This window comes from Arthrobacter pityocampae (assembly GCF_002927275.1).
Lineage (GTDB): Bacteria > Actinomycetota > Actinomycetes > Actinomycetales > Micrococcaceae > Arthrobacter_D > Arthrobacter_D pityocampae.
Genome location: NZ_PRKW01000005.1, coordinates 57054 through 283229, shown reverse-complemented (window position 1 = coordinate 283229; position 226176 = coordinate 57054). Strand labels below are relative to the sequence as shown.

General features: G+C 69.8%; 212 protein-coding genes, 5 tRNA genes and 1 riboswitch (2 of these 218 running past the window's edge). Of the genes, 123 read left to right on the top strand and 94 right to left on the bottom strand.

Annotated elements, in window-relative coordinates; genetic code table 11:
• On the top strand, positions 1 to 1097 hold the 3' portion of the coding sequence (locus C4K88_RS12765) for an ABC transporter permease (protein ID WP_104122005.1). Its footprint begins 232 nt before the window's first position; 1097 of the gene's 1329 nt are visible here — the last part of the coding sequence; its start codon lies beyond the left edge, outside the window; the stop codon is at positions 1095 to 1097.
• A 77-nt stretch (positions 1098 to 1174) separates the two neighbouring features.
• Here C4K88_RS12765 and C4K88_RS12760 read toward each other — a convergent pair whose 3' ends face one another.
• On the bottom strand, positions 1175 to 1903 hold the full coding sequence (locus C4K88_RS12760; protein WP_104122004.1) for a response regulator: 729 nt from the start codon (positions 1901 to 1903) through the stop codon (positions 1175 to 1177).
• 100 nt (positions 1904 to 2003) lie between these two features.
• On the opposite strand from C4K88_RS12760, the gene C4K88_RS12755 reads away from it, so the two are divergent.
• The 3 genes from C4K88_RS12755 (at position 2004) to C4K88_RS12745 (ending at position 4433) form a co-directional block, all read left to right on the top strand.
• The gene (locus C4K88_RS12755; RefSeq protein WP_104122003.1) at positions 2004 to 2837 is read left to right on the top strand and encodes an alpha/beta fold hydrolase; all 834 of its coding nucleotides are present in this window, start codon (positions 2004 to 2006) and stop codon (positions 2835 to 2837) included.
• A gap of 112 nt (positions 2838 to 2949) precedes the next feature.
• Positions 2950 to 3393: a MarR family winged helix-turn-helix transcriptional regulator gene (locus C4K88_RS12750; protein WP_104122002.1), complete on the top strand. Its 444-nt coding sequence runs from the start codon at positions 2950 to 2952 to the stop codon at positions 3391 to 3393.
• Positions 3394 to 3563: 170 nt separating this feature from the next.
• Entirely contained in the window at positions 3564 to 4433 is an 870-nt protein-coding gene (locus C4K88_RS12745; RefSeq protein WP_104122001.1) for an alpha/beta fold hydrolase, read from the top strand.
• A 3-nt stretch (positions 4434 to 4436) separates the two neighbouring features.
• On the opposite strand, the gene C4K88_RS12740 is transcribed toward C4K88_RS12745, so the two are convergent.
• From C4K88_RS12740 to gcvP, 4 genes are read right to left on the bottom strand one after another with little or no spacing between them, the layout of a single operon-like run.
• Positions 4437 to 5246 carry a methylenetetrahydrofolate reductase gene (locus C4K88_RS12740; RefSeq protein ID WP_104122000.1) on the bottom strand — a complete coding sequence of 270 codons (810 nt, stop codon included), beginning with the start codon at positions 5244 to 5246 and terminating at the stop codon, positions 4437 to 4439.
• A 6-nt stretch (positions 5247 to 5252) separates the two neighbouring features.
• Positions 5253 to 6626: an L-serine ammonia-lyase gene (locus C4K88_RS12735; protein WP_104121999.1), complete on the bottom strand. Its 1374-nt coding sequence runs from the start codon at positions 6624 to 6626 to the stop codon at positions 5253 to 5255.
• Positions 6623 to 7756, bottom strand: a complete 1134-nt coding sequence (gene gcvT / locus C4K88_RS12730) for a glycine cleavage system aminomethyltransferase GcvT (RefSeq protein ID WP_104121998.1) — start codon at positions 7754 to 7756, stop codon at positions 6623 to 6625. The genes C4K88_RS12735 and gcvT overlap by 4 nt, the downstream gene beginning before the upstream one ends.
• Positions 7757 to 7763: 7 nt before the next feature.
• Complete coding sequence (gcvP, locus tag C4K88_RS12725) at positions 7764 to 10616, bottom strand: aminomethyl-transferring glycine dehydrogenase (protein WP_104121997.1); 2853 nt, start codon at positions 10614 to 10616, stop codon at positions 7764 to 7766.
• A gap of 157 nt (positions 10617 to 10773) precedes the next feature.
• Positions 10774 to 10877, bottom strand: a riboswitch (glycine riboswitch).
• 215 nt (positions 10878 to 11092) lie between these two features.
• On the opposite strand from gcvP, the gene C4K88_RS12720 reads away from it, so the two are divergent.
• The 3 genes from C4K88_RS12720 (at position 11093) to C4K88_RS12710 (ending at position 13820) form a co-directional block, all read left to right on the top strand.
• Complete coding sequence (locus C4K88_RS12720) at positions 11093 to 12136, top strand: SGNH/GDSL hydrolase family protein (protein ID WP_104121996.1); 1044 nt, start codon at positions 11093 to 11095, stop codon at positions 12134 to 12136.
• A gap of 105 nt (positions 12137 to 12241) precedes the next feature.
• Complete coding sequence (locus C4K88_RS12715; protein WP_104121995.1) at positions 12242 to 13273, top strand: LLM class flavin-dependent oxidoreductase; 1032 nt, start codon at positions 12242 to 12244, stop codon at positions 13271 to 13273.
• 202 nt (positions 13274 to 13475) lie between these two features.
• Positions 13476 to 13820, top strand: a complete 345-nt coding sequence (locus tag C4K88_RS12710) for a hypothetical protein (RefSeq protein ID WP_104121994.1) — start codon at positions 13476 to 13478, stop codon at positions 13818 to 13820.
• Here the strand turns inward: C4K88_RS12710 and C4K88_RS12705 are convergent.
• Positions 13790 to 14575 (bottom strand): response regulator transcription factor, encoded by a 786-nt coding sequence (locus C4K88_RS12705; RefSeq protein WP_104121993.1) that lies wholly within the window; start codon positions 14573 to 14575, stop codon positions 13790 to 13792. The two genes, C4K88_RS12710 and C4K88_RS12705, sit on opposite strands and share 31 nt — an antisense overlap.
• Positions 14576 to 14676: 101 nt before the next feature.
• Entirely contained in the window at positions 14677 to 16923 is a 2247-nt protein-coding gene (locus C4K88_RS12700) for a putative bifunctional diguanylate cyclase/phosphodiesterase (RefSeq protein ID WP_167399045.1), read from the bottom strand.
• A 145-nt stretch (positions 16924 to 17068) separates the two neighbouring features.
• On the opposite strand from C4K88_RS12700, the gene C4K88_RS12695 reads away from it, so the two are divergent.
• A complete protein-coding gene (locus C4K88_RS12695; RefSeq protein WP_104121991.1) occupies positions 17069 to 17854 on the top strand; it encodes a class I SAM-dependent methyltransferase in 786 nt (261 codons plus the stop codon).
• Between the two features lie 70 nt (positions 17855 to 17924).
• On the top strand, positions 17925 to 18326 hold the full coding sequence (locus C4K88_RS12690; RefSeq protein WP_104121990.1) for a DUF7793 family protein: 402 nt from the start codon (positions 17925 to 17927) through the stop codon (positions 18324 to 18326).
• Between the two features lie 2 nt (positions 18327 to 18328).
• Here C4K88_RS12690 and C4K88_RS12685 read toward each other — a convergent pair whose 3' ends face one another.
• The 3 genes from C4K88_RS12685 to C4K88_RS12675 all read right to left on the bottom strand — a co-directional run bounded on the left by C4K88_RS12685 (position 18329) and on the right by C4K88_RS12675 (position 22525).
• A complete protein-coding gene (locus C4K88_RS12685) occupies positions 18329 to 19768 on the bottom strand; it encodes a phytoene desaturase family protein (RefSeq protein ID WP_104121989.1) in 1440 nt (479 codons plus the stop codon).
• Positions 19769 to 19805: 37 nt separating this feature from the next.
• On the bottom strand, positions 19806 to 20903 hold the full coding sequence (locus C4K88_RS12680; RefSeq protein ID WP_167399044.1) for a lipid II:glycine glycyltransferase FemX: 1098 nt from the start codon (positions 20901 to 20903) through the stop codon (positions 19806 to 19808).
• Positions 20904 to 20983: 80 nt separating this feature from the next.
• Positions 20984 to 22525: a glycosyltransferase family 87 protein gene (locus C4K88_RS12675; RefSeq protein ID WP_104121987.1), complete on the bottom strand. Its 1542-nt coding sequence runs from the start codon at positions 22523 to 22525 to the stop codon at positions 20984 to 20986.
• Positions 22526 to 22715: 190 nt separating this feature from the next.
• On the opposite strand from C4K88_RS12675, the gene C4K88_RS12670 reads away from it, so the two are divergent.
• Entirely contained in the window at positions 22716 to 23801 is a 1086-nt protein-coding gene (locus C4K88_RS12670) for an inositol-3-phosphate synthase (RefSeq protein WP_104121986.1), read from the top strand.
• A gap of 117 nt (positions 23802 to 23918) precedes the next feature.
• Here C4K88_RS12670 and C4K88_RS12665 read toward each other — a convergent pair whose 3' ends face one another.
• The 4 genes from C4K88_RS12665 to C4K88_RS12650 all read right to left on the bottom strand — a co-directional run bounded on the left by C4K88_RS12665 (position 23919) and on the right by C4K88_RS12650 (position 28073).
• On the bottom strand, positions 23919 to 25586 hold the full coding sequence (locus C4K88_RS12665; RefSeq protein ID WP_104121985.1) for a formate--tetrahydrofolate ligase: 1668 nt from the start codon (positions 25584 to 25586) through the stop codon (positions 23919 to 23921).
• A gap of 25 nt (positions 25587 to 25611) precedes the next feature.
• Positions 25612 to 26382, bottom strand: a complete 771-nt coding sequence (locus C4K88_RS12660) for a phosphatase (protein WP_104121984.1) — start codon at positions 26380 to 26382, stop codon at positions 25612 to 25614.
• Positions 26383 to 26413: 31 nt separating this feature from the next.
• Positions 26414 to 27661 (bottom strand): D-inositol-3-phosphate glycosyltransferase, encoded by a 1248-nt coding sequence (gene mshA, locus C4K88_RS12655; RefSeq protein ID WP_104121983.1) that lies wholly within the window; start codon positions 27659 to 27661, stop codon positions 26414 to 26416.
• A 181-nt stretch (positions 27662 to 27842) separates the two neighbouring features.
• Positions 27843 to 28073: a hypothetical protein gene (locus tag C4K88_RS12650; RefSeq protein ID WP_104121982.1), complete on the bottom strand. Its 231-nt coding sequence runs from the start codon at positions 28071 to 28073 to the stop codon at positions 27843 to 27845.
• Positions 28074 to 28539: 466 nt separating this feature from the next.
• Between C4K88_RS12650 and C4K88_RS12645 the strand changes: the two genes are divergently transcribed.
• Entirely contained in the window at positions 28540 to 29709 is a 1170-nt protein-coding gene (locus C4K88_RS12645; RefSeq protein WP_104121981.1) for a DUF418 domain-containing protein, read from the top strand.
• On the opposite strand, the gene C4K88_RS12640 is transcribed toward C4K88_RS12645, so the two are convergent.
• Positions 29706 to 30356 (bottom strand): histidine phosphatase family protein, encoded by a 651-nt coding sequence (locus C4K88_RS12640; protein ID WP_241521911.1) that lies wholly within the window; start codon positions 30354 to 30356, stop codon positions 29706 to 29708. The two genes, C4K88_RS12645 and C4K88_RS12640, sit on opposite strands and share 4 nt — an antisense overlap.
• Positions 30353 to 31795 carry a CCA tRNA nucleotidyltransferase gene (locus C4K88_RS12635; protein ID WP_104121980.1) on the bottom strand — a complete coding sequence of 481 codons (1443 nt, stop codon included), beginning with the start codon at positions 31793 to 31795 and terminating at the stop codon, positions 30353 to 30355. The genes C4K88_RS12640 and C4K88_RS12635 overlap by 4 nt, the downstream gene beginning before the upstream one ends.
• Before the next feature lie 204 nt (positions 31796 to 31999).
• Between C4K88_RS12635 and C4K88_RS12630 the strand changes: the two genes are divergently transcribed.
• The 5 genes from C4K88_RS12630 to trxA all read left to right on the top strand — a co-directional run bounded on the left by C4K88_RS12630 (position 32000) and on the right by trxA (position 37493).
• Entirely contained in the window at positions 32000 to 32479 is a 480-nt protein-coding gene (locus tag C4K88_RS12630; protein ID WP_241521909.1) for an NUDIX hydrolase, read from the top strand.
• 71 nt (positions 32480 to 32550) lie between these two features.
• Positions 32551 to 34278, top strand: a complete 1728-nt coding sequence (gene murJ, locus C4K88_RS12625) for a murein biosynthesis integral membrane protein MurJ (RefSeq protein WP_104121979.1) — start codon at positions 32551 to 32553, stop codon at positions 34276 to 34278.
• Positions 34279 to 34352: 74 nt separating this feature from the next.
• The gene (locus C4K88_RS12620) at positions 34353 to 35915 is read left to right on the top strand and encodes a discoidin domain-containing protein (protein WP_104121978.1); all 1563 of its coding nucleotides are present in this window, start codon (positions 34353 to 34355) and stop codon (positions 35913 to 35915) included.
• A gap of 190 nt (positions 35916 to 36105) precedes the next feature.
• A complete protein-coding gene (gene trxB, locus C4K88_RS12615; RefSeq protein WP_104122236.1) occupies positions 36106 to 37140 on the top strand; it encodes a thioredoxin-disulfide reductase in 1035 nt (344 codons plus the stop codon).
• Positions 37141 to 37166: 26 nt separating this feature from the next.
• On the top strand, positions 37167 to 37493 hold the full coding sequence (gene trxA, locus C4K88_RS12610) for a thioredoxin (RefSeq protein WP_104121977.1): 327 nt from the start codon (positions 37167 to 37169) through the stop codon (positions 37491 to 37493).
• Between the two features lie 1866 nt (positions 37494 to 39359).
• On the opposite strand, the gene C4K88_RS12605 is transcribed toward trxA, so the two are convergent.
• From C4K88_RS12605 to rpmH, 8 genes are all read right to left on the bottom strand, one after another.
• Positions 39360 to 40523: a ParB/RepB/Spo0J family partition protein gene (locus C4K88_RS12605; protein WP_438502354.1), complete on the bottom strand. Its 1164-nt coding sequence runs from the start codon at positions 40521 to 40523 to the stop codon at positions 39360 to 39362.
• Between the two features lie 439 nt (positions 40524 to 40962).
• Positions 40963 to 41850 (bottom strand): ParA family protein, encoded by an 888-nt coding sequence (locus C4K88_RS12600; protein ID WP_104121975.1) that lies wholly within the window; start codon positions 41848 to 41850, stop codon positions 40963 to 40965.
• Positions 41851 to 42157: 307 nt separating this feature from the next.
• Positions 42158 to 42826 carry a 16S rRNA (guanine(527)-N(7))-methyltransferase RsmG gene (gene rsmG / locus C4K88_RS12595; protein ID WP_104121974.1) on the bottom strand — a complete coding sequence of 223 codons (669 nt, stop codon included), beginning with the start codon at positions 42824 to 42826 and terminating at the stop codon, positions 42158 to 42160.
• Complete coding sequence (locus C4K88_RS12590) at positions 42819 to 43376, bottom strand: Jag family protein (protein WP_104121973.1); 558 nt, start codon at positions 43374 to 43376, stop codon at positions 42819 to 42821. Before C4K88_RS12590 ends, rsmG begins: the two co-directional genes overlap by 8 nt.
• Positions 43373 to 44332: a membrane protein insertase YidC gene (gene yidC, locus C4K88_RS12585; protein WP_104121972.1), complete on the bottom strand. Its 960-nt coding sequence runs from the start codon at positions 44330 to 44332 to the stop codon at positions 43373 to 43375. The genes C4K88_RS12590 and yidC overlap by 4 nt, the downstream gene beginning before the upstream one ends.
• A gap of 2 nt (positions 44333 to 44334) precedes the next feature.
• Positions 44335 to 44643, bottom strand: coding sequence for a membrane protein insertion efficiency factor YidD (yidD, locus tag C4K88_RS12580; protein WP_104122235.1), 309 nt, complete (start codon positions 44641 to 44643; stop codon positions 44335 to 44337).
• 50 nt (positions 44644 to 44693) lie between these two features.
• On the bottom strand, positions 44694 to 45065 hold the full coding sequence (rnpA, locus tag C4K88_RS12575; protein ID WP_241521955.1) for a ribonuclease P protein component: 372 nt from the start codon (positions 45063 to 45065) through the stop codon (positions 44694 to 44696).
• Positions 45066 to 45156: 91 nt separating this feature from the next.
• The gene (gene rpmH, locus C4K88_RS12570; RefSeq protein WP_022892375.1) at positions 45157 to 45294 is read right to left on the bottom strand and encodes a 50S ribosomal protein L34; all 138 of its coding nucleotides are present in this window, start codon (positions 45292 to 45294) and stop codon (positions 45157 to 45159) included.
• A 481-nt stretch (positions 45295 to 45775) separates the two neighbouring features.
• Here rpmH and dnaA point away from each other — a divergent pair, with 481 nt between their 5' ends.
• The 12 genes from dnaA to C4K88_RS12515 all read left to right on the top strand — a co-directional run bounded on the left by dnaA (position 45776) and on the right by C4K88_RS12515 (position 58757).
• Positions 45776 to 47191 carry a chromosomal replication initiator protein DnaA gene (gene dnaA / locus C4K88_RS12565; RefSeq protein WP_174705236.1) on the top strand — a complete coding sequence of 472 codons (1416 nt, stop codon included), beginning with the start codon at positions 45776 to 45778 and terminating at the stop codon, positions 47189 to 47191.
• 485 nt (positions 47192 to 47676) lie between these two features.
• On the top strand, positions 47677 to 48801 hold the full coding sequence (gene dnaN / locus C4K88_RS12560) for a DNA polymerase III subunit beta (RefSeq protein WP_104121969.1): 1125 nt from the start codon (positions 47677 to 47679) through the stop codon (positions 48799 to 48801).
• A gap of 63 nt (positions 48802 to 48864) precedes the next feature.
• Complete coding sequence (gene gnd, locus C4K88_RS12555) at positions 48865 to 49761, top strand: phosphogluconate dehydrogenase (NAD(+)-dependent, decarboxylating) (RefSeq protein ID WP_104121968.1); 897 nt, start codon at positions 48865 to 48867, stop codon at positions 49759 to 49761.
• Between the two features lie 10 nt (positions 49762 to 49771).
• Positions 49772 to 51070, top strand: a complete 1299-nt coding sequence (gene recF / locus C4K88_RS12550) for a DNA replication/repair protein RecF (protein ID WP_104121967.1) — start codon at positions 49772 to 49774, stop codon at positions 51068 to 51070.
• A complete protein-coding gene (locus tag C4K88_RS12545; RefSeq protein ID WP_146065685.1) occupies positions 51063 to 51698 on the top strand; it encodes a DciA family protein in 636 nt (211 codons plus the stop codon). Before recF ends, C4K88_RS12545 begins: the two co-directional genes overlap by 8 nt.
• A gap of 246 nt (positions 51699 to 51944) precedes the next feature.
• Positions 51945 to 53984 (top strand): DNA topoisomerase (ATP-hydrolyzing) subunit B, encoded by a 2040-nt coding sequence (gyrB, locus tag C4K88_RS12540; RefSeq protein WP_277621653.1) that lies wholly within the window; start codon positions 51945 to 51947, stop codon positions 53982 to 53984.
• 141 nt (positions 53985 to 54125) lie between these two features.
• Complete coding sequence (gene gyrA, locus C4K88_RS12535; RefSeq protein WP_104121965.1) at positions 54126 to 56795, top strand: DNA gyrase subunit A; 2670 nt, start codon at positions 54126 to 54128, stop codon at positions 56793 to 56795.
• The gene (locus tag C4K88_RS12530; RefSeq protein ID WP_104121964.1) at positions 56792 to 57322 is read left to right on the top strand and encodes a DUF3566 domain-containing protein; all 531 of its coding nucleotides are present in this window, start codon (positions 56792 to 56794) and stop codon (positions 57320 to 57322) included. Before gyrA ends, C4K88_RS12530 begins: the two co-directional genes overlap by 4 nt.
• Before the next feature lie 87 nt (positions 57323 to 57409).
• Positions 57410 to 57483, top strand: a tRNA-Ile gene (locus C4K88_RS12525).
• Positions 57484 to 57521: 38 nt separating this feature from the next.
• Positions 57522 to 57638 (top strand): DLW-39 family protein, encoded by a 117-nt coding sequence (locus C4K88_RS17800; protein ID WP_241521905.1) that lies wholly within the window; start codon positions 57522 to 57524, stop codon positions 57636 to 57638.
• A 37-nt stretch (positions 57639 to 57675) separates the two neighbouring features.
• Positions 57676 to 57748: transfer RNA gene (locus tag C4K88_RS12520), tRNA-Ala, on the top strand.
• 88 nt (positions 57749 to 57836) lie between these two features.
• A complete protein-coding gene (locus C4K88_RS12515; RefSeq protein WP_104121963.1) occupies positions 57837 to 58757 on the top strand; it encodes a DMT family transporter in 921 nt (306 codons plus the stop codon).
• A gap of 99 nt (positions 58758 to 58856) precedes the next feature.
• Here the strand turns inward: C4K88_RS12515 and C4K88_RS12510 are convergent, their stop codons facing one another.
• The gene (locus C4K88_RS12510; protein ID WP_104121962.1) at positions 58857 to 59822 is read right to left on the bottom strand and encodes a hypothetical protein; all 966 of its coding nucleotides are present in this window, start codon (positions 59820 to 59822) and stop codon (positions 58857 to 58859) included.
• Between the two features lie 165 nt (positions 59823 to 59987).
• On the opposite strand from C4K88_RS12510, the gene C4K88_RS12505 reads away from it, so the two are divergent.
• Positions 59988 to 60530, top strand: a complete 543-nt coding sequence (locus C4K88_RS12505; RefSeq protein ID WP_104121961.1) for a peptidylprolyl isomerase — start codon at positions 59988 to 59990, stop codon at positions 60528 to 60530.
• A 5-nt stretch (positions 60531 to 60535) separates the two neighbouring features.
• Complete coding sequence (locus C4K88_RS12500) at positions 60536 to 61411, top strand: rhomboid family intramembrane serine protease (RefSeq protein ID WP_104121960.1); 876 nt, start codon at positions 60536 to 60538, stop codon at positions 61409 to 61411.
• A 264-nt stretch (positions 61412 to 61675) separates the two neighbouring features.
• On the opposite strand, the gene C4K88_RS12495 is transcribed toward C4K88_RS12500, so the two are convergent.
• Positions 61676 to 61924, bottom strand: coding sequence for a cell division protein CrgA (locus tag C4K88_RS12495; protein ID WP_104121959.1), 249 nt, complete (start codon positions 61922 to 61924; stop codon positions 61676 to 61678).
• 178 nt (positions 61925 to 62102) lie between these two features.
• On the opposite strand from C4K88_RS12495, the gene C4K88_RS12490 reads away from it, so the two are divergent.
• Genes C4K88_RS12490 through C4K88_RS12485 form a run of 3 tightly spaced genes read left to right on the top strand, consistent with a single transcriptional unit; the run spans position 62103 to position 63733 of the window.
• Entirely contained in the window at positions 62103 to 62918 is an 816-nt protein-coding gene (locus C4K88_RS12490) for a class E sortase (RefSeq protein WP_104121958.1), read from the top strand.
• 5 nt (positions 62919 to 62923) lie between these two features.
• Positions 62924 to 63085 carry a hypothetical protein gene (locus tag C4K88_RS17420; RefSeq protein ID WP_167399043.1) on the top strand — a complete coding sequence of 54 codons (162 nt, stop codon included), beginning with the start codon at positions 62924 to 62926 and terminating at the stop codon, positions 63083 to 63085.
• A gap of 3 nt (positions 63086 to 63088) precedes the next feature.
• Positions 63089 to 63733: an aminodeoxychorismate/anthranilate synthase component II gene (locus C4K88_RS12485; RefSeq protein WP_104121957.1), complete on the top strand. Its 645-nt coding sequence runs from the start codon at positions 63089 to 63091 to the stop codon at positions 63731 to 63733.
• 8 nt (positions 63734 to 63741) lie between these two features.
• On the opposite strand, the gene pknB is transcribed toward C4K88_RS12485, so the two are convergent.
• The 7 genes from pknB to C4K88_RS12450 all read right to left on the bottom strand — a co-directional run bounded on the left by pknB (position 63742) and on the right by C4K88_RS12450 (position 73375).
• Entirely contained in the window at positions 63742 to 65724 is a 1983-nt protein-coding gene (gene pknB / locus C4K88_RS12480; RefSeq protein WP_438502353.1) for a Stk1 family PASTA domain-containing Ser/Thr kinase, read from the bottom strand.
• A gap of 100 nt (positions 65725 to 65824) precedes the next feature.
• Positions 65825 to 67690, bottom strand: coding sequence for a protein kinase domain-containing protein (locus tag C4K88_RS12475; RefSeq protein WP_104121955.1), 1866 nt, complete (start codon positions 67688 to 67690; stop codon positions 65825 to 65827).
• Positions 67687 to 69129 (bottom strand): peptidoglycan D,D-transpeptidase FtsI family protein, encoded by a 1443-nt coding sequence (locus C4K88_RS12470; protein ID WP_104121954.1) that lies wholly within the window; start codon positions 69127 to 69129, stop codon positions 67687 to 67689. The genes C4K88_RS12475 and C4K88_RS12470 overlap by 4 nt, the downstream gene beginning before the upstream one ends.
• Positions 69126 to 70556 (bottom strand): FtsW/RodA/SpoVE family cell cycle protein, encoded by a 1431-nt coding sequence (locus C4K88_RS12465; protein WP_104122233.1) that lies wholly within the window; start codon positions 70554 to 70556, stop codon positions 69126 to 69128. The genes C4K88_RS12470 and C4K88_RS12465 overlap by 4 nt, the downstream gene beginning before the upstream one ends.
• The gene (locus tag C4K88_RS12460; RefSeq protein WP_104122232.1) at positions 70549 to 72105 is read right to left on the bottom strand and encodes a PP2C family protein-serine/threonine phosphatase; all 1557 of its coding nucleotides are present in this window, start codon (positions 72103 to 72105) and stop codon (positions 70549 to 70551) included. The genes C4K88_RS12465 and C4K88_RS12460 overlap by 8 nt, the downstream gene beginning before the upstream one ends.
• A gap of 44 nt (positions 72106 to 72149) precedes the next feature.
• The gene (locus tag C4K88_RS12455; RefSeq protein WP_104121953.1) at positions 72150 to 72638 is read right to left on the bottom strand and encodes an FHA domain-containing protein FhaB/FipA; all 489 of its coding nucleotides are present in this window, start codon (positions 72636 to 72638) and stop codon (positions 72150 to 72152) included.
• A complete protein-coding gene (locus C4K88_RS12450; protein WP_104121952.1) occupies positions 72635 to 73375 on the bottom strand; it encodes an FHA domain-containing protein in 741 nt (246 codons plus the stop codon). The genes C4K88_RS12455 and C4K88_RS12450 overlap by 4 nt, the downstream gene beginning before the upstream one ends.
• Positions 73376 to 73692: 317 nt before the next feature.
• On the opposite strand from C4K88_RS12450, the gene C4K88_RS12445 reads away from it, so the two are divergent.
• Positions 73693 to 73775, top strand: a tRNA-Leu gene (locus C4K88_RS12445).
• 95 nt (positions 73776 to 73870) lie between these two features.
• On the opposite strand, the gene C4K88_RS12440 is transcribed toward C4K88_RS12445, so the two are convergent.
• The 4 genes from C4K88_RS12440 to C4K88_RS12425 form a co-directional block, all read right to left on the bottom strand.
• Positions 73871 to 77290: an error-prone DNA polymerase gene (locus C4K88_RS12440; RefSeq protein ID WP_104121951.1), complete on the bottom strand. Its 3420-nt coding sequence runs from the start codon at positions 77288 to 77290 to the stop codon at positions 73871 to 73873.
• Positions 77290 to 78894, bottom strand: a complete 1605-nt coding sequence (locus C4K88_RS12435; protein WP_104121950.1) for a DNA polymerase Y family protein — start codon at positions 78892 to 78894, stop codon at positions 77290 to 77292. Before C4K88_RS12435 ends, C4K88_RS12440 begins: the two co-directional genes overlap by 1 nt.
• Positions 78891 to 79676, bottom strand: coding sequence for a DnaE2-dependent mutagenesis accessory factor ImuA' (gene imuA', locus C4K88_RS12430; RefSeq protein ID WP_104121949.1), 786 nt, complete (start codon positions 79674 to 79676; stop codon positions 78891 to 78893). The genes C4K88_RS12435 and imuA' overlap by 4 nt, the downstream gene beginning before the upstream one ends.
• A gap of 101 nt (positions 79677 to 79777) precedes the next feature.
• On the bottom strand, positions 79778 to 80170 hold the full coding sequence (locus tag C4K88_RS12425) for a DUF5997 family protein (RefSeq protein WP_104121948.1): 393 nt from the start codon (positions 80168 to 80170) through the stop codon (positions 79778 to 79780).
• Positions 80171 to 80225: 55 nt separating this feature from the next.
• Between C4K88_RS12425 and C4K88_RS12420 the strand changes: the two genes are divergently transcribed.
• Positions 80226 to 80927, top strand: coding sequence for a LysR family substrate-binding domain-containing protein (locus C4K88_RS12420; RefSeq protein WP_104121947.1), 702 nt, complete (start codon positions 80226 to 80228; stop codon positions 80925 to 80927).
• Positions 80928 to 81075: 148 nt separating this feature from the next.
• On the opposite strand, the gene C4K88_RS12415 is transcribed toward C4K88_RS12420, so the two are convergent.
• Together C4K88_RS12415 and C4K88_RS12410 are read right to left on the bottom strand one after the other, a co-directional pair.
• Positions 81076 to 82476, bottom strand: coding sequence for a GntP family permease (locus C4K88_RS12415; protein WP_104121946.1), 1401 nt, complete (start codon positions 82474 to 82476; stop codon positions 81076 to 81078).
• A gap of 41 nt (positions 82477 to 82517) precedes the next feature.
• Positions 82518 to 83036, bottom strand: a complete 519-nt coding sequence (locus tag C4K88_RS12410) for a gluconokinase (RefSeq protein ID WP_104121945.1) — start codon at positions 83034 to 83036, stop codon at positions 82518 to 82520.
• 147 nt (positions 83037 to 83183) lie between these two features.
• Here C4K88_RS12410 and C4K88_RS12405 point away from each other — a divergent pair, with 147 nt between their 5' ends.
• Positions 83184 to 83891, top strand: coding sequence for a FadR/GntR family transcriptional regulator (locus C4K88_RS12405; protein WP_104121944.1), 708 nt, complete (start codon positions 83184 to 83186; stop codon positions 83889 to 83891).
• A 106-nt stretch (positions 83892 to 83997) separates the two neighbouring features.
• Here the strand turns inward: C4K88_RS12405 and C4K88_RS12400 are convergent, their stop codons facing one another.
• The gene (locus C4K88_RS12400; RefSeq protein WP_241521903.1) at positions 83998 to 85020 is read right to left on the bottom strand and encodes an NAD-dependent epimerase/dehydratase family protein; all 1023 of its coding nucleotides are present in this window, start codon (positions 85018 to 85020) and stop codon (positions 83998 to 84000) included.
• 303 nt (positions 85021 to 85323) lie between these two features.
• Here C4K88_RS12400 and C4K88_RS12390 point away from each other — a divergent pair, with 303 nt between their 5' ends.
• Genes C4K88_RS12390 through arfA form a run of 6 tightly spaced genes read left to right on the top strand, consistent with a single transcriptional unit; the run spans position 85324 to position 93714 of the window.
• The gene (locus tag C4K88_RS12390) at positions 85324 to 86622 is read left to right on the top strand and encodes an ABC transporter substrate-binding protein (protein WP_104121942.1); all 1299 of its coding nucleotides are present in this window, start codon (positions 85324 to 85326) and stop codon (positions 86620 to 86622) included.
• Between the two features lie 9 nt (positions 86623 to 86631).
• Positions 86632 to 87657, top strand: coding sequence for a carbohydrate ABC transporter permease (locus tag C4K88_RS12385; protein WP_104121941.1), 1026 nt, complete (start codon positions 86632 to 86634; stop codon positions 87655 to 87657).
• Positions 87657 to 88529 (top strand): carbohydrate ABC transporter permease, encoded by an 873-nt coding sequence (locus tag C4K88_RS12380; RefSeq protein ID WP_174705235.1) that lies wholly within the window; start codon positions 87657 to 87659, stop codon positions 88527 to 88529. The genes C4K88_RS12385 and C4K88_RS12380 overlap by 1 nt, the downstream gene beginning before the upstream one ends.
• Before the next feature lie 8 nt (positions 88530 to 88537).
• Positions 88538 to 90910 (top strand): beta-xylosidase/alpha-l-arabinosidase, encoded by a 2373-nt coding sequence (locus tag C4K88_RS12375; protein WP_104121940.1) that lies wholly within the window; start codon positions 88538 to 88540, stop codon positions 90908 to 90910.
• 17 nt (positions 90911 to 90927) lie between these two features.
• Positions 90928 to 92163, top strand: coding sequence for an endo-1,4-beta-xylanase (locus C4K88_RS12370; protein WP_241521902.1), 1236 nt, complete (start codon positions 90928 to 90930; stop codon positions 92161 to 92163).
• 45 nt (positions 92164 to 92208) lie between these two features.
• A complete protein-coding gene (arfA, locus tag C4K88_RS12365; RefSeq protein ID WP_104121938.1) occupies positions 92209 to 93714 on the top strand; it encodes an arabinosylfuranosidase ArfA in 1506 nt (501 codons plus the stop codon).
• Between the two features lie 100 nt (positions 93715 to 93814).
• Here the strand turns inward: arfA and C4K88_RS12360 are convergent, their stop codons facing one another.
• From C4K88_RS12360 to C4K88_RS12340, 5 genes are all read right to left on the bottom strand, one after another.
• The gene (locus C4K88_RS12360; protein ID WP_104121937.1) at positions 93815 to 94477 is read right to left on the bottom strand and encodes a GAF domain-containing protein; all 663 of its coding nucleotides are present in this window, start codon (positions 94475 to 94477) and stop codon (positions 93815 to 93817) included.
• A 515-nt stretch (positions 94478 to 94992) separates the two neighbouring features.
• On the bottom strand, positions 94993 to 95406 hold the full coding sequence (locus tag C4K88_RS12355) for a hypothetical protein (protein WP_104121936.1): 414 nt from the start codon (positions 95404 to 95406) through the stop codon (positions 94993 to 94995).
• On the bottom strand, positions 95403 to 96119 hold the full coding sequence (locus C4K88_RS12350) for a GAF and ANTAR domain-containing protein (protein ID WP_146065684.1): 717 nt from the start codon (positions 96117 to 96119) through the stop codon (positions 95403 to 95405). Before C4K88_RS12350 ends, C4K88_RS12355 begins: the two co-directional genes overlap by 4 nt.
• A gap of 244 nt (positions 96120 to 96363) precedes the next feature.
• The gene (locus tag C4K88_RS12345; RefSeq protein ID WP_104121934.1) at positions 96364 to 97194 is read right to left on the bottom strand and encodes a GAF and ANTAR domain-containing protein; all 831 of its coding nucleotides are present in this window, start codon (positions 97192 to 97194) and stop codon (positions 96364 to 96366) included.
• 70 nt (positions 97195 to 97264) lie between these two features.
• Positions 97265 to 97543 (bottom strand): hypothetical protein, encoded by a 279-nt coding sequence (locus C4K88_RS12340; protein ID WP_104121933.1) that lies wholly within the window; start codon positions 97541 to 97543, stop codon positions 97265 to 97267.
• Between the two features lie 479 nt (positions 97544 to 98022).
• On the opposite strand from C4K88_RS12340, the gene C4K88_RS12335 reads away from it, so the two are divergent.
• Entirely contained in the window at positions 98023 to 98331 is a 309-nt protein-coding gene (locus C4K88_RS12335) for a hypothetical protein (RefSeq protein WP_146065683.1), read from the top strand.
• A gap of 523 nt (positions 98332 to 98854) precedes the next feature.
• Here C4K88_RS12335 and C4K88_RS12330 read toward each other — a convergent pair.
• Positions 98855 to 99349 carry a Dps family protein gene (locus C4K88_RS12330; RefSeq protein ID WP_104121931.1) on the bottom strand — a complete coding sequence of 165 codons (495 nt, stop codon included), beginning with the start codon at positions 99347 to 99349 and terminating at the stop codon, positions 98855 to 98857.
• Positions 99350 to 99565: 216 nt separating this feature from the next.
• Between C4K88_RS12330 and C4K88_RS12325 the strand changes: the two genes are divergently transcribed.
• Positions 99566 to 100105: an SRPBCC family protein gene (locus tag C4K88_RS12325; RefSeq protein ID WP_306418622.1), complete on the top strand. Its 540-nt coding sequence runs from the start codon at positions 99566 to 99568 to the stop codon at positions 100103 to 100105.
• 76 nt (positions 100106 to 100181) lie between these two features.
• Here C4K88_RS12325 and pstS (C4K88_RS12320) read toward each other — a convergent pair whose 3' ends face one another.
• From pstS (C4K88_RS12320) to C4K88_RS12300, 5 genes are all read right to left on the bottom strand, one after another.
• Entirely contained in the window at positions 100182 to 101291 is a 1110-nt protein-coding gene (gene pstS / locus C4K88_RS12320) for a phosphate ABC transporter substrate-binding protein PstS (RefSeq protein WP_306418617.1), read from the bottom strand.
• Positions 101292 to 101363: 72 nt separating this feature from the next.
• Complete coding sequence (locus C4K88_RS12315; protein WP_104121928.1) at positions 101364 to 101573, bottom strand: hypothetical protein; 210 nt, start codon at positions 101571 to 101573, stop codon at positions 101364 to 101366.
• A 97-nt stretch (positions 101574 to 101670) separates the two neighbouring features.
• Positions 101671 to 102468: an SDR family oxidoreductase gene (locus tag C4K88_RS12310; protein ID WP_104121927.1), complete on the bottom strand. Its 798-nt coding sequence runs from the start codon at positions 102466 to 102468 to the stop codon at positions 101671 to 101673.
• A gap of 102 nt (positions 102469 to 102570) precedes the next feature.
• Positions 102571 to 103026, bottom strand: a complete 456-nt coding sequence (locus C4K88_RS12305) for an Hsp20/alpha crystallin family protein (RefSeq protein ID WP_104122230.1) — start codon at positions 103024 to 103026, stop codon at positions 102571 to 102573.
• 217 nt (positions 103027 to 103243) lie between these two features.
• Positions 103244 to 103317 (bottom strand) — tRNA-Val (locus C4K88_RS12300).
• Positions 103318 to 103513: 196 nt separating this feature from the next.
• Here C4K88_RS12300 and C4K88_RS12295 point away from each other — a divergent pair.
• The 5 genes from C4K88_RS12295 to nhaA all read left to right on the top strand — a co-directional run bounded on the left by C4K88_RS12295 (position 103514) and on the right by nhaA (position 108266).
• Complete coding sequence (locus tag C4K88_RS12295; protein WP_104121926.1) at positions 103514 to 103759, top strand: DUF2630 family protein; 246 nt, start codon at positions 103514 to 103516, stop codon at positions 103757 to 103759.
• The gene (locus C4K88_RS12290) at positions 103759 to 104427 is read left to right on the top strand and encodes a haloacid dehalogenase type II (RefSeq protein ID WP_241521898.1); all 669 of its coding nucleotides are present in this window, start codon (positions 103759 to 103761) and stop codon (positions 104425 to 104427) included. The genes C4K88_RS12295 and C4K88_RS12290 overlap by 1 nt, the downstream gene beginning before the upstream one ends.
• Before the next feature lie 223 nt (positions 104428 to 104650).
• Entirely contained in the window at positions 104651 to 106018 is a 1368-nt protein-coding gene (locus C4K88_RS12285) for a TrkH family potassium uptake protein (protein WP_438502352.1), read from the top strand.
• Positions 106019 to 106025: 7 nt separating this feature from the next.
• On the top strand, positions 106026 to 106715 hold the full coding sequence (locus C4K88_RS12280; RefSeq protein WP_104121925.1) for a potassium channel family protein: 690 nt from the start codon (positions 106026 to 106028) through the stop codon (positions 106713 to 106715).
• Positions 106716 to 106847: 132 nt separating this feature from the next.
• Positions 106848 to 108266, top strand: coding sequence for a Na+/H+ antiporter NhaA (nhaA, locus tag C4K88_RS12275; RefSeq protein WP_104121924.1), 1419 nt, complete (start codon positions 106848 to 106850; stop codon positions 108264 to 108266).
• A gap of 1 nt (position 108267) precedes the next feature.
• On the opposite strand, the gene C4K88_RS12270 is transcribed toward nhaA, so the two are convergent.
• Positions 108268 to 108522, bottom strand: coding sequence for a hypothetical protein (locus C4K88_RS12270; RefSeq protein ID WP_104121923.1), 255 nt, complete (start codon positions 108520 to 108522; stop codon positions 108268 to 108270).
• A complete protein-coding gene (ku, locus tag C4K88_RS12265) occupies positions 108522 to 109361 on the bottom strand; it encodes a non-homologous end joining protein Ku (protein WP_104121922.1) in 840 nt (279 codons plus the stop codon). Before ku ends, C4K88_RS12270 begins: the two co-directional genes overlap by 1 nt.
• A gap of 69 nt (positions 109362 to 109430) precedes the next feature.
• Between ku and C4K88_RS12260 the strand changes: the two genes are divergently transcribed.
• From C4K88_RS12260 to C4K88_RS12245, 4 genes are all read left to right on the top strand, one after another.
• Positions 109431 to 109925 carry an SRPBCC domain-containing protein gene (locus tag C4K88_RS12260; RefSeq protein ID WP_104121921.1) on the top strand — a complete coding sequence of 165 codons (495 nt, stop codon included), beginning with the start codon at positions 109431 to 109433 and terminating at the stop codon, positions 109923 to 109925.
• A gap of 76 nt (positions 109926 to 110001) precedes the next feature.
• The gene (locus C4K88_RS12255; protein ID WP_104121920.1) at positions 110002 to 112509 is read left to right on the top strand and encodes an ATP-dependent DNA ligase; all 2508 of its coding nucleotides are present in this window, start codon (positions 110002 to 110004) and stop codon (positions 112507 to 112509) included.
• Between the two features lie 36 nt (positions 112510 to 112545).
• On the top strand, positions 112546 to 114930 hold the full coding sequence (locus C4K88_RS12250; RefSeq protein WP_104121919.1) for a phosphoketolase family protein: 2385 nt from the start codon (positions 112546 to 112548) through the stop codon (positions 114928 to 114930).
• 34 nt (positions 114931 to 114964) lie between these two features.
• A complete protein-coding gene (locus tag C4K88_RS12245) occupies positions 114965 to 115429 on the top strand; it encodes an SRPBCC family protein (protein WP_104121918.1) in 465 nt (154 codons plus the stop codon).
• Positions 115430 to 115509: 80 nt separating this feature from the next.
• Here C4K88_RS12245 and C4K88_RS12240 read toward each other — a convergent pair whose 3' ends face one another.
• Positions 115510 to 116211: a FadR/GntR family transcriptional regulator gene (locus C4K88_RS12240; protein WP_104121917.1), complete on the bottom strand. Its 702-nt coding sequence runs from the start codon at positions 116209 to 116211 to the stop codon at positions 115510 to 115512.
• Between the two features lie 142 nt (positions 116212 to 116353).
• On the opposite strand from C4K88_RS12240, the gene C4K88_RS12235 reads away from it, so the two are divergent.
• From C4K88_RS12235 to C4K88_RS12225, 3 genes are read left to right on the top strand one after another with little or no spacing between them, the layout of a single operon-like run.
• On the top strand, positions 116354 to 117718 hold the full coding sequence (locus tag C4K88_RS12235) for an SLC13 family permease (RefSeq protein WP_104121916.1): 1365 nt from the start codon (positions 116354 to 116356) through the stop codon (positions 117716 to 117718).
• A 58-nt stretch (positions 117719 to 117776) separates the two neighbouring features.
• Positions 117777 to 118997 (top strand): CaiB/BaiF CoA transferase family protein, encoded by a 1221-nt coding sequence (locus C4K88_RS12230; RefSeq protein WP_104121915.1) that lies wholly within the window; start codon positions 117777 to 117779, stop codon positions 118995 to 118997.
• Entirely contained in the window at positions 118994 to 120505 is a 1512-nt protein-coding gene (locus C4K88_RS12225; RefSeq protein ID WP_104122227.1) for a carboxyl transferase domain-containing protein, read from the top strand. The genes C4K88_RS12230 and C4K88_RS12225 overlap by 4 nt, the downstream gene beginning before the upstream one ends.
• A 44-nt stretch (positions 120506 to 120549) precedes the next feature.
• Here the strand turns inward: C4K88_RS12225 and C4K88_RS12220 are convergent, their stop codons facing one another.
• Positions 120550 to 121659: a GTP pyrophosphokinase gene (locus tag C4K88_RS12220; RefSeq protein ID WP_104121914.1), complete on the bottom strand. Its 1110-nt coding sequence runs from the start codon at positions 121657 to 121659 to the stop codon at positions 120550 to 120552.
• Between the two features lie 64 nt (positions 121660 to 121723).
• On the opposite strand from C4K88_RS12220, the gene C4K88_RS12215 reads away from it, so the two are divergent.
• Positions 121724 to 122629: a prolyl oligopeptidase family serine peptidase gene (locus tag C4K88_RS12215; RefSeq protein ID WP_438502351.1), complete on the top strand. Its 906-nt coding sequence runs from the start codon at positions 121724 to 121726 to the stop codon at positions 122627 to 122629.
• Positions 122630 to 122659: 30 nt separating this feature from the next.
• On the opposite strand, the gene C4K88_RS12210 is transcribed toward C4K88_RS12215, so the two are convergent.
• Genes C4K88_RS12210 through C4K88_RS12200 form a run of 3 tightly spaced genes read right to left on the bottom strand, consistent with a single transcriptional unit; the run spans position 122660 to position 125077 of the window.
• Positions 122660 to 123457 carry an isocitrate lyase/PEP mutase family protein gene (locus C4K88_RS12210; RefSeq protein ID WP_104121912.1) on the bottom strand — a complete coding sequence of 266 codons (798 nt, stop codon included), beginning with the start codon at positions 123455 to 123457 and terminating at the stop codon, positions 122660 to 122662.
• The gene (locus tag C4K88_RS12205) at positions 123450 to 124091 is read right to left on the bottom strand and encodes an alpha/beta hydrolase (protein ID WP_104121911.1); all 642 of its coding nucleotides are present in this window, start codon (positions 124089 to 124091) and stop codon (positions 123450 to 123452) included. The genes C4K88_RS12210 and C4K88_RS12205 overlap by 8 nt, the downstream gene beginning before the upstream one ends.
• Complete coding sequence (locus C4K88_RS12200; RefSeq protein ID WP_104121910.1) at positions 124088 to 125077, bottom strand: ring-cleaving dioxygenase; 990 nt, start codon at positions 125075 to 125077, stop codon at positions 124088 to 124090. Before C4K88_RS12200 ends, C4K88_RS12205 begins: the two co-directional genes overlap by 4 nt.
• 139 nt (positions 125078 to 125216) lie before the next feature.
• Here C4K88_RS12200 and C4K88_RS12195 point away from each other — a divergent pair, with 139 nt between their 5' ends.
• From C4K88_RS12195 to C4K88_RS12175, 5 genes are all read left to right on the top strand, one after another.
• Positions 125217 to 125699, top strand: coding sequence for a PGPGW domain-containing protein (locus C4K88_RS12195; protein ID WP_104122226.1), 483 nt, complete (start codon positions 125217 to 125219; stop codon positions 125697 to 125699).
• A gap of 66 nt (positions 125700 to 125765) precedes the next feature.
• Complete coding sequence (locus tag C4K88_RS12190; RefSeq protein WP_104121909.1) at positions 125766 to 126689, top strand: carbohydrate kinase family protein; 924 nt, start codon at positions 125766 to 125768, stop codon at positions 126687 to 126689.
• Positions 126690 to 126723: 34 nt separating this feature from the next.
• Positions 126724 to 127251 carry a YbhB/YbcL family Raf kinase inhibitor-like protein gene (locus tag C4K88_RS12185; protein WP_104121908.1) on the top strand — a complete coding sequence of 176 codons (528 nt, stop codon included), beginning with the start codon at positions 126724 to 126726 and terminating at the stop codon, positions 127249 to 127251.
• 112 nt (positions 127252 to 127363) lie between these two features.
• Positions 127364 to 128173 (top strand): HAD family hydrolase, encoded by an 810-nt coding sequence (locus tag C4K88_RS12180; RefSeq protein WP_104121907.1) that lies wholly within the window; start codon positions 127364 to 127366, stop codon positions 128171 to 128173.
• Entirely contained in the window at positions 128151 to 128981 is an 831-nt protein-coding gene (locus C4K88_RS12175) for a glycerophosphodiester phosphodiesterase family protein (protein WP_241521896.1), read from the top strand. The genes C4K88_RS12180 and C4K88_RS12175 overlap by 23 nt, the downstream gene beginning before the upstream one ends.
• A gap of 57 nt (positions 128982 to 129038) precedes the next feature.
• Here C4K88_RS12175 and C4K88_RS12170 read toward each other — a convergent pair whose 3' ends face one another.
• Entirely contained in the window at positions 129039 to 130040 is a 1002-nt protein-coding gene (locus tag C4K88_RS12170; protein WP_104121905.1) for a phosphotransferase family protein, read from the bottom strand.
• 59 nt (positions 130041 to 130099) lie between these two features.
• Positions 130100 to 131428 carry a uracil-xanthine permease family protein gene (locus tag C4K88_RS12165; RefSeq protein ID WP_104121904.1) on the bottom strand — a complete coding sequence of 443 codons (1329 nt, stop codon included), beginning with the start codon at positions 131426 to 131428 and terminating at the stop codon, positions 130100 to 130102.
• A gap of 98 nt (positions 131429 to 131526) precedes the next feature.
• On the opposite strand from C4K88_RS12165, the gene C4K88_RS12160 reads away from it, so the two are divergent.
• Positions 131527 to 132378 (top strand): SDR family NAD(P)-dependent oxidoreductase, encoded by an 852-nt coding sequence (locus tag C4K88_RS12160; protein WP_104121903.1) that lies wholly within the window; start codon positions 131527 to 131529, stop codon positions 132376 to 132378.
• Complete coding sequence (locus tag C4K88_RS12155; protein WP_104121902.1) at positions 132375 to 133763, top strand: aldehyde dehydrogenase family protein; 1389 nt, start codon at positions 132375 to 132377, stop codon at positions 133761 to 133763. The genes C4K88_RS12160 and C4K88_RS12155 overlap by 4 nt, the downstream gene beginning before the upstream one ends.
• 28 nt (positions 133764 to 133791) lie before the next feature.
• Here C4K88_RS12155 and pgm read toward each other — a convergent pair whose 3' ends face one another.
• The gene (pgm, locus tag C4K88_RS12150) at positions 133792 to 135423 is read right to left on the bottom strand and encodes a phosphoglucomutase (alpha-D-glucose-1,6-bisphosphate-dependent) (RefSeq protein WP_104121901.1); all 1632 of its coding nucleotides are present in this window, start codon (positions 135421 to 135423) and stop codon (positions 133792 to 133794) included.
• 158 nt (positions 135424 to 135581) lie between these two features.
• On the opposite strand from pgm, the gene C4K88_RS12145 reads away from it, so the two are divergent.
• On the top strand, positions 135582 to 135773 hold the full coding sequence (locus C4K88_RS12145; RefSeq protein ID WP_104121900.1) for a hypothetical protein: 192 nt from the start codon (positions 135582 to 135584) through the stop codon (positions 135771 to 135773).
• 43 nt (positions 135774 to 135816) lie between these two features.
• Entirely contained in the window at positions 135817 to 137022 is a 1206-nt protein-coding gene (locus tag C4K88_RS12140; RefSeq protein ID WP_104121899.1) for a glycerate kinase, read from the top strand.
• On the opposite strand, the gene C4K88_RS12135 is transcribed toward C4K88_RS12140, so the two are convergent.
• From C4K88_RS12135 to C4K88_RS12125, 3 genes are all read right to left on the bottom strand, one after another.
• The gene (locus tag C4K88_RS12135) at positions 137019 to 138542 is read right to left on the bottom strand and encodes a long-chain-fatty-acid--CoA ligase (RefSeq protein ID WP_104121898.1); all 1524 of its coding nucleotides are present in this window, start codon (positions 138540 to 138542) and stop codon (positions 137019 to 137021) included. The two genes, C4K88_RS12140 and C4K88_RS12135, sit on opposite strands and share 4 nt — an antisense overlap.
• Positions 138543 to 138708: 166 nt before the next feature.
• On the bottom strand, positions 138709 to 140172 hold the full coding sequence (locus C4K88_RS12130; protein ID WP_104121897.1) for a peptide MFS transporter: 1464 nt from the start codon (positions 140170 to 140172) through the stop codon (positions 138709 to 138711).
• Between the two features lie 45 nt (positions 140173 to 140217).
• Positions 140218 to 141612: an amidase gene (locus C4K88_RS12125; protein ID WP_104121896.1), complete on the bottom strand. Its 1395-nt coding sequence runs from the start codon at positions 141610 to 141612 to the stop codon at positions 140218 to 140220.
• A gap of 77 nt (positions 141613 to 141689) precedes the next feature.
• Here C4K88_RS12125 and C4K88_RS12120 point away from each other — a divergent pair, with 77 nt between their 5' ends.
• The 4 genes from C4K88_RS12120 to C4K88_RS12105 all read left to right on the top strand — a co-directional run bounded on the left by C4K88_RS12120 (position 141690) and on the right by C4K88_RS12105 (position 144456).
• Positions 141690 to 142016: a rhodanese-like domain-containing protein gene (locus C4K88_RS12120; RefSeq protein ID WP_104121895.1), complete on the top strand. Its 327-nt coding sequence runs from the start codon at positions 141690 to 141692 to the stop codon at positions 142014 to 142016.
• The gene (gene pheA, locus C4K88_RS12115; protein WP_104121894.1) at positions 142013 to 142984 is read left to right on the top strand and encodes a prephenate dehydratase; all 972 of its coding nucleotides are present in this window, start codon (positions 142013 to 142015) and stop codon (positions 142982 to 142984) included. The genes C4K88_RS12120 and pheA overlap by 4 nt, the downstream gene beginning before the upstream one ends.
• A gap of 55 nt (positions 142985 to 143039) precedes the next feature.
• Positions 143040 to 144014: a DNA topoisomerase IB gene (locus C4K88_RS12110; RefSeq protein WP_104121893.1), complete on the top strand. Its 975-nt coding sequence runs from the start codon at positions 143040 to 143042 to the stop codon at positions 144012 to 144014.
• Between the two features lie 88 nt (positions 144015 to 144102).
• The gene (locus C4K88_RS12105; RefSeq protein ID WP_146065682.1) at positions 144103 to 144456 is read left to right on the top strand and encodes a hypothetical protein; all 354 of its coding nucleotides are present in this window, start codon (positions 144103 to 144105) and stop codon (positions 144454 to 144456) included.
• A 30-nt stretch (positions 144457 to 144486) separates the two neighbouring features.
• Here C4K88_RS12105 and C4K88_RS12100 read toward each other — a convergent pair whose 3' ends face one another.
• Positions 144487 to 145629 (bottom strand): diacylglycerol/lipid kinase family protein, encoded by a 1143-nt coding sequence (locus C4K88_RS12100; protein ID WP_104121891.1) that lies wholly within the window; start codon positions 145627 to 145629, stop codon positions 144487 to 144489.
• 68 nt (positions 145630 to 145697) lie between these two features.
• Here C4K88_RS12100 and serS point away from each other — a divergent pair, with 68 nt between their 5' ends.
• Both serS and C4K88_RS12090 read left to right on the top strand, forming a co-directional pair.
• The gene (gene serS, locus C4K88_RS12095) at positions 145698 to 146978 is read left to right on the top strand and encodes a serine--tRNA ligase (protein WP_104121890.1); all 1281 of its coding nucleotides are present in this window, start codon (positions 145698 to 145700) and stop codon (positions 146976 to 146978) included.
• Positions 146979 to 147024: 46 nt separating this feature from the next.
• On the top strand, positions 147025 to 147861 hold the full coding sequence (locus tag C4K88_RS12090; RefSeq protein WP_104121889.1) for an HAD family hydrolase: 837 nt from the start codon (positions 147025 to 147027) through the stop codon (positions 147859 to 147861).
• A 61-nt stretch (positions 147862 to 147922) separates the two neighbouring features.
• Here the strand turns inward: C4K88_RS12090 and C4K88_RS12085 are convergent, their stop codons facing one another.
• Both C4K88_RS12085 and C4K88_RS12080 read right to left on the bottom strand, forming a co-directional pair.
• On the bottom strand, positions 147923 to 148552 hold the full coding sequence (locus C4K88_RS12085) for a hypothetical protein (protein WP_104121888.1): 630 nt from the start codon (positions 148550 to 148552) through the stop codon (positions 147923 to 147925).
• A gap of 135 nt (positions 148553 to 148687) precedes the next feature.
• Complete coding sequence (locus C4K88_RS12080) at positions 148688 to 149254, bottom strand: inorganic diphosphatase (protein ID WP_104121887.1); 567 nt, start codon at positions 149252 to 149254, stop codon at positions 148688 to 148690.
• Positions 149255 to 149425: 171 nt separating this feature from the next.
• On the opposite strand from C4K88_RS12080, the gene dacB reads away from it, so the two are divergent.
• The 25 genes from dacB to dhaM all read left to right on the top strand — a co-directional run bounded on the left by dacB (position 149426) and on the right by dhaM (position 175093).
• Entirely contained in the window at positions 149426 to 150856 is a 1431-nt protein-coding gene (dacB, locus tag C4K88_RS12075; RefSeq protein WP_104121886.1) for a D-alanyl-D-alanine carboxypeptidase/D-alanyl-D-alanine endopeptidase, read from the top strand.
• Between the two features lie 72 nt (positions 150857 to 150928).
• On the top strand, positions 150929 to 152083 hold the full coding sequence (locus C4K88_RS12070) for a zinc-dependent metalloprotease (RefSeq protein ID WP_104121885.1): 1155 nt from the start codon (positions 150929 to 150931) through the stop codon (positions 152081 to 152083).
• Positions 152076 to 153203: a tRNA lysidine(34) synthetase TilS gene (tilS, locus tag C4K88_RS12065; RefSeq protein ID WP_104121884.1), complete on the top strand. Its 1128-nt coding sequence runs from the start codon at positions 152076 to 152078 to the stop codon at positions 153201 to 153203. The genes C4K88_RS12070 and tilS overlap by 8 nt, the downstream gene beginning before the upstream one ends.
• 3 nt (positions 153204 to 153206) lie before the next feature.
• Positions 153207 to 153758 carry a hypoxanthine phosphoribosyltransferase gene (hpt, locus tag C4K88_RS12060; RefSeq protein ID WP_043442830.1) on the top strand — a complete coding sequence of 184 codons (552 nt, stop codon included), beginning with the start codon at positions 153207 to 153209 and terminating at the stop codon, positions 153756 to 153758.
• Positions 153759 to 153928: 170 nt separating this feature from the next.
• On the top strand, positions 153929 to 156016 hold the full coding sequence (gene ftsH, locus C4K88_RS12055) for an ATP-dependent zinc metalloprotease FtsH (protein WP_104121883.1): 2088 nt from the start codon (positions 153929 to 153931) through the stop codon (positions 156014 to 156016).
• A gap of 75 nt (positions 156017 to 156091) precedes the next feature.
• Positions 156092 to 156709: a GTP cyclohydrolase I FolE gene (gene folE / locus C4K88_RS12050; RefSeq protein WP_104121882.1), complete on the top strand. Its 618-nt coding sequence runs from the start codon at positions 156092 to 156094 to the stop codon at positions 156707 to 156709.
• An 11-nt stretch (positions 156710 to 156720) separates the two neighbouring features.
• A complete protein-coding gene (folP, locus tag C4K88_RS12045; RefSeq protein ID WP_104121881.1) occupies positions 156721 to 157632 on the top strand; it encodes a dihydropteroate synthase in 912 nt (303 codons plus the stop codon).
• Entirely contained in the window at positions 157629 to 158042 is a 414-nt protein-coding gene (folB, locus tag C4K88_RS12040) for a dihydroneopterin aldolase (protein WP_104121880.1), read from the top strand. The genes folP and folB overlap by 4 nt, the downstream gene beginning before the upstream one ends.
• The gene (gene folK / locus C4K88_RS12035) at positions 158039 to 158533 is read left to right on the top strand and encodes a 2-amino-4-hydroxy-6-hydroxymethyldihydropteridine diphosphokinase (protein WP_104121879.1); all 495 of its coding nucleotides are present in this window, start codon (positions 158039 to 158041) and stop codon (positions 158531 to 158533) included. Before folB ends, folK begins: the two co-directional genes overlap by 4 nt.
• A gap of 6 nt (positions 158534 to 158539) precedes the next feature.
• Entirely contained in the window at positions 158540 to 159031 is a 492-nt protein-coding gene (locus C4K88_RS12030) for a DUF3180 domain-containing protein (protein WP_104121878.1), read from the top strand.
• Entirely contained in the window at positions 159024 to 159539 is a 516-nt protein-coding gene (locus C4K88_RS12025; protein WP_104121877.1) for a PH domain-containing protein, read from the top strand. Before C4K88_RS12030 ends, C4K88_RS12025 begins: the two co-directional genes overlap by 8 nt.
• Positions 159536 to 161491 (top strand): PH domain-containing protein, encoded by a 1956-nt coding sequence (locus C4K88_RS12020; protein WP_206604369.1) that lies wholly within the window; start codon positions 159536 to 159538, stop codon positions 161489 to 161491. The genes C4K88_RS12025 and C4K88_RS12020 overlap by 4 nt, the downstream gene beginning before the upstream one ends.
• On the top strand, positions 161478 to 162512 hold the full coding sequence (locus tag C4K88_RS12015) for a Rossmann-like and DUF2520 domain-containing protein (RefSeq protein ID WP_104121876.1): 1035 nt from the start codon (positions 161478 to 161480) through the stop codon (positions 162510 to 162512). Before C4K88_RS12020 ends, C4K88_RS12015 begins: the two co-directional genes overlap by 14 nt.
• Positions 162513 to 162593: 81 nt before the next feature.
• Entirely contained in the window at positions 162594 to 163541 is a 948-nt protein-coding gene (gene panC / locus C4K88_RS12010) for a pantoate--beta-alanine ligase (protein WP_104121875.1), read from the top strand.
• Positions 163542 to 163583: 42 nt separating this feature from the next.
• Positions 163584 to 165086, top strand: coding sequence for a lysine--tRNA ligase (gene lysS / locus C4K88_RS12005; protein ID WP_277621648.1), 1503 nt, complete (start codon positions 163584 to 163586; stop codon positions 165084 to 165086).
• Between the two features lie 38 nt (positions 165087 to 165124).
• Entirely contained in the window at positions 165125 to 165277 is a 153-nt protein-coding gene (locus tag C4K88_RS12000; protein WP_306418615.1) for a hypothetical protein, read from the top strand.
• A gap of 92 nt (positions 165278 to 165369) precedes the next feature.
• The gene (locus tag C4K88_RS11995; protein ID WP_104121873.1) at positions 165370 to 165708 is read left to right on the top strand and encodes a histone-like nucleoid-structuring protein Lsr2; all 339 of its coding nucleotides are present in this window, start codon (positions 165370 to 165372) and stop codon (positions 165706 to 165708) included.
• 123 nt (positions 165709 to 165831) lie between these two features.
• Positions 165832 to 168339 carry an ATP-dependent Clp protease ATP-binding subunit gene (locus C4K88_RS11990; protein ID WP_104121872.1) on the top strand — a complete coding sequence of 836 codons (2508 nt, stop codon included), beginning with the start codon at positions 165832 to 165834 and terminating at the stop codon, positions 168337 to 168339.
• Between the two features lie 155 nt (positions 168340 to 168494).
• A complete protein-coding gene (locus tag C4K88_RS11985; protein WP_104121871.1) occupies positions 168495 to 170513 on the top strand; it encodes a S9 family peptidase in 2019 nt (672 codons plus the stop codon).
• A gap of 181 nt (positions 170514 to 170694) precedes the next feature.
• On the top strand, positions 170695 to 171576 hold the full coding sequence (locus C4K88_RS11980) for a bacteriorhodopsin-like (protein WP_104121870.1): 882 nt from the start codon (positions 170695 to 170697) through the stop codon (positions 171574 to 171576).
• Between the two features lie 81 nt (positions 171577 to 171657).
• The gene (locus C4K88_RS11975) at positions 171658 to 172167 is read left to right on the top strand and encodes an amino-acid N-acetyltransferase (protein ID WP_104121869.1); all 510 of its coding nucleotides are present in this window, start codon (positions 171658 to 171660) and stop codon (positions 172165 to 172167) included.
• Positions 172168 to 172296: 129 nt separating this feature from the next.
• Positions 172297 to 172473: a CsbD family protein gene (locus C4K88_RS11970; RefSeq protein ID WP_104121868.1), complete on the top strand. Its 177-nt coding sequence runs from the start codon at positions 172297 to 172299 to the stop codon at positions 172471 to 172473.
• Positions 172474 to 172683: 210 nt separating this feature from the next.
• Entirely contained in the window at positions 172684 to 173685 is a 1002-nt protein-coding gene (gene dhaK, locus C4K88_RS11965; RefSeq protein ID WP_104121867.1) for a dihydroxyacetone kinase subunit DhaK, read from the top strand.
• Positions 173686 to 173687: 2 nt separating this feature from the next.
• Entirely contained in the window at positions 173688 to 174338 is a 651-nt protein-coding gene (gene dhaL, locus C4K88_RS11960; protein WP_104121866.1) for a dihydroxyacetone kinase subunit DhaL, read from the top strand.
• Positions 174335 to 175093 (top strand): dihydroxyacetone kinase phosphoryl donor subunit DhaM, encoded by a 759-nt coding sequence (dhaM, locus tag C4K88_RS11955; protein ID WP_104121865.1) that lies wholly within the window; start codon positions 174335 to 174337, stop codon positions 175091 to 175093. Before dhaL ends, dhaM begins: the two co-directional genes overlap by 4 nt.
• A gap of 35 nt (positions 175094 to 175128) precedes the next feature.
• On the opposite strand, the gene C4K88_RS11950 is transcribed toward dhaM, so the two are convergent.
• The gene (locus C4K88_RS11950) at positions 175129 to 176145 is read right to left on the bottom strand and encodes an HhH-GPD family protein (protein ID WP_104121864.1); all 1017 of its coding nucleotides are present in this window, start codon (positions 176143 to 176145) and stop codon (positions 175129 to 175131) included.
• Between the two features lie 83 nt (positions 176146 to 176228).
• On the opposite strand from C4K88_RS11950, the gene C4K88_RS11945 reads away from it, so the two are divergent.
• Entirely contained in the window at positions 176229 to 176936 is a 708-nt protein-coding gene (locus C4K88_RS11945; protein ID WP_104121863.1) for a hypothetical protein, read from the top strand.
• A gap of 21 nt (positions 176937 to 176957) precedes the next feature.
• Here the strand turns inward: C4K88_RS11945 and disA are convergent, their stop codons facing one another.
• The 3 genes from disA to C4K88_RS11930 all read right to left on the bottom strand — a co-directional run bounded on the left by disA (position 176958) and on the right by C4K88_RS11930 (position 180818).
• Positions 176958 to 178034, bottom strand: coding sequence for a DNA integrity scanning diadenylate cyclase DisA (disA, locus tag C4K88_RS11940; RefSeq protein WP_104121862.1), 1077 nt, complete (start codon positions 178032 to 178034; stop codon positions 176958 to 176960).
• Between the two features lie 210 nt (positions 178035 to 178244).
• Positions 178245 to 179630, bottom strand: coding sequence for a DNA repair protein RadA (gene radA, locus C4K88_RS11935; RefSeq protein WP_104121861.1), 1386 nt, complete (start codon positions 179628 to 179630; stop codon positions 178245 to 178247).
• A 60-nt stretch (positions 179631 to 179690) separates the two neighbouring features.
• Positions 179691 to 180818: an FUSC family protein gene (locus tag C4K88_RS11930; RefSeq protein WP_241521894.1), complete on the bottom strand. Its 1128-nt coding sequence runs from the start codon at positions 180816 to 180818 to the stop codon at positions 179691 to 179693.
• Positions 180819 to 181049: 231 nt separating this feature from the next.
• Between C4K88_RS11930 and pstS (C4K88_RS11925) the strand changes: the two genes are divergently transcribed.
• From pstS (C4K88_RS11925) to pstB, 4 genes are all read left to right on the top strand, one after another.
• Positions 181050 to 182168: a phosphate ABC transporter substrate-binding protein PstS gene (pstS, locus tag C4K88_RS11925; protein WP_104121860.1), complete on the top strand. Its 1119-nt coding sequence runs from the start codon at positions 181050 to 181052 to the stop codon at positions 182166 to 182168.
• Between the two features lie 144 nt (positions 182169 to 182312).
• Positions 182313 to 183245, top strand: a complete 933-nt coding sequence (pstC, locus tag C4K88_RS11920) for a phosphate ABC transporter permease subunit PstC (RefSeq protein ID WP_241521893.1) — start codon at positions 182313 to 182315, stop codon at positions 183243 to 183245.
• Positions 183245 to 184351 carry a phosphate ABC transporter permease PstA gene (pstA, locus tag C4K88_RS11915; protein ID WP_104121858.1) on the top strand — a complete coding sequence of 369 codons (1107 nt, stop codon included), beginning with the start codon at positions 183245 to 183247 and terminating at the stop codon, positions 184349 to 184351. Before pstC ends, pstA begins: the two co-directional genes overlap by 1 nt.
• Before the next feature lie 30 nt (positions 184352 to 184381).
• Complete coding sequence (pstB, locus tag C4K88_RS11910; protein ID WP_104121857.1) at positions 184382 to 185161, top strand: phosphate ABC transporter ATP-binding protein PstB; 780 nt, start codon at positions 184382 to 184384, stop codon at positions 185159 to 185161.
• 184 nt (positions 185162 to 185345) lie between these two features.
• Here the strand turns inward: pstB and C4K88_RS11905 are convergent, their stop codons facing one another.
• The 3 genes from C4K88_RS11905 to C4K88_RS11895 all read right to left on the bottom strand — a co-directional run bounded on the left by C4K88_RS11905 (position 185346) and on the right by C4K88_RS11895 (position 187838).
• On the bottom strand, positions 185346 to 186356 hold the full coding sequence (locus tag C4K88_RS11905; protein WP_104121856.1) for an inorganic phosphate transporter: 1011 nt from the start codon (positions 186354 to 186356) through the stop codon (positions 185346 to 185348).
• Positions 186357 to 186974, bottom strand: coding sequence for a DUF47 domain-containing protein (locus C4K88_RS11900; RefSeq protein ID WP_104121855.1), 618 nt, complete (start codon positions 186972 to 186974; stop codon positions 186357 to 186359). It abuts the gene before it with no gap.
• Positions 186975 to 187190: 216 nt separating this feature from the next.
• Positions 187191 to 187838, bottom strand: coding sequence for a hypothetical protein (locus C4K88_RS11895; protein WP_104121854.1), 648 nt, complete (start codon positions 187836 to 187838; stop codon positions 187191 to 187193).
• Positions 187839 to 187980: 142 nt separating this feature from the next.
• On the opposite strand from C4K88_RS11895, the gene C4K88_RS11890 reads away from it, so the two are divergent.
• Positions 187981 to 188057: transfer RNA gene (locus tag C4K88_RS11890), tRNA-Lys, on the top strand.
• Between the two features lie 62 nt (positions 188058 to 188119).
• On the opposite strand, the gene C4K88_RS11885 is transcribed toward C4K88_RS11890, so the two are convergent.
• Positions 188120 to 188875 (bottom strand): ZIP family metal transporter, encoded by a 756-nt coding sequence (locus C4K88_RS11885; protein WP_104121853.1) that lies wholly within the window; start codon positions 188873 to 188875, stop codon positions 188120 to 188122.
• Between the two features lie 224 nt (positions 188876 to 189099).
• Between C4K88_RS11885 and C4K88_RS11880 the strand changes: the two genes are divergently transcribed.
• The 5 genes from C4K88_RS11880 to C4K88_RS11860 all read left to right on the top strand — a co-directional run bounded on the left by C4K88_RS11880 (position 189100) and on the right by C4K88_RS11860 (position 193203).
• Positions 189100 to 189720 (top strand): hypothetical protein, encoded by a 621-nt coding sequence (locus C4K88_RS11880; RefSeq protein WP_104121852.1) that lies wholly within the window; start codon positions 189100 to 189102, stop codon positions 189718 to 189720.
• 121 nt (positions 189721 to 189841) lie between these two features.
• A complete protein-coding gene (locus tag C4K88_RS11875; RefSeq protein WP_104121851.1) occupies positions 189842 to 191110 on the top strand; it encodes an endonuclease/exonuclease/phosphatase family protein in 1269 nt (422 codons plus the stop codon).
• A gap of 250 nt (positions 191111 to 191360) precedes the next feature.
• Positions 191361 to 191582, top strand: a complete 222-nt coding sequence (locus tag C4K88_RS11870) for a hypothetical protein (protein ID WP_104121850.1) — start codon at positions 191361 to 191363, stop codon at positions 191580 to 191582.
• A gap of 167 nt (positions 191583 to 191749) precedes the next feature.
• Positions 191750 to 192487 carry a helix-turn-helix domain-containing protein gene (locus C4K88_RS11865; RefSeq protein WP_306418614.1) on the top strand — a complete coding sequence of 246 codons (738 nt, stop codon included), beginning with the start codon at positions 191750 to 191752 and terminating at the stop codon, positions 192485 to 192487.
• Positions 192484 to 193203 (top strand): hypothetical protein, encoded by a 720-nt coding sequence (locus tag C4K88_RS11860; RefSeq protein ID WP_104121849.1) that lies wholly within the window; start codon positions 192484 to 192486, stop codon positions 193201 to 193203. The genes C4K88_RS11865 and C4K88_RS11860 overlap by 4 nt, the downstream gene beginning before the upstream one ends.
• 255 nt (positions 193204 to 193458) lie before the next feature.
• On the opposite strand, the gene C4K88_RS11855 is transcribed toward C4K88_RS11860, so the two are convergent.
• From C4K88_RS11855 to C4K88_RS11835, 5 genes are all read right to left on the bottom strand, one after another.
• Complete coding sequence (locus C4K88_RS11855) at positions 193459 to 193737, bottom strand: HPr family phosphocarrier protein (protein WP_104121848.1); 279 nt, start codon at positions 193735 to 193737, stop codon at positions 193459 to 193461.
• 53 nt (positions 193738 to 193790) lie between these two features.
• Entirely contained in the window at positions 193791 to 195893 is a 2103-nt protein-coding gene (locus C4K88_RS11850) for a PTS fructose transporter subunit IIABC (RefSeq protein ID WP_104121847.1), read from the bottom strand.
• Positions 195893 to 196912: a 1-phosphofructokinase family hexose kinase gene (locus C4K88_RS11845; RefSeq protein WP_104121846.1), complete on the bottom strand. Its 1020-nt coding sequence runs from the start codon at positions 196910 to 196912 to the stop codon at positions 195893 to 195895. Before C4K88_RS11845 ends, C4K88_RS11850 begins: the two co-directional genes overlap by 1 nt.
• Positions 196909 to 197676 carry a DeoR/GlpR family DNA-binding transcription regulator gene (locus C4K88_RS11840; RefSeq protein ID WP_104121845.1) on the bottom strand — a complete coding sequence of 256 codons (768 nt, stop codon included), beginning with the start codon at positions 197674 to 197676 and terminating at the stop codon, positions 196909 to 196911. The genes C4K88_RS11845 and C4K88_RS11840 overlap by 4 nt, the downstream gene beginning before the upstream one ends.
• Before the next feature lie 195 nt (positions 197677 to 197871).
• Positions 197872 to 198126: a DUF6458 family protein gene (locus C4K88_RS11835; RefSeq protein ID WP_104121844.1), complete on the bottom strand. Its 255-nt coding sequence runs from the start codon at positions 198124 to 198126 to the stop codon at positions 197872 to 197874.
• Between the two features lie 359 nt (positions 198127 to 198485).
• Between C4K88_RS11835 and C4K88_RS11830 the strand changes: the two genes are divergently transcribed.
• Positions 198486 to 198755 (top strand): GlsB/YeaQ/YmgE family stress response membrane protein, encoded by a 270-nt coding sequence (locus C4K88_RS11830; protein WP_104121843.1) that lies wholly within the window; start codon positions 198486 to 198488, stop codon positions 198753 to 198755.
• Positions 198756 to 198971: 216 nt separating this feature from the next.
• Positions 198972 to 199721 carry a hypothetical protein gene (locus tag C4K88_RS11825; protein ID WP_241521891.1) on the top strand — a complete coding sequence of 250 codons (750 nt, stop codon included), beginning with the start codon at positions 198972 to 198974 and terminating at the stop codon, positions 199719 to 199721.
• Here the strand turns inward: C4K88_RS11825 and C4K88_RS11820 are convergent.
• A complete protein-coding gene (locus C4K88_RS11820) occupies positions 199718 to 200965 on the bottom strand; it encodes a DUF445 domain-containing protein (protein WP_104121841.1) in 1248 nt (415 codons plus the stop codon). The two genes, C4K88_RS11825 and C4K88_RS11820, sit on opposite strands and share 4 nt — an antisense overlap.
• A gap of 119 nt (positions 200966 to 201084) precedes the next feature.
• Here C4K88_RS11820 and C4K88_RS11815 point away from each other — a divergent pair, with 119 nt between their 5' ends.
• Both C4K88_RS11815 and C4K88_RS11810 read left to right on the top strand, forming a co-directional pair.
• On the top strand, positions 201085 to 201957 hold the full coding sequence (locus tag C4K88_RS11815) for a glycerophosphodiester phosphodiesterase (protein ID WP_104121840.1): 873 nt from the start codon (positions 201085 to 201087) through the stop codon (positions 201955 to 201957).
• A 37-nt stretch (positions 201958 to 201994) separates the two neighbouring features.
• The gene (locus C4K88_RS11810; RefSeq protein WP_104121839.1) at positions 201995 to 203812 is read left to right on the top strand and encodes a glycoside hydrolase family 15 protein; all 1818 of its coding nucleotides are present in this window, start codon (positions 201995 to 201997) and stop codon (positions 203810 to 203812) included.
• A 60-nt stretch (positions 203813 to 203872) separates the two neighbouring features.
• On the opposite strand, the gene C4K88_RS11805 is transcribed toward C4K88_RS11810, so the two are convergent.
• Entirely contained in the window at positions 203873 to 205063 is a 1191-nt protein-coding gene (locus C4K88_RS11805) for a zinc-dependent alcohol dehydrogenase (protein WP_104121838.1), read from the bottom strand.
• Between the two features lie 98 nt (positions 205064 to 205161).
• Between C4K88_RS11805 and C4K88_RS11800 the strand changes: the two genes are divergently transcribed.
• Together C4K88_RS11800 and C4K88_RS11795 are read left to right on the top strand one after the other, a co-directional pair.
• Positions 205162 to 205914 (top strand): AzlC family ABC transporter permease, encoded by a 753-nt coding sequence (locus C4K88_RS11800; protein ID WP_104121837.1) that lies wholly within the window; start codon positions 205162 to 205164, stop codon positions 205912 to 205914.
• On the top strand, positions 205911 to 206222 hold the full coding sequence (locus C4K88_RS11795; RefSeq protein ID WP_104121836.1) for an AzlD domain-containing protein: 312 nt from the start codon (positions 205911 to 205913) through the stop codon (positions 206220 to 206222). The genes C4K88_RS11800 and C4K88_RS11795 overlap by 4 nt, the downstream gene beginning before the upstream one ends.
• 135 nt (positions 206223 to 206357) lie before the next feature.
• Here the strand turns inward: C4K88_RS11795 and C4K88_RS11790 are convergent, their stop codons facing one another.
• From C4K88_RS11790 to pta, 3 genes are read right to left on the bottom strand one after another with little or no spacing between them, the layout of a single operon-like run.
• Positions 206358 to 206681: a YnfA family protein gene (locus C4K88_RS11790; RefSeq protein WP_277621652.1), complete on the bottom strand. Its 324-nt coding sequence runs from the start codon at positions 206679 to 206681 to the stop codon at positions 206358 to 206360.
• A 29-nt stretch (positions 206682 to 206710) separates the two neighbouring features.
• Positions 206711 to 207838 carry an acetate/propionate family kinase gene (locus C4K88_RS11785; RefSeq protein ID WP_104121834.1) on the bottom strand — a complete coding sequence of 376 codons (1128 nt, stop codon included), beginning with the start codon at positions 207836 to 207838 and terminating at the stop codon, positions 206711 to 206713.
• A 48-nt stretch (positions 207839 to 207886) separates the two neighbouring features.
• Positions 207887 to 209968, bottom strand: a complete 2082-nt coding sequence (pta, locus tag C4K88_RS11780; protein ID WP_104121833.1) for a phosphate acetyltransferase — start codon at positions 209966 to 209968, stop codon at positions 207887 to 207889.
• Between the two features lie 102 nt (positions 209969 to 210070).
• On the opposite strand from pta, the gene C4K88_RS11775 reads away from it, so the two are divergent.
• On the top strand, positions 210071 to 210415 hold the full coding sequence (locus C4K88_RS11775) for an ArsR/SmtB family transcription factor (protein WP_104121832.1): 345 nt from the start codon (positions 210071 to 210073) through the stop codon (positions 210413 to 210415).
• Between the two features lie 12 nt (positions 210416 to 210427).
• A complete protein-coding gene (locus tag C4K88_RS11770) occupies positions 210428 to 210928 on the top strand; it encodes an SRPBCC family protein (protein WP_104121831.1) in 501 nt (166 codons plus the stop codon).
• 109 nt (positions 210929 to 211037) lie between these two features.
• Here the strand turns inward: C4K88_RS11770 and C4K88_RS11765 are convergent, their stop codons facing one another.
• Both C4K88_RS11765 and C4K88_RS11760 read right to left on the bottom strand, forming a co-directional pair.
• Entirely contained in the window at positions 211038 to 212183 is a 1146-nt protein-coding gene (locus C4K88_RS11765) for a fatty acid desaturase family protein (protein WP_104121830.1), read from the bottom strand.
• A gap of 20 nt (positions 212184 to 212203) precedes the next feature.
• On the bottom strand, positions 212204 to 213316 hold the full coding sequence (locus C4K88_RS11760) for a ferredoxin reductase (protein WP_104121829.1): 1113 nt from the start codon (positions 213314 to 213316) through the stop codon (positions 212204 to 212206).
• A 97-nt stretch (positions 213317 to 213413) separates the two neighbouring features.
• On the opposite strand from C4K88_RS11760, the gene C4K88_RS11755 reads away from it, so the two are divergent.
• A complete protein-coding gene (locus C4K88_RS11755) occupies positions 213414 to 214634 on the top strand; it encodes a PucR family transcriptional regulator (protein ID WP_241521883.1) in 1221 nt (406 codons plus the stop codon).
• Here C4K88_RS11755 and C4K88_RS11750 read toward each other — a convergent pair.
• Positions 214619 to 215482 (bottom strand): DNA-3-methyladenine glycosylase family protein, encoded by an 864-nt coding sequence (locus tag C4K88_RS11750; protein ID WP_104121827.1) that lies wholly within the window; start codon positions 215480 to 215482, stop codon positions 214619 to 214621. The genes C4K88_RS11755 and C4K88_RS11750 overlap by 16 nt on opposite strands.
• Positions 215483 to 215614: 132 nt before the next feature.
• Here C4K88_RS11750 and C4K88_RS11745 point away from each other — a divergent pair, with 132 nt between their 5' ends.
• From C4K88_RS11745 to C4K88_RS11730, 4 genes are all read left to right on the top strand, one after another.
• Positions 215615 to 216205, top strand: coding sequence for an SOUL family heme-binding protein (locus C4K88_RS11745; RefSeq protein WP_104121826.1), 591 nt, complete (start codon positions 215615 to 215617; stop codon positions 216203 to 216205).
• Positions 216206 to 216304: 99 nt separating this feature from the next.
• Positions 216305 to 216610, top strand: coding sequence for a DUF4193 domain-containing protein (locus C4K88_RS11740; RefSeq protein ID WP_104048589.1), 306 nt, complete (start codon positions 216305 to 216307; stop codon positions 216608 to 216610).
• Positions 216611 to 216722: 112 nt separating this feature from the next.
• Positions 216723 to 217364, top strand: coding sequence for an alpha/beta hydrolase (locus C4K88_RS11735; protein ID WP_104121825.1), 642 nt, complete (start codon positions 216723 to 216725; stop codon positions 217362 to 217364).
• A 73-nt stretch (positions 217365 to 217437) separates the two neighbouring features.
• Positions 217438 to 218364 (top strand): AEC family transporter, encoded by a 927-nt coding sequence (locus C4K88_RS11730; RefSeq protein WP_104121824.1) that lies wholly within the window; start codon positions 217438 to 217440, stop codon positions 218362 to 218364.
• Here C4K88_RS11730 and C4K88_RS11725 read toward each other — a convergent pair.
• Complete coding sequence (locus C4K88_RS11725) at positions 218354 to 219373, bottom strand: GlxA family transcriptional regulator (protein WP_104121823.1); 1020 nt, start codon at positions 219371 to 219373, stop codon at positions 218354 to 218356. The two genes, C4K88_RS11730 and C4K88_RS11725, sit on opposite strands and share 11 nt — an antisense overlap.
• A gap of 81 nt (positions 219374 to 219454) precedes the next feature.
• On the opposite strand from C4K88_RS11725, the gene C4K88_RS17415 reads away from it, so the two are divergent.
• Positions 219455 to 219622, top strand: a complete 168-nt coding sequence (locus C4K88_RS17415) for a hypothetical protein (RefSeq protein WP_167399042.1) — start codon at positions 219455 to 219457, stop codon at positions 219620 to 219622.
• A 25-nt stretch (positions 219623 to 219647) separates the two neighbouring features.
• On the opposite strand, the gene C4K88_RS11720 is transcribed toward C4K88_RS17415, so the two are convergent.
• Positions 219648 to 220838: a low temperature requirement protein A gene (locus C4K88_RS11720; protein WP_167399041.1), complete on the bottom strand. Its 1191-nt coding sequence runs from the start codon at positions 220836 to 220838 to the stop codon at positions 219648 to 219650.
• A 136-nt stretch (positions 220839 to 220974) separates the two neighbouring features.
• Between C4K88_RS11720 and C4K88_RS11715 the strand changes: the two genes are divergently transcribed.
• Positions 220975 to 221832 carry a YsnF/AvaK domain-containing protein gene (locus tag C4K88_RS11715; RefSeq protein WP_104122222.1) on the top strand — a complete coding sequence of 286 codons (858 nt, stop codon included), beginning with the start codon at positions 220975 to 220977 and terminating at the stop codon, positions 221830 to 221832.
• A 78-nt stretch (positions 221833 to 221910) separates the two neighbouring features.
• On the opposite strand, the gene C4K88_RS11710 is transcribed toward C4K88_RS11715, so the two are convergent.
• From C4K88_RS11710 to C4K88_RS11695, 4 genes are all read right to left on the bottom strand, one after another.
• The gene (locus C4K88_RS11710; RefSeq protein WP_104121821.1) at positions 221911 to 222309 is read right to left on the bottom strand and encodes a VOC family protein; all 399 of its coding nucleotides are present in this window, start codon (positions 222307 to 222309) and stop codon (positions 221911 to 221913) included.
• A gap of 106 nt (positions 222310 to 222415) precedes the next feature.
• Positions 222416 to 224509, bottom strand: a complete 2094-nt coding sequence (locus tag C4K88_RS11705; protein ID WP_104121820.1) for an iron ABC transporter permease — start codon at positions 224507 to 224509, stop codon at positions 222416 to 222418.
• Positions 224510 to 224514: 5 nt separating this feature from the next.
• Entirely contained in the window at positions 224515 to 225507 is a 993-nt protein-coding gene (locus tag C4K88_RS11700; RefSeq protein WP_104122221.1) for an ABC transporter substrate-binding protein, read from the bottom strand.
• 52 nt (positions 225508 to 225559) lie between these two features.
• A protein-coding gene (locus C4K88_RS11695) for an ABC transporter ATP-binding protein (RefSeq protein ID WP_104121819.1) crosses the window boundary here: on the bottom strand, positions 225560 to 226176 show its 3' portion. Its footprint extends 217 nt past the window's final position; only the last 617 of its 834 coding nucleotides appear in the window; its start codon lies off the right edge, out of view; its stop codon occupies positions 225560 to 225562.

Below are 226176 nucleotides of genomic sequence, written 5' to 3'. Positions count from 1 at the left end.
CGACCATCTGCTTCGCCCAGACGACGGCCGGGCAGCTGGCCAAACGCTTCGACGCCTTCGCCGCGACGCAGGTCGTCGTCTCGCCCGCCCAGGCGCAGAACGCGGACGGGAACAGCGTGGCAACCAGCACGCTGCCATGGGACGCCGTGCAACGCATCGAACGCATCGCCGGCGTCGAACAGGCCGCCCTCATCGCGGAGGTCGAGCTCCGCGAGGGCAGCGTGACCGCGGTGCCCGTCAATGACCCCTCGGCACCCTCGAGCGCGCCGCCGCGGGTCTTCGCGACGTCCGCCGGACTCGTCGACGCGATCGAGGGCACGATCCGGTACGGCCGGATCTTCGACGACGGACACGACCAGCGGCACGACCGCGTGGCCGTGCTCGGCGACCGCCTCGCGGACCGCCTCGGCATCACCCGTGTCGACTCCCAACCGTCGGTCTTCATCGACGGCCTGCCCTACGCCGTCGTCGGTGTCTTCGGCGACGTGCAGACACGCCCCGAACTCCTCGAGAGCGTCATCATCTCCACCGGCGCGGCACGAGCCGACTTCGGCCTGGCCGCACCGGGGGACGTCCAGGCCCGCATCGTGATCGGCGCCGGCCCCCAGGTCGCCGACCAGGCCGCCCTCGCGCTCGCCCCGGACTCCCCCGACACCATCGAGGTCGCAGCACCACAGGGGCGATCGGACCTGGCGGACAACGTGCAGGCCGACATCAACCTGATCTTCGTCGTGCTCTCGGTGGTCGTCCTCCTCGCCGGGGGCGTCGGCATCGCGAACGTCACCATGCTCTCGGTGATGGAGCGGACCGGGGAGATCGGGCTGCGCCGCGCGATCGGGGCCACCCGCCGCCAGATCGCCGCACAGTTCGTCACGGAGTCCATCGTCATCGGGCTGCTCGGCGGGCTCCTCGGTGCCACCGTCGGGGTCTTCGCCGTCATCGCGATCTCGGTGGCGCAGCAGTGGACGCCCGTCGTCGACCCGCTCGTCGCCATCGGCGGGGCGCTCCTCGGGGCACTCGTAGGACTCGTCGCCGGCAGTTTCCCCGCCCGCAAGGCAACGCGCATCGAACCGGTGGTCGCTCTCCGAGGAACCTGATCCCACGGTCGTGGAGTGGACGGTGGAACATCGTCCGCGCGAACCCGCACGAGCTGAGGAGCCGGGCTCCGCCAGGGTCAGCGCCGCGCGTCACCCGGCATCATCCGGTACCCGACGCCGCGCACGGTGCGGATGAAGCGGGGGTTGCTCATGTCCTCACCCAGTTTCTTGCGCAGGTTGCGGATGTGCACCTCGACGAGGTGGTGGTCCTGGCTCCAGCCGTCCCCCCAGACGCGGTCCAGGAGCGCCTCCCGGGTCCAGACGCGCTGCGCGCCGGTGAGGAGCGTCTCGAGCAGGTCGAATTCGATGCGCGTCAGCCCGACTTCCCGGCCGGCCAGGGTCACCGTGCGGCCTTCCACGTCCATGGTGAGATCCTCGTGCCGCAGCAGGGTGTCGCCCGGCGCCTCGGGGAGCGGCGCCGGGGCGGCGCGGGGACGGCGGAACATCGCCGAAACGCGGGCCGAGAACTCTCTGGGGCTGAAGGGCTTCCCGATGAAGTCGTCCGCACCGATCTCCAGGCCGATCAGCCGGTCGATCTCGTCCTGCCGGGCCGTCACCATCACGATGTACGCGTCGCTGAACGCCCGGCACTGGCGGCAGACCTCGACGCCGTCGAGATCCGGCAGATTCAGGTCGAGGGTGATGAGGTCCGGTCCGTACTCCTTCATGGCGGCCAGGCCCTCGAGCCCGGTGGACGCTTCGATGACGCTGAACCCGTTCATGCGCAGGGTGGTCGCCAGCAAATCACGGATGTCCGGATCGTCCTCGACGATGAGCGCGGAGCGCTGCGACGTGGAATCGGACATGGGACAAGACTTCCATACAATGGCGCGCGCCGGGCCGGGGGATTGACCGTCCCCCGAACGAACCGTGAGGAAAGGTTGAGGAGGCACGTAAACTGCCGGGATGCAGCCGACCATCCTCCGAACCGTGCAGGTGGGCCGCTTCACCCTCCGCATCCGCAGCTCACCCGGACCGGAGTCCCCTGCCTCGCAGCGCAGCCCCTACGTCCTCGTGCACGGCCTCGGTATGACCCACCGCTACCTCGACCGGTTGCGGGCCGAACTGGCGGCCGACGCCGTCGTGCACGCCGTGGATCTCCCCGGGTACGGTCCTGACCCGCGGCCGCGGACGCCGCTCGGGGTCGAGGACCACGCCGCATTGATCGTCGAGGCACTGGAGGTGCTCGGGATCCGGTCCTGCATCCTGGTAGGGCATTCGATGGGCGTGCAGTTCGTCACCGAGGCAGCCCTGCAGCAGCCCGGCCTCGCGGAGCGTCTCGTCCTGATCGGGCCGGTGGTGGACCGGCTCCGCCGCAGCATCCTCCAACAGGCCGTCTCCCTGGCCCATGACACACTCCGGGAGAGCCCGTCCGCCAATCTGATCGTCGGCAGCGACTACCTGCGGACCGGAACGCGCTGGTACCTCCGCCAGGTCCGCCGCATGATGGACTACCCGCTGGAGAACGCTGTCGAGAACCTCCGGTGCCCGGTCCTGGTGATGCGGGGTGGCCGGGATCCCGTGGCGCGACAGCGGTGGTGCCAGGAGCTCGCAGCACGGGCCCGGGTCGGTGCGTTCGTGGAGATCCCGGGTCAACCGCACGTCGTCCAGCACTCGGCGGCAGGCCTGGTCGCCGCCGAGATCATCGCCTTCCGTCGGCGCCGGACGCTGACCCCCTTGCCTTTCTTGCCGGAAGCTTCGGACAGGACGACGGTAAAACTTGAAGATCGAAGTGCATAGTGGGTTGTGCAGTCGTTCCCGCCCCCTGACAGGTCGGCTGCAACGACACCACGACCGGCCGGCGCTGACCAGCATCGGCGGGCTGGTTCCTAGTCTTCGAGAGGAAGATCTCATGTCTGAACTGGAGGAGTGGTCCACAAGCCGCCTGCTCACCACCGCCGCCCGCCTCGTGGACCACGCCTGGAACGAGCGGCTGCTGGACATCGGGATCACCCATGCCGGCTACACCACCCTGGGGGTGCTGTCCCGTGTCGGCACCATGACGGGCGCCAAGCTCGCGCTCGCCGTCCATGTCCAGGCGCAGACCATCGGCAAGACCATCGAGAAGCTCGAGCGTCAGGGCTTCATCTCCCGTATCCGCGACAGCGTCGACCGCCGCAGCCAGCGCATCACGATCACCCAGTCCGGCATCGAGGCGCTAGCGAAGGCCGAGGACATCGAACGCTCTCTGATGATCGGTGAGGGGCTCGAGTCCGTCGAGCTTCGCAGGCTCCTGCACGGCATCATCGGTGAGCTCGCTCCGCAGCGGCAGAAGCCGGCCGCAACCGCCGTCTGACACGGCCCGGCTCGTCACCTGCGAGCAATACCCGGAGCGGCCGTCCCAGGGGGCGGCCGCTCCTCCCGTCTTGCCCGCCCCATGTGTTCCCCGCCCCGTGTCTCCGACTCCGCGATGAGAACGGCAGCCCCGGCACGTCTGACCTCGGAACCAGTCGTGAGGAGATCATCATGGCCGAGCAGATCGTGACGACCGCCGGGGTCGATCTGTGCTTCGAGGCGTTCGGCAACCCGGCCGACCCGACGGTCGTGCTGATCGCCGGCGGAGCCCAGTCCATGGTCTGGTGGGACGCCCGCTTCTGCGCCCTGCTGGCTGCTACCGGACGGCACGTGGTGCGCTACGACCACCGCGACACCGGCCGGTCCACCGGTTCGCCGGCAGGCAGGCCGTCCTACACCGCCCGGGAGATGAGGGACGATCCGCTGCGCATCCTCGAGGCCCTGCAGGTGGGCCCCGCCCACCTGGTAGGACTGTCGCTGGGTGGCGGCATCGCCCAGCGCCTCGCCCTGGACCACCCCGATCGGGTGCTGAGCCTGTGCCTCGCCTCGACGAGCCCTGCAGTCCCGGGCTCGCACGTCGATCTGCCCCCGCCCGTTCCCCGCCTGGCAGCAGCGCTCTCCCACCTTGATCCCGCACCCGACTGGACCGACCGGGACGCCGTCGTGACCTACCGGGTGGAGGCGGAACGTCCGTACGCGGGAAGCCTCGGCTTCGACGAGCCGCGCACCCGCCTCCTCGCTGCCCAGGAGGTGGACCGGACCCGGGAGATGGCCGCCCTCATGACGAACCACTTCCTCCTCGATGACGGACCTCCCCCGGATGCCCTCCTCGAGCAGATCACCGCTCCCACCCTGGTGCTGCACGGCACCACCGACCCGCTGTTCCCCATCGAGCACGGCCGGGCGCTGGCTGCCGGGATCCCCGGCGCGCGTCTCCTCCCGCTGCCCGGGGTCGGGCATCAGCAGCCGCCGCCGCCACTGTGGCAGATGGTCGTCGCGGAGATCAGCGGACACACCGGGCGGGCCCGCTTCCGGCCCTGACCATCACGCCCGAGGCAGTCGTGCCAGGCCCGACCGCTCGAGCCCCGCGAGGTCGTTGAAGCTGTACAGGTGGATCCCCTCGTAGCCCGCGCCGTCGAGCGCCGTCATGAGGGGCGCCGGGTCGTACGACGCCGAGGACAGCAGCTGCCGCACCACGGAGCCGGTCTCGGCCCCGCCGGCCGAGCGCCGGAGGAAGCCGACCGACCCGCCCACGCCGATCGTGCCGGCCAGACGGAGCAGGCGGCTGATACGGACCGGCCCGGGGATCCCCGCCCAGACCGGCAGCGTGACCCCGCCGTCCCGCAGCATCGGCACGAAGGCGCGCAGGATGTCCGGGGAGAAACACAGTTGGGTGACGCACCAGGACGCCAGGACCTGCTTCGCCAGCAGCGTCCGCCTGAGCTCCTGGTCCGTGCTGGCGGGGTGCCCCTCGGGGTAGACCGCGATCCCCAGGCGCAGCGCCCCGCCGGAGAGCTCCGCGAGATCCTCCATGAGCGGGCCGCTCCAGGCGTAGGGTCCGGCGGCCTCGGCTGCATCACCGCCGACCACGAAGACGTCCCGGATGCCGGCGTCCCTGCAGCGCGTGACATATCCGGCGAGCTCCGACCGGCCGGCCACGGAGCGTGCGGCCAGATGCGGGACGGCGGTGTACCCCGCCTCCGCGAGCCGCACGGCGGTGTCCACGGCCGCGCCGGGGCCGTGGTGCGGCAGGCATGTCACGGTGACGACGGCGGGGGCGGGGAGGTGCGCCCGGAGCCGGTCCTCGAGCCCGGCGCCGGGGACGACCTCGATGCGGACCGGGAGTTCAGGCACGGACGGTCAGCACTCCACGACGTTCAGGGCCAGCCCGCCGCGCGCGGTCTCCTTGTACTTGTCCATCATGTCGGCGCCGGTGTCCCGCATGGTCTTGATGGCGACGTCGAGCGAGACGTGGTGCTGCCCGTCCCCGCGCACGGCCATCCGGGCGGCGGTGATGGCCTTCATCGCCCCGACCGCGTTGCGCTCGATGCACGGGATCTGCACGAGCCCTCCCACGGGGTCGCAGGTCAGTCCGAGGTTGTGCTCGATCCCGATCTCCGCGGCGTTCTCGACCTGCTCCGGGGTGCCGCCGAGCACTTCGGCCAAGGCCCCGGCGGCCATGGCGCACGCCGAACCCACCTCGCCCTGGCAGCCGACCTCCGCGCCGGAGATCGACGCGTTCTTCTTGAACAGGGACCCGACGGCGGTCGCCGCGAGCAGGAACCGGACCACGCCGTCGTCGTCGGCTCCCGGGACGAAGTCCACGTAGTACTTCAGGACCGCCGGGATGATCCCCGCCGCCCCGTTGGTCGGTGCCGTGACCACGCGTCCGCCGGCGGCGTTCTCCTCGTTGACGGCCAGGGCGAAGAGGGTGACCCACTCCATGGTGCCGAGGCGGTCGGTCGGGTCGTCGGCCTTCTCGAGCAGCTGCCGCTGCCGATCCGCCCTGCGCCGGACACTCAGCCCGCCGGGCAGGATGCCGCCCGTCGTCGTGCCGCGCCGGATGGTGTCCTCCATGACCGCCCAGATCCCGAGCAGTCCCTCCCTGACCTCGGCCTCCGACCGCAGGGACAGTTCGTTGGCGAGGACGACGTCCGAGAAGGACGAGCCGGTCCGCCGGCAGAGGTCCAGCAACTGGTCTGCGGTGTCGAACGGGTGGGTCACCGGGACCGGCTCCACGGCCGCCGTCTCGGAGCCGATCTCGTCCTCGTCGAGCACGAACCCGCCGCCGACGGAGAAGTATTCCCGTGACAGAATCTTCTCCCCTCCAGCTGAATATGCCGAGAAGCGCATGCCATTGGTGTGGTAGTCCAGCCGCTGGCGTCGGTGCAGCAGCACATCCGTTTCCGGGTCGAAGGTGATCCGGAGCTCGCCGGCGAGATCGAGGGACCGGCCTTCACCGATGGCGGCGACGCGGGCGTCCGCCGTGGTGGGGTCCACAAGGTGTGGCTGGTCCCCCTCGAGGCCGAGGAGCACGGCCTTCACCGTGCCGTGGCCGTGGCCCGTCACGCCCAGGGAGCCGAAGAGATCCACCTGCACGCGCTGCACGCCGGCCAGAAGTCCGTCCGTGCGGAGCCGGTCGGTGAAGAGGTAGGCGGCGGTCATCGGTCCGCCGGTGTGCGAACTGGAGGGGCCGATCCCGATCTTGAAGAGGTCGAAGGCGCTGATGGTCACTGCGGCGCACCCGCGGGCTTCTCGCGCCGGTAGAACGGTGTGGGAATCACGGTGAAGGGCTCCGGGCGGCCGCGCAGGTCCACCTGCACCTCGGTGCCGACGGCGGCGTGCGCGGCGTCCACGTAGGCGAGGGCGATCGGATAGCCGAGCGTGGGGCTGGGCAGCCCGGACGTGACGGTGCCGACCGGCGCCCCGTCGACGACGACGTCGTACCCGGCGCGGGCCGAGCGGCGCCCGACGGCGCGGAGGCCGACGAGGCGGCGGGCGGGCTCGACGGCCTTGAGGGGTTCGAGCACGGCGCGGCCCACGAAGTCGTCGGCCTTCTTGATGCTGACCACGGGGCCGAGACCGGCCTCGAAAGGAGTGGTGTCGAGACCGAGTTCGTGCCCGTACAGGGGCATGCCGGCCTCCAGCCGGAGCGAATCACGGGCCGCCAGGCCGCAGGGCTGGAGCCCGTGGGCAGCACCGGCCTCCAGGGCGGCGTCCCACAGGCGCACCGCGAAGTTCGTGCCGACGTAGATCTCGAAGCCGTCCTCCCCGGTGTACCCGGTGCGGGCCAGCAGGACCGGCAGCCCCGCGAGCTCCACCTCGACGGCCGCGTAGTACTTCAGGTCCCGGATGGTGGCTGCGTCCTCGGGGCGCGCCAGATCCAGGAGGACGGCCTCGGCGGTGGGTCCCTGCACGGCGACGAGGGCCGTGGTGTCGGACTGGTCCTCGACGGCGACGTCGAAGCCCGCGGCGCGCTGCCGGAGTTCCCCGGCGACGACGTCGGCGTTGGAGGCGTTCGGCACCACGAGGAAGGAGTCCTCGGCGAGCCGGTACGTGATGAGGTCGTCGATCACCCCGCCGTCGGCGGTGCAGATCAGGGAGTACTTCGCCTTCCCGACGGGGATCACCGCGAGGTTGCTGACGAGGGCGTAGTTGAGGAAGGCGGCCGCCTGGGGGCCGCTGACGAGGACCTCGCCCATGTGGGAGAGGTCGAAGAGTCCGGCGGCCCGGCGGACCGTGTGGTGCTCCTCGAGTTCGCTGCGGTACTTCAGGGGCATCTGCCAGCCGCCGAAGTCGGTGAAGGATGCCCCGTGCGCCTCGTGCCGGGTGGACAGGGCTGTGTGCCTGCTCTGCTCGCTCATGGGGTTCCTAGTCTTCGAAGGCTTCGATGGGCGGGCAGGAGCAGACGAGGTTGCGGTCGCCGTGGGCGCCGTCGATCCTGCGCACCGGCGGGAAGTACTTGTCGTGGTGCAGCGAGCGCAGCGGGTACGCGGCGAGTTCGCGCGGGTAGGTCTGCGTCCACTCGTCGGCGACCAGGACACGCGCGGTGTGGGGTGCCTGCCGGAGCGGACTCTCCTCGATGGTGAAATCGCCGGCCGCCACGCGGTCGATCTCACCGCGGATCGCGATCATGGCGTCGATGAAGCGGTCCAGTTCGGCGAGGTCCTCGGACTCCGTCGGTTCCACCATCAGCGTCCCGGCCACGGGGAAGGACAGCGTGGGGGCGTGGAACCCGTAGTCGATGAGGCGCTTGGCGACGTCCTCGGCGGTGACGCCGGTGGCGGCCGTCAGGGGCCGGAGGTCGAGGATGCACTCGTGGGCCACGAGGCCCTGCACGCCGGTGTAGAGCACGGGGAAGTACTCGGTGAGGCGGGCCGCCACGTAGTTCGCGGCGAGCAGTGCGTGGGCGGTGGCGCTGGTGAGTCCCTCGGAGCCCATGAGCGCGATGTACGCCCAGGAGATCGGCAGGACGCCGGCGGAGCCGTACATGGAGCCGGAGACCGGCGTGCCGCCCGAGGCGTCGGATCCGCCGTCGGTGGCGATGTCGCGGTTCGCGTCGCCGGGCAGGAACGGCGCGAGGTGTGCGGCGACGGCCACGGGACCGACGCCGGGCCCGCCCCCGCCGTGCGGGATGCAGAATGTCTTGTGGAGGTTGAGGTGGGAGACGTCGCCGCCGAACTCACCCGGCTGCGCGAGCCCCACGAGCGCGTTGAGGTTGGCGCCGTCGATGTAGACCTGACCGCCGGCCTCGTGGACCTTCTCGCAGACCCAGCGCACGTCCTCCTCGAACACGCCGTGCGTGGACGGGTAGGTGATCATGATGGCGGAGAGGTTCCCGGCGTGCTGCTCGATCTTCGCGAGGAGGTCGTCGTGGTCGATGTTGCCGTTCGACGCCGTACCCACCACCACGACCTTCATGCCCGCCAGCACGGCGGATGCCGCGTTGGTGCCGTGGGCCGAGGACGGGATGAGGCAGATGGTGCGGTTCTCGTCGCCGCGCGAGCGGTGGTAGCCGCGGATGGCGAGGAGGCCGGCGAGTTCGCCCTGCGAGCCGGCGTTGGGCTGGAGGGACACCCGCGCGTACCCGGTGATCTCGGCGAGCCGCTCCTCGAGGTCCGTGATCAGTTCACGCCACCCCTCGGTCTGGCTCTCGGGGGCGAACGGGTGGATGGACGCGAACTCGGGCCAGGAGATGGACTCCATCTCGACCGTCGCATTGAGCTTCATGGTGCAGGAGCCCAGCGGGATCATGGTGCGGTCCAGGGCGAGGTCCCGGTCCGAGAGCCGGCGCAGGTAGCGCAGCATCGCGGTCTCCGAGCGGTGCAGCGAGAACACCGGGTGCGTCATGAACGCGGACGTGCGGTGCAGGTCCGCGGGAAGGCGCTCCCCCGCGGACTCGGTCGCAGTCCCGCCGAACACGGCGGCGACGGCGGCGACGTGCTCCGGCGTCGTCGTCTCGTCGCAGGAGATCCCGAGGTGGTCGGCGTCGACGCGGCGGAGGTTGTAGCCGGCGGCTTCGGCCCGGTCCGCGAACTCCGCGGCCCGGCCGGGAACCCGGACCAGGAGGGTGTCGAAGAAGGCATCGTGCACCACGGTGGCCTCGGACCCCTCGAGGGCGGCGGCGAGCGCGACGGCGTGACGGTGCGTGGTGCGAGCGATCGCCCGGAGCCCCTCGGGCCCGTGATAGACGGCGTACATGGACGCCACGATCGCCAGCAGCGCCTGCGCGGTGCAGATGTTGCTCGTGGCCTTCTCACGGCGGATGTGCTGCTCGCGGGTCTGCAGCGCGAGGCGGTACGCGGGGGCGCCGTCGGCGTCCTTCGATACACCCACGAGGCGGCCGGGCAGCATCCGCTCGAGGCCCTTGCGCACCGCCATGTACGCGGCGTGCGGACCGCCGAAGAACAGGGGCACGCCGAAGCGCTGGGCGGACCCGACGGCGATGTCGGCGCCCTGCTCGCCCGGGGCCGTGATGAGGGTCAGGGAGAGGAGGTCGGCGGCGACCGTGACGAGGGCTCCGCGCTCCTTCGCCGCGCCGATGACGGCGGCGTGGTTGCGGAGGGCCCCGGAGGCGCCGGGCTGCTGGAGGACGACGCCGTTGATGTCGCCGTCGGGCAGGCCCGCCGAGAGGTCGGCCACCTCGACGTCGAACCCGAGGGCCTCGGCGCGGCCGCGGACGACGGCGACGGTCTGCGGGAGGGCGTCGGCGTCGATCACCGTGCGGCCCTTGTTCTTCCCGGAGCGGCGCATGAGGAGGACGGCCTCGGCGACGGCGGACGCCTCGTCGAGCAGGGAGGCGTTGGCGATGTCGAGGGCCGTGAGGTCCTGGACCATGGTCTGGAAGTTGAGGAGGGCTTCGAGGCGGCCCTGGGAGATCTCGGGCTGGTAGGGCGTGTACGCCGTGTACCAGGCGGGCGACTCGAGGACGTTCCGGCGGATGACCGGCGGCGTCACGGTGTCGAAGTAGCCCTGTCCGATCATCTGCACGGCGGTCCTGTTCCGGCCGGCGATCCGGCGGAGCTGCGCCAGGACCTCGGTCTCGCTCAGGGCCGCCGGGAGGTCCAGGACACGATCCAGCCGGATGCTGGCCGGGACTGCCAGGTCCACGAGCTTGTCGAGGGTCGGGTAACCGAGGACCTCGAGCATGTGCCCGGCGTCCGAGGTGCGCGGGCCGATATGGCGGTCGGCGAAGGTCGACGCGATGTCGGGGGTGGCAGTCATGGGAACTCCGTACGTCAGATGAGGTGCGCGGGCGTGCGCGGGCCTGGTCGGGTTCCTCCCCGCTCTGTAGGGGACCTGAGAGTTTCCGCAGGACTCCATGCCTGCTTGCACCGTCGGTGAGCGCCGGACGCCGTCCGGGGCTGCTTTCCAGAGTTGCCTAGCCGCAGCGGTACTTTCGCCTGAGAGATTCCTGGGGAGGATTTGCTCCTACGGCGCCTGCCGGTGTGTGGGTCACCAGCAGAACTCTCCCGCTGCAGATCGGTGGCGTATTCAGTTGTGTCGTGCGGTATGTGAGCCGTCCCACAGCGTACCGCGCGCGCCGGACGGGAGGCAAAGGCTCCAGGGCCGGGCGGAAGCCTACCCGCCGCCCCGGCCCGGCGGAAGGGCGCCGGGTACCGCCTCGGCGCAGGGCTCCCGTACGTACCCCGCGCAGGGCTAGCGTGGCCCCACCAGTCCCTTCCGCACCAGGAGCATCAATGACGATTCCCCGCCTCCGTTCCGCCGCCGCTGCCCTGGCCCTCCTCGCCGCCGTCGTGGTTCCCGCGCAGCCCGCCGCGGCAGCGCCCGCCTCGTACGTGGCCCTGGGCGACTCGTACTCGTCGGGTACCGGCACACGGGTCTACCTGGCGGACGGGACGACCTGCCAGCGGTCCGTCCATGCCTTCCCCGCCCTCATCGCGAGCGCGAAGGGGTACGCCCTGGACTTCCGCGCCTGTTCCGGCGCCACCGTCGCCGACGTGGCGGCCGCCCAGCTGGGCGCGCTGACGCCGTCGACGTCGTTCGTGTCCGTGAGCGTCGGCGGTAACGACGCCGCGTTCGCCGCGGTCCTGACCGAGTGCGCGAAGCCTGCGTGGATGAGCAACTGCACCGCCGCGATCGACCGCGCCCAGGCCGTCATCACCGGGCAACTCCCCGGCCGGCTCGGGTCGCTGTACGGCCAGATCCGCGCCCGGGCGCCGCAGGCGTCCGTCACCGTGGCGGGCTATCCGCGGATCTTCAACGGCGAGGACTGCAATGCAGCCACCTGGTTCTCGCCCACCGAGGAGGCACGCCTGAACGCGACGGCGGACCTGCTCAACCGGACGACGGGGGCGGCGGCCACCGCCGCGGGCTTCACCTTCCGGGATCCGACGACGGCATTCACCGGGCATGCGGTGTGCGACGACGTCGAGTGGCTGAACGGCCTGGCGAGCCCCGTCTCGGACTCGTACCACCCCAACCGTTCCGGGCACGCCGTCGGCTACGTGCCCCTGATCGGCCCGGCGCTGACCGGCGCCCCGGTGGCGGTCACCACGGCCACGGTGCAGGCCGCCGAGCTGTCCGCTCCCGCACTGGCCCGGGACCAGCGCGCGCATGCCGCGCAGGATGCCCGGATCGTCCCGGAGCGTTTCGTCCTGCCCGACCTGACATCGGCAGCCGCGCAGGCTGCTGCGGCGCGGGCCGGTGTCGACCTCTCGGATGCACCGAGCATCGCCCGGGCGGATCGAGCAGCGGGGGCGCTGCAGGAGAGCCGACGCTAGTCCAGGGTGCCCACTAGATACGTTTGCATGGAATAACGCGGGGGGCTGGTCCGTTCCACCAGCAGGCCCAGGGCGGGCCGGCACACCGAGCACGGGAGCATCATCATGGCACGCCAACTGGAACTCGGACTCGACACCTTCGGGGATGTCACCCGTGGTGAGGACGGCACCCCCGTCCCGTACCCGCAGGTCATCCGCAACGTGATCGCCGAGGCCGTCCTCGCCGACCAGGTGGGAGTCGACTTCATCGGCCTCGGCGAGCACCACCGCGACGACTTCGCGATCTCCGCGCCCGAGACCGTCCTCGCGGCCATCGCCGGGCAGACGGCGCGCATCCGTCTCGGGTCGGCCGTGACCGTGCTCAGCTCCGACGACCCCGTGCGCGTCTACCAGCGCTTCGCCACCCTCGACGCCGCCTCGAACGGCCGCGCCGAGATCATCCTCGGGCGCGGTTCCTTCACGGAGTCCTTCCCGCTCTTCGGCTACGAGCTCTCCGACTACGAGCGGTTGTTCGAGGAGAAGCTGGACCTGTTCTCGAAGCTCATCGAGGAGGGTCCCGTCACCTGGTCCGGCAGCACCCGCCCCGGCCTGACGAACCACGAGGTGTACCCGAAGACCGGGAACGGGCGCCTGAAGACGTGGATCGGCGTCGGCGGCAGCCCCGAATCCGTGGTGCGGGCAGCCCGCTACGGGATGCCGCTGATGCTCGCGATCATCGGCGGCGACCCTGCGCGGTTCGCGCCCTACGTGGACCTGTACCACCGGGCCCTGGCCCAGTTCGGCCGGCCCACGCTGCCCATCGGCGTCCACTCGCCCGGGTACATCGCCGACTCCGACGAACAGGCCCGCGAGGAACTGTGGCCCGACAACCGGATCATGCGCGACCGCATCGGCCGGGAACGCGGCTGGGGCCCGACGACGCGCGAGGAGTTCGAGCACGAGGCGGATTCCGGCTCCCTGTACGTGGGATCACCGGAGACCGTCGCGCGGAAGATCGCCGCGACCGCACAGGCACTCGGGATCGACCGCTTCGACCTGAAGTACAGCGCCGGACCGCTGCCCCACGCCAAGCTCCTGCACAGCATCGAGCTCTACGGCACCAAGGTCATCCCGATGGTCCGCGAGCTGCTCGCGTAGGCGCACCCGGCTCGAGCCGACCTTCGCCCTTTCTTCGGTTTTCTTTCGCAGTTCCGGCACGGCGTCTTTGAGGCCCGGGGGCCAGAGTGGAGTGCAGGAGCAGAGTTCTCCTCGATCTGCCCGCTGGTTCCGGTCCGTCCACCGGAACCGGTGGGCGGCCTCGACCGTCAGCCGCTCCCGCCCAGCAACCGACAGGATCGCCGTGTCACAGCTACCCGCGCTCGACCGGCGGACCCTCGAGCATCTCGGGGAGGAACTCTCCGATCCGGCGGGTGCCCTGGAGTTCGCGCAGATCTTCGTTCGGCTGCTCCCGCAGCGGATCGACGCCGTGGAGGCGGCCTTCGCCGCGGGGTCCGCGGACGCCGTCGTCGTCGCCCTGCTCAGCCTCCACGTGAGTGCGTCCATGGTGGGCGCGTGCCGGCTCGCGGAGGAATCGTCCGGGGCGCTGGCATTCATCGGTGCGCCCTCCGAGCACGGGCCCGCGATCGCACGGCTGCGCAGCCTCGCACTGGACTGTCAGTCGGCGCTGGGCGGCATCATCCTGTAACCGACGCCGCGCACCGTCCTGATGAACCGGGGTGCCTTCGTGTCCTCGCCCAGCTTCTTCCGCAGGTTCCGGATGTGCACTTCGACGAGGTGCTGGTCGTTGACCCACCCGTCGCCCCAGATGCGGGCGAGCAGGGTCTCGCGCGGCCAGACGCGGCGGGGTCCGGAGACCAGCGTGGCCAGCAGGTCGAATTCGATCCGCGTGAGCGGCAGTTCGACGCCGTCGAGCATCGCGATACGGCCCTCGGTGTCGATGCTGAGGGATCCATGGGTCAGCATCCCCGCCACCGGTTCCGGCGCGGCCGGGGCCGCCGCCACGGGCTGCGGCCCGGCCGCCTCCGTGCCCGGCCGGGGCTGGGAGTCGTCCCGCACGGTGCTCCGCGGGCGGCGGAACATCGCGTTCACCCGCGCCCCGACCTCGCGGGGGCTGAACGGTTTCACCACGAAGTCGTCCGCCCCGATCTCCAGTCCGATGAGGCGGTCGATCTCGTCCTGCCGCGCCGTGATCATGATGACGTAGGCGTCCGTCAGGGGGCGGATCTGGCGGCACACCTCGACGCCGTCGATGTCCGGGAGGTTCAGGTCGAGCGTCACCAGGTCGGGTCGGCGGTCGCGGACGAGCGCGACACCCTGGCGCCCGTTCTCGGCTTCGACCGTCGTGAAGCCGTTCATGCCGAGCGTCATGACCAGCAACTGCCGCACATCGGCGTCGTCTTCGATGATGAGCGCGACACGCGCGTCGGGATCAGGTGTCATGGCTAACACCCTGCCAGATGTTGCTCCCGCGACCGAGTGCATCGCGGTGCGTCCTGCGTGTTGTGGGTCGGGGCGTCCACCCGCGCCCGCAGGCTCCCCCGTCAACAGCCTGCCGCCACGCCGCGGGCCGCCAGCCAGGGTCCGACCTCGGACGCGGGGAGCGGCATGGCGAGGTGGAAACCCTGCCCGAAATCGCATCCACGGGTCAGCAGTTCCTCGCGGGTCTGCTCGCCGTTGACGCCCTCGGCGACCACCCGGAGGCCCAGGCTGTGCGCCAGGTCGATGATCGAGCCGACGAGCGCCCCGGCCCGCGGGTCGCCCTCCATCGCCGTGACGAAGGAGCGGTCGAGCTTCAGTTCGTCGACGGGAAGGTCCCGCAGGTAGGCCAGCGAGCTGTATCCGGTGCCGAAGTCGTCGATCGAGATCTGCACGCCGGCGGCCCGCAGGCGGGCGAGAATCCCGGCAGTCCCCGTCGGCGTGGACATCAGGACGTCCTCGGTGATCTCGAGCATGAGGCAGGACGCCGGCACGTCGTGCCGCTCGAGCAGGCCCGCGATGTCGTGCGGGAGGCACGGCAGGATGCACGACCCGGACATGTTCACCGCCACGATGACGTCCAGGCCCTCCGCTCGCCAGCGAGAGACCCGCCGGACCGCCCGCCGGAGGACGAGCGCGGACAGCTGCGGCATCAGGCCCGCCTCCTCGGCGAGCGGGAGGAACGCGCTCGGCGGCAGTTGCCCGCGCGTGGGGTGGTTCCAGCGGACGAGGGCCTCCACCCCGATGACCTCGTGGTCGGCCAGGCGGACCTTCGGCTGGTAGTGCAGCTCGAACTGGTCCTCGGCGAGCGCCGCGCGGATCTCCTGGACGGTCCTCAGCCGCAGCTCGCCGTCGTCGTCGTCCGTCGTGTCGTACACGTGGAAGCCGGTGCGCTGCGCCTTCGCGCGGAACATGGCGATATCGGCCTTGCGCATGAGCAGGCTGAGGTCGGTGCCGTCCCGCGGCGTCAGGGCGATCCCGATGCTGGCGCTGACCTGCAGGGAGGACGTGCCGAGCTCCACCGGGCCGGCGAGTTCGGCTCCCAGCCGCCGCGCCGCGGCGACGGCGCCGTCCTCCGTCACGCCGCTGACGAACACGGCGAACTCGTCACCGCCGAGGCGCGCGAGGAGGTCGCCCGGGCGCACCTGCCGCCGGAAGCGCCGGCCGACCTGCACGAGGAGTGCGTCCCCGACGTCGTGCCCGAGTGCGTCGTTCACATGTTTGAAGCGGTCGAGATCGACGATGAACAGCGCGCCGGTACCACCCTCGGCCAGCCGGTCGGGGACGTCGGTCAGCAGCGCGCGGCGGTTCGGCAGTCCGGTGAGCTCATCGGTCCGCGCCAGGGACACGAGCATCCGGTTCCGGAACGCGAGGGGTACCGACGCCAGACCCAGTGAGGTGGCAGCGAAGACCACCGCGAGCAGCGGGATGTCCAGCCGGGAGCCGATGACGAGCACCGCGAGTGCGGACGCCGTGGACACCAGGGGCGCAGCGAGCTCCGGCACACCCCGGCTCCTGCGACCCTGCCCGGTCCCGGCCGCGCCGTCGACCCACGCCGCCACGGCCACCACACCGGCCACCCAGCCGGCGTCGATGATGGATCCGGAACTGTAGTCCTCGATGCCGAGCGCGTAGGCGACGTCGGAGGCGGAGAAGAGGATCATCCCGGCGATCAGGACCGGCCAGCGGGGCCCCATGTCGAGGCCCTTCGAGGCCAGGACCCCGCCGACGGCGGTCACCACCAGGAGGTCCAGGAGCGGGTAGGCGACGGTGACGGCCACCTCGACGAAGGTGCCGCCGGCGGTGCCCGTCTGCAGGATCGGCGCCAGCATCAGCGCCATGAGCGAGGCGGCTGCGAGCGCGCCGACGAGGCTGTCCAGGAGGACGGGCCACATCAGGCCGCGTAGCTTCCGCACCAGCACGATCGCGAGGGACCCGAGCATCAGGGGGTAGAACGCCAGGTAGGGGATGTCCGCCAGCGAGGTGAACCCGAGCGAATCGGCGCCGTCGAGCGATGCGGCGTAGTACGCATCACCCGTCGTGTAGGCGATGACGGCACCGGTCCCCAGCAGGATCTGCGGGTCGGAGAACCGGGTGCGCACCGCGGCACCGATGCACAGGGCCACGGCGGCGAGCTCCGTGAGGATGCACAGCCATCCGTCGGAGAAGGGTTCGAACCTGTCCGGATCCCCCAGGAGCAGACCCGCGGTGTAGACGACGAGCAGGATCACCATCCCGGCGGTCAGGACCCGCGTGGCGTCCCACCGACCGCCACGGCGCGTGTCGACGGCGAGAGGCGTGTCGCGCCGCATGCAGTCCCCATCCTCTGTACCGGCCGTGACGGTCATGGCCACGGCCAGCCTAGGCGGGCCGATCCGCGCGGCCGTCCGATCGGGCGCGTCCTGTGGAAATCCTTGGCTGACCCTGTAGCGCAGGGAGCGTCTGTACCCTCGACCTATGCTGCGCATCGTCCGTCAACTCCTCATGGTCCCCGAGGTCGCACGCCTCGCCCGGCACACCCCCCGCGACCCTGCGGCGGCGTGGGAGGGCTACTGGAGCGACGTCCGGGCGACCGGCACGCGGGGCGAGGTGCTCTGGGACGCGGACATCGGCCCCGAGGCGGAGCAGTACACGCCGGCGATGGATTCATCCATGGACTTCTCCCTGCCGGTCCTCGACGTCGGGTGCGGCAACGGGCAGTGGACGCGCTGGCTCGCGCTCCGGTTCCCAGCCGCCGTCGGCGTGGACGTCGCCGAGAGCGCGGTGCGGCGTGCCCGCCAGGAGACCGACGCCGGGCAGGCCGTCTCCTTCCGCGCACTCGACCTCACCGAGTCCCGTGCAGGAGACATGCTGTATGAGGAATACGGGGAGATGAACGTCTTCGTCCGCGGCGTCTTCCACGTCCTGCGACCCCCGCAGCGCCGGCAGCTCGCGCAGAGCCTCCACACCGTGACCGGGCGGCGCGGGCGCGTCCTGCTCACGGAGACCAACTACCGGGGCACTCCGCTGAGCTACATGCAGAGCCTCGGCGCGACCCCGGGCAGCATTCCACACCCACTCCGCAAGGCCATCGGCGGCATACCCGTCCCCGGGCAGTTCGGGGCGAGGGAACGCCGCGCGGCGTTCCCCGAGGCGCAGTGGCAGCTGCTGGCCGACGGGCCGGTCACCATCGAGGCCGTCCCCATGAGCGGCGACAGGACCACGGCCATCCCCGGATACTTCGCTACGATGGGAACTCGCTGATCCTCGGTCTCAGGGGTGGACCCAGGGCCGGCCGGCCCGGAGGCATCAGTGACCTGCAGAGGAGGTCTCCATGCCCGCTCAACGCATCGACGGCGACAAGGCCGGACTGGAACTCCTGCCGAACGGCATCCTTCACCTGGCCTGGGATCGGGACTGCACCATCACCGCCACCGATGCCGAGGCGGCCATGCTGGCGGTCAACACGCTCGCCGAGGCGGAGGGCCACCCGATGCTGGTGGACATGGAGACCACGAGAACCGTGACGCGCGATGCGCGGGCGGTCTTCGCCACCCCGTGCGCGGCATCGCGGATCGCGCTCCTGGGCTCCTCGCCCGTCGACAGGATGATCGCGAACTTCTTCCTCGGGGTGAACTCCCCACCCTGCCCCACCCGGTTCTTCACCTCGCGCCACCAGGCGGTGGCCTGGCTGCAGAGCGGGGCCGACGAACACGAGCACCCCGCGAGCGCCTGAGCTCAGAGGCCCAGGTCCGGTACGGCCAGGCCGAACTCGCGCCGGAGCGCCAGCTCGGCCGCGTTGAGGCCGGCCATCCCGTGCACTCCCGGACCGGGCGGTGTTGACTGCGAGCAGAGATAGACACCCTTGAGGGGCGTCGCCCACGGCTGCAGGGACGGCACCGGCCGGGCCACGATCTGCCGGAGGTTCACCGCCCCGCTGCTGAAGTCGCCGCCCACGTAGTTGGCGTTGTAGACCTCGAGTTCGCTCGCCGTTGTCGTATGGCTCTGCACGACGACGTCGCGGAAGCCCGGCGCGAACCGCTCGATCTGGGCCGTCACGGCCTCCGCCATGTCCCGGGTGGAGCCCCGTGGCACGTGACAGTAGGTCCAGAGCGTGTGCCGGCCCTCGGGGGCGCGGGTCGGATCGAACGACGACGGCTGGGAGAGCAGCACGTACGGGCTGTCCGGGTGGATGCCCTGGTTGACCTGCCTCTCGCCGGCGGCGATCTCGTCCCGCGTCCCGCCCAGGTGCGCGGTCCCGGCGCGATGCAGTTCGGGGTGGGTCCAGGGCACCGGCCCGGACAGGATGAAGTCCACCTTGCAGGCCGCATTGCCGTACGTGAAGGCCTTCAGCGCCGTCTCGTACGCCGCCGGGAGGCGTCCTCGGGCCATGGACCGGAAGGTCCTGGGGGCGACGTCGAGCAGCACCACGGGGGCGTCCGACACCTCCGCGAGGGTCGTCACCCGGCTGTCCGTGATGATCTGCCCGCCGTGCTGCCGCACGTCGAGTGCCAGGGCGTCCGCGATGGACTGCGAACCCCCCGCCGGGATGGGCCATCCCACGGTGTGCGCCAGGAGGTTCAGCACCAGGCCGGCGCCGGCTCCGGTCAGGGACGGCAGGGTGCCCACGGGGTGCGCCATGACCCCGGTGACGAGGGCCTTCGCCTCGTCGGTGCTGAAACGGCGGTTCCACCACGGCAGTCCCTGGTCCAGCACCGCGAGGCCGAAGCGCACCGCGGCCTCCGGCTTCTTCGGGACGCGCACCACGTGGTTGAGGGTGAACGCGAGGACGTCCTGTTCCCGGTCGCTCAGCGGCTGCAGGAGCCGTCGGTACGCCTCCCCGTCCACGCCGAGGCCCTCGACCGTCCGGTCGAGGCTGCGGTGGGCGATCCCGGCCCGCCCGCCGTCGAGCGGGTGGGCAAAGGAGACCTCGGGGACCGCGAAGCCGATGCGGCGGCTCAGCTCGAAAGCGCGGAAGAACGGCGACGCGAGGGCCATCGGGTGGACGGCCGAACAGAAGTCGTGGAGGTGGTCCTGCTGCAGGAGCTCGATGGACCGCGACCCGCCACCGATGGTCGACGCCGCCTCGTGGATCCGCACGGACAGTCCCGCACGCGCCATGACGACGGCGGCCGCGAGTCCGTTGGGACCGGCGCCGACGACCTCGACATCTACCATGGCTTCCTCTCTCGCGGGCGGGGCCGATCCCCGCCCGTCAGGTCCGCGTGCTCGTCCTGCCCCGCCCGCGGGCGTGGCCGGCTGCTGCCCGGAGCCGTCCGGCGGCCTGCCGTACGGCCGCGGGTCCGTTCCGGCGGGCGGCCAGCAGCGACGCCACGACCGCGTAGCGGCGCGCATCGAGCGGGACGTCGTAGGTCGTAGGGACCACCACGACGTTCTTCGAGAAGTTCCGCTTGAACGTCGTGACGTTGGCGAGCGAGGGGTAGTTCTCGCTCTCGATGCCGGTCAGCCCGCACGCGGTGTTGCCGGCGGCCTTGAGCGTCCTGAACGCCTCCCACAGCAGCAGGTAGGGGGCGAAGGTGCTCCGTGCCATCTGCGTGCTGCCGGCGAAGTAGTAGACGGCGTAGCCGCGGTACTCCGTAGTGATCAGCCAGCTCAGCGGCTGCCCGGCACGATACGCGACGAGGAGGCGGAGATGATCGCCGAGGACGGCCAGGAGGGTCTCGTAGTAGGACGAGTCGAACGACTGGAAGCCGTCGCGTTCCGCGGTCTCCCGCATGATCGGGTACAGCTCGGACGCGAAGACCCGACTCCATTCCTCACGCGGAATATGCTTGATCTCGATGCCGTTGCGCTGGGCCCGGCGAATGCTGTTGCGGGCGTTCGGCCGGAAGCTCTTCAGCAGGTCCGCCTCGGACGGCGTGAGGTCGACGACGATCTCACGCTCGTACCATCCGTGCTCGATCGGGTCGGTGGCGGGGGCCTGCAGCGTGGCGACCTGCAGCCGCACGTACAGCGGATGGACGGTCGGATGGTCGCTGAACTGGCGGCGCACCGTCTCCAGCAGCAGGCGTTCCGCCGCGGGCGTCCGCTCGGCGTACCAGACGGGACCGTTGACCACGACGACGGACTCCCGGAAGCGGCGCACCACATGCACGTAACTGGCGGTCGCGACGAGCGTGCCCTCGGCGTCCCGGTAGGCCCAGATACCCAGCGGCGTCCGCCCGAGGGCCCGCTCGAAGTCGACCCAGTCGGGTGTCTGCTCGAGCGGGATCAGCACCGCGGGGTGCGCGGCGGCGACGGCGTCGAACGCCTGCCGGTCCAGCGGGCTGTAGGTCAGGGGGGCTGCGTTCACTGGGGGTCTCTCACTGGGATCCTGCACGGGTCGATGATCGGGGGCTCGGCGGACCGGGACGGCCGGTCCGCCCGGGGCTGTCACCGCCGCCCGTCGGGACGGGCATCGGGCGCACGGCGGTCCTGCAAGCCTATCCGAGCGGCACTCCCCGATGCTCCGCCCGCGAACCCGGCGCCGGCCTGCATCCGGGGCGAGAAGGCGCGGCGTCGCAGGGTGAAGCGGTCCGGGGTCCCATCGAACGGCCCGCCCTGGGGATCATCGATACCGATACGCCGCACCACGTCGACCGGTGGCACGAGGATCTCCCGGACCACCACCGCCATCACGTATGCAGTAGAGAGCATATGGGCGAGGACCGCCCAGGAGTACGTGCCGAGCCCCAGGTTGTTCGCGGCGGGGCCCCCGCTCGTCATGCCCCCGAGGTAGAGCCACACCGCCGCCCAGTGGAGGATCTGCACGGACTGCCAGACGAGGACCACCCGCCAGCGGGGGACCGCGAGGGCCACGAGAGGCACGAGCCAGAGGGCGTACTGGGGCGAGTACACCTTGTTGCAGAGGACGAAGGCACCCACGACGAGCAGGGCCACCTGGGCCAGCCGGGGCCGGCGCTGCGCACGGAGCGCGAGGACGGCGATGCCGGCGCAGGCGAGGACGAACAGGACGGCGGCCCCCGCATTGATGGCGCCCGGCGGGAGGGTGGCGACGCCGGCCTGCCGCGCCAGCGCGTTGTAGACGTACCAGGCGGAGGAGAAACCGGCGTCGCGCGTCTCCGAGAAGGTCAGGAAGTAGCCCCAGCCCGCCGGATCCCGCAGCAGGAACGGCAGGTTCACCGCGAGCCAGGCCGCGAGCGCACCGGCCAGGGCGCCGACGAACGGCCGGTAGCGCCCCGACCGGATCGCCAGGACGAGCACCGCCCCGAGCAGCAGGACCGGGTAGAGCTTCACCGCGGCGCCGAGCCCCCAGAGGATCCCGGCCAGGACCGGACGGTCGCGGGCGAACGCCAGCATGCCCAGGGTGGCGAGCAGCACCGCCCAGAGGTCCCAGTTGATGGTGCCGGCCAGGATGACCACGGGTGCCGTGGCCAGGACGGCCGCGTCCCAGGGGCGCCGGCCGGCCAGCCGGAGCGTCGCCAGGACCGTCAGGATCCACACCCCGGAGAGGAGCACGGCGTTGACGTCGAAGTAGAGGCGGGAGGCCGCCGCCGCGTCCGCTCCGCCCGCGAGCAGCTCCACGAGCACCGCAGTCCCGGAGGCGAGCAGCCCGAGCAGCACCGGGTACTCGAAGAGCGCGCCGGGCGTGATGAAGGGCAGGACGCCCTCCCCGAGGCCCCGGCTCTGGTAGAGCTCGGTCCAGTCGGAGTAGCAGGCGCGATAGAAGTAGTCCGGGGAGGACCACCCGTGGATCCGGCACGGGTTCTTGACGACGACGGCGAGGACGGCCGAGCAGACGGTCATCAGGATCAGCGTCCGCTCCACCGTGAACCATCCCGGCGAGATCCGGCCGGGATCGGCGCGCCGCCCGAGCGGGCCCCCGACGCCTTCGACCAGGGTCCGCAGCGCCGGGTCGGACCGGCTCGGGACGCTGATGCGGTAGGGGCCGCGCCTGCCCGTGCCCGAGGTCATCCCCCGAGCGTAGCCGCCCCGCACCCGCGGAGGGGTCGCTCTCCGGGACTGTCGCCGGGCGCGCCGGCTTGGTCGAGGAATGGCGGGGCATCCGTCCGCGTTGGAAAGGGAACGTACACTGGCATTCCCTGCCAACCGCGCCCGGGGCGATGACGGCCGGGGCATATTCAACGGGCTTTCGAGGAGAACTGTGGGACAGAACCCCATTCGCGTAGCAATTATTGGAGTCGGCAACTGTGCCGCGTCGCTGGTCCAGGGCGTGCACTACTACCGCGACGCGGATGCGGCGGGAGCCATTCCGGGCCTGATGCACGTCGAGTTCGGCAAGTACCACGTCGGGGACGTGCAGTTCGTGGCGGCGTTCGACGTCGACGGCAAGAAGGTCGGCCACGATCTCGCCGAAGCCATCGGTGCCAGCGAGAACAACACGATCAAGATCGCCGATGTGCCCCCGACCGGCGTCATCGTCCAGCGCGGCCACACCCTGGACGGTCTCGGCAAGTACTACCGCGAGACCATCGTCGAGTCGGACGAGGAGCCGGTCGACATCGTCGCCCAGCTGAAGGCCTCGAAGGCGGACGTGCTGGTCTGCTACCTGCCCGTCGGCTCGGAGCACGCCGCGAAGTACTACGCCCAGTGCGCCATCGACGCCGGCGTCGCGTTCGTCAACGCCCTCCCCGTGTTCATCGCGGGTACCAAGGAGTGGGCGGACAAGTTCACCGCGGCCGGCGTCCCGATCATCGGCGACGACATCAAGAGCCAGATCGGCGCCACGATCACCCACCGCGTCATGGCGAAGCTGTTCGAGGACCGCGGCGTCACGCTGGACCGCACCTACCAGCTGAACGTCGGCGGCAACATGGACTTCAAGAACATGCTCGAGCGTGACCGCCTCGAGTCGAAGAAGATCTCCAAGACCCAGGCCGTCACCTCCAACGTCAAGGCCGAACTGCGGGCCAACGACGTCCACATCGGCCCATCCGACTACGTGGCCTGGCTCGACGACCGCAAGTGGGCCTTCGTCCGCCTCGAGGGCCGCAACTTCGGGGACGCCCCCGTCTCGCTCGAGTACAAGCTCGAGGTCTGGGACTCGCCGAACTCGGCCGGTGTCATCATCGACGCCATCCGCGCGGCGAAGATCGCTCTGGACCGCGGGATCGGCGGACCGATCCTCTCGGCGTCGAGCTACTTCATGAAGTCCCCGCCGGAGCAGTACGCGGACGACATCGCCCACGAGAAGGTCGAGGCCTTCATCCGCGGCGACATCGAGCGCTAGGCGGCATCACGGGAGGCCGGGACGGATCGCCGTCCCGGCCTCCCGTGCGTCCCGGCCCGGTCATCGGGTGTCGGAGCGGCCAGCGCCGGAACAGTCCGGCGCCGGAACAGTCCGACGTCAGAACAGTCCGACGGCGTTGCCGTCGGCGTCCACGTCCATCCGGAGCGCGGCCGGTTCCTTCGGCAGTCCGGGCATCGTCATCACGGATCCCGTGAGTGCGACGATGAACCCGGCGCCGGTCTTCGGGATGAGATCTCGGACGTGCACGGTGAACCCCTTGGGAGCGCCGAGCAGGCCGGCGTCGTCCGAGAACGAGTACTGGGTCTTCGCCATGCACACGGGCAGTCCCGACCACCCGTTCGCCTCGATCTCCTTGAGCCGGCGCAGGGCCGGGACGGACAACTCGACGCCGTCCGCGCCGTAGATCTCCTGCACGATGGTGCGGATCTTCTCGTCCACGGGGAGGTCGAGCGGGTAGAGGTGGGAGAAGGTGACGGGCCGCTCGAGGGCGGCAAGCACCTCGGCGGCGAGCTCGTCCCCGCCGGGTCCTCCCCCGCCCTGGCCCCACACGTCGGCCACGGCGGCGGCGATCCCCTCGCCGGCGCACCAGGAGAGCAGCCAGTCGAGCTCCTCCTGCGAGTCCGTGCCAAACCTGTTGACGGCGACGACGGGAGGGATGCCGAACTTCTCGATGTTCCGGACATGGCGGAGGAGGTTCGCCGTCCCGTCCCGGAGCGCTTCGAGGTCGGGCTGTGCGAGGTCGGCCTTGGCGACCCCACCGTGCATCTTGAGGGCGCGGATGGTCGCGACGATCACGACGGCGTCGGGGGCGAGGTCCGCGGCCCGCGCCTTGATGTCCATGAACTTCTCCGCTCCGAGATCCGCACCGAAGCCGGCCTCGGTGACGACGATGTCCGCGAGGCGGCGGGCCGTCCTGGTGGCGATGACGGAGTTGCAGCCGTGTGCGATGTTCGCGAAGGGGCCACCGTGGACGAGGGCCGGCGTGCCGGCGATGGTCTGCACGAGGTTCGGCTTCAGGGCGTCCTTGAGCAGCAGCGCCAGCGCCCCCTGCACCTGCAGGTCCCGTACGGTCAGGGGCCGGCGGTCGTAGGTGTACCCGAAGGTGATGTCCGCCAGGCGTTCCTTCAGGTCCGCGGGGTCGGCGGCCAGGCAGAACACGGCCATGATCTCCGAGGCCACGGTGATGTCGAAGCCGTCCCGGCGGGGGGTCCCCTGCGTGGGCCCCCCGAGGCCGATGACCACCTCGCGCAGGGCGCGGTCGTTGACGTCGAGCACCCGTTTGAACGTGATGCGCCGCGGGTCGATGCCGAGCTCGTTGCCCTGGTGGATGTGGTTGTCGATCAGGGCCGCGAGCGCGTTGTTCGCGGAGGTGATGGCATGGAAATCGCCGGTGAAGTGCAGGTTGATCTCGTCCATCGGCAGCACCTGCGAGTAGCCGCCGCCGGTCGCGCCGCCCTTCATGCCCAGCACGGGGCCGAGGGACGGCTCGCGCAGGGCGATCATCACGCGCTGCCCCGCCCTCGCGAGTGAGTCCGCGAGCCCCACCGTGCAGGTGGACTTCCCCTCGCCGGCGGGGGTGGGGCTCATCGCGCTGACCAGGACCACCTTGCCGGGGCTCCGGCCGTCCTCGGGCAGGAGGCGCGGGTCGATCTTCGCCTTGTACCGGCCGTGGAACTCGAGGGCCTCCCGCGGGATCCCGGCCGCATCGGAGATGTGTTCGATGGGCCTGACCGCGGCGGCGCGGGCAATCTCGAGATCGCTCATGCAGCCAACCTATCAGCGCGCCGGGTCAGGGCCGCGGGAGGCCTGCCCGCTCGAGGACGTAGTCGATGAGGGGTTCGTACAGTCCCGGGGTCACGTTGTCGTCGAGCGGGACGGCGACGTCCAACTGCCCCTGCGCCTCCGAGACGAACAGCCCCGGGTCGTTGCAGTCCGCGAACCCGACGGTTGGCAGCCCCGCACTCGCCGCGTGGCCCGCCCACCCGTGGTCGGCGACGACGAGGTCCGGCAGGTCGTGTCCCGCACCGGTGAGCGTGTCGAGGCTCAGGCGCATGGGCTCGGGGAAGTGCGTGTGCATGAGCCCGCCGTACTGGTGCCACACGAGCACACCGAAGACCTGGCGGATGTCCCCGGCACCGAAGGGGCGCCCCTCCGGGACCCGCACCACCGTGGCACCCGCGGCGGCGGCCGCCTGCGCGAAGGCCGCGTGGACGGGGAGCAGCCCCGCCGGGTGACCGGTCGCGAAGAGGATCCGCTCCCGACGGCGGGCGGACGCCCCGAGCCGATCGGCGAGCCGGTCCAGGGCGGCGACGCACTTGCCGGCGTCGATGGTGTCCTGACCTTCGGTGTGGTCCCGGTCGGGGCTCGTGCCCACGCGCTCGTGCATGAGGTCGAAGACGTCGTCGTAGGTCCACTCGCGGGTGTGGTCCACCCCGAATCCGAGGTGTTCGTTGCCCTCGAGGAAGAGCCGCATGTGCTTCAGGTTGTCCTGCCGCGGCGTGGCCACCAGGCCGGTGATGCGCACGGAATCGAGGTAGGCGGCGAGCTCGGCGGGATTCACGCTTCCATCCTAGGGTGCGCGGGCGAGCACCTCAGCGGGTGGTCGCGGCGGGGAAATGCTCGACGGCGGTGCGGTAGCTCTGCGCCGTCAGCAGGGCCGTGCGCTGCCAGCCGAACGCCAGCGCGTGGGTGGCGGCCCCGCGGCCCAGCGTCTCCCGCAGGCGGGTGTCGTCGTGCAGCCGTTCGAGCGCGTCCGCCCAGTCGGTCGCCGAATGGCTGTCCACGAGGAGCCCGCTGCGCCCGTCGCTGACGGCCTGCGGCAGTCCGCCGACGTCGGCGGCGACCACGGGGGTGCCGCAGGCCTGGGCCTCCAGCGCCACGAGGCCGAACGATTCACTGAAGGACGGCATGGCCACCACGTTCGCGGACCGGAACCACTGGGCGAGCCGGGGGGCGGTGACGGGCGGGTAGAGGCAGACGTCCCGGGTGAGGCCGGCGGCGTCGATGAGGGGTTGCAGGGCCAGCGCCTCGGAGCCGCTTCCCGCGCCGATGATGCTGACGGCCAGCGGGATGTCCGGCCGGCGGCGCCGGAGCTCCGCGGCCGCGGCCACGAGGACCTGGGGGCCTTTCAGTTTCTGGATCCTCCCGGCGAACACCACGTGGAACTGCTCCGGCGGGAAGGCCAGCGCGGCGCGCGCCGCGGCGCGATCACCGGGGTGGAACGTCGACAGGTCCACGCCGGGAGCCACGACGTCGACCCGCTTCGGGTGGGCGCCGTAGAGGGAGATGAGTTCGTTCGCCTCCGTGCTCGTGTTCGCGATCAGGCGGGCCGCCCCCGCGACGATCTCCTCCTCACCCGCGATCCGCTCCGCCGGTTCCGGAGCGCTGAGCGTCCTCATGCGCAGGTTCTTGACCTTCGCCATCGTGTGCATGGAGTGGACCAGGGGGAGGTTCATCTCCCGGCTGAGCGTCAGCCCCACCATCCCCGAGACCCAGTAGTGGGAGTGCAGGACGTCGAAGTGGCCGTCCGCGAGGAGGTCGGCCACCTCGGTGATCGCATCGGCGAAGGTATCGGCCAGTCCCGGGAGGGCTTCCTTCGGGATTCGGCGGCGGGGTCCGGCGTGGAGGTGGTGGACCACGACGCCCTCGGCGAGCACCTCGCGCCGGGGCCGTCCCTCGCCCGCTTCCCGGGTGAAGATCTCGACGTCGACCCCGACGCCCGCGAGTTCGAGGGCCGTGCTCCTGACATAGACGTTCATGCCGCCGGCGTCCCCCGTACCGGGCTGCTCGAGCGGGGAGGTGTGCAGGGACAGCATGGCCACGCGCCTGACGCCGGACACACCGTCTCCCTTCCGACCGGCGGAGGTAAGACCGGTCGTGTAACCTCACGACCCTATAACGCCTCGTCCTCACCCCCCATTCCATGAACCCACCCGCACCGGGGTGCCACCGCCCGCCGACCGCACCCGGGATCGCTGATCTGATCGCCGGGGGCGGTCGGCGCGGCGCGGCCGCTGAGCGTCACTTGATGTACGTGGTGTGCTGGGGCAGCGTGAACCGCTGCGATGCCTCCCACGGGTCACGGGGGCGGCTCACCCACACCCGCCCCCACAGCGAGATACTGTTCCTCCATCTCCTCAGCATGCGTTGCACCTCCCTCCTGCGGTGGAACCCGGGCATCGGCTGCGCGGGGACACCCGTGGGGGCCGCGGCCGAACGGGCCTCCGGGAACGTGGTCAGCGTTCCGCTCATGATGAATTCGCCGGAGGCAGCTCGGGCTCCGGCGGGATTGTCGGTGAATTGGTCAGGAATGGGCCGGGAATGGGGCATGACGGACTTTCGGCAGGAATTGATTCGGCAGGAGGGAGCCGGGAAAGGCATTGCCGGGAAAGGGAAAGAAAGAGGAAGCCGCGCACGGGCACGAGGGGGTGCTGGATCGACCGGCTACCGCCGGTGCGCCGACTTCCTAGTGGCGATGCCGGATGAAGGCGGGACCGGTGAGGCGGGCAAGGGCTCCGCCGAACATGCTGTTCACGATCTCCACCTCCATTCCGTCGAGTGACCTGCAGTCATGCGGCCACGGGGTTCCGGTCGAGTGGTGAACTACTCGAGTTGGGAAAACCCAATGGCACGTGAATAAAGCTACCGTACGGAATATGCGCAGGCATAGCCCTTCGGACGGATTTGTTCGGATATTTTCGGGAGGAGGGGAATTCGGGTGTCGGATTCGATGACCGCGGGCTCCCGCGTCGCGCAGGTCGATGCCCTGCGGGGGTTCGCTCTTCTGGGGATCCTCATGGTCAACGTGTGGTTCTTCGCCGACTCCTCCCATCTGACGGGAGGCCGGGATCCGTCCACCGCGTCACCGGTGGACCTCGGGATCCGGTTCGCCGTGGCGACGTTCTTCGAGGGCAAGTTCTACCTGCTGTTCTCGCTGCTGTTCGGCTACGGATCCGTCGTCCTCGCAGCGGCGGCCGGTGAGGACCGGACGCGGCTCATGACGCGGCGCCTCATCTTCCTCGGGGTCCTCGGCGTCGCCCACGGGCTGACGCTGTTCTACGGCGACATCCTCCTGACCTACGCCCTGGCCGGTACGATCCTGGTCGCCGCCGGACCCGCCGGACCGCGTGCCCGCCTCGGCCTCGCGGTCGGCATCACGCTGGGGATGGCCCTGCTCCTCGTCGCCGTGGCAGTGCTCCTGCCCGTCGGCGGCCCAGCGGCTGGCGACCTCCCGGCCATGCCGATCAGCCCGACGGCGACCCCCGCCGAGGCGCTGGCCGCCAATGCGGCGACCTACGGCGTCGTCCTGCCGTCCGTCGTGTTCTTCCAGGGGCCGCTGGCCCTCGCGGCCTTCTTCGCGGGGTCCGCCCTCGCGATGCTGGGTGTCCTCCGTCCGGCAGTGCCTCCGCGCAGCATCCTGTGGCGCGTCGTCGTCCTGGCCCTTCCCCTCGGCCTGGCCGGTGCGGCGTACGCGGCGTACCTCGACGTGTGGGGCGGCGGGAGTGCGGCGCGGGTCCTGGCCACCGCACTCTCGGTCGTGACGTCGCCGCTCGTGACCGTGGGCTACGCGGCGGCCCTCCTGCTCGTGCTGGGATCACGCGCAGGGCGCGTCGTCACGGCCGTGCTCGCTCCGACCGGGCGCCTGTCGCTGAGCAACTACGTGGCCCAGTCCGTCGTGCTGTGCCTCGTCTTCACCGGGTACGGCCTCGGCCTGATGGACCGCCTGCCGCCGGCCGTCGTGGTCGTGGTCGTCGTCGTGCTGTTCGCCGGCCAGGCCGCGGCGAGCAGCCTCCTTCTCTCGAGGTACTGGACCGGGCCGCTCGAGTGGACCCTCCGGCACATCGTTCGTCGGGTGCCCCGGAAGGGGTCAGGGCCCGACGGCGCCTAGAGGTTCCAGTGCACGATGGCGGGCGTGTGCTTGTCCCAGCCGAGCGCGCAGACCGCGGCGGTGCCGAGGACGAAGCGCCGGCCCTCGATGCCGCCGAACTGCAGCCAGCGGGCCGCGACGATCCGCAGGAAGTGGCCGTGCGCCACGAGCAGTGCGTTCTGCACGGGCGTCGCCCCGGGGTCCTGGTCGGCGTCCGTGCCGCACCCGGCCTGGACGCGGGCGATGACGCGGTCCGCCCGCTCCACCACCTGGGCCAGGGTCTCGCCGTTCGGGGCGCCGTCGTTCCAGATCAGGTAGTCGGGGTTCTCCGCGCGGACCGTCGCGCTGACCAGCCCCTCGTTGTCGCCGTAGTCCCATTCGTGGGCGTAGGGCAGCACCTCGGCGTCGGGGAAACCGGCGAGTTCGGCCGTGCGGACCGCGCGCTGCAGGAACGAGGTCAGCACGAGGTCGAAGTCGATGCCCTGAAGATGCTCGCGGGCGGCGAGCGCCTGCTCCTCCCCGTGCCCGGTCAGGGGGAGGTCGGTCAGGCCGGTGTAGCGGCCGTCCCTCGACCACTCCGTCTCGCCGTGCCGGAGCAGCCACAGGCGGGGCAGGGGCGTCCCGGAGGGGGTGAGGTCCGGGGCTGCTGCGCCTGACATGGGCTTCATGGGTTCTCCTGGGATTCGGGCTGCTCGCCCCACCACCGGCGGAGCTTGGTCTGTGCCTCGGCGGGGTCGTGCGGACCGTGTTCCATCCGTTCCTCCAGGAGGAAGCGGTAGGCGCGGCCCACCACGGGGCCGGGGCGGACGCCGAGCAGCGCCATGATCTGCTCGCCGTCGAGGTCGGGGCGGATCGAGGCCAGCTCCTCCTGGTCGGCGAGCGCGTCGATCCTCGCCTCGAGGTCGTCGTAGGCGAACGCCAGTCGCTCGGCCTTGCGCCGGTTCCGGGTGGTGACGTCGGACCGCGTGAGGCGGTGGAGCCGCTCGAGGAGGGGTCCGGCGTCGCTCACGTAGCGGCGGACGGCCGAATCGCTCCAGCCCGCCTCGCCGTAGCCGTAGAACCGCATGTGCAGTTCGACGAGGCGCGCGACGGCCTTGATGGTGTCGTTGTCGAACCTCAGCTCCCGCAGCCTCTTCCCGGCGAGCTTCGCCCCGACGGCGTCGTGGTGCCGGAAGCTGACGGCGCCTCCGGGCTCGAACTTCCGGGTCGCTGGCTTGCCGATGTCGTGGAGGAGGGCGGCGAGCCGCAGGACGACGTCGGGCCCCGGGACCGGACCGTCCTCGTCCGATTCGAGGGCGCACGCCTGGCGCAGGACGGTGAGGGAGTGCTGGTAGACGTCCTTGTGGCGGTGGTGCTCGTCCGTCTCCAGCCGCAGGGCGGAGACCTCCGGCATCACGTACTCGGCGAGCCCGGTCTCCACCATCAGGTCGATCCCGGTGTCGGGCGCCTTGCCCTGGATGAGTTTGACCAGTTCGTCGCGCACGCGCTCGGCGGAGATGATCGAGATCCGCTCGGCCATGTGCGTCATCGCCTCCGTCACCTCCGGGGCGGGGGCAACACCGAGCTGGGAGACGAAGCGTGCGGCACGCATCATGCGCAGCGGGTCGTCGGAGAACGACGACGTCGGCGTGCCGGGCGTGCGGAGGACACCGGCATGCAGGTCCCGGACACCGCCGAACGGGTCGACGAGTTCCAGGGACGGCAGCCGGAGGGCCATCGCGTTGATCGTGAAGTCGCGTCGTTCGAGATCGTCGTGGAGGTTGGTGCCGAAGGCGACCGTCGGGTTCCTGGACGACGGATCGTAAGCCTCGGCGCGGTACGTGGTGATCTCGATCTGGTGGCCGTCCTTGCGGAGACCGATCGTGCCGAATGCCCGGCCGATCTCCCAGTACGCGTCCGCCCAGCGCCGGACGACCGCCAGGGTCTGGTCCGGGTCGGCGTCCGTGGTGAAGTCGAGGTCGGGCGACACCCTGCCGAGGAAGAGATCCCGGACCGGCCCGCCGACGAGCGAGAGCTCATGGCCTGCGGCGTCGAAGAGTCCGCCGACCTCGAGGACCACGGGAGGGAGGGGTGCGGTGAGGGTCGATGTGTCCAGCAGGTGCGCCATAGTCCCTTAAGGGTGCCAGATCAGCACCCGTTTCCCACACCGCGGACCGGACCGCGGGGTGCTGGAACACTGCTGTCGATCCGGGTGCTGATTCAGGCAGGTCGGGGCCCGGCTCGTCATCGCCCCGGGCCAAAGATCGTTAGAGTGGTCTGCATGGACCGACCCGTTCCAAGTGCTCCGAAGCGCACCCCGTTGACAGTGTCAATGGGAACCACGGGTATGCCTGCCGTGCAGCACCAGTTGCCCACGGTGGAGGAGGTGTCCGCGGGCGGCATCGTCGTCGACGCCTCGCGGGAGACCCTCGACGTCGCCATCATCGCCCGCCTCAACCGCGGCGGGCGCCTCGAGTGGTGCCTGCCCAAGGGCCACCCCGAGGGCTCGGAGAACAACGAGGAAGCGGCCGTCCGGGAGATCGCCGAGGAGACCGGCATCGAGGGCAGGATCGTCTCCGCGCTCGGGAGCATCGACTACTGGTTCACGGTCAGCGGCCACCGCGTGCACAAGACCGTCCACCATTACCTCCTGATCAGTACCGGCGGCTACCTCACCATCGAGAACGATCCCGACCACGAAGCCGTCGACGTCGCGTGGGTCCCCCTGCAGGAGCTCGGCCGCCGCCTGTCCTTCCCCAACGAACGCCGGATCGCTGATCTCGCCCGCGAGGTCCTGCCCGAGCACCTCTGAGTCCGATGCGCGGCCACCGCACCGGGTCACGGCGCGGCGTCGTCGTCCCATCGGTGAGACGATGGGGAGCGATGTCTGACACGAACACAGCCTCGACCCCCCTGCAGGACGCCGGCCCGCCGGTCCGCGACGATCCCTCCGCGCCGCGCGGCGGCTCCACCGTCCGGGCGAGCGCGGTCATGGCCGCCGGCACCCTCGTGTCGCGGATCCTCGGCCTCGTCCGCGTGGCCCTCCTTGCCACCGCCATCGGGGCGTCCGGGCAGGTGTCGGATCTCTTCACCTCGGCCAACAACCTCCCCAACTTCCTGTACCTGATGCTTGCCGGCGGTGTGTTCAACGCCGTCCTGGTGCCCCAGATCATCCGCGCCAGCAAACAACCGGACCGGGGCTCGGACTTCGTCAGCAGGCTCCTGACCCTCGCCGCCGCGGCCCTCCTCGTGCTGACCGTGCTCGCCACCCTCGCCGCACCGCTCGTCGTCGGCGTGACCACGAGATTCACGGAGGAGAATCTCGCCCTCACCACGGTCTTCGCCTTCTGGTGCCTGCCGCAGATCTTCTTCTACGGGATCTATGCGGTGGTCGGCCAGATCCTCAACGCCAACGGCTCGTTCGGCCCGTACATGTGGGCGCCCGTCGTCAACAACCTGGTGTCCATCGCCTTCCTGGTGGTCTTCATCGCACTGATGGGGACCGAGCAGGCGGAACAGCACAGCCCGGAGACGTGGACGACGGAGCAGACGGTCCTGCTGGCCGGAGGCACCACGCTCGGCATCGTGATCCAGGCGCTCGTGCTGTTCATCCCCCTGAAACGCCTGAACCTGGGTCTGCGCCCGAAGTTCGGGATCCGCGGCACGGGCCTCGGGCGGACCGGCAAGCTCGCCTCGGTCACCATCGTGACGATGCTCATCGGCAACGGCCTCTACCTCGTGAACCTGAACGTCGCCACCATCGCCTCCGATGCCCGCCCGCGGTTCCTCGGCCAGGACCCTCCCGTGCAGATCCCGGGGTTCACCAACCTCGAATTCGGCGCCATGGTGTACCAGTTGCCGCACTCGGTGATCGCGCTGTCGCTGGCTACGGTGATGTTCAACCAGCTGGCGTCCGCGCATGCCGACGGCGATCTGAAGACGGTGCGGGCCACCCTGTCACAGGGCCTGCGCGTCATCGGCGTGGCCACGGTCTTCGGGGCGGCGGCGCTGCTCACTTTCGCCGGGCCCCTCGGAATGCTCTTCAGTGAATCCCCCGAGAGCGCGGCCATCAACGGCGTGATCATCGCGATCCTCGCGGTCGGTGCCCCGTTCCTCAGCGCCAACTTCTTCCTCAACCGGGTCTTCTACGCCAGTGAGGACGTCAGGACGCCGCTCAGGATCCAGGTGATCCTGTCCGTCGTCGGGGTCGGCTTCGCCCTCGTCGCGAGTACGTTCGACCCGCGGCTCATCGTGCCGGTCCTCGCTATCGCCTATTCGCTCGGCAACGTGATCGCCGTCGCCGTCAGCCACGCGTTCCTCACGCGGAAGATCGGCTCCTACGGCGCCGGGCACGTCTTCGACGTCCACGTGCGCCTCACCCTGGCCGGGATCGTGGCCGCTCTCGTCGGCACCGTGCTGTGCTGGGCGTTCGGGGGGTACAGCGCGGACGGCTTCCTCTGGCAGTCGAAACTGAACGCCCTCGTGGTGCTCGCGATCGGCGGGGTCGTCATGTTCTCCGTGTATCTGGCCATGCTGAAACTGCTGCGCGTCACCGAGCTGACCGAGCTCACAGGCCCGCTCCTCGCGAAATTCCGCCGCAGCCGCGCCTGACGTTCCAACCCGGGAATGGAGGGGCCGACCGGTAGCATGGGTAGAAATCAGCGAGCGTTTCCGGGGAGGAACACGTGCCAGAAGCAGTAGACGTCGGGTCAGTGCTGGGCGGCCGCTACAAGGTGACCGCCTACGTACTGGCCTCTGCTGAGAAGGATCTCGTGCTCGACGGCGTGGACCAGGTCCTCAACCGGGCCGTCAGCATCCTCGTCGCCTCGGCCGACAACGCCTCGCAGGTCGCCACGAGCGCCCGGGAACTGGCCACGGGTGACCGCAACGGCAACATCCAGGTCCTCGATCTGGGGATCACCGACTCCGGCACCTACCTGGTGACCAACCGCGCACCCGCCGCCGACATGCTCGATCTCATCGTCCAGCAGGACGCGGCGGCCCACGAGCAGCCGTACATCGAACCGTTCTTCACCGATACGCTCGGCTCCGAGATCTTCGGCCGGCCGCGGTCCACGGAACCGGAGACCTACGATGACGACGACCACTACGAGGACTACGACGACCGACCCCGGCGGCCCTCCCGGCTGTCCGGCCTGACGCAGCGTTTCAGCCGTCGGGGCGTCGGGAATCAGCGCGAGGACGACACCTCGGATCTGGCGCCCGTCGCGGCCGAGCCGGTCTCCGCGCAGGCCCAGGCCGAGCACCGGCCGTCGTCGCATCGCGTGCCACCGCCGCCGGTCCGGCGCCCGGGCGGGGCATCACCGGCCACCCGGGACGGATCCGGCGACCAGGACGGCCCGGGCGGTGCCGCCGTGGCTGCGGGCGCCGCAGCCCTCGGCGCCGCGTCCATGGCCGGAGCCGCTTCCGGGACTGCCGCCGGAACCCAGGCACCCGCGCGGGCGGCCTCGAAATTCCCCCTGGACGCCCACAGCGGCGACGACGCCCGCACCGACGGTGATCCGGAGGCATACGACACGGAGCAGGCGGACCGGGACGAGTACGACGACAGCCGTAGCCGGAACTTCACGCGCATCCTCGTCGGCCTGGTGCTCACCGTCGTCCTCGTCGTCGCCGTCGTCCTTGCGGCGACGCATCTCGGATCCGTGTTCAGCGGAGGCAGCCCCGTCGCCGATGCTGATCCCGTGCCTTCCGCGAGTGCGCCCGCCGAGGCCCCGACGACGGCTCCTGCCGCCCCGACGGCCGAGCCCACACCTGCCGCAGTGGCTCCCGTGATCGCGGGCATCACCCGCCTCGTCCCGGACAACCCCGGGCTGGATGCAGGCAACGACGGAACCTTGTCGCTCATCATCGATGGGAATCCCGCCACGTTCTGGGGCAACCAGGTCTATGCCAATGACGCCTTCGGGGGACTCGCCTCGAATCTGGCCCTCGTCGTCGAACTGGAGGAGGAGTCCACCATCACCGAGGTGACCATCGACCAGCTGAACGCGGCCGGCGGCACCTTCTCCGTCCTGGTGAACGACCAGCCCACGCTCGACGGCGCAGAGCAGGTCGCCCAGGGCGGCTTCACCGCGCCGACGGCGAACCTCCCCATCCCCGCCGATGCGGACGGCCCCGTCACCGGACAGTACGTCATCATCAATTTCACCCAGCTACCTCGGCTCTCCAACATCCAGGCCCAGTTCCCGTTCGGCCTCCGCATCGCCGAGATCGAGGTCAACTGACACGACGGCACCGGGACGGGCAGTCCCGGCACCGCTCACCCCGCGGGCGCGCGCGTACGCTCCCGCACCGGAATAACCGCACCCACGGTCCCGTTGGAGGAGGTGTCAGCGAAAACAATCGGCACGGCCGTATCGCACGACAACGACAGGAAGGTCTTCCCCGAACGTGACAACTCACACCGATGTCCAGCTGGAATCACCCGCGGCCGATGCCACCGGTGGTGAGCACAAGGTCCACGACGTCATCATCGTCGGGTCAGGGCCCTCCGGGTACACCGCTGCGGTGTACACCGCCCGAGCCAACCTCAAGCCCCTGCTCATCGCCAGTTCCGTCAAGGCCGGCGGTGAACTCATGAACACCACCGACGTCGAGAACTTCCCCGGATTCCCGGAGGGCGTCATGGGCCCCGAGCTCATGGAACAATTCGAGCAGCAGGCCCGCCGGTTCGGCACCGAGATCCTCTACGAGGACGTGGTGTCCGCGGAACTCTCCGGTGACATCAAGAAGCTCACCATCGCCACGGGCGAGGAGTTCCTCGCACGGGCAGTCATCATCTCCACCGGATCCGAGTACCGGGAGATCGGCCTCGACGACGAGAAGCGGTTGTCGGGCCACGGCGTCAGCTGGTGCGCGACCTGCGACGGCTTCTTCTTCCGCGACCAGGACATCGCCGTGGTCGGCGGCGGCGACTCCGCCATGGAGGAGGCACTCTTCCTCACCAAGTTCGCGCGCTCCGTGACGGTCATCCACCGCCGCGACAGCCTCCGTGCGTCGAAGATCATGCAGGACCGCGCCTTCGCCCACGAGAAGATCCGCTTCCTGTGGAATTCCGAGGTCGTCGGCATTCACGGCGCGGACAAGGTGACCGGCGTGAAGGTCGCGAGCACTGTCGACGGTTCGACCAGCGACATCGATGTCACCGGCATCTTCGTTGCTATCGGCAACGACCCGCGCGTCGATCTCGTCAAGAATCAGCTCGAGCTGACCAGCGAGGGAACCATCGCCGTCCAAGGGCGGACCTCGAAGACCTCCCTGCCGGGCGTGTTTGCCGCCGGTGACGTCATCGACCCGACCTACCGCCAGGCGATCACGGCGTCGGGCAGCGGCTGCGTCGCCGCCCTCGATGTGGAGCACTACCTGGCCGATACGGTCAGTGGATCCCTCACCGCCGCCCGGGTACCCACCCCACCGGCCGAAGCAGTTTCCGAATCAGCCACCCTCTGATCAGTCATCTACACAAGGAGCACCGCATGAGCAACGCAAAGGATGTGACTGACGCGTCCTTCGACGCCGACGTCCTGCAGGCCACCAAGCCCGTCATCGTGGATTTCTGGGCCGAATGGTGTGGCCCCTGCCGCATGCTGTCCCCGATCCTCGACGACATCGCGGCTGAGCACAGCGAGAAGGTCGACGTCGTCAAGGTCAACGTCGACGACAACCCCGCCATCGCCGCCAAGTACGGCATCACCTCGATTCCCGCGGTGTACGTCTTCAAGGGTGGCGAGGTGGCGGCGACCTCCATCGGCGCCAAGCCGAAGCAGGTCCTCGAGCAGGAATTCGCCGCCTTCATCAACTGATCACTCGCTCGATCAGGGGGCCCGTCGGAGGAATCCGATGGGCCCCCTTTTTCGTGGTGTACGTTGTCGGACGGCGGCGGGCCTCCGCGACCCGCAGGCCTGCCGCTACGACGCCCTCGTGATTCCTTCGGACCGTGGCAGCCCGGGCTGATTCTTCGTCAGCGAACCCGGTCCGAACCGCTCGTTGTGCCGGACATCACGACGGGCGTTCCCATGCTCTCGCTGAGGGAGCATCGTCATGGCGGGAGAGTTCCCGGTCCACGTGGTAGCGGCTCAACTCCAGAGGATGACCGCGACGCCCGGCGCTCAGTGAACCGGACCACCGGTTTCACGTGAAACAGCCGGTCGTATGCTCACCCCGGACAGGACCCTCACCAAGTGTTCCGAACGCCTAGAGAGCCACCAGGCATCCGGTACCGAACGTCCGATCAGGAAGCAAAATCCCGTGCGAACGATTGACTATCCTTGGGCACATCACCCGACCGAGCCGGAGGGGCAGAACCCTCCCAGCTGTCCTTATCGTCCCGCTTCCGACCGTATATCTACGCGCGTCCGTCCGCCCACCGGTCGGGCAGGGTAGGCTCTCCCGATTTTGAGGCTGGAAACGAGATGCCGAGAGGTGACCTCAGCACTGCTGCCATTCCCGCGGGGAGATGGTACGCCCCACACTCCTGTTTCACGTGAAACGGTTCGAACCACACGAAGTACAATCTGATTGTCATCACGAACTCATAACCGCCATGGCGTATGCGGGCGAGACCGTCCCGGGCGCGGGCCCGGCATTGTCACTGGGCCCCTGGCCCGGGCTCATGGCGGTTACTGGACGCACTGAGCCGTCCCAACCCTTATCAGTGCCGGATCCGGAGCCGACAGGGACCGAGGCGATAATGGTGGTGCCCGGTGACCCCTCCCGGGGGCGCGGACGCGCGGCGCTCCATATATGCCCGACCGGGCGCTCCAGAACGCCGAGAGAACTCCAGATCACCGCCGCCCCAGCAGACCTCCGAGGCCGTATTCCCGGAACGACCGCCTCATACCCGCTGCCGACACGTCAGCGCAATGCGGCTGCGCCGGTCGGCACCCGCAGTTTCACGTGAAACCCTGGGAGGGACGCAGTAGGGTTTCGGCGACGCGGAATTAGCACCGGGGCTCTCGCCTCACGCCGGCCGGGCGCAATCGAACGTTGTCCTGATTGCGCTGAAGACGCCGACCGGATGACCCGCGAAGTCCCCTCGTCACTCACAATGCGCGAGGAGACGGCGCTGTTTCACGTGAAACCTCTGTTTCCGCCGCAGGAGTGGCTGTTCCTGCGAGAGGCACCTATGTCTCACGCCGATGTAGGTCCTCTCATCAGAATCGAATAGGCCCGAGTCCCGCCAGGGGGGGCGCGCTATCAGAACTGGCTGGCGCGTTGCGAATGCCCGCGCGACGTGCAGCAGAGTCTTTTGATGAACCACCGTCGAGTCTTCTATATCCACCGGTCGAGAGCAAACAAAGGTTGACAGCATCAGACGGACGGAGTCGGTTCTCCTTATTGAGCGGCCTGGGCAGTCCTCGCCCGACCGCAGCAGCGCTCCCTCACTGTTTCACGTGAAACCATGTCAACGGGCACCATGTCCGCATCCCCGCAGTGAGCCGTGATCACCCGCCGGGTAGAACGCCGCGCACGCCCCCGAAGCGTAGATCAGTCGATCACGGTGACGCCGTACGGCGATTAGTGGTTTCACGTGAAACGGTTCCGAGCACCCGACGTGTGGGGTGGCACCTTTCAGCAACTCTCAGTGCATGGGTGCTCGCTCCTCGCACCTTCCGGACATGCAAAAGGGGCGTGTTTCACGTGAAACACGCCCCTTCCAACCACTCGGGCTAATCCTTGGTGGGCGCCAGTACGCCGATGATCCTGTTGAGATCGTCCACGCTCGCGAACTCGATGCTGACTCGACCCTTCTTGGCTCCGAGAGTGATCTTCACGCTGGTATCAAGGCGGTCGGACAGGGAAGTGGCGAGATAATCCAGGCGTTCGTGCCGAGCCCCGTCCCTGGGCGCGGACTGCTTGCCGGCCCGCCGGAGGCCTCCGCTCAGGGCCACGACTTCCTCGGTGGACCTGACGGACAGTCCTTCGGCCACGATCCTCTGCGCCAGCTTCTCCATGTCCGCTGGGTCGCTGAGTCCGAGCAAGGCGCGCGCGTGCCCCGCCGAGAGGATTCCCGCGGCGACGCGCCGCTGCACGAGCGGAGGGAGCTTCATCAACCGAAGAGTGTTGGAAATCTGCGGTCGTGAGCGGCCAAGGCGTCCGGCCAGCTCGTCGTGGGAGCAGCCGAAGTCGTCCAGCAGCTGTTGATAGGCGGCAGCCTCCTCCAGCGGGTTGAGGGCGCTTCGGTGCAGGTTCTCGAGCAGGGCGTCGCGCAGGAGGTCGTCGTCGAGCGTCGAACGGATGATCGCAGGGATAGTGCCCATCCCCGCTTCGCGCGACGCCCGCAGGCGCCGCTCACCCATGACCAGTTCGTAGGGGGCGTCACCGACCTCCTTGGAGGGACGCACCACCACCGGCTGCAGTACTCCGATTTCACGGATCGAATGCACGAGCTCGGCGAGCTCGTCCTCGTTGAACTCGGTACGGGGCTGCTTGCGGTTCGGATGGATATCCGTCAGTGCGAGTTCGGCGAAGCGGGCGCCCGGCACGTCGACGAGATTGCTCGCCCGGGCATCGTCCGCACTCTCGGGCATCGTCGATTCCGGCGCTGTTTCACGTGAAACATGGATGGCCGGACTGTGCTGCCCGGGGCTTGACGACTCGGCGGCGGCGGCAGAAGCAGACACTGCTCCGTCCGACTCTCGGGATCCTGCTCCCTGATGGTCGCTCGTCGTGTGATGGCCTGCTCCATCGCGTGCTGGTTCCTTGATCCCCGTGCTCTCGACGGAGGACACCTGGCCCACCGGGTCTGCACCATGGTCCGGAGCAGTGACGGGGGTTTCCTCGACAACAGGCGACGCTGCCTCGTCGACAACCGGGGATGCAGCCTCGTCCATGCGGGGAGCGGTCGAGGGTTCCTTACCCGTCGTCTTCGCTCCGCGCGGGGATTCCGTGGCATGCGGCGCCTTTCGGGCGGTCCCCTTCGCAACGCGTTTCGTTTGCGCATCCAGGACATTCTTGTTGATCCCGCTTCGCAGGGCCGACGAGTAGGAGCGGGGCTGTTCCGCCACGTCCTCCTCCGTCACACGCTCGAAGAACAGGTCGACCGGCCGTCCCCCTTGCTTCCGGGAGGCAGGGCCGCTGTCCTGGACCGGTACGTCGAGCATCTCGGGCTCGAACTGCTCCGGGATCTCCTCTGCAGGAGCACTGGGGATCAAAGCGCCTAGTCCCCGGCCCAGGCCACGCCGCTTTTCCGCCATGTCACTCCTTCCACGATTCGGAGCGAGGCTCCGGCTCTACGTCTTACCGGCCCTGTGGACCGATGGTCGGTCGTTCTCAGGACCGCGAAGCGATCTCCGCCGCAGCTTCCTGGTAGGAGAGGGCGCCGCTGGATGAGGGATCGTACGTCATGACCGTCTGCTGGTAGCTCGGCGCCTCCGAGATCCTGACGGACCGCGGGACCACGGCCTTCAGCACCTGCTGCGGGAAGTGTTCGCGCACTTCCGCTGCTACCTGGGCCGCGAGGTTCGTGCGCCCGTCGTACATGGTCAGAAGGATCGTCGATACCGAGAGATCAGCGTTCAGGTGCTTCTGGATCATCTCGATGTTCTTGAGGAGCTGACTGAGCCCTTCCAGAGCGTAGTACTCGCACTGAATCGGGATGAGAACCTCCTTGGCCGCGACGAAGGCGTTGACCGTCAGCAGACCCAGGCTCGGCGGGCAGTCGATGAAGACGAAGTCGAGGCGGGCCTCCCCCTTCTCCTCGCGCGTCCTGGCGTATACCTCGATGGCCCGGCGGAGCCGCTGCTCGCGGGCGACGAGCGAGACCAGTTCGATCTCGGCGCCGGCCAGGTGGATCGTGGCAGGCGCGCAGATGAGGTTCGGCACGTCAGGACAGACGGCGACGACGTCGCCCAGCGGGACGTCGTCGATGAGCACGTCGTAGATGGAGTCCACGTCGGCGTGATGATCGATGTTCAGGGCGGTCGAGGCGTTCCCCTGGGGATCGATGTCGATCACCAGCACCTGAAGTCCGGCGGTGGCGAGGGCGGCGGCGATGTTGACCGTCGTCGTCGTCTTGCCCACACCGCCCTTCTGGTTGCTGATGGTCATGATCCGCGTGTTCTTCGGCTTCGGCAGTTCCTTGCCGAGGAGCTTCTCGCGGCGCCTCGTCTCGCTGGCGAGCTCACGTCCAAGGGGCGAGGAGTCGTCCATCGCCTCCATCACGCTCTTGCCCTTGACGGCCTTCCGCGTTGCCGGAGAGCTGACTGTATCCGCGGCGACGGGGGTTGTTTCACGTGAAACCACGACTCCGGTGTTGGCAGGATCAGAAAACACTTCCGGTTGTATCTCTCGCAATCCCACGGCGAGAGGGAACCCGGCAGCCGTCAGCGGCTCGGACTTCTTCGCGGGGGCGTCCTTGATGGTCACTCAGTAGCTCACTCTCACATGCCAGACGTCGTTATCTACAAGGGTAACGGGATAACCCATGCTCCATGGGACGGGTGGCACGGCCGGGGCGGGTCGGTTCTCAGACGGGACGGACGCGAATCCGTACGACCGTCGTAGGTTCTTCGAGGACTTCTGCGCCAACCGTCACGATCTCCGCGTTGCCGCCCCCGAGTTTCCGGATCACCCTGCGAGCCTTCTCGATCTCCTCGCCGGCACTCCGACCCTTGATGGCGAGGACCTGACCCTCCGGCCTGGTCAAGGGGATCGTCCACCCGGCGAGTGTCGAGAGCGCAGAGACCGCACGTGCAGTGACATAGTCGCCGTGAAGGGTGCCCAGCATCTCCTCCGCGCGTGCCCGGTGCACCGTCACGTTGCCGAGTGCGAGGTCGTCGATGACCTCGTTCAACCAGGTGACGCGCCGTTCGAGCGGCTCGACGAGTTCGAGACGGAGATCGGGTCGCGCGATGGCGATCGCCAGACCGGGTAGCCCTGCGCCGCTTCCGACGTCGACCACCGAGGCGTCGACATCCATGAGCTCGGCCACCACGGCGCAGTTGAGGACATGTCGCCCCCAGAGCCGAGGTACTTCCCTCGGCCCCAACAGTCCGCGCTCGATCCCGGACGTCGCCAGGTGAGCCACGAAGCCGCGGGCGAGATCAAGTCGGTCACCGAAGACAGCGGAGGCAGCCGTCAGCTCCCTGTCCGTAGGTTCCGGGATGCCGCCATCGGGGGGAACAGGATCAGTCATCGCTGGGGGAGATCACGATGTGCCGTGCCTGGCCCTCGCCCTCGGACTCGCTGAGCAGACCGAGATCGGCGACGACGTCGTGCACGATCTTCCGCTCGTAGGCGGACATCGGCGGGAGCGCCAGATCCTCACCGGTCTCCTTGACCTTCTCGGCGGCGTCCTGCGCGATCTTCGTCAGTTCCCGCCCGCGCCGGTCACGGTAGCCGTCGACATCGAGGACCAGCCGTGACCGCGCGTCGGTGGCGGTCAGAACACTGAGCCGTGTCAGCTCCTGCAGTGCCTCCAGCACCTCGCCGTCGCGCCCGACGAGCGAACCGAGGCCGGTGTCCGTCGCATCGTCGGACACGATCGAGATGTAGGTGCGACCGCTACGGACCTCGATGTCGATGTCTCCGTCGATGTCGGCGATGTCGAGTAGTTCCTCGAGGTAGTCGGCTGCGACGTCACCCTCCTCGTCGAGCCGTGATGCCTTGCTCACTGGAGCAGCCTCGACGTCGTCGTCGAGCTCGGGCACGGACTCCGCGACCTGGTCTTCGTTGTCCACGGTCATCGCCTCTTCCTCTTCTTGCGGGGCTGAACACGCTGCCCACGGGGCTCCGGTATGGTCTCCACGGCCGGTTCGGTCTTCCGCTCACCGAGCAGCGGGGCCATGGGGAGGCCCTTCTTCGCACGCCGGTCGGCCAATGCCTTGGCGGCGGGGGAACCCGGGGTGGGCATCTTGCGAATGACGTAGAACTGCTGCGCCATGGTCCACACGTTGGTGGTGGTCCAGTAGACCAGGACACCGATGGGGAAGTTGATGCCACCGATGCCGAAGACCAGCGGAAGGATGTAGAGCATGATCTTCTGCTGACGCATGAAGGGGCTCTGCATGGCCTCCTCGGACATGTTCTTCGCCATGATCTGCTTCTGCGTAATGAACTGCGACGCCGTCATGGCGATGATCATGATCACGGACAGGATGATGACGCTGATGTTCCCGTCGGGGCCGAGACTGCCCAGGAACGTCGAAGAGAGAGGTGCGCCGAAGATCGTCGCGTCGTCGAATTCGCGGACGGAATCCGGCGACAGTGCCCCGATGCCCTCGTTGTCCTCACTGGCCCGCGAGATCCCGTTGAGGACGGTGAAGAGCGCGAAGAAGAACGGCATCTGGATCAGGATCGGCAGGCACGCCGCGAACGGGTTGGTGCCGTGCTTCTTGTACAGGGCCATCTGTTCCTGCGTCATCGCCTGACGCGAGAGCTGGTCCGTCTTGCCCTTGTACTTCTGCTGCAGCTTGCGCAGGTCCGGCTGGAGCGCCTGCATACCGCGCTGCGCCTTGATCTGCTTCACGAAGACGGGGATCAGGGCGGCACGGATGACGACGACGAGACCGATGATCGACAGCACCCAGGTCCAGCCGGATGCAGGGTTCATCCCGAGGAACGTGAAGCCCTCGTGGAACATGAACATGATCCACGACACGAGCCACCTGAAGGGTGTCAGGATCGTCTCAAAAAAACCCATAATCAGTCTGCTCCTCGGGCCGCGGGGCGGCTTTCGTCATCGGCCGGAATCACCGGGTGGTTCAACACAACTATCACTGGCACGTTCCCGTCGGGGAAATGCCTGCCACCCGGCGGGACATGATCCACACCACCGGCGTTCCACGGATGGCATCGGACCAGCCGTCTCGAGGCGAGCCAGATCCCGCGGAGGAACCCGTGAACGGTCACCGCTTCGAGGGCGTACGCCGAGCAGCTCGGGTAGAACCGGCACACCGGTCCGTACAACGGAGAGATCACCTTCCGGTACGCGATCAGGAGCCCGATCGTCATCAGGCGCGGCAGCCCGACGACGAAGAACAGCACTCGGTGAGCGACCTCACTCACGATACTCTGCCCTGCCCTCCCGGTGGTTCCGCGTCCCTCAGCTTCCGCGCGACCACGGACACGCAGCTCGAGAAGTCCCTGGTCAGGGACGGCCAGTCGCTTTCGGCCGCAGCCGGTAGGGCACGGACCACGACGTCGTACCCGCGAGGATGCGCACCGACCCACTCCGCCGCGGCATGGCGCAGCCTTCGCTTAACGAGATTCCGGGTGACGGCGTTCCCGACGTTCTTGCCGACGATGAAGCCGACCCGCGAGGGGGCGGCCTCCGACGTCCTGGCACCGTATAGCACAACGTTCCGGCGCCCTGACCGGGCACCGGAACGTACGGTACGTGCAAAGTCCGCTGCCGATCTCACCCGGTGGATCATCGGGAGCATGGAAGCGCCCTGTTCCTCATCGAGGGAGGGGAGCCCATGCCGACGCGATCATCCGAGGGATGCATGGCGAGGGAGGGACCGCTTATGCCGAGAGTTCGGTACGGCCCTTGCCGCGGCGCGCCGACAGGATGGCACGACCAGCGCGGGTGCGCATGCGAAGACGGAAACCGTGCTTCTTGGCACGACGGCGGTTATTCGGCTGAAAAGTCCGCTTGCTCACTGTAGTTACTCCAGAACGATCTTGAGATGCGTCCGGCCCATTGCAACAAGGGGGAAGAACAGACTGACGCGATGAAGGTGTACATCCGACACTCGCGGAAGAGCTGTCACATCCCGAGGCCTCTTAGTACCCGGGAACACCTGTGATGGCATGCGAAATGCAGACATGTTGGACTACATAACGGTAGGGGACAGCCCGGATGGGCGTCAAACTCGCGCCTGGTACAGGGCGGATGAGCTCTCCTCCACCCTGTGGACGAGTTTTCCACTCCCCTGTGGACAACGGGGGCGTGAATCACCCTACACGCACCCCTGAGGCACATGGCGAGCACACCCCGCAGGGCCGCTCACCCCGCGCCAGTCCGCTATCTTCTGTAGTTTTCATCCTCTAGTCTGGGCTCTGCTCCGTTTATCCACGGCATGTGTACAACTCTGTGGATGACGGACTTTTTCGACTGGGAGTACGGCCAAGAGGGGTGTTCGTGGGTACAGATGAGGTAAACGACGTCGGGAGCTCCTGGCGTAAAGTCATCCGCACCCTCGAACAGGACGACCGCGTCACCCCGCGCCAGCGCGGCTTCATGGTTCTCGCCCAGGCGCAGGGGCTCATCGGCACGACGATGCTCATCGCCGTTCCGAACGAGTTGACGCGCGAAGTGCTGCAGACCCAGCTCAAGGGGGCCCTCGACGAGGCACTGCGTGATGTGTTCCGCGAGGACATCCAGTGCGCGTTCGTCATCGATCCCGAGCTGACCCCCGTCACCGAGGAGGTTCCGGAACAGGAGCCGGCGGAGCAGCCGTCCCCGGAACCCAAGGGTGAAGCCAAACCGTCCCCCACGCCGCCCAGCAACTCGCACGAGTTCGGCCGGCTGAATCCGAAGTACATCTTCGACACCTTCGTGATCGGGTCCTCGAACCGTTTCGCGCACGCTGCGGCGGTGGCAGTGGCGGAGGCCCCTGCAAAGGCCTACAACCCGCTGTTCATCTACGGCGATTCCGGGTTGGGCAAGACCCACCTCCTGCATGCGATCGGTCACTACGCCCGGCACCTGTACACCGGCATCCGGGTCCGGTACGTGAACTCCGAGGAGTTCACCAACGACTTCATCAACTCCATTCGCGACGATGAGGGGTCTAGCTTCAAGCAGACCTACCGCAACGTGGACATCCTGCTGATCGACGACATCCAGTTCCTCTCCGGCAAGGACCGGACGATGGAGGAGTTCTTCCACACCTTCAACGCCCTGCACAATCACAGCAAGCAGGTGGTCATCACCTCAGATCTGCCACCCAAGCAGCTGATCGGGTTCGAGGAACGCATGCGCTCCCGCTTCGAGTGGGGTCTGCTCACCGACATCCAGCCGCCCGAGCTGGAGACGCGCATCGCCATCCTTCGGAAGAAGGCCATCAGCGACAGCCTGAGCGCACCCGATGACGTGCTCGAGTACATCGCCTCCAAGATCGCCACGAACATCCGCGAACTCGAGGGCGCTCTCATCAGGGTGACCGCCTTCGCCAGCCTGAACCGCCAGCCGGTCGACGTGAACCTGGCGGAGATCGTGCTGAAGGACCTGATCTCGGCCGACGGCGCCCAGGAGATCACGTCCACGGTGATCATGGCTCAGACGGCCGACTACTTCCAGATCAGCATGGAGGAACTGTGCAGCAAGTCACGAACGAGGACCCTCGTGACGGCACGACAGATCGCGATGTACCTCTGCCGTGAACTGACAGACATGTCCCTGCCGAAAATCGGGCAGGAGCTCGGCGGCCGCGACCACACCACCGTCATCCACGCCGATCGCAAGATCCGGGAACTCATGGCCGAACGCCGTGCGATCTTCAACCAGGTCACCGAACTCACCAACAGGATCAAGCACAAGCAGCGGGAAGCCTGACCCTCGCCGGCTGCCGGCGTCCGTAATTAACAGGTGTGGACACAGCTGTGGATAACTAGGGGGACATCCCGGTGCAGCCTGAGGATAACCACCCTCCTCCCTGTGGACGCGCAGAATGACAAGGATTCTGCCCACAGCCGGCTCCTGTGGGCCGTCGGCCGACCCCACACGTTGTCCACAGGCCAAATCGGCGCAACCCCGCCGCCCAGGGGGGTTATCCACAGAATCCACAGCAGTTATTAACACTACGAACCTTAAACCTCAAAAGCTCGTCAAATAACATTCCACGTTCCGCACGTCCCTTCCGCACCCCGTCCGAACCCCGGACGGACCCCGCTGCGCGGGATCGCTATCCGGCGGGGCTCCGACCCAGTAGGGTTGTAGTTCCCGTGCCCTGGGGACATCCGCCCAGGCATCGGACCCGACCCTCCGCCGGCTTTTCACCGGTGGCTGTTTCCTGATCTGGCGAAAGGCGGCACTGCTCCGTGAAATTCAGAGTTGAGCGGGATGTACTTGCGGAGGCCGTGTCCTGGACCGCCCGATCGCTGTCACCACGACCACCGGTTCCCGTGCTCGCCGGCCTCCTCATCAAGGCCGAGAACGGCATGCTCAGTCTTGCGAGCTTCGACTACGAGATCTCGGCGCGCCTCGAGATCCCCGCCGAGATTCTCGAGGAAGGCACCATCCTCGTCTCGGGGCGGCTCCTCGCAGACATCTGCCGCAGCCTGCCGTCGGCCCCCGTCGAGGTGGCCACCGACGGCTCGAAGGTGACGCTCACGTGCCGGAACAGCCGCTTCAATCTCGCGACTATGCCCGAAGGGGAATATCCAGAACTCCCCAAGCTTCCCGCAGTGAGCGGGGTCGTCGACGGGGATGCCTTCGCTCAGGCGGTATCGCAGGTGATCATCGCCGCGAGCCGCGACGACACCCTGCCCATCCTCACGGGCGTGCGGATGGAGATCGAGGACGACCTCATCACGCTCCTCGCCACCGACCGCTACCGCCTGGCCCTGCGTGAGGTCTCCTGGAAACCTTCCACCCCGGGCATTTCCACCAGTGCTCTCGTGAAGGCCAAGACCCTCAGCGAGGTGGCGAAGACCCTGGGCGGAGCAGGGGAACTGAACATCGCGCTCTCGGACAATTCGGAGCTCATCGGGTTCGAATCCGGGGGACGCCGCACAACCTCACTGCTCGTGGACGGCGACTACCCCAAGATCAGGTCCCTGTTCCCAGCCACCACACCCATCCACGCGACCGTGCAGACCAGTGCCCTCGTGGAAGCCGTACGTCGCGTCTCGCTCGTCGCCGAACGCAACACCCCGGTCCGTCTCGCGTTCTCGGAGGGCCAGGTGACACTGGACGCCGGAACCGGAGAGGACGCCCAGGCGTCGGAGGCGATCGAGGCCACGCTCGATGGCGACGACATCACCGTCGCCTTCAACCCCCACTACCTCAGCGAGGGTCTCGGTGCCTTCAGCAGCCCCTACGTGCGGTTCTCGTTCACCTCACCGCCGAAACCCGCCGTCATCTCCGCCCAGGAGGATGCCTCCGGCGAGGACAGGGAAGACTACCGGTACCTGCTGATGCCCGTGCGGCTACCCAACCTGTAGCCCGGACACCAGGTCCGCCACCCCGGCCATCGCCGGATGAACACTTCACCAGAAAGAGGACTCATGCACATCGGTCTCATCGGACTCGGAAAAATGGGCTTCAACATGAGGGAACGCCTTCGAGCGAAGGGCATCGAGGTCACGGGCTTCGACCGCTCGCCGGAACGCACGGACGTCCCCGACCTCGAAGCACTGGTGGCCTCCCTGCCCTCCCCCCGCATCATCTGGGTGATGGTTCCGGCCGGCGAGATCACCCACGCCGTGATCGAGGATCTGTCACAGTTGCTGTCCGAGGACGACCTCGTGATCGACGGCGGCAACTCCAGGTTCACCGACGACCAGATCCACGCGACGCTCCTCGCCCAGAAGGGCATCCGGTTCCTCGACTGCGGCGTATCCGGCGGTGTCTGGGGCCTGGAGAACGGCTACGGTCTGATGGCCGGCGGCAGCGACGAGGACATCGAGCTGGCCCTGCCGATCTTCGATGCACTGCGCCCCGAAGGCGATCGCGCGGAGAGTTTCGTCCACGTCGGCGACGTCGGAGCGGGCCACTACGCGAAGATGGTCCACAACGGGATCGAGTACGGACTCATGCAGTCCTATGCGGAAGGCTACGAACTCCTCGAGGCCAAGGACATCGTCAAGGACGTCCACGGGACCTTCGCGGCCTGGCAGAAGGGTACCGTCGTCCGGTCCTGGCTGTTGGACCTGGTGGTCAAGGCCCTGGAGGAAGACCCGCGTCTCGCGACGATCGCCGGGTACGTGGAGGATTCGGGCGAGGGCCGCTGGACCGTCGAGGAGGCCATCGCCAACTCGATTCCGGCGCCCGCCATCACCGCTGCCCTCTTCGCGCGGTTCAACTCACGCCAGGAGGACTCCCCGTCCATGAAGATGGTCGCGGCGCTGCGCAACCAGTTCGGCGGACACGCCGTCAAGCCCGCCCAGCCGAAGCCCGAGTAAGTGCGCTCCGGTGTACGTTGAGCACCTCTCGCTCACCGGGTTCCGGAGCTATGGGCAGCTCGATACTGTGATCGAGCCGGGTATCACCGTCTTCGTCGGGCCGAACGGTGTGGGGAAGACGAACATCGTCGAGGCGATCGGCTACCTCGCGACGCTGTCCTCGCACCGGGTCAGCACCGACACCCCGCTGATCGCCTTCGGCGAGGAACGGGCGATCGTCAGGGGGCGCCTCGTCCGCGGGGCGCAGCGCACGAGCGTGGAGGTCGAGATCAATGCCTCTTCCGCGAATCGTGCGCGGATCAACAGGTCCAATCCCGTGCGTGCCAAAGATGCCGCCGGAATCCTGAAGACCGTCCTCTTCGCTCCCGAGGACCTCACCCTCGTCAAGGGTGATCCGTCGGTCCGGCGACGGTACCTGGACGAGGTGATGGTGTCGCTGCTGCCGCATCAGTCCGCGCTGCGGGCGGACTACGAGCGGGTGCTCAAGCAGCGCAACGCCCTGCTGAAGTCGGCCCGTGCGGCGGGCAGGTTTTCGACCGCCCACGAAGCCACCCTCGATGTCTGGGACCAGCACCTCGCCGAATCCGGCGCCCGCCTGCTGTCCGCCCGGCTGGTCCTCGTCGACAAGCTGCGCCCGCATGTGCAGCGGGCCTATCAGGAGCTTACGGACGGCTCGAAGATCGCGGATCTCGCCTACGCCTCGAGCGTCTCGCCGTCGGCAGATCTGTCCGCGGAGGACGACGCCGGGCCCGGGCGGAACGGTACGGACGAGCGTCTGGGGGATCTCGATCCGGGTGCTCTGACCGAACTGTTCACCGCCGGTCTCCTGCGGCACCGCCGGAAGGAACTCGAGCGCGGTATCTCCCTGGTCGGCCCACACCGGGACGAACTCACGCTGTTGCTCGGAAGTATGCCCGTCAAGGGATACGCCTCCCACGGCGAGACCTGGTCGATGGCCCTGGCCCTGCGGCTCGCGTCCTACTACCTCCTGCTGGAGGAGGACCGGACACCGGGTGGGGATCCCGTGCTCATCCTCGACGACGCCTTCGCCGAACTCGACGCGCAGCGGCGGACCCGCCTCGCGAGCATCGTGGCATCCGCCGAACAGGTCCTCATCACCGCGGCCGTGGGTGATGACATTCCGGCCGCACTCGTTGGACGGCAGCTCCGTGTGATCCCCGGAGCCATCGCTGCCCCTGACGACGGCGGGGATACTTCCCGCGCGGGCGTACCCGGGGACGGCGGTCGTCCTTCCGCGGATCAGGGGTCGATCGCCGACGAACATGCCGTCGGAGGAATGGATGGGTGACCGGCCCGACGGGGGCGCTCCTACCACGGACGGAGCCGACGGGCAGGATCCCCTGCACGCCGACGAGGGATCCCCCAGGGACGTCCCGGGGCGGAAGGAGGCGCCGCGCACACCCGAGGCCCGTGAGGATTTCCCGGAACAGGACGCCCCGCAGGCCCTGCTCAACCGGCTGCGAAACGCGTCGCAGGCCCGGGGCACACCACGGGAGGCGGCGTCGAAACGGACCGCGAAGACGACCCGACGCCGGTATTCACCCGAGCCCGTCTACGGCGGGAGGGATCCGGAGGGCGTGGGCCACGTGTTCTCACGGATGCTCGCCGAGCGGGGGTGGAAGTCTCCGGTCGCGATCGGATCGGTGCTGTCACGCTGGAGCGAGATCGTCGGGACGGACATCGCAGCGCATTGCGTCCCGGAGAGCTTCGACGCGGACACCGTGCTGGTCCGCTGCGACTCGACGGCCTGGGCCACGCAGTTGCGCCTCATCACGCCGCAGGTGCTGCAGCGGTTCGAGGCCGAGCTCGGCGCGGGCGTCGTCACGCGTCTGTCGGTGATCGGACCGGCCGCTCCGAGCTGGCGCAAGGGTGGACGCTCGGTCAAGGGCCGGGGGCCGCGGGACACATACGGGTGACCCCCGGACCCCGCGTGTGCCGCAGTCCGCTGAGCGGCCTGTGGCGCACTCGGGGTCCCCGTGGTCGTATCCGGACTCACGGATGGTACTGCCGTCCGGTCTGATGTGGGTTTATTGGCCGCGGAAGGGGTGTTGGCGCCGGATGGCGTCCCTCTGCAGGGTAGAATAGGGAAGATTGTTTTGGTCGATCCAGCTGAGGAGCCGTCTACGCCTGTGGCACACGAGAACGAGTTGAATGCAAGCGACGTGATACTAGGCGGCGGCGAGTCCCCGATCCTGGAGGCGGCCACCGAACACGCGTACGGTGCCAGTGAGATCACGGTGCTCGAAGGACTGGAAGCGGTCCGGAAGCGCCCGGGCATGTACATCGGATCGACGGGGCCGCGCGGGCTCCACCACCTCGTCTACGAGGTCGTGGACAACTCGGTCGACGAAGCGCTGGCCGGATACTGCGACCACATCGAGGTCTCGCTCCAGGCCGACGGCGGCGTGAAGGTCGTCGACAACGGCCGGGGTATCCCCGTGGACATGCACCCCACCGAGGGCCGGCCGACCGTGGAAGTGGTCATGACCATCCTGCACGCCGGCGGCAAGTTCGGTGGCGGCGGTTACGCCGTCTCCGGTGGCCTGCACGGCGTCGGCATCTCCGTCGTCAACGCCCTGTCCAAGCGCGTCGAGACCGTGGTCCGACGCCAGGGCCACGTGTGGATGCAGTCCTTCGCGGACGGCGGGAAGCCTGTCGGTGAGCTGCGGAAGGGCGAGGAGACGTCCGAGACGGGCACCACCCAGACCTTCTACCCCGACGACTCGATCTTCGAGAGCACGGAGTTCGACTTCGAGACACTCCGTGCGCGCTTCCAGCAGATGGCGTTCCTCAACAAGGGGCTGCGCATCACGCTGACGGACGAGCGCGTGGACGCGGTGGAGACCGAGGAGGTCGCCGAGGTCGACGCTGCGCAGGACGCCGACGGGGAGCCGAAGCACCGTTCCGTCGTGTACCTGTACGAGAACGGTCTGCTCGACTACGTCCGCCACCTCAACTCCTCCAAGCGTGTCGACGTGATTCACCCCGACGTGATCGCCTTCGAGACCGAGGACACGGACCGCAGGATGGCCGTCGAGGTGGCCCTCCAGTGGACGTCGGCGTACTCGGAGAGCGTGCACACCTACGCGAACACGATCAACACGCACGAGGGTGGAACGCACGAAGAGGGTTTCCGTGCGGCCATGACCACGCTGATCAACAAGTACGCACGCGAGAAGAACATCATCAAGGAGAAGGACGACAACCTCACGGGTGACGACATCCGCGAGGGCCTGACCGCCGTCATCTCCGTCAAGCTGTCGGAACCGCAGTTCGAGGGGCAGACCAAGACCAAGCTCGGCAACTCCGAGGCGAAGGGGTTCGTCCAGCGGGTGGTCACCGACCAGCTCGGCGACTGGCTGGAGCGCAATCCCGGGCCCGCCCGGGATGTCATCCGCAAGTCGATCCAGGCATCGCAGGCGCGCCTCGCCGCCCGTAAGGCCCGCGAATCCACACGCCGCAAGGGGTTGCTGGAGTCCGGCGGCATGCCGGGCAAGCTCAAGGACTGCCAGTCCAAGGACCCATCGCGGTCCGAGATCTACATCGTCGAGGGCGACTCCGCCGGTGGTTCCGCGGTCCGCGGCCGGAATCCCGAGACGCAGGCCATCCTGCCGCTGCGCGGCAAGATCCTGAACGTGGAGCGCGCCCGCCTCGACCGTGCCCTCGGCAACAGCGAGGTCCAGGCCATGATCACCGCCTTCGGGGCGGGGATCGGCGAGGACTTCAACGTCGACAAGGCCCGGTACCACAAGATCGTGCTCATGGCCGATGCCGACGTGGACGGCCAGCACATCACCACGCTGCTGCTGACCCTGCTGTTCCGCTACATGCGGCCGCTCATCGAGAACGGTTTCGTGTACCTCGCGCAGCCGCCGCTGTACCGGGTCAAGTGGTCCAACGCGAAGCACGACTACGTGTTCAGCGACCGGGAGCGCGACGAGGTCATCAAGATGGGCCTGGCGAACAACCAGCGTCTGCCCAAGGACAATGGGATCCAGCGCTACAAGGGCCTCGGCGAGATGGACTACACGGAGCTGTGGGACACCACCATGGACCCGGACCACCGCACCCTGCTGCAGGTGACCATGGACGACGCCGCGGCCGCCGACCAGGTGTTCTCCGTCCTGATGGGCGAGGACGTCGAATCCCGCCGCAACTTCATCCAGCAGAACGCCAAGGATGTGCGTTTCCTCGATATCTGACAGGTAGCCCCGGCATTCTGCCGGCGCAACGAAATTCGCTCGTTCCTCGCGAATATTAAAGCGCCTACGCAGAACGCGGGGGCCACCCTTGTTCAGAGTCGCCTGTACTGCGGGGCAAAAAATGACGAACGGAACTGATTCATGAGTGACGACATCACCGGCAACGGATCGGACGAGCCCATCGAGGGTGAGGTCCTGACGGACCGCGTCGAGCAGGTCGACCTGCAGACGGAGATGCAGCGGTCCTACCTGGACTACGCGATGGCGGTCATCGTGGGCAGGGCCCTGCCCGACGTCCGCGACGGGCTGAAGCCCGTGCACCGGCGCGTGCTCTACGCGATGTTCGACGGCGGCTACCGGCCGGACCGTTCGTTCAACAAATGCGCCCGCGTGGTCGGTGAGGTCATGGGCCAGTACCACCCGCACGGTGACTCGGCGATCTACGACGCCCTGGTGCGCCTCATCCAGGACTGGACGATGCGCTACCCGCTGGCCCTCGGCCAGGGCAACTTCGGCTCACCCGGTAACGACGGCGCCGCGGCACCGCGATACACCGAGACGAAGATGGCGCCACTCGCCATGGAGATGGTGCGGGACATCGACGAGGAGACCGTCGACTTCCAGGACAACTACGACGGCAAGAACCAGGAACCGACGATCCTCCCGTCGCGCTTCCCGAACCTGCTCGTCAACGGCTCCTCCGGCATCGCCGTCGGAATGGCCACCAACATCCCGCCCCACAACCTGCGCGAAGTGGCCGACGGCGTGCAGTGGTACCTGGAGAACCCGGACGCCACGAAGGAGGAACTCCTCGAGGCGCTGATCGTGCGCATCAAGGGACCCGACTTCCCCACCGGCGCCCAGATCCTCGGACACAAGGGCATCGAGGACGCCTACCGGACGGGCCGGGGCTCCATCACCATGCGGGCCGTCGTCAACGTCGAGGAGATCCAGAACCGGACGTGCCTCGTCGTCACGGAGCTGCCCTACCAGGCCAACCCCGACAACCTCGCGATCAAGATCGCGGAGCTCGTCAAGGACGGCAAGGTCAGCGGCATCGCCGACCTCCGCGACGAGACGTCCGGCCGCACCGGCCAGCGCCTCGTGATCGTCCTGAAGCGCGACGCCGTCGCGAAGGTGGTCCTCAACAACCTGTACAAGCACACGCAGCTGCAGGACAACTTCAGTGCCAACATGCTGGCGATCGTCGACGACGTGCCCCGCACGCTCAGCCTCGACGCCTTCATCCGCCACTGGGTGACCCACCAGCTCGAGGTCATCGTGCGCCGCACGCGGTACCGGCTGCGGAAGGCGGAGGAGGAAGCGCACATCCTCCGCGGACTGCTGAAGGCCCTCGACGCCCTGGACGAGGTCATCGCGCTGATCCGCGCCTCGTCCACGACGGACCAGGCCCGGGACGGGCTCATGGAACTGCTCTCCATCGACGAGCTGCAGGCCACGGCCATCCTGAACATGCAGCTCCGGCGCCTTGCGGCCCTCGAGCGGCAGAAGATCCAGGACCGCCACGCCGAACTCGAGTCGATGATCACCGAGTTCAACCGCATCCTCGCCTCCGAGGACGTGCAGCGCGGCATCGTCAGCACCGAACTGGCGGACATCGTCGCCAAGTTCGGCGACGACCGCCGCACCGAGATCCTCATGGGCTACGACGGCGACATGAGCATGGAGGACCTCATCCCCGAGGAGGAGATGGTGGTCACCATCACCCGCGGCGGGTACGTCAAGCGCACCCGCAGCGACAACTACCGTCAGCAGGCGCGCGGCGGCAAGGGCATCCGGGGGGCGCAGCTGCGCGGCGACGACGTCGTCGAGCACTTCTTCGTCACGACCACCCATCACTGGCTCCTGTTCTTCACGAACCTGGGCCGGGTGTACCGCGCCAAGGCCTACGAACTGGTCGAGGCCGCACGGGACGCCAAGGGCCAGCACGTGGCGAACCTCCTGGCCTTCCAGCCCGACGAGACGATCGCGCAGGTCCTGGACCTGCGCGACTACCAGCAGTCGCCCTACCTGGTCCTCGCGACCAAGCGCGGCCTGGTGAAGAAGACGCGCCTCGAGGACTACGACACGAACCGCACCGCCGGCGTGATCGCGATCAACCTGCGCGACAACGACGAGCTCGTCTCCGCGCAGCTGGTCTCCGGCGACGACGACATCATGCTCGTCTCCCGGAAGGGGCAGTCGCTCCGGTTCACGGCCGACGACGACGCCCTGCGGCCCATGGGGCGCGCCACCTCCGGCGTCACCGGCATGAAGTTCCGCCCGGACGACGAGCTGCTGGCCGCGAACGTGGTCACGGACGATTCGTTCGTCTTCATCGTCACCGAGGGCGGCTTCGCGAAGCGGACCAGGGTGGACGACTACCGTGTACAGGGCCGTGGCGGGCTGGGCATCAAGGTCGCGAAACTGGCCGAGGAGCGCGGAGACCTCGTCGGCGCGCTCGTGGTCCAGGAGGAGGACGAGGTCCTCGTAGTCATGGGCGGCGGCAAGGTGGTGCGCTCGGCAGTGGCAGGAGTGCCCGCGAAGGGCCGCGACACCATGGGGGTCATCTTCGCCAAGCCCGACAAGACCGACCGCATCATCGCCGTCGCACGCAACAGTGAGCGCAGCGTCGCCGTCGAGGAGGGCCTCATCGAAGATCCCACCGAGGGTAGCCCGGATGTCGACTTGATGGGCACGCTCACCCCGCAAGAGGATCCTGCGGAGTTCACAGCCGATGAAGTACGGTTGTCGACAGAAGAAACGGCTGAGCCCGACGCTGAGTCGCCCGACAACGGAGGTAACGAGTGAGCTCGGCCAACACCAACCCGCGGTCGCCCAGCGGACAAGTGAAAGCGTCCGGGGCGCCGCGCGCCAACGCGCCGGCGCGTCCGCCGCAGCGTCCGGCGTCCGGTGGGCAGGCCGCCCGGCCGGCGCAGCGCCCCGGTCTCGTCAAGCCGGTTCCGAAGGCCAAGGCCCGCAAGGCGCGGCTGCTCGTCAGCAAGGTCGATCCGTGGTCGGTCCTGAAGATGTCGTTCCTGCTGTCCGTCGCGCTGGGGATTGTGACCGTCGTCGCCTCCTTCGTCATCTGGACCGTCCTGGACCTGACGGGCATCTTCGACGGCGTGAACGAACTGCTCCGCGAGATCGCGGGATCGGAGAGCGGCGGCTTCGACCTCCGCCAGTTCGCCTCCCTGCCGCAGGTACTCTCCTTCGCGACGATCATCGCCGTCGTGAACGTGGTGCTCCTGACCGCCCTGGCCATGCTCTCGGCCGTGCTGTACAACATCTCGTCCACGCTCGTCGGCGGTATCGGCGTCACGCTGACCGACGACTAGGAGACCGGCCCCTTCGGCGCCTCCCGGGCGATTTGAAGAATGCCGAGACACTACTGTAAAGTCGTGTCTCGGCCCGAAGAGGTATCGGGGCGTATAGCTCAGGCGGTTAGAGCGCTTCGCTGATAACGAAGAGGTCCCAGGTTCAAGTCCTGGTACGCCCACGGATCCACCACTCGCAGGGAACTGCAAGGAGACTGTCGTGAAGAAGTTGCTCGTCGCAGCAGCGGCTGCCGCAAGTGTCCTCGTGTACAAGCGGTGGAAGGATTCCGAGAAGAGCAAGAGCGTCTGGAGCAATGCGACGGACGAAGTAGCGTAGCTTCACCGGACGACGTCCACGGGATGCCGTCCAGTTCGGGGGCATGGCGCAATTGGTAGCGCACCTGCTTTGCAAGCAGGGGGTTCGGGGTTCGAGTCCCCGTGCCTCCACCGACGAGAAGTCCCGGCCACCGGCCGGGACTTCTTGCGTTGATGGGACCGATGCAGGCTCGCGCAACCCGTGCCCTACAGTTGCCGGGTGACCATCTTCCTCTCCGTCCTCGGCGTCATCGGGGTGTCGGCGTCCGGGCCGATCATGGCGGCCACCGCGGCGCCGGTCCTGGCCATCGCCTTCTGGCGCAACCTGCTCGGCGCCGTGCTGATGGGAGGGCCCGCGCTCGTGTCGAAGCGGGCCGAGTTCCTCGCCCTGACGAGCGCGGAGTACCGACGGCTCGGTATCGCGGCCGTAGCCCTCGCCCTCCATTTCGCGTGCTTCATCACCGCACTCAAGCTCACCTCTGTCGCGGCCGCGACCGCCCTCGTGTGCCTGCAGGTGGCCTGGATCGCCCTCTTCGACGCCCTGCTCGGGTCGCGGCCGCAGGCCTCGGTGGTGGCGGGGCTCGGCGTCGCCTTCGTGGGTGTCGTCATCATCACCGGGTTCGATCTCTCGCTCTCCGGGGAAGCACTCCTCGGCGATTTGTTGGCCCTGGCCGGCGGCGCCCTGGCCGCGGTCTACCAGATGGCGGGAGCCGCCGCTCGGCGCACCCTTTCGACGGGGACCTACACCACGCTCTGCTACGGCGCCTGCGCCGTGATCCTGGTGGCCCTGTGCGCCGCTACCCGACAGCCGATCGTCGGCTTCAGCCCCGCTGCGTGGGCCGGGATCCTCGCGGTGACGCTCTTGGCCCAGATCATGGGCCATTCGGTCTTCAATCACCTCCTGGCCGTCATGAGCCCCCTCGTCGTCTCCATGATCATCCTGCTGGAGATCCCCGGAGCGGCCATCCTCGCGGCGGTGTTCCTCGGCGAGCAGCTCCCCCTCGGAACCTATGGAGGGTTGGTCCTCATCCTGGTCGGGCTCGCCGTGGTGATCCGCGGTCAGCAGCGACGGAAAGCGCGCCGTTCGCCCGTCGACGAGGGGACGGCAGTAGCGCCCCCGCCCGCCCTGGGCGGCGAATAGTATTCAATCCCCGTGATATTCCGTTGCCGTGACATGACCGTTAACGGAAGAACCCCCGGCCGGTGGCCGGGGGTTCTTCCGTTGAGCAATGCTGCCGGATCAGACCGTGGGTCCGGGCTTGGGGTCGGAGGCCTTGGGGGCGTCCGACGGCTTGGCGGCCTGCTTCTTCGCCGCCTCCGTGGCATCCTTCGCCTTGTCCGCCACGGTCTGGGCGGCGTCCGCTGCCTTGTTCTTGCCCGCGTCCGCAGGGCCGGCCTTGGTGCCACCCTCTGACGCCGCGGCGCGATCGGCAGCGTCCTTGATGGACGTGACGACCTCCTTGGCTTCGCGGGTCTTCTCGCTGGACACCGGAGCAGGTGCCGGCTTGATCGGGGCCGGGGTCTTCCAGGGATCCTCGACCGGCTTGGAAGCCCGCCACACGGCGACGCCGGCCACGATCGCGCTGAGGACGATGCCGACGATCAGCCAGCCCTTGCCCTTGCTGCGCCGCTGGCTCTTCTTCAGATCCTTGGAGGCCTGCAGGGTGGCGGCCACCAGACGCTTCTGGGCTTTCTTGACCGCCTTCTTGTCACCGGTGACCCTGACCACGGCCTTCTCGACGGCGGGGGGAACATGCGCCGTGGCGAGGGACTTGGCCGCGGTGTCCGCCGCGTCGCCCAGCTTGGTGGACAGGGACGGCAGGTAGCCGTCGACCACCTTGACCTTCGCCGAATTCAGTGCGGGAGCCGCCTTGTCGAAGGTGCCCTGGATCTTCGGGGTGGTGTCGTCGATCACCTGGGTGATGCGGGGGCCGACCTTGTCGATGCCGTCCTGGATCTTCGGGGCGACGACGGCGATACCGCCGGCGATGCCACCGGAGATTCCCTCCGAGGCCTTCCGGACGGTGTCCTGCAGGGCGGGGCCGGCGGTCTCGACGCCTTTCTCCCAGCGCGGCTTGGCCCACCCGTAGGCGGCATCGACGCGTGGGGCGGCCCATTCGCGGGCGGCGGCCAGTCCGGCAGCAGCTGCCAGTCCGAGTGCGACGCCTTCTTCGAGTTCGTGGGTTGAGCGTGCGTTCTTCTTCACAAAAACCTCCAAGGGGGGTGGTTACTCGTTTTGATCAGCCTACGTTGCATGGGCAGAGGGTGCTATCCGGCGGGCGCAGGGATACCTCGCGATGCTGCCGTTTCACTGTGCGCGGAATGGCCCCGCCCCAGCTTATTGTCAGATGCCGCGTGGAAGAATGGCCTGATGACTGCTATCCCGACAGCAAAAGCGACCATCCACACCACCCAGGGCGACATCGAGGTGAACCTCTTCGGCAACCATGCGCCGAAGACGGTCAAGAACTTCGTGGGCCTCGCGACCGGCGAGATCGCCTGGACCCACCCGCAGACCGGCGAAGAGAGCAACGCTCCCCTCTACAACGGGACGATCTTCCACCGCATCATCAAGGACTTCATGATCCAGGGCGGGGATCCCCTCGGCCAGGGCACCGGCGGCCCAGGGTACAAGTTCGACGACGAGATCAACCCGGACCTCTCCTTCAAGGAGCCGTACAAGCTGGCGATGGCGAACGCCGGCCTGCAGGGCGGCCGCGGCACCAACGGCTCGCAGTTCTTCATCACCTCCGTGCCCACCACCTGGCTGCAGGGGAAGCACACCATCTTCGGCGACGTCACCGACGAGAAGTCGCGTGAGGTGGTCGAGAAGCTGAACGCCATCGCGACGGACATGCGGGACAAGCCCCTCGAGGACGTCGTCATCAACAGCATCACCGTGGAACAGCTCTAACCCAGATGTCCTACGGTGTCCCCGCGCCCGACGCCGGCGGCCAAGCGGCCCCGGTCTGCCCGCGGCATCCCGATCGCATCAGCTATGTGAGATGCCAGCGGTGCGGCCGGCCGGCGTGCCCCGAGTGCCAGAGGCCCGCCGCGGTCGGGTTCCAGTGCGTGGACTGTGTACGCGAGCAGGCCGCGAACGCTCCGGTCCACCGGAACGCGTTCGGCGGCGTCGTGCGCGGGGGTACCTGCGTGGTGACCTACACGCTGATGGGCATCTGCGGGGTGCTCTTCCTGTTGCAGCTGGTGCTGCCCGGGGTCACCAACGCCTTCATCTACGCGCCGGTCTTCACCGCCGGCGTGGAGGGGGTGGTTCCGGCCGAGCCCTGGCGCATGCTGACGGCGGCGTTCCTCCACTCGCCGACCTCCTACCTGCACATCGCCTTCAACATGTATGCGCTGTTCATCCTGGGGAAGGTGCTGGAACCTGCGCTGGGACGGGCGAGGTTCCTCGCCCTGTACCTGATCTCGGCCCTCGGCGGCTCGGTCGGCGTCCTGCTGCTGTCCGGCAGCCCCGGTCAGGGCGTCGTCGGCGCTTCCGGCGCGGTCTTCGGATTGTTCGGAGCCCTCTTCATCGTCCAGCGGAAGCGGGGAGGGGACGTCCGGCAGATCGTGGTCCTGATCGCGATCAACGCGGCACTGGGATTCTTCGTGCCGTCGATCGCCTGGCAGGCCCACCTGGGCGGGCTCGTGGCCGGTGCTGCGTGCGCTGCAGTGATCGCCTATGTGCCCCGCGGCCCCCGGCAGGCACAACTCCAATGGCTGGGGCTCGGCGCCGTCGTCGTCCTCCTCGTCCTGCTGACCCTGCTGGGAGTCTCGCTCCTGCCGTTCTAGCGGGGCGCTTCGACGGAACATCCACAGGGAAGGCCGGTGCGTAGGCACCGGCCTTCCCTGCGTTGTCCACACCCTTTATCCACAGGGGGGATAACTTACACACATGTAATTCCACAGCTGTGGATAAGCGCTACCCCGGGATTTCGAGCGTTCCCGTGGATCATCAACAAGTCTGTACACATCTGTGGATAACTTTCTGCACAGCGTGTGTACAGCGGGGAAAACGCCTCGCACAGGACGGCGTGGGCACGCTCGACCGTCCGCCTAGCGCCAGCGCGTCGTCATGAGGAACCCGACGATCGCGATCCCGAATCCGGCCAGGATGTTCCAGGAACCCCATGCCTCGACCGGGAAGCGGGACTCCGAGATGTAGAAGGTGATGATCCACAGCAGCCCGATGATCATCAGGCCGAACATGACGGGCTTGTACCAGGCGGGGTTCGGCTTCGGCTGCGAGGACTTCACGGCGGGAGCGGCGGACCTGGCTCTCTTGCGGGGCTTGGACTCGGGCACGGTTTCTCCTCGGCTGGGCGCGGCTGTGATCAGCCGCGCCGGTGGTCGTACCGGCCGCCGTCGAGCGCCCAGACCCGCAGGCTATCCTGAAGGAGAACAACGTCCGGCGGCCCGGTTATCCCCATGATTCTAGCCAAGAACCGTCCGATACCCGTGCAACCCCAGGGCAGGAGCGGCAGTGGCCAGGTCAGTCGTCGACGCCGGACCGCGCCTCCCTGAGGGCGGGGAGCGTCCCGGGCGCCGCCGTCGGACGCCGTTCCAGCTGGTGGCCCAGGTGCTCGGCGAACTGCTGATCACCGCGGGGGTGATCCTCCTGCTGTTCGTGGGCTGGGAACTCTGGTGGACCAACATCGACTCCGGGATCCGGCAGGAGCAGGCGCTCGAGGAATTCTTCTCCGAGGCGCCCTCCATCGTGGAGGTCCCCGCGCCCCCGGCGCAGGGCGAGAGCCCGACCACCCCCGAGGATTTCGGTGCCCCTGCAGTCCTCCCACAGGTTGACCTCACCGGGACGTTCGCCGCCGTCTACATCCCCCGCTTCGGCGAGGACTATTCGCGACCGGTCACCTCGGGCGTGGGTTCCGACGTCCTCGACAACCTCGGGCTGGGGCACTATCCCAGGACGGGCGCCCCGGGTGCCGTCGGGAACTTCGCCCTCGCCGGGCACCGCCAGACCCACGGGCAGGTCCTCGACCAGATCCACACGCTGGTACCGGGCGACAGGATCTACGTCCAGACCCGGGAGGGCTACTACACGTACGTCTTCCGCAACACGGAGATCGTGCTGCCCGAGCGCGCGGACGTACTCGCCCCGGTCCCCACGGACCCCGGGGCGGAGCCCGTGGACCGGATCCTCACCCTGACGAGCTGCAATCCGAGATTCGGTGCGCAGGAGCGTATTATTGCTTACTCGGCGCTGGAGTCCTGGCGTCCCTCGGACGCCGGGCCCCCGTCCGAGATCGCAGAGCAGGTAGCCCGCGCGGCAGGACAGGGATAGGCATCATGTACGGATGGATCTTCCGTTCCCTCCCGGGACCGCGGTGGCTGCGCATCATCCTCTCCCTGCTCCTGGCCCTCGGGTGCGTCGCGGTGCTGATGCTCTTCGTGTTTCCCTGGGTCTCCCAGTTCAACCCGCTCACCGATTCAACGATTGGCTCCCCCTAGCTCATGGCTGACACCACCAGAATCCTCGTCGTCGACAACTACGACAGCTTCGTCTACACGCTGGTCGGCTACCTGCAGGAACTCGGTGCCGAGACGACCGTGGTCCGCAACGACGACCTCACGCTCGCCGAAGTGCAGGAGATGGCGGCCTCCCGCGACGGCGTCCTGATCTCGCCCGGCCCGGGTACACCCGCGGACGCGGGCGTGTGCGTCGACCTGATCCGGTGGTGCGGCGAGAACGCCAAGCCCATGCTCGGGGTCTGCCTCGGCCACCAGGCACTCGCCGAGGCCTACGGCGGGACCGTCACCCACGCGCCCGAACTGATGCACGGCAAGACCTCCCTCGTGGAACACGACGCCACCAGCGTGTTCGCGGGGCTCCCCTCGCCGGTGACGGCGACGCGCTACCACTCGCTCGCGGCCGTCAGCGACGACGTTCCGGCCGAGCTCACGGTCACAGCGCGCACGGCCAGTGGCATCATCATGGGCCTCGAACACCGGAGTGCGCCGTTGTGCGGCGTCCAGTTCCACCCCGAATCGGTCCTGACCGAGGGCGGGTACCGGATGCTCGGCAACTGGCTCGAGTCCCTGGGCCTCGACGGTGCAGCGGCCCTGTCCGAAGGACTCAGCCCGCTCATCGCCCGCTAGTCGTCCTGCTAGTCGTCGCCCTCCGTGGGCCGCGGCTCCGACTGCTCCCCGGTCGGTCGGTCGGTCGGTTCGTCGGTCGATTCCTCGGAGGGTTCCTCGGTGGGTTCCTCGGCCGGTTCGTCCGTCGGTTCGTCGGTCGGCTCTTGGGAGGGTTCGTCGGTCGGTTCCTGGGAGGGTTCCTCGCTCGGTTCCTGCGTCGGGTCCTCGGTCGGCTCCGGGGTGGGCTTCGGGCTGGGTGCGGCCGGCGCCTTCGCCACGGTGAGGACGATCTCCGTCCCCTGGGCTATCTCGGACTGCGCCGGCTCCGACTGCGCCGTGATGATCCCGGGCCGGACGACACTGTTCTCCACCTCGAGGACACGGAAGGGCAGCTGTACCGCCGGATCCTCGAGCAGGGCCCGCGCCTGCTCGACCGTGAGTTCCGTGAGGAGGGGGACCGTCACCCTGCCGCTGGAGAGCACGAGGTCCACCGCGCTGCCGACCGGCACGGACTGTCCGGCCTGCGGCCTCGTGGTGATGACACGCCCCTGCGCGACGGTGGCGCTGTTCTCCTCGGTCACGTCGCCGCCCTTCAGCCGCAGGTCCTCGAGCGCATCCCGCGCCGAGGACTCCGTGAGGCCGGCGAGGGATTCGGGCAGCACCACATTGGCCGGGCCCCGCGAGACCGTGATGTTCACCCGGGAATCCGGTTCCACCGCCGCACCCGCCGACGGGTCCGACGCGATGACGTCCCCGGCATCCACGGACGCGTTGAACTCCTCGTCCGTGGAGGGAATGAGGCCCGCATCCACGATGGCGTTCCTCGCCTCGGCTTCCGGCATGCCGACGAGGTCGGGAACCTCCACCGTCGCCACGTCCTCGACGGCCCGGCTGTTCACGGAGTCGACGACGAAGTAGCCGGCTGTGAGCACGATCAGCACCGCGACGAAGAACACGGTGATCCATGCCGCCCGGGAGGCCCGGCGCCGCCGTTCGTCCTGCTCGTCCCGTTCGCTCCTGTCCTGCAGGACATCAAGTCGGTCGTCGGGGTCCTCGGGTGGGTGGTCCGGGTCCGGCTGGTCGCCCACGACCCGGTCCATGGCGCGCGTGTCCGGTCCGCCGGACGCCGTCGCGTCCATGACCGGTCCGACGCCTGCGGGGTATGGCTGTGACGCCGTGACATCGATCGCCTCGGTGGCGTCACTCACCGACGCAGCGTGCACCACGCCGCGTCCGGCGTCGAGCAGCGCCCTCCGGAAGGCGCCCGCGTCCTCGAACCGGTGCTCGCGGTCCTTCTGCAGCGCCCTGGCGAGCACGGAGTCGAGCGCCGGTGTCACATCGGGGTTGAGGCTGCTCGCGACAGGGGGTGCTTCGCGCACGTGCTGGTAGGCGACCGAGACAGGGCTGTCACCGATGAAGGGTGGCCGGCCGGTGAGCAGCTCGAACAGCAGGCAGCCCGCCGAGTACAGGTCGCTCCGTGCGTCGACGGATTCGCCGCGGGCCTGCTCGGGTGAGAGGTACTGTGCGGTCCCCAGCACGGCCTGCGTCTGAGTCATGGTGGCCTGTGAGTCGGCGATGGCGCGGGCGATGCCGAAATCCATCACCTTGACGGCACCGGCGGGTGTGATCATCACGTTGGCGGGTTTGATGTCACGGTGGATGATGCCCGCCCGATGGCTGTACTCGAGGGCACCGAGGACACCCGCGAGGTAGGTGACGCTGTCCTCGGGGGTGAGGTCGCCGGCTTTGACGTGGTCGCGGAGGGTGAACCCCTCCACGTACTCCATCACGATGAACGGGACCCGCACCTCGTGCTGCGGCCGGTCGGGGATATCCTCCTCGCCCGTGTCGTACACCGCCACGATGTTCGGGTTGTTGAGCCCGGCCACGGCCTGGGCTTCCCGCCGGAATCTCGCCTGGAAGAGCGGATCCCGCGCCAGGTCGGCGCGCAGCACCTTGATGGCGACCGAACGGCCGAGACGGAGGTCGACGCCGCGGTACACGTCGGCCATGCCGCCGCGGCCGATCAGCTCACGAACCTCGTAGCGCCCGTTCAGGATGCGCTCGGTGGTTGTCACGTCGCATCCTTCCCGCGCCGTCTCGGGTTGCCGATCACGGCCCGGACGTGGCTGTCGGCGTCGGAGTCGGCGTCGTGAGCGCCTGCCGCGCCACCTGTGTCGGCGGCGGTGCTGCCGCCTGGGTCGCGGGTGTCTGGGTCGCGGGCGCCTCGGGTGTCGGCGCCTCGGTTGTCGGAGCCGGGGTCGTGGGCGCCTGCGTCGGAGGAGGGCCGGAGGAGACGATGTAGCTCACTTGGCTGCCGGCCGCCACCTCGGCGCCGGGCCCGGGGTCCGTTCGCAGGACCGTCCCCTCGGGTTCTGCCGATTCCTCGCTGCCGGCGTTCACCGGCCGCAGGCCGAGATCCACGAGGGAGGCCTGGACCTCGGTCTCGGTGCGCCCCTGCAGACCGGCCGGAATGGTGACCTGCTCCGGTCCCGACGAGACGGTGAGCGTGATGGTCTCCCCCGGGCTCAGTGCACCCACCGGAGCGACGTCGATCACGAGTCCTTCGGCGTACTCGGCGGACGACTCCCGCTCGGACTCGACCCGGAAGCCGAGGCCGCCGAGTTCCGCCGACACCTCCGCCTCGGGCCGGCCGAGGTACTGGCTCGGGGTGATGACCACCTCGTCGGCCGCCGTTGTGCTCGGGGACGGGGTGGGCGAGGGCGTCGTGGGCGACGGCGAGGGCGCGCGGGACGTCGTCGGCGCCGGGCTCGTGGACGCGCTCGTCTGCGCCGGCGCAGGGTCCGCGCTACCGCTCAGCAGCGGCTGCAGGACCAGGAAGGCGATGGCGCCGAGGGCCAGCAGGAGAAGCACGATCAGCGGGATCAGCCAGGGGCTCCGGCGGTTGTCGTCCTCCGCGCGGACCGGTCCGGCCGGCGCGGGCGTATCGAGGTCGTCGTCCGACCAGTTCCGCGATGCCGCGATCCCGGCTGCCGCACCGGCCGCAGCGGGTGCGGCGACCGTGGGCAGCGCCGACGTCGACGGTGCGGGCACCATCGTCGTCGCCTGCGTGTCCTGACGCGGGATCGCCGCGGTCGCGCTGTCCGAATCCGCGGCGAAGGACAGCAGGCCAGGGACGGCCGCCTCGGCGGCGCGGAGGTCACCGGCGCGGATGGCGTCGACGGCGCGCGCGAGGGATTCGGCGTCGCGGGGCCGCTCCGCGGGATCCTTGGCCAGCATGGAGCCGATGAGCCCCCGGACCGGACGCGGGATGGACTGCGGGAGCGGGGGCGGGGCGTCGTTGACCTGCGCGAGGGCGATCGCGATCTGCGACTCGCCGGAGAACGGGCGCCGTCCGGCCAGCAGTTCGTACCCGATCACGCCGAGGGCGTAGATGTCGGACGAGCCGGTGGCCGGCTGGCCGGTCGCCTGCTCCGGCGCGAGGTACTGCGCCGTCCCCATGACCTGCCCGGTCGCGGTCAGCGGCACCTGGTCGGCCAGCCGGGCGATGCCGAAGTCCGTGATCTTGACGCGGCTGTCCGGCATCACGAGGATGTTGCCCGGCTTCACGTCGCGGTGCACCAGACCCTGGCGGTGCGCGACGGCGAGGGCCGTGGCGGTCTGCCCGATGATCGAGAGCGTGCGGTCGGGGGAGAGGACCTGCTCCTTCTCGATGACGGCCGAGAGTGGCTGCCCGGGCACGAGCTCCATCACGAGGTACGCGGATCCGCCTTCCTCGCCGTAGTCGAAGACGTTCGCGATGCCCTCGTGGTTCAGCAGCGCCGTATGGCGTGCCTCGGCCCGGAAGCGGTTGAGGAACGCGGGATCACCCGAGTACTCCTCCTTGAGGATCTTGATCGCGACGACGCGCCCGAGGATCTGGTCGCGGGCCTTCCACACCTCGCCCATCCCGCCGATGGCGATCCGCTCGGTCAGTTCGAACCTGCCGCCCAGGGTGATGCCTGACGTGGGCCTCATCTGTTCAACACCGCCTCTATGAGTCGCTTGGCACTGGGTGAGGTCAACTGCTGACCAGTGGGGATGTCCACGTTCTCCATCACGATCGAAAGGGCTACCTGGGGGTCGTCCGCGGGCGCGAAGCCCGTGAACCATGCGTTGTCGCCGGTCTCGGAGACCTCGGCGGTTCCTGTCTTGCCGGCCACCCGGACACCGGGCACCTGGGCGCCCGTCGCCGTGCCGTTGTCCACCACGTTGACCATCCATTCCGTGAGCTGGTCCGCGGTGTCCCCGCTGACCGACTGGCGCAGCGACTCCGGCTCGGGCTCGTCGATGAGTTCGAGGTCCGCGGCGCGCACGGACTTCACGAGCTGCGGCTTCATCTGCTGGCCGTCGTTCGCGATGGCCGCGGAGACCATCGCCATCTGGAGGGGCGTCACGCGCGTGTCGAACTGCCCGACGGCGGACTGCGCCAACTGGTCGGCGGACAGGTCCGAGGGGAAGACACTTGCGACGACGTCGGTGGGGATGGTCATCCTCTCGCCGAAGCCGAACTTCGCGGCCTGCTCCGCGATGGCCTCCTCGCCGAGGTCCAGGGCGATCTGCGCAAAGGGCGTGTTGCACGACTGCTCCAGCGCGAACTCGAGGTCCGCCGTCGTCCTGCTCGCACAGTTGCCCGTGACGTAGTTCGGGAGGGTGTAGTCGAGTCCGGGGAATTCGAGGGCCGGAGGATTCGGGATCTCCGACTCGGCGTCGTACTCCCCGGACTCCAGGGCGGCCGCGGCGTCGATGAGCTTGAAGACGGATCCGGGCGAGACGAGGGACTCGGTGGCCGGGTTCGAGTAGATCGACAGGCCCGGCTGCTCGGAGAGCAGCGCCGCGTTCTCCGCGATGACCGCCGTGTCGTGTCCCGAGAGGAGATTGGGGTCGTAGGAGGGCTTCGAGACCATCGCGAGGATGTTGCCGGTGGAGGGTTCCATGACCACGATCGAGCCGCGCTGACCGTCGGGGATGAGATCGGAGGCGAGCTGCTGGATCTGCGGGTCGATCGTGAGCTCGATGGAGGCACCCTGCGGATCGACGCCGGAGAACAGGGTCACCAGGCGATCGTAGAACAGGGAACTGCTGGTCCCCGCCAGGATCTCCGCTTCCGCCTTCTCGAGTTGGGACGAGCCGAGGGAGAGCGAGTAGTACCCGCTGAGGTGCGCGTACAGTTCCGGCTCGTTGTACACGCGCTGGTAGTTGAACTGGTCGTTCGAGGGCACGGACTCGGCGATGGCGCGGCCGTCCACGATGATCGCCCCGCGTTGCCGGCCGAAGTCCTGGTACAGCTGCCGGCTGTTCCACGGGTTGGCCTTGAGTTCCTGCGCCTGGAAGAACTGCACGTAGGTGAGGGAGCCGAGGACGAGGGCGAACATGCTGATCGCCACGACCCACGCCCTGCGGATGGCCTGATTCATCGGGTAGCCACCTTCGTGGTCCGTTTCTTCATGGGTTTGCCGTTGACTCCGACGGCCGCGGGGAACGAGTCCTTCATGGGCGTCGTCGGAGCCGGGCGGCGTGCGGTCTCGGAGATGAGCAGGATCAGGGCCACGATGAGCCAGTTCGCCAGCAGGGACGAGCCGCCGGCCGACATGAACGGCGTGGTGAGTCCCGTGAGGGGGATCAGGCGCGTGATGCCGCCGATGACCACGAAGCACTGCAGGGCGATGGTGAAGGAGAGGCCGCAGGCGAGGAGCTTGCCGAACCCGTCCTTCGTGCCGAGGGCTGCCCGGATACCCCGGGAGACCAGGAGCACGTAGAGCATCACGACGGCGACGACGCCGATGAGTCCCAGCTCCTCCCCCAGCGCTGCGATGATCATGTCGCTGTTGGCGTACGTGACGAGGTCGGGACGTCCCGCCCCGAGGCCCGTGCCGGCGAGGCCGCCGTTGGCCAGGCCGAACAGGCCCTGCACCACCTGGTGGCTGCCGCCCGGCACGCGGTCGTAGACGTCCGGGGAGAAGGCGTTGAGCCAGGAGTCGAACCGCAGGGCGACGTGGCTGAACAGCTCGAGGGCCACGAAGATGCCCACGCCGATCATCGCCAGGCCGATCAGCACCCAGCTGACACGGCTCGTCGCCACGTAGATCATGACCATGAACAGGCCGAAGAAGAGGATGGACGAGCCGAGGTCCCGCTGGAAGATCAGGACGCCGATGCTCACGAGCCAGGCGGCCGCCATGGGCGCGAGGTCCCTGAAACGGGGGAACTGGAGCGGGCCGATCTTCTTGCCCGCCAGCAGGATGAGGTCACGGTTCGTCGAGAGATACCCCGCGAAGAAGATGGCGAGGGTGATCTTCGCGATCTCGCCCGGCTGGAAGGTGCCGATCCCCACCGAGATCCAGATCCGCGCCCCGTTGATCTCCAGCCCGATCGGGGCCGGGGCCAGCGGCAGCAGGAGGAGGACGGCGCTGACGATCAGCGAGATGTAGGTGAACCGACGCAGCAGCCGGTGGTCCCGCAGCAGGATCAGCAGCGCGGCGGCGGCGCCCATCGCGACGGCCGTCCACATGACTTGCTGTGACGCGACGGGGGCGAAGTCCGGGTTGGACTGCATGGCCGACAGATCGAGCCGGTGGATCATGGCCAGGCCCAGCCCGTTCAGGGCCACCACGATCGGAAGGATGAGCGGATCGGCATACTTCGCCCGGACGCGCAGGACGATATGCAGGAACAGGCTCATGAGGGTGAGGGTCAGCCCCTGCGTCCAGAAGAACTCACTGAAGGCCTCCTCGCGGTCTATGCCCGCCAGGTAGCTGGCACTGATGGCGACGGCCAGGGCGAGGACGAGCAGGAGCAGCTCGACGTTGCGCCGCGACCTGGGCGCGGTCAGGACATCACTCATCTGCTGCACCAACACATTCGACGGCGGGGGAGGACAGGGCGGGGAACGACACGCCGGGGGAGGGTGCGGCCTGCGGCGACGGGGGAGCGGAGGACGGCGTGCCTGTCGGCGTGGCCGACGACGACGGTCGTGGCGCTGCCGTGCCGGAGGGCGCCGGGCTGCCGGCCGGGGCACTGCTGGTCGGGCTCGGCGATCCGGAGGCCGTCGGGGCCGGCACCGGGTCACAGCTGACGGCGCGCAGTTCACCGCGCAGGTCACCGACGATCCGCTGCGCCTCCTCCAGGCTCGCGGCTGGAAGCGTGTTCGACAGCCGGGACCTCTGGTACTCGGGCAGGTTGGACACGGGGATGTCCGTCACCTCGTACAGCTCGCTGAGGCTGATCGGTCCGATCCGCTGGGGAACGCCCGTGTAGATCGCGACCCGGTTCTCGGAGTCCGTCACGTAGTAGCGCGTCTGGGTCCACGTGTAGCCCAGGCCGACGACGGCGATCAGGATGAGCGTCATGAGGGCGAGGATCGCCGGCACGAACCAGCGCTTCTTCGTCGACGGTGCCTCCTCCTCGGGGTCCTCCGCCACCTCCGGCTCCGCTTTGTGGGTCAGCATCATCGCTGCGCGCCGTTCCGTGGACCGCTGGGTCACGATCGGGATCTGGCCCGTCTCGGTCGCGAGCGCCGCGGATCCCACGAGCACGTGGGGCCTCGTCAGCAGGTCCTGGCGGATGATGTCGGCGCGGATCGCCGCCCCGGGGAGGTCACCGTTCCCGTCGATCTCGTGGGAGGCCGCATCGGGGTCGGCCGGCGTGTCGCGTTCCCCGGCCGCCTGCCGCGCGGGCGGGATGGACGACGGCGGCGACGCGTCGTCGTCGTCCGCTTCGATGACCTCGACGACGGCGACGGTGATGTTGTCCGGGGAGCCGCCCGCGAGGGTCAGTTCGACGAGGGTGTCGACGCATTCGCGGATGCTTCCCGACTCGCGCATGACCTGTTCCACCGCGCGGTCCTGGAGGACGGCGTTCAGGCCGTCCGAGCAGAGCAGCCAGCGTTCGCCGGGGTCGGCGTCGAAGTGTGCGAGGTCGAGTTCCGGGCTTGCGTCGACGTCGCCGAGGACCCTCATGAGGACGTTCTTGTGGGGGTGGGTCTCCGCCTCTTCGGGCCTGAGCCGCCCCTCCTCGATGAGGCGCTGGACGAACGTGTGATCCGTGGTGATCTGCTCGAAGACGCCGTCCTTGAGGCGGTAGGCGCGGGAGTCGCCGATGTGGGCGAGCTGCAGGGTGCTGTCCTCGAGCAGGATCGCCGTGACCGTGGTGCCCATACCGGCGAGCTGCGGGTTGGTGGCGACGAGTTCGGACAGGAGTGAGTTCGCGGTCTGGATCTCGTCGGCCAGGTGCGTCCCGGCGTCGCCGTCGTGCGCCCCGTGATCGAGGTGGACCAGGTCGAGGACGGTGGACGCGGAGGCGACATTGCCGCCGGCGTGGCCACCCATGCCGTCGGCGACGACGGCCAGGTAGCGGCCCACGTACGCGGAGTCGTCGTTTTTTGCCCGCACCATGCCCACGTCGGAGCGGGCGGCGAACCTCAGGGCGAGCCGCACGCCTACGGCCTCAATTCGATGACCGTCTTACCGATCCTGATGGGGACATTCGGTTCGACGGGCAGCGCACGCGTCAGCTGGGCCCCGGCCAGGTAGGTGCCGTTCGTGGACCCGAGATCCTCGATGAACCAGCGGCTGCCCTGCGGGAAGAGGCGGGCGTGACGGCCCGAGGCGTAGTCGTCGTCGAGCACCAGGGTGGCCTCCTGGGCGCGGCCGAGGAGGATGGGGCTCGCGGCGAGGTCGAGGTTGGTGCCGGCGAGGGGTCCCTCCGTCACGACCAGCCGGCGGGCGGCAGCGCGGGCGGGGGGCGGTTCCTCCATGAGCTCGGGGTTCCTGCGGATCTCGCGCGCCGTGGGTGCGCCCACCCGGTTGCGGCGGCCCACCGCGAGATCGCGGCGCAGGGCGCCGACGGTACTGAGGACGAGGACCCACAGCAGGATCAGGAACCCGAAGCGGAACAGGGTGACGGTGAGCTCTCCGGCCTCGCTCATCGGTGACCCGCCCCGTCCTGGGTGGCCAGGAGGCGGAACGTCATGCGTGAGCGTCCCATGGTGATCATGGAGCCGTCGGTGAGTTCCGCCTGCCCGACGACCCGCTGCCCGTTGACGTAGCTGCCGTTGGTGGACCCGAGATCGACGGCGTAGATCCGGCCGCCCTGCGCCCGGATCTCGAGGTGGCGCCGGGAGACCCCGGTGTCGTCGACGAGGATGTCCGCGTCCGAGGAGCGTCCGAGGACGATGGAACCGGAGTTGAGGGAGTACCGCTGTCCGTCCATCTCGAGGATCGGCTGGTAGCGCGTGGGCTGGCGACGGGGCGGCAGGGGCGCCGCCGGACCGGGGGAGCGCGGCGCGGCAGCCTGCTTCTCGATGGAGGAATCGATCTCGAAGACCCCCGCCTTGAGCGCGGGATCGTGCTCGAAGTAGACGCGCACGGGCCCCTGCAGGCTGTACTGCTGGCTGTTCACGTGGGCGATGACGACGTCGCAGAGTTCCTCGGCGAGGGCCGACCCCCACTGCTGGGCGAGCTCGAAGTCCGAATCGGACAGGCGGGCGGCGAAGACGTTGGGTGCGAGGGTGCGGCCCTGGGCGAGGACGAGGGAGCGGTTGTCCAGTTCCTTGCGGAGGGCGCTGGCGATCTCGAGGGGCTGCACCTGGGAGCGGGACCCCGTGGTGAAGGCTCCGCGGACCAGTTTTTCGAGTCCGCGCTCCACGTTGTCGAGAATGCCCATCGTCCGCCTCCTCCCCCTGTCGCACAGGTGTCCGGGCCCCGGTCAGCAGGGTGCTGAGGGGTGTGGCCCGGCCATGGTCGTGGGATCGTCCAGCCGGGCATGTTCCCTCCGATACTACTGGGAGCCCCTGCCAATGGGCTCCAAGCCGTCGCGTCGAGGATTACTTTGTCCTAACGATCATCCGTCCTCCCGGCCCGTCGCGGAGCGCCGGCGAACCCGCCCCGGGAGGCTGTTTAGGTAATTGCCGCAGGGCTCCGTTATGCTTGTCTCTGCTGTTCACAACACCTGCCGGGTGCAGATGTTGGAATCTCGAAATTGCGCGAGTGGCGGAACGGCAGACGCGCTGGCTTCAGGTGCCAGTATCCGAAAGGGTGTGGGGGTTCAAATCCCCCCTCGCGCACAGATGGACACACGGAAGGGCTCCCGCCCAGCGGGGGCCCTTTCCTGTTCCCGGGCCCGCCCCCTGTCCCCGGCTCGTCAGCTGTCCCCGGCTCGTCAGCGGAAATCGCGGGACCTGGTGGTCGCCCTGAGCTGCAGGACCTCGATGCGGTCCGCGACGACGTTGACGACCCCCTCCTCGGACCGTTCGAGGATGCCCCGGACGATGACGCTGCTCGCCTCCCGGGCCACGCGGCGGTAGCGCTGCCACACCCCTACGGAGCAGATGACGTTCACCAGTCCCGTCTCGTCCTCCAGGTTCATGAAGGTGATCCCGCTCGCCGTCGCCGGCCGTTGCCGGTGTGTCACGACGCCCGCCACCTCGATCCGACGGCCGGACTCGGCGGTCCTGAGTTCCTGCGCCGTCAGGGCTCCCCGGCGCTTCAACCTGGCCCGGGCATGGCGCACGGGGTGGTCGTCGGGGGTGATGCCCGTCGACCACAGGTCGGAGCCCACCGTGTCGATGTCCGAGAGCTCGGGCATCAGGGGCGGCTGGATGTAGACGGCCGTGCCCCTGATCTGGCCCTCGCGCTCGGTCGACGCCGGCCCGGCGTTCCACAGTGCCTCCCGGCGGCTGAGGCCCAGGGAGTCGAACGCACCGGACGCCGCGAGGGCTTCGAGCTGGCCCGCGTTGGCGCCCGTGCGGCGCGCTAGGTCCGGCATGTCCTCGTAGGGCCCGTTGCGGTCCCGCTCGTCGACGATCCTCTCGGCGAGTTTCACGCCGACGGAGTCGACGCCGGCGAGCCCGAGCCGTACGGCGTAGTTGCCGTCGCGGCGGTGGGGCGTCGCGTCGAACGGCGTGTCCCGGTCGAAGTAGCCGACCGGCGGCTGCTCGTCCTCCGTGCAGCAGTCCCTGCCGGTGGTGCGCGCCGACGGATCACCGGCAGGCTCGTAGCCCTCGAGCGGTTCGAGGTCGGCGTGCACCCCGGAGTGCAGGATGTCGGGCCGCAGGACCACGGCCCCGTGCCGCCGGGCGTCGGCCACGAGGGTCTGCGGCGAGTAGAACCCCATGGGCTGGGCCCGCAGGAGGGCGGCGAGGAAGGCCCCGGGGTAGTGCAGGCGCAGCCAGGCGCTGACGTAGACCAGCAGGGCGAAGCTGATCGAGTGGCTCTCCGCGAACCCGAAGTTCGCGAAGGCGTGGATCTTGTCGTAGATGGTGTCCGCGACGTCGCCGGTGATCCCGTTGGCGGCCATGCCCTCGTACAGGGTGGCCTTGAGGGAGTCGATCCGTTCCTCGCCGCGCTTGGATCCCATGGCGCGGCGCAGGAGGTCGGCGTCCGCCCCGGAGCAGCCGCCCACCACCATCGCCATCTGCATGAGCTGTTCCTGGAACAGGGGAATGCCGAGGGTCCGTTCGAGGACCGGTTCGAGGTCGGGGTGGAGGTACCGGACCTCCTCCTCGCCCATCTTCCGTTTGATGTACGGGTGCACGGCCCCGCCCTGGATCGGTCCGGGCCGCACGAGGGCCACCTCGATGACGAGGTCGTAGAACTGCCGGGGCTGCAGCCGGGGGAGCATGCCCATCTGGGCGCGGCTCTCCACCTGGAAGACGCCCACCGAGTCGGCGAAGCACAGCATGTCGTACACGCCCTGCTCCTCCTTGGGGATGGTGTGCAGCTCCCACTTCTCCCCGAGATGCCGCTCCACGAGGTCGAAGTTGTACTGGATCGCCGCGAGGATGCCCAGGCCCAGCAGGTCGAACTTCACCAGGCCCATCCAGGCGCAGTCGTCCTTGTCCCACTGCAGGACCGTCCGCCCCTCCATCCGTCCATGCTCGATCGGGCATACTTCTCCTACGGGCCGGTCGGTGAGCACCATCCCGCCCGAGTGGATCCCCAGATGGCGGGGGAACGTCAGGATCTCCTGGGCCAGGTCCACCACGGAGTCCGGGATGTCGTGATCGCTGCTGGAGACCAGTCCGCCCCACCGCTCGATCTGCCGTGACCAGGCGTCCTGCTGGCCGGGGCTGTGGCCGAGGGCCTTCGCCATGTCACGGACGGCGAACTTGGGCCGGTAGGTGATGACATTGGCCACCTGGGCGGCATTGAAGCGCCCGTACTTCCGGTAGACGTACTGGATGACCTCCTCACGGCGGTCCGAGTCGAAGTCGACGTCGATGTCCGGCTCCTCGTCGCGCAGGCTCGAGAGGAAGCGCTCGAAGGGGAGCCGGTACTTGATGGAATCGACGGCGGTGATCTCCAGCAGGTAGCAGACCGCGGAGTTGGCGGCCGATCCCCGGCCCTGGCACAGGATGCCGTTGCGGCGCGCATAGTGGACCAGGTCGTGGACGATCAGGAAGTAGCCCGGGAAGTTCTTGCTCTCGATGACGTCCAGTTCCCGCTCGATGCGGTCCTGGACATCGGTCCGCCCCCCGTAGAGCTTGTCGGCCCCCCGCCGGACGAGTTCGCGGAGATAGCTCATCTGGGTGTGGCCCTCGGGCAGGTCGATGGTCGGCAGCCCGGGCCGGACGCTGCGCAGGGTGAAGGAGAGATCCGCGGCGATGTCCACCGTGCGCTCCACCGCCCCGGGGTAGTTCGTAAAGCGCCGGGCCATCTCCGCACCGCTACGCAGATGGGCGGCGCCGGCCGAGGGGAGCCAGCCGTCCATCTGGTCCAGGCTCCGGCGGGCCCGGACCGCGGCCAGGGCGGAGGCGAGCCGGTGCTGCTTCGGGGTCGCGTAGTGCACGTTGTTGGTCGCCACGATGGGCAGCCCCATGCGGGCCGCGACGGCGCTCAGGGCATCGTTGTGCGCGGTGTCCAGCGGGTTCCCCTGGTCGATGAGCTCGACGGCGACCGACTCCCGGCCGAACAGGTCGACGAGCCCCCGGAGTTCTGCTTCGGCCGCGGGTTCACCCCCGGCCACGAGCGCCGAGCGGACCGCGCCCTTCCGGCACCCCGTGAGGATCATCCAGTGGCCGGCGGCGTGGGCCGCGAGGCGCTCGAGATCGTAGCGGGGCTTGCCCTTCTCGGCGTCCGCTGCGAGCTGGGCCTCGGTGATGGCCGTGGACAGGCGGTGGTAGCCGGCCGATCCGCGGGCGAGGACCAGCAGGTGCCGGCCTTCCGGATCCGCCTCCCCGTTCTGCGGCCTGGACAGGCCGAGCGAGAGTTCCGTGCCGTACACGGTGGAGATCCCCGGGTACTTCTCGGCGGCCTCCGCGAAGCGCACCGCGCCGTACAGGCCGTCGTGGTCGGTGAGCGCCACGCCGGTGAGCCCGAGCCGCTGGGCCTCCTCGGCGAGATGCTCGGGGCTGGAGGCGCCGTCGAGGAAACTGAAGTTGGAGTGGACATGCAGCTCCGCGTACGGCACCACGGGCCCCTCGGGGGCCGGCACGTCGGCGGGCGCGGTGTAGGGCTGCCGCTTGCGCGACCAGGCGGGGCTGTCGCCGCCGTCGGCCCCGCGGGGTGGAGCGCCGGGCCTGGTCCCGGAGAGATTCCGTTCGAAGTCGGACCACGGGATGGGAGGGTTGTTCCAGCCCATCAGTCGTAGCTCGCCTCGACCCACCAGGCGTGGTCCTCGAGCAGCAGCAGCCAGGCCGAGCCCGAGTGGTCGACCAGCTGGAAGCGGTTGAGGACGCGCCCCGCCGGATCCCACCAGCGTTCGTCGATCGGCCAGGGGCCGGCCCAGGAGTGGACGGCCCGCCGCTCGTCCTGGGGTCCGGCGCTGAAGAAGGAGGGATCGGCGGTCATCAGGCCCCGGGGATCGACGTCCACCGGGAGGCCCCGCGAATCGACGACGACGGCGGGCACGGGGTCGGCGAACACCGTGGCCGGTGCCGGGCCGGGCAGGCGGCCGGGCCAGGGCTGCGTGCGGTCGCGGACCCGTGCCGCCGCCGATTGCGCCTGGCCGGTCGGTGCGTCTCCCCAGGGGATGAGGACCCGGCGGTCCGCGAGGAGCCGACCCCCGGCGATGATCCCGGTCAGGACGGCGCCGTGGCCCAGCATGCTCTGGACGCGGGCCAGCCCGTGGTGGATCCCCTCGTCCGGTCCCGTCCCCCACAGGCCGTCCGCGTGGTCGGCGAGGTCCTCGACGGTCTCGGGCACGATGTGCACCCGGGTGATGCCGGAGGTCAGGCCGTGGTCCGACGCGTTGGTGCCCTGGAGCTGCCAGCGGACGCGGTCCACGACGTCGTCGGCGTCGAACCAGCGCGGGTGCCGCCACCGGCGCTCGGACACCTCACCGGACTCCGTGTGCAGGCGGATCTGCAGCGCCGTGCACACCAGTCCGGCCTCCCGCAGCCCGTCGACGAACTCGCCGGCCCGGGTGCGGAACGCGAAGGCCAGCTGGTCGATGCGGGCGAGGGGTGGCTCGAAATCCGCGATGGCGTCGTGGTGCGGTGGGGGTGTCCGGGCGACGACGTCCCGGTGGTCGAGTCCGCTCGCCCGGCGGTGCGCGAGGGCGCCCTCGACACCGAAGCGGTTGCGGACGTCGGAGGCACTGAGGGCTGCGAAGTCCGCCAGGGAGCGGATGCCGAGGCGCTTGAGCAGCACGGTGAGCTTCGGCTGCTCGAGGATGTCCAGGGGGTAGCTGCCGAGGAAGTCCGGCGAGCCACCCTCCGGGATGATCACCAGCTGCTCGACGTCGTCGTCCAGTTCGTCGGTGGCCCTCGCGGCCTGTTCGGCTGCGAACAGGCCGTCCGCGATGCCGATCCGCAGATCGGTGAGGCCGAGGGCGGCGAAGGTTTGGAAGACGACCCCCGCCGCTCCGTGCTCGCCGCGGTAGTAGCGCGCGGGGCCGGTGATCCGAACGGCGCACAGCCCGGGGCGGAGAACCTGGACGCCGGGCATGATCGTCTCCACGGCCGCGGTCACCGGTTCGAAGGTGCGCTCGTCCAGGGACGGGTCGTACGGGAGGGACACGAGTCCGGTACAGCGGGCCTGGGCCTCCCGGATGCGCAGCCCCCTCTTCACGCCGTCCTGCCGTGCTGCGGGGGAGCACGCGAAGACCTCCCCCCGGTCCACGAGGACGAAGGCCGCGTCGGCCGGCAGCGCATGCTCACCCAGGGCCGCTGTGATGGGCCAGTCGGGGAACCAGAGCATCATGGTCCGGGTGGCCGTCCCTGCAGCCGGCGGTGGGGGGGTCATGAGGACTTCGCCAGCTGGGGTTCGAACAGGGACGCCGGGCCGGCGGAGGGTCGGGGAGGGGTGGTGAGCGTCTCCCGGGTGGTGCCCTGCAGGTCCGCCAGCCCCACGTAGGCGTGGCGGAGCCGCCCCGAGGGCTGGGTCGCGGTGATCTTCATGCGCTGGGCCCGCAGATGGCCCGATCCGGATCCGAGGCCCTCCCAGGCGCTCTCCGCCACGCCGAGCGTGGAGTCGCTCTGCTTTCCGTTGCCGAGGGTGATGAGTGCCGCTCCGCGCTGCCGGAGGCGTGCCCTGAGGCGGGCCCATTCCGTGGGCGCCAGGTGGTCCGGGGCGCGGGTCAGGATGATGGAGACGACGTCCACGAGGGCCGCCGTGACCGTGAGCCACTGGGAGCCGGGGTCGGGGACCAGGATGAGGCGTTCCAGGTTGATGCCGAAGCCCTGGGCTGCCTCCACGCTGAAGTCCGGCATGCCGATGACGCTGCACCACGCGCCGGTCGAGGAGGGGCCGGCGAGCAGGGCCATGGCCAGGGTGGTGGAGTTGCGGACGGTGTAGGACCCTCCCGACTGGAGGCCCCCGCCCGGCAGGATGTGCGCCAGGGCCGGAACCGTGGGCAGGCACCGGGAGTCCAGCGTGCTGGCCTGCATGCTGTTGATGCGGGCCTGGAGGTCGAGGGTGATGTCCCCTGTCGATGTTCCGCGCCGGCCGGCTGCCCCGGGACGTGACGCCCCGGCATCGGGGAAGGGCTCGGCCCGGTCGAGGGCGGAGCCGGCAGCTGGAGGCATCACTCGTCAATATTCGAACAGGTGTTCGAATAAGTCAATCATCCCGTGTCAGCCCGGACCTGTGTCCTGTGTGGCGTATGGGACGGCGTCCCGGAGGGTGCTCAGGCGTCGGATGCCTTGCGAGCGGCGTCTCGTTCCTTCACCCGTGCGGCCTCCGCACGGACGGCCGCCTGTGTGGAGCGCTCCGCGACCAGCCATGCGGGAGGGTCCTGGAGCAGCGCGGTGATCTGCTCGGTCGTCAGGGGGTCCGTGAGGCCTCCGCGGGCCAGCCCGCCGTTGGAGATGCCGAGCTTCTGCGCGACGACGGGACGCGGATGCGGGCCGGTGCGGCGCAGCTCGGCGAGCCATTCCGGAGGGCTCTGCTGCAGTTCGTCGAACTCCGCGCGCGTCAGGTCGGTCTCCTGGAATTCCTGGGGGGCGGCGGGCAGGTAGATCCCCAGTTTCTTGGCCGCGGTGGCGGGTTTCAGGGTCTGAGGGGTTTTCGCGGGAGTCATGATTCCAGCTTAACCGTCAGCCCTCGTCATAGCCGGTAGGCGCTACTGTGATCAGATGCCCGCAGATCAGCCCAGAACCCTGTCCGTCGGCTTCGTGCCGGGTGTGACACCGGGGAAGTGGGTGGCCAGGTGGCGGGAACGGCACCCCGGGGTGCCCCTCGAACTCCACCCGCACGACGACGCCCTGACGGCGCTGCTGGAGGGATCCGACGACGTCGTCTTCGTCCGCCTGCCGGTGGAGCGCACCGGGATCCACCTGATCCCCCTCTACGAGGAGCAGCCCGTCGCGGTCATGTCGCGCGACAACGAACTGTCCCTCTACGACGACGTCCCGCTCGAGGAACTCGCGGGGGAGTCCCTGCTCGACGTCGTGGAGTGCGGCGGCCCGAAGGTGGCAGTGGAGGTCGCCGCGACCGGCGCCGGCGTCGTCGTCCTGCCGATGTCCCTCGCCCGCCTGTACGCCCGGAAGGACGCCGTCCACCGCCCCGTTCCCGGGCTTCCCGCGACGACCATCGGGATCGCCTGGCGGGTGGAGGACGAATCCGACGACGTCGAGGAGTTCATCGGCATCGTGCGCGGACGCACGGCCCAGAGTTCACGGCAGCCCTCGCAGCGCGAGGCCCCGAAGAAGACCGCGTCCCAGAAGGCCGCTGCGAAGAAGGCCGCCGGCGGGAAGCCTCGGGAGCAGAAGGGCGCCAGGTCGCCGCAGCCCCGGAAACCGGCACGTCCTGCAGGGTCCCGCGGGAAACGGCGCTGACCCCTCCGTAGCACCCCGCTCGCTGCGCACCTGTGGTGGGGTGTACGGCGTCGACCCGCCACAGCTGTCACCGAAGCGTTGGACGGATATGCAGAGGCCCGCCCCGCAGGATGCGGGACGGGCCTCGGAGCAGTGGTGCCGTGGTGCGTTAGGCCGTGGAGGCGAGGGCGAAGACGGCGGCGGCGATGGCGAAGCCCATGACGCCGATGGTCGTCTCCATGACCGTCCACGTCTTCAGGGTGGTCTTGACGTCCATGTTGAAGAAGCGGCCCACGAGCCAGAAGCCGGAGTCGTTGACGTGGCTCGCCACCACGGAACCGCCGGCCACGGCCACCACGAGGGCTGCCAGCTGGAGGCCGTTGTAGTCGCCCGCCAGGATCGCGGGGGAGATGAGGCCGGCGGCGGTGGTCAGGGCCACGGTCGCCGAGCCCTGGGCGATGCGGAGGATCGCGGCGATCAGGAAGCCCGCGAGGATGAGCGGGATCCCGAGGTCGCCGAGGACGTCGGCGAGTGCGTCGCCGATGCCGCTGGCCCGCAGGACGCCGCCGAACATGCCGCCGGCGCCGGTGATGAGGATGACGGAGCAGACCGGGCCGAGCGCCGATTCCAGCGTCTGCTCCAGAGCGGTCTTGTCGATCCCCCGACGACGGCCGAGCACGTAGGACGCCACGAGAAGGGTGATCAGCAGGGCGACCGGGGTCTCCCCGAGGGTCCGCAGGAACTGGAACCAGCCCTGCTCGGTCACATCCGCGTCCACGGCACCCGAGCGGGCCAGGGTGTTCAGGCCGGTGTTGAGGAAGATCAGCGCCAGGGGCAGCAGCAGGATCCCGACGACGGTGCCGAATTTGGGCGGGTTCGCCTCGGCGTGCGCGTCAGCCGTACCGAGCAGCTCGGGGACGGGCAGGACGTACTTCTTGCCGGCCCAGAGTCCGTACAGGTAGGAGGTGACGTACCAGGTGGGGATCGCGGCGAGGAGGCCGATCATGATGACGAGGCCGACGTTCGCCTCGAAGAACTCGGAGGCGGCGACGGGTCCCGGATGCGGCGGGACGAAGATGTGCATGACGGAGAAGGCGCCGGCGGCGGGCAGGCCGTAGCGCAGTACGCCGCCGCCGAGGCGGCGGGCGACGGAGAAGACGATGGGCAGCATGACCACGAGCCCGGCGTCGAAGAAGATGGGGAAGCCGAAGATCAGCGAGGCGACACCGAGCGCGAGGGGTGCCCGCTTCTCGCCGAAGACCCGGATGAGGTAGTCGGCGAGCACCTTCGCGCCGCCGCTGGTCTCGACCAGGCGGCCGAGCATCGCGCCGAGCCCCACCAGTAGCGCGACGGCGCCGAGCGTCGTCCCGAAGCTGCTGACCATCACGGGGACGATCTGCGCCGTGGGGATCCCGGTGCCGAAGGCGGTGAGGAGGCTGATGAGGATCAGTGCGACGAACGCGTGGATCCGGAGCTTGATGATCAGGAACAGCAGCGCGAGGATGGCCGCCGCAGCGATCAGGAGGAGCGGACCGGCGGTGAGGCTCTGGGTCCATCCTTCGATGGGCATGTTTTCTCCGTTGAAAGTAGTGCGGGTCGGGGGTGGGGTGGTCAGTTGCTGGGGAGGCCGAGCTGGTCGATGACGTCCGTCGTGACGTCGTCGGGGGTCCCGGTGTTCTGGATCCTGAGACCCGCCTCGTCAGGTTCGAGGGGCTCGAGCGTGCTGATCTGCGAGGGCAGGAGCGACTCCGGCATGAAGTGGCCGCTGCGGGTCTTCATGCGTTCGAGGATGAGGTCGGTGTCACCGAGCAGGTGCACGAAACGCACCCGGCCCTCGGCCCCGGTGAGCAGATCCCGGTAGGAGCGCTTCAGGGCGGAGCAGGTGACGACGGTACTGCGGCCGGCCTGCGCCTGGAGGGTCATCCAGTCGCGCATGGCCTCCAGCCAGGGCCAGCGGTCCTCGTCGGTGAGCGCCGTGCCGGCGGTCATCTTCGCGATGTTCGCGGCGGGGTGGAAGTCGTCGGCCTCGGCGAAGACCCAGCCGAGCCGCTCCGTCAGGCGGGTGGCGATGGTGGTCTTGCCGGACCCGGAGATACCCATGACGACCACGTGGTGTGGTTGTGCCTCCATGCTGACTCCTTTGTCGGTGTGGTGAAGCGGATCACGATTCGCCTAAAGGTAACACCTTTCAACCTCAAAGGTAGTATCTTTTTAGCTCCCCGGAGCGCACTATGGTGAGGCACTCGGCCGGGTGGCGCCGGCGCACGAAGGAGGACGATGACGTCACGGACAGGACCGACGGGAGCGGCCGCGGTGTTCCCCACGCGGATCATCGACACCCTGGGTCAGGACATCGCGGACGGCGTGCTGCCCGAGGGGTCGCGCCTGACGATCGAGGGCCTGCAGCAGCGCTTCGGGGTCTCGCGCACCGTGGTGCGGGACTGCATGCGCGTGCTGGAATCGATGAACCTGATCGTGCCCAAGCGCCGGATCGGTCTCGTGGTGCAGGGCCCCGGGCAGTGGAACGTCTACGATCCCCGGATCATCAGGTGGCGGCTCCACGGTCCGGGACGGGCGGACCAGTTCCGTTCCCTCACCCATCTGCGCCGTGCGGTCGAACCGGTCGCCGCGGCGCTCGCTGCCCGGCACGCCTCCGGTGCGCAGCGGCAGCGGATCGCGGCGCTCGGGGCGGACCTGCGGCGGTTGGGCGAGGCCGGACTGCTCGAGGAGTTCCTGGACGCGGACATCGAGTTCCACACGCTCGTCCTCGAGGCGAGCGGCAACGAGATGTTCCTCGCCCTGCGGGAGGTGATCTCCGAGGTGCTCTCGGGCAGGACGCGCCAGGGTCTCATGCCGCACCATCCGAAGGAGCACGCCCTGCTGACGCACGAACAGGTCGCGACAGCGATCAGGGACGGCGACGCCGGGACCGCCGAGGCGTGCATGGGATCGCTGCTCGCCGAGGTCAGCGAGGCCATCGATTAGCAGGACCGTCCAGGGACCGCACGCCTCGGCAGGGGTCGGGTGAGTCCGGTATCTGCCGCGGTTCCGGACTTCAGGTGCTGTCTCAGCTGGGAGCGCGGTCGGGGTGTCAGAGAGGACGCGGGGCGTATGCTTCGGCGAGCCGGTCCATCAAGGCGTCCATGTGGGCGTCCACTGTTCGGCGTGTCGGGTCCGAGTCATGCCAGGCGACCATTTCCCGTGCGCCCTGACTGAAGGGGATGCCGGCGGTGAATCCGGGGACAAGTGAGCGGATCTTTGTGTTGTCGAAGATCATCGTGTGGGATTTATCGCCCAATAGGCCTGCGCCCCACTCAGGGTCGGCTTCGGCGATGGATTCCGAGGCGACATGAACCAGGACGGGGTCCGGGACGCCGGCAGCTGTCGCGACCAGGGTATAGATCTGGTTCCACGAAGGCGTCTCCTGGCCGGTGATGTGCACAGCCTCACCGATCGCGGAGGTATTTCCCAGCAGACCTGTGAACCCTCGTGCGAAATCACGGCTGTGGGTGATCGTCCACAACGAGGTTCCGTCTCCGGGCACGATGACGGGTCGGCCGGCGCGCATGCGTTCCACAATGGTCCATCCTCCGTCGAAGGGGATCATCGTCTCGTCGTAGGTGTGAGAGGGCCGGACGATCGTGATGGGGAATCCCTCCTCGCGGTAGGCCGCAGTAAGGAGGTCCTCGCACGCGATCTTGTTGCGCGAATACTCCCAGAAGGGATTCTTCAACGGGGTGGATTCCAGGACGGGCATGTGTGTAGGCGGTGTCTGATATGCCGATGCCGAGCTGATGAAGACGTATTGTCCGGTTCGTCCGGCGAATATTTCGATGTCCTGCTTCACCTGCTCCGGAGTGAAGTTGACCCAGCTGACGACGCAGTCGAAGTTGTGACCGATTATGGCATCGAGGACGGCCTGCTTGTCCCGGGAATCCGCGACGAAGGTGGTGACGCCCTCGGGTACCTGACGCAGGTTGCTGATTCCGCGGTTGAGCAGATAGACGTCCATACCTGCTTCTACTGCCTGTCTCGTGCAGTGGGCGCTGATGATTCCGCTACCGCCGATGAAGAGTACTTTCAAGCCCTGCATGGTCTTCTCCTGATGGTTCATCTACCCCGCCTGTCGTAGGTCCGCTAACGATACGCCGCTGAAGGAGCAGAACGAGGATGACCAGAGGTGCGGTGCTCTGTCGACCTGCAACCGTCCTGCAGGGGCACCCCTGACACCGTGGTCGACGTAGGGGTCGTCACGACGGACACCGGCAGCAGGGAGGTCCGCGACCTGTTTCCGATCATGAGGAACCGATCTCTACTTGTTGGCGGAAACCCTTGTGTTTCACCGGGGCAATGCCTAGGCTCGCACATACTAACTGTTTTCGATGTAAACGTCGAAACTTTCGAGAGGCGTTCAAAGATGAACAAGCACAGCATCAGGAAGCTGCTGACCGTCGGGGCGGCGACAGCAATTGCCCTCGGCGGCCTGTCAGCGTGTGGCTCCGACAACGGAGCAGCAGAAGATGGCGACGTCACCATGACGTTCTGGCACAACTCGACGACGGGCGCCGGTAAGGCGCACTGGGAGAAGACGGTCGCAGCGTTCGAGGAGGCAAACCCCGGCGTGACGATCAACATCCAGTCCATCCAGAACGAGGAGATGGACGGGAAGCTCCAGACGGCGCTGAACTCGGGCGATGCACCCGACATCTTCATGGCGCGCGGCGGCGGCAAGCTCGCGGATGTCGTCGCGGCCGGACAGGCCATGGACATCACGGATTCCATCGACGACGCCACCAGGGCCGCTGTGCCCGAAGGTGTGTTGAGTGCCTTCGGGGTCGAGGGCAAGATCTACGGAATGCCGACCGCCGTGCTGCCCGGTGGCATCTACTACAGCGGAGACCTGTTCGCCGAAGCGGGCGTCGAGGGAACACCGACGACCATCGACGAGCTCGGCTCCGCCGTCGACAAGCTCAAGGGTGCAGGAATCGACCCCATCGCCGTCGGCGCGAAGGACGCCTGGCCTGCAGCGCACTGGTATTACTTCTTCGCGGTTCGGGCCTGCTCGCAGGACGCCCTCAACACGGCCGCCGAAACCATGGAGTTCGACGACCCGTGCTGGCTGGAGGCCGGCAAGAACCTGCAGGAATTCGTCGACACGGAGCCGTTCAACAACGGATTCCTCACCACCTCGGCGCAGCAGGGTGCAGGTAGCTCGGCTGGACTCATCGCCAACCAGAAGGCAGCCATGGAGCTCATGGGGGCGTGGAACCCCGGTGTCATCGCCTCGCTGACTCCTGACGAGAAGCCTCTCCCGGACCTGGGCTGGTTCCCGTTCCCTGAGGTCGACGGCGGCGAGGGTGAGCCCGGCGCCATGATGGGCGGCGTCGACGGATTCACCTGCTCCGCCCAGGCTCCGAAAGAAGAGTGCACCGCGTTCCTGAACTTCTTCATGCAGAAGGAGTACCAGGCAGACTACGCGGAAGCGTTCCAGACGATCCCCGCCAACCAGGATGCTCAGGACGTCGTGAAGGATCCCGCGCTGCTCTCGATCATCGAGTCGTACAACGAGGCACCCTACGTCACGGTGTGGCTCGACACGCTGTTCGGACAGAACGTCGGAAACGCGCTCAACAAGGGTGCCGTCGACCTGTTCGCCGGTCAGGGCTCTGCTGAAGACATCGTCTCCGCTCTGAACGACGCAGCAGCAAAGGGATAGCGGCAGATCATGATTGAACCTGCAGGGGGTGCTCCGTTCGTAACGGACAAGCAGCCGCCGCGGGGCACGGTCACGGCAGGGGATGGCGCTCGCGCGGCGTCCCCTGCCGCACCGCGGCCCAGACGGCGTTCAGCGGATTGGCGCAAGCGCCTCGAGATCACGCTTCTGGCCGGGCCGGCGATCGTCGTTTTTGTCAGTTTCGTGATCTTCCCGGTCGTCCTCGCCGGCTACTACGGTTTCTTCCGCTGGAAGGGCTTCGGGCCGGCTACCGATTTCGTCGGTTTCGAAAACTACATGATCATCTTCCAGGACAGCGCGTTCCACGACGTACTGCGCCACAACGGGTTCATCCTGGTGCTCTCCCTGGTCATCCAGGGACCCATCGCAATCATCCTCGCCCTCCTGCTCAACCAGAAGATCCGTGGCCGGTCGATCATCCGCGTCCTCATCTTCGTCCCATACATCATCTCCGAGGTCATCGTCGGGATCGGCTGGGGTCTGATGCTGCAGACATCCGGTGCCGTCAATGGGCTGCTCGACAGCATCGGGTTGGGAGCCTTCCAGGCGGACTGGCTCTCTGATCCGAAGATCGCCATCTGGTCCCTGATGGTCATCATCTCGTGGAAGTACATCGGCTTCGCCGTCATCCTCTTCCTCGCCGGGCTGCAGAGCATCCCGGACGAATTGTTCGAGGCGGCGGCGATCGACGGCGCCAGCTACTGGCAGATCCAGCGCACCATCACGCTGCCGCTCCTCGGGCCGACCGTACGGATCTGGGCGTTCCTGTCGATCATCGGGTCGCTGCAGTTGTTCGACCTGGTCTTCATCATCTGGGGCCAGTACGTCGCCTCGACGGCCGGGACCTCGACCATGGCCACCTACATGGTCGCCAACGGGCGCACGTCGGGCAACTTCGGCTACGGCAGTGCTGTCGCCGTCGTCATGTTCCTGATCTCCCTTGTCATCGCATTGATCTACCAGCGGTTCGTTCTTCGACGCGACACCGCCGGTGCCCTCACAGAAGGAAAGAAGTGATGGCTGTTCTCGAAGCTCCCGCACGCCCACGCGTGAAGCGTCCACCGAGGGACCGCCAGGAGTGGGGCAGCCCGGCGACCTACTTCATCGCCTTCGTCTTCATCGCACTCTGTCTCGGACCCGTCATCTACATCATCCTCGGTGGGTTCCGCGACAACTCGCAGATCACCAACTCGCCCGCGGGATTCCCGGACCCGTGGAACTTCGACAACTACGCCGAGGTGCTCGCGAGCCCGACCTTCTGGCGGCAGGTCGGCAACTCGGCGATTGCCGGGCTCGCGACGACCCTCGGCGTGGTGGTCCTCGGCCTGATGGCGAGCTTCGTCCTCGCCCGATACAGGTTCGCCGGTCGCGGAGCGATGTACTCACTCTTCGCCGCCGGGCTCATGTTCCCGATGACCGTCGCGATCACGCCGCTCTACATCCTCGTCAGGGACCTGGGCCTGATGAACAGCCTGGCCGGTGTGATTCTCCCGCAGATCGCCTTCGGCTTGCCGGTGACGATCATCATCCTGGTGCCGTTCCTGAAGGCCATCCCCGATGAAATCGAAGAGGCGGCGTCGATCGACGGCACCAGCCGGCTGGGCTTCTTCTTCCGGATGGTCGTTCCCTTGTCGCTGCCGGGCGTGGTGACGACGGGCATCCTTGCTTTCGTGGCGAGCTGGAACAGCTATCTCCTGCCGCTGTTCATCCTCAGTGACCAGGCCTCGTACACCCTGCCACTCGGCGTCCAGGCATTCGCTTCGCAGTATTCGGTGGACACGGCAAAGGTCCTCGCCTTCACCTCACTGTCCATGATTCCGGCACTGATATTTTTCACGCTGTTCGAGCGTCGCATCGTCGGCGGACTCACCGGCGCCGTCAAAGGTTAGGACTTCCCTTGAGCACCACGACATCCACGACGACCGCGCCGGCATGGCACGACGTCACAGCATCCGCCACCGACCGCGCCGAGGCACTCCTCACCGAGCTCACGCTCGAGGAGAAGATCGCCCAGCTGTTCGGCGTCTGGGTCGGCGCGTCCAGTGAAGGCGGGGACGTTGCCCCGCATCAGAACGACATGGACGACGTCGTCGACCTCGATGCGCTCCTGCCGAACGGGCTCGGTCAGTTGACTCGGCCGTTCGGCTCGGCTCCGGTCGACCCGGCGCTCGGAGCGCTGTCCCTCCTCCGCAGCCAGCGCCGGATCGCGGCATCCAACCGGTTCGGCATCCCGGCTGTTGCGCATGAGGAGTGCCTCGCCGGCTTCGCCACCTGGGGGGCCACCGCCTATCCGGTCCCCCTCGCCTGGGGGGCCTCGTTCAATCCGGGGCTCATCGAGCGGATGTCACACCGCATCGGCTCCGACATGCGCTCGGTCGGCATCCACCAGGGCCTTGCCCCGGTGCTCGACGTGGTGCGGGATGCCCGCTGGGGTCGCGTCGAGGAGACCATCGGTGAGGACCCGTATCTCATCGGCACCATCGGCACGGCGTACGTCCGTGGCCTCGAGTCCGCGGGGATCGTCGCAACTCTCAAGCACTTCGTCGGATACTCGGCGTCGAAAGCCGGCCGTAACCTCGCGCCGGTCTCGGTCGGTCCGCGTGAACTCGCCGACGTGCTGCTCGTCCCGTTCGAGATGGTCGTGCGGGACGGCAGGCCGCGTTCGGTGATGCACTCATATACCGACGTCGACGGCGTTCCATCCGCGGCTGACGAGTCGCTGCTCACTGGAGTCCTGCGCGATACCTGGGGTTTCGACGGCACCGTCGTGGCCGACTACTTCGGGATCGCCTTCCTGAAACTGCTTCACGGCGTCGCGGGTTCGTGGGGCGAGGCGGCTGCTCTCGCGCTCACCGCGGGCGTGGACGTCGAACTGCCGACGGTGAAGACCTTCGGCGCGCCGCTGGCTGAAGCGGTCCGGTCGGGTGACCTGCCCGAGGCTGTCATAGATCGTGCCCTCCGGCGTGTGCTGCGCCAGAAGGTCGAACTCGGACTGCTTGATCCTGACTGGGATGCCACACCCGAAGCGTTGCGGGGCGTCGACGTGGACAACGCGGAAGGCATCCGCGGCACCGTCGACCTGGACAGCGCCGCCAATCGGGCGGTCGCCCGCGAGATCGCCGAACAGTCCATCGTGCTTGTGAGCAACGACGGCACCCTTCCGCTCGCCGCCCCGTGCCGGATTGCCGTCGTCGGGCCGACGACCGACGACCCCTTCGCCGTTCTCGGCTGCTACTCGTTCCCTGCGCATGTCGGCGTGCAGCATCCTGACACGTCCCTCGGTATCGAACTGCCCACCCTGCTGGAAAGCCTCCGCACCGAGTTCCCCGAAGCCGACATCGAATACGTGCCGGGCACGACGATCGACGGCGGAGAAACCGCAGGGATCTCCGCAGCGGTCGATGCTGCAACGCGGGCCGACGTCGTCATCGTCGCCCTCGGTGACCGGGCCGGGCTGTTCGGCCGCGGCACCAGCGGTGAAGGCTGCGACGTCGAGTCGCTCCGTCTGCCCGGTGCCCAACAAGACCTCCTCGACGCCGTCCTGGCAACATCGACTCCTGCCGTCGTCACCCTGCTCGCCGGACGACCGTACGCACTGGGATCCGCTGTCACGGGCGCCGGCGCGATCGTGCAGGCGTTCTTCGCTGGAGAAGAAGGAACCGCCGCGCTCGCCGGCATCCTCTCCGGCCGGGTCAATCCGAGCGGACGCCTGCCTGTCAGCATCCCGGCCTCAGAGGGAACGCAGCCGTCCACATACCTGGCCGCTCCCCTGGCGCGCTCCAACGGAGTGTCGAGCATCGACCCGACCGCGGCCTTCGCGTTCGGGCACGGGATCGGGTATACGACCTTTGACTGGAGCGCCGGCCAGCACGGGCCGGATACGGTCGGAGTCGACGGCACGGCGACCCTCGGCCTCCGCCTCCGCAACACCGGGGACCGTTCCGGGACGGAAATCGTCCAGATCTACGTCCACGACCCGGTCGCGTCAGTGGTGCGCCCGGTGCAGCGTCTGGTCGGTTTCCAGCGCGTCGACCTGGAGCCGGGCGAGTCCGTCGAGCTCTCGATCCACGTTCCCGCAGATGTCACCGGCTTCACCGGCCGAAACGGCGCACGGGTCGTCGAACCGGGGGAGATCGTCCTTGCTCTCGGAGCGTCGAGCACCGACCTGCGGATCACGCACTCGGTGCAGCTCTCCGGTGACGCCCGCGTCGTGGGCTTCGACCGGTCCTTCCACCCGAGTTTCAACGAGATCGCTCGAAGCACCTCGTGAGTGTCGATCACCGCCGGGTGACCGCGCAGGTCACCGTGCTGGACTCCGCAGGAAACCCTGTGCGCAACGCGGATGTGACTGTCGAACAGCAGCGTCATCATTTCGCCTTCGGCAACATCGGTTTCGACTTCATCCCGCTCGCCAACGGGGAGACCGAGCAGGATGCCGCGGCGGAGCCCGTCTTCGGCGGGGCGGGGCCGACCGGCCTGCCGGAGCTCGGGACGATGTGGCTCGAGCTCTTCAACACGGCGACCCTCCCCTTCTACTGGCGAGGATTCGAGCCGACCCGCGGCAAACCCGACACCCGAAGACTTCTCCGGACCGCCTCGTGGTTCGCTGAGCACGGAGTGACGGTGAAGGGGCATCCGCTGACCTGGCACACGCTCGCGCCCGAGTGGCTCACCGGTCTGCCGGTGGCGGAGATCGAGCGGCTGCAACGCGAGAGGATCCGCCGTGAGGTGACCGACTTCTCCGGCGTCATCGACACGTGGGACGCCATCAACGAAGTCGTCATCATGCCCGTGTTCACGGCAGAGGAGAACGGCATCACCCGGCTCGCGCAGAGCATTGGTCGCGTGCCCATGATTCAGCTCGCGTTCGAGGAGGCTCGCGCCTCGAATCCTTCGGCGACGCTCGTCCTGAACGACTTCGACCTGTCGAGCGACTACGAAGCTCTGATCGGGCGCGTTCTTGAAGCGGGGATCGCCGTGGATGCGATCGGGCTGCAGACGCACATGCATCAGGGGTACTGGGGAGAAGAGACCATGCTCGCGATGGTCGACCGATTCGCCCGCTTCGGGCTGCCCCTCCATCTGACCGAGACGACTCTGGTGTCGGGGGACCTCATGCCGCCGGAGATCGTCGACCTCAACGACTATCAGATCCCATCCTGGCCATCGACGCCCGAGGGAGAGGCCAGGCAGGCGGACGAGATCGTCCGCCACTATCGCTCCCTCGTGGGCCACCCAGCCGTACAGGCCATCACCTACTGGGGGTTCACCGACGACGGAGCGTGGCTCGGCGCGCCCGGCGGGCTGGTTCGCGCCGACGGCACGCCGAAACCCTCGTTCCACGCACTGCAGTCGCTGATCAAGGGCGAATGGTGGCTGCCGCGAACGTCGATGCGCACGGATCATGACGCACGCTTGTCGATCACGGGTTTCTCCGGTGATTACGTGATCGAGCGCGACGGGCAGAGTGCGCCGGTCTCGCTCTCGCGGGGGCGCGGAACGGACACCGTCCGATTCCGCTGACCCCGGCGTGATCGCGCCACACGTAACTATGGACAGGATGAAGTTGTGACCCATGCCCGTATTGTCATTCCGCGTTCGGCGGTCGTCGCACCCCTGAATCGCAGGATCTTCGGTTCGTTCGTAGAGCACCTCGGCCGGTGTGTGTACGGCGGGATCCACGAGCCGGATCATCCCACCGCCAACGAGGACGGATTCCGGCTCGACGTGGTCGAGTTGGTCAAGGAGCTCGGCGCGACAACGATCCGCTACCCGGGCGGCAACTTCGTCTCCGGTTACCGGTGGGAGGACGGTGTGGGCCCACGCGATCAGCGCCCGGTGCGCCGTGACCTCGCCTGGCATGCTCTGGAGTCGAACCAGGTGGGCATCGACGAGTTTGCCCGCTGGTGCAAACTCACCGGATCCGAGTTGATGATGGCCGTGAATCTCGGGACCCGCGGGATCGACAGTGCCCTCGACCTCCTGGAGTACGCCAACCACCCATCAGGAACGGCACTGAGCGACCAACGGGTCACCAACGGCGCCGTAGAGCCCTACGGCATCCGCATGTGGTGTCTCGGCAACGAGATGGACGGACCCTGGCAGACCGGATACATGAGCGCCGACGCCTACGGTCAGATCGCTGCCCGCACCGCACAGGCCATGAAAGCGGCGGACAGGACCCTGGAACTCGTAGCCTGTGGATCCTCCGGCTCCTCGATGCCCACCTTCGGCGACTGGGAGCGCATCGTGCTCGAACACGCCTATGAACACGTGGACTACATCTCCTGCCACGCGTACTACCAGGAGCGCGGCGGCGACCTCGATTCCTACCTCGCCTCGTCATTGAACATGGAGTACTTCATCCAAGCCGTTGTCGCCGCCGCCGACCACGTCAAACACAAACTGCGCAGCGACAAGACCATCAACCTGTCCTTCGACGAGTGGAACATCTGGTACCTCGACGAGCACCAGGCCTCCGGCGAGGTCGACGACCAGTGGACTTATGCGCCCCGCCAACTCGAGGACGTTTATTCCGTCGCCGACGCCGTAGTGCTCGGCAACCTCCTGATCACCCTGCTCAAGAACCACGACAGAGTCACAGCTGCGTCCCTGGCTCAACTCGTCAACGTCATCGCGCCGATCAGGACGGAACCGGGTGGTGCAGCGTGGCGTCAGAGCACCTTCTTCCCGTTTTCGGTCACAGCACGCCTGGCCCGCGGCGAGATCCTTCGCCCGACCATCGAGGTGGACACCTACGAGACCTCCGTCTACGGCCGCGCGCCCCTCGTCGACGCCGTGGCAACGATGGATGTAGAGACCGGCTCGTCGGCGGTGTTCCTCGTGAACCGCAGCCGAACCGAATCGATCGACGTCTCGATCGACGTCACCGATCTCGAGGCCACTACGATCGCCGAGGCGCTCACCCTGCACGATGACGACGTCTACGCGAAGAACACGTTCGAGGACCAGAACCGGGTCGGCCTCAAACCACTCGACGGAGTCTCGGTCGACGAAGGGACACTCACGGTGACGCTGCCACCCGTGTCATGGTCAGCCATCAGCTTCACCTAGCCTCGATCTTTCATGAGGCGGTTCCGCCGCCGAGACCAATGCGGCGAAGGAACGCGGCGTCCACCGAGGCAGGCTGTTCCGGGCCCGGAGTGGTGCTGCGTCAGGGGGCGGTATCTTCCTGTGAGGGGTCGAGGTCGTACTGGGCGCTGGTCCCGTTGGTGCTGTAGGGGGCCATGAGGCGTGGGGGGAGTTCGTCGATCAGTTCGTTGACGGCGTGGGCGACGAGGTCGCGCTCATGGGTCGGGAGGTCCATCGATCCGTTGAGGTAGGCGTCGATCTCGAACTCGCCGGCGGTGCCGGTGAAGCTGAAGTAGCGCAACCAGACGGAATGGAGGGCCAGGGCGGATGCGTCCATGGCTTCGCGGGCGGCGGTGAGCAGGACTGCCGGGGATTCCTCCGCGCTGAGATTCATCCGCTCGATCAGCACCCTTTGGGCCCTGGAGATCATGTCCCGGTTGGCGAGGGCTTCTGCCAGGTCGGAGTTCAACCGCTGGGCCGCTTCCCGGTCCCGGACGTTCCCGAGCAGGACGGCGGCGGGTGCGGCCAGCCGCTGGATGAGAAAGACCACTACAGGGTCATCGAAAGCGTGGGCGGCGGGGGAGTACACCTTGATGGCACCGATGTGCCGTCCTTCGGTGGTCAGGGGGGCGCTCAGGACGGAGCGCAGGGGCAGGTCCTTGACGGCTGTGATCCACTTCGGCCAGCGGGCCTCCTGCCGGGTGTCCCGGATGATGATGGGGCGCTGCTCCGCCCAGGCGCTCAGGCTCGTCGCGGGCGACGCAACCGGCGCCCGTTACCTTCCACCGGCCACCAGCCAGAGTCAGGAAAAGGGTGTCCCCATCCATGATCACCTGCGCGTTCCGGCCGAAAACACTGCCCGACACGACACCACCCGCCGTGTCGGTCCGGCTCAGTCCCGTGGCGGTCAGCCGGACAGGGCAGGAGCCCTCCTGCCCGTCCTCCAGTGTTGTGCGTGCGGCTCGGGTGAGCATCGCACATGCGCCCTCGTAGTCGGCGTCGGCTGCGGCCGCGTGGAACGCAGCTGCCGCGCCCGCGGCTTCGCTCGAGCGCACGCCCGAGCCGGAACACCCACTGATGGCCACCGACAACACAGTCGCTGTCAACAGCCCCACGCCTCTTTTCACGAAGCCTTTTCGACGGCGTTTTCCCGCGGTCCTTCACCTGCCAGGGCCACGGTCTGTCTTTCAGGATGTCCGCCGTTGTGTCCGTATTGGATCCCCCGCCTGTGACCGCCGCGGGTCCTGGGACCGTGTTCGTCTACGTGCCCTCACCGGCTCCTGTTGACCCGTCGTCCACCTCGTCGACTTCATCCATGTCGTCCGCGTTCACGAGGCCGTCGAGAGCGTCTCGGTTCTCCTGACCGCTCAGGGCCGCCATGACCACCGGATCCTCCGGGTGGTCGCTGTAGGGGGCGGCGGGTGGGGGTGGTGTTTCGGTGATGAGTTCGTTCACGGCGTGGGAAACGAGGTCCCGGTCCAGGGCGGTGAGGGTGATCGCGCCGTTGAGGTAGGCGTCGATCTCGAACTCGCTGACGTTCCCGGTGAGGGAGAAGTAGCGGATCCACACGTTCTGCACGTTGAGTCCGCTGCAGTGGATGGCGTGCAAGGTGCGCCGTCGTTGGTCCTCAGGGGGGCGCTCAGGGGAGTGCTCGGGGGTGTGCTCGTTCATCATGGAGCCTCGCTGGCGCCTGGACTCCGCTCACTGATCATGGCGGCCACATGGCCGATGGTGGTGTGCGTGTCGGTGGCGAGGTCGATCAGATGATTCATGGCCGCTTGCCGGTCCAGGTCGAAGCGTTCCATCAGGATGCCGCGGGCGATGCCGATGGTGTCCCGTTCGGCCAGGGACGCTTTCACATCCTCGCTGATCCGCTGCGGCGTGTCGCTGGCCTGGATGTGTCCGAGGAGGGTCGCGGCGGAGCGGGCGAGATTGGTCAGCAGCCGGCGGTCCTCGCCGGTGAACGCGTCGACCGTGTCCGAGTAGACCTTCATCGCCCCGAGTCCCGCCGGTGTGTGCAGCAGGGGCACGCTGAGGCAGGACCGGATACCGAGCGGTGTGACCCTGGTAGTCCACTGCGGGAACCGGTCATCGGTGTGGGTGTCGGCGATGTAGACGGGCTCACCCGACTGCCAGGCGCTGATGCAGGGTCCCTGGCCGAGCTCGTACTGCTGGTCATCGGCTTCGAGGACGCGCGGGTCGGTCGCGCCGACGCTCATGCGGGTGCCATCCGTGTCGATGAGGCTCACCCCGGCGTCCTCGGCGGCGCCGATGATGTCCCGGGCGATTCCCGCCAGACCGTCGACCGCGTCGTGCGCGGTCTGCTCGGTGAGGAGGTGCCCGTTGGTACGCCCGAAGATCGCCAGCAACTCCGGCGGAAATGCCAACGACGAGGATGAGGAGGGTTGAGGGGTGGTATTCACGATCGGCCTTAACTGTCCAGCCCAGGGGTGTCACCCCTGCCGGTAGGGCTGTCTGCTCAACCCCCAACAGATCCCGCTCACGCAGCATCCGGTGAAAATCATATAGCTCCACCCGCACCACCGGAAGGAGTTCCCCGCGCTGCCCACCTTTTGTGCTGCCTACTTTCTGGCTCTGAATGCGAGGAGCGCCTTGCGGGCGGGGTCGGATTCAGCCGTCGAAGTGGGCGGCAGGTGGTTGTTGGCCGATGGAGAGCACGACTGCGGCGGCGACGTCCTTGAGTTTGATGTTCCTGCTGCTCGAGGCGGACTTCAGGATGGCTATCGCCGTGTCGTGGCTGCACCTGTTCTGTCCCATGATGATGCCTGCCGCGAGTTGGATCGTCGCACGGCTGTCCATCGCGGCTCGCAAGTTCGTCGCGGTGTCGGCGAAGTGCGCGATCCGTATAGCGGTCCGCAGCGCCCGGGAGGCCTCCGCGGCGAGGTGGAGTGCCGCCTGGGTGCGTTCGGCGTCGAATTCGCCCGCCCGGGTGGAGTACAAATCCAGTGCCGCGATCGCCTCACCCTCGAGGGGTATGGGAACCCCGAGGGCGGACCGGATACCGGCGTGGAGGATCGCGGGGGTGTACTGGCCGAAGCGGGAATCGGTCTGGAAGTCCTCCACGACACACGGTGCCTGCTCCCGTGCGGCCCGCAGGCAGGGCCCGTCGTCGTACTGGAACTGAACCTCGTCCATCGCCGTGGCCTCGGGGCTGCTGCCGGCCATGGTCCCCTTCATGCGTGGCCGCACCAGCAGGACAGCGCAGTGAACCTCGGAGTCCGGGGCGGACAGGCTGCTGGCCGCGTGCCGGGCGACATCGTGCAGGAACCCGCCGATATCGGTGCTGTCCAGGACCAGATCCTGGATGAGGTCGGAGAACACCACCGCCTCCGACGACCCCGAGTCGAGTGGATGATGACCGGCGAGAGGGGCGGCAGCATGACCATCGGAGTGGTTGCCTGCGGGAGGGGGCGTCGAGGAAGGTCCCGTGGGTGCCGGCATCAGTGACCTGCTTTCATATCCGATGGTCCCGCCCGTTCAAGGCGGTGTCGGGTGGACGGTGGGACGGGTACTAGTCCAGGACCGGACCGTGCACGAATTCGGCTTTGGGGTGGTGGGACAGGTCGTTGAGTCGTGTGTCGATCTGGTCGTCGATCAGTTCGTTCAGCGCCAGGGCGACGGTGTTCCGTTCACCCTGTGGCAACGCGTACAGGCCATGAAGGTAGGCGTCCAACTCGAAGACCGCGAGGTAGCCGCCGACGCTGAAGTAGTGCAGCCACAGATCCTCCGCTGTCAGGTGTGCGTGGTGGGCTGCGAGCCAGGTGCTGTGTTGCTGGGTGTGCGCGGTCATACGGGCGCCTGCTTATGTTCGACCGGGAAATGGCTCATGTCCGTGCTCCTGAAAACACCACCGGGGAACCGGAATAGCCGCGGATGGACACTTGGTACACGTCAGTCTACGGTTCGTCGAGCTCACATGACGGTGAGATATCTCCCCGACCAGCGGTCGAGGAGAACAGCCCAGAGATCCACGGCGAGGGTTGTCGCCTTGGACGTGGCGGATCGAAGCCTGCGGCGAACACACGGGCCACTGGTCCCGGGCTCTGACAGCGGGAGCATCCTGAACCCTCTCTTGTCGGGGAGTGGGAGTTCTTCGCCGGGGTTTGCTTCTGCTGGGGTAGTCAATAGGCTTCGTAAGGGTCTAGCAGTGGGCCGTGGAAGACCGCCCGGATCGATCGGAGTGCACCGGCGGTGACCGCGGATCACGGGCGTCCGCCGGTGGGGTCCAGGGAGTGTTTCAGGGACAACCGGTGGTCGAGCGCTTTCGAGTTGATCCGGGACGGCGTGATCGCCGGCTACGTGAAGTACCGGTTCCGAGGCGGCGACGTCGCTCTCCTGCGCCTGGTCCTTGATCCTCGTTTCGATGACTTCGAGGTGGAATCGTCCCTGGTGCGGCACGTGCTCCTCGAGCTGCACCGCCGCCGGTTGGCCGCCACCTCGTTCTGTCCGGAAGTCGGCGCGTTCGTTGCCGACCACCCCGGCTTCGACACCGTGGTACCTCTTAGCCACGGGTACCACGACAACCAGCACGACCTGGTAGGTCAGCGCGGTACAGTACCGGATTCCCTCGATGTCTGAGCTGACGGATCGGATATCGGTCGCGGACGCACTGATGCTGGCTGTCCAGGTCCACCGCCATCGGAGCCGGTGGCCGCCAGTCGCCCCGGTAGTCGCCCTGAACCGGGCACGATCGGTCATGCAGGTGAAGCCCTGTCCCTCCGCTGCGTCGCCCGGTTTCGTGAATCCGCACCCACGTTCTGGCGGGCGCTCTCTTGATGGGAACCCGTCACGGCCGATCGGCGGGGGCGTGGGTCGCCGAGCTGACCGCTCAGGGCTGACCGAATCAGGGAATCGCAGGCGCGGCACGACCCGCGGCCCGGTGCTGTCCGCCCGCCGACCGGTCCACCCCGTCAGGCGGTCGGCGCCGAAGCGCACCGGCAGTGGAGAGCAATAGGCGGATCGACTACCCTGCAGGGGCAGCATCGGCGTAGGAGAAGGCCCACCTGACGCAGGCCGACCAGGGGGCCGCGGGAAGCCCCGGACACACAGGAGGGGACGCGCCCATGCGCGTCCCCTCCCGACCATCAGGACATCTGGTTCGTCAGACGGTGGCCTTCTCGGTGCCGGCGGGGGAGACGACCTCCGCGGTGGGCTCCATGTTCTCGGCGTCGACCATCCACGCGTACTGCTCGAGCTTGGCGATGAAGCCGTGCAGCAGGTCCGCCGTGGTGGGGTCCTCCTCGTCGATCTGGTCGTGGACGTCCCGCATGGTCTTGACGCTGGCGTTCAGCATCCGGACCACGAGGCCCACGGTGTCCTTGGTCGAGACGAGGCCGGCCGGGAACGGATCGATCTTGGTGCCCTCAGCCACGGCCACGCTACGGCCGTCGGGTACGGCGTGCAGTGCGCGCATCCGCTCCGCCATCTCGTCCGCGAACAGGCGGGCATCTTCGATGATCTCGTCCAGCTGCAGGTGGAGGTCACGGAAGTTCTTGCCGACCACGTTCCAGTGAGCCTGCTTGCCCTGCAGGTGCAGCTCGATGAGGTCGACGAGGACGGCCTGCATGTTGTCTGTGAGGGTGGGTGATGCCTTCATGGATCCTCCAGTGCTAGAGAGATGTTCTCCCGCCGACGGAGGCGCCGGAGGCGCGGATTCCTGCCGGAGGGACTTCTTTCACCCTAGCCCTGCCCGTTGGTCAATTCCACCCGACCTGCCTACGCTAAGGGGACTTACGGTTTCGTCGTGCCGCATGCCTGCAACGGTGTACGGGCGACGCCGGAGTCCGACCAAGGAGGAACCGTTTTGGCTTCAGTGCAGGAATCCATCGACGTATCAGTACCGGTCAGCACCGCCTACAACCAGTGGACCCAGTTCGAGAGCTTCCCCCAGTTCATGGGGGGCGTGGAGTCGATCACGCAGATCTCGGACACATCCACCCACTGGGTGACGAGCATCGGGGGCGTGCATCGCGAGTTCGATGCCGAGATCACCGAGCAGCACCCCGACGAGCGGGTGGCCTGGAAGAGCACCGACGGCGAGTCCCATGCCGGCGTGGTCACCTTCCACCGTCTGGACGAGAACACCACACGGCTCATGGTGCAGATCGACTGGCATCCCGGGACGTTCATCGAGAAGGTCGGGGCCGTCGTCAACGCCGATGCCGCCCAGGTGAAGGGGGACCTCAAGCGGTTCAAGGCCTTCATCGAGAACAGCGGCGGCGAGACGGGTGCCTGGCGCGGCGACGTCGCGGCACCGTTCTCGGGGGTCACCACCGAGGCGGAACCGGCGAACAGCACCCTGCCGGACACCTCGACGGACGATCCCGACTCGGGCGGCCCGCGCGTCGCCTGACCTGTGTACGGCACAGGAGCCTGACGCGGACGTACTGCAGGAGGCGGGCCCCTTCCGGGGTCCGCCTCGTCGCGTCCTAGGAGATGTCCCCCACATCGATGGACGCGATCGCCTCCGTGGCCTGCCGTGACAGTTCCGGCGAGATGGGCGAGCTCTTCGCCGCCCCCGCGGCTCCCTGCTGGCCCTCCTCGCTGACGGCGTAGGTGCCGAACGCGCGGACGACGGCGGCGGTCGCCTCGTTCTCGTACCGCGAGCAGTACACGTGGTAGGACACCAGGACCAGGGGGTAGACCCCGGGTTCGCTGGTGGTCCGGTCGAGGTCCAGCGCGATGTCGTGATCCTTGCGTCCGGGGACGCGGTCCGCGAGGTCGACGGCGGCCGCCGCTGCCTCGGAACTGACCTCCACGTAGTCCCCGCCGACCTTCAGCGCCACCCGGCCGAGGGGCTCGCCGACGGCGGAGTCGTCCGCGTAGGTCACGGCTCCCACGGTGGCGGCCACGGTGCTGACCACGCCCGCGTTGCCCTTGGCGTTCTCGTTGGCGAGGCCCGACGGCCAGGTGCCGTCGGCCTCCTCGGTCCAGATCTCGGGGACCACGGCGTGGAGGTAGTCGGTGAAGTTCTCGGTGGTGCCGGAGTCGTCGGAGCGGCTCACCGCCGCGATGGGCAGGGCGGGGAGGTCGACGTCGTTCTGCGCGGCGATCGCGGGATCGTCCCACGTGGTGATCTCCCCGTGGAAGATCCGGGCCACCGTGGCGGCGTCGAGGTTCAGTGAGGAGATCCCGGGCAGGTTGAACGCCACGCTGATCGGGGACACGTAGGCGGGGATGTCGAAGGCGCCGTCCGGTCCGCACGCCTCGGTGGAGTCCGCGAGTTCCTCGTCGCTCAGGTAGGCGTCCGAGCCGGCGAAGCCCACGGCACCGGCAAGCAGCGCACCGCGTCCCGCGCCGGAACCGTCGGGGGAGTACTGGACCTGCGCGCGGGGATAGAGGGTGGAGAATCCGGCGCGCCAGGCGTCGATGGCCGGTCCCTGCGCGGAGGATCCGGAGGCCGTCACCGCCCCGCGGAGGCTCGTGTCACCGCTCCGTGCCGCCGCTTCCTGCTCCGGGCCGAGGGGGTAGTCGGATCCGCAGGCCGTCAGGGCCAGGGTGGCGGCGAGCGTCAGGGACAGGGTGGCACGAATTCTCACCCCCGCCACGTTACAGGGGGCCGTTCGGTGAACCCAAGATGGACGGCGGGTGGACGGACGGTCAGGGTCGGGTCATGCGGGGCGGAGGCGGTAGCCGTCCGCCCGGTGGACGAGCCGGCGCCCGCCGCCGTCGTTCAGCAGGATCCACACCACGTCGTCGGTCTTCATGTCCAGGACGCCGTCGAGCCGGGCCCCCGTGGCGTGATGGAGGATGACGTGCTGGCCGCGTCGGAGACCCGACCAGTCCTGGACCTCGGCGTCGATGGGGGGCAGGGCGTTCATGGTGCGCCTTTCGGAAGGGTCCGGGACTCCCACGCTAGCGACGCTTCCTGAACGCCGCGTGAACGCCCGCTGAAGAGTCGGGCCGCTCCCCCTCCGATCAGAGGGTCCGCCAGTCCCCGCTTGTCAGGTGCGACCCCGCCTGGGGTCCCATGAGGAGCATGCCGCCGTCGACCACGAACGAGGCCCCGTTGACGTAGCTGGAGGCGCCCGAGGCGAGGAAGGCCACGACGTCGGCGATCTCCTCCGGCGCGCCCGGGCGGCCGAGCGGGATGCCGGGACGGTCCATGGAGTGCGGGTCCTGCTCCTCGGAGTCGTTCATGGGTGTGTTGATCTCACCGGGCAGGACAGCGTTGGCGGTGATGCCCCGGTCCGCCAGTTCGAGGGCGATGGTCCGGATCAGGCCCCCGAGGCCGTGCTTGGAGGCGTCGTACGCCGCCGAACCCACGCGCGGCTGCTCCTGGTGCACGCTGGTGACCGCGATGATGCGTCCGCCCCGGCCGCCGTCGATCATGTGCCGTGCCGCGCGCTGCAGAACGACGAACGCGCCGTCGAGGTTGGCGCCCATGGTGCCGCGCCAGGTGTCCCAGTCCGTCTCCATGAACATGGTGCCGCCGTTGACGCCGGCATTGTTGACGAAGACGTCGAGGCCGCCGAGTTCTGCCGCGAGCTGGTCGACGACGTCGCCGCAGGCCGGTGCGTCGGTGGTGTCGAGCTGCGCCACGGCGGCCCGCACACCCTTCTCCCGGACGAGCCGGGCGGTCTCCTCGGCTCCCTCCTGGTCGGAGTGCCAGGTGACGCCGACGTCGCAGCCCGCCGCGGCGAGGGCGAGGGCCGTTGCGCGGCCGATGCCGGAGTCGGAGCCGGTGACGATTGCCTTGCTGGGTGTGAAGTCCATGTCCCCATCCTTCGCACCCGCCGGCCCGGCATGCAAGGCGGGCCCCGGAATTGACGCCCGGTACCCCCGGACGGGTGTCCGGGGGTACCGCGTGGGCACGTCCTACGCGTCGACGGCGCTCTGGGGGGCCGTCCCGGAGGTGGACGACTGGATCGCCTCAGCTGATTCCCCGCTGATCACCTCGATCTTGCGTGGCTTCGCACGCTCGATGACGGGGATCGTCACGCTGAGGACGCCGTTCTCGTACCGGGCGGCGATGCCCTCCGTGTCGACACCCTGGCCGAGGTTGAGCTGGCGCAGGAACGAGCCGCTCTCGCGCTCGCGGGTCAACCACTTCACGCCCTCGGCGCTGCGCAGCGTTCGTTCGGCGCGGATGGTGAGGAGCTGGCCGTCGACGTCGATGTCGACCGAGCCCGGATCGATACCGGGGAGATCCGCGGAGAGGACGTAGTGGTCCCTCTCCCGGTAGAGGTCCATCGGCATGAGGCGCAGGCCGGAGCGGCCCTCCAACAGGGCGCCGGTCACGCGGTCCAGCTCACGGAAAGGATCGAATTTCATGGCCACGGGAAACAACTCCTTCGCTGATGCCACCGGCAGGTGGTTGGTTCGTCGATAGTTGAGCGTCATCCGCTCAACTACGCAGTATGTTAGCACTCGGGCTGTGCGAGTGCTAAGGGCGCGTGTTCGCCCGGAGCGAAAGGCGGCACCACGCAAAAGGCCCGCGCCGACGTATCGGTGCGGGCCTTTCCAGGGTGCTGTTCCCAGCGGATCCTCGTGCCTGCGCGGGGCCTCGATCCCCGGGCCTTCCGCGTGTGAAGCGGATGCTCTACCAGACTGAGCTACACAGGCAACTGGTTCTCCCACAGCTTAGGCCATTCGGGCCCGGCGCCCAATTCTCCGATCCCGCGGTGGTGGGCGTGGCCCGTGGGCCGAGCCGCCGGGACGCGGGCTGGCCAGCAGGGCACTGCCTCAGTAGCCTGAAGGAAAGCCTGCTGAGCGTCTTGGGACGCTCTCTCCCGGCACCGCACCACGAAGGGACAGCACCATGGACGATCAGGACCTCCTGCAGCACATCCAGGCACTCGTCCAGGAGGAACGCGACCTCCGTGAGCAGCCCCAGGACTCCGCAGCGGAGCAACAGGATCATGCTGCCCGCCTCAAGAAGGTCGAGGGGGACCTCGACCAGTGCTGGGACCTGCTGCGCCAGCGCCGCGCGAAGGCCGACGCCGGAGAGAACCCGGCCGATGCCGACGCCCGTCCCGTCAGCCAGGTGGAGGGGTACCGCCAGTAGTGGCCCTGCCCCTCATCCTGTTCGACGTCAACGAGACCCTCTCCGATCTGGGGCAGATGCCCCAGCACTTCGAGGAAGTGGGTGCTCCTCCGCAGCAGGCCGCGCTGTGGTTCGCCTCGGTCCTCCGTGACGGGTTCGCCCTCACGGCCGGCGGGCGGAACGCCCCCTTCGGCGAGATCGCCGAGGACGCCCTGCGGACGGTCCTCGCGGGGCAGCGGCTCAACCGGGACATCGGGGACGCCGTCGACCACGTGATGACGAGCCTGAAGGAGCTGCCGGTCCACCCGGACGTCGTCGAGGGGCTCCGGGGCCTGACCGGTCGGGGGTTCGAGCTGGCGGCACTCACCAACGGGGCCGCAGGAAACGCGGAGGCCCTCCTCGAGCGGGCCGGCGTGCGCGGCGACGTCGGCCGCGTCCTGTCCGTCGAGGACGCACCGCGGTGGAAGCCGGCCCCTGAGTCCTACGCCTACGCCCTCCGGGAGCTGCGGCGGGAGGCGGGCGACGTCGTGCTCGTCGCGGTCCACCCATGGGACATCGACGGCGCCGCCCGTGCGGGTCTCCGCACCGTCTGGCTCGACCGCACAGGTGCGCCCTACCCGGCCGTCATGACACGCCCGGACCACGAAGCGTCGACCCTCGTGGAGCTGCCCGACCTCCTCGGGGGCTGACCGGGGACTGCCGCCGACCTGCCGGGGCTGCCACGGGACCAAGGCTCTCTCGCCCGGGACGCATCAAGAAAGCATAAAGAGGCCGTCCCGGCGGCTGATCGTCGGGTTGACTGGACGACTGGCGCGGACCGTCCGCGCCGGTCCGTCCCCGAAGGTCAGGCGCATCCCCATCACGTCACGTACCGCGCCGCTCCGGGAGTTCCGTACCTCGGTGGCCGCCCGCCTGCGCCGCGCGGCGCCCGCTGCCGCCCTCTGGCTGGAACGGCTCGGTCCCCGCCACCCCGCCCAGGTGATCGCGCTGGGCTTCGCCGCAGCGATCCTCGCCGGCACCGCACTCCTGATGCTCCCGAGCTCGAAGGTCGGCGACGGAGGCGCCACATTCCTCGAGGCGCTCTTCACGGCCACCTCCGCGGTCTGCGTGACCGGCCTGATCGTCGTCGACACCCCGGTCTACTGGACGGGTGCCGGCCACGTCATCATCCTGGGCCTGATCCAGGTCGGCGGATTCGGCATCATGTCCTTCGCCTCCCTCCTCGGAGTTTTCCTGGCCCGCCGGATGGGACTCCGCTCACGGATCTCGACCGCGGCGGAGACCAAGAGCGTCGGTTTCGGCGACGTCCGGCGCGTGCTCCTCGGGGTCCTGCTCATCACCCTGATCGTGGAGTCCGCGACGGCGGTGCTGCTCACCACGCGCTTCTGGCTGCACTACGGCAATGGCGTCGGCGATGCAGCGTGGCTCGGGATCTTCCACGCGGTGTCCGCCTTCAACAACGCCGGGTTCGCACTGTTCAGCGACAACCTGATCGGGTTCGTGGGAGACCCCTGGATCTGCCTGCCGATCAGCGCCGCCGTCATCATCGGCGGACTGGGCTTCCCGGTCCTCTTCGAACTGCGCCGCCACTACCGCTACCCCCGGAAATGGCACATGACCACCAAGCTGGTCCTCAGTGGCACGCTGCTGCTCCTGGTCCTCGGGACCGTCTTCATCACCCTCGTCGAATGGTCCAACCCGGCGACCCTCGGCGCCCTGAGACCCGGGGAGCGGATCCTCGCCGGTTTCTTCCAGTCGGTGATGACGCGCACCGCCGGCTTCAACAGCGTCGACTTAGCGCAGCTGGACCCGGTCACCCTCCTGGCCATGGACGTGCTGATGTTCATCGGGGGCGGTCCCGCCGGAACGGCCGGCGGCCTGAAGATCACCACGTTCGGCGTGCTGTTCTTCATCCTCTACACCGAGATCAGCGGAGGCACCGCCGTCAACGTCTTCGGGAAGCGCCTGCCCCGTTCCACGCACCGGCAGGCCATCTCGATCGTCCTGCTCGCCGTCGGCCTCGTGACCTGCGCGACGATGTTCCTCATGGTCACCACCGACTTCGGCCTCGACCGGGTCCTCTTCGAGGTCATCTCCGCCTTCGCGACGGTCGGCCTCTCCACGGGCATCACGGCCGGGATCCCGCCCGCGGGCCAGGTGGTCCTGATCCTCGTGATGTTCGCGGGACGGCTCGGCCCGGTCACCCTCGCCTCCGCGCTGGCGTTGCGCTCCAAACCCCTTTACTACGAGTACCCGAAGGAAAGGCCCCTCATTGGCTAGGCAACGCATGTTCTCCTCCAAGCCCACCGATGCCGACGCCGTCGCCGCCGCGGACTCCGTCGCCGTCATCGGCCTCGGCCGGTTCGGCGGAGCCCTCGCCCTCGAACTGGAGGAGGCCGGGACGGAGGTGCTCGGGATCGACGACGACGAGGATGTCGTCCAGTCCTACAACGGCCGGCTCACGCACGTGGTGCGGGCCGACACCACGAAGGAGGAGGCCCTGCGTCAGTTGTCGCTGCCGGACTTCGACCGCGTGGTGGTGGGGATCGGCAGCGATCTCGAGGCGAGCATCCTGACCACCTCGATCCTGCTGCGCTTCGAACGGCCGACCATCTGGGCGAAGGCCATCAGCGAGCCGCACGCGCAGATCCTCTCGCAGCTGGGGGTGGAGCGGGTGATCCGGCCCGAACACGACATGGGCAAGCGCGTGGCCCACCTGGTCCGGGGGGCGATGCTCGACTACGTGGAGTTCGAGGACAACTTCGCCATGGTCAAGACCCGTCCGCCGCGCCAGTACTGGGATCGCGATCTCGGCACGTCAGGCATCCGCGCCAGGCACGGCGTGACCGTCGTGGCCGTGAAGCGCAGGGGAGGCACTTGGGACTACACCACGGCCTCGACGACCCTCTACGACGACGACGAGATCATCGTGGCGGGACCGACGGCCAAGGCCGAGCTCTTCAGCTCCCTCGTCTGAGCGCGCAGCGCAAGGCCTGCTGCGCGGCGTCATTGTTCGCGGACCGTCCGGCCCGCACGCTACGCTGGGAGTCTTGGTGAGCCGGGAAGTCTGGTCGGCGCTCATACGAGCGAGCCCGATCCCCAGGAACCCATGACCTCCCCCTCCACTCCCTCCGGCCCGCCCGGAACACCCCACGGCGCCACGGTCTTCGGCCGCAGCAGCTACCCCGAGCACCTGCGCATCTCCGGCATCCTGCGCAAGGAGACCGTCGGCGGAGGGCTGCTCCTCCTCGCCACGGTCCTCGCGCTCGTCCTGGCCAACTCACCCGCGGCGGACACCTACTTCGCCGTCCGTGACTTCCGGTTCGGCTACGAGCCCTGGCACCTCGAGCTGAGCGTCGGGGCCTGGGCCGCGGACGGCCTCCTCGCCATCTTCTTCTTCCTCGCCGGACTCGAGCTGAAACGCGAATTCGTCGCCGGTGACCTGCGCAAGTTCGACCGCGCGATCGTGCCCGTCGCCGCAGCGATCGGCGGGGTCGTCGTGCCCGCCCTGGTGTACGTCGCGATCACGCTGAGTGCAGGACCCGAGGCCCTGCGCGGCTGGGCGATCCCCACGGCCACGGACATCGCCTTCGCCGTGGCCGTCCTCGCCGTCGTCGGCTCCTCCCTGCCGAGCTCGCTGCGCATCTTCCTGCTGACGCTCGCCGTCGTGGACGACCTCCTGGCCATCAGCATCATCGCGTTCTTCTACACCGAGGACATCTCCGTCCCGCCCCTGCTGATCGCGATCGTCCCGCTCGCGGCCTACGCCTTCCTCGCGCAGCGCTTCCCCACCTTCTTCCAGCGCCGGGCCTGGGCCCCGTGGCTGATCCTGCTCCCGCTCGGGTTCGTCGTCTGGGCCCTGGTCCACGACTCGGGGGTGCACGCCACCGTCGCGGGCGTCCTGCTCGGCTTCGCCATCCCCGTACTGCCGCGCGGCGTGACGGCGTCCGACCTCGACGATCCGGCGCAGGCCGTGGACACCGAGCCGGCGGACGGGCCGGGCAAGGCGCACGACGTGCAGCCCGACGGGCTGGCCGATACCCTCGAACACCGCATCCGCCCGCTGTCCGCGGGCTTCGCCGTCCCGGTCTTCGCCTTCTTCTCCGCAGGGGTGGCCATCGGCGGGCTCGAGGGACTCGTGAGTGCCGTCACCGATCCCATCGCCGTGGGCATCATGGTGGCACTCGTCATCGGCAAGCCCGTGGGAATCCTGCTGGCCACCCTCGCCGTCACGAAGACCACCAGGGCGAGCCTGGACCCCGATCTCGCCTGGGTGGACATCATCGGCGTCGCCCTGCTGGCGGGCGTCGGCTTCACGGTGTCGCTGCTCATCAGCGAACTCGGCTTCGGCCAGGGCACCCCCGAGGACGACCACGCGAAGGTCGCCATCCTCGCCGGCTCGATGATCGCCGCGCTGGCCGCCGCCGTGCTGCTGCGCCGCCGGAACAAGCGGTACCGCGAGATCGAGGAACAGGAGACGATCGACGCCGACAACGACGGCGTCCCCGACGTCTTCGAGCGGCGCTAGGTCAGGCGTTCGCGCGCCGCCACAGCCAGGAGAGCGTCAGGGCGCCGGCACTGCGGCGGAAGCCGCTCCGGCCGGACACGACCTCGAGTACGGCCCAGACGGCCAGGCACGCGTCGCTTGCCCGGCGCAGGCGCTGGCGGTTCTGCTCATCGAGCGCCATGAACGACGCCGCGCCGAGCGCCGCCCACCCGAGGATGGGGGCGTTCGGCTTCTGGGCGACCGTCTGGCGGCCGAGGCTGTCCGTGAAGAAACCCATCACGCACCCTTCTTCCTGGAGGAACCGGCGTCCTTCGCGGACCCGGCCTTCTTCTCGCGGTTCTTCTCGACGCTGCGCCGCAGGGCCTCCATCAGGTCCAGCACGTTGTCGCCGTCGTCGTCGCCCTTGGCGCCGCCGAACGTCTCCTCGGTGTCGAGGGTGTCCCCCTTCTCGATCTTCGCCTCGATCAGGGTGCGCAGCTGCACCTGGTACTCGTCGGTGAAGTTCTCCGGATCGAAGTCGGTGGAGAAGGAGTCGACGAGGGCGGCCGACATCTCCCGCTCCTTGGCCGAGATCCGCACCTTCTCCTCGAGGGACGGGAAGGACGGCTCCCGCACCTCGTCGTCCCACAGGAGCGTCTGCAGCATCAGGACGTCGCCCCGTACGCGCAGGGCCGCCAGGCGGCTCTTCTGGCGCAGGGAGAACTGGACGATCGCGGTGCGGTCCGTCTCCTCGAGCGTGCGCCGCAGCAGCACATAGGCCTTGGTCGAGGTGCTGTCGGGCTCCAGGAAGTATGCGCGGTCGAGCATAATCGGATCGATCTGGTCGCTCGGAACGAACTCGACCACCTCGATCTCCCGGCTCCTCTCGACCGGCAGGGCGGCGAGATCCTCGTCCGTCAGCACCACGGTGTGCTCGCCGTCGTCGAACGCCTTGTCGATGTGCTTGAAGTCCACCACCTCGCCGCACACCTCGCAGCGCCGCTGGTAGCGGATGCGGCCGCCGTCCTCGTCGTGCACCTGGTGCAAGGAGACGTCGTGATCCTCCGTGGCGCTGTAGACCTTGACCGGCACGTTCACCAGGCCGAACGCGACGGCACCCTTCCAGATGGCTCTCATGGGACCAGTGAACACCAAGCAGGCTTACCGGGCCAGAGCATGCCCCCCGTCCACCCCTAGACTTGAGGGGTGACTTCCGAGACCGTAGAGCCCATCGTCAGCAAGACCACCAGCGACGACGGCGCGACCGTGCTGCGCCTGGAGTTCCAGTTCGCGTTCCCGCCCACCGTGCTGTGGAAGCACCTCACCGAGGTGGAGAAGCTGAAGTACTGGTTCCCGTGCGAGATGGAGTTCGAGCCGCGCAAGGACGAGGAGATCCTCTTCCGCTTCGCCGACCAGAAGCCCCTGCGCGGAACGGTGCTGGAGGCCGAGCGGCCCTCGGTGCTGGCCTACACCTGGGAACGGGACGCCCTGCGCTGGGAGCTCACGCGGACGGCGGAGAACGGCACGCAGCTGGTGCTGTTCCTCACCCCGGGCAGCCCCCGCCACTCGGCCACCATGGCGGCCGGCTGGCACCTGACCATCGCCGGTCTCGACGACTTCCTCAACAAGCGCAGCCTCGGACAGGACCCGGCGGTATGGGACACCTACGTGGCCCGGTACCGCCGGCAGTTCGGGGACTGACTACCCCACGGACCCCCCGTGGGGTCCCCGGGCGCAGGGACTGGAATACGGCGCGCATCCGGTCAAGACTGTGGGAATGGCCCCTCCCCGCTCCGCAGGGCAGCAGACCGTCACCGTCGACGGTCACACGCTGCGCCTCTCCAGCCTGGACAAGGTGCTGTATCCCGCCACCGGCACCACCAAGGCCGAGGTCCTCGCCTACTACGCGGCCGTGGCACCCCACCTGATCCGCCATGCGGCCCGCCGACCGGTCACCCGCAAGCGCTGGGTGCACGGGGTCGGCACGCCCGGGCACCCGGGGGAGGTGTTCTTCCAGAAGAACATCGACGACAACGCACCGGTCTGGGTCCCACGGAACGCGATCAGGCACAAGGACCACACCAACGTCTACCCGACGGTCGACGACCTCGCCACGCTCACCTGGCTGGGGCAGATCTCCGCTCTCGAACTCCACGTCCCCCAGTGGCGCTTCGCCGCGGACGGCGCCCCCGCGAACCCCGACCGCCTCGTCCTGGACCTCGATCCCGGGAACGGCGCCGGACTGGCGGAATGCGCGGCCGTGGCCCGGCTCGCCCGGCCCATCCTCCAGGGCATGGGGCTGGAACCCTTCCCCGTCACCAGCGGATCCAAGGGCATCCATCTCTACTGCGCGCTCGACGGCCGGCAGACCTCCGAGCAGGTGTCCGCCGTCGCCCACGAACTCGCCCGCGCCCTCGAGGCCGACCACCCCGATCTGGCCGTCAGCGGTATGAGGAAGGCGCTCCGCCCCGGCAAGGTGCTCGTGGACTGGAGCCAGAACAACGCGAACAAGACGACGGTGAGCCCCTACTCGCTGCGCGGGCTCTTCGAGCCGACCGTCGCCGCGCCGCGCACCTGGGAGGAGCTCGGCTCCGAGGGTCTGCAGCACCTCGACTACCGGGACGTGCTGCAGCGGGTCGCGGACCTGGGGGACGTCCTGGCCCCGGCGACGCAGCCTCTTCCCCCGGACAGGGACGGCGGGCCTGCCGGCACGGACCGGCTCTCGACCTACCGGTCCATGCGGGACGCGTCGAAGACCCCCGAACCGGTGCCCGCGGCGGTGGGGCCGACGGGCGGCAACAGCTTCGTGATCCAGGAGCACCATGCGCGGCGGCTGCACTACGACGTCCGCCTGGAGCGCGAGGGCGTCCTCGTCTCCTGGGCCGTCCCGAAGGGCCCGCCGCTCACGCCGGACAGGAACCACCTGGCCGTGCAGACCGAGGACCATCCCCTCGACTACGCCTCCTTCGAGGGGAGTATTCCCAAGGGGGAATACGGCGCGGGTGAGATGTCCATCTGGGACGCCGGGACCTACGAGCTGGAGAAGTGGCGGGACGGCAAGGAGGTCATCTGCACGCTTCACGGGAAGCTTGACGGAGGGCTCGCCCGGGGGGGTGCCGCGACCCGCCGCTACGCGCTCATCAACACGGGTGCCGGCGCGGGCGGCAGGAGCAACTGGCTGATGCATCTGATGAAGGAGCAGCCCGTACCCCGGCAGGACGCCGGCGCGGAGGTGGGGCAGGCACCGGGCCAGGACAGTACCGAGGTACCGGAGGACCGCCCGCCGTCCGGCTCCACCCCCGATCCCGCACGCGCCGACCTGACGCCCCTGCGGCCCATGCTGGCCACCCTCGGCTCCGAGAACGCCATCCCTGATCCCGAGGACTGGGCCTACGAGATGAAGTGGGACGGCATCCGCTGCATCGCCGTCGTCCGGGACGGCACGGTCCGGCTGCTCAGCCGCAACGGCGCGGACACCACGACCACCTACCCGGAGCTCGGGGACCTCGCCGAGCACCTCAGCGCGGACAGCGCGGTGCTCGACGGCGAGATCGTCGCCCTGAACGCCAGGGGCCGCCCCGACTTCGGGCTCCTGCAGACCCGCATGAAGCTGACCGATGGCGCGGAGATCGAGGCCGCGCAGGCCACCACGCCGGTGCGCCTCATGCTGTTCGACCTGCTGGACCTCGACGGCCACGACCTCACGGGCCTCGAGTACCGGCAGCGCCGCGAACTGCTCGGGAGGGCCGTCGACGACGCCGGGGACGGGCACGTGCAGGTCCCGCCGGCGCTCGATGCCACGCTCCGGGAGGCGGTCGAGGCGAGCCGCCGGCTCGGGCTGGAAGGCATCATGGCCAAACGCCTGGCGAGCGACTACCAGCCCGGCGCGCGATCGGCGTCCTGGGTGAAGATCAAGCACCTGCGGACGCAGGAGGTCGTGGTGGTGGGCTGGCGTCCCGGCCGGGGCAGCCGGGCGGCGACGGTGGGGTCCCTGCTCGTCGCCGTACCCGACGGTGCGGACCTGCGCTACGTGGGCCGCGTGGGATCGGGGCTGACCGAACGCGACCTCGCGGAGGCGGGCACCCGCCTGAAGGACCTGGCCCGCAGGACCGCCCCTCTCGCCGACGTCCCCGACGCCGACGCCTCCGACGCCCACTGGGTCCGGCCCGCCCTCGTGGGCGAGGTCCAGTACAGCGGGCACACCGGCGCCGGCCGCCTCCGGCACGCCGTCTGGCGCGGCTGGCGCCCCGACAAGTCACCGTCCGACGTCGTCGTCGAACCCTGAACCGACCGATTCCACGCAGCACCCAAGGAGGCAGATATGAGCACTCTCGATATCCAGGGACTGGACGCCTGGTGGCGGGCAGCCAACTACATCTCGGTGGGCCAGATCTACCTGCGGGACAACGCCCTGCTGACCCGCCCGCTCGTCGGCGAGGACGTGAAGGCGCGGCTGCTCGGGCACTGGGGCACCACCCCGGGGCTCAACTTCGTCTACGCGCACCTCAACCGGGTCATCGCGGAGCGGCGGCAGGAGGTGCTCTTCGTCACGGGCCCTGGCCACGGCGGCCCCGCGAACGTGGCGAACGCCTGGCTCGAGGGGACGTACTCCGAGACGTACAGCGCGATCGGCCGGGACGGTGTGGGGCTCAACGCCCTCTTCAAGCAGTTCAGCTACCCCGGTGGCATCCCGTCCCATGCGGCACCCGAGACCCCGGGGTCCATCCACGAGGGCGGGGAGCTCGGCTACGCGCTGGCCCACGCCTACGGCGCCGTCTTCGACAACCCCGACCTCATCGCCGCGACGGTCATCGGTGACGGGGAGGCCGAGACCGGGCCGCTCGCCACGAGCTGGCATTCGTCCAGCTTCGTGGACCCGGCGGTGGACGGCGCCGTGCTGCCGATCCTGCACCTCAACGGCTACAAGATCGCGAACCCCACCGTGCTGTCCCGTATGCCCGAGGAGCAGCTGCGGCAGCTCATGTACGGCTACGGCTACGACCCGCACTTCGTCACGGTCTCCGACCCCTCGGCCACGGAGGATGCCCACCGGGACTTCGCCGCCGTCCTCGACGCGTGCATCGACGACATCCACGCTCTCCAGGAGGCGGCCCGCACCTCACCCAGGGCACCGGAGGCCCCCGCCCCGCGGTGGCCCATGATCGTACTGCGCTCGCCGAAGGGCTGGACCGGCCCGGCGGTGGTGGACGGCCTGCCCTCGGAGGGGACGTGGCGCGCCCACCAGGTGCCGCTGTCCGGGATCCACGAGAACGAGGAGCACCTGCGCCAGCTCGAGGAGTGGATGCGGTCCTACGATCCGGTGTCGCTCTTCACCGACAGCGGGGAGCTGCGGCCGGAGATCGCCGCACTCGCCCCGGACGGGCCGCTGCGCATGAGCGCGACGCCGTACGCCAACGGCGGGTGGCTCCTCCGCGACCTCGTGCTGCCCTCCTACGCCGAGCACGCCGTCGAGGTCTCCCGGCCGGGTACCGGCAAGGCGAGCCCGATGATGACCGTCGGCGGCTACCTCCGGGACGTCATCCGGGAGAACCCCCACAACTTCCGGCTGTTCGGCCCGGACGAGACGGCGTCGAACCGGCTGTCCGCCGTGTACGAGGTGACGGACAAGGCCTGGCAGCCGCGCATCGAGGACGTCGACGAGCACCTCGCCCGTTCGGGCCGCGTGATGGAGGTCCTCAGTGAACACCTGTGCCAGGGCTGGCTCGAGGGGTACCTCCTCACCGGACGGCACGGCGTGTTCAACTGCTACGAGGCGTTCGTGCACATCGTCGACTCGATGTTCAACCAGTTCGCGAAATGGCTCAAGGTGCACCGCGCGCTGTCCTGGCGCCAGCCGATCGCGTCCTTCAACTACATGCTCTCCAGCCATGTGTGGCAGCAGGACCACAACGGGTTCTCCCACCAGGACCCCGGCTTCATCGACCACGTGGTGAACAAGAAGGCGGACATCATCCGGGTGTACCTGCCGCCGGACGCCAACACGATGCTCGCGGTCACCGAGCACTGCCTGCAGACCCGCGACACCATCAATGTGATCGTCACCGGCAAGCAGCCGGCGCCCACCTGGCTCGGGCCCGAGGACGCACGCCTGCACGTGACGCGGGGCATCGGAATCCTCGAATTCGCCGGGTCCGAGGAGCCGGGCGTCGAGCCCGACGTCGTCCTCGGCTGCGCCGGCGACGTGCCGACGCTCGAGGCCGTGGCCGCGGCCGGGCTGCTCAAGGCGGCCGTCCCCGGGCTGCGGATCCGCGTGGTCAACGTCGTGGACCTCATGCGCCTGCAGGACAGCACCGAGCACCCCCACGGACTGTCGGCCCGCGACTTCGACACCCTGTTCACGACGTCGAAGCCCGTGGTCTTCGCCTACCACGGCTACCCCTGGCTGATCCACCGCCTCACCTACCGGCGCACCAATCATGCGAATCTCCACGTCCGCGGGTACAAAGAGGAGGGGACCACCACGACGCCGTTCGACATGGCGATGCTGAACCAGATCGACCGGTTCCAGCTGGCGATGGACTTGATCGACCGCGTCCCGACCCTCGGGGCCACCCAGGCCCGCCTGCGGCAGGACCTCCAGGACCAGCGGCAGCGGGCCTGGCAGTACACGCGCGACGCCGGGAAGGACCTCGAGTCCATCACCGGCTGGACGCTCGACGAATCTTCGCCGGACGACGCGAAGTAAAACCCGTCGTCCACGACCAGAAGGAGAACGCCGCATGACAGAGACCCGTATTTCCGCGACCCGCACCATCGACGCACCCGCCGGTGCGATCTTCGACCTCCTCTCCAACCCCGCCCACCACGCCGCACTGGACGGCTCCGGCATGGTGCAGTCGGACAGCAAGTCGGACCGCATCACCGGCGTCGGCCAGACGTTCACCATGAACCAGAAGTGGGACAAGATGGGCGGCGACTACCAGACGGACAACCACGTGGTGGGCTACGACCCGAACAAGCTGCTCGCCTGGAAGACGGCTCCCGCCGGGGAAGTTCCTCCGGGCTGGGAGTGGGTGTGGGAACTGCAGCCTGCGGGCCCGGACGCCACCGAGGTCTCCGTGACCTACGACTGGTCCGCCGTGACGGACAAGGCGATCCTCAAGCAGCTGAGCTTCCCGGAGGTCTCGCAGGATGCCCTGGACTCGACGCTGGCGAACCTCGCGGCGCAGGTGTCCGAGGCCTGATCCCCGGGTTGCCCGACTGAACGCACGGCGGCGGCCGGTCCCGAGGGGCCGACCGCCGCCTCGCGTTCCGGCCCGGACGGTCAGTCCAGGAGGGCGACGTCCGAGACCAGTTCGATGTGGCGCTGCATGGCCGCAGCCGCAGCAGCGGGATCCTGGGCCCGGACGGCCTCGGCGATGCTCCGGTGCGAGGCGAGGGACTGCTCCGGCCGGCCGGGTTGGGCCAGGGACTCCAGGCGGGTCTCGAGCACCATCTCGCCGATGAAGGCCATGAGCTGAGCCAGCACGGGGGAGTGGGCCGCAGCCGTGACCGCCTGGTGGAAGAGCTCGTCACCGTGGGCGCCGCGACCGCCGTCGTCGATCTCCGTCCGCATCTCGTCGAGGGCCCTGTCGATCGCGGCGAGGTCCTCGTCCGTGCGGCGCTCGGCCGCGAGGGCGGCGAGCCTGACCTCGAGGGTGCTGCGGGCCTCGACGATGTCGGGGAGCCGGCTCCTGTGCTCGCGCAGCCCCCTGATGACCGTGGCCACACTGGGACGATGCCGCAGGACCGCCCCGGTGCCGTGCTGCACGTCGATGACGCCGAGGACCTCGAGTGCCACGAGTGCCTGGGCGAGCGTGGCCCGCGAGACGCCGAGCCGTTCGGCGAGATCCCGCTCCGCGGGGAGGAGATCGCCGGGGCGCAGCCTCGCCGATTCGATGTAGCCGAGGAGCTGCTCCACGAGCTGTTCGTACAGGCGCGGACGCGCGAGGCGTCCGAGCGGCGGTGGACTGGCGTTCTCGGTCATTCTGGCTTCCCCCGTGTTGTGATGACGTCATGGTATCGCTCATCAATTGACAGGGACACCCACTCTCCTACAGGCTAGGCCAGTGGTTTTGTAATCCAGGTCACAGCTCAGCCCCCTGTCCATCGCCCGCTGGAGGATAACGATGTCCGCTCCGCTCCTATCGATCATCATCCTCGCGGCGATGTTCCTGATAGCCACCCTGCTGCCCATCAACATGGGGGCGCTGGCCTTCGTCGGTGCCTTCCTCCTCGGGGCGGTCGTCCTCGGCATGGAGACCGACGACATCATCGCCGAGTTCCCCGGCGGGCTGTTCCTCACCCTGGTCGGGGTGACCTATCTCTTCGCCATCGCCCAGAACAACGGGACGATCGACCTCCTCGTGCAGGGCGCGGTGAAGCTCGTGCGCAACCGGGTGGCGCTGATCCCCTGGGTGATGTTCCTCATCACCGCGGTCATCACCGCGGTCGGCGCGCTCGGCCCCGCCGCCGTCGCCATCATGGCCCCCGTGGCCCTCGGCTTCGCGGCCCGCCACAAGATCTCCCCGCTGCTCATGGGCATGATGGTGGTCCACGGCGCGCAGGCCGGCGGTTTCTCGCCCATCGCCGTGTACGGCGTGATCGTCAACGACATCGTGGGACAGTCCGGGTTCGAGTACAGCCCCCTCGCCGTGTTCCTGGCGAGCTTCATCTTCAACCTGCTCATCGCCCTCGCGCTGTTCGTGGTCCTGGGCGGCCGCGGTCTGATGTCCTCGCGCGTCACCGAGTTCGTGGAGGAGGCCGCCGAGGCCCGCCTGAGCGTGAGCCCCGGGGCCCGCCGGGCCGACGTCGCCTACAAGGGGACAGGCAGCGGCACCTACGGTCCACGCGACCCGGCCGGCGACGGCGTCGTCGCCACCAGGACCCGCGAGGACCGCGTCTCCCAGGGCGCCACCATCCTCGGCCTCATCGCCCTCGCGGTCGTGGCCCTCGGGTTCAGCGTCGACGTCGGCTTCGTCGCCATCACGGTGGCCGTCGTCCTCGCCCTGATCTCCCCGAAGGCGCAGAGCGGGGCCGTCAACAAGATCGCCTGGTCCACCGTGCTGCTGATCTGCGGCATGCTCACCTTCGTGGGCGTCCTCGAGGCCGCCGGCACCATCGAGTACGTGTCCGACGGCGTTGCCAGGCTCGGCATGCCGCTCCTCGCAGCGCTGCTGATCTGCTACATCGGCGCCGTGGTGTCCGCGTTCGCGTCCTCGACGGCCATCCTCGCGGCACTGATCCCCCTGGCCATCCCGTTCCTCGAGACCGGGGCCGTGGGCGCCGTCGGCGTCGTCTGCGCGCTCGCCGTGTCCTCCACGATCGTGGACGTCTCGCCGTTCTCCACCAACGGTGCCCTCGTCCTGGCGAACGCCCCGGAGGGCACGGACAAGGACCGCTTCTACAGGCAGATCCTCGGCTACGGGGCGATCGTCGTCGTCGCCGGCCCGATCATCGCCTGGCTCGTTCTCGTGGTCCCCGGCTGGCTCTGAGCCGGCCCCACCGACACGTTGCCCCCATCGCTCTACAGGACCCGACCCCGGAGGAACCATGACCGCCGAGACCACCGCACCGCAACCGACCGCGGGGGACCGCGGGGGACCGCTCGCCGGGCGCCTCGTCGTCGACCTCAGCAGGGCCCTCGCCGGGCCCCACGCCGGGATGATGCTGGGCGACCTCGGAGCCCGTGTCATCAAGGTGGAGACGCCCGGTACCGGTGACGACACCCGCGGCTGGGGACCGCCCTTCGTCGGACCGGAGGACGACCGCCAGTCCACCTACTTCCTGTCCTGCAACAGGAACAAGGAGTCGATCGCCCTCGATCTCAAGAGCGACGACGGGCGGGCGGTCCTCACCGATCTGCTGCGCCGCGCGGACGTCGTCGTCGAGAACTTCAGGCCGGGGGTCCTGGACCGGCTCGGCTTCTCCACGGACGCGATGCTGGAGCTCAACCCCGGCCTGGTCATCCTCTCCATCACCGGGTTCGGGCACGACGGCCCCGAGGCGAAGCGCAGCGGGTACGACCAGATCGTCCAGGGGGAGGCGGGCCTGATGTCCGTCACCGGCCCGGATGCGGACAGCCCGCAGCGCGTCGGCGTGCCCATCGCCGACCTCCTGTCCGGGATGTACGGCGCGTACGGGGCGGTCGCCGCCCTGCTGGAGCGTGAGCGGACGGGCCGCGGCCAGGTGGTCCGTACGTCGCTGCTCGCCGCGATCATCGGCGTCCACGCCTTCCAGGGCACCCGGACCACCGTGGCCGGCGAGGTGCCACAGGCGCAGGGGAACCACCACCCCTCGATCGCCCCCTACGGACTGTTCAACTGCCGGGGAGGCAAGGTGCAGATCAGTGTGGGCAGCGAGAAGCTGTGGGCCGCCTTCACCACGGCGTTCGGACTCGAGGCCGGCAGGCCCGAGTTCGCCACGAACGCGGACCGGGTGCGGAACCGGGACCTGCTGATCCGGGTGGTCGAGGATGCGTTCTCCGCCCATGAGCCGGCACCCCTCCTCGCGAAGCTCAACGAGGCAGGGATCCCCGCCGGCAAGGTCCGAACCCTCGACGAGGTGTACGCGTGGGACCAGGTCCACTCCCAGGGCCTGCTCCTGGACGTCGACCACCCCGTGCTCGGCAGCATCGCGCTGCCCGGCCCGCCCCTGCGCTTCTTCGACGGCGCGTCGGAGACCACCCCCCGCAGCCACGGCGCGCCGCCGCTGCTCGACGGCGACGGAGAGGCGATTCGTGCGTGGCTCGCCTCGTCGGGCAGCGATACGTGAGCACTGACCCCGTTGCCCGTCACCTGACCGCGCGTGAACTCATCGACGCCGTCCTCGACGCCGGGTCCTTCGCCTCGTGGGACAGCCCCGTCGCATCGCCCTACCCCGGTGCCGGCGCTGCGTACGAGGACGAACTGCGGCGGGCCCGGGAGAAGAGCGGCGCGGACGAGTCCGTCCTGACCGGCGAGGGGCTCATCCGGGGCAGGCGGGTCGCCGTCATCGTCTCCGAGTTCTCGTTCCTCGCCGGGTCGATCGGCAGCGCCGCCGCCCAGCGCATCACCGCCGCCGTCACCCGGGCCACGGGCGAGCGGCTCCCCCTGCTCGCCGGCCCGGCGTCCGGGGGTACCCGGATGCAGGAGGGCACACCCGCGTTCCTGTCCATGGTGGACATCACGGGTGCCGTGCGGGCCCATCGGCAGGCGGGCCTGCCCTACCTCGTCTACCTCCGGCACCCGACCACCGGCGGCGTCATGGCATCGTGGGGGTCCCTCGGCCATGTCACGGTCGCGGAACCCGGCGCACTGCTCGGCTTCCTGGGGCCGCGCGTCTACGAGGCGCTCTACGGGGAAGCGTTCCCGACAGGCGTGCAGACCGCCGAGAACCTGTTCGACAAGGGACTCATCGACGCCGTCGTCCCGCCCGGGCAGCTCGCGGCGGTCGTGGACGCGGCGCTCTCCGTCCTGCTCGCGGAACCGGCGCCCCCACCCCCGCCACCTGCGACCACCGCGCTCACCCCGGGCGACGGCGACGCCTGGACGTCCATCCTCATCTCACGCAACCGCCGGCGCCCCGATCTCCGGCGGCTGCTGGCCGCCGGGGCCCGTGACGTCCTGCCGCTCAACGGGACCGGGCAGGGCGAGAAGGACCCGGGCCTGCTGCTCGCCCTCGCCCGATTCGGGGAGCAACCGTGCGTCGTGCTCGGCCACCAGCGGCCGCGGCGCCCCGAGGATTCGGTGATGGGGCCGGCGTCGCTCCGGGAGGCGCGACGCGGCATGAAGCTCGCCGAGGAGCTCGGTCTCCCGCTGCTGACCGTCATCGACACCGCCGGCGCCGACCTGTCCAGGGAGGCCGAGGAGGGCGGGCTCGCCGGGGAGATCGCCCGGTCCCTGCACGACCTCATCGGGCTCGCCTCGCCGTCCGTCTCGGTGCTGCTGGGCCAGGGGGCGGGAGGCGGCGCTCTCGCCCTGCTGCCCGCGGACAGCACCATCGCCGCCGAGCACGCCTGGCTCTCGCCGCTCCCGCCCGAGGGCGCCAGTGCGATCGTCCACCGCACCGTGGACCGGGCGCCCGAGATGGCGGAGGCGCAGGGCGTGAAGGTCGCCGTGCTGGTGGCGCGGGGCGTCGTCGACCATGTGGTGGATGAACGGCCCGACGCCGCCGAGGAGGTGCGTGCGTTCTGCGAGCGGATGGCCTCGGCCATCGAGTACGAGCTGGCGCGGGTCAAGGGCCTGCCGGCCGGGGATCGGCTGGAGCGCCGGGCCGGGAAGTACCGGGCCGGCACACCCTGACGGCGGCCGTGGATCCGACCGCGCAGCGGGTCTGCGCCGGCCGATCAGGTGCCCGGGTGCTGCGCCCGGTAGATCTGCATCTGGCGGTGCCGGCGCTGCAGGCTGTCCCGGCGCGGCGTGTTCTCGGCGTCCGGCGCCTCGGCCGTGAGGTCGATGTGGCGCTCGCCGTAGTGCCACAGCAGCATGTCGTCGAGGAGCCGGTCCGGGCCGGGGGAGTACCGGTGGTCGAGCGCCTTGCGGACCGTGGTGATGGTGTCCGCCTGCAGCAGGTCCACGAGCTGGAGGGTCGTCTTCCGCCCGTGTGCGGCGAGGAGTTCGGCGGCCCACCCCCAGTTGTCATCGGCTTTCCGGTCAACGTGCGGCAGCAGGGTCTGCCAGACGTCCCGGATGCGGTTCGGGGTGAGCGGCGCGCTGCCCTCGCCGTCCTCGTCCCAGAAGCCCGTGACGGTCTCGTACCGTTCGTGCAGTTCCGCGAACGCTGATTCCACGGTCTCCAGCATGGCCGCCGTCCCGGTGAACTGGCGGTCGAAGTAGGGGCTCCAGGCCTTCGGGTTGGACGCCTTGAACCGGATGTCGTGCTCGATCTCCGACCACGCGTGCGCCAGCACGGTGCGCACCTGCACCTCGAAGAGATAACTCCCGGCGGCCTTCGTCTCCGGGTCCACGGCCTGCTGGAAGCTGCGCACCACGTCGTTGTGGATGGTCCGCATGATGAGGTGCCGGCTGGAGTAGCCGTACGTCCCGGACTCGATGGACCCGATGTCCTTCTCCCGGTCCCCCCGGCAGTCGAACTCGGAGCGCTGCCGCTTGAGGAGGTTCGCCGCGAGATCCACCTCGTGGGGCAGCGTGGTGATGATGCGGACCCCCACGAGGTCCGTGAGGTTCCGCATCGGGTCCGGGAAGACGAGGGAGGGCGGGTCCGCGGGGTCCACGGCCGGCAGTGTGCGGGACGCCTTGTCGCGGAAGGACTCGACGGTCTTGGTGCGCGCCGTGACGAACAGGGGCCTCAGGCCGGAGCCCTCGAAGATCGCCGCGATGCTGGACCGCATGGCCTCGGTGACGCGGTCCAGGGCGGGCCGGACCCGCGCGTACTCCCGCGTATGCGCCTCGACGGCAGGGCGCAGCCGCTCGTCGAGATCGTCCCACGCGCCCATGCAGCCAGCCTTTCCGAGGAGAGTCTTCATCGTAGCCAACCCCGGTGACCGTTACGCTTCCCCTGTGCACCGCGAGAACACCGCCCGCCCGCCGGCCCGCCGCTCCGTCCTGGCCCTGGTGGCCGCGGCGGGGGCTGCCGTCCTCGCGGCCTGCGGTGTCCGCCGGGAGCCCGGGGCCGCCGCCGCACCGCCCCGGCGCTACCGGTACGGGGACGATCCCAGCCAGTTCACGGACCTCTACCTGCCCCCTGGGGGGACGGCGGTGCGCGGCGTCGTCGTGATCATCCACGGCGGCTACTGGCGGTCCACCTACGGTGCGGAACTGGGCGTTCCCCTCGCACGGGACCTCGCCCCGCGCGGCTACGCGTGCTGGAACCTCGAGTACCGGCGCGCAGGGAACGGCGGGGGCTGGCCCGAAACCTTCGACGACGTCGCCGCGGGCATCGACCACCTGGCCGTCGCGGCTGCCGAGCACGGCCTGGACCTGGGTGCGACGACGGCGCTCGGCCATTCCGCGGGCGGCCACCTCGCCGTGTGGGCGGCGGGGCGGCCGACGCTGCCGCCGGGAGCCCCGGGCGCCGGCGCCCCGGTGGTGCCGTTCGCCGCCGTCGTCAGCCAGGCCGGGGTGCTGGACCTCGCGCAGGCCCGGGCGCTCGGCCTGAGCGATGACGCCGTCGAGAACCTGCTGGGCGCACCCGGGGACCCCGACCGCTACGCGCTCGCGGACCCGATGACCGCGATCCCCCTCGCCGTGCCCGTGTACGCGGTGCACGGCACGGAGGACACCACGGTGCCGCCGGCCCAGTCGGAGGCGTACGTGGCCGCGGCGTCGGCGGCGGGTGCGACGGCGGAACTCGTGTGCGTCCCGGGCGACCACTTCGCGGTGATCACCCCGGGGTCCGAGGCCTGGGCCGCCGTTCTCGCCCGCCTCGAGCAGGCGAGTGACCCCGGCCCGCCCGGCCAGGGCTGACCGGGGTCGGGCTCCCCGACCGGGGAGCGCCTAGTTCAGCGGAAGGGTCCCCTCGGGCAGGGCGCCACCGGCGAGCAGCTCCCGTGCGGAGTCCGCCAGGGCCGTCAGGGCGACGCGCTGCGTCCACGGGCCGTAGGAGATCCGGGCGACACCGAGTTCCTGCAGGCGTGCGGGCGCCAGGCTGCCGGGCACGTTGATCACGCTGAGCCGCTGCGGACCGAAGGCCTCCACGAGGGTCGTCACGGAGTGCTCGTCGAGCAGTCCGGGCACGAACACGTTCGTCGCACCGACGGCGAGGTACGCCGTGCCACGCTCGACGGCGTCGGCCAGGACGTCCGCCGGGTCGCGGTCGCCCGCCTTCAGGAGAGCGTCCGTGCGCGCGTTCAGGACGAAGTCGACGCCCTCGGCCCGGCCGGCCTCCACGACCGCCTCCATCTGCGCCACGGCGTCGGCCAGCGGGCGCATCTGGTCCTCGATGTTCGCACCCACGATGCCGACGCCGATCGCCCGGCGGACGGCCTCTCCGGGGTCGCCGTAGCCGGCCTCGAGGTCGGCGGACACGGGGAGCGGGGTGGCCGCTGCGATCCGACCGACGGCTGCGATCATCTCCTCGAGGGGGATGTTCTCGCCGTCCTCGTAGCCGAGCGACGCCGCGATCGAGTGGCTCGCCGTGGCCAGCGCCGTGGTGCCGGGGAGGTCGGCGATGGTCCTCGCGCTGATGACGTCCCACACGTTGACGACCTGCAGGATCTCGGGGGCGGCGTGCAGCCGGGCGAGTGTCGCGGCCTTCGCGGCGAGATCGGCGTGGCCTGTGTGCGTCTCAGTCATGGGAAACCTTTCGGGTGTGCGAGGCGATCCAGGCGGCGGCGCCGTCCACCTCGGTGGGGTGGATCCCGTGACCGCCCTCGCGGACGTTCCGGTCTACTTCGGAGCCGCGGCTCTCGAGGATCGACCCGAGGCGGGTCACGCTGTCGATCGGGGCCATGGCGTCGGAGGACCCGTTGAACAGGGCGACGGACGTCCCGGACAGGTCGGCGCCGACGGTGCGCCCCTCGAGCGGGTACATCCCCGAGAACGCGACGACGCGGGAGACGGCGTCCGGGTGGAGCAGTGCGGCGGCGAGGGCGATGTTCGCCCCGTTCGAGAATCCGACGGCGACGAGCGGGCGGTCGGCGATGCCGTAGTGCTCCCGCGCCCAGCCGAGGAACGCGGCGAGCTCGTCCGCGCGGCGGACGACGTCGTCGACGTCGAACACGCCCTCCCCGAACCGGCGGAACCAGCGGTTCAGGCCGTGCTCCTGCACCGGGCCCCGCGGCGCGAGGTAGCCGGCCCCGGGCGCCAGGCGGGCGGCGAGCGGGAGGAGGTCCTCCTCCGTGCCGCCCGTCCCGTGGAGGAGCAGCAGCACCGGGGTGCCCGCGCCTCCCGCCTCGAAGACGTGCGGCCACGTCTGCGGGCTGGTCATGCCCCCGCCTTCCTGGCGGACGCCTGGACGGCGGGATTGTTCTCCTCCGGCACGTCGATCGTCGCGACCGCGTGGGAGATGGCCTCGCGGTTCGGCTCGAGCCACGGCGGCAGCTTGAGCGAGCGGCCGAGTTCCAGCAGGGGCTCGTCGATGTCGAAGCCCGGGGTGTCCGTGGCGATCTCCAAAAGCGTCCCGCCGGGTTCGCGGAAGTAGATCGAGGTGAAGTACTGGCGATCGAGGATGGCCGTGACCGCGTACCCGCGGTCGGCGAGTTCCTGGCGCCACACCTCCTGGGTCTGCTCATCCGGCACGCGGAAGGCGATGTGGTGCACCGTCCCGCCGGCCACGAGACCGCGCTCGCCGCGGGGGTCGGCGACGACGTCCACCACGGTGCCGGGCTCCCCGGCATGCGTGCTGAGGCGGTACCGGCCGTCCTTCTCGGTGAGGACCGTCATGCCGAGGTCCCGTGTGAGGGTCTCGAGCGTGCGGGTGGGGTCCTGGACCGTGAGGACCGAGGAGTGCTGGCCCCGCACGGCGTACTCGGCCGGGACGGAGGCGGAGTCCCACGGGTCGCGGGGGTCGGAGACGGACGAGGCCACCAGGTCGATCTGCAGTCCGTCGGGGTCGCGGAGGGAGAGGCGCTCCTCCTCGGACGAGGCGCGCACGATGTCCGAGGCGACGCCGATCGCCTTGAAGTGCTCCTGCCACCAGCCGAGGGTGCCCTGCGGCACCGAGAACGCGGTGGTGGTCGACTGTCCGCTGCCCACGCGGCCGCTGCGGATGCCCTGCCAGGGGAAGAACGTCAGCAGGGACCCAGGGCGGCCGGCCTCGTCGCCGTAGTAGAGGTGGTACGTCCCGGGATCGTCGAAGTTGACCGTCTTCTTGACCAGGCGTAGCCCGAGGCCCCTGATGTAGAAGTCGATGTTCCGCTGCGGGTCACCCGCGATCGCGGTGACGTGGTGGAGACCTTCGGTTTGTACGCTCACGCTGTCCTCCTGGGTTCGGACCGGCCTTCCGGGCACCGGCATGTCCATGCAAACACATGTACCCGGGTATTTGTTCCGATGCCCGGAGTTCACCTCCCGGGCATCGTGGGCACTCAGGAGCCTGTGGCATCCTGTGATCATGGCAGCGAAAGGGCGCATCCCGGGCTGGGTCCATCGGACCGGCGCCGAGGTGATCGGGTGGAGCCTCGTGGTGCTCGGGCTCGCCGCTCTCGTGCTGCCCGGCCCGGGGCTGCTGATGGTGGCCGGGGGACTCGCGGTCCTGTCGCGGCACTACCACTGGGCGCGGCGCTACCTGACCCCGCTCAAGGAGAACGCCTTCCACGCCGCAGCCCTCGGGGTGAAGACGATCCCGCGGATCACGGCGAGCTGCATGAGCTCGTTCGTGATCATGGCCCTCGGCGTGGTCTGGATCATGGAGCCCGCAACGCCCGCCTGGTGGTTCTTCGCCGACAAGTGGTGGCTCTTCGGCGGCACGGGCACGGGTGTCAGCCTGCTCCTGTCGTCGATGATCGCGCTCACCCTGATCGTCTACAGCGTGCGGCGCTTCCGGGGCAGGCCCATCCCGCCGCGGCCCTCGATCATTCCCCGGCGCCCGCGCTAGGACGACGCCGGGGACGACGGAAGGCTTCCTGGCACCCGCCGCGACAACGGCTGGTACGTTGAACGGGTGCTCACAGTAATCGGGGAAACCCTCATCGACGAAGTCGTCAGCGACACCGCGTCCATGCGCGCGCACGTGGGTGGCAGTCCCATGAACGTGGCCGTGGGCCTGGCGCGCCTCGGTCATCGGGCCCAGTTCGTCGGCCGGTACGGCGACGACGACTACGGGCGCATGATCCAGCAGCATCTCCACGACAATGCGGTGTCCTTCCCCGTCGAGCCGGATGCCGCGCCCACGAGCGTCGCGACCGCGCGCCTCGACCCCGCGGGAGGTGCGTCCTACGACTTCCAGCTGGTGTGGGAGCTGCCGGGACTGGCCCGGCGGAAGGACACGCTCCTCGACGGGTGCACCCTGCTGCACACCGGGTCCATCGCCACCATGCTCGCGCCCGGGGCCGACGACGTCCTGGCCCTGATGACGGCCGCCTCCGGGCTGGTCACCGTCACCTACGACCCCAACTGCCGGCCGACGATCATCCGGGACGCGGCCTTCGCCCGGCGGCAGGCCGAGGCGTTCGTGGCCCTCGCCGACGTCGTCAAGGCCTCCGACGAGGATCTCGCCTGGCTCTACCCGGACCGCACGCCCGAGGAGTCGGCACGCGCCTGGCTGGAGGCAGGTCCCGCCGTCGTCGTCGTGACCCGCGGGTCGAAGGGCCCGTGGGGCGTCTGCCGCACCGGCGAGGCGGCCGTCCCCGCGCCGCCCACCGCCGTGGTGGACACCGTCGGCGCCGGGGACTCGTTCATGGCGGCCCTGCTGGGTGCGATCGTGGATTCCGGACTCGACGGCGCCCATCACCGCGACGCGCTGCTCCGAATCACCGTCGACCAGCTGACCGGGATGCTGCAGTACGCGGCCCGTGCGGCGGCCATCACGGTCTCCCGTCCGGGAGCAAACCCGCCCACGCGGGACGAGATGGTCTCCGGCGCGTGAGATCCCGGCCGACGACGACCAGAGGAGCACGGCCATGACCCGCGACCCGTACGCAGACCTCCCGCAGGTGCCCGCCTTCGAGCTCACCAGCGAGACCGTCACCGATTCCGCGCCCCTCGACGTCGCGCAGGCGTCCGGCAGGATGGGAGCGGGCGGCAAGGACGAGTCGCCGCAGCTCGCCTGGAGCGGCTTCCCCGAGGGCACCCGGAGCTTCGCGGTCACCGTCTACGACCCTGACGCGCCGACCGCGAGCGGCTTCTGGCACTGGGCGGTGGCGGATCTCCCGGTCACGACCACGTGGCTGCCCGCCGGTGCGGGGACGGACGGCTCCGGCCTGCTGCCCGAGGGCGCCGTGCAGCTCCGGAACGACGGCGGCTTCCCAGGCTTCGTGGGCGCCGCCCCGCCCGCGGGGCACGGGCCGCACCACTACCACGTGGTGGTGCACGCCGTGGATGTCGAGTCGCTGGACCTCCCCGCCGACGCCAGCCCCGCCTACCTCGGCTTCAACCTGTTCTCCCACACCCTCGGCCGCGCCCGCCTCACCGGCACGTACGAGCAGTAGCGGCCCGGCCGACGGGTTCCCCGCAGGCGGTGGCAGCCCGGCCGACGAGTTGCCGGCAGGCGGTGGTCCCGCCGCCGGTAGGGTAGAGGTCCTGGACCTGAAGGAGTGGACGATGCGCCTCGTGGCGAGCGACATGGACGGCACCGTCGTCGGGCATGACGGCAAGATGAGCGAACGCACCATCCGCGCGTTCCGGGCCTGCGTGGACGCCGGGGTGGACGTCGTCTTCGTCACGGGCCGCCCGCCCCGCTGGCTCCACCCCCTCCGGGACCAGCTCGGGCACACCGGGACGGTCATCTGCTCCAACGGCGCCCTGACGTACGACCTCGCGTCGGAGCGCGTGCTCGACGCGAAGCTCCTCGCCCCCGAGAGCATCTATGCCGCCCGGGACATCATCCGCGGACTCTTCCCGGCGGCCACCTTCGCGGCGGAGACGATCTCGGGATTCAAGGTCGAGTCCGGGTTCGCCGACGCCGCGACGGCCGAACTGCTCGGCGGTCTCACGGCGCAGGCCTTCGAGGAGTCCCTGCCCGGCGAGGAGATCGTGAAGTTCATGGCCCGGGAGCGTGGCGTCTCGCCGGACGACTTCCTGGCCGTGGTGCGTCCCGCCGTCGCGCACCTGGTCTCCACGACCCACTCCGCGCCCTCGATGGCCCTCCTCGAGATGGCCCTGCCGGACATCAACAAGTCCGTCACCCTCGCGCAGTACGCGGGGGCACGGGGGATCGAGGCTGCGGACGTCGTCGCCTTCGGGGACATGCCCAACGACGTCCAGATGCTCGACTGGGCGGGCCACGGGTACGCGATGGCCTCCGGGCACCCCGATGCGCTCGCCGCCGCGAACCTCATGGCCCCCGCCTTCGAGGAGGACGGCGTGGCGCAGATCCTGGAGCAACGGCTTGCGGCGCTCCGCACGGCCTGATCCCGGCCACTACCCCTATCTCGACAGCGCGGCGGGAACCCCGCCCCGCCCGCAGCCGATCGCGCTGTCCCACCGCGGCTTCGCGCCCGACGGCGGGGAGAACACCCTGGCCGCGTTCGAGCGTGCCGTGGACCTCGGCTTCCGGTACCTCGAGATCGACGTCCACGCCTCGAGCGACGGCGTGGTCGTGGTCTTCCACGACGAGGTCCTCGACCGGGTCACGGGGGTCCGCGGGCCGGTCGCGGCGCGGACGGCGCGGGAACTGGGCGGGCTGTCGGTCGGCGGACGCGGCGGGATCCCCACGCTCGAGGCCGTCCTGCTGCGCTGGCCGGAGCTGCGCCTCAACATCGACGTCAAGAGCGATGCGTGCGTGCGCCCCTTCGCGGACCTCATCAACCGCCACGCCGCCCACGACCGCGTGCTCGTGGCGTCCTTCTCCGACCGGCGGAGGCTCGCGGTGCTGCGCCTGCTGGACCGGCCGACGGCGTCGTCGGCGGGCATGGCGGTCAACACCCTCCTGAAGCTCGCCGCGCCGCTGGGGCTGGCCGGGCCGCTCGCCAGGGCGGCCCGGGTCCAGGCGCTGCAGGTGCCCGAGACGTACCGGGGCGTGCGGGTCGTGACGCGCGGGTTCGTCCGGCGCTGCGCCGCCGCCGGCCTGCAGGTGCACGTCTGGACGGTCAACGAGCGGGCGGGGATGGACCGGCTGCTGGATCTGGGTGTCCACGGGATCGTGTCGGATGCCGCGGACGTCCTCGCGGAGTGCATGGCCGGGAGATCCACGTGGCCGCCGGGGCGCCCGGGGTCCTGAGCCGGTTGGCCGGGCGCGTCGGCCCCGGCCCCGGCCCCGGCAAGGGCAGCGCGGGGCCTACGCCGTCAGGACCGGGTCCGTCAGCGTCGTCAGGTAGTGCCGTGCCGCCGGGGCGTACGCGCGCATGGAGTCGTCGTCGGCGTAGACCAGCAGGCGCAGCCACGAGCCGTACCGGTGCACGCCGGCCAGCGTCAGCGCGGGTTCGACGGCGGCCCGCAGTTCCGGCAGCGGTGCGAGGTCCGTCCAGCGCTCGAGGTAGGCCGTGACCACGGACCGGATCCGTGGGTCCTCCGCCGTCGTGTTCCACTGCTCCCGCATCTGCGTGATGGGCACGAGCAGGGCGCTGAACGGGTGCGCCCAGTAGGCGTCGGCGAAGTCGAAGAACCGCAGCGGCTCGGCGTCCGTACCGGGTAGGAAGCAGTTCCGGGCGTGGAGGTCGTTGTGGTCGAGGGACAGCGGCACCGGGACGGCCCGCAGCGCGTCGACGGCGCGGTGGACGGCGGGCAGGCGGCGCACGACGTCGTCGGCCTCCTCCGCGGACAGGTACAGCGGGTGCCCGGCCGGCAGCCCCGTGTGCAGGAGCAGCTGGTTCTCGACGAAGTTCGCCGCCACCTCGGGGTTCATGGTGACGAGCCCCGCCTCGGCGAGGCGTTCACCGTGCGGGGCGGCGATCCGCTGCAGGTCCGCGAAGTCGGCGGTGATGCGGGCCCACACCGCGGGGTCGTCCGATCCGAGGCCGTCGAGCGTCGCGCCGTGGTCCGCCGTGAGCATCCACCCGCGGGAGGGTTCGATCGCGAGCGGGGCCGCGACGTGGTCCGGCGCCAGTTCGCCGAGCAGGGACAGGATGGAGGCCTCCGCGAACTGGCCCGGGTTGTTCTCCTTGAACCAGAGCGTGCCGTGGTCGGTGGGGACGGTGAGCTGCGTCGACCAGAAGCGGATGCGCGGCTGGTCGGTCGGTCCCGTCCGGGTCACCCCGAACGAGTCCAGCACCAGGTCGATCCACTGCTCAGCCTCCCGCCGCCACGCAGGCGAGGCCCACGCCTCCCGCAGATTGTTCATCGGACACCCGGCCCGGCGGAGGGCCGACCCGGGGATGTCGAGGTCGCAGCGGGCACGGCTCAGCCCAGCTTCGAGGGTCGTGCGCCGTGGTCGCTCGACTCGAGCTCCTCCGGCCCGGGGACATGCTCGCTGCCGCGCGCCCGCGCGATCGCCGTCATGCCGTGGAAGATGATCAGCGCGGACGCCGTCCCGAGGGCGATCCCCGCGAAGGTCAGGTCGCCGATCGTCCACGTGAAGTCCGCGATGCCGACGACCAGGGCCACGCCCGCCGTCGAGAGGTTGATGGGGTTGGAGAAGTCGACCCGGTTCTGCACCCAGATGCGCACGCCCAGGATCCCGATCATGCCGTAGAGGACCACGCCTGCGCCGCCGAGCACCCCGGCGGGGACGGTCGCGATGAGGGCGCCGAACTTGGGGAGGAGGCTCAGGAGGATCGCGACGATGCCGGCCACCCAGTACGCGGCCGTCGAGTAGACGCGGGACGCCGCCATCACGCCGATGTTCTCCGCGTAGGTGGTGGTCCCCGAGCCGCCGCCGGAGCCGGCGATCATGGTCGCGAGGCCGTCCGCCATGAGGGCGCGCCCGGTGTACGGGTCGAGGTCCCGGTCCGTCATGGCGGCCACCGACTTCATGTGGCCGATGTTCTCGGCGACGAGCACGAGGACCACGGGGATGAACAGCCCGACGACGGAGAGGTGGAACTCGGGTGCGGCGAAGTCCGGGAGGCCGAACCAGGCGGCGCTGCCGATGGCGGCGAAGTCCACCTCGCCGCGGACCATGGCGACGGCGTACCCGGTGAGGACGCCGACGAGGATCGACAGGCGCCCGAGGATGCCCTTGAACAGCACCGTGACCAGCAGGATCGAGACCACCGTGACCAGGGCGGTCAGGGGAGCCTGCTCGAAGCCGGCCTTCGCGGTCGGCGCGAGGTTGAGCCCGATCAGCGCCACGATGGCCCCCGTGACGATGGGCGGCATGGCCGCCTGGATCCACCGGGTCCCCGCGCTGTGGACGATTCCGCCGATCAGCGCGAGGGCAGCGCCCGCCATGATGATGCCGCCGAGCGCGCCGGGCGCGCCGTGCTGGGACTGCGCCGCCGCGATTGGGGCGATGAAGGCGAAGCTCGACCCGAGGTAGCTGGGCACGCGTCCGGCCGTGATCACGAGGAACAGGATGGTCCCGATCCCGGAGAAGAGCAGGGTGGTCGACGGCGGGAACCCGGTGATGAGCGGGACGAGGAAGGTCGCCCCGAACATCGCGACGACGTGCTGGGCGCCGATGCCGATGGTCCTGGGCCAGGTCAGTCGTTCCTCCGGGGCGACGAATCCGCCCGGCCGGACGTTCTTCCCGTCACCGTGCAGGGTCCAGCCGATGCCTCGTGCACTCATGGGTATGCCTTCCAAAGCGGGTCGGGGTTCCGGGAAAGCCTACCGGGAGCAGATGCCACGGGTGTTACGTTGCTTGTTCCGGAAGGAAGAGGAACACGATGGTATTCACGGTTCAGGGGCGCACCGTCCTCGTCACGGGTGCGGGCATGGGTATGGGCAGGTTGTACGCCGAACGCGCGGTGCGGGAGGGCGCGGCCGCCGTCGTGCTGTGGGACGTGGACGGGCGGGCGCTCGAGGACGTGGTCGCGGGCCTCGCCTCGAGCGCGGCGTCCGTGCACAGCTACGTGGTCGACGTGGCGTCCGTGGAGTCCGTCCAGACCGCTGCGGGCGCCGTCCTCGACGAGGTCGGCGTGCCGGACGTGCTGGTGAACAACGCCGGGATCGTGCGCGGGAAGTACTTCTGGGAGCACGACCACCACGCGGACATCGACCTCACCCTTCGCATCAACACCGGCGGGCCCATGCACGTCACCCGGGCGTTCCTGCCCGCGATGATGGAGCGGGGCACGTCGGCGCGGATCCTCAACGTCGCCTCCGCCTCCGGCACGCTGTCCGTGCCCCGCATGAGCGTCTACGCGGCCTCGAAGTGGGCGGTCATCGGCTGGAGCGACTCGCTGCGCCTGGAACTGGCGTCCACGGGCCACCCGATCAAGGTCACCACGCTCATCCCGAGCTACATCAGGACCGGCATGTTCGAGGGTGCCCGCGGCCCGCTCCTGACGCCCCTGATGGAGCCGGAGCACGTCGTGGACAGGGCGTGGCGTGCCACACTGGCCGGCAGGGCCCGCCTGCAGCTGCCCTGGACGGTGCAGCTCGCCGGTACCCTCCGCAACCTCCTGCCGCAGCCGGTCTGGGATTTCGTCGCGGGGCGGGTGTTCAAGGTGTACAGCTCCATGGACCGTTTCACCGGGCGACCGGGTGTCACCGCCGATCAGGAGGCCTCCCGATGATCGCCGGGACGCCCACGACGGACGCCGCAGGGCTGCTGGCCGACCGGCGGCGCTTCTTCGACACGGGGGCCACCCGGCCGGTCGCCTGGCGCCGCGGGCAGCTGCGCGCCCTGCGCCTCCTGCTCGCCGACCGGGCCGACGAGCTCACCGCTGCGCTCGAGAAGGATCTCGGGAAGAGCCGCACGGAGGCGTTCCTCTCCGAGATCGCCGTCGTGCGGGCCGAGCTCGACCACACCCTCAAGTACCTCGACCGGTGGATAGCACCCTCGAGGATCGCCGTGCCCGCCGGGCTGCTCCCGGCCCGGGCGTGGACGCAGGCCCGGCCGCTCGGCGTGGTGCTGATCATCGGTCCGTGGAACTACCCGCTGCAGCTCGTGCTGGCGCCCCTCGTCGGTGCGCTCGCCGCGGGCAACACGGCCGTCCTCAAGCCCAGCGAACTGGCCGGCGCGACGTCCCGCGTGCTCGCACGGCTCGTGCCGGAGTACCTGGACCCGGCGGCGGTGTCCGTCGTCGAAGGCGGCGTCGAAGCCAGCACGGCGCTGCTCGCGCAGCCGTTCGACCACATCTTCTACACCGGCGGGGAGCGTGTGGGGAAGATCGTCATGAAGGCCGCAGCCGAGCACCTGACGCCGGTGACGCTGGAGCTGGGCGGGAAGTCGCCGGCCGTCGTCGTGGGCGGTGACCTCCGCGCCGCGGCCCGCAGGATCGCGCTCGGGAAGTTCATGAACGCGGCGCAGACATGCGTGGCCCCCGACTACATCCTGACGACGCCGGCCGCCGCGCCGGTGCTCGCCGCGGCGCTGGCGGACACCGTCCGGGAGTTCTACGGCAGCGACCCGAAGGCCTCCGCCGACTACGGGCGGATCATCAACGAGCACCACTTCGACCGCCTCGTCGGCCTGCTCGGGGACGGCACCGTGGTCTCGGGCGGACGGCACGACCGCGCGGAGCGGTACATCGAGCCGACCATCCTGCGCGACGTCGACCCCTCGTCCCCGCTGATGCAGGAGGAGATCTTCGGCCCCCTGCTGCCGATCCTCGAGGTGGAGGACCTGGACGCCGCGATCCGCTTCATCGGCGCCCGCCCGCACCCGCTCGCCGCCTACCTGTTCAGCGACCAGGACGAGCACCTCGGTGCGTTCACGGAGCGCGTCCAGGCCGGCGGGATCGCCCACAACGTCTGCATCCTCCAGCTGGCAGTCCCCGGCCTGCCCTTCGGCGGCGTCGGCGCGAGCGGCACGGGCAGCTACCACGGGGAGCAGTCCTTCCGGACGTTCAGCCACCTGCAGCCGGTGTTCTCCAAGCCCACCCGGGTGGACACGCTGCGACTCGCGTACCCACCCTTCGGGCCGATCAAGCGGAAACTGCTGGCCAGGCTCCTCTAGGCATCCGGAGGCACCCGGGGGTCGTGGATCAGCTGATGACCCCGTCCACCAGGGCCTTCGCCTCGGCCTGCACCTGCTGCAGGTGCTCCTCGCCCCGGAAGGACTCGGCGTAGATCTTGTAGACGTCCTCCGTGCCGGACGGGCGTGCCGCGAACCACGCGTTCTCGGTGGTGACCTTCAGGCCGCCCACGGACGCGCCGTTGCCGGGGGCCTCCGTCAGGCGGGCGGTGATCTCCTCGCCGGCGAGGGTGGTCGCGGTGACGTCCGACGGCGAGAGCCTACCCAGCGCCGCCTTCTGCTCGCGCGTGGCCGCGGCGTCGATCCGCGCGTACACGGGTGCGCCGAAGCGGTCGGTCAGCCCGGCGTAGTGCTGCGACGGCGTCCTGCCGGTCACGGCGGTGATCTCGGAGGCGAGCAGGGCCAGGAGGAGGCCGTCCTTGTCGGTGCTCCACGGCGTCCCGTCGAGGCGCAGGAAGGACGCCCCGGCGGACTCCTCGCCGCCGAAGGCCAGCTCGCCGCTCAGCAGGCCGGGCACGAACCACTTGAAGCCCACGGGGACCTCGTGCAGCACGCGCCCGAGATCGGCTGCGACGCGGTCGATGATCGACGACGAGACGAGGGTCTTGCCGATCACGGCGTCCGCGCGCCAGTCGGGCCGGTTCGCGTACAGGTACTGGATGGCGACGGCGAGGTAGTGGTTCGGGTTCATGAGGCCGGCGTCGGGTGTGACGATCCCGTGGCGGTCCGCGTCGGCGTCGTTGCCCGTGGCGATGTCGAACTCCGTGGCCCGCTTGATGAGGGAGGCCATCGCGGACGGGGAGGAGCAGTCCATCCGGATCTTCTCGTCCCAGTCCAGCGTCATGAACGCCCACTGCGGGTCCACCGTCGGGTTCACGACGGTCAGGTTCAGGTTGTGGCGCTCCCCGATCGCCCCCCAGTAGTCCACGGAGGCGCCGCCCATGGGGTCGGCACCGATGTGCACGTCTGCGGACCGGATGGCATCGAGGTTCAGCACGGACGGGAGGTCGTCCACGTAGTGCTGCAGGAAGTCGTAGCTGCCGATCCCCTCCGCCGTGCGGGCCTGCGCGATCGGCATGCGCCGCACCCCGCGCAGGCCGTCCTCGAGCAGGGCGTTGGCGCGGTCGGCGATCCAGTTCGTGGCGTCCGAGTCGGCGGGGCCGCCGTGCGGGGGGTTGTACTTGAAGCCGCCGTCGCCCGGAGGGTTGTGCGAGGGGGTGATGACGATGCCGTCGGCCTGCTCGGTGCGGGTCGCGTTGTGGGTGAGGATCGCGTGGGACACCGCGGGGGTGGGGGTGTAGGCGCCGCGGGCGTCCACGAGGACGGTCACCCGGTTGGCCGCGAGGACCTCCAGCGCGGTGTTCTGCGCCGGCTCGGACAGGGCGTGCGTGTCCTTGCCCATGAACAGGGGGCCCGTGATGCCCTGCCCGGCGCGGTACTCGACGATCGCCTGCGTGATCGCCGCTATGTGCCCCTCGTTGAAGGAGGACTTCAGGGACGAGCCGCGGTGGCCGGACGTCCCGAAGGCCACGCGCTGGGCGGGATCGGAGAGATCGGGGTCGACGTCGAAGTACGCGTCGAGGAGTCCGGTCACGTCGACGAGGTCGCTGGGGAGGGCCACTGTGCCCGCTCGGTTAGCCATGGCCCCAGCATGCCAAAGAACACGCCCGAATACACCAGCGCACCGCGGGTTACGCGGGAGTTCTCCACGTGCGGCGGTGGGTTGCCCGCGGAGCGGCCATCAGTAAGCTGAGTATCAGCGCCCAGCCAGGGAGCAGACGCATCACGGAAGGCAGCACCATGAGCGAGAAGTCCAGCGACACCCCGACCTCCGAGTCCGAGGAGCAGGGCACCGAGCAGGCCGTCGAGCAGGGCGCCGAGCAGGCCGGCGCTCCCGACGAGCAGGACGCCGGCGGCTACGGCGGGCCCGCCACCGAGGACGAGGTGGCCCCCGGCTTCGAGGCGCACAACGACGGCGCTACCGGCGCCTGAACAGCCCGGTCTCCCGGCCCCGACGCACTACTAGGGTGGAGGCGTGACCACGCCCGCGCAGCAGCGCCCACTCAGGATCGTCCTCGCACCCGACTCCCTCAAGGGCAGCCTCTCCGCGCAGGAGGCTGCCCTTGCCATGTCCGCGGGGGTCACGGCGGCCGCCGCCCGCCTCGGCCACCCGGAGCCCGGGGTCGTCCTGATGCCCCTCGCCGACGGCGGGGAGGGGACGCTCGACGCCCTCCTCGCGGCCTGGCGGGTGGAGGCCCGGACCGCGCCCTGCCATGACGCCGCCGGCCGGGCCCGGACCGCGCGCTACGGCATCTCGGACGGATCAGGGGTGCACGGGGCACCGATCCGGGGCGTCCTCGAGGCGGCGGAGGCCAACGGCCTGCCGCTGGTCGCCGACCGCCCCCTGGACGCCCTCACCGCCACCAGCTACGGCGTCGGGGAGATCGCCGTCCGTCTCCTCGACGACGGCGCGGAGGAGATCCTGCTGTGCATCGGCGGGTCGGCGACCACCGACGGCGGCGTCGGCCTCCTGACAGCCCTCGGGGCGCGCTTCCTCGACGCCGGCAACGACCCCCTCGCACCGGGCGGCGGCGCGCTGGGCGCCCTCGCGACGATCGACGTGACGGGCCTCCATCCCCGCGCCCGCACGGTCCGGTGGCGCATCGCCGTCGACGTCGACAACCCCCTGTGCGGGCCGCGCGGCGCGGCGGCGGTGTTCGGGCCGCAGAAGGGTGCGACGCCGGACGACGTCGCCGTCCTCGACGCCGGCCTCGACCACCTCGCGCGGGTGGTCGCCGCCTCGACGGGCGTCGACATGCTCGACGTGCCCGGAGCGGGTGCGGCCGGCGGACTCCCCGCCGTGCTCGTCCCGTTCCTGGGCGCCGAGATCGTCCCCGGGTCAGCCCTCGTGGCCGACGCCGTCGGACTCGCCGCCGCCCTCGCCGCCGCGGATCTCGTGCTCACCGCCGAGGGCTCCTTCGACGCCCAGTCGCTCGGCGGGAAGGTGGTCCACGCCGTCGCGGCGCACGCCCCCGCGACGTGCGCCGTCGTCGTGATCGCCGGACGCGTCCAGCTCCCGGCCGCGCAGGTGCAGGAGGCCGGCCTGGCGGCGGCCTTCTCCCTGGCCCCCGGACCCGTGACCCTCGACGAGCTGATCGGGGGAGCCTCGCACCTCATGGAGGATGCCGCCGCGCAGGTGTACGGCGTCTTCGGGGCGGGCCGGGGCCAGGTGTCCTGCTAGACCGTGATCTCGCGCTTCAGGATCTTCCCCGTGGGGCCCTTGGGCAGCGCCTCGACGAGCACCACACGGCGCGGGTACTTGTAGGCGGCCACGCGTTCCTTCGCGAAGGCGGTGATCTCCGCCGCGAGGGCTTCCTTCGCGGCGTCGTCCGCGGGTGCATGCTCGGCCTTGAGGCCGACGACGGCAACGATCTCCTCGCCGTGCAGGTCGTCCGGCACGCCGATCACCGCGGCCTCCGCCACCGCGGGGTGCTCGTAGAGGACCTCCTCGACCTCCCGGGGGTACACGTTGTAGCCGCCGCGGAGGATCACGTCCTTCTTGCGGTCCACGATGAAGATGAGGCCGTCCTCGTCGAACCGTGCGAGATCGCCCGTGCGGAACCAGCCGTCGGGGATGGCTGCCTCGGTGGCGTCCACGTTCTTCCAGTAGCCCTTCATCACGCAGTGGCCGCGCACGGCGAGTTCTCCCACCTCGCCCTGGGGCACCTCATTGCCCTGCGGGTCGAGCATCCGCACCTCGACGCCGTCCACCGGGGTGCCGATGGAGCCGGGCTTGCGCAGCCGGCCCACGCGGTTGAAGCTCACGATCGGCGAGGTCTCGGACAGGCCGTAGCCCTCCAGCAGGTCCGCCTCGAACACGCGCTCGAACTCGTGCAGCACCTCGACCGGCAGGGCGGACCCGCCGGACACGGCCACGCGGACGGAGGAGAGGTCCGTGCCCGTGACGCTCGGATGGCGCAGCATCGCGACGTACATGGTGGGGACGCCCTCGAAGATCGTCACGCGGTCCCGTTGGATGATCTCCAGCGCCTTGCCCGGCTCGAAGCGGGGGAGCAGGGTCACGGTGGCCCCGGTCAGCACGGCAGCGTTCAGCGCGCAGGTCTGCCCGAAGATGTGGAAGAACGGCAGGCCGCCGAACAGGACCTCGCCCTCGGCCGTCCCCATGAGGTCGCGGGAGATCTCCGTGTTCCGGGAGAGGTTGGTGTGGGAGAGCGTGGCGCCCTTGGGACGCCCGGTGGTCCCGGAGGTGTACAGCACGACGGCGGTCTCCTCGCCGTCGAGGTCCACGACGTTCGGAGTCGGCTCGGCCGCGGAGACGCGCTGCAGGAAGGCGCCGCCGTCGACCGTCACCACGGCCACCTCGGCGCCCGTCTCGGCGCCGGCGGCCTCCGCGCCGGCCTGCGCCTCCGCGATGATGCCCTCCCAGGCGAAAACGAGCCGCGCGCCGGAGTTCGTGAGGTGGTAGGCCACCTCGCGGCCCTTGAGGAGCGGATTCAGCGGGACGACGACGGCTCCGGCCCGGAGGACGCCGTAGTAGACGAATGCCATTTGCGGAATATTCGGCATGATGAGGGCCACGCGGTCGCCGCGCTGCACCCCGTACTCCGCCAGGAGCGTGGCGACCTTCTGGCTGAGCACCTCGAGGGCACCGTAGGTGACCTCGACGTCGTCGAGCTTGATGGCCACCGCCGAGGGGCTCCTCGTCGCAGTGGCCACGAGGTTGTTGGCGAGGTTCGACACGCGATCTCCTTTGATCTCTCAGGGCGTCGCCGCAGGGATCCCACGGCCGCCGGTACGGAAGTTACCGGTGGGTAGAAGTCTGTGGGATCGGGGGCCGCCATGCAACAGGACCCTCCCGGCGGTGGTTCGTGTCCCGGGGAGGGTCCTGTCGTCTACTGTCCGGCGGCTATCGGACGCCGCTCATGCCCTTCCGGATCGCGGGGGTCGCGGCGAGCAGGGCCGCGCCGAGGATGATCGCCGTGATGCCGCTGAACGCGAAGTACGGGACCTCGGTCTGCTCGGAGTAGAAGCCCGCGAGCAGACCGGACATCGTGGTGCCGAGCGAGATGGAGAGGAAGAACAGGGCCAGCATCTGGGTCCGGAACGCCTCGGGCGCCAGCTTGGTGGTCACCGACAGGCCGATCGGGGAGATGAACAGCTCCGCGAAGGTGAACAGCAGCAGGATCCCGGCGAGGCCGATCAGCGGTGTGCTGTTGGGGCCGCCCCCCGCGAACGGGATGAAGGCGAGGAACGCGACGCCCATGACGATCAGGCCGAGGGAGAACTTCGCGGGCGAGGACGGCTGGCGGCTGCCGAGCCGCGTCCACAGGGTGGCGAAGATCCCGGCGAAGATGATGATGAACACGGGATTGATGGACTGCACCATGCCGGGGGGCATCTCCCACCCGAACAGGGTCCGGTCCAGGCGGCTCTCCGAGTAGAGGGCCACCACGGTGAACTGCTGCTGGAACAGGGACCAGAACGCGGCGCTGGCCACGAAGAGGGGCATGAAGGAGTACACGCGGCGCCGTTCGACGCCGGAGACCATGCTGCTCGAGAGGATCACCGCGAAGTAGGCGATGGTCGCCGCGATGGCCGTGTACGCCATGACGTCGGCCAGGTTGCCGGCGTCGAGGAGGCCGGTGGCGATGGTCACTCCGAGGAGGGCGACGACGACGGCGGCGATGCCGATCCAGCGCGGGTACTCGGCCCGGGGCAGTGGGTTCTCGACCTCGTGCGCTGCCGCGGGGAGACCCTTCCGGGCGAGGGAGTACTGGATGAGCCCCGCGGCCATGCCGACGGCGGCGAGACCGAAGCCCACGTGGAAGCCGTAGGCGGACCAGGCCAGGTTCGTCAGCAGCGGGCCCACGAGGGCGCCGATGTTGATGCCCATGTAGAAGATGGAGAAGCCGGCGTCCCGGCGGTCGTCCCCGGACCGGTAGAGCGTGCCGACGAGGGAGGAGGCGTTCGCCTTGAGCCCACCCGAGCCGACGCCCACGAGCACCAGGCCGGCCGCGAGGCCCGCCACGCCGGGCAGCAGGGCGAGGGCCAGGTGCCCGCACATGATGACGATCGCCGAGGCGAACAGCACCCGCTCCGAGCCGAACACGCGGTCGGCGAGCCACGCCCCGAGGATCGTGGAGAGGTAGACGCCGCCGCCGTACGCACCGACCAGCCCGGTCGCCAGTCCCGCATCGAGGCCCAGGCCGCCCTCGGCCAGGGAGTACGTCATGTAGTAGAGGAGGAGCGCCTGCATCCCGTAGAACGAGAACCGCTCCCACAGTTCGACGCTGAACAGGTTGGCCAACATGCGCGGGTGGCCGAGGAATCTCTTCCCGTCGATATCAGCAGTGCGCTGCGTTGTACTCATTCTTTCCATGGTGCCGCGCAGCACCGGGGAAGCAAAATCGCGCAGCTACGGCCGGTGTGCCTCGATCTGCGCCGTCGCGGCGAGGAGTTGCGCCTCCTCCCCGGGACGGCCGATGAGCTGCACGCTCATCGACAGGCCGTCGGGGAGGCGCAGTGTGGGCACGGTCACGGCGGGCAGGCCGCAGACGTTCACCATCGAGGTGTATGGCGAGTACTGGCACTGCCGCAGGTAGTCGGCGTCACCGTCGGCGTCCGTGTACCAGCCGATCGGCCGCGGGGTCATGGCGAGCGCCGGTGTCAGGATCATGTCGTAGCGGGAGTACTGCTCGATGGTGTCGTGCTCGAACTGCCGCAGGACGTCGACGGCGCCCGCGAGCTCCGCCGCGCTGCGTCCGAGGGCCCGGCGCCGCAGCACCCGCGTGATGTCCGTCAGGCGGTCCTCGCGGTCCCCGGGGATCGGGGCCGTGGCCAGCCCGGCCGTCCAGACGAGCTGGAAGGCGTCGTGGTAGCGCGGGTCGTACGTCAGGTCGGCGTCGTCGACGTCGTGCCCGGCGTGCTGCAGGGCGTGGATGCCGGCGGTGAGCGCGTCCGTGGCGGCGCCGTCGAGGGTGATCTCCATGGCGTCGGCGAAGGGCGAGGCCGTGCTGACGCCGATGCGGAAGCGCCCCTCCGCCCGGAGGGCGGCCTCCGTGAAGGAGCCCGGGTAGCGGGAGGCGGCGCTGGTGGGCCGGTAGTTGGGTTCCTGCACCAGCGCGTCGAGCAGCAGCGCGGCGTCCACGGCGGAGTGCGCGAGCGGGCCGGCGACGACGAGCTGTCCGAGATCGGCCTGCCCGGACCCCGACGGCACGCGGCCACGGTTCGGCTTCAGGCCCACCAGGCCGGTGGCCGCCGCGGGGATGCGGATGGAGCCGCCACCGTCGGTCCCGGGCGCGAACGGGATCATCCCGGCGGCCACCGCGGCGGCGCTGCCGCCGGAGGAGCCACCCGGGCTGAGGCGGCGGTCGAGGGGGTTGCGGGCCGGCGGGGCGATGCGGTTCTCGCTGTAGCAGCTCAGCCCGAACTCGGGTACCTGGGTCTTGCCGAGGCTCACGGCACCGGCGCGGCGCAGCACCGCCGCGAGCGGGGCGTCCTGCTCCGCGACGGCGTGGTCGAGGGCGGCCGTGCCCAGGGTGGTCCGCACCCCGGCGACGTCGGTGAGGTCCTTGTGCGCGAGCGGCATGCCGTGGAGGGGGCCGAGGGCGGCTCCGGAGGCGCGGACGCGGTCGGCGTGGTCGGCGGCGCGAAGGGCGTCGTCGTGGGTGACCGTGACGAAGGAACCCAGTCCGGGGTCCAGGGCGTCGATGCGCCGGAGGAAGTGCTCGGTGACCTCCCGCGCGCCGGCGGCGCCGCGCGCCAGGGCATCCCGGAGGGTGAGGGCGGAGAGTTCGTGGAGTTCGCTCATCAGGGACCACTATAGGAGCGCGCCCGGCCGGGCCGTAGCAATGGCGACGCCCGGCCGCCCCGTGCGAAGGTAGGCGCATGAGTGAGATCCAGAACGTACCGGTGACGGCAGTACCCCACGACGCGCGCATCCTCGACGTCCGCGAGCACTACGAGTGGGAGGCCGGGCACGTGGACGGCGCGCTGCACGTGCCCCTCGAGGAGCTGCCGTCGCGGCTGGGCGACCTGGATCCGGACGAGGACCTGCATGTGATCTGCCGGAGCGGCGGCAGGTCGCAGCGCGCCGCCGAGTGGCTGGAGGCGAACGGCTACACGGCCGTCAACGTGAGCGGGGGCATGGGCGCGTGGCTCGAGGCGGGGAAGCCGATGGTCTCCGAGGTGGGCGGCGAGCCCACGGTCCTGTGACCGGCCCCACCCGCACGGACGGTCCCTCCTACGCGTACCTCGGACCCGAGGGGACCTTCACCGAGGCCGCCCTGCTCCAGGTGCCCGGCGCCGACGCCGCCCGGCGCGTTCCCGCCGCGACGGTGGGGGCCGCGCTCGACGCCGTCCGCGCCCGCTCCGTCGACGCCGCGATGGTGCCCATCGAGAACTCGGTCGAGGGCGGGGTGAGCGCCACCCTGGACGCCATCGCCGTGGGGGAGCCGCTGCGCATCCTGCGCGAGGAGCTCGTGCCCATCACGTTCGTCCTCGCCGCCCGCCCGGGCACCACCCTGGACGGGGTCCGGCGCATCGCGACGCACGGGCACGCCTGGGCTCAGTGCCGGAACTGGGTGGACGCCCACGTGCCGCGGGCGGAGTACTTCCCGTCGTCGTCGACCGCGGCGGCGGCCTTCGGGCTCGCCGGGGACGAGCACGGCTACGACGCGGCGATCTGCTCGCCCCTCGTGGCCGAGCGCCTCGGCCTGGCCGTCCTCGCCGCGGACATCGGGGACGTCGCCGACGCCGTCACCCGCTTCATCCTGGTGGGTACACCCGACGCCCTCCCTCCGCGCACCGGCGCGGACAAGACCACCCTCGTGATCCCCCTGCCCGACGACCACCCCGGCGCCCTCATGCAGATCCTCGACCAGTTCGCGGCCCGCGGCGTGAACCTGAGCCGCATCGAGTCGCGGCCCACGGGTCAGTTCCTCGGGGACTACTTCTTCAGCGTGGACGCCGACGGCCACGTCGAGGACGCCCGCGTGGCCGACGCCCTCAAGGGCCTGCACCGCATCAGCCCCGGCCTACGGTTCCTGGGCTCCTACGCCCGCGCCGACCGCCGCTCGCCGGCCGTGGAGCGCCACACCTCCGACGACGCCTTCGAGGCCGCCGATGCCTGGCTGGAGGGCATCGTCCGGGGCGGGGACGGAGACCGGCCGGGGAGGAGCTGAAACACAGTAGGCTTAGTATCGAAGGTCCTCCTCCCACCGAAGGCTGGTTCTCTTGATGGCTCGATTGCGGCGCAGCAACACGCGCAGGCCCGGTATCACCCGGCGTCGGCACGGCAAGGGCTTCAGCTACCGCGCACCCGACGGCACGCTGCTCCGGGACCGCGACGAGGTGGAGCGCATCCGCGAACTGGTGATCCCGCCGGCGTGGAAGGACGTGTGGATCGCGCCCTACCCCAACGGCCACGTCCAGGCCATCGGGACGGATGACGCCGGCCGGCGGCAGTACATGTACCACCCGGCGTGGCGGGAGCAGAAGGACCGCGAGAAGTTCGACCGCGCGCTGGATTTCGGCGCGAAGCTGCCGAGCGCACGCCGCGCCATCACCCAGCACCTGCGCAGCGACGGCGCGCCCCGGGAGCGTGCCTTCGCCGCCGCGCTCCGGATCGTCGACGCCGGGGCCCTGAGGATCGGCTCGGCCCAGTACGCGGAGGCCAACGGCTCGTTCGGCGTCACGACGCTCCTGGTGGAGCACTGCACCATCGAGGGGAACACCATCCTGTTCGACTTCCCCGGCAAGAGCGGCCAGCAGTGGGACACCCGCCTGGAGGACGAGGACCTCGCCGCGGCCCTGCGCCCCATGCTGGAGCGCGAGGATCCCGACACCGTCCTCGCCTACCGGACGGAGGACGACGCGTGGCACCACGTGGACGGCTCCCAGCTCAACGAGTTCCTGCGGCAGGTCACCGGCGGGCCGTTCACCGCCAAGGACTTCAGGACCTGGCAGGCCACCGTCGTCGCCGCTATGGCCCTGGCCAAGGAGGACCTCGACGCGACGACCCGCACCGCACGCCAGAAGGCCGTCACCGCCACCATGCGGGCCGTCGCCGACCACCTCGGCAACACACCGGCCGTGGCGAGGAGTTCCTACGTGGACCCCCGGCTCGTGGACCGCTTCATGAGCGGCGAGGTCATCCCCATCACCTCCTACTCGGCCTCGGAGAAGGCCGTGCAGGAATTGCTGCGCGACTGACGCCGAGCATTTTCAACCATCCCCTTCGTCAGTACGCTGGCAATGGGGCGCCCAACGAGGAGCGCATCCTCCGATGAAAGGCAGCATCATGACCGAGAACTCGAATGAAGGACACATCGTGAACCCCAACAAGGGTGACGGCTCGACGTCGGACCCCAACTGGCACGGCGACGCCGGCGACCAGGGCAACGATCTCCGCTTCGCCGAGGAGCAGGCGCTGATCAACGAGCAGGCCGAGGGCGGCTCGACGGAGGCCACGAGGGGCACGGACGCCGGGGACGCCGAGCATGAGGGGCACTACACCAGTGCGGAACCCGCCGGCGAGTCGGGCGGCTACACCTCCGCCGAGAACCCGGCCGAGGAGGGCGAGTACACCGACAAGGACCGGCCGCTCATCGACCCGCCCCACACCGAGGGCGAGTACACCGACCGCGACCGCTAGGGGCGGCAGGAGCACCCGGTCGGCGAGGCGTCAGCCCCGCCGCCGGGTCGGGCGCGCCGTCACCGGGACGGACCGGGCGGGGCGGGCCATCACCGGGACGGGCCCCGACGCCCCGGGGACCGGAGGCGGCACCCTGACCAGCAGGGCGCCCGGGTCCACGCGGGCGGTCATCGACGTGATGGACCCGGAGGCGTCGCCGTCCAGCTGCGTGGCGATCGGCTCGCCGGACCACACGGAGACCTCCCGGGCCCGGTAGTAGCTGATCGCCGGGGTGCCCCCGCGGTGCCGGAGGAGGATCTTCGCGGCCATCAGCGTCCAGCCGATCAGGCTGCGCGGACTGAGGACCACGACGTCGAGGAACCCGTCGTCGATCCGCGCTGCGGGCACGAAGTCGACGCCCGCCGGCAGTTTCCCGCAGTTGGCCACCAGCAGGCTGCGCACCTTCCTGGTCTGCGGGGGCTCGCCGTCCAGGCTGATCGTGATGCGGCGCCGCCGGCCGGGCAGGTGCCGCATGCCGGCCTCGCTGTAGGCCAGCCAGCCGTACTTCTCCTTGAGGTCCTTCTTGGCGTCGGCCATGACGCTCGCGTCGAAGCCGATCCCGCCCATCACGAGGAAGGGATACTCCGACGTCGCGGCCGTGTGGTCGTTGCGGAGCGTGATCCGCGCCATGTCGATCCGCCGTTCGCAGCCGTGCAGCGCGAGACGGAGGCATCCGACGACGTCGTTGTACGGCAGGCCGAGGTTCCGCACCAGCAGGTTGCCGGTCCCGAGCGGCAGGAGGCCGAGGGCGGCGGGCTGATGCGCGAGGGCTTGCGCGACGGCGCGCACGGTCCCGTCGCCGCCGGCGGCGATCACGAGGTCCGCACCGGCCGCCAGAGCCTGCTCCGCCTGCCCCGTGCCGGGGTCCTCGATCGTGGTCTCGAGGACGAGCGGCGGGATCCAGCCGGCGTCGGAGCACGCTTGCTCCACGAGTGCCCGCGCTGCGGCGGCCTGCAGCTTGATGGGGTTCAGGATCAGGGCCACACGCTGGGGCCCGCCGCCCACCGGCACGGGTTCGTTGACGGAGGCGGTGGGCGTCCGGGTCTGATGGAGGCGCCGCACGGACCAGTAGGACTGGATGGAGGCGACGGCGGCGGACGCCGCGGCGGTCCCGGCGAGCAGTTTGCGGCGCATAATCTCCCACAATAGCGGCCCCTCCCGCCGGGGCCGGGCGGGCACGGGTGGTTGGGTAGTCTTAGCGGGTGATCGACGTCAACGACCTCCGCCTGAATCCCGAGCAGTTCCGAGCATCCCAGCGTGCCCGCAGGGCGGACGAGTCCCTGATCGACGCCGTCCTCGCCGCCGACACCCGCCGCCGGGAGTCCGTCACGGCCTACGAGACCCTCCGCGCCGAGCAGAACGCGTTCGGGAAGCGGGTCGCCCAGGCCAGGGGCGAGGAGAAGCAGGCACTGCTCGCCGAGGTCAGGGAACTCGCCGGTGCCGTGAAAACCGCCGCCGCGGCGTCCGAGGAGGCCAAGACGGAGCAGGAGGCACTGCTGCGGAAGCTCCCCAACCTCGTGCAGGACGGCGTCCCCGAGGGCGGCGAGGCCGACTACGTGGTCCTCAGGACGGTCGGGGCCCCCCGTGACTTCACGGCCGAGGGCTTCGAGCCCCGCGACCACCTCGAGATCGGCGAACTCATCGGCGCGATCGACATGGAACGGGGTGCCAAGGTCTCCGGATCGCGCTTCTACTTCCTGAAGGGCGTCGGCGCGCGCCTCGAGCTCGCCCTGCTGCGGATGGCGCTGGACCAGGCGATCGAGGCCGGGTTCACGCCCATGATCACCCCCACCCTCGTCCGCCCCGAGACCATGCAGGGCACCGGCTTCGACATCGCCCACGACGCGGAGATCTACCGGCTCGAGGAGGACAACCTCTACCTCGTGGGCACCTCCGAGGTCGCGCTCGCCGGGTACCACGGCGACGAGATCCTCGACCTCGGCGCCGGCCCGCTGCGTTACGCCGGGTGGTCCTCCTGCTACCGCCGCGAGGCGGGCTCGCATGGCAAGGACACCCGCGGGATCATCCGCGTGCACCAGTTCAACAAGGTGGAGATGTTCACCTACACCACCGTGGAGGACGCCCCGGCCGAGCACGAGCGCATGCTGGCCTGGGAGGAGGAGATGCTCGCGAAGGTGGAGCTGCCCTACCGGGTCATCGACACCGCCGCCGGGGACCTCGGGATGTCCGCCGCGCGCAAGTTCGACTGCGAGGCGTGGGTCCCCACGCAGGGCGACTACCGGGAGCTGACCTCGACGTCGAACTGCACCACGTTCCAGGCCCGCCGCCTGAACATCCGCGAACGTACGGAGGGTGAGGGGCAGAAGGGCACGCGCGCCGTCGCGACCCTCAACGGGACCCTCGCGACCACGCGCTGGATCGTCGCGATCCTCGAGCATCACCAGAACCCGGACGGTTCGGTGACGGTCCCCGCCGCCCTGCGCCCGTACCTGAACGGGCTGGAAATCCTTCCCGTCCTGTGATCGCTGCCCTACCGGGGGGCCGGGGGCGTCTGCTTCACTAAGAGGCATGACTACTCTGACCAACGCCGGCATCGATGACCGGCAGAAGAACCGCACGCAGCATCTGGTTGCCCTCGACATCGACGGCACCCTCGTGGACCACGAGGGGAACATGACGGACGAGGTCCGCGACGCCGCGCAGGCCGTCATCGGAGCCGGGCACGACGTCATCATCGCCACGGGGCGCTCCCTCGGCGCCACACTGCCCGTGATCGGGCACCTCGGCGTCACGCGGGGGTACGCCGTGTGCTCCAACGGGGGTGTCACGCTGAGGCTCGACCCCGCCCTCCCCGCAGGGTTCGAGGTCATCGACCGCGTGACCTTCGACCCGAAGCCCGCCCTCAGTGCCCTGCGCACCCGCCTGCCGTCCGCCAAGTACGCCCTCGAGGACGACCGCGGCAGGTTCCTGTCGACGGAGAGCTTCCAGGATGCCAGCTTCGGCTCGGACGCCGAGAGCGTCGACTTCGAGGAGATGCTCGAAGCACGCGCCGTGCGCGTCGTGGTCTTCAGCACCGACAGCTCCGCCGAGGAGTTCGGCGAGGCCGTCGCGTCCATCGGCCTGCACGGCGTCACCTACTCGGTGGGCTGGACCGCCTGGCTCGACATCGCGGCGTCGGGCGTCACGAAGGCCAGCGCCCTGGAGATCCTCCGGGACCGTCTCGGCACCCCCCGGGAACTCACGGTCGCCGTCGGCGACGGCCGCAACGACATCGAGATGCTCCAGTGGGCGGGACGCGGCGTCGCCATGGGGCAGGCGCCGGAAGAGGTCCGCTCGGTGGCCTCCGAGGTCACGGGCACCGTGTACGACGACGGCGCGGCGAAGGTCCTCCGCTCCCTCGTCTGACCCGTCCGGCCCATCTGCCCATCTCGCCGGCGGCCGATGCCGGCGGCTGAATTTCTCGGGATCAATAGCCGAGTGGGGCGGCGGGGAGGGACGCGGGGCCGTGCGCGAGGTCCAGCAGCCGGGCCGCGGCGGGCCGCGTGGCCCACTCCTCCGTCCAGTGGGACCGGACGACGGCCCGGCTGACGGCCTGCGTGGTGATCCCCAGCTCCTGGGCCACGTACTTCTGCTGTCCCCGCGCCCCGGGCGTCAGAAGGTCCACGACGGCCCACTCCGCGTCCGTCCGGGTCGCCACGATCTGGCCGAGCAGCCGCAGCACGGCCTCCGCCTCGGCGGCGACGTCGCCGGCCGGCCCCTCGACCGCGAGCGGGATCCGTTCCCCGGTCCTCCGGGCCCTGTCGACCGCCCGGCGCGCATAGACGAGACCGTAGCCCCTGGCGTCCACGAGGCGCCCGGGCACCGGAGGGGTGAGGCCGCCGACGCCGATGCCCACGTGCCAGCGCCGGTGGCGGAGGGCGCGGAGGGCTGCGTCCACGGCGGCCGTCGCCGAGTCGAGCACGCCCTGCACCTCGTCGCCCACGGATCGCTGGAACGGCACCATGGCGGGTACGGAACGCAGTGCCTTCAGGAGGTCGGCGGTGAGGTCCCCGGCCTCACGCGAGTCGCGCTGGTTGATCGTCAGGACGTAGTGCATGGCATCAGTATGGGGTCTCGGGGACGCGAATCAACGGAAGAAGGTTGATTTCGTGCGGGTCCCGGGCCCGGAAACGGGAAAGCCCCGGCCGTCCTCCCCTGAAGGGGCGGACGGCCGGGGCTCCGGGAGGGACGGCTAGCGGCCCTCGGGCGTCTCCGTGGCGTTCTTCGCCTCGACGTCGACGGAGCGGCCCTGGGGCTCGTCCTCCGCGCTCGCGTCGCCGAGGTCCTTGAAGCGCTTCAGCGAGGCCTCGACCTCGGCCTCGGCCTCCTCGCGGCCCGCCCAGTCCGCGGCCTCCACCCACTTGCCCGGCTCGAGGTCCTTGTACTTCGTGAAGAAGTGCTTGATCTCGTCGAGGAGGAAGTCCGAGACGTCGGACAGGTCCTTGATGTGGTCGAAGCGGGGGTCCACGGGGACGCAGAGCACCTTGGCGTCCCCGCCGCCGTCGTCGACCATGTTGAAGACGCCGATGGGCCGCGACTCGACGAGCACGCCCGGGATGAGATCGAAGTCCTGCAGCATGACCAGGGCGTCCAGCGGGTCGCCGTCCTCGCCGAGCGTGTTCTCGAAGTAGCCGTAGTGCGTGGGGTACTGCATGGCGGTGAACAGGACGCGGTCCAGGCGCAGCCGGTGGGTGTCGTGGTCGATCTCGTACTTGACGCGCGAGCCCTTCGGGATCTCGATGGTGACGTCGAGCTTCATGGCAACTCCTGGGGTAGGTCGTGGTGGTGGCCTGCGGCCGCGCCCTCGGGGACAAGGGGGCTCCGCCGGTCTACTGTTTGATCGTCAGCCCTAAACATATCGGTCGTCCGCCGGTACCCGGGCATTTTCCGTACCTGCAGCGCTCCCGGCGGCACTGCGCGAAAGGACACCGTGCGCCCGCTCCGCCTGCTGACCGGCCTCCTCCTGGTCCTGGTCATGGCGGCGGTCGCGGTCCCCGTCGCCACCCACGTCACGCCGGGCGTACTGGCCGCACTGGACCCGCCGCCCGTGGTGGCGCCGCCGGTCACGCCGCCGGCCCAGATCCCGCCCACCGCGGTGGCGGTGCCCGACGTCGTCGCCCCGCTCTCGCCGGCCGCACCGGCACCGGACCCGGCGGTGCTGGGGGCGGAGCTCGACGCGGCCCTCCAACTCCAGGGGACGGGCACCTTCGCCGGGACCGTCGTCGACTCCGCGGACGGGAGCGTCCTCTACGCCCGGGACGCCGCGCGCCTGCAGGCGCCGGCCTCCACCATCAAGCTCCTCACCGCGGTGGCCGCCCTGACGTTCGGGCAGCCGCGGCAGGTCCTGACGACGTCGGTCCTCTCGTCGGAGTCGACACCCGGCGCGCTCTACCTCCACGGCGGCGGGGACGTCCTCCTCGGGTCCGGTCCGTCGGATCCGGACGCCGTCGTCGGGCGCGCCGGCCTCGGGACCCTCGCCGCGGAGGCGGCCGCCGCGCTGCCGGGTCCCGGCACCTACACCGTGTACCTCGACGACACCCTGTTCGTCGGGGCGAGCCTCAATCCCACCTGGGCGGAGGGGGACGTGGCGGCCGGGGAGGTCGCGCCGGTCCACTCGCTGGCCGTCAACTCGGCCTGGCTCGAGGAGGGGCGCAGTGGCGGGCCGCGCTCGCAGGACGCCGCCCTCGACGCCGCCCGCGTGTTCACCGCGGCCCTCGTGGCCGCGGCCGCGGACCGCGGGATCACCGTGGTCCCCGACGTCGAGCGCCGGGCGGCGCCCGGGGACGCGGAGCCGCTCGCCGCCGTCGACTCCGCGCCCCTGCAGGACCAGGTCCGGCGCATGCTGGAGACCTCCGACAACTATCTCGCGGAGGCCCTGGCCCGCGTGGCCGCCCACGGGAGCGGACGCCCGGCCTCCTCCGGCGGGGCCACGGAGGCGATCACGGCGGCCGCCCTGAGGGCGGGGGTCCCCGGGGACGGACTGCTGGTCGGGGACGCCGCCGGCCTGTCCACCCGGAACGCCGTCTCCCCCGCCCAGCTCGCGGCACTGATGCGCGGGATCACCACGTCCGAGCTGCCCGGCGTCGCGGGCATCGCCGGCTCGCTGCCCATCGCGGGCGTCACCGGGACCCTCTCCACCCGGTTCACGGCGGACGGGCCCACCGCCGCCGGCGCCGGGACGGTCCGCGCCAAGACGGGGACGCTGAACGCGGTCACCGGGCTCACCGGACACGTGGTCACCGCCGACGGACGCCTGCTCGTGTTCTCCTTCCTCGCCGCAGGACTCGACGGCGCCACGGTCGAGGCGCGGGCGGCCGCCGACCGTGCGGCTGCGATCCTCGCCGGGTGCGGCTGCCGCTAGGTCCCCCGGCCCCGGCGAGGAGGAGGGGGCGCGCCCGCCCCCGGGAGCCGCGGGATGTGATCGAATAGGCGCATGTCCAGGAACGAGTCAGCCACGCCCCGCCCGCAGCTCGTCAACTGGGATGTCGCGGCCTCCACGGCCGCCTCCCTGACGCCGGCCGGGCCCACCATGACACCGGCCGACATCGACCGCGCGGTCGGGAACATCCGTCACCTCGCGGGCGTGTCCGTGGACCACGTCCACGCGATCTCGCGGCTCGACGCCGCCCGAGACCTGCGGGACTCCGAACTGCTGGTCGTGGACCGCGCCTCCTGGTCCCGGGCCAACACGCAGAGCTTCCGCGCCCTCATGGAGCCCGCGCTGGACCAGCTCGCCGCCACGAAGCCCGAGGTGCTGAAGTCCGCGTCGCTGACCCTCGGCGGGACCGTGACGGGGGCGCAGCTCGGCGCGATCCTCGCGTTCCTCTCCAGCAAGGTCCTCGGCCAGTACGACCCGTTCGCGCCCGCCCGCAACGGGCTGGGCGGCCGGCTCCTGCTCGTGGCGCCGAACATCATCTCGGTGGAGCGGGAGCTGAACGTAGACCCGTCCGACTTCCGGCTCTGGGTCTGCCTCCACGAGCAGACGCACCGGGTGCAGTTCGCGGCGGCACCCTGGCTCAAGGACCACATGACCAGCCACATCGGGCAGCTCACCTCCGGCCTGATGGACCAGGCGGACACGCTCTCCGAACGGCTCGGCGCCGCCGTCAGGAACATCACCGCACCCAGGGCCCGCCCCGGCGGTGCGGCCGCGGCCCCGCAGGGCGCGGCGTCCGACGGCGTGCCGGCGCGGCCCGGGGGCGTCCTCTCCCTCCTGCAGGCCCCGGAGGACAAAGCCCTGCTGTCCCATCTCACCGCCGTCATGAGCCTGCTCGAGGGCCACGCGAACGTCGTGATGGACGGCGTGGACGGCAGCATCGTGCCCTCCGTCAAGACCATCCGCCGGCGCTTCAACGCCCGCGGCGCGTCCCGCGGGCCCCTCGAGAAGCTCCTCCGGCAGCTGATGGGCCTGGACGCGAAGATGCGCCAGTACAACGACGGCGCCAAGTTCGTGCGGAGGGTCGTCAGCCAGACCGGGATGGAAGGCTTCAACGCCGTGTGGGAGGCGGCGTCGCACCTGCCCACCGAGCGGGAGATCCACGCCCCCGACGAGTGGATCGACAGGATGAGCCTGCGCCGTCATGGCTAGGCGCCCCCGCCTGCTCCCGGCGGTCGGCACCGCGCGCAACCTCCTCGCCGCGAGCCTCGAGGGCCTCCTCGCGGATCCGGCCGGGGCAGGGGAGCGTGGGACGCCGGCTGATCCCACGGACCTGCCGCTCGTCCTCGTCGCGTGCAGCGGCGGCCCGGACTCGCTGGCCCTCGCCGCCGTCGCGGCGCACCTCGCGCACACCGGGCGGTGCCGCGTGGGCGCGGTCGTCGTCGACCACGGGCTGCAGGCCGGCAGCGCCGGGACGGCCGGGCGGGCCGCCGCTGCCGCCCGGGACCTCGGACTCGACCCGGTCGAGGTGCACCGCGTCACGGTGGAGCGCGACGGCATGGGTCCGGAGGCCGCCGCCCGCGGCGCCCGCTATGCCGCGCTCGACGACGCCGCCTCCCGGCTCGGGGCCGTCGCCGTGCTGCTCGGCCACACGCTCGACGACCAGGCGGAGCAGGTGCTGCTGGGCCTCGCCCGCGGGTCCGGCACCCGCTCCCTGGCGGGCATGCCGGAGAGCCGCGGACCCTACCTCCGGCCGTTCCTCGACCTGCGCCGGGCCGACACCGAGGCGATCTGCGCCTTCTACGGCCTCGACCCGTGGCACGACCCCACCAACCTCGACCCGTCCTATGCGCGCTCCCGCGTCCGGGGCGAGGTCCTGCCGTTCCTCGAGGACCGGCTGGGACCGGGCATCGCCCGTGCGCTCGCGCGCACCGCGCGCATCCTCGGGCAGGACGCCGACCTCCTCGAGCAGCTGAGCGCCGAAGCGTACGCCTCGCTGCGCACCGAGGGCGACGACGGGACGGTGCTCCTGCCGGAGGACGGCCTGCGGTCGCTGCCCGCGGCGCTCCGCCAGCGCGTCCTCGCGCTCGCCGCCCTCGAGCTCGGCGCGTTCCAGCCGAGCTTCGAGCGTCTCCGCGCCGCGGAGTCGCTGCTGGACCGGAAGGGCTCGGCCGGCCCGGTGCAGCTCGGCGGGAAGGTGAGCGTGCACCGCCAGGTGCGGGGACGATCGGTTCTTCGGGGACAACCAAGCTATGGCAGTCTTGTTCTACGGAACAATGGCAGCAGCAACGGTCCCGGCGGGCAGCAGCTCCGCCGGCCAATCCAGGAGTAATCGGTGGATTCGAACGACGTCCAGGCAGACCTCAAGCACGTCCTCTACACCCGGGAGGAGATCCAGCAGCGGATCAACGAGCTCGCGGAGCAGATCGATGCCGACTACCAGGGCCGGGACATCCTCCTGGTGGGTGTGCTCAAGGGTGCGGTGATGGTGATGGCCGACCTCGCGCGGGCCCTGAACTCCCACATCACGATGGACTGGATGGCGGTGTCCTCCTACGGGTCGGGCACGCAGTCCTCCGGCGTCGTGCGGATCCTCAAGGACCTCGAGACCGACCTCATGGGCAAGCACGTCCTGATCGCCGAGGACATCATCGACTCCGGCCTCACGCTCTCCTGGCTCAAGGCCAACCTCCTGTCCCGCGGTCCCGCGTCGGTGGAGATCTGCACCCTCCTGCGGAAGCCCGAGGCCGCGAAGGTCGAGATCGACGTGAAGTACGTGGGCTATGACATCCCTAACGAGTTCGTGGTCGGCTACGGCCTCGACTTCGCGGAGAAGTACCGCAACCTCGACTTCATCGGCACCCTGGCGCCGCACGTCTACGAGTAGGACCCCGCCCCGCTGCCGCTACGCCAGGAGGGAACTATTGCCCTGATCCGCGCGTGCACAATAGCGGACGGTGTATATGTTGAGGTGCTCAGGGGACACCTGCTCGGCAGTGCGCCCGCACATTTTTACTTGCATCAGCAGGAGGGACAGGGCTTGCCGCCCTGAGACGAATGAAATTCAAGAACATCTTCAAGGGGCCCATTTTCTGGATCGTCCTGGCCGTCGTGGCGCTCCTGCTGGTCCTGCCGAGCCTGTTCGGCACGGGCAGCTCGCGCGTCGACACGAACGTCGGGCTCCGGCTCCTCGAAGATAACCAGGTCGCCCAGGCCAAGATCTACGACGGCGAACAGCGCGTGGACCTCACCCTCCGCAACGACTACGAGGACATGGGCAAGAGCGTCCAGTTCTTCTACAGCACGGCCCGCGCCGAAGGCGTGGTAGCTGCGATCGACGCCTCCGACACCGACGGCTTCACCGACCAGCCCGCTGAGAGCAACTGGCTCCTCAGCCTCGCCGGCCTGATCTTCCCGATCCTCATCCTCGGTGTCATCTTCTGGTTCCTCCTCTCCCGCATGCAGGGTGGCGGCTCCAAGGTCATGCAGTTCGGCAAGTCCAAGGCCAAGCTCATCACCAAGGACATGCCCCAGGTCACGTTCAACGACGTCGCCGGCGCGGACGAGGCGGTCGAGGAACTGCTCGAGATCAAGGAGTTCCTCCAGGAGCCCGCGAAGTTCCAGGCCCTCGGGGCCAAGATCCCCAAGGGCGTGCTGCTCTACGGCCCTCCCGGGACCGGCAAGACCCTCCTCGCCCGTGCGGTCGCCGGGGAGGCCGGCGTGCCGTTCTACTCGATCTCGGGCTCCGACTTCGTCGAGATGTTCGTCGGTGTCGGCGCGTCCCGCGTCCGGGACCTCTTCGAGCAGGCCAAGAACAACGCCCCCGCGATCATCTTCGTGGACGAGATCGACGCCGTCGGACGTCACCGCGGTGCCGGTGTGGGCGGCGGCAACGACGAGCGGGAGCAGACCCTCAACCAGCTGCTCGTCGAGATGGACGGCTTCGACGCGAACACCAACGTCATCCTCATCGCGGCGACCAACCGCCCCGACGTCCTCGACCCCGCGCTCCTGCGCCCGGGCCGCTTCGACCGCCAGATCGGCGTCGAGGCCCCGGACATGAGGGGACGCGAGCACATCCTCACCGTGCACTCCAAGGGCAAGCCGATGGCCGGCGGCGTGGACCTGCGGGGCGTCGCCAAGAAAACCCCGGGCTTCACCGGTGCAGATCTCGCGAACGTCCTCAACGAGGCGGCGCTCCTCACCGCCCGCTCCAACGCCCAGCTCATCGACGACCGCGCGCTCGACGAGGCGATCGACCGCGTGATCGCCGGCCCGCAGAAGCGCAGCCGGCTCATGAAGGAACTCGAGCGGAAGATCACGGCCTACCACGAGGGCGGCCACGCCCTCGTCGCCGCGGCCCTGCGGAACACGGACCCGGTCACCAAGGTGACCATCCTGCCGCGCGGACGCGCGCTGGGCTACACCATGGTGATGCCCAGCGATGACAAGTACTCCGTGACCCGCAACGAGCTCCTCGACCAGCTCGCCTACGCGATGGGCGGCCGGGTCGCCGAGGAGATCGTGTTCCACGACCCCTCCACGGGCGCCTCGAACGACATCGAGAAGGCCACCGGGACGGCACGCAAGATGGTCACCCAGTACGGGATGAGCGAGCGCATCGGCGCGGTGAAGCTGGGCCAGGGCGCCGGTGAGCCGTTCCTCGGACGCGATATGGGCAGCGACCGCGACTACTCCGACCAGCTCGCCCTGGTGGTCGACGAGGAGGTGCGCCGTCTGATCGACAATGCCCACGACGAGGCCTACCAGATCCTCACGGAGAACCGCGACGTCCTGGACCGTCTCGCCCTGGAGCTCCTGGAGCGCGAGACGCTCAACCAGGCCGAGATCGCCGAGGTCTTCACCCACGTCCGCAAGCGCGAGCTGCGGGAGGTCTGGCTGTCGAAGCAGACGCGCCCCGTACACTCGCTGCCGCCGGTCACCTCGCGCAGGGAACGCGCGGAGGCCCTCGAGGGCGGTCAGCCCGCCCCGGAGACCGTGGCGCCCCAGGACCAGATCGCCCACGCCAACCTCCCCAACGACTTCGACGTGCATGAATCGGACCTGCCGACGCCCGAGGCGTCGGAGAACGGGTCGCGGAGCGCCGGGGGCGGCACGGACAGCACGGAGAGTACGGACCGCTAGGACGTCCGGTCCCGCAGAGGAACGCCCCCGGCCGGAGGGCCGACGGCGACGCATTCCAGATCGAAGGGAAGAGCCGTGACAGATTTCGATGACGAAGTAGTGGATGCAGTACTGGTCGCCACCGGATCGCCCGTCGACCTGCTCCGCATCGAGCGGGCGGTCCGGGAGATCTTGGAGGCCATCGGCGAGGACCCCGGGCGCGACGGGCTGCTCGACACCCCCAAGCGCGTGGCGAAGGCCTACGCGGAGATGTTCGCGGGGCTCCACCAGGATGCGGGGGAGGTGCTCTCGACCTCCTTCGACATCGGCCACCAGGAGCTCGTCCTGGTGAAGGACATCCCCTTCTACTCCACCTGCGAACACCACCTGGTGCCGTTCCACGGGACCGCGCACGTCGGCTACATCCCCTCCGAGGAGGGGCGCGTCACGGGCCTGAGCAAGCTCGCCCGGCTCGTCGAGGTCTACGCGCGGCGCCCGCAGATCCAGGAGAGGCTGACCAGCCAGATCGTTGATGCGATGATGGAACACCTGAAACCCAAGGGCGCGATCGTCGTCATCGAGTGCGAGCACATGTGCATGTCGATGCGCGGGGTGCGCAAGCCCGGCGCCAAAACCGTCACGTCGGCCGTCCGCGGCCAGCTCCGCGAGACGGCGACGCGCGCCGAGGCCATGAGCCTCATACTCGGAAGGTAGGACCGTCCCGCATGGATTCACTCGCCGCAACGCCCGGAACCGGACCGGCGACCTCGCCGCTGCCCGTCATCCGGCCCGTCCGCGTCCCCCGGACCGTCCGGGGCCTCCCCGCGGACCGCGCCGTGGTCCTCGGCATCCTGAACGTCACCCCCGACTCCTTCAGCGACGGTGGCCGGTACGCCACGACGGACGACGCCATCGGCCACGGTCTGCGGATGCACTACGGCGGAGCGGACGTCATCGACGTCGGCGGTGAGTCCACGCGCCCCAACGCCCGCGACGTCCCCGTCGAGGAGGAGCTGGCGCGCGTCCTGCCCGTCGTGGCTGCCCTCGTGAAGGCCGGGGCCCTGGTGAGCATCGACACCATGCACGCGGAGACCGCACGGCAGGCCCTCGACGCCGGCGCCGCGATCGTGAACGACATCTCGGGTGCCGGTCACGAGGAGGCAATGCCCGCGCTGATCGCCGAGCGCGGCGTGCCCTACATCCTCACGCACCGCCGGGGGACCGCCGCGACGATGGGCGGCCTGGCGGAGTACGACGACGTCGTCGCCGACGTCGTGCGCGAACTCACCGGCCTGCGGGACCGCTTCGTCGCGGCGGGGGTCGACGCCGGGCAGATCATCCTCGACCCCGGCCTGGGCTTCGCGAAGACCGACGAGCAGAACTGGGCGATCCTGCAGGACCTCGACGCGTTCACCGGGCTGGGGCACCGCGTCCTCGTGGGTGCGTCACGGAAGCGGTTCCTCGGGACCCTGCTCACCTCGGCGGGCAGGACCGCCGCACCCGTGGAGCGCGACCACGCCTCGCTCGCCGTCGCGACCCTGGCCGCCGCAGCCGGCGCCTGGGGCGTCCGCGTCCACGATCCGGCCGCGACGCTCGACGCCGTCAAGGTGGCGGCCGCCGCCGCCCGGCGACCGTGACCACGGTCGGGACCGCGCGACCGGGCCGGCCCGGCTCGCCATCCGGCGACCTCGACACCGTCTCCCTCACGGGGATCACCGCCACCGGCTATCACGGCGTCTTCGAGCACGAGCGTCGCGACGGCCAGCCCTTCGCGGTGGACCTCACCCTCCACCTCGACCTGCAGGCCGCAGGGACCAGCGACGACCTCGCCCGGACCGCGCACTACGGGGAGGTCGCCGAACTGGTGCACGGCATCATCCGGGGCGATCCCTTCGACCTCATCGAGGCCCTCGCGGAGACCATCGCCGCGGCGATACTCGTGGCGTTCCCCGTGGCCGCCGTCGACGTCACCGTCCACAAACCGAAGGCCCCCATCACGGTGCCGTTCGGCGACGTCGCCGTGACGCTGCGCAGGAGCCGGGCGTGAGCAGCACCGTGCGGTCCGTGCTGGCCCTTGGCAGCAATCTCGGGGCCAGCAGTGACACCCTGGTGCGCGCCGTCGCCGATCTCGTGGAGTCGGACCACGTCCGCCTGCACGCGGTGTCGCCCGTTGTCCGCACCCGACCCGTCGGCGGTCCGGACCAGCCCGACTACCTGAACATGGTGATCGAGGTGGAGACGGATCTCGGCCCGTACGAGCTGCTCGCCCACTGCCAGGCCGTCGAGGAACGGCATCACCGCACGCGCACCGTCCGCTGGGGTCCGCGGACGCTCGACGTCGACATCATCACCTTCGGGACCTGGGTCTCCGACGACCGGAACCTCACCGTCCCGCACCCGCGCGCAGCGACCCGCGCCTTCGTCCTGCAGCCCTGGGCGTGGATGGACGCGGGCGCCCGACTCGGCGGGCGGCCCGTGGCTGAACTCGCTGCGGAAGCCGAGGACCTCGCCGGCCTGACGCCGTACGAGGGGGCCTAGGACGCCGTGAGTACCCTTCGGTTCCGCTGGCTCGCCCTCGTGGGGCTGGCGGCCGGCCTCGCCGGCTGGCTGGTCAACTGGTTCGCCACCCGCAACGGCTACGGCACGCCGGCCCTCCCGCTGACGTCCCTCGTCACGACGGCGGTGATCATCGCGATCACCCTGGTGTTCGGCCGGCGCGTGCTGCGCTGGCGCAACGGCAAGCGCGACCGGCCCCTCGATCCGATCCTCGCCACCCGTACCCTCGTCCTCGCACAGGCCTGCGCCTACGCCGGTGCGGTGAGCCTCGGCTGGCATGCGGGGATCCTCGTGGACCAGGTGGCGCTGATGTCGGTCCGGTCCACCGTGGCGCCGCTCTGGGGATCGGTGGCCCTCATGGCGGGCGGAATCGTCATGATTATGGTGGGATTGGTGGTCGAGGACTTCTGCCGGCTCCCATCCGACGACGACGACGGCAAGGGCGCGCATGGCGGGGAGAGCGAGGGGGAATATGCGTAGGGAACCGATCGACCCGTCCGGGCTCGAGTGGTCCAGGGTGTCACCGAAGTATCTACGGGTCCGGGTGCTCGGCTGGCTCATCGGATCGCTTCTCTGGCTGGCCCTGTCCTGCGTCCCGCTCGTCCTGCGCCTCACCGGCGTCTGGGATTCCTTCCCGCCGCTCTGGCTGGCGTGGGCCCTGCCCGGCGCCGTCCTCATCGCTGCGGTGTGGCGGGGGGTGCTCCTCCCTCGCCAGGTCGCTGCGATCGGCTATGCCGAGCGCGACGACGACCTCCTCGTCCGCCACGGCGTGATCTTCCAGCGCACCATGGTGGTGCCCTACGGCCGGATGCAGTACGTCGACGTCGCCGTCGGCCCCCTCGAGCGCGCCTTCGGGATCTGCACCCTCAAGCTCCACACGGCGTCCGCCGCCACGAACGCGGAGATCCCCGGGCTGCCGACCGACGAGGGCGCCAGGCTGCGCGAGCAGCTGTCCGCGCGCGGACAAGCCCGGCTGGCCGGGCTGTGACGCACCCGCAGCACCCGCCGTCCGGGGCGCCGCAGCCCGTCGCCGGGGATGCCGGCCCGCAGGCCGGCGCCGACCAGGGCTGGCTGCGCGTCCATGTCATCTCGCCTCTCGTGCGCGGCTGGATCGCCCTCGTCGCCGTCCTGTACTTCGTGGGCCGGGACTGGTTCGAGGGACTGTTCGGCCCGGGGGCGGACGGACGCTCCCCCCTGCCCGAGGGGGTCGGGGTCCTCCCTGCCGTCGGGATCCTCGTGGGCGTAGTCCTCCTCGTCGCCGGCGCGTTCCTCCTGTCCTGGTACTGCACCCGCTACCAGATCACGCGGGACCACGTCCGCGTGCACTCCGGCATCGTCTTCCGCCAGCAGCGGCAGGCGAGGCTCGACCGCGTCCAGGCCATCGACATCGTGCAGCCGTTCCTCGCCCGCGTCTTCGGGCTCGCGGAACTGAAGTTCGAGGTGGCGGACGCCGGGGAGTCGGCGGTCCGGCTCGCCTTCCTGAAGCTCGACGACGCCCGCAGGCTCCGCGCCATCATCCTCGCCCGCGCCGCGGGGGTGGAGCCCGACCCGGAGCACCCCGAGGAGATCCTCGAGGCGCCCGAGCGGGAGGTGGTGGTGGTCCCGCCCGGCCGGGTCCTCGGGTCCACGGCCCTGTCCGGGACGAGCATCGCACTCGTGGTGGCCGCCGCCGTCGTCGTCACGCTGGGCGTGGTGTTCGAGACCCCGATCGTCGCGACGTCCTTCATCCCCATCCTGATCGGCGTCGGCGGGGCCTACTGGGCAGCCCTGAGCACCGGGTACAACTTCCGGGCGGCCACCTCCCCCGACGGCCTCCGCATCCGCTACGGGCTGCTGGACACCCGCGCGCAGACCGTGCCTCCCGGGCGCGTCCAGGCGCTGGGGATCGTCCAGCCGCCGCTGTGGCGGTTCAAGGGGTGGTACCGCGTGACCGCGAACGTGGCCGGGTACGGCGCGTCGGCGTCGAACGAGGGGCAGGCACGCGCCACGCTCCTGCCCGTCGGCACGCGCGACGACGTCCTGCAGATCCTCGCCCTCGTCCTGCCCGATCCCGGCACGGACCGGCCCGTCGAGCTCTTCGCCGCCGGGTTGGCCGGCCGCGACGGCGGAGAGGGGTTCGTCACCACGCCCCGCCGCGCCCGCTGGCTCGCGCCCCTGGCCTGGCGGCGCACCGGGTTCGCGGTGACGTCGACGGCCCTGCTCCTGCGCTCCGGCGTCCTATGGCGGCGGCTCGCCGTCGTCCCGCACGAGCGGACCCAGTCCCTGGCGATCGAGCAGGGGCCAGTGGACCGCCGCTTCCGGCTGGCGGACCTGGTCCTGCACACCACACCTGGTCCGGTCAGTCCGCGCGTGACGCTCGCCGACGCGTCGACGGCATGGGAGCTGTTCCACGGCCAGGCGGCGCGTGCCGCCGAGGCGCGACGCCGCAGCGGCCCCGAGCAGTGGATGCGGCCCCTTCCGGTAGCCGTCCCGCAGCCCCCGACGGCGCCCCCGGACGGCCTGCCCACTGCCGGGGGTGCCGTGACACCCGCCGTGACACCCGCTGTGCCGGCCGTCGCGCTGCCTCCGGAGGAGGCCCTCCTCGATGCAGCCGCACCGCGGCCTTCGCCACCCACCGCACAGGCAGCGCCCTCCGCGGAGGAGGGTCCCGTCGACGAGGCTGCGCGGCACGCCGCGCAGCCCGCTGTGCCGCCCGTCGCATCAGCCGCCGTACCAACTGCCGTATCGCCCGCCGCAGCACCCGCCGCATCGCCCGCTGTGTCGCCCGCCGTACCGCCCCCCGCGCCGCCCGCCGCGTCACCCACGGAGGAGGCTCCCATCGATGGAGCCGCGCCGCATTCCGGGCCGCCCGCGCCGGTTCTGCGTCAGGTGATGCCCGTCGCTCCCCGCTACACGCCGTCGCCCCCGAATACCGAGGGGGTCCCCGATGGCCGGCACTGACGCCTCCCGGCGCCCCGGCCGGCTCGGCGTCGGCATCGTGGGTGCCGGCAGGGTCGGCTCCGTGCTGGGGGCCGCCCTGAGGTCGGCCGGCCACGCCGTCGTCGGGGTGTCCGCCGTCTCGGAGGGGAGCCGCGAGCGGGCGGAGAACCTCCTCCCCGGGGTGCCGGTGCTCGAGATCCCGGACATCATCGAACGAGCCGAGCTCGTGCTCCTCGCCGTGCCCGACGACGCCCTGCCGGATCTCGTCGAGGGGCTCGCCCGGCTCGGCGCCTGGCAGGCCGGACAGCTCGTGGTCCACACGTCCGGGCGCTACGGTACCGCCGTGCTGGCGCCGGCCCGTGCGGCCGGGGCCATCCCGCTGGCGATCCACCCGGCCATGACCTTCACCGGGCTGTCCCTCGATCTCGGGCGCCTCCCGGACAGCATGTTCGGGGTCACCGCCCCGTCCGCCGTGCTGCCCATCGCCCAGGCGCTCGTCGTCGAGATGGGCGCCGAGCCGGTGGTCATCGAGGAGGAGTCGCGTCCGCTCTACCATGCGGCTCTCGCCCACGCGTCGAACCACCTCGTCACCATCGCCGCGCAGTCCGCCCAGCTCCTCGCGGACCTCGGCGTCCAGCAGCCGGACCGGCTGCTCGGCCCGCTCATGAAGGCCTCCCTCGAGAACGCCCTGTCCTCGGGAGAGGGCGCCCTGACAGGCCCGGTGGCGCGCGGTGACGCCGGGACCGTCCGGGCCCATCGCGCGGCGCTCGACGCCCACGACGCCGCGGACACCCGGCAGGCCTACCTGGGCATGGCGCGGGCCACAGCCCTCCGTGCCCTCGAGCGGGGCGTCCTCACGCCCGCTCAGGGAGAGGCGATCCTCGCGATCCTCGCGGACGGACCGCCCTCACCCGAGGCGCCCGACGGCCCGGGCACCCCCGACGGACGGCCCCAATCCGACGGACCGCCACGACCCAACGGCCCGGGCGCCCCCGACGGGCCGCCCCGACCCGACAGCCCGGGCGCCCCCGACGGCCGGTAGCCCGGCGGACAGCCCTGGCTGCTCCTGCACCGGCGGACCATCCCGTGCGTCCGCCCCGATCACTTCCCCGAAGGACCCTCCGTGACCCCGACCGGCCCCTCCCTCCCGCTCCTCGTCTCCACTCCCGCTGACCTCCGCGAGGCCACGGCCGGCCTGCTGGGCTCCGCCCGATCCCGGATGGCCGCGGATGACCGTCCCTCGCTCGCCCTCGTCCCCACCATGGGGGGCCTGCACGCCGGCCACGCCGCGCTCGCGCAGGCCGCGCGCACCGCCAATGACGTCGTCGTCGCGTCCGTCTTCGTGAACCCCCTCCAGTTCGGCGACCAGGCCGACCTCGACCGCTACCCGCGCACGCTCGACGAGGATCTGCTGCTGCTCGGCGCGCAGGGCGTCGACGTGGTGTTCGCCCCTGGCGTCGGGGACATGTACCCGGGCGGGGAGCCGCTGGTGCGTGTGAGTGCCGGACCCATGGGCGAGGTCCTCGAGGGGGCCTCCCGGCCGGGCCACTTCGACGGCATGCTGACCGTCGTCGCGAAGCTCCTCAATCTGGCGCAGCCCGCCACCCGCGCCGCCTACCGGGCGTACTTCGGCCAGAAGGACGCCCAGCAGCTGGCCCTCATCCGCCGGATGGTGGTCGACCTCAACATGCCGGTGCGCATCGAGGGCGTGCCGATCGTGCGCGACGCCGACGGGCTGGCGCTGTCGAGCCGCAACCGGTTCCTGGCCGGACACGAACGCTCCGCCGCACTGGTCCTGTCGCGGGTGCTCGCCGCGCTGCGTGACCGGGCCGTGCGCGGAGAGCCGCTCGATCTCGCCGCAGCCCGGTCGCAGGTCACGGCCGAGGAGGGGGTGGACCTCGACTACCTCGACGTCGTCGAGCCCGACACGTTCTCCCCGATCGGGGAACCGCGCGCGGTCGAGCCGACCGGGAGCGCCGGCGCGGAGCCGCCGGCGGCCCTCGCCGTCGTCGCGGCCCGGGTGGGCGCCGTCCGGCTGATCGACAACAGCCTCCTGCCGCCCCCGCGCTGACCCGCACCGGACGCCCGGGCGGGAGCCGTAAACTTGTCTACCGTGACCCACGACGACACCCTCCCCGCGGACGACCTCAACGAGCAGATGCGCTTCAGGCTGCAGAAGCGGGCAGCCCTGCTCGACGCCGGGACGCAGCCCTACCCGGTCCGGCCGGATCGCTCGCATTCCCTCATGGAGGTCCGGGAGCAGTTCGCCGAACTCGCCACGGGGGAGTCGAGCGGGAAGTACGCCGCCGTCGTCGGCCGGGTGGTCTTCATCCGGAACTCGGGCAAGCTGTGCTTCGCGACCCTGCAGGAGGGCGACGGCACGCGGCTCCAGGTCATGCTGAGTCTTGCGGAGATCGGCGCCGACCGCCTCGCCGACTGGAAGGCCCACGTGGACCTCGGCGACCACGTCCAGGTGCACGGGGAGGTCATCAGCTCCCGCCGCGGTGAACTGTCCGTCATGGCCGACTCGTGGACCATGGCGTCCAAGGCCCTCCGCCCGCTGCCCACGCTGCACGCTGGCGTGAACGAGGAGACGCGCGTACGCCAGCGCTACGTGGACCTCATGGTGCGCGAGGAAGCCCGCCAGATGGTGCGCACCCGCGCCGCCATCACCCGGACCGTCCGCGAGACGCTCAACCGCCACGACTACATCGAGGTGGAGACGCCCGTCCTCCAGCTCGTCCACGGCGGCGCGACGGCCCGCCCCTTCGACACGCACCTCAACGCCTTCGACCAGAAGATGACGCTGCGGATCGCCCTCGAGCTGTACCTGAAGCGCGCCGTCGTCGGCGGGATCGACCGCGTCTACGAGATCGGGCGCATCTTCCGGAACGAGGGCGTGGACTCCACGCACAGCCCGGAATTCACGATGCTCGAATGCTACGAGGCGTACGCGGACCAGTTCGTCATGGCGGACCGCATGAAGGAGATCATCCTCGCCTGCGCCGACCTGCTCGGATCGCGCACCATCGAGACGGCGAAGGGCACGATCGACCTCGACGGGGACTGGGCCTGGCTCGGCGTCTACCCTGGCCTGTCCTCGGCCGTGGGCCAGGAGGTCACGCCGGACACCCCGGTGGAGGACCTGCGCTCCATCGCCGATCGCCACGAGGTCTCCCTCGACCCGGCGTGGGGCGCCGAGAAGATGGTGCTCGAACTGTTCTCGGAGATCGTGGAGCCCACGCTCATCCAGCCGACCTTCGTCTACGACTACCCGCCGTCCGCCCAGCCGCTCGCCCGCCCGCACCGCGAGAACCCGCAGCTGATCGAGGCCTGGGACCTGATCATCGGGGGAATGGAACGCGGCACGGCCTTCTCCGAGCTCATCGACCCGGTCATCCAGCGGGAACGGCTCACGGAACAGTCACGCCAGGCGGCGGCCGGCGACGACGAAGCGATGCAGTTGGACGAGGACTTCCTCCGCGCGCTCGAATACGGCGCCCCGCCCATGGGTGGCATCGGACTCGGGATCGACCGCCTCGTCATGCTTTTCACGAACGTCGGAATTCGTGAGTCGATCCTCTTCCCCATTCTCAAGCCCGAGGGCGGCCAGTAGTCATGGAATATGTGGCGGTCCTCCTACCCTCAGTCTGCTTGGCAATTCTTTTCTACTTCGTGATCAAGGCCATATTCAATGTGGACCGGGCGGAGCGCGAGGCCATGAAGCGCGCGGAGGAATTGCAGGACGCCGAGGACGCGCGGAAGCGCGGACAGGCGGCCGAAGAAAAGGGTGAGCAGGAAAACTAGTCCACAGGACAATATTCTTCTTTGACCTCGATCTAATAGTGCCGCATAATCATTCGAGGGGCATTCACATCGAGGAATATAAGGAGAGCACCGTGGCACAGAAGGTAAAGATTATTCTCATCGATGACATCGACGGCGGAGAAGCCGACGAGACCGTACGGTTCGGGCTGGACGGCGTGCAGTACGAGATCGATCTCTCGGAGACCCACGCCTCCGAATTGAGGTCGGTACTGTCCGACTACGTGGGGGCGGCCCGCCGTGGCGGACAGTCGAAGCAGCGGTCGGGCGCCTCGGGTGCGTCGTCGTCGCCCTCACGCAACCAGGAAGCCGCCCGGATCCGCGAGTGGGCGAAGGAGAACGGCTACAACGTCTCCTCCCGCGGCCGCGTGAACGGTGAGATCGTCGAGGCCTACCGCGCGGCCCAGCACTGATCCGACCCGAGGAGGCGCCGGGGTGGAACCTCCCGGCGTTATCTCGCCTGTGGCGAACACGGGCCCAAAGCACACCCCGTGCCCGTAGCATCGAAATACGCGTTAGCTAGGAGTGTGTGTCTGATGTTCGAGAGATTTACAGATCGTGCCCGTCGTGTTGTTGTGCTGGCCCAAGAAGAGGCCCGCATGCTCAACCACAATTACATCGGCACCGAGCACATCCTGCTTGGCCTGATCCACGAGGGTGAGGGTGTCGCCGCCAAGGCGCTGGAGTCACTCAGCATCTCGCTGGGCGCCGTGCGGGAGCAGGTCCAGGAGATCATCGGCCAGGGCCAGCAGGCCCCGTCCGGTCACATCCCCTTCACCCCCCGTGCCAAGAAGGTCCTGGAGCTCTCCCTGCGGGAGGCCCTGCAGCTCGGCCACAACTACATCGGTACCGAGCACATCCTGCTCGGTCTCATCCGCGAGGGTGAGGGTGTTGCCGCGCAGGTGCTCGTCAAGCTCGGGGCGGACCTGAACCGTGTCCGCCAGCAGGTCATCCAGCTGCTGTCCGGGTACCAGGGCAAGGAGCCGGCAGCCTCCGGCGGCCCCCAGCAGGAGGGAACCCCTGCCGGGTCGGTGGTGCTCGACCAGTTCGGTCGCAACCTGACCCAGGCTGCCCGCGAATCGAAACTCGACCCGGTGATCGGGCGCGAGCAGGAGATGGAACGCGTCATGCAGGTCCTCTCCCGCCGCACCAAGAACAACCCCGTCCTGATCGGCGAGCCGGGTGTCGGCAAGACCGCCGTCGTCGAGGGCCTTGCCCAGGCGATCGTGCGCGGCGACGTGCCCGAGACCATCAAGGACAAGCAGCTCTACACGCTGGACCTAGGGTCCCTCGTGGCCGGTTCGCGTTACCGCGGTGACTTCGAGGAGCGACTGAAGAAGGTCCTCAAGGAGATCCGCACCCGTGGCGACATCATCCTGTTCATCGACGAGATCCACACGCTCGTCGGGGCGGGTGCCGCCGAGGGTGCCATCGACGCCGCCTCGATCCTGAAGCCCATGCTCGCGCGTGGCGAGCTCCAGACCATCGGTGCGACCACCCTGGACGAGTACCGCAAGCACATCGAGAAGGACGCCGCCCTCGAGCGCCGCTTCCAGCCCATCCAGGTCGCCGAGCCCTCCGTGGCGCACGCGATCGAGATCCTCAAGGGCCTCCGTGACCGCTACGAGGCGCACCACCGCGTCTCGATCACCGACGGCGCGCTGACCAGCGCGGCGACGCTGGCCGAGCGGTACATCTCGGACCGGTTCCTGCCGGACAAGGCGATCGACCTCATCGACGAGGCGGGGGCGCGTCTGCGCATCCGCCGGATGACCGCGCCTCCCGAGCTCAAGGAGATCGACGAGCGCATCGCGAACGTCAAGCGCGAGAAGGAATCGGCCATCGATTCCCAGGACTTCGAGGGCGCCGCGTCACTGCGTGACAAGGAGCAGAAGCTCCACGACGAGCGCAGCGACAAGGAGCGGCGCTGGAAGTCGGGCGGACTGGACGACATCGCCGAGGTGGATGAGGAACTCATCGCCGAGGTGCTTGCCAACTCCACCGGCATCCCCGTGTTCAAGCTGACCGAGGCCGAGTCCTCGCGACTGCTCAACATGGAGGCCGAGCTCCACAAGCGGGTCATCGGGCAGAACGAGGCCATCAAGGCCATCTCCCAGGCCATCCGCCGCACGCGGGCTGGCCTCAAGGACCCGAAGCGTCCAGGCGGTTCGTTCATCTTCGCCGGTCCCACCGGTGTGGGTAAGACGGAGCTGGCCAAGGCCCTCGCCGAGTTCCTGTTCGGCGAGGAGGACGCCCTCATCACGCTGGACATGTCCGAGTACTCCGAGAAGCACACCGTCTCCAGGCTCTTCGGTGCCCCTCCGGGCTACGTCGGCTACGAGGAGGGTGGGCAGCTGACCGAGAAGGTCCGCCGCAAGCCGTTCTCCGTGGTGCTCTTCGACGAGGTGGAGAAGGCTCACGCCGATCTCTTCAACTCGCTGCTCCAGATCCTCGAGGACGGCCGCCTGACGGACAGCCAGGGCCGCATGGTGGACTTCAAGAACACGGTGATCATCATGACCACCAACCTCGGCACGCGGGACATCTCGAAGGGTGTCATGACGGGCTTCCAGTCCGGCACGGACACCAGCACGAGCTACAACCGGATGAAGGCCAAGGTCCAGGAGGAGCTCAAGCAGCACTTCCGCCCCGAGTTCCTCAACCGGGTGGACGACACCGTGGTGTTCCCGCAGCTCACGCAGGACGAGATCGTCCAGATCGTGGACCTGTTCCTCGAGCGCCTGGGCGGCCGCATGGCCGACAAGGGCATGACGATCGAGCTCACGCCGGCGGCCAAGGTGCTCCTCGCGACCCGCGGCTACGATCCGGCGATGGGTGCGCGGCCGCTGCGTCGTACCATCCAGCGCGAGATCGAGGACCAGCTCTCGGAGAAGATCCTGTTCGGCGAGATCAAGTCCGGCGAGCGGATCGACATCGACGTGGAGGGCGAGGGTGCGGACGCACGCTTCACCTTCGTCGGTCACGGCGCTCCCAAGGAGATCGAGGACGCCCCGGCCGCCCTCGAGGCGACCGTCCCCGAGTAGCACTGGCGCTCCCAAGCCAGTACCCGAACCCGCCCTGGTCCGCCAGGGCGGGTTCGCTGCGTGATGGCCCCTGTCGGATGGGTGCCCGCAGCAACGGGATTCGTCCCTGAGTGAACGGCTGTGACCGTCACCACAGGCGGTGGTAGAGATGGGGGATGACCACGCCTTTCTCGTCCCTCGACGACTTCGTCGCCCTGCCCCGCCTGAGCGGGCTCGTCCTCAACCGGGAGGGCACGCGGCTCGTGACCTCCGTGGCCGGCCTCGATCCCAAGAAGACCGCCTACCGGACGGCGCTCTGGGAGATCGATCCCGCCGGTGAGCAGCCGGCCCGGCGGCTCACGCGCAGCTCCGCCGGCGAATCCGGGGCGGCGTTCCTCGCCGGCGGGGACCTGCTGTTCACCTCGACCCGACCGGACCCGGACGACGCCGACGCCGAGAAGCGCCCGGCGCTCTGGCGCCTCCCGGCCACGGGCGGCGAGGCCTCGCTGGTGCTGACCCGCGCGGGCGGAGTGGCAGGCGTGGCGACGGCCGCGGCGGCCGTCGTCGTCGTCCTGACCGGCGATGCACTCGCGGGATCGGCGAACGAGGAGGACGACGCCGCGCGCCGGAAGACCCGCAAGGAGGCGGGGGTCGCCGCGATCCTGCACTCCGGGTATCCCGTGCGCTACTGGGACGCCGACCTCGGTCCGGACGAGCCGCGCTACTTCGGGCTCAAGGACCTCGGGGGAGAAGGGCGCCTCGACGACCTCGTCCCGTCCGCGCGCGGCGGCCTCAGGGATGCCCGGCCCGTCCTGGACCCCGAGGGGACGGCACTGTTCTCCTCCCTCACCCTGCCGGAGGAGCGCGGATCCCAGCGATCGGTGCTCGTCCGCGTCGACCTCGCCACCAAGGAACTGAGCGTCCTGCTCGACGACCGCGACAACGACTACTCCCCGGGGCCCGTCAGTCCCGACGGGCGCTTCCTCGTCGTCGTGCGGGACCGGCGCACCACCGCGGACCTCGCCCCGCGGACCAGCCTGCTGCTCCTCCCGCTGGACGGCGGGGAGCCGACGGCGCTGGCGGAGGGCTGGGACCGCTGGCCGTCCCCCGCGGCGTGGCTGCCGGACGGGTCGGCCCTCGTGGTGACCGCCGACGACGACGGCGCCGCCCCGGTCTTCAGCATCGACGCCGCCTCCGGTGCCGTGCGGCGCGTGACACAGGACGCCGCGGCCTACACGGATGTCAGTGTGTCCCCCGACGGCGCCACCGCCTACGCGCTGCGCAGCTCCTACCTCTTCCCGGCGGAGGCCGTGCGCATCGACCTCGCGACCGGGCGGACGGAGCGCCTGCACAACCCGACGGAGCGCCCGGCAGTGCCCGGCTCCCTCGAGCGCATCGAATCCGTCGGCGAGGACGGGCACCCCGTCAGGTCCTGGCTCGTCCTCCCCGAGGGGGCCTCCGCCGATCAGCCCGCCCCGGCCCTGCTGTGGATCCACGGCGGTCCCATCGGCTCCTGGAACGCCTGGACCTGGCGCTGGTCGCCCTGGATCATGGCGGCCCGCGGGTACGCCGTCCTGCTGCCCGACCCGGCGCTGTCCACGGGGTACGGCCAGCACATGGTGGACCGCGGGTGGGGACGGTGGGGTTCCGCGCCCTATACGGACCTGATGGCCGCGACGGACACCCTCGTGGCGCGCGCGGACATCGACCCGACGCGGGTCGCCGCGATGGGCGGCAGCTTCGGCGGCTACATGGCGAACTGGGTGGCCGGCCACACCGACCGCTTCGCGGCGATCGTCACCCACGCGAGCCTCTGGGCGCTCGACCAGTTCGGGCCCACCACGGACGCCGCCTTCTACTGGGAGCGGGAGATGACGCCGGAGGCCAGGCAGGAGAATTCCCCCCACCACCACGTGGCGGAGATCGGGACGCCCATGCTCGTCATCCACGGGGACAAGGACTACCGCGTACCCATCGGCGAGGGCCTCCGGCTCTGGTACGAGCTGCTGTCGCAGTCGAAGCTGGCCGCCGGCGAGGGTGGCGAGACGCCGCACCGCTTCCTCTACTTCCCCGACGAGAACCACTGGATCCTGAAACCCCAGCACGCCCGGATCTGGTACGGGGTCGTCGAGGCGTTCCTCGCCACGCATCTCCTCGGGGAGGAGCGCACGCTGCCGCCCGAGCTGGGACTGTAGGTCCCGCGCGTCGGAAGTTCGTTCTCCGACGCGCGGCATGCGTCGGGAATCATGGGGCCCTACCTCTGGACAACTTTTCTACATAGCGTAGAATCTATGCAAGCTCCGCGTGGAACGGGCTGTTTCCGGGTCACCGGGGTGTTGGGTTCGATGCTTTCATCCCGTCCGAAGGAGCACGTCCATGATTCCTGACGCCCTCACGCAGGGCCAATTCGACACGGTCTACAACTTCCTGTCGCTCGTCATCGCGGCCCAGTTGTTCACCGCGATCTTCTTGATACTCGCACTCCAGCGGGTTCTGCCCCGGTACCGGCAGGCACTGATCATCGCGGCAGTGGTCTGCGGGATCGCGGCGTACCACTACTTCCGCATCTTCGATTCGTTCAAGGAGGCCTTCGTCACAGAGGCCGTCGGCGGCCGCGGTGAGTACGTCCAGGCGGCCGGGGCATCGTTCAACGAGGGGTACCGGTACGTCGACTGGCTGCTGACCGTGCCGCTCCTGCTGGTGGAGCTCATCGCCGTGCTCGCGCTGGCCAAGGCGGTGCAGTCGGCCTTGCTGTGGAAGCTGATCCCGGCGGCCACCCTGATGATCGTTCTCGGTTACCCCGGGGAGATCAGCACGGATGACGGCACCCGCCTGCTGTGGGGCGTGCTGTCGACCATCCCGTTCCTGTACATCCTGTACGTGCTGTTCGTGGAACTGACGAAGTCCCTGGACCGGCAGCCTCCGGGCGTCAGGAACCTGATCAGCCAGTTGCGGATCCTGCTCCTGATCAGCTGGCTCGTCTACCCGGTGGCCTATGCCCTGCCCCTGCTGGGCATCTCCGGTCCGGACGCCTGGGTCCTCAAGCAGGCCGGCTACTCCCTCGCGGATATCGCGGCGAAGGCGGTCTACGGGCTCATCATCTACCGGCTCGCCAAGCTGAAGTCATACGCGGACGATCCGGCGTTCGCCGCGATCGAACGGGGCTTCGACGAGGACGACGCTCTCCAGCCCGGCCGGCGCAGCGCGGCCGCGGAGCCGGCAGGGGGTCCGAGGCGGGTCACGGACGAAGCGGCCTGACCGCGGGATCCATCAGCTCGACGGCCCGACCGGGAGTTCCCGGTCGGGTCTGCTGCGTGAGGGCTCAGTAGAGTGGGGACAATGACCGCGCCCTTCACCATCCGCCCCGCCCGCACCTCGGACGTCCCCGCCATCAAGGCACTCGTCGAGCCGCTCGCCGAGGAACGCATCCTGATGGCCAAGGAGACGGTGGCGTACTACGAGGGCCTGCCGGAGTTCCGGATCGCGGAGTCCGACGACGGCGAGGTGCTCGGCTGTGGGGCCCTGCACATCATGTGGGAGGACCTCGCGGAGGTGCGCACGCTGGTGACCTCCTCGGCCGCCCGCGGACGGGGCGTGGGGCACGCCCTGGTGGAGCAGCTGCTCGAAGAGGCCCGTGCGTTCGGTGTGAGCCGGGTCTTCTGCCTGACGTTCGAGGTGGGGTTCTTCCGCCGGCACGGGTTCGAGGTCATGGCCGACCAGTCCGCGGTGGATCCGCGGGTCTACTCCGAGCTCCTCCGGTCCCACGACGAGGGCGTCGCCGAGTTCCTCGACCTCGCCCGGGTCAAACCGAACACGCTCGGCAACACCCGCATGATCAGGGAACTGTGACCCGCCGGAGGTTCTGCTGGCCATCCGCCCGCCCGCGGGGATATGGTAAGACAGCTTAGCGTTCCTCAGGGATGCAGCGCAGGCCACTGGAACAGGTGGCCGTACACCGAGTTGAAGGAGGTCCTCACTATGGGACTGGATGACAAGATCGGGAACAAGGGCCAGGATCTCGGCGGCAAGGTCAAGGAAGGCCTGGGCAAGGCGACCGGCAACGAGAACATGGAAGCCGAGGGCCACAAGGACCAGGCCAGCTCGAGCCTCAAGGACGCCGGCGAGAACGTCAAGGACGCGTTCAAGCGCGACTGATGCAGCACGGACCGTCCCACCGGGCGGTCGACCACCTGAGGGAGGGAGCCCGTCCGGGCCCCTCCCTCAGGCGTTGGACGGGCCGGAACGCGCTGCTCCGGCCTATAGGCAGGGGCAGGAACGGGCGGTAACGTTCACAGTGGCCAGGGTGGTCCAGATGAGGCGGGCTGCAGGCTGTCAGATGTCCGTTCGCAGTCAAGGAGCAGCGCCATGAAGAAGCTCATCAATGACCCCAAAGCCGTGGTCGACGAGTCGGTCGAAGGATTCGGTATCGCGCACGCCGATCTCGTGACCGTCCACCCCGATCCCCTCTTCATCACCCGCAAGGACGCCCCCGTCCAGGGCAAGGTCGGCCTGGTCTCCGGGGGAGGCAGCGGCCACGAGCCGCTCCACGCCGGGTTCGTGGGCCGTGGAATGCTCGACGCCGCCGTCCCGGGCGCCGTCTTCACCTCCCCCACACCCGACCAGATCATCCCGGCGACCACCGCCGTCGACGGCGGTGCGGGCGTCCTGCACATCGTGAAGAACTACACCGGGGACGTCCTCAACTTCGAGACGGCGGCGGAGATGGCCGAGGCGGAGGGCGTCACCGTGCGGTCCGTGCTCGTGAACGACGACGTCGCCGTCGAGGATTCGCTGTACACGGCGGGCCGGCGCGGCGTCGGGGGCACGGTCCTCGTCGAGCGGATCGCCGGGGCGGCCGCGGAGCGCGGGGACGATCTCGACGGCGTGACCGCGGTGGCGCAGCGCGTCATCGACAACGTCCGGTCCATGGGTGTGGCCCTTGCCGCGTGCACCGTCCCGCACGCCGGCGTGCCGAGCTTCGAGCTCACCGACGAGGAGATCGAGATCGGGATCGGCATCCACGGGGAGCCCGGACGGCACCGGATCGCGATGGAGAACGCCGACGGCATCACGCAGCGCCTCCTGGACCCCATCCTCGCGGACCTGAAGCTGACGTCCGGCGACCGCACCATCGTGATGGTGAACGGCATGGGCGGGACGCCCGCCAGTGAGCTGTACATCATGTTCCGGAAGGTCGCGCAGCTGTTCGACGGGCTCGGCGTGAGTATCGAGCGCTCCCTTGTCGGCAACTACATCACGGCGCTCGAGATGCAGGGGGCGTCGCTGACCGTCCTGCGGGCCGACGACGAGATGCTCGGCCTCTGGGACTCACCCGTGCACACCGCCGCGCTGCGCTGGGGGGCATGAGGATGACGCAGCCCCTGGACGCCCGGTGGGCCGTCCTGTGGATCCACGAGGCGGCCCGCGTCGTCGCCGAGAATCGCGCGCGCCTGATCGAACTCGATCGGGCCATCGGCGACGCCGACCACGGGGAGAACATGGACCGGGGCTTCAGCGCCGCCGTCGCCAAACTCGACGCGGGGGAGGCCCCCGGCACGCCGGCGGCGGTGCTCAAGCAGGTCGCCATGACGCTGATGTCCACCGTCGGGGGAGCCGCCGGGCCCTTGTACGGGACGGCGTTCCTGCGGGCCGCGACCTTCCTGGGGGACGCCGAGGAGATCGACGCCGCGGCGGCCGCCGGGATGATCGGGGCTGCGCGCGACGGCATCGTGGCGCGCGGGAAGGCGGAGTCCGGGGACAAGACGATGGTCGACGCCTGGACCCCCGCCACCGATGCCGCCGCAACCGCGACGCAGTCCGGGGCGAATGCGTCCGAGGTCCTGGCGGCGGCCGCCGCCGCAGCACGGGACGGAGCCGTCGCGACGGAACCGCTGATCGCCCGGAAGGGCCGGGCCAGCTACCTCGGGGAACGCAGTGCCGGGCACCGGGATCCGGGGGCGGAGTCGACGGCCCTCATCCTGCAGGTCGCCGCCGAGACCGCCGGGGGACGGGTGGCATGAGCGTAGGCCTCGTCATCGTGTCGCACAGCGAGAAGATCGCGGAGGGGGTCGTCGAACTCGCCGCCCAGATGGCGCCCGACGTCGTCCTGGCGGCCGCAGGGGGAACGGGTGACGGCACCGGGCCCGCACGGATCGGCACGAGCTTCGACCGAGTGCAGGCGGCGATCGAGCGGGCGGACGGCGGCGACGGCGTCGTCGTCCTCACCGACCTCGGATCGGCCGTCATGACGGCCGAGATGGTGCTCGAGTTCCTCGACCCCGGGGCGCGGGAGCGGGTGCGCCTCGCGCAGGCGGCCCTCGTGGAGGGCGCCGTCGCCGCCGCGGTGCAGGCGCAGGGCGGATCCCCCCTCGCCGACGTCGTGCGGGCAGCCGAGGGTGCCGTCGTCTCCCTCCGGCCCGAGGAGTTCGAGCCCTTCGTGACGCACGCCGCGGCGGCGCCCGGGGCGGAGCCCGCCCCGTCGTCGGCGGGGTCCGGGACGGAGGGGGAGCCGGGGTCGACGGTCCGCGGCTCCTGGACACTGCCGAACCAGATGGGCCTCCATGCCCGACCGGCGGCCACGCTCGCCACCGGCCTCACGGACCTCGACGCGGAGGTCACCGTGAACGGCGTCGACGGGAAGTCGGTCATGCTCCTGATGAGCCTCGGGCTCGGCCAGGGCCGCACGGTCACGGTCGAGGCCGTCGGCCCCGACGCGCAGGCGGCCGTGGACTTCGTGGGCCGGGAGGTCGAGGCGGGATTCGGCGAGCCGGCCTGATGCCGGCTCAGGTGCCGCGCCCGCGACGGGGTCTCCTAGCCGGGCAGCCTGATCCCGTGGTCGAGTTCCTCGGCGAGGCCGTCGGAGAGGAGGCCCTCGAGGGCTCGTTCGAGCTGCTCCGTCGGTGCCCGCAGCCCGTGCAGTGCCGCCAGGGGACCCGGCAGGACGACGGCGACGCCGTCGTCGGACGCCCCCATCCCCAGGTCCACGGGGGCGTTCAGGAGGAGGGACCGCGGGACCGGCGCGTCGGCGTGCCGCAGGACGGCGACGATAGCGCCGCGCACCTGCCGGTCCGTCCCGGCCCAGGCCTGGCCCTTCGGCACGTACTCCGGGTCGGGCCGTCCCGCGGCCACCCAGGCGCAGGCGTCCAGGACGGGACAGGCGTCGCACTGTGGGGCCCGGGCGGTGCAGACGACGGCCCCGAGTTCCATGACCGCGGCGTTCCACCGGACGGAGAGTGCGTCCTCCCGGGGCAGGAGTGCCACGGCGCGCTTCGTCTCCGCTGCCGTCAGGGCCGGGGCAGGCAGTGCGCTGCCCCCGAAGAGGCGCGCGTGGACGCGGCGGATGTTCGTGTCGACGACGGTCTCCCGTCGGCCGAAGGCGAAGGCTGCCACCGCGGCCGCGGTGTAGGTGCCCACCCCGGGCAGGGCCAGGAGGTCGTCGTAGGTCGAGGGGACCTTGCCGTCGTGACGCTCGAGGATAGCGGTGGCCGCCGCGTGGAGGCGCAGGGCGCGGCGGGGGTAGCCGAGGCGTCCCCAGTGCCGGACGGCGCTGCCCGCGGGTTCCGCGGCGAGGTCCGCGGGGGAGGGCCAGCGGTCGAGCCACTCGTGCCAGACCGGGAGGACCCGGACCACCGGGGTCTGCTGCAGCATCACCTCGCTGACGAGGACGCCCCACGGGGAGCAGCGGGCGTCCCGCCACGGAAGATCCCGCGCCGACCGGGTGAACCAGTCGGTCACCCGGCCGTGCAGGTCGGTCAGGGCGGGCTCAGGGGTGCCGAGGGTGTCCGGCGTTCGCGCAGGACCGGCTGACGCCGCACTGCCGGGGTTCATGGATGCTCCTGGGGGTCTTGTCCTGACTACTCTATCCACGGCCGGGTTGCCCGGGAGAACGGCGGACCCCCTAGCCTTGATGGATGGCATCCAGGGAACAGGGCACGGGACCGACAGGCGGTGGCGGGCGGCGGCCCAGCGCCGTCGTGTACCGGCGACGCCGCCTGGCGGTGGCCGTCCTGGGGCTGCTCGTCCTGGTGGCACTCGCCGTCGGGGGTGCTGCGATGGCGGGGCTCTTCGGAGGGCAGGACGGCGCGGGTGATTCGTCCGCGGCCGCGTCGACGGCCCCGGGCCTCTCGGCGAGCCGGACGCCCCCGAGCGCGAGTGCGGCCCCGAGCGCGACTCCGAGTTCGACCGCGACCGCGACGTCGACCGCCGCGCCCGGCGCGAGCCCGTCGTCGTCGGGCAGGTGCGATCCCGCCGCCGTGGTGGTCGTCGCCGCGACCGACGAGCGCACCTACTCCCCGGACGAGACCCCGGTCCTGTCCCTGATCATCCGCAACAGCGGGACGGCGCCGTGCACCGTGAACGTGGGGACCTCGCAGATGGAGTTCGTCCTCACCCGGGGCGCCGACCGCGTGTTCTCGTCGGTCGACTGCCAGGAGTCCTCGGAGGATCTCGACCGCGTCATCGAGCCGAAGGGTGAGGAGCGGGCGACATTCGAGTGGGCGCGCAACCGCACGGTGCCCGGGTGCACCGTCGTGGACGGGGAGCCGGAGACCGGGGAGTACACACTGACAGCCCGGCTGGGTGCGAGGAGCAGTGCGCCGGTGACATTCACGCTGCAGTAGGCGGCGTCGGGTGCGGCGGACCTACATGAAGCGGTCGAGGAGGCTCGTCTCGGCGATGCGCGACAACCCCTCGCGGACCGTCCGTGCGCGCTGCTCGCCGATGCCGTCGACCGCCATGAGGTCCTCGATGTTGGCGGCCATGAGGTTCTGCAGTCCGTCGAAGTGCTCCACCAGCCGGTTCGCCACGGCCGGCGGCATGGCCTTGATGCCGGAGAGCAGGCGGTAGCCCTTCGGCTGGATGACGGCCTCCAGCGAGTCCAGAGACGGGTTGAAGCCCAGAACGCTGGCGATGGTTCCGAGGTCGATGAGGTCCGTCGAGCTGAAGCCCTGCAGCGTCGCCACGCGTTCCTCGACCGGCGCGGTGCTGTTGCCGAGGTCCATGTAGTCGCGCAGCACCATCTCGCTGCCCGGGCCGAGGCCCGTGGTGAGCTCCTCCACCTGCAGCGAGAGCAGGCGGCCGTCGACGCCGAGCTCCAGCACGTACTGCGAGATCTCCTCGGAGATCCTGCGCACCATCTCCTGGCGCTGCAGGGTCACGGCGACGTCGCGGACCGTGACCATCGCCTCGATCTCGAGGGCGGACAGCGAGTTGGTGACCTGGTCGAGCCGCGCGCGGTACCGCTCGAGGGTGGCCAGCGCCTGATTGGCCCGGGCGAGCACCGGCTCGGAGCCCTCGAGGACATGCCGGAGGCCGTCGATGTACAGGGCGATGATCTGCATCGACTGGCTGACGCTGATCACGGGAAGGCCGGTCTGCTTCGCGACCCGCTCCGCGGTGCGGTGGCGCGTCCCGGATTCCCGCGTCTCGATGGTGTGGTCGGGGACCAGCTGCACGGCGGCGCGGAGGATCCTGCTCGCGTCCTTGTCGCAGACGATCGCGCCGTCCATCTTCGCGAGTTCGCGCAGGCCCGTGGGCGAGAACTCGATCCCGAGGTCGAACCCGCCGGAACAGATGGAATCCACCGTGCGGTCGAAGCCGAGGACGATCAGCGCGCCGGTCCGTCCCCTCAGGATCCGCTCGAGACCGTCGCGCAGCTGCGTGCCCGGGGCTACTCTGGCGAGGGTGGCTTTGAGCGCGTCCTCCGGACTGCGAACCATGGCCCCACCCTTTCACTGACCGCGCGTTTTCGGGCCCGGCGCAGTCGGGCGGTCGCCGTCGTACCTCGGACGGCGGGCAGCGGCTCCCGGCGTAAGGCAGGGGCCCGCACCTAATACTACTGGCGTGCACGAAATCGTCGGTACCCTCGGGGTTGCAGGCCGTCACACCCGCCTGCAGCACCCACCCGCCGCGCCACCGGGACGGCGGCCTCAGAACAGCAGCGCCAGGGCCTCCGCGAGCGTGGAGACCTCCCGCACCGAGAAGCCCTTCGGCACCGGCCCCGTCCCGGCGGGGGAGGCGGGGACGATCGCATGGGTGAAGCCGAGGCGCTGCGCCTCCTGGATGCGCCGCCCGATACCCGGGACCGGGCGCACCTCGCCGGCGAGCCCCACCTCGCCGAACGCCACGAGCCGTGCGGCCAGCGGCTGGTCGGTCTTCGCGGAGGCGATCGCCAGGGCGACGGCGAGATCGGTGGCCGGCTCGGTCAGCCGGACCCCTCCGACCGTCGCGACGTAGCTGTCGTCCTTGTGCAGGCTGACCGACGCGCGGCTCTGCAGCACGGCCAGCAGCATTGCGACGCGGGAGCTGTCGAGCCCGCTGGTGGCCCGCCTCGGTTGGGAGTTCGGCGATTCCGCGAGCAGGGCCTGGACCTCCGCCAGGAGGGGGCGCCGCCCTTCCAGCGTCACGGTGATGCACGTTCCCGACACCGGGTCCTTGGTGCGGGACACGAAGAGGCCGCTGGGGTCGGCCAGCCCCTCGATGCCGCTGTCCGTCAGGTCGAAGCAGCCCACCTCGTCCGTGGGCCCGTACCGGTTCTTCACCGCGCGCAGGAGGCGGAGGCGGGAATGGCGTTCGCCCTCGAACTGGCACACGACGTCGACGAGGTGCTCGAGGAGCCGCGGTCCGGCGATGGAGCCGTCCTTCGTGACGTGCCCCACGAGCAGCGTGGTCATGCCCCGCGCCTTCGCCGCCCCGATGAGCGACGCCGCGACTTCCCGCACCTGCGTCACCCCGCCGGCGCTGCCGTCCACCGCGGCGCTGCTGAGCGTCTGCACGGAGTCGACGACGAGCAGCGCCGGGTCCACCTTCTCCACCTGACCGAGCGCCTGGCCGAGGTCCGTCTCCGCGCTCAGGTACAGGGAGTCGGCGACGGCGTCGATCCGGTCCGCCCGCAGCTTCACCTGGGCGGCCGACTCCTCACCGGTCACGTAGAGGACGTTCTTGCCGAGCCGTGCCACCCGGGCGGCGACGTCGAGGAGGAGGGTGGACTTGCCGACGCCCGGTTCGCCGGCGAGAAGGATCACGGCGCCGGGCACCAGCCCGCCGCCGAGGACGCGGTCGAGTTCGTCGATCCGGGTGGGCTGGTATCCGGAGAGCGTCGCGTCGACGTCGGCGATCCGCCGGGCCGGCGTCGTGACCGCCGTGGCGGCCGTGGTGCGCGCGAGGACCTGCCCGGTCTCCTCGACGGTGCCCCACGCCTGGCACTCGCCGCAGCGGCCCACCCACTTCGCGGTGGTCCACCCGCATTCGGCGCAGCGGTAACCGGGGGTGTTGTTGCGGCCCGCGCGAGCGGCGGGGGAGGTCTTCGTGGCCATGGTTTCAGGCTACCGGCGGCCACCGACAGCACCGACAGCATCGGCCACGCGTGCCGTTGCCTAGAGCCGCGGCAGGTAGTCCGAGGCGTCGTCGTGCGCGAGGCCCGTGGCGGTGAGCAGGTCCACGACGAGTGGCCGGAGGAGGAGGACGAGGCCCTCGCCCTCGAGCCGGCTGATGTGGAGGGTCCTCGGATGGAGGTCCGTCGCGACGGCCGCCAGCTCGTTGCGTGCCTGCCGCAGGTTCAGGCGCCGCTCCGCGGAATCACCGGCCGACAGGGCCCGGCTCAGCACGTCGACGGCGTCGGCCGTGTCCTCGAGGGACTGGCTCAGGGTCTCGATCGCCTCGTCGGTGAGTGCCGCATGGTTGATGACGGAGCTCAGGCGGCGGGAGAACACGCGGCTGTTGCGGATGGCGAGGTCGATCGAGTCGATGGCGTTCCCCAGGGAGCCGAGCTCCTCGCGGTGTCGCCGGTGCGCGGGGGAGATGCGGGCGACCTCCTGGGCGGCCACCATGCTGCTGGTGAGGCCGTCGAGCTGCGCCTGGCAGTTCCGCGCGCGGATCAGCGCGTGCCACGCCAGGGTGGAATCGCTCGTCCGGAGGGCCGAGGCGCCGTCCCGGAGGACGCCTGAGAGCTCGTCCAGGAGCCCGCGCACGTTCGTCTTCGGCTCGCGGCGCGGGTCGCGGGGCAGGAACACGGTGATCACGAGGGCGAAGAGGCCGCCCACGATCGCGTCCGCACTCCGCGTGAACGGACCGCCCTCCGGTGCCGGGAGCAGCACCACCAGCAGGGATTGCAGCCCGAGCTGCGTCGTGAAGATCGTGCCGCTGTCCAGGAACCGCGCCAACAGGATGGATACGAACAGGACCAGGGCGGCCTGCCACAGGCCGGTGCCGAACAGGGCGAGCAGGAGGTCGCCCACGGCGATCCCGAGCGTGCAGCCGATCGCCACCTCCAGGACGCGGCGCAGGCGCGGATCCCGGGAGAAGCCCAGCGAGATCATCGAGGACGTCGCCGCGAACAGCGGCCCGTTATGACCCAGGACCTGCTCCGCGAAGGCGTAGGCGCCCACCGCGCAGATCGTCATCTGGAGGGCGGGGACCACGGAGTTGGCACTGCGCCGGAAGCCGATCCGGGAGCGCTTACGCAGGAAGGCCAGCGTGGTGGACACTCCCGGGCGCGGCGGCATGGACCCAGTCTAGGAGGTGCGTCATGAACTGGGACGCCCGTCCGGACCATGTCGACCCACCACCGTGCAACGGTGCCCCGTGGAATGGACCGGCGCTGTTCACCTTCCGTTAACGTTCGTTGGTCAGTCTCTTCACCTGTACTGCCTAGCTTCGAGATGTACAGCAGCACGTACATCTCTCGAGCGCCGTCCGCGCCTCGACGAATACCTCCCTGGAAGGGGCACAATCAAGTGAAGGCTCTTCGCTTCGGCCGCGCTGCGGCAGTCATCTCCGTAGCCGCGCTGGCGCTGACCGCATGTGGTTCCGACAACGCCACGGGCGAGCCCGCCGGCGAGGGACCCGCGTCCTCCGCCGCGGGCACGGCCGTCACCGGGACCCTGACCGGCATCGGCTCGTCCGCGCAGAACTCCGCGATGGAGGCCTGGAAGACCGGCTTCGAATCGGCCAACGAGGGCGCCATGGTGCAGTACTCCCCGGACGGATCCGGGGCGGGCCGCAAGGCCTTCCTGAGCGGTGGAGCCCAGTTCGCCGGCTCGGACGCCTACCTCGACGACGACGAGATGACCCAGGCGAAGGAGGTCTGCGGTCCGGACGGCGCCATCAACATCCCCGTCTACATCTCCCCGATCGCGATCGCCTTCAACCTCGAGGGCGTCACCGAGCTGAACCTCGATGCCCCGACCATCGCGAAGATCTTCACGAAGGAGATCACCACCTGGAACGATCCCGCGATCGCCTCCCAGAACGAGGGCGTCGAGCTTCCCGACACCCCCATCACCGTCGTCCACCGTTCGGACGACTCCGGCACCACCGAGAACTTCGTCGAGTACCTCTCCGCCGCGGCTCCCGAGGACTGGACCTACGAGGTCGACGGCGCCTGGCCCGCCGACCTGCAGTCCGAGAACGCCAAGGGCACCTCAGGCGTCGTCCAGACGGTCACCTCGACCGACGGCGCCATCACCTACGCGGATGCCTCCGCCGTCGGGGACCTCGGCAAGGCCAAGGTCAAGGTCGGCGAGGAGTACACCGAGATCAGCTCCGACGCGGCGGCCAAGGCCGTCGAGGTCGCCACCCCCGTCGAGGGCCGGTCCGCATCGGACATGTCCCTCGAACTCCAGCGTGACACCACCGAGTCCGGCGCCTACCCCGTCGTCCTCGTCAGCTACCACGTGTTCTGCACCTCCTACGACAGCCAGGAGACCGTCGACCTCGTGAAGGCGTTCGGGACCTACGTCGTCAGCGAGGCCGGGCAGGCGGAGGCCGAGGCCTCCGCGGGCAGCGCGCCGCTCTCGCCCACCCTGAGCGAGAAGGCGACGACCGCCATCGAGTCCATCGAGGTCGGCTCCTAACGAAGGCCTCCGGTCCCGTCTGGTCTAATGGAGACCGGGCGGGACCGTCCGCCGTTCACGGCTGGAACCAGCAGTGACGTCCCCTCCTCGGCCCGCACACCGGGCCGTCACTGCATCCGAAACGACCGCCTGGAAGGCAAAGACGTGTCAACCAATTCGCTGAAAGAGCCGACCGATCGGGGCCGCGCAGGCGACAAGATCTTCTCCGGCGTTTCCCTCGCCGCCGGCGTCCTGATCCTGGCAGTGCTCTTCAGCGTCGCAGTGTTCCTGCTCGTACAGGCCGCCCCGACGTTCACCGCCGACCCCACCGAGATCACGGGCGGCGAGGGCTTCGCCGCCTACATCGTCCCGATCATCATCGGTACGGTCATCGCCGCGACCATCGCGCTGGTGATCGCGACGCCCATCGCCATCGCCGTGGCCCTGTTCATCTCGCACTACGCCCCGCGCCGGCTCGCGCGGGCCTTCGGGTACGTCATCGACCTGCTCGCGGCGATCCCGTCGGTGATCTACGGCGCCTGGGGCTATATCGTCCTCGCGCCGCAGCTCGCCACCGTCTACGCCTGGCTCGCCGAGAACCTCGGCTGGATCCCGATCTTCACGGGGCCCGCCAGCCAGACCGGCAAGACGATGCTCACCGTCGGGATCGTGCTCGCGGTGATGGTCATCCCGATCATCACCTCCCTCAGCCGGGAGATCTTCCTGCAGACCCCGAGCCTCCACGAGGAGGCGGCGCTCGCGATGGGCGCCACCCGCTGGGAGATGGTCCGCATGGCGGTCCTGCCGTTCGCGCGGCCCGGCATCATCAGCGCCACGATGCTCGGCCTCGGCCGCGCGCTGGGGGAGACCATGGCCGTGGCGCTGGTCCTGTCGCCGGGCGCGCTCGTGGCCAGCCTCGTGAAGACGGGCAACCAGACCATCGCCGCCGAGATCGCCCTGAACTTCCCGGAGGCGTTCGGCCTGCGACTCAACGAACTCATCGCCGCGGGCCTCGTGCTCTTCGTGATCACGCTGATCGTCAACATGATCGCCCGGTTCATCATCACCCGGCACAAAGAATTCTCGGGAGCTAACTAATGGCAGCGAACCAGACGCTCCAGCGTCGTCAGTCCCAGCTCACGCGCGGACGCCTCCCTTCCTACGCGGTCTGGGTGGTCCTCGCGGCCTCCGTCGTCCTCGGTGCCGCGCTGTCCGCCCTGATCGGGTTCAGCGTCGTCGGCTGGGCCGTCATCACGGCCGTCGTCTTCGTCGTCACGGCCACCATCGTCACCGCGGTCGGCGAGGGTGAGCGCCGGGCCAAGGACCGCCTCGTCACGTTCCTCGTGTACGGGGCCTTCCTGCTGGCACTGCTCCCCCTCGTGTCGGTCCTCTGGACCGTCCTGGAGCGCGGCATCCCCGGCCTGAGCTACAACTTCCTGTTCACCTCGATGAACGGCGTGACCGGCGCCGTGGACAACGCGTCGGTCGAGAACGGCACGCCGGTCCTGGGCGGCGCCTACCACGCCGTGATCGGCACGCTGCTCATCACCTTCTGGGCCACCCTGATCTCCGTACCCATCGGCCTGCTCACCGCCGTCTACCTCGTCGAGTACGGGCAGGGCAATCGCCTCGCGCGGGCGATCACGTTCTTCGTGGACGTCATGACCGGCATCCCCTCCATCGTCGCCGGCCTGTTCGCCGCGGCCCTCTTCGCGCTCCTGTTCGGTCCGGGCACCCGCACCGGGTTCGTGGCCGCCGTCGCCCTCTCCGTCCTCATGATCCCGGTGGTGGTCCGCTCCACCGAGGAGATGCTGAAGATCGTGCCCAACGAGCTGCGGGAGGCCGCGTACGCGCTGGGTGTCCGCAAGTGGCGCACCATCACACGGGTGGTCATCCCGACGGCGATCTCCGGCATCGCCTCGGGCGTGACCCTGTCGATCGCCCGGGTCATCGGCGAGACCGCCCCGATCCTCGTGACCGCGGGGTTCGCGAGCTCCATCAACTGGAACGTGTTCAGTGGCTGGATGGGCACCCTCCCCACCTTCATCTACTACCAGATCCTCACGCCGACATCCCCGACGGCGCCCGATCCGAGTACCCAGCGCGCCTGGGCCGCGGCACTCCTGCTGATCCTCATGGTGATGCTGCTGAACCTCGGTGCCCGCCTCATCGCCAGCATGTTCGCCCCCAAGACCAGCCGCTGACCACGCGCGGCCACCGACCCGAAGGAACCCATGTCCAATCGCATCGACGTCAAGGACCTGAACGTCTACTACAGCAAGTTCCTTGCCGTGGAGGACGTCACCATCAACATCGACGCCCGCTCGGTGACGGCCTTCATCGGCCCCTCGGGCTGCGGCAAGTCCACGTTCCTCCGCACCCTCAACCGCATGCACGAGGTCATCCCCGGTGCGCGCGTCGAGGGTGAGGTGCTGCTCGACGGCGACAACCTGTACGACTCCGCCGTGGACCCGGTGACCGTACGCGGACGGATCGGCATGGTCTTCCAGCGCCCCAACCCGTTCCCCACGATGTCCATCCGCGACAACGTGCTGGCGGGCGTGAAGCTCAACGACAAGCGCATCAGCAAGTCCGACGCCGACGCCCTCGTGGAGAAGTCGCTGCGTGGCGCCAACCTGTGGAACGAGGTCAAGGACCGTCTGGCCCGCCCCGGATCGGGACTCTCCGGCGGGCAGCAGCAGCGCCTGTGCATCGCGCGGGCCATCGCGGTCTCGCCCCAGGTGATCCTGATGGACGAGCCGTGCTCGGCGCTGGACCCCATCTCCACGCTGGCCATCGAGGACCTCATCAACGAGCTCAAGGCCCAGTACACCGTGGTGATCGTCACCCACAACATGCAGCAGGCGGCGCGCGTGTCCGACAAGACGGCGTTCTTCAACATCGCCGGGACGGGCAAGCCGGGCAAGCTCATCGAGTACGACGAGACCACCACGATCTTCAACAACCCTTCCGTGAAGGCCACCGAGGACTACGTCTCAGGCCGCTTCGGGTAGGCACCCCGGACGGCAGGACGACGGCGGCTCCCGAGGGGGTCGCCGTCGTCGTCTCCGGCAACGGGCGATGCGGCCGTCCGTCGTCGATCTCGTCGTGCGGACCGCCGCGGCGGGCGTCCAGACCCGTGGGAACGTTACGCCGGGTTTGCGCGCCCGCCGCGGCGGCCCTCCCCGAAAGGCAGCCCTACAGGAGCGGACTCAGTGCCAGGAAGAAGACAGCCCCCAGGAGGGCGGTGGCCGGGGTCGTCCCGAGCCACACGACGAGGATCCTGACCACCCATGGGCGCTGCACGGAGGCGAACCGCTGGTTCGCGCCGGAGCCGACGATCGCCGCCGCCATTGTGTGCGTGCTCGAGAGCGGCATGTGCAGGGAGATGGCCCCGATGAACAGCATCGCCGAGCTCATTCCCTGCGCCGTCATGCCGCGCAGCGGGTCGATGTGCACCAGACGGCTGCCGAGGGTGTGGGTGATCCGCCATCCTCCGAAGAGGGAGCCCGCCGCCAGGAGCACGGCGGCGAACAGCTGGACCCACAGGGGCATCTCGGAGCCTGCCGCGTAACCCGAGCCGACCAGGGCCAGCAGGATGACCGCCATGGTCCGCTGCCCGTCCTGCAGTCCGTGACCCAGCGCGGAGGTCCCGGCCAGGACGGACTGCGCCATGCGGTTCCCGCGGTTCACCCTCGCAGGCGATCCGTGACGCAGCAGCCAGGTGGCGGGGAAGACCGCCGCGTAGGCGAGGAGGTAGGCGATGATCGGGGAGAGCACGAGGGGCACCGCGATCTGCAGCAGAAGCGCCTGCCCCGCCCCGCTCATCGCCGGCCCGTTCGTCAGCTGCGACGCGCCTCCCGCGCCGAGGATGCCCCCGAGCAGGGCGTGGGTCGACGACGACGGCATGCCGCGATACCAGGTGAGCACGCCCCAGAGGCAGGCGGCGAGCAGGGCCGCCATGAGGACGCCGAGCCCGGTCGGCCCGGAGGGGAGTCCGATGGCTGCTTCCGTGAAGAACAGCGCGAGCGCCGTGCTGAGCAGCGCCCCGACGAAATTGAAGAGCGCGGCGAGCAGGACGGCGACGGTGGGCGTGAGCGCCCGCGTGCGTACGGCGGCGGCCACCGAGTTGGACACGTCGTGGAAGCCGTTGAGGAAGGCGAAGCCGCCTGCGGCGATGACCACCGCGCCGAGGAGGAGCGGCTCCACCTACGATTCCTTGACGAGGATGCTGCCCACCTGGGTTGCCACCCGCCGGATGTCCCTGGCGACGTCGACGAGCTGGTTGGCGACGTCGCGGTGCCGCGCATAGACGAGCGCCTTGTGGTCGGCGAGGAGTTCGGCGCACCAGCTGCGGTGCGTCTTCTCCGCCCGCCGCGCCAACCGCAGGATCTCGATCCAGTACTCCTCGAGGTCGTCCATCGAGTTCAGGTGCTGCATGGCGACGGCGGTCAGTTCGGCCTGCCGGCTGATCACCTCGAGCTGATCCGCGGCCCGGTGGCTGAGCTTGCTCAGCTTGTACAGGGCGATCAGCTCGCCGGCGCCGTCGAGCTTCTCGATGGCCTCGTTGAGCAGGCGGGACAGGGCGTACAGGTCCTCGCGGGGCAGCGGGTTGATGAAGGAGGTCCGCATGGAGGTCAGGAGGGCGAAGTGCAGGTCCGTCGACGCCGACTCGTGCTGGTGGAGTTCCTCCGACAGGCGGTCGTACTCCTGGGTGGACGCCCCGAGGATGGCGGACATGGTCCCCACACCGAGCACGAGTTGCCGGGCCATGCGGGAGAGGAGTTCCAGCCCAGCATTCTCCTGCGGGAAGAGGCGTAGTTTCACGGAGTCTTCCTCAGAAGGACGCGGGCTGTCGGCAGACCGACAGCGGCCACGCGGGGTGCGGGAGGGCAGAGTAGTGGCGTCGAACCGGGAGCGCCTCTCGGCGGAAGGCCGCTCGAAGCGGCTGAGTGTTGAAGCCCGGGGGTTCCACGGTCCGACGCCGACTTAAGTCTTGCCTCCGCCGGTGTTGCTGTCAACATCGGTTCCGGAGCGGGACCTTCAGTCGAGTTCGCCGCGCCGCCAGGACGCCGCGGCGTGCTCCAGATCCTCGGCCGTCTTGATCAGCTGATGCGAGTTGCGGGTGAGTTTCGTGGCATGCGGGCCGTTGCCGGCCTCGGCGGCGTCGGCGTGGTTCGCCTGTCCCAGCGCGACGACGCGGCAGAACGCGGCGAAGCGTTCGAGCGCGACGTCGAACTCCCCCTCGAACGCCCCCGACAGGATGGTGTCGGCCATCGCGGCCATCTCCTCGGCACCCGGCGGCTCGGCGACGCCGGCCACGACCTTCGAGACCTGCGCGGCCTCCTTGCCGGAGGCGAAGTACGAGGCCATGCGCTCGGGGTTCTGCTGGGTGGCCGCGCGGAGCGCGTAGAGGCGCCACAGGGCACCCGGGAGGGACCGCGGCGGGCTCGCGGCCCACATCTCCGCAATGGCGTCCAGGCCCTGCTGGTCGGCGAGTTCGACGAGCCGGCGCGTCACGTCGGGATCGTCGGAGCCCCGACCGTGACGAACCAGGGCGTGAGCCGCCATATGGGCTGCCTCGGAGACCCTCGACGGGTCGATCCCCCCTGCGAACACCTCGAAGTCTGCAGGGGCGAATGGCTTCGGCTTGTGGGGCCGCGGGCTGTTGTTCGTGTATTCGCCGTCCATGGAACGAGGATACTCCTGGGCGATTTCAAGCAAGGCGGCGCGGCCCCGGAGCCGTCATCGGGGCGGGGACGATTGCGATAAAGTAGGCGGGTCGGTGCCCGACGACGGCATCCTGCGGATGCGGTCTCCCGGTGCATGGCACGGGCCCTTAGCTCAGTTGGCTAGAGCAACGGACTTTTAATCCGTGGGTCGTGGGTTCGAGCCCCACAGGGCCCACCAGCCACGACGAAGGGCCCCGGCGAGGCCGGGGCCCTTCGTCGTCTCCGCAACCCCTGCCAGGATCAGCCGGACAGGGCGTGGACCACGAAGGCGACGAGGAAGCCGAGGGCCGTGATGAGCCCGGTCAGCATGTGCTGCCGCTCGAAGGCTTCCGGGATCATCGTGTCGGCCACCATCGCGAGGATGGCGCCGGCGGCGATCGCCGTGATGAAGGCGATCGTGACCCCGGAGGCGCCCGCCAGCAGGGTGTAGCCCACCAGCGACGCGAGACCGGAGACGACGGCGATACCGCCCCACAGCCCGAAGACGTAGCGGGAACTGCGCCCGGAGCGCTTCATCCCGGCGGTGCTCGAGAGCCCTTCGGGGACGTTCGAGATGAAGATCGCGACCAGGACGGCGGGATTCACCGACCCGCCCCCCACGAGGCCGAGCCCGAGGACGACCGATTCCGGGATGCCGTCGAGCAGCGCCCCGAGCGCGATGGCGTTGCCGCTGCCCGACACCTCGGTCTCGGAGGGCTGCTGTCCGCCCGATCTCTTGCGGTGCCGGGCTCCCAGCCGGGCCAGTGCTCCGTTGGCGGCCACATAGACCAGCGCCCCGACGAGGAACCCGCTCATCGTCGGCACCAGCCCGCCGGTCTCCTGGGCCTCACCGACGAGCTCGAAGGCCAGCGCCGAGATGAGGACGCCGGCGCCGAAGGCCATCACGAAGGCCACCGCCTGCGGAGGCACCGTCCACCGCCACGCGATGGCGGACCCGATGAGCAGTGCCCCTCCGGCGATCGCCCCCCAGGCGAATGCCTGCATCCACAGCGGCACGAAACCCTCCTCCGACAGGCCGCCCCGATGACGCAGGGCGCCACAGGAAGCGGCGCGGGCGGACCTCTTCCAGCCTGCCACAGTCCGACGCCGCACCGTCCGGGGCACCGGGAAATCCCGCCCCGGACGGGGATTGACTCGGGGCGCCCGCTCGTTTGAACTGGTAGGAGCTAGTGCACGGTGGGTGCGCCGGGGGCCCGCCGAGCCGTACCGGAGAGGGATCCATGGACGCCGTCGCCCTGATGGGCAGCCTGGCCGCCTGTGCCACGATGGTCGGCGCCGCCGCACTGACCGCCTGGCGCATCGACGCCGTGTCCCAGCGGGGCGGTGAGACGGATGACCCCTTCTGGCTCGCCTTCGGCGGGGCCGTGGCCATCGTGGGGGCGGGCGTCGTCGCCGGAGCGCTCGGTGCGGCGTCGCTCGCGGTCGCGGTGGGCGTCGCCTCCTCCTCCGCCGCCGTCGCCTGGGTCTGGTACCGCCACGATCGGCGGCGCCGTCGCGCCGAAGAGTCCTCACGGGCCGCGGTGAGGGAGGCCCTGCAGCGCCGTCACGACGCCGTGCTGCGGCGCTGGGCGGACTACGACGTCGATCCCGGCAAGGCCGTCGACTACCCGGGCATGCACGATCCCGGGAACCCGGCCGTGCGCCCCGTGGTGCAGGCCGTCCGTCGTGCGAGCACGGCCTCCGACGCCGTGGCGTCCTCCCCGGCCGACGACGCCACGGCGGCACGGTATGCGGCCGCGGTGGCCGGTCTCGAGCAGGCGTTCGACGCCGCCGAGCACCATCTCGGCGCCCACGGGGCACCCCGCCGGGGGCGACACCGGGCCGGCCCGGGTCGCCCCTGAATCGTTACCTCCGGGTCTGCTCCCCGTCGCTTCCCGCCGTTAGGCTCTAGTTACCCGAGCGAACAGCCCGGGGCAGGGCGCGGCCGCGGGCGGCGTCATCCCCGACCCGAGGAGGGAAGCGATGCGACTCCTGGCACGCTGCGTGACCGGTCTGCTGACCGTCTCTCTCCTCGCGGTGCCCGCTCCCCTCGCCGTCGCGGGATCCACGGACGACGCGCTCGCCGTGGTCCCCGCCGGCCAGGGTGCCCGGCAGGAGGTCCGCTTCGCCACGTACAACGCGAGCCTGAACCGGTCCGCGGCCGGTGAGCTGGTGCGGGACCTGGGGACGCCCGACGACGCGCAGGCGAAATCCATCGCCGAGGTCCTCCAGATCACCCGCCCCGACGTGGTGCTCCTCAACGAGTTCGACTACGCCCCGGGGAACCGGGCCGCCGACCTGTTCAACCGGAACTACCTGTCGATCGGCCAGAACGGCAAGGCCCCGCTCGACTACCCCTACGTGTACACGGCGCCGTCGAACACGGGTGTCCCCAGCGGGCACGACCTCGACAACGACGGCTCCGTGGGCGGAGCGGGCGACGCTCTCGGGTTCGGCGCGTTCGAGGGCCAGTCCGGCATGGTCATCTACTCCCGGCACCCGATCCTCACGGAGTCGGCGCGGACCTTCCAGCGCTTCCTGTGGAAGGACATGCCCGGCGCGCTTCTTCCCGACAACCCGGTCACGGAGGCCCCTGAGGATTGGTACTCCAAGAGCGAGCTCGCCGCGCTCCCGCTCTCCAGCACCTCCCACTGGGACGTGCCGGTGAGCGTGGGAGGGAAGGCCGTCCACGTGCTGGCCAGCCATCCCACGCCCCCCGTCTCCGACGACGTGGAGGACCGCAACGGCAGGCGCAACAGCGACGAGATCCGCTTCTGGTCCGACTACGTCACCGGCGGGCCCGATGCCTCCTACATCCACGACGACGCCGGGGCGGTTGGGGGACTCCAGCGCGGCGAACGCTTCGTCGTGCTGGGGGACCTGGGTCGCGACCCGCTCGACGGCGATGCACGGGAAACGTCGATCGGCCGGTTGCTCGACAACAGGCTGGTGCAGGATCCGCTGCCGTCGTCGGACGGGGCCGGTGAGGCCTCAGCGCTCCAGGGCGGCGCGAACGCCGACCACCGGAGCGATCCCCGCCTCGACACCGCGGACGTCGAGGATCTCGACACCGGCAACATCCGCGCCGACTACGTCCTCCCGTCAAGCACACTGCAGGTCGCGGCAGCGGGCGTGTTCTGGCCGCGGGCAGGCATGCCGGGCTCGGAACTGACCGGGATCTTCCCCTTCCCCACGAGCGATCACCGCCTGGTCTTCGCCGACGTCACGCTGCACGGCCTCCGCCGACGCTAGGGACGCCGGACCGGATCGGTCCCTTGTCCCGTCGCGTCGGCCGGGTGTACGGTCGAGGGCATGAGGACACTTCTTTTCCAGTAGGTGAGCCGGCTTCGGTCGAGCTCCACGCCACTTGTCGATGACACTCTCCAAGGGCGCCCACTGAATGTGTCCGGTCCTCCCAGCACGGACGGCGCGGTCTTCCCGCGTCCCGTGTGTCGGCCTGTCCAGACGTGTTCCAGGGCCCCCGAACCTCGAAAGGAACACCATGACCGCCACACCCCGGAACCAACAGCCCTCGGACGCCGCGTCGTCCGCCACCGACAGGACCCCTGCCGCCCGGAAGCTGCAGGACGACCCCCGTGCGCAGCTCGCCCTGGCGAAGAAGAACCATGCCGCCAGCCCCACTGCGGCGACCGGCGCCGGCCACGCCAAGGCCGCGCACGAGAGCAGCAAGCAGGGGAAGAAGGAGAAGAAGGTCCGCTGGTAGGCCCGGCGCGGGCGGCTCCGGCCGTCCCGACGGGAACTGCCGGTCGGACGGGAACGGCCGGTTAACTGGAGCTGGCTCCGAGTTCTGCGTATGGGGGAATCGCAGAACTCGGAGCCAGCGATCTCAGTATACTTCGACGGAAGACCGGAAAGTCCAATCGAAAGGTGATGATGGCCGTCACAGCCAAGGCGTTCCAGCTGTGGCGTTCCCGAATCGCACCCGAGGACACGGTGACCGACCTCTGCAGGGTCGCGGGCATCAAGCGATCCACCCTTGCCCAGCAGCTCGTCCGGGGCAAGGTGTCGGCGCCGACCATCGTGGCCATCGCCCGCGCCTACGACCTCCCGCCGGCGGAGGCGCTCGCCGAGTTCGAGGGCTACGCCGGTCTCGCGGCAGGAATCCGGATGCCCACCGACGCGGAACTCGTCAGCCAGGTCTCGCACATCGACATCCTTCGGCTGCTCGTGGCCCGCAGCGAGGACAAGGAATGCGCGGGGGCGGACCTGCAACTGGACCTCGCCCCCTTCCCGCACCGCAACTCGGTGCGGGCCTGGATCGAGGCGATCGATCCGGGTGACATCCGCCAGCAGGTGGCGGCCAGCACCGGCGTCGCCCGCCAGAACCTGTCCGCGCAGCTCACGGCGGGCCGACTCGCCCCCGAGATCGCCGTCGAGGCCGCCAGGATCGCCGGCGTCTCCCTCACGAGCGGGCTCGTGGTCACCGGGCTGCTGACGCCGCACGAGGGGGGCTGGCCGGAGGACGGGCGTGCGCGGGCCCTGTGCGCCATGAGCGACCTCGACCTCGTCTTCCTCGCCCGCGACCGCCTCGACGTCCTCGGCAAGCAGATCCGGCGGGCCGAGCTCGACGACGGCAAGGACCGCGCCATGTGGGAGAACCTGGGATGACGACGACGATCCAGTGGGCGGCGTTCGGCCTCTGCGCCGCCGGAGCCGCGGTCCGTGTCCCGGGGCTGCGGGAGGGCCGGGGGCGCACCATGTTCATGGCGCTCGTGCTCCTCACCCTCGCCGTCGGCCTTTCCCTCGATCCCATCTACCTGGCGGTGGATGCGGTCCTCGGCGGAGGCAACGTCGCGAACCTCCTGCTGCGCCTCGCCCTGTACGCCGTCTTCCTCCTCTTCGGCATCCGGATGGCCGCGGCCTTCGACGCCGCCCGCGCCCGGCGCCTGATCGTCGGTCCCTTCGGCCTGTCGATCGTGGCCCTGACCGTCGCGGCGACGCTCTACTTCTTCGTGTCCAGTGAGCTCGGAGGAAGCTCGACCGGTCTGCGCGCCTTCGACGATCAGGACACCGTGCGGCAGTACGGCGCCGTCGGTCGCCTCTATCCCGGCTACGTCGCCGCCTGCCTCGTGGTCCCGGCGGCGCTGGCAGTCTTCGACCGGCATGCCAGGCCCATCCACCGCTTCGCGTGTGCCCTCGTGGCCTGCGGTTACGCCCTCGTGGTGGTGTTCGTGCTGCTGAGGCTGACGCCCCTGCCCCCGACGTCCTGGGACATCCTGCTGCCGTTCTCGGCGATCCTGCTGACCGTCCTCGGTCTCTGCCTCATCTGGGTCAGCCGTGTCACCGCCAGGAAGGCCTCCAACTCCCCGAACAAGCTCGCCTGACGGGCCGGTTTGCACGCCGTGCAGGAAGAGTGACGCAATTGTGTCCCGCGGGTATTCACGTTTCCATGATCGTGTGCGAAAATTATGATTATGTAACTGCCGCTTTCCGTGGGGGGTCAGCGGATCGTTACCCGGCAGGCGGGTGCTTCCATCAGAACGGGGTGGATCCACCTGTTGGTCTCGCGCTGGGGGACGCACGAAGGGCACCATCCGCTACATATCGACAGCGGCTGGTGCCCTTCGCGGTGGTGCGGGTTATGCGGCGTCGTGGTCCGTCTCGATGATGCGGGCCAGGGCCTCGAGCGCGTTCTCGGCACCGTCACCCTCGGCGCGCAGGACGACGACATCGCCGTGCGAGGCGCCGAGACTCATGAGGGACAGGATGCTCGACGCGTCCATGGCCTCCTCGGCGGGCTCGCCGTCCATGGCGATGGTGACCTCGAGGGGAAGCTCGCCGGCCGCCTCTGCGAAGATCGATGCCGGACGGGCGTGCAGCCCCACGCGACTCGCGACGGTTGCCTTGCGTTCTGCCATGATGTGCTCCTTGTTGGTGAAACGGGTTCAGGTACAGCCAAGCCGACCGGGGGTCAGGCTGCAACCGGCTCGGTGGCGGGGGCCGGCGTCTTGCGGGTCGCGTAGCGCTTGAGGGCGATCACCGCGAGGGCCGAGATGACCGTCCCGACCAGGATGGCAAGTAGGAACATCGGGAAGTCGCCGATGGCGAAGAACACGAAGAAGCCGCCGTGGGGGGCCTGCGAGGTGACGCCGGCTCCCATGATGATCGCGCCGGTGGCCGCGGCGCCCAGCAGGGATGCCGGGATGACACGCAGCGGGTCGGCAGCGGCGAACGGGATGGCGCCCTCGGAGATGAAGCTGGCGCCCAGCAGCCAGGCGGCCTTCCCGTTCTCCCGTTCCGGCGCGGTGAACCGGTTGCGGTCGAGCAGGGTGGCCAGGGCCATGGCGAGCGGCGGGACCATGCCCGCGGCCATGACGGCCGCCATGATCTGCAGGGGTGCGACGTTGTCGATCGATGCGGCTCCGAGTCCGGCGACGGCGAAGGAGTAGGCGACCTTGTTGACGGGGCCGCCGAGGTCGATGGCCATCATGAGCCCGAGGATCACGCCGAGGCCGACGGCTGCCGTGCCAGTCAGGCTGGACAGCCAGTCATTGAGGCCGGCGGTGAGCGCGGCGATCGGTCCGCCGAGCAGGAGGAACATCAGGCCGGAGGCCACGATGGAGGCGACGAGCGGGATGATGACCACCGGCATGAGGCTCCGGAGCCAGCGAGGCACGGACAGGCGGCCGATCATCATGGCGGTGTATCCGGCGAGCAGGCCGCCGACGATACCGCCGAGGAATCCTGCACCCATGAACCCGGCCACCGCGCCGGCGACGAAGCCGGGGGCGATGCCGGGACGGTCCGCCAACGCGTACGCGATGTAGCCGGCGAGGGCCGGGACGAGGAACCCGAGCGACAACTGGCCGATCTTGAAGGCCACGGCCCCGAGGTACTCGCCGAGCCCTCCGGCCGGTAGGTTCGTGAGGCTGTTCTCGAGGACCACGGCGTCCGCGGTCTCGGTGATGAGGTAGCCGCCCAGGAGGAACCCGAGCGCGATCAGCAGGCCGCCGCCGGCGACGAACGGGATCATGTAGCTGACACCGGTGAGCAGTGCGCGCTTGAGCGTGCTGCCCACGCTGTCCCGGCCGCCGTCGTCGTCCGCCTGCTGGTCCCCGGCCGTGCCGGTGACGCGCCGTGCGTTCGGGTTCCCGGCCGCGGCGATGGCCTCCTCCACCATCTCGCCCGGCTCGTCGATGCCGCGCTTGACGGGTGAGCTGATGACGGGGAGTCCGGCGAAGCGCTGCTTGTCGCGGACATCGACGTCGACGGCGAAGATGACGGCGTCGGCCGCGGCGATGACCGCGGGATCCAGCGGCGTGGCGCCGGAGGAACCCTGGGTCTCGACCTGGAGGTCGATCCCGCGCTCCTTGGCCGCCGCGACGAGGGAGTCGGCCGCCATGTACGTGTGGGCGATGCCGGTGGGGCAGGCGGTCACGGCCACGAGGCGCCGCACCTTCGTGTCCGTGGCACGCCCGGTGTCGACGGCGGGTCCCGTGGCGTCGGTCCCGGCGGGCGAGGTGCCGAGCGTTGCGGCGGCCTCGCTCGTGCGGGAGCCGGCGGCTGACCCGGCGGGAGTGCCGGCGGAGTGGGCTCCGGCGGTGCCGGTGGCCGGCATCTCACCGAGGCCGAGGGCGCCGTTGACGAGGGCGACGACGTCGGCCGGTGACTGTGCGGCGCGCAGCGACGCGGTGAAGTCCTTCTTGATCAGTGACCGCGCGAGCTTGGACAGCAGCTTCAGGTGCTCCTGGTCGGCTCCGTCGGGGGCGGCGATGAAGAACACGAGGTCCGCCGGGCCGTCCTTGGCCCCGAAGTCCACGGGCGGGGACAGGCGGGCCATGACGAGGGTCGCCTCCGACACGGCCGTGGAGCGGCAGTGCGGGATGGCGATGCCGCCGGGGATGCCGGTCGAGGTCTTCTCCTCCCGGGCGAGGGCGTCGGCGTACAGGCCGTCGACCTCCGTGGAGCGGCCCTCGGCGGCGACCCGCTCCGCGAGATGGCGGATCACCGAGGAACGGTTCTCCCCCAGGTTTTGGTCCAGAGTCACGAGCTCCGGGGTGATGATGTCGGACATCAGAATTCCTCCTGTTGGGGCCCTGCGATGGACCCGATTGCGCTCGGTACGATCACGGGCTGCGTGACCTTGAGGGGTGTGACCGTGACGACGGCCGGCGTCGTCAGATCGAGGGACGGCACAGTGGAACCGGGAAGTGCGGCGGCCGCCGATCCGTGGGCGACGGCCTGGCGCAGGCAGTCCTCGGGGCGTTCTCCTGCGGAGTGCGCCAGCAGGTAGCCGGCCAGTGCGGAATCGCCCGCACCGACCGTGGAGCGTGCCGTGACGGGCGGGTGCACGGCGTGCCACGCTCCCGCGTCCGTCACGAGCAGGGCGCCCCTGGATCCCAGGGTCGCCAGGACCGCTCCCACCCCCGCGGCGATGAGCACCGCGCAGGCCGTCGCGGCCAGATCGTGGTCCTGCTCGAGCTCGTCGCCCGTGCCGATACCTGTCAGTTCGCTCAGTTCCTCGGCGTTCGGCTTCAGCAGGTCCGGGGCAGGGACGCCGGCAGCGGCCTCGGTGAGGGGGTCGCCGCTGGAGTCGATCGCGACGAGGGGAGCCTTCGGTCCGTACGCCTCCCGCACCGCAGCGGTGACGGTCGTGTAGAAGGTGGGCGGAACCCCCGGGGGCAGGGACCCCGCGAGGACCAGCCAGTCCGCGCCGTCACTCTCCGCGACGACGACGGCGAGGAGTTCCTCCAGAAGGGCGGGGGAGAGTGCGGGGCCGGGTTCGTTGATCTTCGTCGTCGTGCCGTCCGGCTCGGTGATCGCCGTGTTGATGCGCAGGCCTGCCTTGATGGGCAGGTTGCGGAACGGGAGGGAGATACTGCGCAGGCCCGCGAGGACCGCGTCGTCGTCGTCGCCCGGCAGGACGGCGAGGGTGGGAGTGCCCGACATGGCGAGGGCGCGGCTCACGTTCACGCCCTTGCCGCCGGCCTCCTGCACCACGTGGACGGCGCGCTGGACGGCGCCGCGCGCCAGGGGCGCGGTCAGCTCGACGGTGCGGTCGATGCTCGGGTTCGCGGTGAGGGTCACGATCACGCGATGATCACCTCCACGTCGGCGTCGGAGAGGGCCCGGGCGAGGGGGCCTTCGGGTGCTCGGTCGGTGATGAGGGCATCGATATCCTCCAGGTAGGCGAAGCTGGTCAGGGTCTCCTCGTCGAACTTCGACGAATCCGCCAGGAGCACCACGCGCCGGGCGGAACGGACGATGGCGGTCTTCACGGCAGCTTCGTCCAGGTCGGGTGTGCTGAGGCCGAAGCCCGCCGCGAGCCCGTTGGCGCCGATGAAGGCGATGTCCGCGCGGAGGCGGGAGAACAGGGCCACCGTGCTGCTGCCGACGGCGGCGCTGGTCAGTGCGCGGACGCGACCGCCCACGAGCTCCACGCTCAGGCCCGCGGCGGAGACCAGGGCCGCGATCGGCACGGAGTGGGTGATCACGGCCAGGCCCGTCCGGCCCTCCTCGACGAGCAGATCCGCGAGGGCGCCGGTGGTGCTGCCGGCGTCGAGGACCACGGCACCGGTCTCGGGGACGAGTGCAAGGGCTGCCTGCGCGATGCGCCTCTTCTCCGGGGAGTGCTGCTCCGAGCGGCTCGACAGGCTCGGTTCGTTCGTCGTCGCACCGCTTCCGGCGATGGCGCCTCCATGGACGCGCCGCAGGACGCCGTCGTTCTCGAGGAGCGCGAGGTCCCTCCGGACGGTCTCCTTGGTGATCCCGAAGCGCGAGGAGAGCCCCGCGACGGTGACGCGACCGTCGGCGGAGACCAGGCTGCTGATCTGGCGGTACCGCTCTTCCGCGAACATGGGACTCCGTCGTCGTGCCGCCGGGGAACCAGCGGAATGTGGTTTTGTCTTCGTTTGAGTGACTCTATCTTCGCTTAGGTGTGACGTCAAGCACTTTTTGGTCGCCGGAGAATCCGTGGAGTGACACATGCGGAGGAAGACGCAGATACACGAAAGGCCGGGACGATGTCCCGGCCTTTCGTGTGCGAGTCGAGATCAGAGACCCGAGTCGCGGACCTCGTTGCGCGTGATGGTCTCCCCTGTGGTGGGGTCGACGACGGATCGCGACTCCGAGACGCGGTTCTGCCGGCGCGGGGCCGCGAGGAGGAGGGAGGCGATCAGGCCGACCACGCCGACCGCCATGAGGATGTAACCGACCAGGGTGATGTCGACGAAATTGACCTCGGCCTGAATAGCAAAAGCAAGAATTGCACCGAGTGCAATGAAAAAGATGGAAGAACCAATGCGCATTAGTGTTACTCCTTCAGTGGGCCCGATGGGAGTTTCGAAAGTATTCATGCAGCGGCCCTGCTTCCAGTGCCGCCCACTCCCGGGGCGGCCCGCCTGGCGTCATCCTACGGGCCGGTAGGGCGAGTGCACCGGAGGTGTGGTGACGCGTCCGCTGTTATGTCCATAACAATTTGGGGAAGATTCACCCACTCCATGCTAAGTAGGGGCTCCATGCTAAGTAGGGTTAGCGTGATGCAGGGAGTCCACCCTAAGCAGGCTGATGAAGTACACTGGAACCGAGTTGCACTCCGGTGCATCGAACTATCAGGCAGTGGTCCGCCCTCGGGGCGGCCCACTGAATATCACTCAAGGAGCATCTTATGGGAATTATCGGTTGGCTTATTCTGGGCCTCCTCGCCGGCGCGATCGCAAAGCTCATCCTCCCGGGTCGTCAGGGTGGCGGGTGGGTCATCACCCTCGTCCTCGGCGTCGTCGGCGCCCTGCTGGGCGGCTTCATCGGTAGTGCGATCTTCGGCGTCAGCATCAACGGCTTCTTCGATCTCTCCACCTGGCTGCTGGCCATCGGTGGCGCGCTGATCGTGCTCGTCATCTACGGTGCCGTCACCGGCCGTAAGGGCTCGCGCGTCTAGTTCAGCAGTACCGACTGCACCGTGGGGGAGCAGTTGCCGAAAGGGCGTCACCGGTCACCGGCGGCGCCCTTTCCTGTTGACCCACCCCGGGGCGCTCTGCGCCGGCAGCAGAACACCGGCACGACGGCGCACACCCCTCCTAGAATTTCTGTCAGCAGCACACCGATCACCCGCGGAAGGATCACGATGTTTGGCCGTAACAAGGAGAACCAAGCCGTGAAGGCTGCGAACGGAACGCTGTTCGACAAGGACGGCAACCCGAAGCCCGCCATCCTGCGGAGCATCGAACGCGCCCTGGACATCCAGCGCCCCCTGATCATCGCCAACATCGACCGACTCCGCCGCCACCATCCGGAGGCGTCCCCCGCGGAGCTGACGCGGCTGCTCGAGCGCGACTACCTGCGCGCGACGACGCTCACCGGCGTCGCCGTCGGCGCGACCGCCGCCGTCCCCGCCGTCGGCACCGTTGCCGCGCTCGGGCTGTCCGCCGCCGCGACGGTCGGGTTCCTCGAGGCCACCGCGCTCTACGCGGAGTCGGTCGCGGAACTGCACGGCGTCCGCACGGAGGACCCGGAGCGGTCCCGCACCATGGTCATGGCCATCCTCATGGGCCAGGAGGGTACCGCGTTGATCCGCTCCGTCCTGGGGGCGTCCGCCGGGCAGGGAGCGCCCCAGTACTGGGGTCAGCTGGTCAACAAGTCCGCTCCGGCGTCCCTCGTGAAGACCCTCACCGGGTCCATCCAGCGGACCTTCATGAAGAAGTTCCTCGCCAAGCAGGGCGGGTTCATGCTCGGACGCGCGCTGCCGTTCGGCGTCGGCGCCGTGATCGGCGGGAGCGGCAACCACGTCATGGGCAAGTCCGTCATCCGCACCACGCGGGAGGCCTTCGGTCCGCTCCCGCGGACCATTCCCGGGGAGCTGGCCGAGGTGCTGCAGCTGCCCGAGCCGCGGAAGAAGCGGGCCTAACCGAAGATCGCGTGGGCCACCGAGAAGATCAGCAGGCCGGCCAGCGAGCCGACCACGGTGCCGTTGATACGGATGAACTGCAGGTCCTTGCCGACCTGCAGTTCGATCTTCCGCGATGTCTCCTCGGCATCCCAGCGCCCCACCGTCTCGGAGATGACGCCGGCGATCTCGCTGCGGTAGGTGCGCACCGCGTAGGAGGCGCCGTCGGCGATCCATAGGTTGACGCGGTGGGCGAGGTCGGCGTCGCTCGTCAGGCGGGCCCCGAAGTCGCGGATGGCCGCCTTGAACTTCGAGGTCAGTTCGCTGTCCGGGTCATTGACGGCCTCGAGGAGGGCGGTCTTGATGGTCGCCCAGGTGCGTGCGGTGAGGTCTCGGACCCGGGGATCGTCGAGCAGCTGGCCCTTGATCTCCTCGGCCTTCGCGATCGTCTCGGGCTTGTGCTGCAGGTCCCGGGCCAGGTCCCTGAGGTATTTGTCGATAGCGAGCCTGACGTCGTGCTGCTGGTCGTCCTGGATGGCGCGGATGAACTTCGACAGTTCCGCGTGGACGCGATCCCCGACGACGCCGTCCACGAGGCGCGGCACCCACGTGGGGGAGCGCTGCGCGACGACCCGCGTCACCACGGCGTAGTTGGCGTCCACCCAGTCGGCGGCGCGGTCCACCAGCAGGTCCACCAGCTGGTGGTGGTGACCGTCCTCGAAGACCCGCTCGGCGATGCTACCGATCGGCGGGCCCCAGGGCGGATCCAGCAGGTGCTTCCGAACCATGGATTCGATCACGCCCTGCACGGCGTCGTCATCGAGGACCGTGAACATGCCGCGGATCAGCGCCGCTCCCTCCGCCGCCACGCGGTCGGCGCTCTCCGGCTTCGTCAGCCAGGCGCCGGCCTTCTGGGCGATACGCGCGGAGTCCAGCTTGGCCCGCACCACGTCCTCGGAGAGGAAGTTCTCCTCCACGAACTGCCCCAGTGATTCGCCGATCTGGTCCTTCTTGCGCGGGATGATCGCGGTGTGCGGGATGTTCAGGCCCATCGGGTGCTTGAAGAGGGCTGTGACGGCGAACCAGTCGGCCAGCGCACCGACCATGCCGCCCTCGGCCGCAGCCCTGACGTACTGCAGCCAGGGGTAGGTGTCCTGCAGCGCGAAGGCCACCACGAAGATCACCGCCATGAGACCCAGCAGGCCGGTGGCGAGCATCTTCATGCGGCGGAGGGCGGCGGCCCGCTCCACATCGGTCCCGGTCATCTGAGCATCCACCTCCCGAGTCTATCGAGGGCGGGCCCAACCCACCGTGGTCCAGCGGCCATGGGCGCCCGATCGGGCGGTCGCGTACCGTGGGAGGACATCGAACACCATGTGAGGGGATGCCTGTGCCTCCTGTGATCTTCGCTCATCGCGGCAGCAGCGGCACTTACGCCGAACACACCCGCGCTGCCTACCTGCAGGCCCTCGCGGACGGCGCCGACGGCGTCGAGTGCGACGTCCACCTGACCCGGGATGAGCAGCTCGTGTGCATCCATGACACCACCCTGGACCGCACCACCAGCGGGACCGGCCGGGTGGCCGACCACACGCTCGAGCAGCTGCGCGCGCTCGACGTCTCCTCCTGGAAGGGCGCGAGCATCCCGGCCGAGTACGGCGGTGTGTCCGAGCAGTTCCTCACGCTCGCCGACCTGATCCTGCTGCTGCGCCGTGCGGGGCGTCCGGTCCGGTTGGCGATCGAGCTGAAGCACCCGAGCCCGTTCGGCCTGCAGCTGGAACATGCCCTGATCGCCTTCCTCATGGACGAGGGGTGGGACCCGGAGTCGTCGATGCTCGGGAGCATCGAGGTGAGCTTCATGAGCTTCAACCCCGATTCCATGCGGCAGCTCGCCGAGTCCGCGCCGGCCCACGTGCTCTGCCAGCTGGTGTCGGACCTGAAGCCGCAGGAGGTGCGCGACGCGCTGCGCCTCGGCCCGATCACGGAGGGGGCCCTGATCATCGTCATGCGCCGCGCCCTGAGGGAGGGCGAGCAGCTCGTGAACCATCATCAGGTGGGCATGGTGGGGCCGGGCATGCGGTACACGCGCACCCATCGCGGACGGGTGCGCCGCTGGGTCGAGGACGGCGTCCGGGTGCGGGTCTGGACCGTGAACTCGGTCAAGGACGCACTGTACCTCGCGGAGCTCGGGGTGCAGGAGATGACCACGGACTACCCGGCACGGATCAGTGCGGCCTTCGGGAGCGAGCGCGGCTGACCGCGCGCTCGTGCCGGGCGTGTGATTGAGTTGCAGGATGCAATCCCCGATCGAGGACTACGCGCTCCTGTCCGATCTGCACACCGGTGCGCTCGTCTCCCGGAAGGGCAGCGTGGACTGGCTCAGCTTCCCCCGGTTCGACTCCGAGTCGGTCTTCGCCGCGATGCTCGGCACGCCGCAGCACGGCCGCTGGCTGCTGGCGCCGGCGGCGGACGCCGAGGTGGTGGAGCGCAGCTACATCGATTCGACCTTCGTCCTCCAGACCCGCTGGCGGACCGGCGAGGGTGAGGTGCTGGTCACCGAATTCATGCCGGTCACGGACCGCCGGGCCAACGTGGTGCGCCGGGTCCAGGGGCTCCGGGGCACCGTCACCATGCGGCAGGAGTTGCAGATCCGCTTCGGGTACGGCGACATCATGCCGTGGGTCACGCAGGGGACGCACGACGGCGGCCCGGTCCTCCTGGCCATCGCCGGACCCGACGCGCTGCTCCTGCGGGGGCCGCGGCTGAAGGCCAGGGACCATCGCCACGAGGGAACGTTCACGGTGGGCGCGGGCGACGTCGTCGACCTGGAACTCGTGTGGTACCCCTCGCACCGCGGGAAGCCGGACGCCCTGGACGTCGACGTGGCGCTCGACCACACCATCAGCTACTGGCGCGCCTGGGGTGCCAGTTGCACGGTCGAGGGGGACTACTCCGACGCCGTCCGGCGCTCCCTGCTGGTCCTGCGGGCCCTCACGCACGAGGACACGGGCGGGATCGTCGCCGCCCCGACGACGTCCCTGCCCGAGCAGTTCGGCGGTTCCCGCAACTGGGACTACCGCTTCTGCTGGCTCCGCGACGCCGCCCTGACGCTCGAGGCCATGATGACGCACGGCTTCTCCGAGGAGGCGCTGGAGTGGCGGAACTGGCTGCTGCGGGCGGTTGCCGGGGATCCCGCCGACCTGCAGATCATGTACGGGCTGGCCGGGGAGCGGCACCTGCCCGAACGCGAGCTCGGACACCTGCCCGGCTACGCCGGCTCGACGCCCGTGCGCGTGGGCAACGGCGCCGTCGACCAATACCAGGCCGACGTCGTGGGCGAGGTGATGGTCGCGCTCGAGAAGCTGCGCATCCACGGCGTCACCGAGGACAGCTTCTCGTGGCCGCTCCAGCGTGCCCTTCTGGGGTTCGCGGAGAAGCACCTCCACGACCGGGATCACGGGATCTGGGAGATGCGTGGCGAGCCCCAGCACTTCACCCACTCGCGGGTGATGATGTGGGCGGCCTTCGACTGCGCCGTGCGCGCGGTCCGGGACCACGGTCTGCCCGGCCACCTGCAGCGCTGGACGGAGATACGGGACGGTCTGCGCAAGGAGATCCTGGAGCACGGCTTCAACGCCGAGCTGGGCTCGTTCACCCAGGTGTACGGCGGGACGGAGGTGGATGCGTCCCTGCTGCAGCTGCCGCAGGTCGGCTTCCTCGGCTTCGACGACCCGCTGATGCTGGGCACCGTGGAGCGGATCGAGGCGGATCTCCTGGACGGCCACGGGTTGCTGCTGCGCTACCGCACCGGCAATTCGGACGACGGCCTCGAACCCGGGGAGCACCCGTTTCTCGCCTGCTCGTTCTGGCTCGTCGAGCAGTACGCGCACGGCGGCAGGCCCGACGACGCCGCGCGGCTCATGGATCAGCTCGTGGGCTACGCGAACGAACTCGGCCTGCTCGCCGAGGAGTACGACCCCGCCGTCGGACGCATGGCGGGCAACTACCCGCAGGCGTTCTCGCACCTCGCCCTCGTGCGGGCCGCCGACGCGCTGCAGCGGGCGAACGGGAAGGCCGACCCTTACGAGGCGATGGCCCGGGACCAGGCGTGAACGGCAAGAGCCCGGCCACCAGGGCCGGGCTCCCGCCGTCGTACTCGTCCAGATGGGCCGCTAGAGCGTGACGCCCTGGGGCTTGAGGACCACCTTGATGGTGCCGTCCGTCTTCTTCTGGAAGTGCTTGTACGCCTCCGGTGCCTCGTCGATCGAGACCTCGTGGGTCATGAGGTCCATGACGCCCAGGGGGTCCGAGGGATCCTCGACGATCGGGAGGAGCTCGTCCGTCCAGCTCCGGACGTTGCACTGGCCCATGCGGAACTGGATCTGCTTGTCGAACATGGTCATGAGCGGCATGGGGCTCGCCATGCCGCCGTACACCCCGCTGAGGGAGATGGTTCCGCCGCGGCGGACGGCGTCGACCGCGGAGTGCAGCACGCTCATGCGGTCACTGCCACCGGTCTCCATGATCTTCTGGGCCATCTTGTCCGGCAGGACGCCCACGGCGTTCTGGGCGAAGGCACCGACGGGGGATCCGTGGGCCTCCATGCCGACGGCGTCCACGATCGCGTCGGGGCCGCGCCCGTCGGTCATGCTGCGCAGTTCCTCCGCGGTGTCCTTCGTGAAGTCGAGGGTCTCGATGCCATGGCGTTTGGCCATCTCGCGGCGTTCGGGAACCGGCTCGACGGCGATCACGCGGTGGCCGAGGTGCCGGCCGATGCGTGCGGCGAACTGGCCCACCGGCCCGAGGCCGTACACCGTGAGGACGCCGTCCTTGGGGACGTCCGCGTACTGCACGCCCTGCCAGGCCGTGGGAAGGATGTCCGAGAGGTAGAGGTAGCGCTCATCCGGCAGTTCGGCGCCGACCTTGACCGCACCGTAGTCGGCGAACGGGACGCGCAGGAACTCCGCCTGGCCGCCGGGCACGGACCCGTACAGCTCGGAGAAGCCGAACAGGGACGCGCCGGAGCCCTTCGAGTGCACCTGGGTGGTCTCGCACTGCGACTGCAGGCCGCGCGTGCACATGAAGCAGTAGCCGCAGGAGATGTTGAACGGGATGACGACGCGGTCGCCGACCTTCAGGTTGGTGATGCCGGAGCCCACCTCCTCGACGATGCCCATCGGCTCGTGGCCGAGAATGTCGCCCTTGTGCATGTAGGGGCCGAGCACCTCGTAGAGGTGCAGGTCCGAGCCGCAGATGGCGGTCGAGGTGATGCGCACGATCGCGTCCGTGGGTTCCTGGATCGTGGGATCAGGGACGTTCTCCACGCTGATGTTGCGCTTGCCCTGCCATGTCACTGCCTTCATGTAGTGCTCCTCCGGGTAGTAAGTAGGCTTCCCTTCCCACTATTCACCCCTTCGCCCGGAATGGAAAGTCGGAGCCCGCGGTCGCCTAGCCTTGTCAGGTGGTGCTTCTCCGATCTCCGGCCGTCCGTGTGGCCTTCTCCGTCGCGATCGCGACCGGCCTGTACGGGCTGTCCTTCGGCGCGCTGTCCGTGGCGGCGGGCCTGGACCTCCTCCAGACCATGGCGCTCAGCCTCCTGCTCTTCAGTGGTGGGTCACAGTTCGCGTTCATCGGCGTGATCGCCGGCGGGGGGAGCGGCGTCTCGGCGATGTCGGCCGCTGCCCTGCTGGGGATCCGCAACGGCGTGTACGGCATGCAGGTCAACGTGCTGCTCCGGCCGTCCCGCTGGCGGAAGCTGCCGGCTGCGCACCTCACCATCGACGAGTCCGTGGCCACGGCGACGGGCCAGACCGACCCGGACGAGCAGCGCCGCGGGTTCTGGGCCGCCGGGATCGGCGTCTTCGTGCTGTGGAACCTCTTCACGCTCGTGGGGGCGCTGGCGGGCAACGCGATGGGCGATCCCGCCCGCTGGGGGCTCGACGGCGCCGCGGTCGCCGCGTTCCTGGGCCTGCTGTGGCCGCGCATCCGCTCGCGCGAGCCGGCGGCGATCGCCGTCGTGTGCGCCGTCGTCACGCTCATCGCCGTGCCGCTCGTCCCGCCGGGCGTGCCGATCCTGCTCGCGGCCGTCGTCGCCGCCGTGCTCGGGCTCTCGGGCCTCGGCCCGGCGACGGAAGGCCTCGAGCCCGACGTCGAGCCCTACCCCTCGGGGCATGCCGGCCCGGGCTCTGCCGGTTCGGGGCAGGGGACCGCATGAGCCTGTGGGGGTGGGTCCTGCTCGCGTGCGCGGTGTCGATCGCCACGAAGTTCCTCGGCTTCCTCGTCCCTGCGCGGATGCTCGACAATCCGCGGATGCTGCGCGTCGCCGGGTCGCTCACCATCGGTCTGCTCGCCGCCCTGACCGCGACCAACACGTTCGCGTCGGGTCAGGGCCTCGTCGTCGACGCCCGGGTCGTGGCACTGGCGGCGGCCGCCGTCGCCCTGTGGCTGCGGGCGCCGTTCCTCGTGGTGGTCGCGGTCGGGGCGTTCGCCGCCGGCGTGGCGCGGCTACTGGGTGCGGCGTAGCGCCGGGAGCCCTGCGTCCTGGGACGTTGTTGCCCACTGTCCGGGCTGTGTCCGTGGGGCTGTAGGTATTCCTCCCACCGAACGGACCGCTCCAGGGGGAGGAAGCGCCGATCACCGGCCGGCATGGCCCCGCGGTCAGGTTGGGGGGCGCGGCACGAACATGATCAGCGCCACCCCGACCAGGCAGACCGCCGAGCCGAGGAGGTCCCAGCGATCGGGCCGGAAGCCGTCGACGATCACGCCCCACGCCAGCGACCCGGCTACGAACACCCCGCCGTACGCGGCGAGGATCCGCCCGAAGTTCGCATCCGGCTGCAGGGTCGCCACGAAACCGTAGGCGCCGAGGGCCATGATCCCGAGTCCGGCCCACCACCACGGCCTGCCCTCACGGACCGCTTGCCAGATGAGCCACGCCCCGCCGATCTCCGCCCCCGCGGCGAGCACGAACAGGAGGGTCATGCGCAGGATCGTCACGGGGCCGGCCTTCCCTACGCGGCAGGCTGGGAAGCGCCGACGACGGCGGCCGTCGCCTCCGCGATCGCGGCCTCCTCGTCGGTGGGCACCACGAGCACGGGGAACGCCGACGCCTCGGTGCTGATGATCCGGGCCTCCCTGCTGCGCTCGCCGTTCCTCGCCTCGTCGAGTTCCAGGCCGAGGGCACCCAGTTTGCCGACGACGGCGGTGCGGAACGCTGCCGCGTTCTCGCCGATGCCCGCGGTGAACACGAGGGCCTGCGCCCCGCCGACCGCCACGTGGTAGCCGCCCACGTACTTCGCGAGCCGGTAGGAGGCCACGTCGATCGCACGCTGGGCCCGGTGGTCACCGGCGTCGGCGGCCTCGGTCACGGAGCGCATGTCGTTGGTGCCCGCGAGGCCCTTGAGCCCGCTGTTGCGGTTCAGGAGGGTGTCGAGGTCCTGTTCGGTGTAGCCCTCGCGGAGGAGGAACAGCAGGATGGACGGGTCGATGTCGCCCGACCGGGTCCCCATGACCAGCCCCTCCAGGGGCGTGAAGCCCATGGACGTGTCGACGCTCTCGCCGTCGCGCACGGCGGTCACGGAGGCGCCGTTGCCGAGGTGCGCGATCACGCCCGTGAACGTGTCAGCGCCCAGCAGTTCCGCGGCGCCGCGCGCCACGAACGCGTGCGAGGTGCCGTGGAAGCCGTACCGCCGGATACCGAACTTCCGGTACAGCTCGTCCGGCACCGCGTAGCGCCAGGCGTGCTCCGGGAGCGTGCGGTGGAAGGCGGTGTCGAACACGGCGACCTGCGGCATGTCCGGCCACTTGTCGGTGATGGCGCGGATGCCGGTGACGGCGGCCGGGTTGTGCAGGGGCGCCAGGGGGTTGAGGCGCTCGATGGCCCGGGTGATCTCGTTGTCGATGAGCACCGGTTCGCTGAAACGCTCGCCGCCGTGGACCACGCGGTGCCCGACGGCGTCGATCCCGCGGTCGCCGAGGGCCGCGGACACCTCGCCGTCCACGCGGTCGAGCGCCGCCGCGTGATCGGGGACCTCGGCCTCACCGATGCGCTCGACGAGGCCCTCCGCGAGGACGTCGTCGCCGTCCCGGACCTGGTACTTGAGCGAGGATGAGCCGGAGTTGATGACGAGGATGATCATGGGGTCCTGTCCAGTGGGATTCGGGCGGAAGGGATTCGGGCGGAAGGGTCAGGAGGCGGCGGGCTGCTGGGCCTGCACCGCGGTGATGGCCACGGTGTTGACGATGTCCTCCACGGTGCAGCCGCGGGAGAGATCGTTGACGGGCTTGCGCAGGCCCTGCAGGACGGGCCCGACGGCGACGGCCCCGGCGGACTGCTGGACGGCCTTGTAGGTGTTGTTCCCCGTGTTCAGGTCCGGGAAGATGAACACCGTCGCCTGGCCGGCCACCGTGGAGTCGGGGAGCTTCGAGGCCGCGACCGAGGCGTCGACGGCGGCGTCGTACTGGATGGGCCCCTCGACCGCGAGGTCGGGGCGCTGCTTCCGGACGAGCTCCGTGGCGCGCCGTACCTCGTCCACCGCACCGCCGGAACCCGACTCGCCCGTGGAGTAGGACAGCATGGCGATGCGCGGCTCCACGCCGAACTGCTCGGCCGTCTCCGCGGAGGCGACGGCGATGTCCGCCAGCTGCTCCTCGTCGGGCTCCGGGTTGACCGCGCAGTCGCCGTACACGAGCACGCGGTCCTGCAGCAGCATGAGGAACACCGAGGAGACGATCTTCACGCCGTCCTTGGTCTTCACGAACTCGAGTGCCGGCCGGATGGTGTTCGCCGTGGTGTGCGCCGCGCCGGACACCATGCCGTCGACCTTCCCGAGCTGCACCATCATCGTCCCGAAATATGCCCCCTCGAGCATGCGCTCGCGAGCCTCCTTCATCGAGACGTTCTTGTGGGCGCGGAGGCGGACGTATTCGGTGGCGAACTCCTCGCGCAGGTCCGACGTCGCCGGGTCCACGAGGGCGAGGCCGCTGAGGTCGATGCCCTGGCCGGCGGCGAGTTCGCGGACGCGCGCCTCGGGTCCGAGGACGGTGAGGTCGCAGACGTCGCGGCGCTGCAGGATCTCGGCGGCCTTCAGGACCCGGAGGTCCTCGCCCTCGGGGAGGACGATGTGCTTGCGTTCCGCCCGGGCGCGTTGGATCAGTTCGTGCAGGAAGCGCAGCGGGGTCATGCTGACGGGCCGGGGGAGTTCGAGGCGTTCGAGCAGTTCGTTCTCGTCCACCTGCCGCGACCAGGCGCCCAGTGCGGCAGCGGCCTTGCGGCGCAGTCCGCTCGCGATCTCCCCTCGGACCTCACTCACGCGGCGGGCCACGGTGTAGGTGTCGTCGTCGAGCGCGAACACGGGGAACGGCGCCTGGGCGAGAAGGGCCAGGATATTGGGATCGGGGGTGAGCCCGCCGGTCAGGAACAGGGCCGAGGGCACCGGGAACTCGGGGGAGAACGACGACGCCAGGGTTGCCACCAGGACATCCGCCCGATCGCCCGGCACGATCACGAGGGCGCCGTCCGTGAGCAGGTGCAGGAAGTTGCCGACGTTCATCGCGGCGACGCGGACGCTGGTGACGTCGCGTTCGAGGTTCGAGTTCCCGGCGATCTGCCGGGCGCCAAGGTCCACGGCGACCTCGGACACGGTGGGCTGGGAGATCTCGTACAGCTCCGGGATGACGTAGACCGGGCGGCCCGAGCGGCCGGGGCGGACCTGCTCGCTGATGGCGGTGACGGCGTCGTCGGCCGCGCGGTTGACCATCATCGCGAGGAGGGACACCTTGGCGGCGTCGAGTTCGCGGCGGGCCACGTCCACGGCGTCGGCGGCCTCCTCGACGGACATGTCCTTCGCGCTGACGACGGCGAGGACCATGGCGCCGAGGTTGTTGGCCAGGCGTGCGTTGAGGTCGAACTCGACGGCGGCATCGTTGCCGGAGAGATCGGTGCCCTCGACGATGACGACGTCGCACTCCGCGGCGATCTCGCTGTAGATCGCGACGCAGCGGGCGTCGATCTCGGCGCGGTCGCCCGTGACGAGCAGAGCGCGGGCCTCGGCACGGGTGAGGCCGCCGCGGGCCCGGGTCTCGGGGAGGTCGAACGCGCGCTGCATCAGGCGGACCATGGGATCCGCGGTGGGATCGCCGCCCTCGACGATCGGCCGGAAGAAACCGACGCGGTCGGCGTGCCGGTGCAGCATATCGGCCAGGCCCAGGGAGATCAGGGACTTGCCGGAGCCGTTGGTCATGGCGCTCACATATATTCCGCGGGTCATGGGCCAAGTCTTACAGGCTCGCGGAGGCCCCGCCATAATCGATGTCACGCCGTCGACCGGAAGCCTTGACCCCTCCCGACGCCGGGCGTAACGTACAACCACATGGTTGTAGAAACGTTGAGGCAGGACGAAGTGGACCGCCTGTTCCAGGCGCTCGCCGATGCGACGCGGAGGGACATCGTGGCGCGCGTCCTGGTTGCCGAGTACTCGGTATCCGGTCTGGCCGAGCAGTACGACATGAGCTTCGCGGCGGTCCAGAAACACGTCGCGGTGCTGGAGAGGGCCTCGCTCGTCTCCAAGGAGAAGCGCGGACGGGAGCAGATCGTGCGCGGAGAGGTCGACGGCGTGCAGAGGGCACGGCGCCTGCTCGACGACTACGAGAGGATCTGGCGGCAGCGCGTCGACCGGATCGAGGACATCCTCGGCGAAGACGAGGATCGAACCTAGGAAGGCAGCATCATGGCGGTCATCAGCGCTGAGAAGGACACACAGGAACTCAACTTCCGGCTCGTCGCCGAGTTCGACGCCGACGTGAAGCGCGTCTGGCGCATCTGGGAGGACCCCCGCCAGCTCGAGCGGTGGTGGGGTCCGCCCACGTGGCCCGCGACGTTCGACACCTACGACTTCGTGGTCGGCGGTCGCGCGGAGTACTACATGACGGGGCCCGACGGCGAGAAGGCGCATGGCTGGTGGCTCATCACCGGCATCGATGCGCCCACGCGCCTCACCTTCGACGACGGCTTCGCGAACGAACAGCGCGAGCCGGTGGACGAACTCGGCCGGACCCACGCCGTCGTCACGCTCGAGGACCTCGGCGGACGGACCCGCATGACCCTGGTCACCGGGTTCGAGTCGCTCGACCAGCTGAACCAGATGGTCGAGATGGGCATGGAGGAGGGCCTGAAGGGCGCCATCGGGCAGGTGGACGCCCTGCTCGCGGAGGAGGGCGCCGCGGTCTGACCCCGCCCGCCGTCGCCTCGTCGGGCCGTTCCTGTCGAGAGAGCAGAAACGACCGCCGAAAGAGTGTTTCGGCGGTCGTTTCTGGCCTCTCGGCGGAGAGCTGGGAATGTCAGGCGGTGGCGGCCTTCGGCTTCCGGTTGGGCAGGGCGAGCTTGAAGATCTTCGCCCAGGTGGAGCCGACCTGCTTGGGCAGCGGACCCGTGGTGTACGGGAGTCCGTAGCGGGTGCAGATCTCGCGGACCTTCACGGCCACCTCGGCGTACCGGTTGGAGGGCAGGTCCGGGAAGCAGTGGTGCTCGATCTGGTGGGACAGGTTGCCCGTCATGAAGTGCATGAGCTTCGAGCCGGAGATGTTCGCCGAGCCGATCATCTGCCGGACGTACCAGTCGCCGCGGGTCTCGCCGTCCACCTCCTCCTCCGTGAACGTGTCCGTGCCCTCGGGGAAGTGGCCGCAGAAGATGACGGCGTGCGCCCAGAAGTTGCGGATGGCGTTGGCGGCGAGCGTCCCGTAGAGGGCCTGCTTGCCCGAGCCGGTCAGCATGGCGACGGCGGGGGTGGCCGCGTAGTCCTTGGAGAACTGCTTGACGACCTTCACGCCGACGGCCTTGAGGTCGCGGTTCATGTCCGCCTTGGACTTCAGTCCCTCCTTGTACTCCGGGATCTCGAGGTCGTACAGGGCGATGCCCCACTCGAAGATGGGCGCCAGGATGGCGTTGTACAGCGGGTTGCCCAGATTGAAGGGCTTCCAGGGCTGGTCGGGGTCCATGCGGAGCAGGTTGTATCCGACGTCCCTGTCCTTGCCGATCACGTTGGTCCAACGGTGGTGCAGGTCGTTGTGGGTGTGCTGCCAGGAGCGCGCCGGGGTGACGAAGTCCCACTCCCAGGTGGTGGAGTGGATGTCCGGATCGCGCATCCAGTCCCACTGGCCGTGCAGCACGTTGTGCCCGATCTCCATGTTCTCCATGATCTTGGCGAGGCTCAGCATGGCCGTGCCGGCGAACCAGGCCGGCTTGTACTTGCTGAACAGGAGGGTGCCGCGGCCGGCGAACTCGAGGGACCGCTGGAGCTTGATGACGCGGCGGATGTACGCGGCGTCGCTGGCTCCCCGCTTGGCGAGGATCTCGTCGCGGACGGCGTCGAGTTCGCGGCCGAGCTCCTCGACCTGCGCATCCGTCAGGTGCTTGGCGGCATCGGGGCGGACCATGGGGTGGCCGGATGCCGCGAGGGCACCCGGGCGGGTCACTGTGGTGGTCATGATGACTCCTCCGTTGGGGATTACAGGTCGAGGTTCACGGGCCCGGCGGCTGCCGAGACGCAGGTCTGGATGAGTTGGCCGGGGGTGTTGTGCACTTCCCCGGAGCGCAGGTCGCGCACGGCGCCGGCGCGGAGCGGGATGAGGCAGCTGTGGCAGATGCCCATCCGGCAGCCGCTCGGCATGAGGACGCCGGCGTCCTCGCCGATGTCCAGCAGCGGGGTGTCGCCGTCGGCCTGCACCTCGCGGTCGGACTGCTCGAAGGTGACGAGGCCGCCGTCGTGCCCGGCGCCTGCGGTGAGGTCGGTGCTGAACCGCTCGATCGTCAGCGTGCCGGTCCGCACGCCCTGCGTGTCGGCTCCGGTGGTGACGTCAGGGACGGTGCGTGACTGCTCCAGGGCCGCCTCCCGCTGCCAGAGGTCCTCGGCGTCGTCCAGGAATCCCTCGGGGCCGCAGGCGTAGGCCGCGCGGGACCGCCAGTCCGGGCAGAGGTCGGCGATGGTCCGGGCGGTGAACTGCAGGCGGCCGCGGGCACTGGTGAACCAGTGGCGGACCGTCAGGTTGGGGAACTGGTCCGCCAGTTCGTCCAGCTCCTCGCGGAACACGCTCGTCTCCGGGGTGCTGTTGGAGTTGATGAGCACCACGTTGGCGTCCGGTCGGCGCGGGACGAGCGTGCGGATCATCGACATGACCGGCGTGATGCCGCTACCCGCCGTGAGCATGAGCAGGGACCGCGGGTGTTCGGGGAGCACGAAGTCACCCTGGGGCGGGGCGAGGAACAGGACGTCGCCCGGTTTGGTATCGCGCACCAGGACGTGGGACACCGCGCCGGCGTCCTTGACGGTGATGGCCGGATCATGGCCGGCGGCGGTGCTCAAGGAATAGGAACGCCATTGCCGGACCCCGTTGAGTTCGACGCCGATGCGTGCCCACTGGCCGGCCTGGTGCGCATGCCAGCCATGCCCGGGGCGGAAGTAGATGGTGGCGGAGTCCTCGGTCTCGTGCACCACCCGCGTCACGACGCCGCGGAGCTGGCGCGAGGAGTACACCGGGTTGAAGAGCGCAAGGAAGTCTTCAGCCGTCAGCGGGGTGGTCAGCGCGGCGGTGACGCGCGCCAACTTCTTGAACCGGATCATCCGACAACAATATAGCCTCGGCCGCTAATGCCGTGCACCCATGACGTAGGGTTGACAGAGCGAAATTATCTTGATGAGACAGATCGGAGCAGTTCCCGTGATTTCTGACACGCTGGAGATCGCTCCTCCGGAGCCGCCCTGGCTCGCCCTCCCGCCGGAGGTCAGCGACCGGCTGAGGCCCCTCACGCCCGGCCTCGTGGACGCCATCATCCAGGCGGTCCCGCAACTGGTCCCGGCGTATGCCCGCCCCATGGAGGGGAACTTCGGCCGGGGCCTGCGCCGGGGCGTGGCTGCCGCGCTCGAGCGGTTCCTCGAACTGCCGGGCACCGCGATGCCCGCGCTGTCCGACCAGAGCCGCGAGCTCGTGGCGGGCCTGGGTCGCGGGGAGTTCCGGCAGGGACGCAGCATGGACGCACTGCTCGGCGCCTACCGGATGGGCGCGCGCGTCACGTTCCGCGAGATGTCACGCCGCTCCATGGAGGAGGGCCTCGGCCCCGCCGTCGTCGTGGACCTCGGGGAATCGATCATGGCCTACATCGACGAGCTCTCCGCCGTGAGCGCCGAGGCCTACGCCTTCGAGCAGTCCGAGCGGGCCGGCGCCGTCGACCGCCGCCGCGCCGAGCTGCTGGAGCTGCTGCTGCTCGGGCAGGCGGACGAGACCGCGCTCCGGCAGGCGGCGTCCCTCGCGGACTGGTCGGTCCCCGCGCAGGTGGCCGTGGTGACGCTGCCGCTCGAGCGTGCCCGGGGGATCCGGCAACACCTCGGGGCGGGGGCGATCGTCGTCGAACGCGAGACCGACGCCGTCGCCCTGGTACCCGACCGGGGGCCGCGGCAGCGTGCCGAGCTCGGTCGCGTGCTCACTGGCCGGGGTGCGGCCATCGGACCCGCGGGAGGCCTCGATCATGTGGCGCAGTCGCTGCGGCTGGCCGTCCTGGCGGCCTCCATGCTGCCGCCGCGCGAGGGGGAGGACGAGCCGCCCGTCTGGGCGGACGAGCACATGGCCGAGGTGGTCCTCGCGGCCGAGCCGTCCGCCGTCGGGGAACTGTCCCGCCGGAGGCTCGCGCCGCTCGGCGGGTTGCCGGACGTCCAGCGCGTCAAGCTCGAGGAGACCCTCCTGGCCTGGCTGCGGCACTGGGGCCAGCGCGCTCCGATCGCCGAGGAGCTCGGCATCCATGGGCAGACGGTCGGCTACCGCGTCCAGCAGTTGCGCGAACTGTTCGGCGATGACCTGAAGGACCCGAAGGTGCGCTTCGAGTTGGAGATCGCGCTGCGCAGCGACCGGAAAGCCCCCACCCCGTCCCGTCAGTCGCCCCGGTAGGTCGCCGCCGTCCAGAGGTGGAACAGGGCGTAGGCGCGGTAGGGGCGCCAGGCCTCCGCCCGCCGCTCGGCGTCCCGGATGCTCGGGTTGCCCATGGCGCGGCGTGCCACGAGATCGCCCGGCGTGAACGCGTCGGGATCGCCCAGGACCCGCACCGCGAGGTAGTCGGCGGACCAGGGGCCGATCCCGGGGATGGCGAGCAGCTCCCGGCGCAGCGGTGCGTGATCGGCGTCCGGATCCAGTTTCAGGCCTCCAGCGACGGCGCGGGCCACGTTCTGCACGGTCGCGGCTCGCGTGCGGGTCACCCCCGCGGCCGCGCGCAGCTCCTCGTGCGGGGCGTCGGCGATGGCCTGCGGCGTGGGGAACACGATTAGGCCCGACGACGACGCCTCCCCGTAGGCCGCGGCGAGCCTGCCGCCGAAGGTGCCGCCCGCGGCGACGGAGACCTGCTGGCCGAGGACGGTCATGACCGCGGCCTCGAAGGGTTCCGGGTAGCCGACGGCGCGCAGTCCAGGACGCAGCCTCACCAGCGGGCCGAGGAGCGGATCGCCGTCGAAGGCGCGCTCGACGGCGATGGTGTCCGTGTCGAGGTCCAGCCAGCGGCGCGTGATGCGCGTGAGGTGCGCGAACTCGGCGTCGTCGTCCGTGTCCGCGGTGAGTTCGACGTCGTCGGGCCGGATGGTGACCGTGACGCGGCGGGGGCCGCCCGGGGTCGGCAGCAGGCGTGTATGCACGCGCCCGGTGCGGTCGGTCACCTCGCAGCCGGGAATGGCGTGATTCGCGAGGATCGCGGCCATCGGGCCCGCCGCGAGGGTGCCGTTGGGAGCGAGGATCGTGGTGCGGCTCATCGGGGGATGGGCCCGCCGGATCCGCCGCTGGAACTGGGTGCCGCTGGCATGGGACTCCTGGGGATTTCGGGACGGGGGCCGCGTCCCACCCTATGGGGCCGACGGTCAGACTCGGGGCGTACCATCCCCGGCATGACCGAACAGCAGCCCTACACCCTGATCGACACCTACCCGGGGTTCGAGCTGCGGGCCTACCCGGCGCACGTCGTGGCCGAGGTGGACGTCGACGCCCCGTTCGACACCGCCGGCAACGCTGCCTTCCGGACGCTCGCCTCGTACATCTTCGGGGCGAACACCGCACGGGAGAAGCTGGCGATGACGGCGCCCGTGACCCAGCAGGCGGCCGGGACGGGGAGGTCCGAATCCCTGGCGATGACCGCGCCGGTCACCCAGCAGCAGGCACCGACCGGCCACACCGTGGCGTTCGTGCTGCCCGCCGGCGTCTCCCTCGCCACCGCGCCGATCCCCGACGACCCCCGTGTCCGGGTGGTCGAGAAGCCGGCGGCCACCACCGCCGTCGTGTCCTTCTCCGGCCGCGGCGGCCGTGCATCCTTCGAGCGGCATCTCGAGGGACTGCTGGCAGCCGCGGAGAAGGCAGCGTTCGTGCCGCACGGAGAACCGCGGTACGCGCGCTTCAATCCGCCTATCACGCCCGGCGTCTTCCGTCACAACGAAGTTCAGATCGACGTGGTGGAGACGCGTGGAGAAAAGTCCCATCCGTAACCGGTATATTGCAGCCGGTATATGGAATACTTCCACCTCTGCCGAGGTTGAGAGTGGCATCTGGGCGACATTCCCGCCCATAGAAGGAGATCAACCGTAATGGCAACCGATTACGACGAGCCACGGGTTCGTCCGGAAGACCAGCCGGCCAACGAGTCGTTGGAGGCTATCCAGGCTCAGCGCAGCGCAACCACGCAGACCGCGCTGATCGACGTCGAGGACGGCGAGACCGCAGAAGGCATCGACCTTCCGGGCGCCGACCTCTCGCACGAGGAACTCCTGATCCAGGTCATCCCCCAGCAGGAGGACGAGTTCACCTGCATGTCCTGTTTCCTGGTGCACCACCGCAGCCAGCTTGCGCGCGAGAAGAACGGTGACAAGTACTGCACCGAGTGTGAAGGCTGACAGCTCCTTCGGATGCGCGTCGAGCCCCTGGCCCTCCGGCCGGGGGCTTTCTTCATTAACCGGTTAAGCAGCGGATCCCCGCCATCGGCCGGGGCCGCAGTACGGTGAGGGCATGAAGTCTTCCCACGTGATCGTCCTGCCCGGAGGCGGCTACACCATGCTGTCCGACAACGAGGGGGAGGTCGTGGCCGAGCGGCTGCGCTCCTTCGGCCTGTCCGCCGGTGTCTTCGCCTACCCCGTCCAGACCCGCCACCCCGGTCCCCTCGACGCCGTCCGTGCGGAGATCCGGCGCGTACGCGCCGCCGGCGCCGAGCGTGTGGCGCTCCTCGGCTTCTCGGCCGGCGGTCATCTCGCCGGGCACGCGGCGTTCGCCCCGGGCGCACGCGACGACGAACGCGTGGACGCCGCCGTGCTCGGCTACCCCGTGGTGTCCATGGAACTCGCCACGCACCGCGGATCGCAGGACGAACTGCTCGGGCCCGACGCCGGCGGGCCGGCCCGCAGCGCGACCTCCCTGGACCGCCTCGTCACCGCCGACGCGCCGCCGGTGTTCCTCTGGCACACGGCCGCGGACGAGTCCGTCCCCGTGGAGCACGCCTACCGGCTCGCCCTGGCGCTCGCGGCCCACGCGGTACCGCACGCACTCCACGTCTTCGAGGAGGGCGAGCACGGTCTCGGCCTCGCGGAGGGGCAGGGCGCGGCCGAGCAGTGGGGCCGCCTGGCCGCTGCCTGGCTCCAGGCGCGGGGTTGGTGACCGCCCCGGCGCTGCCTGCCCGGCGGCTGCCCGTCCGGTGCGTGTCAGCAGTCCTGCCGCTCGTTCCGGCCCGGTGATCGCGCAGAGCCTCGTCGCGCTCGGCCCGGTGATCGGCCTGATCGCCCTCGGCTACGGCCTCCGGGCCCGCACCGTCCTGGCGCCCGCCTTCTGGCCCCCCGCCGAGAGGCTCTGCTACTTCGTCCTGCTGCCCGCGCTGTTCATCAGCGGCACCGCGACGGCGGATCTCGGCGGACTGCCGATCGCCCTGATGGCGCCGATCCTCGCCGGGTCGGTGCTCCTCGCGGCGTCCGGACTCGTCCTCGCGCAGCGCCGCCTCGACCTCGACGGTCCGGCGTTCACCTCCGTGCTGCAGGGCGGCATCCGGTTCAACAACTACCTCGGGCTCTCCATCGCCCTCGCCCTGTTCGGGGCCGACGGCGTCGCGCTCGCCGCCATCGCCAACACCGTCCTCGTGCCGCTCGTGAACATCCTCTGCACGCTCGCCTTCGCACGCTACGGTGCCGAGCGGCTGACCGTCGGCGGCACCGTCCGCAGCATCGCCACGAACCCGCTGATCCTCGGCTGCGTGATCGGTCTCCTGCTGAACGTCACCGGCGTCGGCCTGCCGCCCGGCGTCGACGGCTTCGTGCGGACCCTCGGGACGGCGTCCCTGCCGCTCGGCCTGCTCTGCGTGGGGGCGGCGCTCGAGCTCCGCGGCATGGGCAGGAACCTCGGGGCCGTCGCACTCGCCAGCATGGTCAAGTTCGCGGTGCTGCCCGGCCTGGGCGTGGCCGGGTGCCTGCTGCTCGGGCTCACCGGGCCGCCGGCCGCCACGGTGATCCTCTTCCTGTCCCTGCCGACGGCGTCCTCCGCGTACGTGATGGCCCGCGCGCTCGGCGGGGACTCCCGCCTCATGGCGTCCACGATCACCCTGCAGACCCTCGCCGGCGTGGCCTACCTGCCGCTGGTGTTCCTCGTCATCGGTCGCGTCACCGGCTGAGGGCCCGCGCCCCGAACTCCTCCTCGAGTTCGTGCAGGTCGAGGTCGCAGCCCTTGTCCGAGCCCCGGAAGGTGCGGCGGTACGCGGCAGGGCTGACCCCGAGGGCCCGGTGGAAATGGTGGCGCAGCAGCACGGCCTGGCCGAAACCGGCCGCACGGGCAACGGCGTCGATGGTCAGGCGCGTCTCCTCCAGCAGTGCCTGGGCGCGCAGCAGGCGCTGCCCGGTGAGCCACGCGGCCGGCGTCGTGCCCGTCTCCGCGCGGAAGCGCCGGGCGAAGGTCCGCTCGCTCATGTGCAGGCGTCGGGCGAGTGTGGCCACGGGGAGGTCCTGGTCCAGGTGGTCGCCGAGCCACACGAGCAGTTCCTCCATGGACGCACCGCACTCGGCGGGGATGGGCCGCTCGATGAACTGGGCCTGGCCGCCGTCGCGGTGCGGGGGCACCACCATGCCGCGGGCGATCGCCGTCGCCGCCCTCGGCCCGAACTCCTCCCGGATCAGGTGCAGGCTCGCGTCGATCCCCGACGCCGTCCCGGCGCTCGTGAGGACGTTGCCGTCCTGGACGTAGAGCACGTCCTCGTCCACGCGGGTGCCCGGGTAGGCGTCGGCGAGGGCTCCCGTGTACCGCCAGTGCGTCGTCGCCGAGCGGCCGTCGAGGAGCCCGGCCTCGGCCAGGGCGAAGGCGCCCGAGCAGACGGAGAAGATGCGGGCGCCCCGGCGGTCCGCGGAGCGGAGGGCGTCCAGGACGGCGTCGGGCACCGCAGCGCCGGCCGGGTAGGGGGCCATGATGACGAGGTCGGCGTCGTCGGCGCCCGTGAGGTCCTGCTCGACCTGGAGGGACACGCCCGACGCCGTCCGGACCAGCCCGGGCGTGGGCGTGCAGACGCGGAGGTCGAAGGCGGGAAGGCCCACGCCGAGGGCGGAGCGGTCCACGCCGAACACCTCGCAGACCACGCCGAACTCGAAGACGGCGAGACCCGGGAGGACGATCACGGCGACCTTGGTGAACATGCCTCCAGTGTGGCAGCTTTTGAGCGATACAGGTCCTTTCTGCCACTCCTTTTCCTCGGCCGATGGGATCAGGATCGATGCATGAACATCCTGCTGATTCTCCTGGTCATCGCCCTCGCCGCACTCCTGGTGCGGTATCTCCTGCGGACCGTCGGTGCCGACGTGCCGGCGGATCATCCGTCGTCCCATGCCGACTGGAGCGTGGGCTCCCTGCCGAGTTCCGGCTACGCCCTCCGGCACGACCTCTAGCGGCGCGATCCCGGCGGATTGCGTCCTACTCCCTGATCGACGCCCTCGTCCCGGCATCCAGGGCCGTCTCCGCTGCCACCAGGACGACCGCGAGGGCGGCCGCGAGGGCGAGGGCCGCCAGCGGTGCCAGCAGGGCACCCGCGGGGACGACCAGGAGCAGGACGGCGGCGCCGACGAGCCGCAGCTTCCTCCACGAGCCGGCCATGCGGCGCCAGAACGCCGAACTGCCGATCAGGAACAGGGCGGCTCCGCCGAAGAGCGCGACCGAGCCGAGCAGACCGAAATCCGCGGTGTCGAAGACGTGCGCCAGGACGTCCTCCACCCCGAACGCGGAGAGGATGATCCCGGCCACGAGGGGTAGGTGCAGGTAGCTGTAGGCGTCCACCGCGGCCGAGATGCGTTCCGGACCGTGCAGTGCTGCGAACCGGTGCTCGGCGGCGATCGCGGTGACGTCGAAGTGCAGCCACCACAGGCAGACGGACAGGGCGATCCCGAACACCGCGCCGAGGAGGATCGGGATGCTCACGGGCTCCTGCGATGCCCCGACGCCGATGGCCACGATCGACTCGCCGAGCGCGAGGATGACCACCAGGCCGTGGCGCTCGGTCCAGTGGGCCGCCGACAACAGGCGCCAGTTCCCGCCCGTGGAGGTCAGGTAGGTGAGGGCGATGTCTAGGGCGAGTCCGGCTGCCCACAACCAGGTCTGCGCCGTCCCGCCGATCACCGCGCCCGTGAGGATGAGGGCAGCGCCAGGCACCATCACCAGGGACAGCTTGAGGACCTGCCGCTGGAGCGGTCCGTCGCCCCTCGCTGCGTACAGGTAGAGCAGGAGATGCATCGCGCGCACCACGAAGTACGCGAGCGCGAGGACGAAGGGCCCGCTGAGGCCCCCTTCCAGGTCGTCGAACGCCTCGGGGATGGCGAGCGCCGCAATGAACATGGCCACCATGACGACGGACAGACCGAGCCGCATGAGGCCCTCGTCCACATGCGTCTGGTTCCCGAGCCACGAGTAGGCCACCCAGGACCACCAGAGCATCGCCAGGATGATCATGCCCTGCAGCACGCCGAGGAACGAGTGCTCATGGGCCATGAAGCCGGTGACCTGCGTGAACGCGAACACGAAGACCAGGTCGAAGAAGAGCTCGAAGGTGGTGACGCGGTGCGATTCGTCCGAGACGCGCGCCGCCCGAAGGGATCTCCGCCTCAGGTCCATGCGGCACAGTGTAGGGCGGCGCGGGCCGACGGCCGAGGGGTTGGGGGATTGTGAAGCGCGCGTCCGGTAATAAGCATGCTTGCTATCGGTTCGGGCGGGATCTACGGTGAAGGGAAGCAACCTCCTCGAAAGGATCATGATGATCACGCTTGAACAGATGAAGGATGCCATGAACGCCGGCGCGAACGTGCTGAGCGACGACGGAGCCGTTCTGGGTTCCATGGGCCAGCTCTACGTCGACGACGCGACGGGGGAGCCCAGCTGGGTCACCGTCGCGACGCACGCCGCCGGCAGCCCGGAATCCTTCGCACCCCTCCGTGAGGCCACCCTCGACGGCCGGGACGTGCGCCTCCCTTATCCGCACAGCATGGTCTACGACTCCCCCAAGATGTCGCAGGACGGCCACCTCAGCCCCGAGGAGGAGCAGCACCTGCTGCGCTACTACGGCCTGCTGCCGGCCTCGGACGAGACCGCTCGTGCGTCCTCGCCCTCCGGTGACCGCTTCTCGCGCACCGACGCCTCCACGAACCGCTCCGAGACCCGCTCCGACGGCTTCGTGGGCGGCTCGGTCGACGACGACGACGTGTCGATGACGCGCTCCGAGGAGCAGCTCCGCGTCGGCACCGAACTCCGGGAGACGGAGCGCGTTCGCCTCGTCAAGCGCGTGGTCACCGAGGACGTCACCATGACCGTGCAGATCCGTCGTGAGGAGCTCGTCGTCGAGCGCGTGCCGGTCCAGGACGGCGCGCCGCTGTACGACGACGGCGCGGGCACCTTCAGCAAGGCCGAGCGCGAGCGCCTGTACTCGGCCGTCGAGACCGCCTTCAACGGCGACGTCGTCGAGATGGTCCTCTACGAGGAGAAGCCGCGCGTCGAGGTGGACGTGGTGCCGATCGAGCGGATCCGCGTCACCCGTGAGGCCCGCACGCACGACGAGGTCGTCACCGGTCAGGTCCGCAAGGAAGTCATCGAGACGGAGCGCATCGAGCTGTAGTCCCTCCCGGCTCCGAAGAGGAGAAACGACCGGCGGAACGTGCTTTCGCCGGTCGTTTCTGCTCTCTCGGCGCCCGACCTAGTGCTCGCGGGAGGACAGCACGCAGAACTCGTTGCCGTCCGGGTCCGCCAGGACCTCCCAGCTGACGTCCGGCCCCTGCCCGATGTCGATGCGGCGGGCGCCGAGCGTGATGAGGCGTTCGATCTCGGCGTGCCGGTCCTCGCCGGTGTGGGGTGCGAAGTCGAGATGCAGACGGTTCTTCCCCTGCTTCTCGTGCTCTACCCGGACGAAGACGAGGCCGGGCGGGACCTGCTCGAAGGAGAGCGTTGCGTCCAGCTCGCGGGCCCACGGCGGGACCACGGCGGCCTCGTCGGCGTCTTCGAACACCACCTCCCATCCCAGCGCGGTGGACCACCAGTGCGCGAGGGCGCGATGGTCGGTGGATTCGATGACGGTGGAGTACCAGCGGAGAGTCATGCGCTGATTGTGCCCCGAGCGCAACGCCCGCGCAGGGTCATAGCGGACGATGTCGGTCCGGTATTGCCGCGCTCCACCCGGCGGCCCTGGACGCTCGGAGGCCCCCTCAGCGGCTGAGCCGGCTCCGGAACAGCAGGTAGACGAAGTAGGGGGCGCCGAGCAGGGCCGTGAGGAGGCCTGCCGGGAGCTGTGCCGGGGCGATCGCCGTCCGGCCGATGAGGTCCCCGAGGCAGACGAGCACGGCGCCCAGCAGCATGGCGGCGGGCAGGATGAGCCGGTGCGACGCCCCGACGAGGGCGCGTGCCGCGTGAGGTGCCACGAGACCCACGAACCCGACGACGCCGATACCCGCGACGGAGGATGCCGTGAGCAGCACCGCGGCCGCGAGCAGGAGGAGCCGCGCCCGCGGGACCCGGATGCCGAGCAGGCGCGGGGTGTCCTCGTCCAGGGCCAGGAGGTCCTGCGTCCGGTGGAGCGCCGCGATGACCGGTACCGCGACGAGGAGGGCCACGGCCATGGGGACGAGGTGCTGCAGCGACCGCCCGTAGGTGGACCCGGACAGCCAGGTCAGGGCCTTGGACTCGTTCCACGGATCGGTGAGGACGATCAGCAGCGTGATCACGGCGGTCGCCGCCGCGGAGACGCCGATACCGATGAGGACCAGCCGGTCCGTCTGCATCCCACCGCGGAAGGACAGTCCGAACACCACGAGCGAGACCACGGCGGCGCCGATCCCGGCCGCCGCGCTGACGGTCCAGAATCCCGCCAGCGGCACGGCCGTGATGACGATGACCGCCCCCACGCCCGCACCCCCGGACACCCCGATGATCGCGGGTTCGGCGAGCGGGTTCCGGGTTACCGCCTGGATGGCGGTACCGGCCACGGCGAGCGACGCACCCGCGAGGAGGGCCGCTCCGACGCGGGGCACCCTGGTGTCCAGCACGCTCGAGACCACGGGCCCCGCCTGGCCCGACACCCAGTTGGCGAGATCCCCGAGGAGGAGCTTCGCGTCACCGAGCAGCAGTCCGGCGACGCCCACCGCCGCGAGCAGCACCACGAGGACCAGGAGCACGCCGGCGCTCCGGGCGGCACCGACCGTGCGCAGCGAGACGCCTGCCGCGTCCCGGGTGGGTCCGTCCGAGCGCATCCGGTGCGCGAGCGCCACGAGGAAGACCGCGCCGAACACCGTGGTGATGACGCCCGTGGGCACCTCGACGGCGCTCTCGGCGCCGATCACCGCGCGCAGCAGGACGTCCGCGCCGAGGACGAGGAAGATCCCCATCAGGGCGGAGGCGGGGATCAGCGCGACATGGCGGTGGAGGCCGGTGATCCGTGGGGCGGCGAGGCGCACGATCGCGGGGGCTGCGAGTCCGACGAAGCCGATCGGCCCGGCGACGGTGACGGCCGCGGCGGCGAGGAGAACCGCGAGCACGATGGCGAGGACCTGCGTCCCGCGGACGTTGATCCCGAGCACACGGGCCTGGTCGTCGCCGAGCGTCAGCAGGTCCAGGGACCGCGACTTCAGGAAGAGGACCAGCAGCGCCGCGCCGGCCAGGGGTGCCAGCAGGGTGACCTTCTCCAGTCCGCTCTGCCCGAGGGACCCGGACCCCCACGCGAACAGGCCGCGGGTCTCCTGTGAGAACAGGAGCAGGAGGGCGCTGGTCAGCGCGCTGAACGCGAGGGCGATCGCGGATCCGGCGAGGACCAGGCGCACGCTCGAGGACTGCCCGGCCCCGGAGAGGGCGAGGACGAGGGCCGCCGCGGCGAGTCCGCCGAGGAAGGCGACGCCCACCGCGCCGAGCAGCGGCACCTGCAAACCGAGGGCCGCGACGGTGACGACGGCGAGGTGGGCCCCCGCGTTCACCGCGAGGGTGTCGGGGGAGGCGAGGGCGTTGCGGGAGACGGACTGCATGACGGCGCCGGCCGCCCCGAGGGCGGCACCGACGAGGAGGCCTGCGGCCAGGCGGGGGATGCGGCTGGCCGCGACGACGGCGCCCGTGGTGCCGTCGTCGTTCCCGGCCAGCAGGCCCAGGATGTCCGCAGCGTCCACGGTGGAGGTGCCCTGCGTGAGGTGGACGAGGGCGAGGATCGCGGTCGCAGCCGCGAGGAGGCCGCCGGCGAGGGCCGGCCGCACTCCCGGGCGCGGGGCGTGCGCCCCGGCCCGTGCGGGAGCGGACCGGGTGAGGATTGCCGGCGGCACCGCCGCTACTGTCCGGCTTCTGCGGCCTCGACGGCCGCGTCGACGATCTGCCCCATCGAGCTCGGTCCGCCGAACGTCCACAGGGAGTCCGGGAAGCGCGTCACGTCACCGGAGGCGACGAACGGCAGCCCCTTCCACACGGCGTTGTCCTCGAGCTCGTCCTGGTACGGGTCGCCGAAGGCGTCGTTGGCGATGTACCAGAAGCGGGTGTCCTCGGGCAGGGCGGTGAGGCCCTCGACGTCGGTCTGGCCGAGGCCGTAGACCGGGTCGCCCTCGACGTCCCAGGCGTCGGTGAGGCCCAGCTCGCCGAGGACGTTCCCCACGAGGGAGCCTTCCGTGAACGGGCGGATCGACACACTCCCGGCGTCGACGTAGGCGTCCGAGAACGCGATCGGCGCGCCGGCAGCCCCGGCCTCCTCGATGGCCACCTTGCCGTCGGTGATCTTCGCCTCGAGGGCGGACCGCAGCTCGGCAGCCTGGTCCTCGGTGCCGGTGAGGGTGGCGATGAGGTCGAGGTTCTCGTACATCTGGCCGAGGTTGTCGGTCGCGTCGCCGCCCGGCACGACGACGACGGGCACCGTCTTCTCGATCTGCTCGATCGCGCCCTCGACGAGCTGGTCGGTGACGATGACGACGTCGGGCGTGAGGGAGACGAGGGTGTCGATGCTCGGCTCGCCGCGCACGCCGACGTCGGTCACGGAGTCGTCGAGCGGCTCGGCGCTGACCCACTGGGCGTAGCCCTTCACGTCCGCGGCGCCCACCGGCATGACGCCGAGGGCCGCGAGATTCTCGACGGCGTTCCATTCGGTGGCCACCACGCGGTCGGCCGGTCCGTCGAGCGTGACCTCCTTGCCGCGGGCGTCGGTCACGGTGATGCTCTCACCGGAGGCGGTCTCCTCGGGTGCGGAGCTGCCGGCGGCGTCCTCGGTGGTGCCGCAGGCGGTCAGGGAGAGCAGGGCCGCCGCTGCGAGGGCAGCGAGGATCTTGGGTTGTGTCATCGGGTTCATTTCTGTTCGTGCGCGGGCGGCGCAGTGGTGTGGCGGGGGCGGATCAGGGGGCGGGGACGGCCACGGTTGGCGTGTTGTGACGCCCGACGGCGCGGGTGTGGAGGGCGCCGTCCGTGACGGTGACGTCCACGCGGACGCCGTAGGCGCGGGACAGGTTCTCGGCCGTCAGGACCTCCCGGGGCGCGCCCCGGGCCAGGACGGCGCCGTCCTCGAGCAGGACCACGTGATCGGCGATGGCCGCGGCCTGGTCGAGGTCGTGCAGGACGACGCCGACGGTCACGCCGTGGTGGGTCGCGAGGTCGCGGATCACGTCCAGGATCTCCACCTGGTAGCGGAGGTCGAGGTAGGTGGTGGGTTCGTCGAGCAGCAGCACGCCGGTGTCCTGTGCCAGGCAGCCGGCGAGCCACACGCGCTGCACCTGCCCGCCGGAGAGCGCGGCGACCGGGCGGTCGGCGAGGTCGGTGGTGCGCGTGAGGTGGAGGGCGCGGTCGACGACGGCGGGCCCCTCGGCGTCCTGGCCGGTCCAGCGGCTGCGGTGCGGGTGGCGGCCGAAGGTGACGACCTCCCGGACGGTGAGCCCGCCGGGGACCGGCCGGCTCTGCGCCAGGAGGGAGATCGAGCGGGCGAAGTCCCGGGAGGAGAGGGTGGAGACGTCCACGC

What these genes read in the sequence shown, in the direction of transcription:
- C4K88_RS12235 (WP_104121916.1), top strand. Translation starts at nt 116,354, where the DNA reads ATGTCCGCTCCGCTCCTATCGATCATCATCCTCGCGGCGATGTTCCTG.
- C4K88_RS11985 (WP_104121871.1), top strand. Translation starts at nt 168,495, where the DNA reads ATGACCACGCCTTTCTCGTCCCTCGACGACTTCGTCGCCCTGCCCCGC.
- C4K88_RS12240 (WP_104121917.1), bottom strand. Translation starts at nt 116,211, where the DNA reads ATGACCGAGAACGCCAGTCCACCGCCGCTCGGACGCCTCGCGCGTCCG.
- C4K88_RS12640 (WP_241521911.1), bottom strand. Translation starts at nt 30,356, where the DNA reads ATGAAGCCCATGTCAGGCGCAGCAGCCCCGGACCTCACCCCCTCCGGG.
- C4K88_RS12080 (WP_104121887.1), bottom strand. Translation starts at nt 149,254, where the DNA reads ATGAAGCTCGACGTCACCATCGAGATCCCGAAGGGCTCGCGCGTCAAG.
- C4K88_RS12355 (WP_104121936.1), bottom strand. Translation starts at nt 95,406, where the DNA reads ATGATGAACGAGCACACCCCCGAGCACTCCCCTGAGCGCCCCCCTGAG.
- C4K88_RS12380 (WP_174705235.1), top strand. Translation starts at nt 87,657, where the DNA reads ATGGCTGTTCTCGAAGCTCCCGCACGCCCACGCGTGAAGCGTCCACCG.
- gcvT (WP_104121998.1), bottom strand. Translation starts at nt 7,756, where the DNA reads ATGAGCGAGCAGAGCAGGCACACAGCCCTGTCCACCCGGCACGAGGCG.
- C4K88_RS12720 (WP_104121996.1), top strand. Translation starts at nt 11,093, where the DNA reads ATGACGATTCCCCGCCTCCGTTCCGCCGCCGCTGCCCTGGCCCTCCTC.
- C4K88_RS12160 (WP_104121903.1), top strand. Translation starts at nt 131,527, where the DNA reads ATGGTATTCACGGTTCAGGGGCGCACCGTCCTCGTCACGGGTGCGGGC.
- C4K88_RS12750 (WP_104122002.1), top strand. Translation starts at nt 2,950, where the DNA reads ATGTCTGAACTGGAGGAGTGGTCCACAAGCCGCCTGCTCACCACCGCC.
- C4K88_RS12210 (WP_104121912.1), bottom strand. Translation starts at nt 123,457, where the DNA reads ATGACTGAGACGCACACAGGCCACGCCGATCTCGCCGCGAAGGCCGCG.
- C4K88_RS12405 (WP_104121944.1), top strand. Translation starts at nt 83,184, where the DNA reads ATGACGTCACGGACAGGACCGACGGGAGCGGCCGCGGTGTTCCCCACG.
- pta (WP_104121833.1), bottom strand. Translation starts at nt 209,968, where the DNA reads ATGACCCGCGGAATATATGTGAGCGCCATGACCAACGGCTCCGGCAAG.
- C4K88_RS11830 (WP_104121843.1), top strand. Translation starts at nt 198,486, where the DNA reads ATGGGAATTATCGGTTGGCTTATTCTGGGCCTCCTCGCCGGCGCGATC.
- C4K88_RS12310 (WP_104121927.1), bottom strand. Translation starts at nt 102,468, where the DNA reads ATGGACTTCACACCCAGCAAGGCAATCGTCACCGGCTCCGACTCCGGC.
- C4K88_RS12465 (WP_104122233.1), bottom strand. Translation starts at nt 70,556, where the DNA reads ATGAGTGATGTCCTGACCGCGCCCAGGTCGCGGCGCAACGTCGAGCTG.
- C4K88_RS11770 (WP_104121831.1), top strand. Translation starts at nt 210,428, where the DNA reads ATGGCGGTCATCAGCGCTGAGAAGGACACACAGGAACTCAACTTCCGG.
- C4K88_RS12250 (WP_104121919.1), top strand. Translation starts at nt 112,546, where the DNA reads ATGAGCACTCTCGATATCCAGGGACTGGACGCCTGGTGGCGGGCAGCC.
- C4K88_RS11765 (WP_104121830.1), bottom strand. Translation starts at nt 212,183, where the DNA reads ATGACCACCACAGTGACCCGCCCGGGTGCCCTCGCGGCATCCGGCCAC.
- C4K88_RS12460 (WP_104122232.1), bottom strand. Translation starts at nt 72,105, where the DNA reads ATGGTGCGGGCAAAAAACGACGACTCCGCGTACGTGGGCCGCTACCTG.
- C4K88_RS11975 (WP_104121869.1), top strand. Translation starts at nt 171,658, where the DNA reads ATGACCGCGCCCTTCACCATCCGCCCCGCCCGCACCTCGGACGTCCCC.
- C4K88_RS12280 (WP_104121925.1), top strand. Translation starts at nt 106,026, where the DNA reads ATGTTCTCCTCCAAGCCCACCGATGCCGACGCCGTCGCCGCCGCGGAC.
- C4K88_RS12205 (WP_104121911.1), bottom strand. Translation starts at nt 124,091, where the DNA reads ATGACCAGCCCGCAGACGTGGCCGCACGTCTTCGAGGCGGGAGGCGCG.
- C4K88_RS12755 (WP_104122003.1), top strand. Translation starts at nt 2,004, where the DNA reads ATGCAGCCGACCATCCTCCGAACCGTGCAGGTGGGCCGCTTCACCCTC.
- C4K88_RS11760 (WP_104121829.1), bottom strand. Translation starts at nt 213,316, where the DNA reads ATGATCCGGTTCAAGAAGTTGGCGCGCGTCACCGCCGCGCTGACCACC.
- C4K88_RS12120 (WP_104121895.1), top strand. Translation starts at nt 141,690, where the DNA reads ATGAGTGAGATCCAGAACGTACCGGTGACGGCAGTACCCCACGACGCG.
- gnd (WP_104121968.1), top strand. Translation starts at nt 48,865, where the DNA reads ATGCACATCGGTCTCATCGGACTCGGAAAAATGGGCTTCAACATGAGG.
- C4K88_RS12090 (WP_104121889.1), top strand. Translation starts at nt 147,025, where the DNA reads ATGACTACTCTGACCAACGCCGGCATCGATGACCGGCAGAAGAACCGC.
- C4K88_RS12100 (WP_104121891.1), bottom strand. Translation starts at nt 145,629, where the DNA reads ATGCGCCGCAAACTGCTCGCCGGGACCGCCGCGGCGTCCGCCGCCGTC.
- ftsH (WP_104121883.1), top strand. Translation starts at nt 153,929, where the DNA reads ATGAAATTCAAGAACATCTTCAAGGGGCCCATTTTCTGGATCGTCCTG.
- imuA' (WP_104121949.1), bottom strand. Translation starts at nt 79,676, where the DNA reads ATGCCTCCAGCTGCCGGCTCCGCCCTCGACCGGGCCGAGCCCTTCCCC.
- C4K88_RS12145 (WP_104121900.1), top strand. Translation starts at nt 135,582, where the DNA reads ATGAGCGAGAAGTCCAGCGACACCCCGACCTCCGAGTCCGAGGAGCAG.
- C4K88_RS12025 (WP_104121877.1), top strand. Translation starts at nt 159,024, where the DNA reads ATGCGTAGGGAACCGATCGACCCGTCCGGGCTCGAGTGGTCCAGGGTG.
- C4K88_RS11725 (WP_104121823.1), bottom strand. Translation starts at nt 219,373, where the DNA reads ATGTTCACCAAGGTCGCCGTGATCGTCCTCCCGGGTCTCGCCGTCTTC.
- C4K88_RS12130 (WP_104121897.1), bottom strand. Translation starts at nt 140,172, where the DNA reads ATGAGTACAACGCAGCGCACTGCTGATATCGACGGGAAGAGATTCCTC.
- C4K88_RS11950 (WP_104121864.1), bottom strand. Translation starts at nt 176,145, where the DNA reads ATGAACCCCGGCAGTGCGGCGTCAGCCGGTCCTGCGCGAACGCCGGAC.
- C4K88_RS11700 (WP_104122221.1), bottom strand. Translation starts at nt 225,507, where the DNA reads ATGACACAACCCAAGATCCTCGCTGCCCTCGCAGCGGCGGCCCTGCTC.
- pknB (WP_438502353.1), bottom strand. Translation starts at nt 65,724, where the DNA reads ATGGCCGACGTGTACCGCGGCGTCGACCTCCGTCTCGGCCGTTCGGTC.
- C4K88_RS11870 (WP_104121850.1), top strand. Translation starts at nt 191,361, where the DNA reads ATGACCGCCACACCCCGGAACCAACAGCCCTCGGACGCCGCGTCGTCC.
- C4K88_RS12125 (WP_104121896.1), bottom strand. Translation starts at nt 141,612, where the DNA reads ATGAGCGAACTCCACGAACTCTCCGCCCTCACCCTCCGGGATGCCCTG.
- ku (WP_104121922.1), bottom strand. Translation starts at nt 109,361, where the DNA reads ATGAGAGCCATCTGGAAGGGTGCCGTCGCGTTCGGCCTGGTGAACGTG.
- C4K88_RS12015 (WP_104121876.1), top strand. Translation starts at nt 161,478, where the DNA reads ATGGCCGGCACTGACGCCTCCCGGCGCCCCGGCCGGCTCGGCGTCGGC.
- C4K88_RS12345 (WP_104121934.1), bottom strand. Translation starts at nt 97,194, where the DNA reads ATGCCGGCACCCACGGGACCTTCCTCGACGCCCCCTCCCGCAGGCAAC.
- C4K88_RS11710 (WP_104121821.1), bottom strand. Translation starts at nt 222,309, where the DNA reads ATGACTCTCCGCTGGTACTCCACCGTCATCGAATCCACCGACCATCGC.
- C4K88_RS11750 (WP_104121827.1), bottom strand. Translation starts at nt 215,482, where the DNA reads ATGAGCCGCACCACGATCCTCGCTCCCAACGGCACCCTCGCGGCGGGC.
- murJ (WP_104121979.1), top strand. Translation starts at nt 32,551, where the DNA reads ATGTCTGACACGAACACAGCCTCGACCCCCCTGCAGGACGCCGGCCCG.
- C4K88_RS11855 (WP_104121848.1), bottom strand. Translation starts at nt 193,737, where the DNA reads ATGGCAGAACGCAAGGCAACCGTCGCGAGTCGCGTGGGGCTGCACGCC.
- C4K88_RS12220 (WP_104121914.1), bottom strand. Translation starts at nt 121,659, where the DNA reads ATGGGCGCGTGGGACGATCTCGACGAGCGGCTGCGCCCTGCCGTCGAG.
- C4K88_RS12170 (WP_104121905.1), bottom strand. Translation starts at nt 130,040, where the DNA reads ATGAACAATCTGCGGGAGGCGTGGGCCTCGCCTGCGTGGCGGCGGGAG.
- gyrA (WP_104121965.1), top strand. Translation starts at nt 54,126, where the DNA reads ATGAGTGACGACATCACCGGCAACGGATCGGACGAGCCCATCGAGGGT.
- C4K88_RS12195 (WP_104122226.1), top strand. Translation starts at nt 125,217, where the DNA reads ATGGCAGCGAAAGGGCGCATCCCGGGCTGGGTCCATCGGACCGGCGCC.
- C4K88_RS12295 (WP_104121926.1), top strand. Translation starts at nt 103,514, where the DNA reads ATGGACGATCAGGACCTCCTGCAGCACATCCAGGCACTCGTCCAGGAG.
- C4K88_RS11880 (WP_104121852.1), top strand. Translation starts at nt 189,100, where the DNA reads ATGGACGCCGTCGCCCTGATGGGCAGCCTGGCCGCCTGTGCCACGATG.
- C4K88_RS11945 (WP_104121863.1), top strand. Translation starts at nt 176,229, where the DNA reads ATGGCATCCAGGGAACAGGGCACGGGACCGACAGGCGGTGGCGGGCGG.
- C4K88_RS12665 (WP_104121985.1), bottom strand. Translation starts at nt 25,586, where the DNA reads ATGAGCGATCTCGAGATTGCCCGCGCCGCCGCGGTCAGGCCCATCGAA.
- C4K88_RS11820 (WP_104121841.1), bottom strand. Translation starts at nt 200,965, where the DNA reads ATGACCGGGACCGATGTGGAGCGGGCCGCCGCCCTCCGCCGCATGAAG.
- C4K88_RS11810 (WP_104121839.1), top strand. Translation starts at nt 201,995, where the DNA reads ATGCAATCCCCGATCGAGGACTACGCGCTCCTGTCCGATCTGCACACC.
- C4K88_RS11895 (WP_104121854.1), bottom strand. Translation starts at nt 187,838, where the DNA reads ATGGACGGCGAATACACGAACAACAGCCCGCGGCCCCACAAGCCGAAG.
- radA (WP_104121861.1), bottom strand. Translation starts at nt 179,630, where the DNA reads ATGGCCACGAAGACCTCCCCCGCCGCTCGCGCGGGCCGCAACAACACC.
- C4K88_RS12230 (WP_104121915.1), top strand. Translation starts at nt 117,777, where the DNA reads ATGACCGCCGAGACCACCGCACCGCAACCGACCGCGGGGGACCGCGGG.
- C4K88_RS12690 (WP_104121990.1), top strand. Translation starts at nt 17,925, where the DNA reads ATGCCCGCTCAACGCATCGACGGCGACAAGGCCGGACTGGAACTCCTG.
- C4K88_RS11840 (WP_104121845.1), bottom strand. Translation starts at nt 197,676, where the DNA reads ATGTTCGCGGAAGAGCGGTACCGCCAGATCAGCAGCCTGGTCTCCGCC.
- C4K88_RS11990 (WP_104121872.1), top strand. Translation starts at nt 165,832, where the DNA reads ATGTTCGAGAGATTTACAGATCGTGCCCGTCGTGTTGTTGTGCTGGCC.
- C4K88_RS12110 (WP_104121893.1), top strand. Translation starts at nt 143,040, where the DNA reads ATGGCTCGATTGCGGCGCAGCAACACGCGCAGGCCCGGTATCACCCGG.
- dhaM (WP_104121865.1), top strand. Translation starts at nt 174,335, where the DNA reads ATGAGCGTAGGCCTCGTCATCGTGTCGCACAGCGAGAAGATCGCGGAG.
- C4K88_RS12440 (WP_104121951.1), bottom strand. Translation starts at nt 77,290, where the DNA reads ATGGGCTGGAACAACCCTCCCATCCCGTGGTCCGACTTCGAACGGAAT.
- C4K88_RS11980 (WP_104121870.1), top strand. Translation starts at nt 170,695, where the DNA reads ATGATTCCTGACGCCCTCACGCAGGGCCAATTCGACACGGTCTACAAC.
- C4K88_RS12305 (WP_104122230.1), bottom strand. Translation starts at nt 103,026, where the DNA reads ATGAAATTCGATCCTTTCCGTGAGCTGGACCGCGTGACCGGCGCCCTG.
- yidC (WP_104121972.1), bottom strand. Translation starts at nt 44,332, where the DNA reads ATGGGTTTTTTTGAGACGATCCTGACACCCTTCAGGTGGCTCGTGTCG.
- C4K88_RS12085 (WP_104121888.1), bottom strand. Translation starts at nt 148,552, where the DNA reads ATGCACTACGTCCTGACGATCAACCAGCGCGACTCGCGTGAGGCCGGG.
- C4K88_RS12500 (WP_104121960.1), top strand. Translation starts at nt 60,536, where the DNA reads ATGTCCTACGGTGTCCCCGCGCCCGACGCCGGCGGCCAAGCGGCCCCG.
- C4K88_RS11745 (WP_104121826.1), top strand. Translation starts at nt 215,615, where the DNA reads ATGACCGAACAGCAGCCCTACACCCTGATCGACACCTACCCGGGGTTC.
- C4K88_RS12400 (WP_241521903.1), bottom strand. Translation starts at nt 85,020, where the DNA reads ATGAACCATCAGGAGAAGACCATGCAGGGCTTGAAAGTACTCTTCATC.
- C4K88_RS12675 (WP_104121987.1), bottom strand. Translation starts at nt 22,525, where the DNA reads ATGACCTCGGGCACGGGCAGGCGCGGCCCCTACCGCATCAGCGTCCCG.
- C4K88_RS11720 (WP_167399041.1), bottom strand. Translation starts at nt 220,838, where the DNA reads ATGGACCTGAGGCGGAGATCCCTTCGGGCGGCGCGCGTCTCGGACGAA.
- C4K88_RS12415 (WP_104121946.1), bottom strand. Translation starts at nt 82,476, where the DNA reads ATGCCCATCGAAGGATGGACCCAGAGCCTCACCGCCGGTCCGCTCCTC.
- C4K88_RS12685 (WP_104121989.1), bottom strand. Translation starts at nt 19,768, where the DNA reads ATGGTAGATGTCGAGGTCGTCGGCGCCGGTCCCAACGGACTCGCGGCC.
- C4K88_RS11715 (WP_104122222.1), top strand. Translation starts at nt 220,975, where the DNA reads ATGATGATCACGCTTGAACAGATGAAGGATGCCATGAACGCCGGCGCG.
- C4K88_RS11930 (WP_241521894.1), bottom strand. Translation starts at nt 180,818, where the DNA reads ATGCCGCCGCGCCCGGGAGTGTCCACCACGCTGGCCTTCCTGCGTAAG.
- folP (WP_104121881.1), top strand. Translation starts at nt 156,721, where the DNA reads ATGGATTCACTCGCCGCAACGCCCGGAACCGGACCGGCGACCTCGCCG.
- pstA (WP_104121858.1), top strand. Translation starts at nt 183,245, where the DNA reads ATGGCAGCGAACCAGACGCTCCAGCGTCGTCAGTCCCAGCTCACGCGC.
- C4K88_RS12505 (WP_104121961.1), top strand. Translation starts at nt 59,988, where the DNA reads ATGACTGCTATCCCGACAGCAAAAGCGACCATCCACACCACCCAGGGC.
- rnpA (WP_241521955.1), bottom strand. Translation starts at nt 45,065, where the DNA reads ATGATCCACCGGGTGAGATCGGCAGCGGACTTTGCACGTACCGTACGT.
- C4K88_RS12650 (WP_104121982.1), bottom strand. Translation starts at nt 28,073, where the DNA reads ATGAGCGGAACGCTGACCACGTTCCCGGAGGCCCGTTCGGCCGCGGCC.
- C4K88_RS12385 (WP_104121941.1), top strand. Translation starts at nt 86,632, where the DNA reads ATGATTGAACCTGCAGGGGGTGCTCCGTTCGTAACGGACAAGCAGCCG.
- C4K88_RS12155 (WP_104121902.1), top strand. Translation starts at nt 132,375, where the DNA reads ATGATCGCCGGGACGCCCACGACGGACGCCGCAGGGCTGCTGGCCGAC.
- tilS (WP_104121884.1), top strand. Translation starts at nt 152,076, where the DNA reads ATGGCTAGGCGCCCCCGCCTGCTCCCGGCGGTCGGCACCGCGCGCAAC.
- C4K88_RS11805 (WP_104121838.1), bottom strand. Translation starts at nt 205,063, where the DNA reads ATGAAGGCAGTGACATGGCAGGGCAAGCGCAACATCAGCGTGGAGAAC.
- dhaL (WP_104121866.1), top strand. Translation starts at nt 173,688, where the DNA reads ATGACGCAGCCCCTGGACGCCCGGTGGGCCGTCCTGTGGATCCACGAG.
- C4K88_RS11740 (WP_104048589.1), top strand. Translation starts at nt 216,305, where the DNA reads ATGGCAACCGATTACGACGAGCCACGGGTTCGTCCGGAAGACCAGCCG.
- C4K88_RS12760 (WP_104122004.1), bottom strand. Translation starts at nt 1,903, where the DNA reads ATGTCCGATTCCACGTCGCAGCGCTCCGCGCTCATCGTCGAGGACGAT.
- nhaA (WP_104121924.1), top strand. Translation starts at nt 106,848, where the DNA reads ATGACCTCCCCCTCCACTCCCTCCGGCCCGCCCGGAACACCCCACGGC.
- C4K88_RS12600 (WP_104121975.1), bottom strand. Translation starts at nt 41,850, where the DNA reads ATGGAGGCGATGGACGACTCCTCGCCCCTTGGACGTGAGCTCGCCAGC.
- C4K88_RS12315 (WP_104121928.1), bottom strand. Translation starts at nt 101,573, where the DNA reads ATGAACGCCCTGCCCCCCATCGACGCCGAGGTCCAGGACTGGTCGGGT.
- C4K88_RS12450 (WP_104121952.1), bottom strand. Translation starts at nt 73,375, where the DNA reads ATGGGCATTCTCGACAACGTGGAGCGCGGACTCGAAAAACTGGTCCGC.
- C4K88_RS11970 (WP_104121868.1), top strand. Translation starts at nt 172,297, where the DNA reads ATGGGACTGGATGACAAGATCGGGAACAAGGGCCAGGATCTCGGCGGC.
- C4K88_RS11815 (WP_104121840.1), top strand. Translation starts at nt 201,085, where the DNA reads ATGCCTGTGCCTCCTGTGATCTTCGCTCATCGCGGCAGCAGCGGCACT.
- C4K88_RS11790 (WP_277621652.1), bottom strand. Translation starts at nt 206,681, where the DNA reads ATGACCCTCCTGTTCGTGCTCGCCGCGGGGGCGGAGATCGGCGGGGCG.
- C4K88_RS12700 (WP_167399045.1), bottom strand. Translation starts at nt 16,923, where the DNA reads ATGCGGCGCGACACGCCTCTCGCCGTCGACACGCGCCGTGGCGGTCGG.
- C4K88_RS11775 (WP_104121832.1), top strand. Translation starts at nt 210,071, where the DNA reads ATGGTTGTAGAAACGTTGAGGCAGGACGAAGTGGACCGCCTGTTCCAG.
- C4K88_RS12245 (WP_104121918.1), top strand. Translation starts at nt 114,965, where the DNA reads ATGACAGAGACCCGTATTTCCGCGACCCGCACCATCGACGCACCCGCC.
- C4K88_RS12105 (WP_146065682.1), top strand. Translation starts at nt 144,103, where the DNA reads ATGACCGAGAACTCGAATGAAGGACACATCGTGAACCCCAACAAGGGT.
- C4K88_RS12180 (WP_104121907.1), top strand. Translation starts at nt 127,364, where the DNA reads ATGCGCCTCGTGGCGAGCGACATGGACGGCACCGTCGTCGGGCATGAC.
- C4K88_RS12390 (WP_104121942.1), top strand. Translation starts at nt 85,324, where the DNA reads ATGAACAAGCACAGCATCAGGAAGCTGCTGACCGTCGGGGCGGCGACA.
- C4K88_RS11875 (WP_104121851.1), top strand. Translation starts at nt 189,842, where the DNA reads ATGCGACTCCTGGCACGCTGCGTGACCGGTCTGCTGACCGTCTCTCTC.
- C4K88_RS12590 (WP_104121973.1), bottom strand. Translation starts at nt 43,376, where the DNA reads ATGACCGTGGACAACGAAGACCAGGTCGCGGAGTCCGTGCCCGAGCTC.
- C4K88_RS12630 (WP_241521909.1), top strand. Translation starts at nt 32,000, where the DNA reads ATGGGAACCACGGGTATGCCTGCCGTGCAGCACCAGTTGCCCACGGTG.
- C4K88_RS12070 (WP_104121885.1), top strand. Translation starts at nt 150,929, where the DNA reads ATGTCCAGGAACGAGTCAGCCACGCCCCGCCCGCAGCTCGTCAACTGG.
- C4K88_RS12475 (WP_104121955.1), bottom strand. Translation starts at nt 67,690, where the DNA reads ATGAGGCCCACGTCAGGCATCACCCTGGGCGGCAGGTTCGAACTGACC.
- C4K88_RS11735 (WP_104121825.1), top strand. Translation starts at nt 216,723, where the DNA reads ATGAAGTCTTCCCACGTGATCGTCCTGCCCGGAGGCGGCTACACCATG.
- pstB (WP_104121857.1), top strand. Translation starts at nt 184,382, where the DNA reads ATGTCCAATCGCATCGACGTCAAGGACCTGAACGTCTACTACAGCAAG.
- C4K88_RS17415 (WP_167399042.1), top strand. Translation starts at nt 219,455, where the DNA reads ATGAACATCCTGCTGATTCTCCTGGTCATCGCCCTCGCCGCACTCCTG.
- C4K88_RS12485 (WP_104121957.1), top strand. Translation starts at nt 63,089, where the DNA reads ATGGCTGACACCACCAGAATCCTCGTCGTCGACAACTACGACAGCTTC.
- C4K88_RS12435 (WP_104121950.1), bottom strand. Translation starts at nt 78,894, where the DNA reads ATGACCCCCCCACCGCCGGCTGCAGGGACGGCCACCCGGACCATGATG.
- C4K88_RS12270 (WP_104121923.1), bottom strand. Translation starts at nt 108,522, where the DNA reads ATGGGTTTCTTCACGGACAGCCTCGGCCGCCAGACGGTCGCCCAGAAG.
- C4K88_RS12745 (WP_104122001.1), top strand. Translation starts at nt 3,564, where the DNA reads ATGGCCGAGCAGATCGTGACGACCGCCGGGGTCGATCTGTGCTTCGAG.
- trxA (WP_104121977.1), top strand. Translation starts at nt 37,167, where the DNA reads ATGAGCAACGCAAAGGATGTGACTGACGCGTCCTTCGACGCCGACGTC.
- C4K88_RS12165 (WP_104121904.1), bottom strand. Translation starts at nt 131,428, where the DNA reads ATGAGTGCACGAGGCATCGGCTGGACCCTGCACGGTGACGGGAAGAAC.
- C4K88_RS12455 (WP_104121953.1), bottom strand. Translation starts at nt 72,638, where the DNA reads ATGAGCGAGGCCGGAGAGCTCACCGTCACCCTGTTCCGCTTCGGGTTC.
- C4K88_RS12425 (WP_104121948.1), bottom strand. Translation starts at nt 80,170, where the DNA reads ATGACTCCCGCGAAAACCCCTCAGACCCTGAAACCCGCCACCGCGGCC.
- C4K88_RS12410 (WP_104121945.1), bottom strand. Translation starts at nt 83,036, where the DNA reads ATGGAGGCACAACCACACCACGTGGTCGTCATGGGTATCTCCGGGTCC.
- C4K88_RS12605 (WP_438502354.1), bottom strand. Translation starts at nt 40,523, where the DNA reads ATGGACGAGGCTGCATCCCCGGTTGTCGACGAGGCAGCGTCGCCTGTT.
- C4K88_RS11860 (WP_104121849.1), top strand. Translation starts at nt 192,484, where the DNA reads ATGACGACGACGATCCAGTGGGCGGCGTTCGGCCTCTGCGCCGCCGGA.
- C4K88_RS12470 (WP_104121954.1), bottom strand. Translation starts at nt 69,129, where the DNA reads ATGAATCAGGCCATCCGCAGGGCGTGGGTCGTGGCGATCAGCATGTTC.
- C4K88_RS12420 (WP_104121947.1), top strand. Translation starts at nt 80,226, where the DNA reads ATGCCCGCAGATCAGCCCAGAACCCTGTCCGTCGGCTTCGTGCCGGGT.
- C4K88_RS12715 (WP_104121995.1), top strand. Translation starts at nt 12,242, where the DNA reads ATGGCACGCCAACTGGAACTCGGACTCGACACCTTCGGGGATGTCACC.
- disA (WP_104121862.1), bottom strand. Translation starts at nt 178,034, where the DNA reads ATGGTTCGCAGTCCGGAGGACGCGCTCAAAGCCACCCTCGCCAGAGTA.
- C4K88_RS12635 (WP_104121980.1), bottom strand. Translation starts at nt 31,795, where the DNA reads ATGGCGCACCTGCTGGACACATCGACCCTCACCGCACCCCTCCCTCCC.
- C4K88_RS11835 (WP_104121844.1), bottom strand. Translation starts at nt 198,126, where the DNA reads ATGCGCATTGGTTCTTCCATCTTTTTCATTGCACTCGGTGCAATTCTT.
- gcvP (WP_104121997.1), bottom strand. Translation starts at nt 10,616, where the DNA reads ATGACTGCCACCCCCGACATCGCGTCGACCTTCGCCGACCGCCATATC.
- C4K88_RS12185 (WP_104121908.1), top strand. Translation starts at nt 126,724, where the DNA reads ATGACCCGCGACCCGTACGCAGACCTCCCGCAGGTGCCCGCCTTCGAG.
- C4K88_RS12340 (WP_104121933.1), bottom strand. Translation starts at nt 97,543, where the DNA reads ATGACCGCGCACACCCAGCAACACAGCACCTGGCTCGCAGCCCACCAC.
- C4K88_RS12695 (WP_104121991.1), top strand. Translation starts at nt 17,069, where the DNA reads ATGCTGCGCATCGTCCGTCAACTCCTCATGGTCCCCGAGGTCGCACGC.
- C4K88_RS11795 (WP_104121836.1), top strand. Translation starts at nt 205,911, where the DNA reads ATGAGCCTGTGGGGGTGGGTCCTGCTCGCGTGCGCGGTGTCGATCGCC.
- C4K88_RS11865 (WP_306418614.1), top strand. Translation starts at nt 191,750, where the DNA reads ATGATGGCCGTCACAGCCAAGGCGTTCCAGCTGTGGCGTTCCCGAATC.
- rsmG (WP_104121974.1), bottom strand. Translation starts at nt 42,826, where the DNA reads ATGACTGATCCTGTTCCCCCCGATGGCGGCATCCCGGAACCTACGGAC.
- C4K88_RS11785 (WP_104121834.1), bottom strand. Translation starts at nt 207,838, where the DNA reads ATGATCATCCTCGTCATCAACTCCGGCTCATCCTCGCTCAAGTACCAG.
- C4K88_RS12705 (WP_104121993.1), bottom strand. Translation starts at nt 14,575, where the DNA reads ATGACACCTGATCCCGACGCGCGTGTCGCGCTCATCATCGAAGACGAC.
- C4K88_RS17420 (WP_167399043.1), top strand. Translation starts at nt 62,924, where the DNA reads ATGTACGGATGGATCTTCCGTTCCCTCCCGGGACCGCGGTGGCTGCGC.
- yidD (WP_104122235.1), bottom strand. Translation starts at nt 44,643, where the DNA reads ATGACGATCGGGCTCCTGATCGCGTACCGGAAGGTGATCTCTCCGTTG.
- C4K88_RS11850 (WP_104121847.1), bottom strand. Translation starts at nt 195,893, where the DNA reads ATGTCCGACATCATCACCCCGGAGCTCGTGACTCTGGACCAAAACCTG.
- C4K88_RS12330 (WP_104121931.1), bottom strand. Translation starts at nt 99,349, where the DNA reads ATGAAGGCATCACCCACCCTCACAGACAACATGCAGGCCGTCCTCGTC.
- C4K88_RS12545 (WP_146065685.1), top strand. Translation starts at nt 51,063, where the DNA reads ATGGGTGACCGGCCCGACGGGGGCGCTCCTACCACGGACGGAGCCGAC.
- dhaK (WP_104121867.1), top strand. Translation starts at nt 172,684, where the DNA reads ATGAAGAAGCTCATCAATGACCCCAAAGCCGTGGTCGACGAGTCGGTC.
- pgm (WP_104121901.1), bottom strand. Translation starts at nt 135,423, where the DNA reads ATGGCTAACCGAGCGGGCACAGTGGCCCTCCCCAGCGACCTCGTCGAC.
- C4K88_RS12255 (WP_104121920.1), top strand. Translation starts at nt 110,002, where the DNA reads ATGGCCCCTCCCCGCTCCGCAGGGCAGCAGACCGTCACCGTCGACGGT.